Source organism: Lysobacter sp. M2-1, from assembly GCF_022662495.1.
Classification (GTDB): domain Bacteria; phylum Pseudomonadota; class Gammaproteobacteria; order Xanthomonadales; family Xanthomonadaceae; genus JAKPBU01.
In genome coordinates this window covers 1-164,193 of the sequence record NZ_JAKPBU010000003.1, presented here as the reverse complement: position 1 = coordinate 164,193, position 164,193 = coordinate 1, and the positions used below count along the sequence as shown (strand labels likewise).

Sequence of the window (164,193 nt, the reverse complement as noted above, 5' to 3'; positions counted from 1 at the left end):
GCGTTGCTGGGTGGGGCGCGGGCTCCGGGGTGTTGTTTTCCCGGCCCGCCCCCCCCCCCCCCCCCCCCGCTCCTACAGAAGCGGACGACTTCAGACCCGCCGGAACACCAGCGTGCCGTTGGTGCCGCCGAAACCGAACGAGTTCGACATCGCGATGTCCACCTGCTGCTGACGCGCAGTGTGTGGAACGTAGTCGAGATCGCAGCCTGCGGAGGGATGGTCGAGGTTGATCGTCGGCGGGATGATGCCGGTATGCAGCGCCATCGCCGAGAACACCGCTTCGACGCCACCTGCCGCGCCCAGCAGATGGCCGGTCATGGACTTGGTGGAACTGACCATCACCGACTTCGCGGCCTCGCCCAGGGCGCGCTTGACCGCCATGGTCTCGGCCAGGTCGCCGGCCGGTGTCGAGGTGCCGTGGGCGTTGATGTAGCCGATCGCGGCAGGGTCGATCGCGGCATCGCGGATCGCGTTGGCCATGCAGCGCGCGGCCCCTTCGCCGTTCTCGCTGGGCGCAGTCATATGGTAGGCATCACCGCTCATGCCGAAACCAGCGAGTTCGCAGTAGATGCGGGCGCCCCGCGCCTTCGCGCGCTCGTATTCCTCCAGCACCACGATGCCGGCGCCGTCGCCCATCACGAAGCCGTCGCGCTCCTCGTCCCACGGGCGCGAGGCCCTGGCCGGCTCGTCGTTGCGGGTGGATAGCGCCTTCATCGCACAGAAGCCGCCGACCGAGGTGGGCGTGGTCGCGTACTCTGCGCCACCGGCGATCATCGCGTCTGCCTCGCCATATTGGATCATGCGCATCGCAAGACCGATATTGTGGGTGGCCGTGGTGCAGGCGGTCACGGCGGCGATGTTCGGGCCCTTGGCCCCGGTCATGATCGACACCTGGCCGGCGATCATGTTGATGATCGTGCTCGGCACGTAGAACGGCGAAATCTTGCGCGGCCCGCCGGCGGCGTACTTGAGCGTGGTTTCCTCGATACCGTGCAGGCCGCCGATTCCCGCGCCGATCGCCACACCAATGCGTTCAGCATCGGCCTCGGCGATCTGCAGCCCGCCATCCTCGATCGCCATCAGCGCGGCCGCCACGCCGTAGTGGACGAACGGGTCCATCTTCTTGATGTCTTTCGGCGCGATCCACTTTGCCGGATCGAAATCCTTGATCTCTCCGGCGATCCGCGTAGGGAATGCCGATGCGTCGAAATGGGTGATCGGACCGATGCCCGAGCGGCCGCCGACGATGCCATCCCAGCTCGAAGCCAGGTCGTTGCCCAGGGGCGAGACCACCCCCAGGCCGGTAATCACGACGCGACGCTTGCTCATGCCCGGTTCCTCATTGCCGTTTTTCCGTCATCCGCTTGTGGAACGCATGCAGATTGGGCCATACGCCCACGCATGCAATCGTCGCAAACACGCGAGGCCGCATGCGCGGCCCCGGAGGTATCGCGGCAGCCGACAGCGATGCTGCGGCTGCACAGGTCGTCAGGCCTTGACGTGCGCCTTGACGTAGTCGATGGCCTGCTGCACCGACGTGATCTTCTCGGCTTCCTCGTCCGGGATCTCGCACTCGAACTCTTCCTCGAGCGCCATCACCAACTCGACGGTATCGAGCGAATCCGCGCCCAGATCGTCGACGAACGAAGCGCTGTTGGTCACTTCCTCTTCCTTGACGCCGAGTTGTTCGACCACGATCTTCTTGACGCGTTCTTCGATGCTGCTCATGGGGTCTTGCTCCTCCTGGGGAGACTTCTATCGAGGGGTGACGCTGGGGGCGTAGTGTAAGGGAAACACGGCAGGCGGGCGCATCCGGCACGGACGCGCCGTTTTACCAATTCTTCACGCAACCGCGGCAGCCTTGCCAGGGCCAGCCTGATCAAGCCATGTACATGCCGCCGTTGACATGCAGGGTTTCACCGGTGATGTAGGCCGCCGCCGGGCCGGCCAGGAAGGCGACCGCCCGCGCGATATCCGCCGGTTCGCCCAGCCGACCCAGCGCGATCTGTCCGACCAGACCTTGCTTGACGTCCTCGGGGAGGTCGCGGGTCATGTCGGTGGCGATGAATCCGGGCGCGACCACGTTGACGGTGACACCGCGCGATCCGATTTCCTTTGCAAGCGATTTGCTGAAGGCGATGATGCCCGCCTTCGCGGCCGCATAGTTGGCCTGGCCCGCGTTGCCGGTGGCGCCGATCACCGAGGCGATGTTGATGATGCGACCCTTGCGCGCTTTCATCATGCCGCGCATCACGGCCTTGGACGTGCGGTAGACGCTGGACAGATTCGTATCCAGGACCGCCTGCCAGTCCTCGTCTTTCATCCGCAACAGCAGGTTGTCGCGGGTGATTCCGGCATTGTTGACCAGGATCGAGATCGGTCCGATGTCCTTGGCGATCGCATCCACCAACGCCTCGATGGCCGCCGCATCGGTCACGTTCAGTTCGCGTCCGTGTCCCCCCTGGGCCGACAGGCGCTCGGCGATCGCCTGCGCGCCAGCGGCGCTAGTGGCGGTCCCGACCACCGTCGCGCCCAGCGCGGCCAGCTCGTCGGCGATCGCCGCGCCGATGCCGCGGCTGGCGCCGGTGACCAATACGATTTCGCCTCTCAAGGTGGTCATGCAATCTCCGTGGATTCTCGAAACACATTGCAAGATTTGTGAACGGGCCGGATGCGCCGCCTCGCAGCGGGCCGATCCGCGTCCCGGGACGCGGTCAGGTCCGCCATTCCGCTAGCGCTCCTTCGAAATCGCCGACCTCACCAATCGCGCGCGCGTCCAGCGATTTGTCGATGCGCCTGGCCAGACCGGCCAGCACCTTTCCGGGGCCGCACTCGGCGATGCGGGTGGCGCCGCGCGCCGCCAGAGCCTGCATGCAAGCGGTCCATTGCACCGGCAGGTAGAGCTGGCGCACCAGCGCATCGCGGATCGCCCGCACACCTTCGTGTACTTCGGCATCCACGTTCTGCACGACCGCAATGGACGGCTCGTTCCATGACATTCCTGCCATGGTTTCCGAAAGTCGATTCGCCGCCTCGCGCATGATGGGCGTATGCGAGGGCACGCTCACCGCGAGCTTGACCGCCTTGCGCACGCCGGCTTGCGCCAGCAGCGCGAGCGCACGATCCACGGCCGCGGCGTCACCGCCGATCACGATCTGCCCGGGTGAGTTGAAATTGGCCGGAACCACGACCTGCGATTCGGACGCCTGTTCGCAGATTTGCTGCACCAGCGCTTCGTCTGCGCCGAGGACCGCCGCCATCGCGCCGGTGCCCGTGGGCGCGGCGTCCTGCATCAGCTGTCCGCGGATACGCACCAGATGCGCGGCGTCGCGCAGCGACAGCGCTTCCGCCGCCACCAGCGCGCTGTATTCGCCCAGGCTGTGGCCAGCGAGTACCGACGGCCTGGGACCGCCCTGCCCCAGCCATGTCCGCCAGACCGCGACGCCGGCGGCGAGCAATGCAGGTTGCGTGTATTCGGTGCGATTGAGCTGCTCTTCCGGGCCGGCCTGCGAAAGCGCCCACAGATCCACGCCGGCGCCGTCCGAGGCCTCACGGAACGTCTCGCGCACTACAGGATGCAATTCCGCCAACTCGGCCAGCATCCCGACGGATTGCGAACCCTGTCCCGGAAACACGAAGGCAAGGGAAGACGAAGCGGTCATCGGCAGTCTCGACGGACGGGCTGCGCATGATACGAGTCCGCCCCGGTCGGCGTCTGTACCGTCGCGTATGTGGAGCGGCGCGGTTCGCGAAAACGCTCCGCCGACGTCCGCGTTTGCGGGGAACACATGGTCGTCGCCTTCCACGCCTACCGCGTGGTGCGGGTGCAACCCCCCACGCGCGATCGGTGTGCTGCATCCGCGGACGGCGACAACCCCGCCTTGTGGGTATTCAGTAACGCACCAGCGCGCTGCCCCAGGTGAATCCGCCACCAAACGCTTCGAGCAGCACGAGTTGGCCGCGCTGGATCTTGCCCGAGCGCACGCCCTCGTCGAGCGCCAGCGGCACCGAGCCCGAAGACGTGTTGCCGTGCTTGTCGACCGTGACGACGACGCGCTCCATCGGCATGTCCAGGCGCTTGGCCGTGGCCTCGATGATGCGCAGATTGGCCTGGTGCGGGATCAGCCAGTCGATGTCGTGGCGATCCAGGCCGTTGGCTTCCAGCGTTTCCTCGACCACGCTGTCGAGCGCCTTGACCGCGTACTTGAACACATCGCTGCCTGACATGCGGATGCGCACGCCGGCGTTGGGTTCGTCCACGTCGAACCCCACCGACACGCCAACCGGATTCCAGAGCAGGTCCTTCTTGCCGCCATCGGCATGCAGGTGGGTGCTGAGGATGCCGGTTTCGGCGTCGGCCTTGAGCACCACGGCGCCGGCGCCGTCGCCGAACAGCACGCAGGTGGTGCGCTCGGTCCAGTCGACCATGCGGGTGAGCGTTTCCGAGCCGACCACCAGAACCGTCTTCGCGGAGCCCGCCCGGATGAAATTGTCCGCGACCGTGAGCGCATAGATGAAGCCCGAGCAGGCCGCGTTGACGTCGAACGCGGCGCACCCGTCCGCACCCAGCCGATGCTGCAGCAGGCAGGCGGTGGATGGGAAGATCAGATCGGGCGTGGTCGTGCCGAGCACAATCAGGTCGAGTTCCGAAGCCTGGACGCCGGCCGCTTCCAGCGCGCGCACGGACGCGTGAAAGGCCAGGTCGCCGGTGGTCTCGCCCTCGGCGGCGATATGCCGCTGGCGGATGCCGGTGCGGGCCGCGATCCATTCGTCGCTGGTATCGACGATCTTCGACAGATCGTCGTTGGTCAGGATTTTTTCCGGCAGATAGCTGCCCGTGCCCGCGATCCGTGAATAGATGCGTGGGATGGAGCTTTGCTCGCTCATGCGGCCCGCCTGTGACAAGGACGTGGGACTTTACGCGATTACGGCATCACGCCGCAGCGCGCGAGGCGATCCTTGCGGATCAATCCTCTTCGACGACCTTGGACTTGGGCTGGATGACCTGCTTGCCGCGGTAGTAGCCGTCCGCGGTGATGTGGTGGCGCAGATGGGTCTCGCCCGAGGTCGGATCGGTCGCCAGCTGCTTGGCGCTCAGGGCGTCGTGCGCGCGGCGCTGGCCGCGACGGGACGGGGAGACGCGGGATTTCTGCACTGCCATGGGATTGCTCCAGTGAAACTTTGTAGATTCGTGAAACGTTCTGGTAACCGCGCATCTGGGACGCGGGTCAAGGATCGCGTTTGAGGCCGGCCAGCGCCGAAAACGGATTGGCGCGTCGTACTTCCTCTTCGTCCGCGCTCCATTCGCGTTCGACCGCCTCGGAGCCGGGCATGACCGGCACCGTGGGAAGGGCCAGGATCAACTCGTCTTCGACCAGTTCGGCCGGATGCAGCAGGCCGTCCTCGGGTACCAGCAGGGGTTCGTAACCTTCCGGCAGCGCGGCCTCATCGGCCTCGTCGCGGATCAGCCCAAGCCGCTGCACCAGCTGCACCGGGTAGACGAACCTCTGCAGGCTGCGCTGGCATTCCAGCGGCAAGCCGGCATCGATCCTCAGCTCGACGTAGGGCACCTTCAACGCATCGTGGTCGAATTCGAGGGAGAAGCGGACCTCTCCTTCGGCATCCACCAGGCTGCCCCGAAGCCGTTCCATCGACGCCAGCGGCAACCGGCCCTCGAAGCCCCTGCGCGCGGCGACCATGCGCCAGGCGTCGAGGACTGCGGGGACTTCAACGGACATAAGCCGGAAAATGTTAGAGGTCGGGCGGTCTGCTGTCAAACCGTGCGACCCGCCTGGCGTGGCCAAGTGCTTGAGCGTACGCACAAATTTGCCGCTGCCTGCGGGCTGGGCGAGACTGCGGCCATGAAGCTTGCCGTCCTGCTGCTGCTGATGGGGGCCGCGGCACTGGTCGCGGCCGTGCTGATCCGGGTGCGCGGTGGACGCCGCCGGCAGGCGGTCGGTCGCCTGCTCGACGCGGCCGATGCGCTGGAAACCAGGCTGCGCACGGCGCGTGCCGAACTCGAGGCGGTGACCGGCGACAACCCCACCCGCGAGGCGATGCAGGAGATGCTGCGCCAGCGCCTGTGGCTGCAGCAGCATGGCGATGGAGCCTCCCTCGACCAGATCGAGAGTGTCCGGCGCTCGCTGGAGGAGGCGCGCGAGCGGATCGATCAGCAGCTCACACGGATCCGCGACGCCCGCGCCCCCCTCGTCTAGCCCATGACCGCACTGATCCTGGCTTCGACCTCACCGTATCGGCGCGCCTTGCTCGAGCGTTTCGGCCTGCCATTTGCAACCGCGCGCCCGGACGTGGACGAATCCGCGCGGCCCGGCGAAGGCCCTGCCGACCTCGCCAACCGCCTGGCCCAGACCAAGGCTGGCGAGGTCGCCCGGCAACACCCTGGGGCCTGGGTCATCGGCTCCGACCAGCTGGCAGAAGTGGATGGCAAGGCGCTGGGCAAGTCCGGCAGCCGGGCCGGTGCGGTGGTGCAGCTGCAGGCCATGTCCGGGCACGAAGTGCGCTTCCACACCGCGCTGTGCCTGCAGCGCGATGCAATCACGCACCGGGCGGCGGATGTCACGCGGGTGATATTCCGACCGCTTGCGCTGGCGGAGATCGAACGCTACGTGGACGCCGAGCAGCCGTTCGACTGCGCGGGCAGCTTCAAGGTCGAGGGTCTGGGCATCGCCCTGTTCGACGCCGTGCACAGCGACGATCCCACCGCGCTGATCGGGCTCCCGCTGATCGCCACTGCCCGGCTGCTGCGGCTGGCCGGTTTCGCAGTGCCCTGATCGTCGCGGACGTCAGCGCCGGATTTCGACCGGCTGCTCGCTCCAGTCCTCGACGCTGCCGTCGCGTCCGTGCAGGCGCAATCCCAGCCAGTGGCGCCCGGGGATGAGCGCCGCGGCGTCGATGCGGGCACGGAAGCCTACGTTGGGATGGTTCGGATCGGTGGAGATCCGCCAGTACGCGGCGGTACCGGGACTGGGCAGGCCATAACGCGCGGTCGCCACGGGCTTGCCGTCGAGCAGCACCTCGACCCGCTTCAGTCCCACGCCATCCTTGAATGCCCAGCCGGCGACTTCGAACGTGCGCCCCACGCCGGCGCCGGATACGGGCGTGTCGAACCAGGCCATGGCCGGTGCCGTGCACGGAGCGTCGCGCGGGGCCTGACGTTCGGCAAGCGCGAACAGCAGGAAGCGCTGCCGCCCGTGGTCGACATTGACCACCCGCGGCGCCGGTAACGGCCCGACTTGCGCGCAGAGCCAATGGTAGCGAGCGAGCAGATCCCGATACGGAACTTCAGAGGCCCCCACCACCAGCAGGACCGGCGTCTGCCCCCAGTCGCTGCGACCGGCACTGTGCAGTCCCCACAGTTGCAGCTGGGGCGCGCGTCCATGCTTGCGGTTGAGCGGATGATCGAGCACCTGCAGACTGGGATCTTGCAGCGCGAAGCCCAGTTCCGACCCGATCTTGAAATTGTCGGCGACGATCCACGTGTTGCGCGGCAGGCCGCTGCGCATCTCGCGCACGACCTGGCCCAGCGTCTCCCAGCCGGCGAAATTGCCGGGATACCACTTCTCCGCTGCGGAGCGTGCCCGGATCGATGGCGCCGACACCGCCGCGTAGTAACCGAGCATCGATACCAGCCCGAGCGCGGCCAGCACATAGGTCGCCCGACGCCACGCCGGCGGCCAGCTGGCGAGCACGCCGGGGAGCAGTGGCAGCAACAGCACGTAGCCTGGCAGCGGCCAGTGGAAGCTGACGCGCTCGGTGTCGGCAAAAAAGCCGAGCACGAAGAAGCCCAGCACGATCAGTGCCCCCACCAGGGCGAACAGGCGCGGTAACGGCTGCGCGTCCCGGCGATGCCGCCACGCGGCGACCGCCAGGGCGGCGAGCAGCAACGGAGTGACCAGCAGCGCCTGGATCGCCAGGAACCAGGCGCCGTCGGCGTGGAACGCCCAGGGATGGCGGTCGACCAGCTGGAAACGCAGACCTGCTTCGGCGTTCTCCATGTTCCATGCGATCAACGGGGTCCACGCCGCAGCGCCCAATGCGAGCGCGATCAGGACCCGCGGGTCGCGCAACAGTCGTCTGCCTTCGGCCATCCAGAGCAGCACCAGCAGCCCGACCCCGATGACGGCGATGAAGCGGTAATGGCTCAGCGCACCCAGGGCGAGCCCGAGCGCCAGTTCCACCGATGCGCCTGCGCTGACTGCACGCATCAGCCGCGCCACCGCGTCCACGCACAGCAGGGCCGCCACCACCATCGCGGCATCGGGAACCGCCAGCAGGCCGAGGGTGCCGGACAGCGGCAACAGCAACGCAAACGTCGCCGCGATCCAGCCGGCTGTACGCCCGAACTCGCGTGCGGTGATTGCTGCCACCAGCCAGGGAATCGCCGCCGCGAGCAGCAGGAACGGCGCGCGCAGCGGCAGGGTTCCGTGCCCGCCCAGTTCCACGCCGATGCGGGTCAACCACGCAGTGAGGCCCGGCAGGTCCGAATACGCCCAAGCCGGATGCTGGCCTTCCTGCCAGTAGAAGGCCTCGTCCACGAACAGCGGCAGCTTCGCGGCGAGCACCGCCTTGGCCAGCAGCACCAGCGCCCATAGCGCCAGGAAGGCGTACTTGGCCCGCTCTTCCGTGCGATTGCGCATGCAACCCCGCTACACTCGATGGGTGAAGGCAACCGGAGCGCGCATGTCCGCGACCCCAGCGATCGCCACCATGCTAACCGACGAGCTGCGCGCCGCCCTCACGCGCGCGCAGGCGCAGGTCAATTCACTGCTGCTCGGAAAACAGCAGGAAGTGCGACTCGCATACGTGGCGTTGCTGTCGGACGGGCATCTGCTGATCGAGGATCTTCCCGGCCTGGGCAAGACCACATTGGCCCACGCGCTGGCGGCGACATTGGGGCTGGGTTTCCAGCGCGTGCAATTCACCTCGGACCTGCTGCCCTCGGACATCGTCGGGGTGTCGGTGTACGACGCCCAGGCGCGGCGCTTCGAATTCCATCCCGGGCCGGTGTTCGCCAACGTGCTGCTGGCAGACGAGATCAACCGCGCACCGCCGCGCACCCAGAGCGCACTGCTCGAGGCGATGGCCGAGCACCAGGTCACCGTCGACGGCAGCACCCACGGACTGCCTTCGCCGTTCTTCGTGATCGCCACCCAGAATCCGATCGACCTGGCCGGCACGTATCCGTTGCCGGATTCACAGCTCGACCGCTTCCTGCTGCGACTGCAACTGGGTTATCCGGGCGAGGAGGCCGAGCGTGCGCTGCTGGCCGGCACCGACCGGCGCGACCTGATCGCGCAATCCCTGCCGCAGTTGGGTCCGGAAGACGTGCTCGCGTTGCGCGACGCAGTCAATGCCGTGCACGCCAGCGATCCGCTCATCGATTACGTCCAGGCCCTGCTCAACCGCAGTCGCCGCCATGCCGGCGTGCGTGTGGGCCTGTCGCCGCGCGCCGGCATCGCGCTGCTGCGCGGCGCGCGTGCCTATGCGCTGCTGCTGGGCCGGAATCACGCATTGCCCGAAGACGTGCAGGCCCTGTTCGGCGCCGTCGCCGCCCACCGCCTGGTAGCCGAAAGCGACGCCGAACCGGTGGCGCTGGCCAAGGCGATCCTGCATGCGGTGCCGGTGGACTGAAGCCGGTCACCACCAGTTGCCAACCTGCCGCATGCGCATCGCGCTCGCCATGAATGTCCACGCCGACCCAGCGCCGATCCGGTGACCACGGTGGCAGATCCAATCACCGGCAGACCAGATGCAACTGCAGCGAGAGGCGTCTCCCGATGGCGCCGCCGCTTCGAAGCCTGGGCGCGCCCGCGCACGCCGGAGTCGCTGCCGGTACGCTTCGACCGTCACCGCATCTACGTGCTGCCCACCGCTTTCGGCCTGTTCTTCGCCGCCCTGCTCACGGCGATGGGCGTGGGCGCCCTGAACTACAACAACAACCCTGCGCTGCTGCTGGCGCTGCTGCTGGCCGGTGCGGCGCTGGCGAGCCTGTTCGTCGCGCATCTGCAGCTGGCGGGGCTTGAGATCATCGCGATCTCGGCCGAACCGGTGGCGGCCGGCGCACCGCTCACGCTGCGCGTGCACGCCGGCGACCGGCGGGAACGCGAGCGTCGCGGTTTGCGGCTGCAACTGGGAGAATGTGGCGCATTGCTTTCACTTGAGAACGGCGCCGGCGAAACCGACCTGCAGGCGCCGACGACGCGACGCGGCTGGCTGCAGCTTGGGCGCATCCGCGTTTCCACCAGTCGCCCGCTGGGCCTGGCCCGGGCCTGGGCCTATGTCTGGCCGGACGCGCCGCTCCTGGTCTATCCCAGGCCGGAAGCCAACGGCCCGGCGCTGCCACGGGGCATCGGCGAACAGAGCCAGGCACGGCTGCACCCGGCCGGCGAGGACATGCACCACCTGCGCAACTACCGCCGCGGCGATCCGCGCCGTGCGATCGCGTGGAAACCGTCCGCGCGACGCGATGCGCTGCTGGTCCGCGAATACGAGCAGCCGCGCGATGCCGAAGTCCTGCTCGACTGGAACGGGTTGTCCGCCCTGCCCTACGAAGGAAGGATCAGCCGGCTCGCACGCTGGGTCGACGAGGCCGAACGTGAGCATCGTCGTTACCGCCTGCAGCTGCCGGGACAGCCCGCAATCGGCCCCGATGCGGGGCCGGCCCACCGTCACGCCTGTCTGCGCGCCCTGGCGCTGATGCCGCATGCCGCGCGCTGACTCGCCACTGCTCGATCGCAGTACGCGCGCGTGGACCCTCGCTGCCGGCGCGGCTTGCCTGCTGCCGTTGCTGCTGCAGCTGCCCGGCCGGATCGCTCTGGGGATCGCGCTCGCTGCGCTGAGCACCGGGGCGCTGTCATGGCGGCGGCCGGTGCCGACGCCGCTGCGCCTGCTGCTGGCATTGACGGTGATCGGCGCCACCCTCGCCGCCACCGGCTTTCGGGTCGGTCGCGAGACGGCCTGCGCGCTGCTGGCGGCGATGCTGGCGATCAAGCCCAGCGAAACCTGGCGCGTGCGCGATGCGCGCAGCCTGCTCGGCTTCGGTCTGTTTGCGCCTTTCGCCACCTTTCTCCTCGATCAGGGGCCAGTGTCCCTGCTGCTGGCGCTGGCCGGAGTGAGCCTGGCCCTGACCGCCCTGCAACGGCTGGCCGAACTGGAATCTGGCGAATTGCGGCCGCTGCCACCATGGCGGCGCCTGGTCGCGGTCTGGCGGCTGGCAGCCATCGGCCTGCCGCTGGCGTTGGCGGCGTTCTGGTTGTTCCCACGTTTGGCCGCGCCACTATGGGGGGTGCCCGAGCGCGCGCTCGCACGCACGGGCCTGTCGGACCGAATGTCGCCTGGCGACTGGATCGACCTGATGGCCGACGACACCGTGGCCCTGCGCGCGGACTTCTTCGGCCCGATGCCGGCGCCCGAGCAGATGTACTGGCGTGGCCCGGTGCTGTGGAATTTCGATGGACGCACCTGGACCCAGCCGCAATGGCTGCGCGGCGTCCCGGCAGCGCCGGTGCGCAGCGGCAACACCCGCTGGGATTACCAGATCGAACTCGAGCCGACCGACCGCCGCCAGCTGGTGGCGCTGGACCTGCCGGTATCGCCCCCCGAAGGCGTGTTGCGTTCGCTCGACTACGGCCTGTACAGCCCGCGACCGTTGTCGTCGCTCACGCGCTGGCGCCTGCAGTCCTCGCCGCCTGCGCAATTCGAGCCGCAGCTGGCGCGCACCCTGCGCTGGATCGCGCTCGACCTTCCACCCGGCTACAACCCGCGCACGGTGGCGCTGGCGCGGCAGTGGCGAGCGGAGGTCGACGCCGACCCGCGGATTCCCGCGGCGGAAAAGGACGCGGCGATCGTGCAGCGCGCGCTGCAGATGGTGCGTGCCGATTTCGCCTACACCCTGGATACACCGCTGCTGGGCCGACATTCGGTCGATGAATTCCTGTTCGACGTGAAGGCCGGCTACTGCGAGCACTTCAGTTCGTCCTTCGTGGTGCTCATGCGCGCAGCCGGGATCCCGGCGCGGGTGGTCACCGGCTATGCGGGCGGCTATCGCAACCCGATCGGTGGGTATTGGCTGGTGCTACGCTCCGATGCGCACGCCTGGGCCGAGGCTTGGCTGCCGACGCGGGGCTGGGTGCGGGTGGATCCCACCGCTGCCGTGGCGCCCGAGCGCATCTACGACACCATCGAGGATCGTGCGCCCGCGTTCGGGGGGCTGCAGGCCATGCGTCCGGTGTGGAACGCCAGCGACTGGCTACGGCGCGGCTGGAACGACTTCGTGCTGGGTTTCGACGCCGCCCGCCAACGCACCTTGCTGCAACCGCTGGGGGTGGACGACCTGGACGGCAGCCGGCTCGCGCAGCTGTTTTCGGTGGCCGCGGTGCTGGCGCTGGCGATCATGCTGTGGCTTGCCGCGCGCCAGGCGCGTGAGCGCGACCCGTTGCTGCGCGCCTGGCACCGGCTGGGCCAGCGCTATGCACGGCTCGGCCTGGGCCGCGCGCCGCACGAACCCGCCGGCGACTGGGCGCGGCGCGTGCTGGCCGCGCGCCCGCAGGCGGCGGACCTCGCCGCGCTCAGCGCGCGTTTCTCGGATTGGCGCTACGCTGATGGTCGAGGCACTCGCAACGATGCGCGCGCCCGGGTGCACCAGCTCGTGCGCGACCTGCGCCGGCATCGCCCGTGAACCCTTACAACCGCCTACCGGAGTCGGCGATGAGCCTGTCCAGATCCCTGTTTCCTGTACTGGCCGTACTGCTGCTACCGGCCTGCGCGACCCTGCCGCAGCCGCTGCAGGGCGAAGTCACCGACCTCACCCCCGCACAGGCGCGCGAAGCCGGGCGCCCCGGCCTGCCAGTGCGCTGGGGTGGACGCATCGTGGCGACCGAACCGCTGGCCGACCGCACCTGTTTCGAGATGATCGGCAGCGCGCTCGACGCCGACGGTCGCCCGTCGGACATGACCGATGACGGCAGCGGTCGTTTCGTCGCCTGCAAGGCGGGCTTCTACGACCCTGCGATCTTCCTGAAGAACCGCGAACTGACCGTGCTCGGCCGGATCGACGGCTTCGAAACGCGCAAGATCGGCCAATACGACTACCGCCAGCCGCGCGTGGCGGCCGACGTGATCTACCTATGGCCGAAGGCGCGCGAAGTGGATGCGCGCTATCCGGTAGGGCGGCCGTGGCCGTGGTGGGGCTGGGACTGGGGCCCGGGCTGGTGGTGGTGACCTCGGTCGGGGGCCAAGCCCGGCGCGCATCGGGCGTGACGCCTGGTCCACTTTAGGTAGGTGAAGGCGTGCGTCGGTGGCGTAGCCCCGACCTACTTCCGGTACCGACGGGCTGCGTCGGGGACCCGGCCCCGACCTACTTCGGCACCCCGAAGCGGCCGAGTGGGGCGCCGGCGAGCAGGTGCAGATGGATCTGGAACACGGTCTGGCCGCCGTCGCCATTGCAATTCATGACCACGCGGTAGCCCGCTTCGTCGAAGCCCTGCTCCCTGGCGTAGCGCGCAGCCGCCAACACGAGGCGTCCGACGATCTCCGCCTGCGACGGCTCAACATCGTTGAGCGTGGCGATGTCGACCTTCGGCACGAACAGCACGTGCACCGGCGCCTGCGGAGCGATGTCGCGGAACGCGATCAGGTGCTCGTCGTCGTAGACGATGTCCGCCGGGATGTCGCCGGCGATGATCTTGTGGAAGATGGTGTCGGGCATGGCCTGGCCTCGTTCGGCGAGCCTCCATTGTAGGAGCGCCGCTTCGGCGCGACAGCGCGCCAGGCACCGACGGAGCCCTACGGCATCTCGTTGCGGCTGCCGAAGGCGTGCGACAGGGTTCCGCGGTCGACGTACTCCAGTTCTCCACCCAGCGGCAATCCGTGCGCCAGCCGACTCGGACGCACGCCATGCTTGCGTGCCAGCTGCGCCAGGTAGTGCGCCGTCGCCTCGCCCTCCACGGTCGGATTGGTGGCGATGATCAGCTCCTGCACCTCGCCTTCGGACAGGCGCTCAGACAGGCGATCGAGTCCGAGTTCGCGCGGCCCGATGCCATCGAGCGGACTCAGGCGGCCCTGCAGCACGAAATACAGCCCGCGGTAGCCGGTCGCCTGCTCGATCGCCATGCGGTCGGCCGGCGATTCCACTGTGCACAGCAGGTGCGCGTCGCGGCTGGAGCTCGCGCAGATGGCGCACTGCTCGGTTTCGCTGAAATCACGGCAGCGCCGACAGTGGCCGATCCGTTCGACCGCGGCCGCGAGCGCCTCGGACAGGCGGCGACCGCCTTCGCGCTCGCGCTCGAGCACGTGGTAGGCCATCCGCTGCGCCGATTTGGGGCCGACCCCGGGCAGCACGCGCAGGGCTTCGATCAGTTGTTCGAGGAGTGTGCTCATGTCGGGCGGGCTCGAGCCCGCCAATGCAGTGATCGGATTCCGGAACGGCAGGGCGAGGCCTGCCTGCGTCAGAACGGCATCTTCATCCCGGGCGGCAGCTGCATGCCGGCCGTCGCCGCGCCCATCTTCGCCTGGCTTTCTGCGTCTATCTTGTTCGCGGCGTCGTTGAACGCGGCGGCGATCAGGTCTTCCAGCATTTCCTGGTCGGAAAGCATGGAAGGGTCGATGCGCACCTTGCGGCATTCCTTGCGCCCGCTCAGGGTCACATTGACCATGCCGCCGCCGGCGCTTCCGGTGGCCTCGATGGTGGCGATTTCTTCCTGCGCACGCTGCAGGTTTTCCTGCATCTTCTGCGCCTGCTGCATCAACTGGGCGATGTTTCCACGCATGGTCTGCGGTCCTGTTCGGTGTTCTGGGTTAGTCGTCGACGGGCCGGATCGAGTCGGGCACGACCCGCGCTCCGCGCTGGATCAGGCGCTGCACGTCCGGGTCGCTCATGAACGCCTCCTCGGCCGAGGCCTGCCGCGCATCGCGCTCACGTTCCTTGCGCACGTGCAGGGTTTCGCCGCTCGCCGCTCCCGCTTCGAACCGGATCTGCGGGGCGACGCCGAGTTGCGGGGCCAGCGCATCGGCGAGCAGCTTCACCAGTGCCGGCCCTTTCAGGTGTTCATCCGCCGCTGGCAATGCGAGCCGCAATACGCCGGCTTCGTAGGCCACGAAGCTCGAATGTGCGGCGAGCTCGCGGGTCGGGCCGCGCAAGCCACTGTTGGCCACCAGCTCCAGCCAGCGCTCGGCGTCGATGGGGATCGTGGTTGCCGCACTACCCGATGGGGCGATCGCCGCTGCGGCGACGTCGGGCGGCGGTGGAATAGCGGCGGGCGCGGGACGGGTGGCCGGCGATTCCACGCGGGCCGGCGCCGGAGCTTGCGCTGCTGCCTGTGCGACCGGCGCAGGGTTCTTTGACAGCGCCGCCCGAGCAGCCTCGGCCGCCGAAGCGTTGCGGGGCATCGTCGCTGTTGCGGGCGTGGTCTGCGGCTGCGCCTGCACCCCGATCGCCTCGGGACGGAAAGCCAGCATCCGCAGCATATTCATTTCGAAGCCGGCGCGCGGGCTGGGCGCCAGCGGCAGGTCGCGGCGTCCGTTCAGCGCGATCTGGTACCACAGCTGCACCAGCTCGGGCCGCAGCTTCGCCGCCAGCGCATCGACATCGATGCCATCGCCTTCGAGTTCAACGCCAGGCACCAGCTGCTTGACCTGGATCCTGTGCAGGGCCTCGGCCAAGGCATCCAGCACGCTGCCCCAGTCGGGCGAGAATTCGGCGAGCTGCTCCACTTCTTTCAGCAGCCGCTGGCCGTCGCCCTCGCCCAGCGCATCGAGCAGCGCCCCCACGCGTGTGCGGTCGACGGTGCCCAGCATGGTTGCGACCGCCGCGTCGGAAAGCGTACCGCCGGTGTAGGCGATCGCCTGGTCGAGCAGCGACAGGCCGTCGCGGAGGCTGCCGTCCGCCGCCTTGGCCAGCTGCCGGATCGCGGCATCGTCCGCGGCAATGTCTTCGGCCTGCAGGATCATCCGGATCTGACCGGCGATCTGCTGCTCGTCGAGCCGCTTGAGGTTGAACTGCAGGCAACGCGAAAGCACCGTCACCGGCAGCTTCTGCGGGTCGGTGGTGGCGAGCAGGAATTTGACGTGTCCCGGCGGCTCCTCGAGCGTCTTGAGCAGCGCGTTGAACGCGCTCTTCGACAGCATGTGCACTTCGTCGATCAGGTACACCTTCACCCGCCCGCGCGAAGGCATGTACTGCGCATTCTCGATCAGCTCGCGCACGTCGTCCACGCCGGTATTCGACGCGGCGTCGATCTCCAGCAGGTCGATGAATCGCCCGGCGTCGATGGCCTGGCAGGTGGCGCACTCGCCGCAGGGCTCGGCCGAAGTGCCCTGTTCGCAGTTCAGGCTCTTGGCGAAGATCCGTGCGATCGTGGTCTTGCCCACGCCGCGCGTGCCGGTGAACAGGAAAGCGTGATGCACGCGGCCGGATTCGAGCGCATTGGTGAGCGCCCGCACCACATGCTCCTGCCCGACCAGCTCGGCAAAACGTTTGGGCCGCCACTTGCGGGCGAGGACGAGGTAGGACATGGCGTCATTCTGCCGCGCCGCGGGCGAAAAAGGGACGCGACCAGCATCCAGCGTGCCCACTACGCCCATAAACGGAGGCTGCACCCACCACGCCGGCGCCCACTCCTGCCGTCGCCATCGTTTACCTTGTTCGGGCGATGCCTGGGGGCTAGAATTGCCGCCCCAAAAGCGGCCCGAACGCCGGCAAGGGTCCAGCGGAGAGGTGTCCGAGTGGTTGAAGGAGCACGCCTGGAAAGTGTGTAAGCGTCTAAACCGCGCTTCGGGGGTTCGAATCCCCCTCTCTCCGCCAGTTTGAAGGTGTATCGAAGGTCCAAGCCGCGTGAGTTTCGCCGGCGGCGTTGGAGAGGGGGTGAGAACCCCCACGGGTTCGACAGACGGCGCAGCCGTCTGCACGGCGAAGCCGCCCGCAGGGCGAGGCGCGTAGCGCCGAGTGAATCCCCCTCTCTCCGCCAGTTTGAGCGTCGCGAGCTGACGCAACGTCTATGGTGGCCCCGTCGGCCCCTCGCGACGCTAGATCGAAAACCCCGCCAGGGCCGGAAGGCAGCAACGGTATCGATTGATGCGGGTGCCGAGGCAAGCCGGCGGGGTCGCCTCCTTTCTGGATCTGGGAACGTTGGCGCGGTGTTATCCCGCGTTGCGACGCGTTGCAGCTTGATCGCGTGCGCGGTGCGGCCGTGGCGCGGCACCCGTCGGCCCCTCGCGACGCTAGATCGAAAACCCCGCCAGGGCCGGAAGGCACACTCGCGGCGCGACAGCCGGAAATCGCGATCTCGGCCTACGCACCGAAAATCAACCGATGTCGCCAGCGTCCGGATGCAACCATTCCGCGTCTCCTTCCATGTACCGCTCATGCTTCCAGATCGGCACCCGCGCCTTCACGGTGTCGATGATCCACCGGCACGCGCCGAACGCGGCGTCGCGATGCGCGGCCGAGACGCCCACCCAAACCGCGAGGTCGCCGATGCCGAGATCCCCGAGGCGATGCACGCAGCGCGCATCTACGATGGCGAACGTCCGCAACGCTTCCTCGAGGATCTTTGCGCCTTCGGCCTGGGCCAGTCGTGCATGCGCCTCATAGCGCAGTCCGGCTACCGGCCGACCTTCATTGTGATCGCGAACCCAGCCTTCGAAGCTGGCGAAGGCCCCGGCGTGGGCCGATCCGAGCGTTGCGCGCAGGGCGTCCACTTCGATGGGGTGGTGCGAAAGGAAAAACCGGTCCATGCGGCTATGGTCTCAGACGTCCACCGAGCGCGATAGCCGCAGCCCGGGACGCGCGTTCATCCGCCACTGACGGGCGGGATGAATGCCACCTCGCTGCCCTCGCGCGGCACATCGTTCCAGTCCGCGAACGCATCATCCACCGCGACCCGCAGTTGCCGGGACGGGAACGGCAGCTGATGCCGTACCTGGGCTTCCTCGTAAAGCGCGCGCAGCGTCGGCGCCTCGCTGTCCACGCTTTCCATCGCGACCCCCGCGGCATCGCGCAGGGCGGCAAAGTAGAGCAGGTTCAGGCGTGTCATCGCGCCGTCCCCACATCGCGCTTGCCGCCGCGCTTGGAGACCAGTTTCGCCGGACCGATCACGATCGCGTGCGACAGCGCCTTGGCCATGTCGTACACCGTCAGCGCGGCGACCGTGGCGCCGGTCAGCGCTTCCATCTCCACGCCCGTCCGATGGGTCGTGCGCACCGTGCATTCGATGCGCAATGCGTTGGCATCGTGCCAGTCGATCGCGATGGCGCATCCATCAATCGGCAGCGGGTGGCAGAACGGAATCAGTTCGTGCGTGCGCTTCACGGCCAGCGTACCGGCGATGATGGCGGTCTCAACGATCCCGCCCTTCTTCGACTTCAGTCCCGCCGCGCGTAGCTCTTTGGCGACGGCGCCGGGAAACCGCACCCGGCATTCGGCGGTCGCTTCGCGCGCAGTGGTCGCTTTCGCGGAGACATCGACCATCGCCGGAAAACCCCGCGGATCGAGATGGGTGAGTTTCGATGCGCGCTTCATGGGTCTTCGCTTCAGCCGGGGCGCGGGCATGTTAGCCGCCGATCAGGAACATCTCGACATGCCGCCCCGACGGACCGCGATGCATGCGCTGTTCGCTGTACCTGTCGGCCCTGCCTGACCACAGGCCGGCCACCCGCTCGGCCAATGCATCCTGTCCCTGGCGCAATGCCGCGCGCAAGTCGTGGCCATCGCCGGCAAACAGGCAGGTATACAGCCTGCCGTCGGCAGACACGCGGGCCCGATGACAGTCGCCGCAGAACGGCGCGCTCACGGAGCTGACGAACCCGACTTCGCCGGCGCCATCGGCGAAGCCGTATCGCGAGGCGACTTCGCCGCGGTAGCTCGGATCCAGCGGCCGCAGCGGCCAGCGCGCCGCGATCCGGTCGCGCAGCTCGGCCGAGGCCACGACCCGGGCGGGATCCCAGCCGTTGCAGGTTCCCACGTCCATGTACTCGATGAAGCGCGCCACATAGCCGTTGTCGCGTGCGAATTCGACCAACGGCAATACCTGGGTCTCGTTGACGCCACGCTGCACCACGCAATTGAGCTTGATCGGACCGAACCCGGCGGCGCGCGCGGATTCGATCCCATCCAGCACCGACTGCAGGTTTCCGCGGCCTCCAGACAGCGCGCCGAACAGGGCCGGATCCAGCGCATCCAGGCTGACGGTGAGCCGATGCAATCCCGCCTCGCGCAGCGCCCGCGCCTGCGGTCCGAGCAGCGATCCGTTGGTGGTCAGCGCCAGGTCGTCGATGCCGGGAATCCGCGCCAGCCGAGCGACCAGCTCGGGGAGCCGCTTGCGCAGCAACGGTTCGCCTCCGGTGAGGCGCAGCTTGCTCACGCCCAGCCGCGCGAAGCCGCGAACGAGGGTTTCGATCTCGTCGAACGACAGCCGCGAAGCGCTGTCGAAGCCATGATCGTCGGGTACCCGATCGGCAGGCATGCAGTACGGGCAGCGGAAATTGCACGCTTCGATCACCGACAGACGCAGGTCGCGCAGGGGTCGCCCCAGGCGATCGGCAGGCAGCGAGAGCGGTTGCAGGATGGCGTTCATGCCTGCGTAGCCTGCGACGCCGTCGGCGAAGCCAGTGCGAAGGCATCTCCCTGCCGGGCGATGCGATAGCCGCGCCGCGCCAGCGCCTCACCATCGTCCTCGGAGGCGTAGTGGTACAGCAGGCAGCGATCGAGCAGTTCGGGCGGATACTCGCGTTCCAGGTCGTCGATGCCACTGTGCGAGGGATTGCCGTGCAGCGCGCAATCGTGCGCAATGAGTTCGCCTGCGTCGGCGACGAACTTCAGCTTTTCCGGGATTGGCCGGGTATCACCGGTCCAGACCACGCTGCCGGGCAGGCGCAGTCCGAACGCGGTCCCGGGCCAGTGATGCCGCACCTCGAACGTCTCCAGGCGCATGCCGTCATGCCAGAAATTTGCTCCGATCGCGATCAGCTGGAAGGCGTCCCAGAAGTTCGCGCCGCCTTCGGCCGCCACGTTGGGATAGTCGCCGATGCGCTGGTGCAGCAACGGCAGCACGCTCGCCGGCACGTAGACGCGCGTGCGGCCGCGCAGCTCTGCGTCGAAGTAGGCAATGGAAAACAGGCGCTCGAACCCGCCGATATGGTCGAAATGCGTATGCGTGACGAACAGCGCACGCGGTGCGTGTCCGTAGTGGGCGATGAAGGCCTCCAGGCCTTCGGCTCCGCAGTCGATGGTCAGCCAGGGCTCGCCGTCGCGCTCGATGGTGGCCATCGCCGAGCCGAGCGTGGCCGCCGCAGCGGCGTTGCCGACACCGTGGAAACGCAGGGTCCAGCGGCCGGCGACGGGATTGTTCACGCATCCGCCTCCATCGCCGCGTCGTAAGCGCGGCGCAATCGCGCGAAATCGGCGTCCACCTCGGAGTGGCTGCGCATGCCGCGCAGCTTGTGCAGCGAACGCAGCAGCCGTGCCAGGTTGTTCCGCCGCCAGCTCCCGCCCGTTCCGCGCAGGCGTCCACGGTCGAAATCGATCATCCAGCCGCGATCCGGCGCGGCGAACAGCAGGTTGTCCGCATTGAGGTCCGCATGATCCAGCCCGGCATGGTGGAATCGCGCGATCAGGCGTCCGGTTTCTTCCCAGGGCGCCTCGCTGCCTGCTGCGTCGACCCATTGGGCGAAGGTACGCACGTCCGGCAGTCGTTCGATCAGGATCGCCGCGCGATAGAAGGCGCCTTCGCGCTCGTAGTGCGCGGCGATCGGTTGCGCCACGGGCAGGCCGAGCCCACGCAGCTTCTGGGTCAGCCGGAACTCGGCGAAGCTGCGCACCCGCGCCTCGCCGTGCCACAGGTAGCAGTCGCGGCTGAGCCGCGCCGCCAAGCCGCCGCGCAGGTAAAGGCGCAGCACGGCGGGTCCGAACGGCGCGTCGACGAACCAGGCCCCGCCGCGGCCGCCTGCATGCACCGGCTGCGCGCGTGGTCCCCAGTAGCCGGGCGCGAACCATTCCGGCCGCGCTTGCGGCAGGCGCGTGCCGTCGAACAGAATGGCCCCGTTCACAGCATCGCCGTGGCCGCGGCCTTCGCGGCCATGACGCAAGGTCGTCAGGCTCTCGATGGCGTCCAGTTCGGCCATTGGATGAGTCTACCGTGCCCACCCACCTCACGCCGCCGGAGTCGATCTGCCTGCTGCGCCTTTCGGCGCTGGGCGACGTGACCCACGTCGTGCCGCTGGTACGCACGCTGCGCGCGGCCTGGCCGCAATTGCCGATCACCTGGCTCATCGGCGGGGCCGAGCGCCGGTTGCTGGCAGGGCTGGATGGGGTCGAGTTTGTCGAATACGACAAACGCAGCGGCGTGCGGGGTATGCGCGAACTGCGCCGCGGCCTGCAGGGACGCCGGTTCGAAGTACTGATGCAGATGCAGGTCGCCGCGCGCGCCAACCTGCTGTCGGCCTTCATTCCCGCCGACCGGCGCATCGGCTACGACCGTGCGCGTTCGAAGGATCTGCACGGGCTGTTCGTGAACGAACGGATTCCCGATCGCACCGGCGTGCACGTGCTCGAAGCCATCGGCAGCTTCTGCGAACCGCTGGGGCTGAAGCAGAACGAAGTGGTGTGGGACCTGCCGGTGCCGCAGGCCGCACGCGACTGGGCGCAGGCGCAGTGGTCGCAGGACGGCACGCCGACCTTGCTCATCTCGCCGTGCTCCAGCCACGCGTTGCGCAACTGGCGCCCCGACCGTTACGCCGCGGTCGCCGGGCACGCCGCAAGCCGCGGCTGGCGCGTCGTGCTGTGCGGCGGACGCAGCGAGTTCGAACGCAATATGGGCAATGCCATCCTGGCCTCGGCGAAGGCGCCGATCCTCGACCTGATCGGCAAGGACACGCTGGAACAACTCCCGGCGCTGCTCGAACGCGGCGACCTGGTGCTGACACCAGATTCGGGGCCCATGCACATCGCCAATGCCGTGGGCGCCAAGGTGCTGGGCCTGCACGCGGCCAGCAACCCCAAGCGCAGCGGGCCGTACTCGGACCTGCGCTACTGCGTGAACCGCTATGACGACGCCGCGCGCAGGTTCATGGGCAAGTCCGCGAGCGAACTCAAATGGGGGGCAAAGATCGAGTACCCGGGCGTGATGGACCTGGTGACCGTGCAGGACGCGATCGAGGCATTCGAACGGCGCGCCTCCGACTTCGGCCCCTGACTGGCCTGCCCGGCCGGTCGGCCGCGCGGCTATCCCGGGGTGCCGGCCGAATAGTCCTGGTAGGACTTTTCCTCGACGTAAGCCGATCCCAAGGCCAGGTTGATGTCCTTCTTGATCCGTGCGCGGGTGTCGTTCTCGAAGTAGACGCTGCGCGCCAGCTGGATGAACTCGTCGTCGAAGGCCTGGGCCTTCTCCTTGAGCCGGATGTCGTCCTCGATCACCCACAGGCGCTCGTTGACCTCCTTCAGCTCGCGCCGCAGCCGAGCAATGTCCTTGACTGCGGCCGGATGCGCCATCCAGGTCTTTTCCAGAGCCGACAGCTCTTTGCGGACGTTGGCCAGCTTGGCCTCGTCGCCGATGCGCTCGGACTTGATCTGCAGGATCGCGATCTTGTCCAGCAGCTCGCCGAACGAGACGGGAACCAGGATTTCGGACATGGGCGATCTCAGGCTTGCGGGACGCGCAGTGTAGCGCCGGCCGGGCCCTGACCTTGTCCGTGCCTGCCCCCGGCACGTATCATTGCGGCCCCCGCAAAACTTGCATGCGAAACCAGCGGGAACCCACCGGAGAGGTGGCAGAGTGGTTGAATGTACCTGACTCGAAATCAGGCGTGCGTTTATAGCGCACCGGGGGTTCGAATCCCCCCCTCTCCGCCAGACAAGAAGAACGCCCCGCCGGGGCGTTTTTTTGTGACATAGGCCCGTTGGAATTTACGTTCTGCCGTCCGGATATCCTCACGTAATCCGTTTCACTCGCAGACAGGTTCCTTGTGGCGCCCATGGCCATCATGCAATCCATGATCGAATTCGGACACCTGACCCACGTGGGGCTGCGACGCGAGCTCAACGAAGATACCTATTACGGGGACAGCGAACTGGGGTTGTGGCTGGTGGCCGACGGCATGGGCGGCCACGAATACGGCGAGATCGCCAGCGCGCTGGCGCGCGAAACCATCGTGCGTGAGATCCGTCAGGGCACGCCCCTGCCCCAGGCGATCCGGATCGCCGACGAGGAAATCATCCGCGCCTCGCGCCAGCGCAAGGACGTGTTGCCGATGGGGACGACGATCGTGGCGGCGCGCATCCTGGGCAACCGTTTCGAGGTGGCCTGGGTCGGCGACAGCCGCGTCTACCTGTGGCACGACGGCAAGCTCGCCCAGCTTTCGCAGGATCACAGCTACGTGCAGGAGCTGATCAGCCAGGGGACCATCAGCGTGGACCAGGCGCGCAGCCACCCGCATCGCAACGTGGTGACCCAGGCGCTGGGGGTGACCGAGCCGGACAATCTCAATGTGGAAACCATGTCGGGCGAGCTGGTCCCGGGGATGCAACTGCTGTTGTGCAGCGACGGGCTGACCGAGGAAGTCGATGATCGGGCGATCTCGCAACTGCTCTCGCACACCGAATGCAGCGCTCAGGAATGCGTCGACGAACTGGTCGCGGCGGCACTGGACGGCGGCGGCTCGGACAACGTCACCGTCGTGCTGGTTCGCCGGCATTGAGCGGGCCGGGACTGCGCCTGAGTTGCCGCGCGCCGGCTTGAGCGACGTCGGCCAGATAGGACTGGCTTAGGCCGCGATTTCTTCGGCCTGCCCGGCTTCGTCCCAGAGCGAAACCCCGGACTTCGCCCGGATCGCCTCGATCCGGATCGCATGCGCTGCCAATTCCTCCTCGCTGGGACGAACCCGCGGGCGGATTCCGCACACGAGCGGTACGCCGATGTCCACGGACTGTGCGGTGGTGGCGATCGCCTCGGCGGCGAATCCGATCTCGCTCTGTCCCGCGGTCAGCGCCAGGTAGGCCTCCGCAAGCAGCTGCGCGTCGAGCAGGGCGCCGTGCAGCTGCCGGTGCGAGTTGTCGACCCCCAGCCGGCGGCATAGCGCGTCGAGCGAATTGCGCTGGCCGGGATAGCGCTGGCGCGCGAGCTCCAGCGAATCGAGCACGCTGACCCGGTCGCGCATGCAGCCGTAATGGCTGCCGCACTGTCCCAGTTCCGCATCGAGGAAGCCGATGTCGAAGGCGGCGTTGTGGATCACCAGTTCGGCCCCGGCGACGAACTCGAGGAATTCGTCCACCACGTCGGCGAACAGCGGCTTGTCGGCCAGGAATTCGAGCGTCAACCCGGTCACTTCCTGGGCGCCGGGCTCGAACTCGCGTCCGGGGTTGAAATAGCGGTGGAAGGTGCGGCCGGTCGGGCGTCGTTCGATCAGTTCCACGCAGCCGACCTCGACGATCCGGTTGCCCTTCTTCCATTCCAGGCCGGTGGTTTCGGTGTCTAGGACGATCTGGCGCATGCGGTCATTCGGGCTCGATGGGGCCGGGTAAGGCTAACGGAGGGATGTCTCATCAGGTTCGACACGCGGGGCGCGGCCGCCAACGGCGCGCGGGCTCATCCGGCGATCCCCGCCAGCTTGAACCGGGTCGCTTCCGCACGCGCCAGCAGATCGACGCGTTCGTTGTCCGGGTCGCCCGAATGGCCCTTCACCCAACGCCAGTCGATGCGATGGCGCTGGATGGCGGCATGCAGGCGTTCCCACAGGTCGCGGTTCTTGACCGGGTCGCCGGCAGCCGTCTTCCAGCCGCGGCGCACCCAGTTGGGCATCCACTCGAGGATCCCCTGGCGTACGTACTGGGAATCGGTGAACAGGGTGACCTCGCAGCCCTCGGTGAGCACTTCCAGCCCGCTGATCGCGGCCATGAGCTCCATGCGGTTGTTGGTGGTCAGGGCTTCGCCGCCGACGAGCTCGCGCTCGCGCTCGCCATAGCGCAGCAGGGCGGCCCAGCCGCCGGGGCCGGGATTGCCGAGGCAGGCCCCGTCGGTATGCAGTTCGATCCGTTTCATGGACTCACGTGGCAGGCACGCCGTTGGCCACCGCCACACGGCGACGCTGGCGGACGGGGGTCAGGGGCAGGGTCCGCTTTTCGGCGCGGAGCAGGTATGCCGCGCGCAGGCCGATGCCCTGCTGCGGGGCTGCGGAGACGGTTTCGCGCCAGGTCGGCCCCAGCCCCTGCGAGAGCGGCTCAGGCACGAGGCCGGCCTCACGCAGGCGCCGACGCCAGAGCAGGGGCTCGGCCGCGTGCAGGCCGGTGCCTCGCCAGCGCCACCGGTACGGCGCCAAGGGGTTTAGCGCGAACAGGCCGACCCGCCCCCCGGGCACCAGGATCCGGCAGCATTCCTCGAGCAGCGCCTGTCCTTCGGCCCCGCGACCCAGAACGTGCTGCAGCACGACCGTGCCGATCGACTCGCTCACCAGCGGCAGCGACGCGCCGCAGCGGACATCGCCGCTCCAGCCATTGGCGGCCGCCTGCAGGCACAGCCCGCGACCACGGCCGCTGGCGTCGACAGCCGCCTCGGCCTGAGGTGCCAGCCATAGCCATGGCAGGCCGCGGCCGCCCGCGAGGAGCGTGGCGACGGTCCCGGATTCGCTGTCCAGCAGCGTCCGGCCGGCCGGGGATCCGAACCAGCCGAGGACGGCGTCGGGTTGACCGGTAGGGGACGGGGCGGGCATGGTCGCCATTCTAATCGGGCCCGCTGGCGGGTCCGGACGAGGATGCGATGCGTCTGCGGCCCCTACCCGCCTTCAGCGACAACTACATCTGGACGCTGGCTCATGAGAATGGGCGGGCACTGGTGGTGGACCCGGGCGAAGCCGGCCCGGTCCTGCAGGCCGCCGCCGAGGGCCTGCGTCCGGAGGTGGTGCTGCTGACCCACCACCATTCCGACCATGTGGGCGGAGTCGGCGAATTGCTCCACTCCTGGCCGGACCTGCGGGTCGTGGCGCCGGACGACGAACGGATCACGACCGCGACCGAGCGCGTGGGGGACGGAGCCATCGTCGAGGCGATCGGCCGGCGCTTCGGGGTGCTTTCGATCCCGGGGCACACCCGCAGCCACATCGCCTTCGTCTCAGCGCCGGAGGACGAGGACCTGGTGTTCTGCGGCGATACCCTGTTCAGTCTGGGCTGCGGCCGCATGTTCGAAGGCACGCCAACGCAGATGCTGGCATCGCTGGACCGCCTGGCATCCCTACCCGACTCGACCAGGATCTGCTGCGGCCACGAGTACACGCTCGCCAACGCCGCTTTCGCCCGCATCTGCGAACCCGGCAACCCGGCCCTGGAATGGCGGACGCAGCAGGCAGAGGCGCAGCGCGGCGCAGGACTTCCCACCCTGCCCAGCACGCTGGCCGACGAGCGCGCCGCCAACCCCTTCCTGCGCGTGGACGCGCCCGACGTCCGCGCCAGCATCGCCCGTCGCCTGGGTCACGCGCCGACGGACCGGGTCGAGGTGTTCGCCGAGCTGCGGCGCTGGAAGGACGGCTTCCGCGCATGAGTCGCGGCTTGACCAGGGCGACATGGTTGGCTTGGCTGCTGCTGGCGCTCGGTACAGCGCGTGCTGCAGACGACTCGCGCAGCGGTAGCGAGATCTACGCAAGGTTTCGCGACCATCTGGCCCAGCCCGAGTGCGCACCCGACGCAAGCACGCGCTGGCGCAAGCATTTCGTCAACGCGCCGCGCGACATGGCCAATGGCGACCGCGATGTCATGCCGCTGTTCGGTTACGTAGTCGACGCATTGATCGAATCCGACCTGCCGACCGAATTCGCACTCATCCCGTTCGTGGAAAGCGGCTACAAGCCCGGCGCGAAAAGCCCGGGCGGCCCGGCGGGCCTGTGGCAGATGATCGGGGTGACCGCGCGCAAGCACGCGGTGCCGATCCGGGACGGCTACGACGGCCGCCTCTCGCCGGTGGATTCCACCCGGGCCGCGGTGCGCTACCTCAAGACCCTCTACGGGATGTTTGCAGGCGACTGGCGGCTGGCGGTGATGGCCTATAACGCCGGCGAGAACCGCATCCTCGGCGCCCTGCGTCGCAGCGGCCAGGAGGCGCGCAGCGTGGACCTGGAGCGCCTGACCGGCATTCCTGACATCACCCGTGCCTACGTACGCAAGCTGCATGCGCTTTCGTGCGTGCTGGACGAGGCCGACGATCGCGCGCAATGGCGCGCGGCGATCGATCGCCAGGTGCCCCTGCTCACCGATATCAGCGTACCAGAGGGTGTGACCCTGGAATCGTGGGCGGCGCGCAACGGATTCGACCTGGCCGCGCTGCGACGCATGAACCCGGCGTTCGCCAACGGTCGCGTCGGCAATGGACGCAAGGTGCTGGCGCCGGGGCCGGGCCGGCCTGCCAGCCGGGCCGAACGCGCATTCTGGCCGGAGGGCGAGATCGTGTTCGACGTGTCGTCCACCAGCACGTCCGACAGTGCCCGGACCCATACGGTGCGCCGCGGCGAATCGGCCTCCCGCATCGCCAAGCGCTACCGGATCGGCATCGCGCAGCTGTTGCAACGCAACGGGCTGACCGAACGCAGTGTGCTGCAGCCGGGGATGAGGCTCAGGATCGATTGACTGCGCCGAGTGCATCCCTTCAGGCACACTAACCACCTGACCATCCAGAGGAAGAGGCCATGGGTTTCCTGCAGGGCAAGCGCGCGCTCGTGACCGGTATCGCCAGCGAACGTTCCATCGCGTCGGGCATCGCCGAAGCCATGCATCGCGAAGGCGCCGAGCTTGCCTTCACCTACCAGACCGACAAGCTCAAATCGCGCGTGGAAAAAGCCGCGGCCGAGTACGGCAGCGACATCGTCCTGCCGCTGGACGTGGCGGACGACGCCCAGATCGAAAACTGCTTCGCTGAGCTGGGCAAGCGCTGGGACGGCTTCGACATCCTGGTGCACGCCATCGCTTTCGCGCCGCGCGAGGCCATCGCCGGCCAGTTCCTCGACGGCCTGACGCGCAGCAATTTCGCCCTGGCGCACGACATCTCCGCCTATTCGCTGGCGGCGCTGTCGAAGGCAGCGCGACCCATGATGCAGGGACGCAATGGTTCGATCCTGACCCTGACCTACCTGGGCGCCGAACGCGCGCTGGCCGGCTACAACGTGATGGGCGTGGCCAAGGCCAGCCTGGAGGCGACGGTGCGGTATCTCGCCTACAACCTCGGCCCGGAAGGCATTCGCGTCAACGCGATTTCCGCCGGTCCGATCAAAACGCTCGCCGCGGCCGGCATCGCCGGCTTCCGCAAGATCCTCGGCCACGTCGAAGAAAACGCACCGCTGCGGCGCACCGTCACGATCGAGGACGTCGGCAACGTCGCCGCGTTCCTGTGTTCGGACCTGGCCGCCGGTGTCACCGGCGAGGTGACCTACGTCGACGCCGGATACAACATCCTGGGCATGACCGGAATCGAAGCCGAATCCTGAGACGCGGCAAGCAGAGCTTCGCCCGACGTGCGCTCAACATTTTGGGACTCTGGGCCGGACCGCCAGGCCGGCCCAGAATCGAAGAAACGGGTGCGACGGTCCGGCGCGACAAGGATTACGGAGGAAGCGCCGTGCCTTGGTCGGAGACGGCGAGCCAGTGATCGCCCTTGTGGGTATAACCGACGCCCGTGAGCGCACGTGCACGATAGCCGATGCGCGGGATCGCATAGACCGTTTCGTACAGAATGTAGGCGGACTTGCAGCCGTCGACCACGCGATATTTTTCGACCCAGCTCCACTGCGCTTCGCGGGTGGCGAAGTGCGAAGCCAGCGCCTTCATGATGGCCTCGATGCCGTAGAACGCCGCTCCGCTGGCGAAGATCGATACGGCGCGATCGTCGTGTCCGGCCCGGAACGTCTCGGCGTCGTAGTCGCGGAACGACTCCATGTCCACGCGCTGCGCCACTTCGAACTGGCGCGCGCAGCCTTCGGCATCGGCTGTTTCGCCCGCGACGGTGGTGCTTGCGAACATCGCGGTAACGAGTGCGGCTGGCAGCGACAGGAAACGGGGCATTGTGCGTTTCATCGTGGTACTCCTTCGGGGTTCAGGTCACGTTAGCCGCGCCTGGTGCCCGCACCGAGAGCCACAAATCGTCAAAACGTCCGGGCCACTTTTCGCCCGCGCGTACCGTCTCTGTTTATGACACGTGCAACAGGAAAGGCCCGGCGATGCCGGGCCTTTCGCGTCAAACCAGCGTCGGAGCGTACGATCAGAGCCGGTCTTCGGCCACGGTAATCGTCATCTTCCGGCGAAGTTCGCGAACCAGCGCCTGCGCATCTTCGGCGCCTGCGATTTGCCCCAGTTGCGCCTGCAGTTGCGAGCGCTGCACCGGCGTCGCCTTGGACGGATCACCGGGGGTCACCTTGTCCACGGCGAAGACCGCCATGCGTCCGTCGAGCAGGCGGACCTTGCCGACCGACAGCTTGCCCGCGGACGGCGGCGGCACCGCGAAGAACGCCTCGTTCGCAGCCGGATCGGGCACCGGCTGACCGCGCGCCAGTTCCGGCAAGTCGGTGACGGCCAGCTGCCGGCTGGCGGCCGCGGCGGCCAGCGGCTGACCGCCGCGCACTTCCGCCAGCAACGCATCGGCGGCGGCGCTCGCGGCCTTGGCAGCGCGATCGGCACGGATGGCGGCAATCACGCGCTCGCGCACCTGCGCGAGTGGAAGCGTGCGTTCGGGGGTATGGCTCTTGACCCGCAGCAATACGCTGCGACCGGGCGCGATTTCGATCGGATCGCTGGCGGTCCCGTCCTGGATCAGGCTTTCGGAAAAAGCCGCGCGTAGCACGGCGGGGTTGGCCAGGACCGGATTGACCGCGTTCGCCGCCGACGGCACGCGCGTCACCGGGCCGACCGTCTGCACCTGCAGGTTGCCCAGCCGCGCAGCGCCAGCCAGCGTCGTTGGATTCTTGTAGACCTCGTCCACCAGCTTGCCGAGCAGTTCGTTGAAGGCGCGCTCACGCTCGGACTCGGCCTGCTCGGCCAGCAGCTGTTCGCGCACTTCCTCGAAGGGCTTCTGCTGGCTGGGCTTGATCTCGCGCACCTGGATGACGTGGTAGCCGAAATCCGTCTTCACCGGACCGCGCACTTCGCCCGCCTGCATGGCGAACACCGCGTCCTCGAACGGCTTGGCCATGAGCCCGTTCTTCTCGATCCATCCCAGATCCCCGCCGCCGGTCTTGGAGCCGGCATCGTCGGAGTTCGCCCGGGCCAGCGCGGCGAAATCCGCACCGGGCGCCTTCGCCTGCCGGGACAGATCGTTGGCTTTCGCTTCTGCAGCCTGCTGCGCGGCAGGAGATTCGTCCGCCGGCTTTACCAGGATGTGCGAGACCATGCGTTGCTCGCCGGTGCCGAACTTGGCCTGCTCCTGGGCGTAGCGTTCGCGCAGCGTCGCCTCGCTCGGTGCGCCGGCAGGCGGCAGCTTGCTGCTGTCGATATCCAGCACCTCGAGGGTCACCGACTCGGGCGCGCGGTACTGCGCGGCATGCTGCTGGTACCAGCGCTGGATTTCCGCGTCGGGCACCGGCGCGTCGTCGGGCGCAGGACCTGACATCGCCACGTAGCTGACGCTGCGGGTTTCGCCAATGAGCTTGAGCAGACGGTCCATTTCGGATTTGGTCACGAACGCCGAATCGGCGATCCCGCGCGGGATCACCGTCTGCAGCAGGTCGTCGCGCACGATCTGCTCGAACTGGCGCGGGCTCTGGTTCTGCGAACTCAGCGCGAGCTGGTAGGTCTGCGGGTCGAACTTGCCGCCAACCTGGAACGCGGGCACCGACTGGATGGTCTCGCGCAGCAGCCCGTCGCCGATCACCACGCCGTCGCGTTCGGCCATCATGCGCATCACACGCCGGTCGATCAGGCCTTCCAGGATGCGGCGCTTGTTGTCGGCGCTCTCGAACGCGCGCGGATCGAATCCCTCGCCTTCCGCCTGCCGCTGCTGCTGGCGCTGCTGCTCGTACACGGTGCGGAATTCGTCGGCGTCGATTTCGGCGCGCTGCCAGAGCATCGTCACCGGCCACACCGCCGGGGCCGAAGGCCACCACGTTGGCGGCGCTTCGATCTTGGCCGCGAAGTTGGCATTGCGCTGGAACAGGTACTGCTCCATGCCAAAGAAGGCGAACGGCACGCACAACAGGCCAAGAATGACCGTGGCGATCCAGCCGGAGGACTTTTCGCGGAGTTTCTGCAGCATGGTGAGGTCTGGTAAGGGCTGGAGGGGCGTAGCGAAGCGGCGCAGTGTAGCGCGTGGGCGGCCGACGCCCGCGGGGAGAACGTTGGGCGACACGGCACTTTCTGGGGTCGGCGCACCCCCTGAAACGCAAAACCCCTGCCGGAGCAGGGGTTCGACGAAACGACTGGCGGAGCGGACGGGACTCGAACCCGCGACCTCCGGCGTGACAGGCCAGCATTCTAACCGACTGAACTACCGCTCCGCGAAAGCGCGAAATCATACAAGACGCGTCGGCGCGGCCGCAAGCATCTTCTGTATTCCAACCCTTCAACGGCCCTGGCGCTACGTGGCGGGGCGCCGCGTGGGTTATCGCGCACGCTGAATGAGCAGCTTGCGCGATGGTGGGTGCTGAGGGCGCCGCGTGGATGCCGCCGTCGCGACGAAAATCCGGCCCGCCGCAGCGGGCCTCGGTACCGCGCACGCTAGGAATCCATGACTTGCACGATGGTGGGTGCTGAGGGGATCGAACCCCCGACCCTCTCCTTGTAAGGGAGACGCTCTACCGCTGAGCTAAGCACCCGCTGCGCAATGATATCGCGACCGGGCCTGCCCGCTTCTGCACGGCCAGCATGTCGAGGTTGACCCGGGCCTCGTGCGCACGCAGCGCGCTATGGACGGCGCGCGTTGCTGCAGGCCGTCCAAGTAGCCTAGTGGCGCGCGCCCGGCCGCTTCTCCGGCGGCTTGACTACGGACTGATCCACCGGTGGCTGCTCCACCTCGCGCACGGCATCCTCCAGCCCCTCGCTGACGACCTTCGGGGTCAGCGGCCGCTCCAGTGCCAGATCGAGCACTTCGTCGATCCACTTCACCGGCACGATCCGCATCTGCGAGGTCACGTTCTTGGGAATGTCGGCCAGGTCCTTGCGGTTTTCGTCCGGGATGATCACGGTCTTGATCCCGCCACGCAGCGCGGCCAGCAGCTTTTCCTTGAGCCCGCCGATCGCAGTGATCCGGCCACGCAGGGTGATTTCTCCGGTCATGGCCACATCGCTGCGCACCGGAATCTTGGTCAAGGTGGAGACCAGCGCGGTGGTCATGGCGGCGCCGGCGCTCGGACCGTCCTTGGGCGTGGCCCCGTCCGGCACGTGTACGTGCACATCGAGCTTCTGCAGGAAGTCCAGGTCGATGCCCAGCCGCTCGGTTCGCGCACGCACCACCGACAGCGCGGCCGATGCGGATTCCTTCATCACATCGCCCAGCTGGCCAGTCAGGATCAGCTGGCCCTTGCCCGGGACGAGAGTGGATTCGATCTGCAGCAGGTCGCCGCCCACTTCGGTCCAGGCCAGGCCGGTGACCAGGCCGACCTCGTTCTCGGCTTCTGCACGGCCAAAATCGAAGCGCTGCACGCCCAGATACTTGTCGAGGTTCTTGGAGGTGACGTTGACCGTCCTGACCACCTTGTCCTTCGGCTGCGGCCCCTTGAGCGCGATCTCCTTCACCACCTTGCGGGCGATGCGCGCGATTTCGCGTTCGAGATTGCGTACACCGGACTCGCGTGTGTAGTAGCGCACGATGTCGCGGACCGCGCTTTCGGCGATTTTCAGCTCACCCTCGCGCAGTCCATTGGCCTTGAGCTGCTTGGGCACCAGGTAACGTGTCGCGATATTGAGCTTCTCTTCCTCCGTATAGCCCGGGATCCGGATCACTTCCATGCGGTCCAGCAGCGGACTGGGGATGTTGAGGGAGTTCGACGTGGCCACGAACATCACTTCGGACAGGTCCAGGTCGACTTCCAGGTAATGGTCGTTGAACGCATTGTTCTGCTCCGGGTCGAGCACTTCCAGCAGCGCCGCCGAGGGATCGCCGCGGAAGTCCATCGACATCTTGTCGATCTCATCCAGCACGAACAGCGGGTTGCGGCTGCCGACCTTGTTGAGGTTCTGCACGATCCGGCCGGGCATCGAACCGACATAGGTGCGGCGATGGCCGCGGATCTCGGCCTCGTCGCGCACGCCGCCCAGGCTCATGCGCACGAATTTGCGGTTGGTGGCCTTGGCGATCGACTGGCCGAGCGAGGTCTTGCCCACCCCTGGCGGGCCGACCAGGCACAGGATCGCGCCCTTCATCTTGCTCACCCGCGACTGCACGGCGAGATATTCGAGGATGCGTTCCTTGACCTTGTCGAGGCCATAGTGATCGGCGTCGAGCACTTCCTGCGCGGCCTTGAGGTCCTTGCGCACCTTGGTGCGCTTCTTCCACGGCACGCCCAGCAGCCAGTCGAGGTAATTGCGCACTACGCCCGCCTCGGCCGACATCGGCGACATCTGCTTGAGCTTGTTGAGCTCGTTCTTCGCCTTGGTTTCCACAGGCTTGGGCATGCCGGCCTCGGCGATCTTGCGCGCGAGTTCGTCCAGGTCGTTGGGCGCCTCGTCGATCTCGCCCAGTTCCTTCTGGATCGCCTTCATCTGCTCGTTGAGGTAGTACTCGCGCTGCGACTTCTCCATCTGCGACTTGACCCGGCCGCGGATGCGCTTCTCCATCTGCTGGACGTCGATCTCGCCGTCGACGAAACCGACCAGCAGTTCCAGCCGGTCGCCCACGTCCAGGGTTTCCAGCAGCTTCTGTTTCTCCGCCAGGCGCACGCCCAAGTGCGCGGCGACCGTATCGGCCAGGCGCCCAGGATCGTCGATTCCGGACAGGGTCTGCAGCAGTTCCGGGGGCAGCTTGCGGTTGGTCTTGACGTACTGTTCGAACAGCGACATCAGCGAACGCGCCACCGCCTCCACTTCGCGGTCGTCGCGGGCCTGGGCGGAATCGATCACGACCGCATCGCCGTTGAGCGTGCCGGCATGTTCCACGACGTTCGACACGCGCACGCGTTCCACGCCCTCGACCAGCACCTTGATCGTGCCATCGGGCAGCTTGAGCAGTTGCAGCACCGTCGCCAGGGTGCCGATCTGGTACAGCTCTTCTGCGCCCGGATCGTCGGTTTCTGCCGATTTCTGCGCGACCAGGAGGATCCGCTTGTCGGCCTCCATCGCCAGGTCCAGCGCCTTGATCGACTTGTCGCGGCCCACGAACAGCGGAATGACCATGTGCGGGAACACCACCACGTCCCGCAGCGGCAGCACCGGCAGGGTCATCGGGGTAGTTTCTACGGAAACGGAAGTCATGACGGCTCCGGTCTGACGGTGGGGGGGACGGCGGTCCCTTCTGAGGCAGGTTATGGGGTCACGGTCTAGGGCACGCAAGAGACGTGCCGCAGCCCGTTCCGCGGTCCGCGCATGGGGCGGCAGAGGGATTATCGGACTTCGAGCCGAAAGCCGGGGTTACGTAAAAATAATCCCGCGCAGGAACATGGCCCGCCGCAAAGCCGTGTCAGGGCGCGCAGCACGCGCTCGCGGGCCTTATTCGGCCGAGGCGACCTTGGGCGCGGGCGCCGGCGTTTCGTAGATCAGGTACGGCTCGGTCTTGTGCTCGATCACCGATTCGTCCACCACGACCTTGCTGACGTTTTCCAGCGACGGCAGGTCGTACATGGTGTCGAGCAGCACCGATTCGACGATCGTGCGCAGGCCGCGCGCGCCGGTCTTGCGCTTGAGTGCACGCTTGGCGATCGCGACCAGCGCGTCGGGCCGGATCTCCAGTTCGACGCCTTCCATCTCGAACAGCTTGCGGAACTGCTTGCTGATCGCGTTCTTCGGCTCGGTGAGGATCTTGACCAGCGCCGCCTCGTCGAGCTCCTCCAGCGTGGCGACCACCGGCAGGCGGCCGACGAACTCGGGGATCAGCCCGAACTTGATCAGATCCTCGGGCTCGACTTCCGCCAGCACCTTGCCGATCTCGGTCTTGCGCTCGCTGCTCTTGAGCTTGGCGCCGAAACCGATGCCGCTGGCATCGGTGCTGCGCTGCTGGATGATCTTGTCGAGCCCTGCGAACGCGCCGCCGACGATGAACAGGATATTGCGGGTGTCGACCTGCAGGAATTCCTGCTGGGGATGCTTGCGCCCGCCCTGCGGCGGCACGCTGGCGATGGTGCCTTCGATCAGCTTCAGCAGCGCCTGCTGCACGCCTTCGCCGGACACGTCGCGGGTGATCGACGGGTTTTCGCTCTTGCGCGAGATCTTGTCGATCTCGTCGATGTAGACGATGCCCTGCTGCGCCTTCTCGACATCGTAGTCGCACTTCTGCAGAAGTTTCTGGATGATGTTCTCCACGTCCTCGCCGACGTAGCCGGCTTCGGTGAGCGTGGTGGCATCGGCCATGGTGAACGGCACGTTGAGCAGGCGCGCCAGCGTCTCGGCGAGCAGGGTCTTGCCCGAACCAGTCGGTCCGACCAGCAGGATGTTCGACTTGGCCAGCTCGACATCGTCGCTCTTCTGTCGGCTCTCGATCCGCTTGTAGTGGTTGTACACCGCGACCGCGAGCGTCTTCTTGGCGCGCTGCTGGCCGATGACGTACTGGTCCAGGACCTCGAGGATTTCCTTGGGCTTGGGCAGGCTGCTGCGGGCCGACTGCGACTTCTCCTCGAGTTCCTCGCGGATGATGTCGTTGCACAGCTCCACGCACTCGTCGCAGATGAACACGCTCGGGCCCGCGATCAGCTTGCGGACCTCGTGCTGGCTCTTCCCGCAGAAGGAGCAGTACAGGATCTTGTTGCTGTCGCCGGAACGGCCCTGTCTGTCTTCGGTCATGCCACTGGTACCAATTGCTGTCGGATGTTGCGCGGAGGTGAAAGCGGTTGCGGCCCGAGGATAGCAGGCTTTTCCGGGGAGGGCCCGGGCTGGGGGAAGGCAGGCGCGATCGCAGCTTCCGGGCCCATGGGGCGCCCCGGGAACGGGCGCGATCCCGGCGATTGGCCCGAAATCGAAGCGTCCTCGCTCAGGCCGGCTGGATCGATTCTTCGGGGCGCCGTTCCAGGACCTGGTCGACCAGACCGTAGTCGCGCGCGGCTTCAGCGCTCTTGAAGTTGTCGCGGTCGGTGTCGCGGGCGATGGTCTCGATCGGCTGGCCGGTGTGATTGGCCAGGATTTCGTTCAGGCGCTGGCGCATGGCCAGGATTTCGCGCGCCTGGATGTCGATGTCGGTGGCCTGGCCCTGGGCTCCGCCCAGCGGCTGATGGATCATGACCCTGGAATTTGGCAGCGCGTAGCGCTTGCCCGGCGCGCCTGCCGCCAGCAGCACCGCGCCCATGCTGGCGGCCTGTCCGACGCAGATGGTGCTCACGTCGGGCTTGATGAACTGCATGGTGTCGTAGATCGCCATGCCGGCGGTGACGATGCCGCCTGGGGAATTGATGTACAGGCTGATGTCCTTCTCGGGGTTTTCCGCCTCCAGGAACAGCATCTGCGCCACGATGACATTGGCGACATGGTCGTCCACCCCGCCCACCAGGAAGATCACCCGTTCCTTGAGCAGGCGCGAATAGATGTCGTACGCACGCTCGCCGCGGCTGGTCTGCTCGACCACCATCGGAACGAGATTGAGGGCGCGGGGCTGGATGCTCATGCGGTATGGAGTTCCCGTTGCGGAGGACGGCTCACCCCTGCGGGGTGATGGCTTCCTGGAAGGTCAAGGTCTGGTCCGTGTGTTGGGCGCGCTCGGCGATCCAGTCGATCACCTGCTCCTCCATCACCCGGTTCTGCAGTCCCGACATCAGTTGGGGATCGTTACGGTACAACTCAATGACCTGTTCCGGCTCCTCATAGGTGGAAGCGATCAGGCGCATGGTCTCATCCACCCGGCGCGGATCCAGGCGCAGCTGGTTGCGGCGCGCGATCTCCCCGACCAGCAGCCCCAGCAGCACACGCTTGCGCGCCGGCTCCATGAACTGCAGGTGCGCATCGGGCGGCAGCTGCAGGCCCTGCGCGCCCTGACGGCGGGCCTGCTCGAGCGCCTGCCCGGCCATCAGGCGCGCCTCGCCTTCCACCATCCGCGGCGGTAGTTCGGTGGCGCCGTAGGTGGTCACGAGCTGCTCGCCGACCTCGCGACGGAGGCGGTTCATCAGCGCGCCCTTGAGCTCGCGTTCCAGATTGGTGCGGATGTCGCTGCGGAACTGGTCCAGTTCGCCGCTCTTCACGCCGAAGCTCTTGATGAACGCGTCATCGACTTCCGGCAGGACCGGCTCGGACACCTGCTCGGCCTTCAGGTGCACCTGCGCCTTGCGCCCGGCCAGCTGCGGCACCCGGTAGTCGGCGGGAAAGTCGACATCGACGGTCTTCTCCTCGCCCGCCTTCATGCCCACCAGGGCCGCTTCCAGCACCGGGAACATCGCCCCGCTGCCGATCACGGCGACGCCCTTCTCCGCACCTTCGGCCGGCAGGCGCTCCTCGCTGGTATCGCCCGGAACCAGCGACCAGGTCTCCACGTCCACCGCATCGCCTTCCTGCGCCGGACGCGTGACCGCGGACCAGCTGCGGCGCTGCAGGCGCAGGTTTTCGATCATGCGGTCGATGTCGTCCTCGGCCACCTCTGCGTTATGGCGCACGACCTGCAGCTGCCCGACATCGAGCTCGCCGAACTCGGGCACGACCTCGAAGGTGGCGGTGTAGGCGAGTTCTCCCTCGGACGTGTCGGCGCTGGGCGCGATTTGCGGATTGCCGGCCACGCGCAGCTCGTTGTCGCGAATGGCCTGGTCGAAGCCGCGGCGCAGCATCCCGTCGAGGATCTCGGCGCGCACCTGCGAGCCGTAACGCTGCTGAATGACTTTCGCCGGCACCTTGCCCGGGCGGAATCCCTTGATCCGGGCGGTCCGCGCCATCTCCTTCAGACGGCCGCCGACCTGGGTTTCCAGCTCCTCGGCAGGCAGGCGGAACGTGACCTTGCGCTCGAGGTTGCCGGTGGACTCGACCGATACCCGTGAATCTGAAGCTGACATACCCACTCCTGCAGCCGCGGGCGCTATCCGCGGGGAAAGACGAATTCAATGGCTGGCTGCCGAACCACCCGAGGACGGCCGGCAGAACGGAATAGTTTGGCGGATTTTGCGAGGCGCGGCGAGGGGCGCCGCGAGGCAAGGGGCTACAACGGGACTTGGACGCGCCGCAGCGCGCCGGGAGCCTTGCCTGGGAAGGGCCAAGCTTTCGCAGGCGCAATTTCGCCCTCGCTAGGGCTCGCTGTTGCTACAAGCAGGCCGCAGGTTGATCGCGGCCTGGTGCGAAAGGGGGGACTCGAACCCCCACGCCTTGCGGCACTGGAACCTAAATCCAGGGCGTCTACCAATTCCGCCACTTTCGCTCGATGCGAGATTCTACGGCGAGCCAGCCGCCCAGTCCCTGCGACCGAGCTGAACGCGCCGCAGCGCGCCCACTGCCCTTTCGCCTGCTCTTGACCAAAGAAAACGCCCGGCATGCCGGGCGTATCGGGATCTGGTGGGCCGTCAAGGATTCGAACCGCGCCGCGTCCGCATCCGTCAGCGACTGGCCTGAACGCGCCGCAGCGCGCCCGCTGCCTCCCCCTGTCTTTGACCAAAGAAAACGCCCGGCATGCCGGGCGTATCGGGATCTGGTGGGCCGTCAAGGATTCGAACCTTGGACCTATTGATTAAGAGTCAACTGCTCTACCAACTGAGCTAACGGCCCGAAGCGGGAAGTCTAACAAATGCGCTTGGTGCTGCGCCAGCCGCGGCCCCCGGCGGGCGGCGAAAATGGGGTGGCTGAGGGGACTCGAACCCCCGACATCTGGAATCACAATCCAGGACTCTAACCAACTGAGCTACAGCCACCATTGAAGCTGTTTCGCGAAGCCTTGGCGCGCCCGGCAGGACTCGAACCTGCAACCACCGGCTTAGAAGGCCGGTGCTCTATCCGGTTGAGCTACGGGCGCCCGGCCGGAATTGTCGCATCGAAGTCCTAAGGAGACGCAGAGACCGTACCGGGTGGTCGGGGTAGAGGGATTCGAACCCCCGACATCCTGCTCCCAAAGCAGGCGCGCTACCAGACTGCGCTATACCCCGATGTCCGGGCTCCCGAGGCGCGCCAGCGCTGCGAAAGGACGCCCATTGTCGTAAAGCGGCCCGAATGCTGTCAAACCGGCCATCCTCAGGCGCGACGCACCGGCCCTGAAGTCTCCGCTCCGATAAGTGTCACGCCAGGAGCGCGGCACCCCTCAGCCACAGCGTCAGGGCGCTGCCAAACGGGAAAGGTTGCAACCATGCATGGGGCGTCCACCAGTTGGGGTCCCGCCACCATTGGACCAGGACCTGCACACCGACCGTCGTCCAGGTTGCCGCGCCGCCGCGAGGTGCGGTTTGATCCGGCAACACCGCTGCTGCAGACGGCATCGATTCGCCGGTCAAAACGGTCTGCGCGGGTCGCGGCGGCAGCAATGGTCGCGATCCGTTGCGCGGGATCGGAGCGGAGGATCCCGCCTGTTCAAGCGCGCCGATGTCGATGCGCGCGCCCACGGTCGTTCGCGTCTTCCGCCCTCCAAGAGCCAGTTTCGCGTGCGCGGGAGGGTCATAACCCGGCAGCAACAGCGGCCTCGGGAACGGGAAGGCGGAGGGCGTGACCGGTTGGGCGTTGCCCGCGTCGATTAACCCACTCCCGGCGACCGGTCGCAGCGACCGCGAGGCGACGCTGGCGAGCAGCGGATCCGCCCCCGAACGCGTGCCGCTCCATTCGCTGGGCACGAATGTGGACCCGGCTTTCACCCAGTTGTTGCTGCCGGCCACCTTGCGTCCGTTCGCCCAGGGCGAGGTGCCGAACGGGGCGCAGAACGGCGTCGCCGGCTGGTTTTCCTCTTCCAGGATGATCGGCGCGCCGCTGGTGGTCTGATGGAACACGTTGTTGTGCGCCTCGACGCTGCCCACTCCCAGCAGCACCCGGACCCCGACCGCGGTGCCCGCGCGCGGGAACAGCACCGTGTTGTTCACCAGCCTCACCCGCCCCTGGCTGCGGCCGTCGAGATCTCCGCCGGCGCGGATCGCATCGCGCCAGGTGGAGGTATGCACCACCACATTGCCGACAAAGTCGGTGTCCTCGCGCCGCAGCTCCGGTGTCCAACCCGGCTTCTGGGCGTGACAGTCCGGCCCGACGAATTCGACTTCCTCGTTGGTCGATGCCTCGAACCAGTTGTAGTAGATCTCGCTGCGCTCGTGGCGGGTGCGCATCAGGATGCCACCGTTGCCGTGGTGCACGTAGTTGAACTGCATGCGGAAGACCGCGCCGGGGAAGGCCACTTCGTCGGACTGGATGTACATCGAGTGCCGCGACGTGCCTGAGCCCGCGCGGTAGACCTCGTTGTATTCGAAGGTAAGCGAACCCGAATTCTGATCGGCGGCGAGCACACCGTGCGATGGACAGTCGTGGATCACGCTGTCGCGCACGACCAGGCCGTGCGATTCGCTGAAGATGCAGGTGAAACTGCCGCCGGTGACTTCGAAGCCCTCGAAGACCACGAAGTTGGACTGTTCGAACTTGATCGTATTGGTGCCGCCGCGCAACACCGGGCGGGTTTGGCCGGTGGTGCGGCGCCAGCGGACCGTCACCGGATTGCCGCTGAGCCCGCTGTCGTCGTCGCCGACGATGATATTGCCGCTATAGGAAGCGCTGCCGTCGACCAGCACGATGTCGCCGGGGGCCAGGTTGACGCTGTTGAACAGGGTGGTGAGCTGCGTGTATTGCCGCCCCGAAGGCCCGACCGTATAGGTCGCGGCAATGGACGTGGCGGGAAGCATTGCGGCAAGCGCAAGCAAGGCAGAGAAACGGAACCAGTTGCGTCGCACGGTGCGAGCTCCGAGGGGGGACGGAGAACGCCGGCCTCCTTCCGGTGTCGGCTTACACCCTAGCACGCCGTTTCAGCGCAGGTGAGGCCACGGCTTCACCTCACCAGCTACGCGTTGGCCTGAAACTCGCCTGCCGCACCCGCCATAGCGCCACCCGGGCCCGCCGCCGCAGCCTGCCCGGACGTCACACGCGCGAGGCAATCGCCTTCGCGAAAGACATGGTGGTGCCGCTGCCGCCCAGATCGGGGGTCAGCGAATCCTTTGCTTCGAGCGTGGCGACGATCGCCTCGCGCAGCCTGCTGGCCTTCCCGGGCTGGCCGATATGGTCGAGCATCTGTCCGGCCGCGAGCAGCAGCGCGCAGGGATTGGCGATGCCCTTGCCGGCGATATCCGGTGCCGAGCCATGCACGGCTTCGAAGATCGCCGTATCGGCACCGATGTTGGCCCCCGGCGCCAGGCCCAGCCCACCGACCAGGCCCGCACACAGGTCGGAGATGATGTCGCCGAACAGGTTGGTGGTCACGATGATGTCGAACTGCTCGGGCTTCATCACCAGCTGCATGCAGGTGTTATCGACGATCATCTCGTTGCATTCGATCTCTGGGTACTGCGCGGCCACCTCGCGCGCGACCTTAAGGAACAGGCCGGAGGTCGATTTGAGGATGTTGGCCTTGTGGACCACGGTGACCTTTTTCCTGCCGGTGCGGCGGGCCAGGTCGAAGGCGTAGCGGACGATGCGCTCGGAGCCCTTGCGGGTGATCTTCTGCACCAGTGTCGCGGTGGCGCCGTCCTCGGTGACCTGCTGGCCTTCGCCGATGTAGGCGCCCTCGGTGTTCTCGCGCACCGTGATCAGATCGACGCCGGTCGGGAAGCGCGATTTCGTATTCGGGAACGACTTGGCCGGGCGCACGTTGGCGTACAGGTCGAAGCGTTTGCGCAATTCGACGTTGATCGAGCTGAAGCCTTCGCCGACCGGCGTGGTCAGCGGGCTCTTGAGCGCGATCTTGTTGCGGGAGATCGATTCCAGCGTGGCGGCGGGCAGCAGTTCACCATGCTTTTCCAGGGCGACGAGGCCCGCGTCCGCGTCTTCGTATTGCAGGCCCAGATGCATGGCATCGAGCACATACAGGGCGGCATCCATGATTTCCGGGCCGATGCCGTCGCCGCGGATCACGGTGATGGTCTGGGTCATTGGGGGGTCTCAGGCTGGGGCGCTGGGCGGTCGCGAGGCAACCGCGCGCATGACGAAGGGCGCCATTATGCCGGAGGCGGCCAGACCCAGCCGCGGAGCCGCAGTGTTCGCGGGCTCCGGATGATCCGAGTGGTCTTTCTTTCTAGTGTTCGTGCGGCGGCGCGCCAGCGACGTCGCCCTGCTCCAGCTGGTCGAGGAAATCCACCGCACGGCGCAGGTGCGGGATGACGATGCTGCCACCCACCACCAGACCCACCGAGAACACCTCGAACATCTCCTCGCGGTTCACCCCCGCCTCCCGGCACTGGGCCACGTGGTAGCTGATGCAATCGTCGCAGCGCAGCACCAGCAAGGCGACCAGCCCCAGCAGCTCCTTGGTCTTCACGTCCAGCGCGCCGGCCTGGTAGGTCTGGGTGTCAAGCGCGAAGAAGCGCCTCACGACCTGGTTGGGTTCGGCCAGGATGCGCTCGTTCATGCGCTTGCGGAATTCGGTGAACTGGCGGACGCGCTCCGCCTCGCCTTCCCCGTCGCCGCTCAAGCCGATTCTCCCGCCAGCAACGGCTCCAGCTTGCCGGCGCGATGCAGGGCGATCATGTCGTCGTACCCGCCCACGTGGGTGTCGCCGATGAAGATCTGCGGCACGCTGGTGCGCCTGGCACGTTCGTACATGCGCTGACGCTCGGCCGGGTCGGTGTCGATGCGGACCTCGGTCCAGTCCAGGCCCTTGCTTTTGAGGAAATTCTTGGCCGCTACGCAATAGGGGCAGATCGCGGTGCTGTATATGGTGACTTCGGGGGCGCTCAATGCCGGCTCCTGGAAACTTTGTTTACGGCTCCGCGGTCAATATGCGGCGCCGAGGCGGGGTTTTCCACCCTGTGCCGGCACCGGAGCGTTTCACCCACGATTCACGCCAGTACCCGCGGCAGGCGCCATGCTGCCGCGCCCACGTCGCGGAGGACTCCCTTGCGCACCGCCCTGCTTGCCGCCGTCCTGAGCTTCGGTCTGGGCTCGACCCTGGCCAGTGCGCAGGAAGGCGCGCGCCTGCCCGACATCGGTTCGTCGGCCCGCGCCCTGCTCGGCCCCGCGCAGCAGCGCGACTACGGGCAGATGATGCTGGCGCAGCTGCGCCATTACGATTTCATCCTGGACGATCCCCTGCTCAACGTCTGGCTGCAGGGGGTCGGCAACCGCCTGGCCAACAGCAGCGACCGGACCGATCAGCCATTCACTTTCTTCTGGCTCAAGGACCGGCAGATCAACGCCTTCGCCACGCTGGGCGGCTATATCGGCATGAATGCCGGCCTGGTCCTGGCCGCGGAGGACGAGGGCGAAATGGCCTCAGTGCTATCGCACGAGATCGCGCACGTGACCCAGGCGCACGTGCTGCGTTCCGTGGAGCGTGCGCAGAAGGACAGTGTCCCGATCCTGCTGGCGATGCTGGGGGCGATTGCCCTGGCGCAATCGGCGGGCGGAAATTCCTCCGACGATGCGGCGATGGCGGCGCTGGCCTCCGCTCAGGGCCTGATGGCACAGCGCCAGATCGACTACACCCGCTCCAATGAATCGGAGGCGGACCGCATCGGCATCCGCACCCTGGATCGCGCCGGTTACGACCCCAACGCAGCGGCATCGATGTTCCTGCACATGCAGAACGCGTTCCGCAGCAACCGCGGCGGCGACCGCGAACGCACGCCCGATTATCTGCAGACCCACCCGATCACCACCACCCGCATCGCCGAGGCCAAGGAGCGCGCCGCGCAGCTGGGCAAGGACAGCATGGTCGCCACGACGTCCACCCCGGGGGGCACCAGCAGCGAGCGGGTTCCACGCCCCGGCAGCGCGGTGGCCATCGCCAATGCCGCGCCCGGCAGCGGCAATCCGCTGTTGCCGTCGGGCCTGCGCATCGACACGGTCACCGGACGCGGCGACAGCGGTCAGTTCCCGTTCGCCAAGGAGCGCCTGCGCGTGCTCAGTGCCAACACGCCGGAAGCCGCCATCCGCGAGTACGAACAGCTGCGGCGCGGGGGTGCGCTGGGCGAACCGCAGCGTTACGGCCTGGCGCTGGCACGGCTGCGCGACGGGCATGGCGCCGCGGCCATGGCCGACCTCGAACCGCTGCTCCAGGCGCGTCCGGACGACCTGTGGCTGAGCCTGGCGATGGCCGAAGCCGAAGCGCGGGCGGGCAAGCCGGCTGCAGCCGACGCGCGCCTGGGCGCCCTGCTCGATCGCATGCCCCACAACCGCGCGGTGGCACTGACCTGGGCCAGCATCCTGGCAGAGCGCAATACGTCCGAGGCGGGCCGCAAGGCGCAAGCCATCCTGCGGCCGCTGCTGGCGACATCCGCGGACGATCCCGTGTTCCAGGCCACCTTCGCCCGGGTCAACGAGATCGCGGGCGACCCGGTGCGTGCGGGCGAGGCCTACGCCGAAGTCGCTGTGCTCAACGGCCGGCCGGAACAGGCCCTGGTCCAGCTCAATACCCTCAAGAAGCGGCCCGAACTGGACTATTACGCGCGCACCCGCATCGATGCGCGGATCGCCGCGATCACCCCCACGGTGCTGGAACTGCGGCGGCAAGGGATCCGCGACGAGGATCTCGAAGACGATTGAGGCCCTGCTGGCCTCGGATCTTGGATCTGCCGTGGCGGCCGCTGGCTTACCCACCTACGCATCGACCAGCGTCCCTGACCCGCACGACGCTATGGGCGGCCCAAGCCTCGCGCAGCGACCCCGGCCCGTACGCGTCACGAAAGCGTCATGAAACTGTCGTCTAATCGCCCCAACGCGGCTGGAATGGCCCGGAGCGATGCAGAAGCGAATCCTGATCGTCGACGATGAACCCGCGATCCGCGACATGGTCGCCTTCGCCCTGCGCAAGGGCGATTACGAGCCCGCCCATGCCGGCGACGCGCGCGAGGCCCAGGCAGCCATTGCCGACGCGGTCCCCGACCTGATCCTGCTGGACTGGATGCTGCCCGGCACCAGCGGCCTGGAACTGGCGCGGCGCTGGCGGCGCGAAGAGCTGACCCGCGAGATCCCGATCATCATGCTGACCGCGCGCGGCGAGGAGAACGACCGCGTCGGCGGGCTGGAAGCCGGCGTGGACGATTACGTGGTCAAGCCGTTCTCGGCGCGCGAATTGCTTGCCCGGATCCGCGCGGTGATGCGTCGCGCGAGGGACGACGACGAGGACGGAAGCGTCAGCGTCGGGGTCCTGCGGATCGACGGTGCCGCGCACCGCGTCTACGCCAATGGAGAACCGGTCGCGATCGGGCCGACCGAATACCGGCTGCTCCACTTCTTCATGACCCATCCCGAGCGCGTCTACAGCCGGGCGCAGTTGCTCGACCACGTCTGGGGCGGCAGCGTGTACGTGGAGGAGCGCACCATCGACGTGCACATCCGGCGCCTGCGCAAGACGCTGGAGCCCAGCGGGCTCGATGCGATGGTGCAGACGGTACGCGGCGCCGGCTACCGGTTCTCCGCCGCCACCTGACTGCCCTGCGGCCGGCCGGGGGCCTTCGACCTCCTGTCACGTTGGGCAGTCACGCTGGCGGTCGCCTACATCACGGACGACAAGCCAGTTGAATACACTGCTCCCCATGCCCGCACGCGCGCGCTCCGCCTGGACCAAGACACTCGGCCAACTGGTGCTGATCCTGGCCGCCGCACTGGCGGCCGGTCTGCTCGTCGGGCAGCCGTGGCCGGTGCTTACGCTGGCCGCGCTCGGCGTGGTCGCCTGGCATTACTGGAAGTTGCGCAACGTGCTCCTGCGCCTGACCGCGCGCCAACGCCTGGCACCGCCGCAGGGCACCGGCATCTGGAACGAACTCGATCGCCTGCTGCATCGCGGTCAGAGCGAAATGCGCAGCCGCAAGCGCCGCCTCGTGGCGATGCTGCGCGCCTACCGCGCAGCCGCCGCGGCGCTGCCGGATGCCGTGGTGGTCGTGGAGCGCAACAGCCAGCGGGTGCAGTGGCTGAACGAAGCCGCCGGTCCGCTGCTGGGCCTGCGCTACCCGCAGGACATCGGCGCCGCGCTCGGCGCGCGCCTGCAACCGCTGCCCATGGCCCATTGGCTCAGTGGCGGCCGCAGCGCCGAACCACTGCAGGATGTCGCCTCGCCGGTCAACCCGGACCTGCGGCTCAATCTGCGGCTGATTCCCTATTCGGACGAGCTGTGGCTGCTGGTGGCGCGCGATGTGACCAAGATGATGCGGCTGGAGCAGATGCGTCGCGATTTCGTCGCCAATGTGTCACACGAACTGCGTACGCCGCTGACCGTGGTGCATGGCTATCTCGACATGCTCGACCCGGATGACCAGCCCGAATGGGCGCCGATGCTGGCGGAGATGCGCCGCCAGTCCCAGCGCATGACCCAGCTGGTGGAAGACCTGCTCACCCTGTCGCGGCTCGAGGCGCAGGACGCACTACCCGACGAGAACGTGGCGATGGCGCCCATGCTGGCCACGCTGCGGCGCGAGGCCGAGGCGCTGAGCCAGGGACGCCACCAGGTCAAGGTCGAGGACAGCGCCATGGTCGATCTGTGGGGCTCCACGAAGGAGCTGCACAGCGCGTTTTCGAACCTGGTCAGCAACGCGATCCGGTACACACCGGCGGGCGGCAGCATCGTCATCCGCTTCGCGCGCAGCGACGATGGCGGCGCGGTGCTTGCGGTCGAGGACAGCGGCTATGGCATTCCCGCCGCGCACCTGCCCCGGATCACCGAGCGCTTCTACCGGGTCTCCACCAGCCGCTCGCGCGAAAGCGGCGGAACCGGGCTGGGCCTGTCGATCGTCAAGCACGTGCTGCAGCTGCACCAGGCGCGGCTGCAGATCCGCAGCGAGGTCGGGCGCGGCAGCACGTTCTCCTGCCACTTCGGCGGCGAGCGGGTACACGCCCGCGACGCCATGTCGACCACCATCGTCCGCTCCGCATGAACGCACTGCCCGAATTCCCGGCCGATGGCGACCCGCTCGCCGACCCCTCCCTGTACTTCAACCGGGAACTGTCGCAGCTCGACTTCAACTTCCGGGTCCTGGCGCAGGCGCAGGATCCATCGATGCCGCTGCTCGAGCGCCTGCGCTATCTGTGCATCAGCTGCACCAACCTGGACGAGTTCTTCGAGATCCGCGCCGCCACCGTCCGCCATGCGCAGGACTTCGGCACCCCGCTGCCTGCCGACGGGCTGTCGCCCGTCACCGTGCTCAAGCGGATCCACGACCGCGCGGCCGAACTGGTGGATGCGCAGTACACCTGCTGGAACGAGGTCCTGCGGCCGGCCATGTCCGAGCAGGGCATCCGCCTGCTGCAGCGCGATCAATGGACCCGGGAACAGGTCGCGTGGCTGCGCACCTATTTCCGCGACGAGATCCTGCCGGTGCTTTCGCCGCTGGGGCTGGACCCGGCCCATCCGTTCCCAAAAATCCTCAACAAGTCGCTCAACATCGTCGTGGTTGTGGAAGGCCGCGACGCGTTCGGCCGCGAGGGGCACCTGGCGATCGTGCGCGCGCCGCGCTCGCTGCCGCGGATCATCCGCCTGCCCGATGCCGACGGCGATGGCGACCAGTTCCACGACTTCGTGTTCCTGTCCACGGTGCTATCGGCGTTCGTCGACGAACTGTTTCCCGGCATGAAGGTCAAGGGCGCCTACCAGTTCCGTGTGACCCGCAATTCCGAACTGATCCTGGACGAGGACGAAGTCGAAAACCTGGCGCTGGCCCTGCGCGACGAACTGGTCGGGCGCGGCTACCTGCGCGCGATGCGGCTGGAAATCGCGCAGGACTGCCCGGATGCGATCGTGGGCACGCTGCTGCGCAACTTCGAACTGCCGGAAAATGCCGTCTACCGCATCAATGGTCCGGTCAACCTCAGTCGCGTGGTGCAGGTCTACGACCTGGTCGCGCGGCCGGACCTGAAGTTTCCGCCGTTCCAGCCGCGGCAGCTGCGCGACTCGGAAAGCATCTTCGAACGGGTGGCCGGCGGCGACGTGCTGCTGCACCATCCATTCGACTCGTTCGCGCCGGTACTGGAACTGATCAAGCAGGCCGCCGCGGATCCCAACGTCCTGGCCATCAAGCAGACCCTGTACCGCACGGGCAAGGATTCGGCCATCGTCGAACACCTGATCCAGGCGGCGCGCAACGGCAAGGACGTGACCGTGGTGGTGGAGCTGCGCGCGCGCTTCGACGAGGAAGCCAATCTGGGCTTGGCCGACCGGCTGCAGGATGCCGGCGTCCAGGTCGTGTATGGCGTGGTCGGCTACAAGACCCACGCCAAGATGCTGCTGGTGGTACGGCGCGAAGGCCGCAAGCTGCGCCGCTACGTGCACCTGGGCACCGGCAACTACCATTCCGGCACGGCACGCGTCTATACCGATATCGGCCTGATCACCGCGGATCCGGAGATCGGCAGCGACGTCCACCAGATCTTCCAGCAGCTCTCGGGCCTGGCGCCGGCGATCCGGCTCAAGCGCCTGCTGCAATCGCCTTTCACCCTGCTGCCCGGCGTGCTCGAACGGATCGGGCGCGAGGCCGACCATGCGCGCGCCGGCAGGCCGTCGGGGATCGTGGCGAAGATGAACGCGCTCAACGAACCGCATGTGGTCCGCGCCCTGTACGCAGCCTCGCAGGCCGGCGTGCCGATCGAGCTCATCGTGCGCGGCGCGTGCACCCTGCGTCCGGGCGTCGCGGGCGTGTCCGACAACATCCGCGTGCGCTCCATCGTCGGGCGGTTTCTCGAGCACAGCCGCGTGTACTGGTTCGCCAATGGCGGCGAGCCCGAACTGTTCTGCGCCAGCGCCGACTGGCTGGAGCGCAATCTGCTGCGCAGGGTCGAAACCTGCTTCCCCATCCTCGACCCGGAACTCGCGCGGCGCGTGCGCGAGCAGGCGCTGGACAACTATCTGGCCGATACCTTCAACGCCTGGGAGCTTGGATCCGACGGCGTGTACCGCAAGCTCGCAGCCGAGCTGGGCACCACGCCGCATTCGGCGCAACACTCGTTGCTGGCCGGCATCTGCGGATGAACGACGCCGCGCGCCAGGACCCGGAACCGGTCGGCTCCGCGCTGAGCGACGGCGACCTGCTCGCCGCACTCGACCTGGGTTCGAACAGCTTCCACATGGTGGTTGCGCGACATACGCTGGGGCAGCTGCGGATCGTCGACAGGCTACGCGAAACCGTGCGCATGGCCGAGGGACTGGACGGCAAAGGTGGACTGGATCCGGTGGTCCGCCAGCGTGCGCTGGAATGCCTGTCGCGCTTCGGCCAGCGCATCGGCGACATCCCGCCGCAGCGGGTACGCGCAGTCGCCACCAACACCGTGCGCGCGCTGGCCTCGCCACAGGCGTTTCTGATGCCGGCGGAAACCGCCCTGGGCCACGCGATCGAAGTAGTGTCCGGTCGCGAGGAAGCGCGTCTGGTGTACCTGGGCGTTGCCCATGCGCAGCCGCCCAAGCCCGGACAGACGCGGCTGCTGATCGACATCGGCGGCGGTTCCACCGAGTGCATCATCGGCAGCGGCTTCGATGCGCGCGAACGCGAAAGCCTGCAGGTCGGCTGCGTGGCGAGCACGCGCCGGTTCTTCGGCAACGGCAAACTGACCAGGAAGAAGTGGAGGGAGGCGTCGATCGAGGTGGAAGCCGAATTCCAGCAGTTCGCGCGCCGCTATCGCAGCGTCGGCTGGAACGAGGCGCTGGGCTCTTCAGGCACGATCAAGGCCATCGGCGGGATCTGCGCCGCGATGAAGCTGACCAAGGGCGCGATCACCGCCGAGGCGCTGCTGCAGGTACGCGACCGGATGCTGATGGCCGGCGAGATCGACCGCATCGACCTGCCGGACCTGTCCGACGACCGGCGGCCGGTGATCGCCGGTGGCGTCCTGGTGCTGGAAGCCGCGTTCGAAGTGCTCGGCATCGAGCGCATGGCGGTGAGCAAAGCCGCGCTGCGCGAGGGCGTGCTCTACGACATGCTCGGGCGCGGCGGCGCCGACGATCCACGCGAGGCGTCGGTCCACGCCCTCACCCAGCGCTACGGGGTGGATGCCGCACAGGCCAATCGGGTGCTGGCGACCGCGATGCGGCTGTTCGATCGCGTCGCAGACGCCTGGTCGCTGGATGCGGACGCGCGTCAGATGCTGGCCTGGGCCGCGCGACTGCACGAGGTGGGCCTGGCGATCGCCCACAGCCAGTACCACGTGCACGGCACCTATGTGCTGGCCAACTCCGATATCGCCGGCTTCTCGCAGCAGGACCAGCGGTTCCTGGCGGCGCTGGTGCGCACGCATCGCCGCGGGATCCCCAAATCCGCCTTCGACGCCCTGCCCGACCGCCTGGTTCCGGCCGCCCGTCGTTGCGCGGCCCTGCTGCGGCTGGCAGTGCTGCTCAACCGCTCGCAGGAAAATGCGCCATTGCCGGAGCTGCAGCTCACCGCGGACGGCAACGCGCTGGAACTCCGGCTGCCCCGGGGCTGGCTCGATGGCCGGCCCCTGCTCAGGGCCGACCTGCTCGGCGAGCCCGAAGACATGGCCGGACTCGGGATCAGGTTGCAGACGGTGGGGACCTGAACCCTAGGGTCCGCCCCAGCTTGCCCGGCCACTGCAAGCGGCGAAACTGCAGGCGTCCCAATGGCAGGAGGCTTCCCATGTTCGGCATCGGCGATATCGTCGACATCGCGGCCCGTCTCGCGGCCGCTTACGTCACCGGCGGCACCAGCGAACTCATGCGCATGGCAGTGGACGTCGGCACCCAGATGATCGGCCAGACCATGCAGCAGCAAGGTGTGGATTTGCCCGAGGTCGCGCAGACCGCCCTCAACAGCTACGTCAGGGGTTTCACTTCGTGATCCTGCCGTCCCCGCAAGGGGACCTGCCCGAAGCGCAGGTGCCGGTGCTGGGCGACATCGAAGCCCAGCTAGCGCGGATGCGCGAGGCGGGTGAGCTGGACGATGTCGGCGAAGGGGTGATGCGGCGGCATTTCCAGGCCAGGGCCGACCAGCTGGCGAACGACCTGCGCGCGCTGCTGCCCGAGTACCAGCGGCGGGTCGAAGACGCAGGCCCGGATGCGGCACTGCAATGGCTGGCCGAGGCCGCCGAAGCGCTCGGGCGCCGGGACGGAGAGGAAACCCGGCGGGTGCTGGGGACAGTGATCGCCCCTTGAACGCAGCCCGGTAACGGGCGTGCGCCGTGAGTCAGGTATGTGAGGGCGGCGCCCGGTATCCTGCTGCGATGACCCTGCGCCCTTTCAGGTTTGCCGCCCTGGCTTCGGCACTGCTGCTCAGCCAGGGCTGCGTTCCGCGCCAGGCGCAGCAGACGGCTACCGCACCTCCTCCGATCCCCAGACCGACCATCGCGCCTATGGTCGCGCCTCCGGTTGCGCCCCCCGACCTCGCCACCAAGCTCGCCACGCTGGCGGGCGTCGCCGATCCCAAGGTGATTCGCCTGGCCCTGGAGGCGCAACAGTGCGCGGCCGCCCACGGCGATGCGCCCATGGCCCGGCGGCTGGCCGTGATCGACTATTCGCGTCCGTCGACCGAACAACGCCTGTGGGTCTTCGATCTGGCGCAGGAACGCCTGCTGTACAGCGAATTCGTCGCCCATGGCCGCAATACCGGCGACAACCTCGCGCGGCGTTTCTCCAACGTCGAAGGCAGCCTGCAATCGAGCATCGGCCTGTTCCGCACCGCCGAAACCTACGATGGCGAGAACGGCTATTCGCTGCGCATGGACGGCCTCGAACCCGGCGTCAACGACCTGGCCAGACAGCGCGCGATCGTGATGCATGGCGCCTGGTACGTCGATCCGCTCAAGGCACTCGCACAGGGAAGGCTCGGTCGCAGCCTCGGCTGCCCCGCGCTGCGGCCTCAGGTGGCGCGCGAGGTGATCGATTCGCTCAAGCAGGGGCAGATGCTGTTCGCCTATTACCCCGACGAACGCTGGCTGACTGGTTCGCGCTACCTGGGCTGTCGCCAGGATGAACGCATTACTGCCGGCGGAGGTGCCCTTCACGCTGCAGCACGTTGAGCCGCAGCAGGATCGCGCCCGATTTGACATCTCATCGGGAACCCCAATGCGATCTTCCAAGGCAATGCTGCTGCCGGTACGTTCCACCTCGTTCGCGACCCTGCTCGCGCTGACCGCCGGCCTGAGCGCCTGCATCCAGTCCACGCCGTCGGCTTCCCAATCCGCAGCCGGGACCGAGCCGGCACCGCCATCCGCTCCCGTTTCGCCACAGCCGGCAGCTGCCCCGCAGCCGGCCGCCGTGGGCGAAGGCATCGCCGACACCGGCATTGATCTGTCGAAGGTCATGATCGAAGCCACCGATGACACGCCGCCCGTCGCTCCATCGGATCCGGCCGCGAAAGACCCCACGGTCGGCGCCGTCACGCAGCCCTCGCAGCAAGACGTCGTGATCGATCCGGCAGCGTTGGCGACGGCCGCGGAAGACGATGCGACCCTGGCCAAGGACAGCCCACTGCGCGCACAGGTGCTGCTGGAACGCGCATTCTTTTCTCCGGGCGAGATCGACGGCGCGGTCGGCAGCAATCAGGCGCGCGCAGTCGCCGCCTACCAGAAGGCGCACGACCTGCCCGCGACCGGCGAACTCGACGCCGCGACCTGGGAGCGGCTCAACGCCGACACCGCGCCGATCCTGGTCGAGTACACCCTGACCCAGGACGATGTCGATGGGCCGTTCCGGGAGATCCCGGCGGACACCATGGCGAAATCGCAACTCGATGCCTTGCCGTATTCCTCGGTCGAGGAAGCGCTGGGCGAGAAGTTCCATGCCAGCCCGGCGCTGCTGAACAAGCTCAATCCGAACGTCGACTTCAGCGTGGCCGGAACCACCATCACCGTGCCCCATGTCGCTGCCGCCGCGCATCTGCCCAAACCGGCCAAGGTGGTCGTGAGCAAATCGCTCTCGGCGCTGCAATTGCTGGACGATTCGGGCAAGGTGCTGGGACAGTTTCCGGTGACCACCGGCAGCGCGCAGTTCCCGCTGCCGATCGGCGAGTGGAAGATCAATGGCGTGGCCCGCGATCCGGTCTGGCATTTCGATCCCAAGCTGATCGCCGGGACCAAGAAGACCGACCGCAAGGCGAAAATTCCGGCAGGCCCCAACAATCCGGTGGGCACGACCTGGATCGACCTGTCCAAGGATCATTACGGCATCCACGGCACGGCCGAGCCGGCCAAGATCGGCAAGAGCGAGTCCAACGGCTGCATCCGGATGACCAATTGGAGCGTGGAAGCGCTGGCCAGGGTCGTCTCTCCCGGCATGCCGGCGACCCTGCAGGACTGACGGCGAACGGAGACGGGAGCGAGCCATGCTCAAGGGACTGCTGCTGTTCATTGCCGGCGTTCTGGTCGGCGCGAACGTCGTCTACTTCCTGATGACGCGGCATGATCGCGGCGGCGTGGGTGCGCCGGCGGTTGCGACGACCAGTACGGTCCGGGCCTCGGCAGACGGCAATGTCGCAGCCCCGCTCGAACCTGATCGGAGCGGCGAACCGCACGGTCCGACGACCCCGTCTCCTGCTCCGCCCGCGGCGCCCGTGAGCTCCGCACCACCCGTAGCAGCGCCGTCCGCGACGCCTCCAGGCACCGCGCTGCTGATGCCGGTCCGCGGCGTCCGTCCCGAACAGCTCGGGGACACCTACAACCAGACGCGCGGCGGCACCCGCATCCACGAAGCGCTCGACATCATGGCCCCGCGCGGAACTCCCGTGGTGGCCGCGGTGGATGGAAAGGTCGAAAAACTGTTCACCAGCGACGCAGGCGGCCTGACCGTCTACCAGTTCGACCCCTCCGCCACTTACGCCTACTACTACGCGCATCTGGACAGCTACGCGCCGGGCCTGCACGAAGGCATGCAGCTGCGGCGCGGCGACGTGATCGGCACCGTCGGCAGCACCGGCAACGCCAGCCCGGACGGTCCACACCTGCATTTCGCCATCTTCCTGCTCGGGCCCGAGAAGCAGTGGTGGAAAGGGACGCCGGTCAACCCCTATCCACTGCTGCGGGGCGGCTAGCGGCCCCTGTCACCGTGGCGACACGGTTCTGACATCGGCGCTTCATGCGCGCGGCGCACGCTCCCCGAAACGAGGAGCCGCGCATGCGCTATGCGATCGTCACCGAGACCTACCCGCCGGAAGTCAACGGCGTTGCGCTCACCGTGCTGGCCAAGGAACAGGGTCTGCGCAACCGCGGCCACGAAGTCGATGTCGTGCGTCCGCGGCAGACGTCGGACCAGGTCGCTGCACCGCATGAGCTGCTGACGCCCAGCGCGCAGATCCCGCGCTATCCGGGCATGCGCTTTGGTTTTCCAGCGCACCGTGCCCTGCGCAAGCTGTGGACGCGGCGCCGTCCGGACGCGATCTACATCGCCACCGAGGGTCCGCTGGGCTGGTCGGCGATGCGCACCGCGCAGCGCCTGGGCATTCCCGTCGCATCGGGTTTCCACACCCGGTTCGACGAATACACGCATGATTACGGCGTCGGGTTCCTGCAGCCGGTCGCATTGGCCTGGATGCGCCGCTTCCACAACACATCCGACGCCACCCTGGTGCCGACCTGCGAGTTGGCCGATTTCCTCAACGGCGAGCGGTTCAGCGATGTGGTGCACCTGCCGCGCGCAGTCGATACGACGCGCTTCGACCCGGCGCGCCGCAGCCAGGCATTGCGCGATGCATGGGGCGTGGCGCCCGACGGTGTGGCTGCGATCTATCTCGGTCGTGTGGCAGCGGAGAAGAACCTGCCATTGGCGGTGCGCGCCTTCCGCGCGCTGCAGCAGCAACGCCCCGATGCGCGCTTCGTCTGGGTCGGTGAAGGCCCTGAACTGGCGGGCATCCAGCGGGCGAATCCGGATTTCGTCTACTGCGGGCTGCGCCGCGACGAGGATCTGGCTGCGCATTTCGCCAGCGCCGACCTGTTCGTGTTCCCGAGCCATTCGGAAACCTTCGGCAACGTGACCATCGAGGCCATGGCCAGCGGCGTGGCGACGGTGGCCTTCCGCTATGGCGCGGCGAGGGAGCATCTGATCGACGGCGTCAACGGCGTCGCGATCGAGGGCAGCGATGACGAGGCATTCGTCGCCGCGGTTTGCCGGCTGGGTTGCGACGACGCGACCCGCCGGAGCATGGGCGTCGAGGCGCGCGAAGGCGTGCGCAAGCTGCGCCCGGCGCAGGTCTCGGCCGATTTCGACGACTTGCTGCAACGGATCGTCCGCCTGCGGAGCGAGCACGATGCGCAACCCGCCCTTGCCTGAGCGCATCGCCCTGCACGACGCGGGCTGGTGCCTGCGGACCAACCGCTGGTGCGCGCGTGCCGGCGTGCTGCGCTATTTCGCCGCGGTCAGCCGGCTCGGCGACGGTGTCGCCTGGTATGCGCTGATGCTCGGCATGATCGCGCTTGGCGGCTCGAACGGGCCGCAGGCGGCCGGGCACATGGCGGCGACGGGTCTGGCCTCGCTGCTGCTGTACAAACTGCTCAAGCGCTGGACGAAACGGCCGCGTCCGTTCGCCAGCGACGTGCGGATCCGGGCCTGGGTCGCACCGCTGGACGAATTCAGCTTCCCTTCCGGGCACACGCTGCACGCGGTGGCTTTCACCCTGGTGGCACTCGCCTACTACCCGATGCTCGCGTGGCTGCTGATTCCCTTCAGTGCCAGCGTGGCTGCCTCGCGCGTGGTGCTGGGCCTGCACTATCCCAGCGATGTGCTGGCCGCCACCGTCATCGGCAGCACGCTGGCCGGCACATCGCTCTGGCTGGTGCCGGACGCCGCCCTATTCTGACCCCGGGTCCGGGGGTTTCCCCCCGCGCCGGTTGAGGGATCACCCCGATGCGCGCCGTGGCAGAGCTGCGGATGCTGCGCAGTGCGCACTCCGCGCCGATTCCAGGGGCTCACCACATGCCTTCCGCTTCGAACGTCCTGCGCGCCAGCCTGCTCGCGGCCGCGATCTTCGCCACACCCATGTTTGCCGAAGCAAGGAAGCTCGATCTGCAGCTCGAACGTCTGCTGCCGGCAGTCGCCGCCGGCGAAACCCTGGAAGTGATCGTCAGCTTCCACGGCGATGGTCCGGCCAGCGCCTCGCAGATGCAGGCGCTGACGGGGCTGGGGCTGCGGGGTGTCAGCATGCGTGCGCTGCCGATCGTCGGCGTGCGCGCCACTCCCGCCCAGGTGCGGGCGCTGCTGCAGATGCCCGAGGTGCGTTCGGTCTGGCACAACGCGCCGCTGTCCTTCGAGAACCGCGAAGCCACCGCGCTGACCGGCGTGGACAAGCTGCGCACCGACGAGAACATCCGCATCGCCGGCCTTCCGGTCAGTGGCCGCGGCATCGGGGTGCTGGTCAACGACTCTGGCGTGGACGGACTGCATCCCGATCTCAAATACCCGCAGCACGTGAAGCAGAACGTGGCCGCGCAGACCAACCTGCATGCGGTCGATACCCTGCTGCCGGTGACCTACATCGAGGGTGTGGCGAACACCGATATCGGCGGCGGTCACGGTACCCACTGCGCCGGCATCATCGGCGGCAACGGCGCCGCTTCGGGTCTGGATTTCGAAGGCGTGGCACCCGGCGCCGGCATCATCGGATATGGCTCGGGCGCTGCGCTGTTCGTCCTGGATACGGTCGGCGGCTTCGACTACGCCCTCACCCACCAGGCGCAATACAACATCCGTGTGGTGTCCAACTCATTCGGCAATACCGGCGACGTCGGCACCGAATTCGATCCCGACGATCCCACCAACATCGCGACCAAGGCGCTGTCCGACCGCGGAGTGGTGGTGGTGTTCTCGGCCGGCAATGCCGGCTCCGGCGAAGGCACCATCACCGGCAACTTCAAGAAGGCGCCGTGGGTGGTGACCGTGGCGGCCGGCGACAAGCAGGGACGGCTGGCTGATTTTTCCTCGCGCGGGGAAGCCGGCAAGGGCGGCACCGTGGTCATCGATGGCCAGAGCTACACCTGGGCCGATCGGCCTACGGTGACCGCGCCCGGCGTGGACATCGTTTCGACGCGCGCTTCGCTCGGCACGATCGACAAGACCGCTGCACAGACCGACGTGGAAGTGCTCGGGCCTGCGCTGGCCGCCCAGTACACGCATATGTCCGGCACGTCGATGGCGGCGCCTCATATCGCCGGCGTCGTCGCGCTGATGCTGGAAGCGAACCCGTCGATGTCCTGGCGCGAGGTCAAGCGGATCCTGCAGGAGACCGCCAGCAACATTCCCGGCAACGAGTCCTGGGAGACCGGAGCCGGCTACGTCAACGCTTACGCCGCAGTGCAGAAGGCGCTGGGCAACGGCGGCTTCGGCAAGACGGTCAATGCCAACCGTACGTTCAACGCCAACGCCAACGTATCCATCGGCAGCAGCCAGGACTACGCCATCGACTTCAGCCCGGTCGGGCCCACCGGATCGCAGCAGTTCACCGTCGGCAACGACATCGCCGTGGTCGCCGCGCGTGCCAACGTCGGCGACAATACGGTGGCGATCTCGCTGACCGATCCCAATGGCAACCGCTACGGTTCCTCGATCGCGCTGCCGGTACTGGGCGAGAACATCGCGGTGACCGCGCCCGGGGTACCCGGCACCTGGACGCTGACCGTGCGCGGCGTCGGTTCGGTCTCGGGCGCGGCGCTGGACCCGGCCAAGGTCACCAATGGCTATGGCGTTCCCGGCACCATCGACGTCAACGTCAAGCAGCTGCGCATCGACGGGTTCAGCGGTCTGCGCGACATCGCGACCCATCCGGGACGGCAGTTCATCGAGTTTGGCGTGGCCAACCGGCTTGTGGACAGTTACAGCGATGGCTACTTCCGTCCCGACCAGGCGCTGACCCGCGGCGAAATGGCCAACTATCTGACCATGGGATCGGGCGTGCGCCAGCAATTGCCGCTATCGGGCCTGTCGAGCTTCTCCGATGTTTCCGCTTCGGACCCGCTGCTTCCGTTCGCGGAAGCCGTCGCCACGCGCGGCGCCGCGCAACGCGACCTGAGCCATCGCCAGGATGCCGTGATGGGCAGACTCAACGGTGCATTCCGCCCGACCGACGTGGTCACCCGCGTCAGCCTGGCCTATTCGCTGGTGCAAAGCCTGGGCCTGCAAGCACAGGCGCAGGCCCTGGCCACCGGAATCCAGACCACGCGTTACTCCGGCGCGTTCGGGGTATCGGTGGACGGCATGCAGACCGATCAGGTCCCGATCCAGGTTGGCAGCGACGTCAGCCGCATCCAGGCGCTGCTGACCTGGGACAGCGGCGTGCCCGCGCAGGATATCGATCTGGTGCTGCTGGACCCGGACGGCAATCCAGTGGCGTCCGCTGCGACCACCGGCAACCCGGAGACGCTGAGCTACGCCGTGACCCGGGCAGGCACCTATACCTACCAGATCAAGGCCTACGCCACCGCCGCCGCCAGCTATACCCTGGACAGCAGCCTCACCAAGGCGAGCAACGCCGGAGTGAGCGTGCTGCATGACGGTGTGCGCATCCCGATCGACGACGCCGCATCGATCCCGGCCCCGCTGCGCGGCTACGTGCAGCTCGCCCTGGACCTGGGCCTGATCGATGCGCGCTTCGCCCTGACCCAGGGGCCGTTCGACCTGCAGCCGGTATTGCATGCGTACTTCGACCCGGGCCGCACGGTGTCGCGCGCTGCGTTCGCCGCCGCCGCGAGCCGGCACGTGGGTGTGTACGGACAGTAGGCAGCGGCCGAAGTGCCGCAAAGGCCCGGGCAATGCCCGGGCCTCTTCTTTCCGGCGGCGGCACCTTGCCGCGTGGCGACTACAAGCGCACTACGTGCGCGCGCGCGATGTGCGGTGCGCCCTGCCCCGGCCAGTCGCGATCGTTCGCCACCTGCGCCACAGCCCGACTGGCTTCGAGCGCTTCGAAATCCAGCTCCGCCATGGCCCACACCTGTTCGCCCTGCGTGACGGCGACGACGCCATCGTCCGGCAGGCCCACGTCCATCGGCGCGTACAGCGCGGCCTCGCCGGTGTTGACGTCCAGCGCCGGGCTCCACGCGGCCTCGCCCGCGGTCACCGCCTGCGCCACGAAGCAGCGGTTTTCCAGCGCGCGCGCCAGGCAACCCACTCTCACGCGGGTCGCGCCGGCGGCGGTATCGGTGCAGCTGGGCACCAGGATCAGCCGCGCGCCGGCCTCGCACTGCGCGCGCACCGGCAACGGGAATTCCGCGTCGTAGCAGATCGAGATGCCGAAGCGCAGCCCGCCGGCTTCGAACACTTTCAGAGCGTCGCCACCCTCGATCACACCCGCCTTGTTTTCGAAGCCGGTGAGCTGCAGCTTGTCCTGCCAGTCGTGGCGCCCATCGGGCGCGAACACGTAGGCGCGATTGCGATAGCGACCGCCACCGGCGTCCAGCAGGAAACTGCCGGCGACGATCGTCATTCCGGTGTCGCGCGCGAGCCCCCCAAAAAACGACAGCCAATCGGCGTGATGACGCTGCAGGGCGGCGAGCGAGGCGTGCAGGTCGGCGCGCACATCCGGTTCGAAGCCTGCGCCAAGTTCCAGGGCCAGGTACTCCGGCAGGACCGCGATCGACGCACCCTCCGCAGCCGCGACCCGAAGCAGGTCGGACTGCCGCTGCGCAAAGGCATCGAAGCGATCCGGGGCGCCGACCGCGTACTTGGCAACGGCGACCTTCACGAACCGGCAGCCCCATCCCGCAATGGTCGCATCCAGACCGTTAGCGCATGGCCCGTTGCCCCGACGCCGACTTCGTCCCAGTCGAGTTCGATCGTCATCCCCGGCTGCTGCTGGTAGCCGCGTCCGCGCCAGAACGCCTCGTTGCCGCGATGCTGGACCGGCCGCCTCGGATCATCGGGGTCGCGTTCGACCGCGCAGAATGCAGTCCAGTCGAAGCGCCCGAGTGCGTGCGCATGCGCCTCGCGCCGATCGAAGAAGGCATGGCCGATCCCGCGGCCGCGCCACTCGGGCAGCAGCACCGATTCGCCGCAATAGAAGACCCGGTCCGGGTCGATGCCCCGATCCCGGAACGGCGCCTGGAATTCCGCGGTCTCGTGTGCCAGCGGAATGCCGGTCGAGGCGCCCACAACCGCGCCGCCGGCCATGGCGAGTACGAACACACTGTCCGGCGAGCGTCCATAGGTCGCCAGGTAACGCCGCTCGTAATCCATGTCGCCGTCGTACAGGTACGGCCATGCGCGGAACACGCTCATGCGCAGGCGCGCGACATCGTCCAGGTAGGGGGCGATTTCCGCGCCCGAGAGCACACGCAAGCCGATGTCATTGTCGTCCATGTCGGCGATTCTAGGCGCAGGCACCGCCAGTGCCGACCCGGACGCGGTGCGGACGCAGGCTGCGCCCGCGATCCGCCGGGGCAACGTCGCCATCGCGGGCCGCAGGCGCAGGCCGCAACGTTCCGTCTCGCGCCGGGAATCGCCCCGGCTCATGCCGGCCGCGCCGCCTGTTCGCCGACGCGATACCAGTCCACCTTGCGGGTCGCCACCATGATCGCGGCCAGGATCAGGAACAGCAGGCCCGCTCCGAGCACCAGCGCGTTGTCTTCCGACACCAGCAGGCCGTACAGCGCCGCGTAAAGCAGGCCCAGCATCGCGGCAAATCCGAAACCGCGGCCCCGGCTGTGCAGCACATGCGAGACATAGAAGCCCAGCAGGCCGACACATGCGATGCTGGCGGCAAGATAGGCCCAGCCGAACACGATGTGTTCCGACAGGCCGAGCAGCAGCAGGAAGAAGATCGCCAGCGCCAGCCCCACCAGGCCGTACTGGATCGGATGGATGCGCAGTTGCTTGACCAGCTCGAGCATGAAGAAACCGACGAAGGTCAGCGCCACGAACAGCAGCCCGTATTTGCTGGCGCGATCGGTCTGCGAATACACATTGACCGGGTCCACCAGCGACACGCCGATCGCATCGAGTTCGGTATTGCCCAGGTACTGCGCCTGGGCATTGCTCGCCAGCGACGACACTTCCCATTCGGCGTGGAATCCGTTTCCGTCGATCCTGCGTGAGCGCGGCAGGAAATCGCCGTTGAACTGAGGATGTTTCCAGGACGAATCCAGCACGATCCGGTTGCGCTTGGCGAGCGGCGAAACCGACAGGGACTCGGTGCCGCCCAGGTTGAATTCCAGTCTGCTGTCGAAGCGCAACTCGCTGCCGGCGGCCGGCGGCTCCAGGCTCGCATGCACGCCGGAACGCTCGCGGCTGCCCATTCCCTGCTGCAGCGCGGCTTCACTTCCGTCGATGCGCAGGACCGGCGAGCCCGCCAACCCACGCACGTCCGCGATGCCATAGCTCAACCACGGGCGCCCGATCTTGCGCGGCAGTGCCGGGTCGGCATCGGCGGGAATCCGCACGTGGAACCGCGCCGCCAGCGCGCCACGCAGCTCGTAGACCCGCACTTCGTGCAGCCCCAGGCGCCGGGTGGAGGGCACCAGGCGGCCGCGCAGGTCCTGGGTTTCGGGAAAGTAGGTCCAGATGCCCTGCTCTCCATCGCGTTTGAGTTTGCGGATCACCTCGCCCTTGTCGTTGCGCTCTTCGACCTCGATGGTCTCGGTGTAGGGCACGACCAGCACCGGGCCGGCGATGCGCTGAACGCCGGCAAAGCTGCGCGAAATGCTCTCGACCGCTTCCTGCCGGTACTGCTGCCGCTCGTGGATGGTGCCGCGGATCATGGTCAGCGGCACCAGGATGATGACGGTCAGCACAGCCACCATCAGGATCTTCAAGCCCAGGCGCATGGCACTCTCCTTCGTTGCGATGGCGACAGGATCCGCCGGCTGCGAGGAGGGACGAAGGCGCTTGTGTGAGGCGAAGGTGAAGCGGAACCGCGGACGACTGCTGTTCGCGCGAGTCAGGTGGGCAGCACAACCTCGACCACGGTGCCGCCTCCTTCGCGATTGCGCAACAGCGCCCGGCCGCCGTGCAGGGCCGCCACTTCGCGCACGAAGCTCAGGCCCAGGCCACTGCTGCGCGCCTGGGTGCCGGGACGCGGCAGGGAATAGAAGCGTTCGAACACGCGCTCCACTGCATAGTCAGGCACGCCCGATCCGCGATCGGCGACGATGAAGACCATTCCGGCGTCCTGACGGCGCACGCTGGCTTCCACGCTGGTACCGCGGGCCGAGAAGTCGATGGCATTGTCGAGCAGGTTCACCAGCATCTGCCGCAGCAGGAATCTATCGCCCGACAGCGCAGGCATCCCTTCCTCCGCCTCGACAACCAGCTGCACGCCGGCCGCCTGCGCCTGCGACCGGACATCTTCCGCCGCCGCCTGTACCAGCGCGGCAGGATCGACCGGCTCGGGTTGCTCGATCCTTTGCCGGTGCTCCACGGCTGCCAGCGCCAGGAGCTTGTCGACCATCATGGTCAGGCGCTCGCTCTGCGCGCCGATGGCCTCGGCGAAGCGTCTGCGGTCCTCGTCGGGCAGCGGGGATTCCAGCAGCTCGGCCGAGGCGCGGATCGCGGCCAGCGGGCTCTTCAGTTCATGGGTCAGGGCATGCACGTAGCGCTCGACGTACTGCTTGCCTTCCAGCCGGTCGCGCATGGTCTCCAGCGCGCGGCCGAGCGCGGCGAACTCGCCCGCGGATTGCGGCAGGGTCGTGCGTTCCCCGGCGGTCACCGCGTCGGCATAGCGGCGCAGTCCGCCAAGCTGGCGCGAAAGCCACCAAGCGGCGAGCAGGCCGATCAGCAGGGCCACGCCCAGCAGCACGAAGCCCCAGCGCAGGATCACGCCCTGGCTACGGGCGATGAACGGCGCCATCGCACGGTTGGGCTTGGACACGGTCAGCACCCCGGCGATCCGGCCCTGCGCGTCGCGCACCGGTGCGGCCACGTACATCACCGACGTGCTGTCGTCGCCCGGCACCTCGCGCGTGGATCGGGCGCCGTACTGGCCGCGCAGGGTGCGATAGACATCATTCCAGCGCGAGTTGTCGCGTCCCAGCTCGCGTCCTGCGGAATCGAACACCACGATGCCGCGGGCATCGGTCACGGTGATGCGATAGCTCGCCTCGCGCTTGGGAAACCCCCAGATCTCCGCACCGATGTCGCGGCCCTGCAGCGCGCGCACGCGCTGCGCGAAACGCCCGTCGTTCATGCGCCCCGCCAGCAGATCGTCGGCAGCCAGCTCGGCCAGGACGTTGGCGGTATCGGCCAGCGTGTCCTCCATCGCTTGGCGGACGCCCGGCTTGACCTGCTGCACGAACACGCGTCCCAGCAGCAGCGCCGCCAGCGCCACGATGACGAAATACCCGAGCAGGACCCGCAGACCGATCTTCATCGTCAGTCGACGTCGAGCGAATAGCCCACGCCGCGATGGGTGCGGATCGGGTCGCTGCCCGGGACGACCGCGCGCAGCTTGGCGCGCAGCGTCTTCACGTGGGTATCCACGGTTCGTTCCCCGCTCTCCAGCGCAGCCTCCCAGGCACGGTCCAGCAGCTGCGCGCGGCTCAGGATCGCACCTGGTCGCCGCAGCAACTCTGCCAGCAGGGCGTACTCGTACCGGGTCAGGTCCAGCGCCTGGCCGTCATAACGGATCCGATGCCCGTCCGGGTCCAGCTCGAAGCGGCCACGCGCCTGCGCCTGACCTTCGTTCGCATGCCGGCGCAGGCGCGCGCGCACCCGCGCCACCAGTTCGCGCGGCGAGAACGGCTTGCCGATATAGTCGTCGGCGCCCAGTTCCAGGCCCAGCACCCGGTCGACTTCGTCGTTGCGCGCGGTCAGGAAGATCAACGGCACCGCGGAGAAGGCGCGCAGGTCGCGGCACACGTCGAAGCCGCTGCGGTCGGGCAGCCCCACGTCCAGCAGCACCAGGTCCACCCCGCCCTGCCGCAGGCGCGGCACCACCTCGCCGCCCAGCAGCACATGCTCGGCCGCATAGCCTTCGCCCCGCAGCGCATACAGCACCGTCGCGGCGATCGCGGACTCGTCTTCGGCGAGCAGGATGGTGGGCATACGCAGGGCCGAACGGGCTTGCGGCTATTGTAGGAGCGCTTTGGCCAGGCCGAACCCATGAACTACCGCCATGCCTTCCACGCCGGCAACCATGCAGATGTGCTCAAGCACGTCGTGCTGCTGGCGTTGTGCGAGGCGCTGGTGGCCAAGCCCACGCCCTGCTTCGCGCTCGATACCCACGCCGGTCGCGGTCTATACGCGCTCGATGGCGAAACCGCCCGCCGCACCGCGGAGGCTGATGACGGCGTGTTTCGGCTGCTGGCGCGGCCGCAGCGCGACCCCTTGATCGCCCGCTACCTGCAAGCCGTGCGCGCTTGCCACGCCCTGCACGGGCCGCAGTCCTACCCAGGTTCGCCCTGGCTGCTGGCGCATGCGCTGCGCCCGCAAGATCGCATCGCGGTCTGCGAACTGCAGCCGGTGGAAGCAGCGCGGCTGAGGGCCAACTTCGCCGCCGATCCGCGCGTCACCGTGCACGAGCGCGACGGCTACGCCGCGCTGCGCGCGCTGCTGCCGCCGCGCGACGGCGCCACGCGGATCGGTCGCGGGCTCGTGCTCATCGATCCGCCCTACGAAGCGCAGCTGGCCGAACTCGACGCGGCGCGCCTGGCGCTGCGCGAAGGGCTGTCACGCTGGCCGCAGGGCATGTTCGCGCTCTGGTATCCGATCAAGCAGCGCCGGCTCCTGCGGCCGTTCCTGCGCAAGGCGGCCGGATTCGAATCGAAATCCACGTTGCTGGTGGAACTGCTGGTCCGCGCCGACGATTCGCCTCTACGGATGAACGGCAGCGGCCTGCTGTTGCTCAACCCGCCGTGGCGCTTCGCCCAGGCCATTGCACCGGCGCTCGAACAGCTGCGGGCGGCGCTTGGAGAAGCGGGCGCGTCGACGCGCGTGGAGTGGCTGCGCGAACCGGGGTGAAGCCGGGCGTGCGCGGACGTTGTGACAGAATCCGGCTTCACGCCACCTGCTGACTACCATGGCCTCGAGCTTCTTCGCCCTATTCGACGACATCGCCACGCTGCTCGACGACGTGTCGGTGATGACCAAGGTCGCCACCAAGAAGACGGCCGGCGTGCTGGGCGACGACCTGGCGCTGAATGCGCAGCAGGTCGCAGGGGTCGATCCGGACCGCGAGTTGCCGGTGGTCTGGGCCGTGGCCAAGGGCTCGCTGGTGAACAAGGCCATCCTGGTGCCGGCCGCGCTGGTCATCAGCGCGATCGCTCCCTGGGCGGTGGTGCCATTGATGATGATCGGTGGCGCCTACCTGTGCTACGAGGGCGTGGAGAAGCTTGCGCACAAATTCCTGCACAGCCGGGATGAAGATGTGCAACACCACGTCCAGCTGCTGGAGGCGGTGAAGGACGAGAAGATCGACCTGGTCAAGTTCGAAAAGGACAAAATCAAGGGTGCGATCCGCACCGATTTCATCCTCTCGGCCGAAATCATCGTGATCTCGCTCGGCACGGTTGCCGGGGTGCCGTTCCTGCAGCGCATCGCCGTGCTGGTGGCGATCGCGCTGATCATGACCGTGGGCGTTTACGGTCTGGTCGGAGGCATCGTCAAGCTGGATGATCTCGGCTTGCTGCTCACGCGCAAGCCCGATGCCTCCGCGCTGGCCCGTGGCACCGGACGCGCGATCCTGCGCGCTGCGCCCCTGTTGATGAAATTCCTGTCGGTGGCCGGAACGGCGGCGATGTTCCTGGTCGGCGGCGGGATCCTGGTGCACGGCATTCCGGCGCTGCACCACCTGATCGAACCGCTGGCAAACGCCAGCCTGGGCTGGCTCACCTCGAACCTGTTCAACGCCGTGGTCGGAATCGTGGCCGGCGCCATCGTGCTGTTCGTGGTGTCGATGATCGGAAAACTGCGCAAATCCAGACCCGCGGCCTCGGCATCCTGACCGGATCGCGCGCCGGTCACGGCGCATTTTCACGCCGGGCGAGACCGATTTCATGCGAGCATAGTGCGCATGGCTGCACGCAACCGATTACCGCCATGGCACCAGGAACTGCGCCTGACCAACGGGCGCGAGGTGCTGATCCGGCCGATCCGGCCGGATGACGCGCTGCCGCTGCGTGCGGGTTTCGACCTGCTGCAGCCCGAGGAGGTACGGCACCGCTTCCTCTATGCGTTGAAGGAGCTCACGCAGGAGATGGCCGATCGCCTGTGCCGGCCAGATCCGCACACCGAGTTCGTGCTCGTGGCCGCCGAACCGCTGCCGCCGGGCGAAGCCCTGGTCGGCGCAGTCGCGCGCGCCGCGGTGATCCCCAACACGCGCAGTGCGGAGTTCGCGATCCTGGTGAGCCACTACATCGCCGAGATGGGCCTGGGCCGCCAGCTGATGCAGCGGCTGGTCCGCTGGGCCCGCGGCAAACGGCTGGACCATCTGTATGGCGATGTGCTCGAGCACAACCAGCCGATGCTGACCCTGGCCAAATCGCTTGGCTTCCGCCGCGAGCACGGCGACGCACCGGGGATGGTGCGGGTGGTGCTGGATCTGAAGAAGCGGGCCACACGGCCCGGCGAGCCGCCCGCAGCCGTGGAGAATTAGCACCTGCGGGTGCGATCCAATTCGTCGTCGCAACACCCTGCACGCTAGAATCCCGCCCCTTCGCGCCGGCCGTTTTCACGTTCCGGCGCTGCCCCTGTTTTCCGTGATTTCGCCCATGCCCGTCTTTCCCGTTCCTCCCCTCCCCAGGCCCGGACAGCAGCGCGCCTGGTGGCGTGCGCCCGCCTCGGCTTCCGCGCTGGCGTGGTCGATCGCGCGTGCCGCCAGCGCGCATGCGGGCACCCTGCTGGTGGTCGCCAGGGACAACCACGGGGCGCACCAGCTCGAATCGGATCTGCGCACCCTGCTCGGTGCCGACGGCGACGTGCCGGTGATCCCGTTCCCCGACTGGGAAACCCTGCCCTACGACCAGTTCAGCCCGCATCCGGACATCGTGTCGCAGCGCCTGGCCGCGTTGCACGGCCTGCCCACGCTCAAGCGCGCAATCGTGATCGTGCCGGTGCAGACGCTGATGCAGCGCCTGCCGCCGCTGCGCTACGTGATCGGCAGCAGCTTCGATGTCCGGGTCGGGCAAACGCTCGATCTGGATGCGGAAAAGCGCCGCCTGGAATCGGCCGGCTACCGCAACGTGCCGCAGGTCTTCGACCCAGGGGATTTCGCGGTGCGCGGCGGCCTGCTCGACGTCTATCCGATGGGCGCGGACCGGCCTTACCGGGTCGAGTTGCTGGACGATGCGATCGACTCGATCCGCGCGTTCGACCCGGAAAGCCAGCGTTCGCTCGACCGGACCGAGGCGGTCAGGATGCTGCCCGGGCGCGAGGTGCCGCTCGACGATGAGGCGCTCAAGCGCGCGATGGATGCCCTGCGCGATCGCTTCGACATCGACACCCGGCGCAGCGCGCTGTTCCAGGACCTCAAGGCCGGGCTGGCGCCGGCGGGCATCGAGTACTACCTGCCCATGTTCTTCGCCCAGACCGCAACTCTGTTCGACTACCTCGGCAAGGACGCGCTGCCGGTGCTGGCCGAAGGCGTGCACGAAGCGGCCGACCATTTCTGGCAGACCGTGGGCGAACGCTACGAACAGCGTCGCCACGACATCGAGCGTCCGCTGCTGCCCCCGGGCGAGTTGTACCTGTCACCAGACGCATTGCGCGAACGACTCAACCAGGGCAGCCGGATCGAAGTCTGCGACGCAGGCCATCCGCGCCGCGCCGACGCGCAGCCCCTGGGCGACCAGCCCGCACCCGACCTGCCCCTCGCCGCAAAGGATGCCGAGCCTGCCGCCGCGCTGAAGACGTTTCTGGCGAATTATCCGGGGCGGGTGCTGATCGCGGCGGACACCGCGGGGCGGCGCGAAGCCCTGCTGGAGGTATTGCAGGCAGCCGCCTTGCAGCCGGAAGTCCTGCCGGACTTTACGAGTTTCCTCGAAGCGTACACGCCCGCCAAAGGCCGGACCGCCGCCGACCCGCGCGGCTTCGCCATCGCGGTCGCCCCGCTCGACAATGGCTTCGCGCTCGACGATCCGCAGATCGCCGTCCTCACCGAACGCCAGCTGTTCCCGGAGCGCGCCGCGCAGCCGCGCCGGCGCAAGCGCGCGGGGCGCGAACCCGAAGCGATCATCCGCGACCTGGGCGAACTGAGCGAAGGCGCGCCGATCGTGCACGAGGATCATGGCGTCGGCCGCTATCGCGGGCTGATCACCCTGGACGCCGGCGGCCAGCCCGGCGAGTACCTCGACATCGAATACGCCAAGGGCGACCGGCTGTACGTGCCGGTCGGCCAGCTGCATCTGGTCAGCCGCTATTCCGGCGCATCGCCGGACACGGCGCCGCTGCACAGCCTCGGCGGAGAGCAGTGGACCAAGGCCAAGCGCAAGGCACAGGAAAAGGTGCGCGATGTGGCCGCCGAACTGCTCGAGATCCAGGCCAAGCGCCAGGCGCGCGCGGGCCTGGCGCTGGAAGTGGACCGTGCGCTGTACGAACCGTTTGCGGCCAGCTTCCCGTTCGAGGAAACGCCGGACCAGCACGCCGCGATCGAGGCGGTGATCCGCGACCTGGGCAGTGCGCAGCCCATGGACCGTGTGGTCTGCGGCGACGTCGGCTTCGGCAAGACCGAGGTCGCGGTGCGTGCGGCCTTCATCGCGGCGACCGCCGGCAAGCAGGTCGCGGTGCTGGTGCCGACCACGCTGCTCGCCGAGCAGCACTACCGCAACTTCCGCGACCGCTTCGCCGACTGGCCGCTGAAGGTCGAGGCGCTGTCGCGCTTCAAATCGGCCAAGGAGAACAAAGCCGAGCTCGAGCGCCTCGCCGAAGGCAAGATCGATGTCATCGTCGGCACCCATCGGCTGTTGCAGCAGGACGTGCGCTTCAAGGACCTGGGCCTGGTGATCGTGGACGAGGAACAGCGCTTCGGCGTGCGCCAGAAGGAGGCGCTCAAGGCGCTGCGCGCGAACGTGCACCTGCTCACGCTGACCGCCACCCCCATTCCGCGCACCCTCAACATGGCCATGGCCGGCCTGCGCGACCTGGCGATCATCGCCACGCCTCCCGCGCACCGGCTCGCGGTGCAGACCTTCGTGATGCCCTGGAACAGCGGTGTGCTCGGCGAGGCGTTCCAGCGCGAACTCGCGCGCGGCGGACAGGTGTATTTCCTGCACAACGACGTCGAAAGCATCGGCCGGATGCAGCGCGAACTGGCCGAGCTTGTGCCCGAGGCCAGAATCGGAATCGCCCACGGCCAGATGCCGGAGCGCGAACTCGAGCAGGTGATGCTGGATTTCCACAAGCAGCGCTTCAACGTGCTGCTGTGCTCGACCATCATCGAATCGGGCATCGACATCCCCAACGCCAACACCATCATCATCAACCGCGCCGACAAGTTCGGGCTGGCACAGTTGCACCAGCTGCGCGGACGTGTCGGCCGATCGCACCATCGCGCCTATGCCTACCTGGTGGTGCCGGATGCGCGCAGCATCACCGCCGATGCGCGCAAGCGGCTCGAGGCCATCGTGTCGATGGACGAACTCGGGGCAGGATTCACCCTGGCCACCCACGACCTGGAAATCCGCGGCGCGGGCGAACTGCTCGGCGAGGACCAGAGCGGGCAGATGACCGAGGTCGGCTTCAGCCTGTACACCGAACTGCTGGAACGCGCGGTGCGCTCGATCCGGCAGGGCAAGCTGCCCGATGTCGACGAGCCGCTGCATCGCGGCGCCGAAGTCGAGCTGGGCCTGCCTGCGCTGATCCCGGAGGACTACCTGCCCGACGTGCACGCGCGCCTGACCCTGTACAAGCGCATCAGCAGCGCACGCGACGCGGAAGAGCTGCGCGAGCTACAGGTCGAAATGATCGACCGCTTCGGCCTGCTGCCCGACCCGGTCAAGCACCTGTTCGCCATCGCCGAACTCAAACTGCAGGCCACCCGCCTCGGCATCCGCAAGCTGGCGCTGGGCCCCGCGGGCGGGCGCGTGCAGTTCGTCGAGAAGCCCGACGTCGACCCGATGTCGATCATCCGCATGATCCAGGGTCAGCCCAGGCACTACCAGATGGACGGCCCGGATAAGCTGCGGGTCAAGCTGGACCTGCCCGACGCGGCGACCCGGTTCAATGCGGCACGAGGGTTGCTTACCACCCTGCGGCCGGCCGCCTGATGGCGCGATGGTCCGAAGCGACGGGCAACGTTCTCGATATCCTCTATCGTGCAGGATCGACTGCTCGGCGATATCGCGGCAGCTCGATCGTTAGCGTCTCTGAACGGAGCCAACCCATGCGCCTGTCCGCCCTGCTCGCCTGCCTCTGCCTGCTGCTGTCAACAGCGTGCGCTGCGGCGCAGGCAAGAGATGCGTCGGTCGCCTTCGTCGTGGTCCGGCATGCGGAGAAGGCCAAGGATGATCCGCGCGACCCGTCGCTGAGCGAAGCCGGACAGGAACGCGCACGGGCACTGGCGCGAAATCTCCAGGACCAGCCAATCGTGGCCGCCTATGCGACCCAATACCGTCGCACTCGCCAGACCGCGCAGCCTGCAGCGGACGCGCACGGCGTCACCGTGATCGCCTACGACGCCGACTTTCCGGCGAGCGCTTTGGCGGCGCAGCTGCGCCGCGATCATGCTTCGGGCACCGTGCTGGTGGTCGGCCACAGCAATACCGTTCCCGACATCGTCGCGGCACTGTGCGGCTGCGCGGTGTCGCCGCTCGCCGAGAACGACTATGGCGACCTGTATCGGGTCACGAACGCCGCCGGCGCAACCCCGCAATTGACCCATGAGCATTTCTGAGTCGACATGACCGGGCAATCCAGTTCCTGGAACGGCGACGTAGCCGCCGCGCGTGCGCTCCAGTCCGAACTGGCGTCGCGCGTCCTGGTGCGGGACAGTTTTGTCAGACCGCTGCGCACCGTCGCAGGTTGCGATGTCCGCTTCGAGGACCAGGGCACCACCGGCCATGCAACGGTCGTGGTGCTGGACGCGGACACATTGGAACCGATCGAGCAGCGCGTGGCGCGCATGGCCGCGACGTGGCCCTACGTTCCAGGCCTACTGAGTTTTCGTGTGCTTCCGATGCTGCTGGCGGCGTTCTCGCAGCTGTCGCGCGCACCTGACCTGCTGCTCGTTCCGGGGAACGGCATCGCCCACCCGTGCAGGTTTGGCATCGCAGCGCACCTGGGCGTTGCCACCGGCCTGCCCAGCATCGGTGTTGCCCGACATGTCCTGACCGGCACCAACGCGACGCAGCTGCACGAAATGCGCGGCGCCTTCGTGCCGCTGCGCCAGGGGCGCGAACAGATCGGCTGGCTGCTACGCAGCAAGGTCGGGGCCGATCCGCTGGTCGTGTCGCCGGGACATCGCGTGGCGATGGCCTCGACTGCGGAACTGGTGATGCGCTTCGTGACCGGCTTCCGCCTGCCCGAACCGATACGGCTCGCAGTCCAGCCCGACGCGCGCGACGACTGAGCTCACAACTGGCGCGTCGGGATCGCGCCGCGCCTCGCGTCCTGCGCATCGCGCTGCGACTGCTCGACCTGGCGTTGTTGTTCCTGCGTCCGCTGCGCCTGCAGTTGCTGGGCTTCGATGACCCGGTCGCCGTGGGGCTGCACCGCCTCGGCATGCGCGACGTAGCCGCGCATCGCCGGATCCACCGCGTGCCGGTCGACGAAGAAGTAGCCGGCACCATCGTCGCTCGCGACGACACGGTCGATGCGCGCCAGTCCGACCGCCGCCGCCTGCAGCGCGATCACCAGCGCGACCCGCTCGAGTTCGCGGCGATCCTTGAATCGCTGCGGACCCAGCAATTCCAGCCCCTGCAGGGCCTGCTGGTAGAACGCATGGTGCGGATTTGCCGGATCCGAGATCAGCAGCGTGTCCTGGTCCTTCTGCAACGGGTCTATGGTGGCGACCTCCGCGGGCTTCGCGGCTTCGGCGGCCGCGCGCGCGGCGGCGATCGCTGGGTCGATACCGGTAGTCATCGCATGCTCCTTGCCGATGGTCGCCGCGAGCATAGGCGATGCGGCGTTGGGAATCCGTTGCGTCCCATGCCTCCGCATGCACCCGGCGTTCATGCGAATGCGTTTAGATATCGGCACCCGGCAAGGAGCGCACCGATGCGGAATATCGTTTCGAGCAGCATCACGCTATCGGCCCTGCTGCCGCTGTCGCTGGCCGCCTGCGCCAGCGTCGCCGGCAGCAACGAGACCGCGATCAGCGACGGAGTGGATTTCCGCATGCAGGTCGGCCAGGCCGTCACCCTGGCCGACCGCAGCCGCCTGCGCTACCTGCGTGTGGTCAACGATTCACGCTGCCCGCCGGGCGTGCATTGCGTCTGGGCCGGCGACGCGATCGTGGCCTTCGAGTGGTCGCCCTCCGGCGAAGCGGCACAGGGATTCGAACTGCACACCGGGCTCGAGCCGCGGTCGCATGCGATCGGTGCACGCCGACTCGTGCTGAAGTCGCTCGAACGCGGCCCCGACCCGGCCGCGAACCTGCGGGTGGAAACCGGTCCATAGCGGGACGGTTCCCGGCATCGCAGCAGGCTGGCAGCGGCTCGCACCCGCATGGGGCGGTCCGCTGCAGGAGCGGAAAAGCGCGTTGCGCCGGTGCGGCCCCGGGCGCCGGCAATGCGTGACATCCTGCGGTCTATCGCACCTGACGGACCGGACATGCCACTGATCATCGCTCCACGCGTCCACGACCTGGGCGGCTTCCAGGTTCGTCGTGCCGTACCCAGCATCCAGGCGCGCAGCGTCGGACCCTTCGTCTTCGTCGACCATATGGGTCCGGCGATCTTCGAACCCGGACGCGGCATCGACGTGCGCCCGCATCCGCATATCGGCCTGGCCACGGTGACCTTTCTCTGGGCCGGGACCATCCACCATCGGGACACGCTGGGCAGCGCCCAGGACATTTCCCCGGGCGACGTGAACTGGATGACCGCCGGTCGCGGCATCGCCCATTCCGAACGCACACCGCAAGCGCTACGCGCCAATGAGCAGCCCTTGCACGGCATGCAGACCTGGGTGGCGCTGCCAAAGGCGCACGAGGAGGCCGAACCGGCGTTCCACCACCACCCAGCCGCGACCCTGCCCGAGCGCGAGCATCGCGGCGCGCGCGTACGCGTGATCGCCGGTCGAGGCTTCGGCATGGCCTCGCCGGTGCGGGTCTTCGCCGATACCTACAACGTCGCCCTCGACCTGCAGGCCGGGGCGGAACTGGAGATCCCGGACGACGCCGTCGAGCGCGCGCTCTATGTGCTGGAGGGCGAGGCCCAGCTCGACGGCGCGGATCTGCCGGCGAAGCATCTGATCGTGCTCGATCGCGGCAGCACCGCGAGGTTGCGGGCGAAGACGCCGCTCAAGGCCATGCTGCTGGGCGGCGAGCCGCTGGATGCACCGCGACACCTGTGGTGGAACTTCGTCTCGAGTTCGCGCGAGCGCATCGAACAGGCCAAGGCCGATTGGGAAACAGGGCGTTTCGGGTTGATCCCCGGCGATAGCGAGGAACGCATCCCATTGCCTGAAAGGTGAAGCCGGTCACGGAAGTTTCGGACCTGGCGTCGCAAGATCTGTTGCACGGCAGCATGCCGTTCAGGGGGACAACTCATGAGCAACCTTTACCGGGTGGCATTGGCCATCCTTGTCTTGGCGCCGGGGGCGGCCTTCGCACAATCGCCGGCGAGCTGCCCGAGCCTGCCGGCCGACACCGGCCTGACCTGGGAGCAACTCGATGGACCGGGCTTCGTGTTCTGCCGGGCGCTCCGGGGCGATGGCAGCGAGGCGTTTGCGGTCACGATCTCCGACAGCAGCCCGTTCGAGCCCAATCGCCGCAATCGCGCCGAGCCCACGAGCATCGCCGGGCACCAGGGCCACTGGTACCGTAGCGAAATCGCCGGGCAGGACGTGATCGCGCGCGAAACGCTGGTCGAGGTGGATGGCGGGAAGGTCGCCCACATCAGCCTGCGCGCCGCGGACGAAACCCAGAAGGCGCAGGCCATGCAGCAAGCCCAGGCGCTGCGCTTCGAAGACGCGCGGCTGAGCAGCAACTGAGTCCCGGCACGGCGGTCTTTAACGGGATGCAAACACTTCCCCGGGCGCTCTGACCGAGCATTCGCGGCGGCCCGACGACGGGCCGCAACCTGGGGAAGGGACATGAGCAAGCGACTCGTCGCCGAGTTTCTCGGCACGTTCTGGCTGGTGCTGGGCGGCTGCGGCAGCGCCGTCCTGGCGGCGAATTTCGGTGGCGAGGGCAACCCGCTGGGCATCGGCCTGCTCGGCGTCTCGCTGGCGTTCGGCCTGACGGTACTCACCGGAGCCTACGCGTTCGGTCATATTTCCGGGGGCCATTTCAATCCCGCGGTCAGCTTCGGCCTGTGGGCCGGCGGCCGCTTCCCGCTCAAGGATCTGCTGCCCTACGTGGTCGCGCAGGTGCTCGGAGCGGCGCTGGCCGGGTTCGTCCTGTTCCAGATCGCCAGCGGCGCAGCGGGCTTCGTGATCGATCCGGCCGCGGCCGGGGTCTTCGCCACCAACGGGTTCGATGCGCGATCTCCGGGCGGCTACTCGATGCACGCCGCATTGATCAGCGAGGTGGTGCTGACCGCGATGTTCCTGGTGGTCATCATGGGTGCCACCCACCGCCGCGCACCGGCAGGCTTCGCGCCGATCGCGATCGGTCTGGCGCTTACCCTGATCCACCTGATCAGCATTCCGGTAACCAACACCTCGGTGAATCCGGCGCGCTCCACCGGTGTGGCGCTGTTCGCGGGCGGCGGCGCGCTGGCACAGCTGTGGCTGTTCTGGGTGGCGCCGATCGTGGGCGGCCTGGTTGGCGGCGCGCTGTACCGCTGGCTCGCGCCGGAACGCGACTGAAGCCGCGTCGCAGCGACACAGGCGCCGGTTGACGGCGCCTGTGTTCCAGCTGCCACGCGCAAGCGCGCCTAGAAGCGGCCTTCCTGGTAATCCACGAAGGCCTGCATGACCTCCTCGCGGGTGTTCATCACGAACGGGCCGTAGCGCGCGACCGGCTCGCGTGTCGGCCGGCCGGCGATCAGGATCAGGCGCGCTCCGGCGCTGCCGGCGCGCAACGTGAGTGCGTCGCCGCCGCCCAGCACTGCGAGTTCCTGCGCCTCCAGCGGACGCGCATCCTCGCCCTCGCCGACCGTCAACCCGCCCTCGTAGGCATAGGCGAAGGCGTTGTGGCCTTCGGCCAGGCCCGTTTCCCAGGCGGCCTGCGGCTGCAGGACGATGTCGAGATAGGTCGGCTCGGTCGCGGGCTGCGCGATCGGTCCCTTCACCTCGCCGACCGCTCCGGCGATGACCTTTACTTCCACGCCTTGCGCAGGTGTCGCGACCGGAATCTGCTCCGGCGCGAATTCCTGGTAGCGCGGCTCGACCATCTTGTCCTTCGCGGGCAGGTTCACCCACAGCTGGAAGCCGCGCATGCGCCCTTCCTGCTGCTCGGGCATTTCCGAGTGCACCAGGCCGCGACCGGCGGTCATCCATTGCACGCTGCCCGATGTCAGCAAACCTTCGTTGCCATGGTTGTCGCGGTGCCGCATGCGCCCGTCGAGCATGTAGGTGACCGTCTCGAAGCCGCGGTGCGGATGGTCCGGAAATCCGGCCAGGTAATCCTCGGCGCGGTCGGTCCCGAACTCGTCCAGCAGCAGGAACGGGTCGAGCATCTCGAGCTGCGGGCCCCCGATCACGCGGGTGAGCTTGACCCCGGCGCCGTCGGAGGCCGGCGTGCCGCGCAGCTTGCGGGTGATGCGTGCAGGTTGGCGAATCGATGTGGCGGTGCTCACGGCAGGCTCCTGTGTTGGACTGGCCAGCATGTCGAGGCGGGCTTGCCCACGCCACAGCCCCGGTACTGGAACGCTGCTTTGCGCGCGGCGCGCTAACGGTGGACGGTGCGTGGCCGGATCGCCTTGGCCCGGTTGCGGCGAATGGTCCAGACCGTGGCCGGCGGGACGTTGCGCAGCACCAGTTCCCCGCGTCGGGCCGCGAACCCGAGTTCCAGCAGCAGACTCTGGTTGACCGGCGACAGGGGGCCGTAGGTGAACTGCACCATCACCCCGTCCGGGCCCAGGCAGGCGAAAGCCGATTGCAGGATCGCCGATTGGGTCTCGCGGCTCATGGTCAGTAGACCGAGCCCGGAGACGATCGCGTCGGCCGGGCCATGTTCGAGGTAGCCACTGGCCAGCGCCAGTTCCGCGGTATGCAGGGCATCGCCCTGGACCACGCGCGCGCCGGGCACCCTCGCCTGCAGCTGCGCGTGCAACGAAGCGTTGAGCTCGATGATCAGCAGGTCGTCCGGGGCGATGCCAGCATCCAGCAGCGCGTGGGTGATGACGCCGGTGCCCCCGCCCAGCTCGATGATCCGGCGCGCACCCTGCGGCAGTTCGGCCAGCACTGCCGCGGCCAGTTCCGGGCTGGAGGGAGCGATCGCAGCGGTCTGCCTGGGGTTGCGCAGCCATTGTCCGAAGAAGCGCAGGCTGTGGGCAGATCGACGCGACATGGGCCCCATCATGCGCCCGTCGTGCGGAGGAAAGGTGAAGCGCTTCGAACCGGGCGACCGCGGCCGTCCTTGACGCCTATCGCCCGCGCAGCCGCCAGCAGCGATGGATCCGCGCATGGCGCGCGAAATCCGGGCCAATGGTCGCAGGCGTGATGTCTTCCACGATCGCGAACGCGGACACCTGCGCCTCGTCCAGGCGGAAGCGGCGGAAGTTGTTGGAAAAATACAGCACGCCATCGCGCGCGAGCCTGGAAACTCCCGCCTGCAGCAGGCGCACATGATCGCGCTGGACGTCGAAATCGCCGGCGCGCTTGGAATTGGAGAAGGTCGGTGGATCGCAGAAGACCAAGTCGTATTCCCCGCCATCGGCTTCGAGCCAGGCCATGGCATCGGCCTGCGCAATGCGGTGTCGGGTCCCGCCGATATCGTTCTCGCGCAGATTGTCCGCCAGCCATTCCAGGTAGGTCGCGGACAGATCGACGCTGGTGGTGGTGGCCGCGCCGCCGACCGCGGCATGCACCGTGGCCGCGCCGGTGTAGCAGAACAGGTTGAGAAAGCGCATGCCGCGTGCCTGTTCGGCGATGCGCAGCCGCAGCGGGCGATGATCGAGGAACAGGCCGGTATCGAGGTAGTCGAACAGGTTGACCTTCAGCCGGACCGCGCCTTCGCGGACCGTGAGGAACTGGCCGCGGTGATCGAAGCGGCCGTATTTCGATCCGCCCTTGCCCGGCTCGCGGGTCTTGAGCGCTACGCGCTCCTTGGGCACGTCGAACACCTCGCGCGCCGCCAGCAGGAGCTCGTTGAGCCGGCGCCGCGCGACCTCCACCGGAATCTCCGAGGGCGCCACGTATTCCTGCACGTGCAGCCAGGTGGCGGCATCCGGCTCGGCCGTGTAGACATCAATCGCGGCAGCGTATTCGGGAATGTCGGCATCGTAGGCGCGCCAGCAGGTCACGCCTTCACGTTCGCGCCAGGACTTCAGCTTCGCCACGTTCTTGCGCAGCCGGTTGGCCACCATCTGCGCACCCTCGGGCAGCGTGCGCGGCTCCGGACGCGGACGCACCGCCGGGGCGATGGGATCGACCACGATCAAGGTGCATTCGATCGCGCCGTTGAACAGCTGGTATGTCTTCTTCGCCCGCAGACCGGTGGCGAAGGCGAGTTCCGCGTCCCCGCACAGCAGGCTGGCCCGCCACGCCGGAACTTCGCGCCGCAGCGCATCGCCGAGGCTGCGATAGATCGCGGGATCGGCCGCCAGGCGCGCATCGTAGGGCGGATTGCAAACGACCAGGCCCGGAAGCGGTGCCTCGCTTGCGGCTGACACCACCGGCAACGACAGCGTGGCAACGGCGCCGACCCCGAGGTCTAGCGAAGCCGCAACGCCGGCCGCCTGCGCGTTCTCGCGCGCGGCATGGATGGCATGCGGATCGAGATCGCGCCCGGCAAAACATGCGCGCAAGGCGGCGCGTCCTGCTGCCTCGCGCGCGCGCGCGTCGCCTATGAGATCTTGCCAACCGTCCAGGTCGAATCCCTTCCAGCGCGTCGGCACGGTGCTGGAGTAGCGCATCAACCCGGGTGCCACGTCCGCTGCCATCAGCGCGCCTTCGATCAGCAGGGTGCCGCTGCCGCACATCGGGTCGAGCAGCACGCCGCGGCTGCGGTACACCTGCGGCCAGCCGCCCCGCAGCAGCACCGCGCAGGCCAGCGTTTCCTTGAGCGGCGCTTCGCCCTGCACCCTGCGCCAGCCACGGCGATGCATCGCGCCGCCCGAGAGGTCGATCGACACCACCGCCCTGCCCTTGCGCAGCACCAGATCGATCAGCACGTCGGGCGACTCGACATCGACATCAGGGCGCCGGCCATCCCGCTCGCGCAAGCGGTCGACCACCGCATCCTTCACCCGCTGCGCGGCGTAGCGTGCGTGAGTGACGGCGGTGCCGGAGACGTGTGCGTCGACCGCCAGACTCAGGTCCGCGTCGAGGTGTTCTTCCCAGGCGATCGTCGATGCCCCGGCATACAAGGCGTGTTCGTCGGGGCAATCGAATTCGGCCAGCGGCCACAGCACCCTGCTGGCCAGCCGCGACCACAGCACCGCGCGTTGCGCGTCAGCCAGTCCACCTTCGGCGTTGACCCCCGCGATCGTCGCGGTCGCCCTGGCGCAGCCGAGCGCGAGCAGTTCATCCGCAAGCAGATATTCCAGGCCCTTGCCGCAGCTGACGAAAAAGCGCGCGGTCACTTCTGTACGGCCTGCTGTTGCGCGCGATCGGCGCGACGGAAGACTCCTCGGGCTGACACTCGTAGCGCAGTCGCACCCATGGACGCTCCTACAGCGACCGCAGCAGTTCGGCAAAAGCCGCTGCCGAGGTGTCGACGTTCGCCGACAGCCGATGGCTGTCGGCAACCAGCAGCAATCGCGCGCGCCGCGCCCTGGCCCAATCGAATACGTCCTGCGCGGGAATCAGTTCGTCGTCCCAGCCATGCAACAGGCTGATCGGCACGTCGGCGGCGGCCTCCAGCGCCGGCAGCGGCCCCATCGTCAGCGGCGGCGCCAGCAGAAACAGGCCGCGCACCGGTACCTGCAAGGAGACCCGTGCGGAAATGTACGAACCCAGGCTGGAACCGGCCAGCACCAGCGGTCCGCGTTCGGCGGCCTCGCGCGCAAGTCCGAGCAGGCGCTGAAGTCGCGCAGGAACATCGCCGAGTTCGCCCACTTCGCGCCTGGCATCCAGATCGGTGTAGTCGGGCCGTTCGTGGGTCCAGCCGAGCTGCCCGGCCACTTCGGCCAGCGCGGTGACCTTGGTGGCATCGGGTCCGCTCTCGAAGCCGTGCGACAGGATGCAATGGCCCTTGCTCAAGCGCCTTCTTCCACCGCGATGACTGTGTCGCCCAGGCGGATGTCACCGCCGCGCAGGATCCGCGCGCAAATGCCGCCATGCCCGCGCATCGCGTTGTAACCACCTTGGCCAAGCGCGTCCTCCATGCGCGAACACGGATCGCAGGGGCCAGTGCCTTCGAGCAGCACTTCGCCGATGCGGAAGCGGCGGTCCTTGAGCGCCACCAACGGAATCCCGGAGACCACCAGATTGCGCCGCAGGGTCGCAGGCAGGATTGCCGCATGACCCGACAGCGCTGCGATCGCCGGCAGATGTTCGGCCTGCAACAGGGTGATGCCGCGCTTGCCGCTGCCGCTTCTGGACAGCGTGTAGCGATCGCCAGCCAGGCCGGCGCCGTCGTGGGCTTCGACGCGTTCGAGCTCGCGCATCGGAACATCGCGCGCCGGCCGCACACCGATCCAGTCCACGCGCCCCGCGCGCGGCAGCTGCGCGAACAGGTGTGCGAGTTCCGAATCCGGGGAAAGCCGTGCCATCGGTGAATGCTAGCATCGGGCCATGCCGCTTCATTCCCTGGACGTCCACGTCGATGCCCTGCCCTACCAGACGCGGCTGGCTGCGCGCGATCCCGGCGACATCGACCTCGTCGTGATCCATTGCACCGAATTGCCCGACCTCGCCACTGCGCGCGCGTACGGCGAGCGGGTGCTTTATCCCGAGTCCGGCACCGGCAACAGCGGCCATTTCTACATCAACCGCGACGGTGCCACGCATCGCTGGGTCGATATCGACCGCGTGGCGCACCATACCCGCGGCTACAATCCACGCTCGCTGGGGATCGAGCTGGTGAATACCGGCCGCTATCCGCACTGGCTCGATTCCCGCCACCAGGCGATGGCCGAGCATTATGAACCCGGTCAGGTCGACGCGCTCATCGCATTGCTGGAGCAGTTGCAAGCCGCGTTGCCGAATCTGGCCTACATCGCCGGCCATGAGGACCTGGACACCACCGAGGTGGCGGCCGACGACGATCCCTCGCTGAGGGTACGACGCAAGCGCGACCCAGGGCCGCTGTTTCCCTGGCCGCGAGTCCTGGCCGCGAGTTCCCTGAAGCGGCTGCCCTAGCAGGGGGCCGTACAATTGGCGGCCGTTTCCCGCATCTGAGCGCATGACCTCCCCCGTTTCCGAACTGATCGAACTGCTGTCGCTAGAACGACTCGAGGACAATCTGTTCCGTGGCCAGAGCCGCGACATCGGCACCAAGTACGTCTTCGGCGGCCAGGTGCTGGGGCAGGCGCTGTCAGCGGCCCAGGCGACGCTGGAAGGCAGTCGCGACAACGGCGTCCCGCTGCGCAACGCGCATTCCCTGCACGCCTATTTCCTGCGCGCGGGCGACATCGAACACCCGATCGTCTACGACGTGGATCGCACCCGCGATGGCGGCAGCTTCTCGGTGCGCCGGGTCAGCGCGATCCAGCACGGCAAGGTGATCTTCTTCTGCGCGGCATCGTTCCAGGAGCTCGAGCCGGGCGCCGAACACCAGTTGTCGATGCCCGCGCTGCCGCAGCCGGAGGACATCGAACCCGCGCACGCCGTTCCCGAGGAAGTGCTGGCCAAGCTGCCGACCAAGGTCCAGCGCTGGCTCAGCCGCACCGGGCCGTTCGAATTCCGCCATGTCTATCCGCGCGATGAACTCAAGCCGCCCAAGCGGCCGCCGTTCCAGCAGGTGTGGTTCCGGCTCGCGGAAAAGGTCGGCGATCCGCCGGAACTGCACCGGGCCCTGCTCGCCTATGCGTCCGACTTCCAGCTGCTGGGTACCGCGACCTATCCGCATGGCATCAGCTATTACCAGCCGGATGTGCAGATGGCCTCGCTCGACCATGCGCTCTGGTTCCACCGTCCGTTCCGGGCCGACGACTGGCTGCTGTATTCCATTGACAGCCCCAGCGCGCAGAACTCGCGCGGACTGGCGCGCGGCATGATCTACGACCGGACCGGGCGTCTGGTCGCCAGCACCGCACAGGAAGGATTGATCCGGGTGGTGCAGGATGCCACCTGTGCGCCGCCGGCGGTGAACAGCTGATGCGTCAGGTCTTCACCAGCCCGCGGATCGAGAACGTCGAGGGTGTCGCCAAGATGCTCGAGGACGCGGGCATCGAGGTGCGCATCACCCACGGACGTTCCTATCGCGGCGCCATCCGCGGCAACTTCAGCTATCGCGCCGATGAACGCGAGCGCCAAGGCCCGCAACCCGCGGTCTGGATCGTGCGGTCGGAAGACCAGCCGCGCGCCCGGACGATGCTCCGCGAAGCCGGCCTGCTCGAATCAACCCGCACGCCATCCGACAGTTTCCTCGCTGCGACCGTGCACGGCGGCGAGGCCGGCACCGGCGGCGATCCGCGCCGCAAGCGCGCGTTTCGGCTGAAGATCGCCCTGCTGGTGGTGATCGCGGTGGCCGTGGCGCTGGGGTTCCTGGCTTTGCGCAAGGCGCCACCGGCCGTCCCCGCGACAGCCGCACCGGCGACAGCGTCCTCCTCATCGGCGGGCGAGCCCGGCTATGTCATCGCCACGCCTCCGGCGCTGGCCGAGACCCTGCTGCGGATCGAACTGGAGGCGCAGGCGCCGGCGTTGGCCTGCATCGCCATCGACGGTAAGGATCCGCCGCCCGAACTGCTCGCGCGGCTGGGGAGCGGGGATCGTTCGCTGCAACCGTCGTCGACCTGCGACCGGGCGCGCGCCGACCTGCGCTTCGACGTCAACCAATACCGCACCGATGGCTCCGGCGTCGGGACCGTTCGGCTGGACATGGTCCATCACACAGGTGACGAAGAACAGCCCGAAACGCGTACGCTGGAAGTGGAACGCACCGGCGACACCTGGCGCATCCTGCGGATGTTGTAGCGCTCCCACCCTCGTAGGAGCGACGTGAATCGCGAGCTTTCGCCGAGGCCCCGCTGTTCTGGAAAGGGCCCGCGACCCACGTCGCCCCTGCAAAGTCGCTCATGAAAAAGACCCGCGCATTGCTGCGCGGGCCCCGTCTTCCGCCGATACCTGCCCCAATCAGTGATGCGGCTTGGGCTGCAGCTCCTGCTGGCTGAGGAAGCCATCCCGGTTCTCGTCCATCCAGGCGAACGACTTCTCCAGTCGCGGCATCTTCTCGCCCACTTCCAGCTTGCTCAGCTTGCCGTCCTTGTTGATGTCGGCCGCGGCGAAGCGTTCGGCCGAACGCCTGGCGAATTCCGCGTCGCGCTGCGGGCGCATGCGCTCGTGGTAGTCGCTCACTTCGCTGCGCACCAGGTAACCATCGCGGTTGGCATCCAGTGCGGCGAAATCGGGTGCCTGGTGCAGCGGCTTGTGCGCCCCAGCGTCCTTGCTCATGGCGGCCATCCGCCCGGCGCGTTCGGCCTTGCCCGCGTCGAACTCGGCGCGGCTGATGCGTCCGTCGGCATCCTTGTCCAAGCGCGCAATGCCTTCATGGCCGCCGCCCCGGCCGCCGCGATGGCCACGCTTCCAATGCGGACGTTCAGCTGCGCTGAGCTTGCCATCCTTGTTCGTGTCCAGCTGATCGAACTTTGCGGCGAAGCGGGGATGGTTTGCCGCTTCGGCACGGTCGATCGCGCCGTCATTGTTGGCATCCAGCTTTGCGTGCCCGCGATGCTGGGCGTGCTCGGCTGCCTGCGGGGCGGCAATGGCCGCGGTCGTGGCGACGGCGGCGAGCAGTGCCGCCGCGATCAGGGTCTTGCGATGCATGGTCCGGTCTCCTGGGGAGGCGGCACCGTGCCGCCATGCCGCGATCAACGCCCGGGCCGGTTCTGGGTTGACTCCGGGCGTGGCCCGTTCAGTGAAGCGACAGTCGCAACCGGCGCGATCCGCGGCGCTATGCTGGTGCCATGGACGGGTTGGCACGCACGCTTTCGATACTCGGGCATCCGGTGCTGGTGTTGCCGGTGGCAGTCTGGTTCGCGGCCGCGCCCGGCTACGCCAGGGGCGGCCGGATGCTGGCCGGGTTTGCCGTCTTCGGTCTGCTGGTGATGGGCTGGTCGTGGTGGCAGGTGCGTCGCGGCCGCTGGCTCCACGTCGATGCGAGCGCCCATGCCGAGCGCCGTGCGTTGAACCGCTTCCTGCTGTTCGCCCTCGCGTTCGGCACGCTGCTGGCATGGCGCTTCGCAGCTGCACCCGTGGCGCTGGCAATCGCCTTGTCGGGGTTGCTGGTGTTCGCGGCGGTGCTGTCGGCACGCTGGTGCAAGCTGTCGCTGCATGTTGCATTCGCGACCTATGCCGCGGTGCTGTTATGGCGCCTCGGCCTCTGGGCCGTGGGGCTGGGGTTGGCCTTTGCTACTGCGCTGGCATGGTCGCGACTGGTGCTGGAGCGGCATGCGCAACGCGACCTGTTTGCCGGCGCGGTTGCAGGTGGCGCGGCAGGCCTGCTGTTCTGGCGCCTGCTCGGCTGGCAGGGACACTGACATGCGCGAGGCCGAGGAACTGCGCGTCTTCCACACCGGCGAGCACGTCTGCGGGTATTTCCTCGACCGCATCGCGCGCGACTTGGTGATCGATCCGCGTGACCCACGCCTGGCCCAGCATTATCCGGTCGCGCTGGGATGGGGCTTCCGCCGCTCCGGCGATCTGGTCTACCGCCCGCACTGCCGTGGGTGCCGCGCATGCCTGGCGGTGCGCATCCCACTCACCGACTTTGCACCCAACCGGAGCCAACGCCGGTGCCTAGCGCGCAATGCGGACATCGACGCGCGCGTGGTGCCGGCGCAACGCTCCGACGAACACGTGGCGCTGTATCGCCGCTACCTGCAATCGCGCCACGCGGGCGGCGGCATGGACGATCACGGCGCGATGGAGTTCGACCAGTTCCTGATCGGCAGCTGGTCCGATGGCCGCTTCCTGGAGCTTCGTCAACACACAAGCCATCAATTGCTGGGCGTTGCGGTCACCGATCTGGTGGAGGACGCGCTGTCTGCGGTCTATACCTTCTACGATCCCGACGCCTCCGCCCGCAGCCTGGGCACGTTCGCGATCCTGCAGCAGATCGCGTGGGCAAGGCGCGAGGGGCGGCGCCATCTTTACCTGGGCTACTGGATCGCCGGCCACGACAAGATGGACTACAAGCGCCATTTCCGCCCGATCGAAGGCTTCGACGGACGTCAATGGCGGCGACTGCGCTTCGAGTAGGTCGCCGGCCCGCCGGTCGACCAGAAGCTTTCTATCCGGGGATCGCGATGTCGAAGTGCATGACGTCCTCGCGGATGCCCAGCTTCGTATACAAGGCCACTGCCGGGTGGTCGCCGTAGTCGGCCTGCACGAAGATCACCCAGGCCCGGCGCGCGGCGGCGATCTGCTGCAGCTCGCGAATCAGCCCCGTCGCGATGCCCTGGCGCCGGTGCTCCTGGTCCACCGCCAGATCGTAAAGGTAGATCTCGCTGCGGGCCTGCTCGAACTTCGGTAACTCATAGGCGACCAGCGCGCCCACCACCTCATCGTCCTCGAGCGCGACCAGCGCGATGACATATTCGTTGCCCAGCAGGCGTCGGAAGTACTCCGCGTCCGGCCGAGATCCGGCGTAGGTTGGCATGTCGCCGAACGCCTCGCCGAACAAGGTGAGCATGCCCTCGGTCGGCCCGAGCGTGTCCGCGTCGAGGCGGCGGATCACCACGGCCGCTTTATTCGGCGTATCCACGTCCTGCCCCTCCGACTGCGACCGGATGGCGCCGGCGGCACGTCCGCGCTGTGATCCGAAGCCCTGCGCACGGCGTCTGGTGAGGCCTCTACCTGTGGCGGGCCGGCCGCGGTCCACCTGGCGGCATTGGGGTACTCCGGCCCACGGCCGCACCCGGACCGTCGAACCGGTCGACGTTGAGCTGCAGGTTGAAGACCTTGCTGTCGCCATCTTCGTCCACGTGCTCCTTGCAGTAGTTCACCGTGGCGGCGTTGTAGCGACTGGTGCCTTGCGAGGACCAACCAAACCCGGTGGTCATGCTGCCGGTCACCGGCCGCGCACTGCCGTCCACCGCCGTGGGGCAGGCCGAGTGCTGTGCGATGGTGCCCTCTTCCGTCGGCAATGACTTGTCGCCGTACCAGGTGCCGGGCGGATCGTTGCGGTAGGGGCTGGCGAACAGCGGCTTCTCAGGCAGCTTCGTGTCCAGCACGGTGCCGCTGTCTGCGGCATGGGCGGCCGGCATGGCGCTCCCCAGCGCCAGCGACAGAAGGAGAACTTTGCTTGCGCGCATGAGGAGCCCGGGAACCCTGCAGTCGGAGCAGAACCGGCGCCACGGCCGCGCGGCGCGATCTCACGCTAGCAACACATCATTGAACGGCATCTGTCCGTGGCCGCGCATGCAGATCGCACGCCGATTGCCGTCCTACGCCGATCCCGTGGTTAGCCCGGCTGGCGCGCGTAGCTGACGGTCAGCAATTCCCAGACGTGGCCGTCGGGCTCCTCCCAATAGACGATGCTGCCGCCATGCGCGGTATTGATCTGATGATCCATCGGCCCGTGCGGCATGCTCCGGTAGGCGATGCCCGCAGTCCGGATGCGATCGAGGATGGCTTCGAACTCCTCCTGGCCGACCCGGAAGCAGTAATGCTGCCTGGGCACGTTCTCGCCCCACTCGTCGAAGTCGAGGGTCAGGCCGTCGTTGAGATATACCGGCGAGAACGGCCCGACCCCGCTGGTCGCCCATGGCACGCCGAACAACTCGGCGATTCGCCTGGCCGACGCATTGCGGTCGCGGGCGGGAATGATGAGATGGTCCAGATGTGCGGTCATGGTGTCCTCTGCACAGCGACAGATCCGTGCGGCGAGCGATCCGGCTCGTTGCGCGCCCCGGGCGCCGCCTAGATGCCCCGCATGTCAGCATAGATGATCCAGGCGGCGCACACCGCCGCAAAGTAGATCAACCCGAGCAGGGAAATCACCTGCGATCTACGCAGTTCAGGATGACGCTTTCCAACACTCACCGCATACGACAGCAGACCAAACGTCCCCAGGCTCCGGCCTTCCGCCGCTGCCCGATGCGCGATGTGCACGAAGTGATAGATCGAATAGGCGAAAGGCAGCAGCACGAAGCATTGACCAATGGCCACCACGTGAGTGACCGGCAAGCCGAACGGATATTCACCAAATGCCCTGACCAGTACGGGGCGCACGTCCGCCGAATACGTTGTCCCGACGACAAGCGCGCACAGCAGTAACGGGATCAGGAAATTGGCCGGCTTCGGCTCCATCAACGGCATTTCACGGTAGGCGTCTGGGCTGGATTCGATTCGCGCCGGGAACCTGGCTTCATCGGATGCCGAATTCCGGCGGCGATGCCCCGATCATGCCTTGCCGGACGCGTCACGCAACGCCCGGTTTGGGAGCTTGGGCATCGTCTTGGGGGTTCTGTTGCGTCGGCTGATCCGATTCGACTTTTGCCGCGTCGCCTTCATCGGCGATGGGCACCAGCTGCTGCACAACGCTCTTCAGCGCGTGCGGGCCGAAGCCGAACAGTTCATCGCTGCGGGCTGAGACGATCATGCGCACCATGCCGCTGGGCACCATGAGTTCCATCTCCACCTGCCTGCCGTCGGTGGTCTTGCCGTTGAGGGTCAGCTCGATGAGCGCGCCGCCGGTGTCGATGCCGGTGCAGATCACGTGCTGTCCTGCGGGGCCATCCTGCAGGTAGGGTTTGATCGCATCGCCCAACGCCTCGAGCGCCTGCGGGAAGAAGAAGACCGCGTAGCCGTTGTTTCCGTCCATGCCTGCCGTCGATGTCTGAGCCGTTCTGGCTGACTGCATGATCGCAGACCTGGGAGCCACGGCGTGAGACGCGGCCGTTCACCGGACCGTCACGAATCTGCGATGCTTCGGGCATGCACCGCCGTCCGCAGCTCTTGATTGCCCTCGCGCTGTCCGCGTGCCTGCTGGCGTGCGCACCGCAGAAAGAGCCGTTCGCGCGGCTGGCCGGGCTGGTGCTCGACGAGCGCCTCCGTGAGATCAGCGGCATGGCCGCTTCGCGCGTGCATGAGGACGTGCTGTGGCTGGTCAACGACGGCGGCAATGACGCGGCGCTGTACGCCGTGTCGAGGCGCGGTCGCGAACAGGCGCGCTTCGTGATCGACGGTGTGGCCAATACCGACTGGGAAGACCTGGCCGCGTTCGAACTCGACGGCCGCCACTACCTGCTGATCGCCGACACCGGCGACAACGGCGGCCTGCGCCGCACGCTGCAGTTGCACGTGGTGGAGGAGCCAGCGACCCTGGAAGACGGTTCGCTGAAGCCAGTGTGGTCGATCGCGTTCCGCTGGCCCGATGGCGCCCGCGACTGCGAGGCCGTGGCGGTGGATGCGGCCGCGGGCCAGGTCCTGCTGGTTTCGAAGAAGCGCCGTCCGCCCGAACTGTTTGCCTTGCCGCTGCGACCGGCCACCCGGCCGCAAACGGCGCGGAGACTGGGCACCCTGGCAGGCATTCCGCAGGCCGGGCAGCACGAGCGCCGGGGCAACCGGGTGCATGCACGGCTGCACGGCCAGGTGACCTCGGCCGACCTGTCGCCGGACGCCCGCACGCTGGCGGTCATGACCTACGGCGACCTGGTGCTGTACCGGCGCCACGGCACGAGCGAATCCTGGACGAAGGCGACCAGGCGGCGGCCCGAGTTGCGCGCCCTACCGTGGATTCCCCAGGCCGAGGCCGTGGCCTGGTCCGCCGGAGGGCGGGGCTTGTTCGCCACCGGTGAATTCAGCCCCGCACCGCTGTTCTACCTGGTGCCCTAGGGAACGACCGTTTGTCGGATGCTTCTGGAATTTTGATATCAATTTGATATCAATATATCGCCCACCCGCTCCGAGGTGGGGACCTCCGAGATCGTCGCCATGAAAGAACTGCCCCTTCGCTCTCTGCCCGGCATCCCCTTCCTGCTGGCCGTGCTGGTCGTCGCGGTGTTCGCCGCCTGGCTGTTCGTGAGCGGCACCCATCTGGACCCCCAGACCGGCACCCCTTCGGCCACCAGGCTGGTGGGTGGCGTGTTACTGGGCGCGCTCGCGTTTCTCAGCCTGATCGGCCTGTACAAGGTCGAGCCCAACCAGGCCGCAGTCCTGAGCCTGTTCGGCAAGTACGTCGGCACGGTCAAGGACAACGGCCTGCGCTGGAACAACCCCTTCTATGCCAAGCGCAAGGTCTCCATGCGCGTGCGCAACTTCGAGAGCGGCAAACTCAAGGTCAATGAGCTGGATGGTTCGCCGATCGAGATCGCCGCGGTGATCGTCTGGCAGGTCGTCGACGCGTCGGAGGCGGTCTACAACGTCGACGACTACGAAAGCTTCGTCCACATCCAGACCGAATCGGCGGTGCGCACGATGGCCACCAGCTATCCCTACGACCAGCACGAGGACGGTCAGATCGCGCTGCGCAGCCACGCCGCCGAGGTGTCCCAGCACCTCAAGGACGAACTGGCCGAACGCCTGGCCGATGCCGGCGTGCAGGTCCTCGATGCGCGCATCAGCCATCTGGCTTACGCGCCCGAAATCGCCCAGGCCATGCTCCAGCGCCAGCAGGCCAACGCGATCATCGCCGCGCGGACCCGGATCGTCGCCGGCGCCGTGGGCATGGTCGAAATGGCCCTGGCCGAGCTGCAGAAGAACGGCGTGGTGCAGCTGGACGAGGAGCGCAAGGCGCAGATGGTCAGCAACCTGCTGGTGGTGCTGTGCGGCGAGCGCGCCACCCAGCCGATCGTCAACGCCGGCACGATTTACTGATGACGACCCTGTGCAGGAGCGACGTGAGTCGCGGGCTTTTCCCCGAGGCCATGAAGATCAGGAACTCGCGGCTGATGCCGCTCCTGCGCAGGCCGCCAGCCGCATGAGCGAGAAGAAGGCCTATCCGCTGCGGATCAATGCCGAGGTGCTGGCAGCGGCGCAGCGCTGGGCCGACGACGAGCTGCGTAGCCTCAACGCGCAGATCGAGTATGTGTTGCGCGATGCGCTGCGCAAGGCGGGCCGGCTGCCGAAATCCAGGCACGGCAACGAGGGAGAGGAAAGCAAATGAGCAAGCGTTGGACTTACCAGGTGGTCGAGATCAAGCCCAGCTTTTCCGGTCGCGTGAATGCCGAGGCGATCCAGGCGGAACTCACCAGGCAAGGCGCATCCGGCTGGGAGCTGGTGCAGGTGTTGCATAGCGGCCACAGCCTGCAGCCCGCCAAACTGATCTTCAAGAAGGAGTTGTGACGATGAACCCGGGCATCGGAATGCTCGCGGCGCTGCTGGCGACTGCAGCCTTCTTGACCGCACCGCCTGTACCGGCGCAGGACGCGCCATCACCTACGGCAATTGCCACACGGCTGCTCGATCGCATGAACGCGGGCGAGTACGCGCAGGCCGAATCCATGTTCACTGCCGAAATGGCGAAAGCGGTGCCCGCCGCCAAGCTCAAGGCGGTGTGGGAATCACTGCCTGCGCACGCGGGAACGGCCAAGGGTCGCGGAGACCCGACGGTGGACACGCAGGGCGGCGCGAGCCTGGTCACGGTGCCGCTGCCATACGAAAAGACGGGACTCGTCGCGAAAGTGGCTGTCGCCGCCGACGGCAGGATCTCCGGTTTCCTGATCCAGCCGGCACCGCCACCCGCACCGGCCCCACCTGCCGACGATGCCGGTTTCAGTGAGCGCGATTTCGGGATCGGCACAGGCGATCGCGCCCTGCCCGGCACGCTGGCCATACCCAAGGGCGAGCCGCCCTCGGCGGGCTGGCCCACGGTGGTGCTGGTACACGGTTCCGGCCCGCACGACCGCGACGAGACCATCGGACCCAACCGGCCATTTCTCGACATCGCGCGCGGCCTGGCCGCGCAGGGGATCGCGGTACTGCGCTACGAAAAGCGGACCCAGGCGCGTCCGCAGGATTTTGCGGAGCGGGCCTACACCATCGACGACGAAACCACGGACGATGCCGTCGCCGCGATCGCGGCGTTGCGCGCCACCGAGGGCGTCGACCCGAAGCGGGTCTTCGTGTTCGGCCACAGCCAGGGTGGCATGCTTGCGCCGCGCATCGCTCTCAAGGCCGGCGATGTCGCTGGGCTCGTGCTGTTCGCCGCGCCGGCGCGGCCGCTGCTCGACATCCTCATCGAACAGAACGTGCGTATGGCGGTGCTGGGCGACGGCAAGACCAGCGACGCCGAGAGAGCGGCAATCGAAAGGCTCAAACTGCAGGTGCAGACTGCGCGCAAGGACGGCGACGCCGCGGCCGACGCGCTGCCGATGGGCCTGCCGGCGAGCTACTGGCGCAGTACCGATGCGGTGGATCCTGTCGTCGAGGCGCGCGAGGCGAAGTTGCCGATGCTGGTGCTGCAGGGTGCACGCGACATCCAGGTGGTGGATGCCGACTGGCAGCGCTGGCGCGCCGGCTTCCACGACGATCCGAAGGTCGCATTCAAGCTGTACGAAAAGCTCAACCACCTTGGCATCGCCGGGGAAGGTGAAGGCTCGCTGGCCGAATACGGCACGCCCGGCCAGCTCGATGCGCAGCTGATCGCCGATGTCGCCGGCTGGATCGAGGCGCACTGAACGATGAAGCAGACCGCGCAAAGACGGGCATTCCAGCTCGCGCCGCTGCAACACTGGACCTGGCTGCTCCTGGTCGCGTTGTGGATGGGCCTGATGCTCGTGGCGTACCTGGGAGGGACGCACCAGCAATCGGCAGCCAATCCGGTGCCGTGGTGGCTGGTGGTGCCGTTCGCCACCGCGCTGCTGCCGGTCGGACTGGGCGTGGCGCTGACCCACCGCTCCATCGGCATCGAAGGCGACAGGCTGGTGATCGCTGCGGCGCTCGTCTTCGCTCGCAAGGTCCCGGTCGCCGAACTGGAGCTGGACAAGGCACGGGTGCTGAGCCTGGACGAGCGCACCGAGTTGAAGCCGATGCTGCAACTGGGCGGCTTCACCTTGCCCGGTTTCAACGCCGGTCATTACCTGCTGCGTAACCGCAACCGTGCGATCTGCCTGCTGACCGACCGGCAACGGGTGCTGGTGTTGCCGCGCCGCGACGGCCGTCTGCTGCTGCTCAGCCCGGAACAGCCGCAAGTCCTGCTCGATGCACTGCGCGTCATCGCGCAACACTGACCGCCGTTCCTCCTGCCAGGCGTGGCCAAGACCGAATGGAGGTCGTCATGCAATCAACGCGAAACCATTACGCGACCGTTTCCGCCCTCGTCTTCGCCCTGGTCGCACTCGCGCAGGGATGGCGCGCGATCGACGGCCTGCCGGTGCGCATCGGCGGCTTCGACCTGCCCGTCGGCGCCTCGGCGGCGGTGGCGATCCTGTGCGGGGCACTCGCGGTCTGGGGCTGGCGTTCGCGCTGAAGAAGCGCTGCGCTAACCTGTGCGCATGCGTCCCCTGCCCCGCGTTCTGCACAACACCGCCGAGATCGAGATCTGGCCCGCATGGCTGCTGCGCGCGCGCAGCAACTCCGACGCGCGCGCACTGTCGCAGTCGCGCCAGGTCCTGCGGCGCAAGCGCGACGGCCGCTACCTGGCCGCGGTGCAAGCCGGTGGTCTGCTGCCGCTGGTCACGTATCTGATGCGTGAACCGGGCATCGACACGGCGCTGGATCTGCTCGATGCGCCGCGCCATGCCCGCCCTGGGCTGGATCACGTCGCTGCACTGCCGCTGGATCGCCTGCACGACAGACTCGATGCGCTCGGGCTCGACGACGGTTATGGCGTGCGCAGCGGCCTGCCGCTGGTGCCCGAACCCGACTGGCTGGCGTTCGCCGGCTTCGACCGCTACCGCCGTCCGCTGTGGTTGCATGTGCGGGCAGCGCGCGCGTGGCAGCACATGCGCGATGCCGCGCTGCGCGACGGCGTGGTGCTGGAAGCGATCTCCGGCTATCGCAGCCACGACTACCAGTTGGGCATCTTCGAACGCAAACTGGCGCGCGGGCAGACGGTGCCGCAGATACTCGCGGTCAACGCCGCACCCGGCTACAGCGAGCATCATTCCGGCCTGGCGCTGGACATCGGTACGCCGGACGAACCGCCGGCCGAGGAATCCTTCGAAGAGACTGCAGCGTTCGCCTGGCTGCAGCAGCACGCCGGCGGCTTCGGCTTCGCCATGAGTTATCCGCGCGACAACCCGCACGGCATCGTCTACGAGCCGTGGCACTGGTGCTGGCATGCCGGTTGAGGTATGTCGTGGCACCCGCCGGGCATCGGCGGAACCTGGCGCAGCGGCCGCGTTGTTCCTGCCATGAAACCAGGTCGGCGCGAGTTCCTGTACAGCGGTGGCCTGGCGCTCGGGGGGATGGCAGTCGGGTGTGGAGTTCGTGAGCCGGCCAGCGCGCTAGTCGATGACGTGAGCGGCCTGAATCCCGTCGTCGTGGATAGTATTTTGCGGCCGACGCGCACCTCCGAGATCCAGGTAGCCCTGACGCGCACCCGAGGTACCGTCTCGATCGGCGGCGGCCGCTACAGCATGGGTGGGCAGATCGCCAGCGAGCACTCCCTGCACATCGACATGCGCTCGATGCGAAGGTTGCTGTGGCTCGATCACGAGGCCGGCGTGGTACGCGTGCAGTCCGGGATGTCATGGCGCGCCTTGCAGGATGCGATCGACCCGCACGGGTTGTCGGTAAAGGTAATGCAGAGCTATAGCAACTTCACGGTTGGCGGGTCGGTTTCGGTGAATTGCCACGGGCGCTATGTCGGCAAGGGACCCATCGCCGGAACGGTGCGCGCACTGCAGTTGGTAACCGCCAGCGGCGAGGTGCGCGAACTCTCCACCCTTCGCGAGGCCGATCTGTTCGGAGCGGTACTCGGCGGCTATGGCGGCTTGGGCGTGGTGACCGAGGTCGAACTCGATCTCGATCCGAATGACCGTATCGGGCGCAGAGCGGACCGCATCAGCCTGGACGAGTATCCGTCGTTCTTCCTCGAGCGCGTACTGGCGGACCCGGAAGTGGTGCTGCACAACGCCGACTTGATGCCGCCGCAATTCGATGCGCCGCTCTCAATCGACTGGAGGCGCACTGATGCGCCGCTGACGCAGACGCGTCGCTTGGTTCCGCGCGATCTGGACTACTCGCGCGAACAGACCCTGATCTGGTCTGCGACCGAATTGCCGGGACTTGAACTCGTGCGCGACCGCTTCCTTACCGAAAAGCTCATGCGCGAACCGGCCGTGACCTGGCGCAACCACGAAGCGAGCCTGGATGTGAGGTCTTTGGAGCCGCGTACCAGGCTGGTATCTACCTATCTTCTGCAGGAGTATTTCGTTCCGGTCGAAGCGTTTGCCTCCTTTACCAGGCAGATGCGCAGGATTCTGATCGCAAGCCAGGCGAACATACTGAACGTCTCGATCCGGCATTCGCCTGCGGACACGCGTTCGCTGCTGCGTTGGGCGGAGACCGACGTGTTTTCGTTCGTCGTGTACCACAAACAGCGTAGTTGGGCCGGGGCCGACGCGGAAACAGAGCGCTGGACACAGCGTTTAGTGGCCGCGGCACTCGACCATGGCGGACGCTATTATCTTCCGTACCGGTTGCACGCAACGCCGATGCAGTTCCGGCGCGCATACCCAGAGCACATCGCGTTCGCACGGATCAGGGACGCGATCGATCCGCGGAACCGGTTTCGCAACCGCCTGTGGGACAAGTACCTCTCCACCTAGCCGCGCGTGCCGGATGGCGTCGGGAGCAAGGCGCGAAGGGCCGAGCCTGCACGAGTCAATCCTGTGAGCGCTTGGTCGCAGCCTTCTTCTGCTCCGCGAAATCAGCAATCCGCCACAGGTACAGACTGGCGTAGGTGCGGTACGGGCCCCAGCGCTCACCGCGTTCGATCAGTGCCTTGGGTGCCGGCATGGCCTCGTGTCGGTCGACGCGCTGCGCACCCTTGCGGATGCCCAGGTCATCGACCGGCAGGATGTCTGCGCGGCCGAGGCGGAACATCAGCATCATCTCCACCGTCCAGCGGCCGATGCCGCGGATCGGCACCAGCGCGGAGACGATGGCGTCCGGTTCCATGGTCGACATCTGTCGCAGCGTGGGGATCTCGCCGCGCGCTTCGCGCAGCGCCAGGTCGCGCAAAGCCAATGTCTTGTTGCCGGAGACGCCGCAGGCGCGCAGCGCGGCGTCATCGATGCGGCCGAGGGTGTCGAAATGCAGACGATCGCTGCCGATGGCGGTTTCCACCCGGCCGACGATGGTCGCCGCTGCCTTGCCGCTGAGCTGCTGGTACAGGATGGCACGCGCCAGAGCGTCGACCGGGTCGAACGGCTTGCGCCAGCGCGGGTCCGCCTCGATCGGACCGATCCGCTTCATCCAGGTACCGAGCTTGCGGTCGCGCTTGGCCAGGTGGGCGAAGGCGGCGTCGGTGTCGAATCCGCGCGCGTAACGTGGCATGGGAATCAGCCGCGTACTGCGCCGACTGCATGCAACAGCCAGCCGGCGATCAGCAGGCCGCCGCCCAGCGGAGCGACGACGCTGCCGGTCCCGAACAGGGTGCCCGCCACCACGCCCCCGCAGAACAGCACGCTGCCGGCCAGCAGGAGGTACAAGGCGGTGCGATCGAGCAGACGTTCGGCATGCCCGGCCAGCGCCGCCAGCGCCAGGCCATGTCCGAACGCGAATGCAGCGGCGGTTTGCAGCCGCGCTTGCGCAAGCCCTTCTGCCCCGTGCGCCGCGTAGGCCGCCAGCGCCACGGCGCCGGCAGCCAGCAACGCACCGATGGCAGCCAGCCCGCGATTGCGACGGGCCGACGCATTTGCACTCATGTTGGTGGCTTGATCCAAAACCGTTGGCCAAAACGCAGCGCGCCGCGTCTGGGACGCGGCGCGCGCTCAAGTCGCGGAGACCTTACTTCAGGTCCCAGTACACGTCGAACTGACCCTGCGGCTGGTTGTTCGCGTCCGCAGTGAACGCCTTGTCGACGCCGTTCTTGTAGACCTCGTACGGGCGGCCGGTGGGCTCGTAACCCTGGGTCAGAGCCCAGGCGCGCACCGCATTGCGCACGTTCTCCAGCTCGGCCATGAAGCCGACATAGGTGGCGGTGGCCGCCCTGCGCGCCGGCTGGCGCACGTACTTCACCGGTCCCTGCAGCTTGAGGCCGGTGAGCTCGGGGCCGCCGGCAGCCTGGATCGGCGCCGACGGCAGGGCCGGGATCGGACCGACGGTGTCGCCGTCCTGGTCCGCCTCATCGCCCGCGTCGGCAGTCGCTGTGTCGTCCTTCTCGTCCTCGCCCTCGTCCGCAGCGCTTTCGCTGGCCGGACCTGCGCCGCGACGGACGGGCTGGACGACATCGAAGGTGTAGTTCTCGCGTCCTAGCTCGGTGGAAATGATGCGCATCGGCCCCGCCTTGGTCAGGCCGCTGGCGGCGATGGTGCGGTTGATCCATTCCATGTTCGACTTCATCGAATTCTGGATGGTCAGATTGTTGCGCTCCACCGAGCCGGCGGAGACCACCAGCAGATCCTCGGCCGGCAGGTCGACCTGGCGCAGGTTTTCCAGCCGCGTGCCCGCCATCTTGTAGTCCACGTTCGGGACCGAGGCGAGCATGTTGCTCAGCCTCTGCAGGCCCATCTGCATGTCGTCGCCGACGTGGCGGCTGACGTAAAGACCGGCATAACGGCCAAGGATGTCCCAGCCGTAATCGACATGGTAGGACTGGCTGATCTCGACGTTGCGCCCGCTGCGGCCGGTCGGCTTGAGGTTGAAGGTCATCGTCTTGTTGTGACCGCGCTGGACGTTCTCCACCGCGTACTTGACCGTCTGGTTCGGAACGGATTCGGTGATTTCCCAGCTACCGCTCCCGACCTGCGGGATCGTCGACGAGTAATCCATCCGTGCGCCCTTGCCCGAAGCCGGTCCCGACAGCTTCAGCTGCATCTTGGGATCGCGCAGCGCCAGCGGGTTCCACTGGCCGAAGCGACGCAGGCTGTTCAGGGTGTCGTAGACGATCGTCATCTTGCGGTTCGTCTCGACGGTCTCGCGCAGATTGCGCTGCGAAGGCAGCACCAGGCTCACCAGCAGGAACAGTGCGGCGACGATCGCCAGGGAAATCAGGATCTCGATCAAACGAGTCATTCAACGTTCTCCGGGAACTCTCATAACCGGCCGGGCCGGGGCGCAGACCGGCCATCCTAACAATTTGACGGGCGGGAGGGCGAGCATCGGGGCACCGGAATGGCCCCTGACGCTCGTTCAGGAGCTGCTGCAGTCAGCGCGCCAGGGACTCGACGCCATGACCACCGCGCAGCGTCGCAAACGTTAAGCGTCCGCAAACATGGCGCCGCAGGCGCGGGAGGAATCCCGGATTGTGGGCGTTTTCTACCGGCTATTCGCCCTAGACCCCTGCAGCCGAACGCCGCGCCGCGACCCACTCCGCACGCAAGACACGCACAACGCGCCGCAGCGCGGGAGGAGCCCGGATCGCGGGTAGTTTCCGCGGATTTCGCCTACACCAGCTGCAATTCGAACGCCTTCAACACCGCCCGGGTCCGATCCCTCACACCCAGCTTCGACAGGATGTTCGAAACATGGTTCTTGATCGTGCCCTCGGCCACACCCAGCGAATTGGCGATCTCCTTGTTGGAGAAGCCGCCGGCCATGAGCCGCAGGATCTCGGTTTCGCGATCGGTGAGCGGATCGGGTCGGTCCAGGCTGACGAAGTCGTTGCGCATGTGCTCCAGGCCCGAGAGCAGGCGCTGGGTCACGGCCGGCTGCACCAGCGACCCGCCCGCGGCCACGGTCTGGATCGCACCGACCAGCTGGTCCAGGGACACATCCTTGAGCAGGTAACCCTTGGCACCGGCCTTGAGGCCGGCCAGGACCAGTTGGTCGTCGTCGAAAGTGGTCAGGATGATGGTCGGTGGCAGCTGGTTGATCCGGGCCAGCGCCTGCAGGGCCTCCAGCCCGGACATCGCCGGCATGCGCATGTCCATGAGCACCACATCCGGCTTGATCTGCGGGATCAGCTCGACTGCCTGGCGGCCATCGGAGGCCTCGCCTACCACTTCGATGTTTTCGGCCAGGGCCAGCAGCGAGCGTACGCCCTGCCGCACCAGGGTCTGGTCGTCGACCAGGGCTACGCGGATCATGTCGCCTCCGAGGGGTTGGATTCGGGAATGGGTGTCGCGGCCCGGGGATTCACGACCGGAACGGGAATGGGGAATGCGGGCGCGAGGTCCGTCGCCTCGCCCAGGGGCATGCGGATGTCCAGCGCGAAGCCGGCTCCAGGCGCGGTGCGGAAATCCACCGTGCCACCATAGCTGGCCAGCCGCTCGCGTAGCCCGCGCAGGCCGTTGCCGAGCGCGTACTGGTCGCTGCCCTGGCCATCGTCGCTGGCACGCAGCCGGATCGCGTCGCCTTCCAGCGAATAGGCCAGCCGCAGCTGCCCGGCCTGGGCGTGGCGCACGGTATTGGTGATGATTTCCTGGGTGCAGCGCAGCAGCACGTGCGCGCGCTCGGCATCGTCCAGCAGGAAGGGCTCGGGCATGGTGATTTCCATTTCCAGCCCGGGGACGTTCTCGGCCAGGGGCGACAGGGTAGCCGCCATGTCGATGGCACCGCCCGAGCGCAGCTGGCTGACCGCCTCGCGCACGTCGCTGAGCAGCAGCTTGGCCAGGGTGTGGGCCTGGCCCACGTGCTCCTGGACCTTGCCCTGGGCGAGATGCCCGGCCACCTCCAGGTTCAGGCTCAGCGCGGTCAGGTGATGGCCGAGCAGGTCGTGCAGCTCGCGCGAAATGCGGGTGCGCTCGTTGACCCGGGCGCTTTCGGCCAGCAGGGCGCGGGTCGCGCGCAACTCCGCGTTCAGGCGCCGCTGGTCATCGCGCGCCTGGGCCTGCTGCCGCGCCACCAGGCTGGTGACGAAGATGAAGGCGCAGAAGCCGGCGTACAGCATCGACTGCAGCAGGGCTTCGGGCCAGGCGAATTCCAGCCCGATCACGAACAGCGGCGCCACCGCGAACTGGCTCAGGATCAGCCACGCCACCCCCACCCAGATCGGCAGCAGCCAGGGCAGCACGCAGGCCACCAGCACCAGCAGGATGCTGCCCAGGCCGCTGAGGCTGAAGTAGCTGACCGCGATCGCCGCGCCGGTGAGCAGCAGCAGGAGCAGGTAGTCGGGCCAGCGGATACGCCGCGTGTCCATCGCCCGCGTCAGCCACAGGTACAAGGCTCCGAACAACGCGTACGCCAGCCATCCATGCCAGCTCATCTGCGGCGGCTGCGAGCCGTCGGGGGTTTCGCGCGGGAACAGTGCGGTGTAAAGCAGCGGGACGCCCACCAGGGCCCAGGTGAACAGGCCGGCGTAGCGCAGCAGGCGGGTATGGCTCAGTCGACCCAACATGCCGCATCTTATGCACATATGGGGCGCAGTGCCGTGCACCGGAAGTCATGCGCGCCTCCCTGTTCCGGGCGCCCGCATGCGATAATCCGGCAACGCCCTGCAGCGCGGGCGAACTCAAGCCTTACGGAGTTGCAGGAATGTCGATCGCCATCCGCGACGTGCGCGAGCACGAGCTGGATTCCGTCCTTGCCCTGAACAACGCCGCCGGCCCCGCCATCCTTCCGCTCGACGCGGCTCGCCTGCAACGCTTCTTCGCTTCAGCCGAATATTTCCGCATCGCCGAACGCGACGGCGCCATGGCCGGCTTTCTGCTCGGGTTCGGCTCGCGTTCCGCGCACGAGAGCCCCAACTTCGGCTGGTTCCGCGAGCGCTATCCAGATTTCTTCTATATCGACCGGATCGTGGTGGCCAGTCGCCGCCGCGGCGGCGGCGTGGGCCGGGCCCTGTACGCCGACGTCCAGAGCTACGCCGAACTGCGCTACCCGCAGCTGGCATGCGAGGTGTTCCTGGAACAGGAGGCCGACCCTGCCCTGTTGTTCCATGGCAGCTTCGGCTTCCGCGAGGTCGGCCAGCATGTGATGCCCGCGCCCGGCGGGGGCATCCGCGCGGCGATGCTGATGAAAGAACTGTGCAGCTATCCCTGGGTGCACGACACCTATGGCGACGATCTGCCCGACGAGCCCTGGCTGGCGACCCGCAACGCCGCCGCCCCGCGACACAGGCAGACCGGAACATGAGCGCCACCGCGTCTGCGATCCCCAACTACGAGCAGGCCGGCGAGCTGAAGATCGGACAGGTCGGCATCGCCAACCTGCGGGTGCGCACGCTGGACGTGGACAAACTGGCTGCCGAAATGCGCGAACGCGTGGCGCGCGCGCCCAAACTGTTCGCGCGTGCGGCCGTGGTGGTCGATTTCGGCGGGCTGGCGCAGACACCGGACCTCGCCACCGCCCGCGCCCTGATCGAAGCACTGCGCGACGCCGGGGTGCTCCCGGTGGCGCTGGCCTATGGCACCAGCGAGAACGAGGCGCTGGCGGTCGAACTCGGATTGCCCCTGCTCGCCAAGTTCCGCGCCCAGTACGAAGGCTCCGATCGAGCCACCGGAGCGCCCCAGAACACCGCCGCCAGGTCCGCCGAGCCCCCGCCGCCGACCTCCGACGGCCCGGCGAAAACCCGCGCGCCGCAGGCGCCTGCCACGGCCACCACTCCCGGCCTGATGCAGGCCGCACCGGTCCGCTCGGGCCAGCAGGTCTACGCCGAGAACCGCGACCTCACCGTACTCACCGCGGTCGGCGCCGGCGCCGAGGTCATCGCTGACGGTTCGATCCACATCTACGGCCCCTTGCGTGGCCGCGCACTCGCCGGCGCGCAGGGCAACGAACAGGCGCGCATCTTCTGCCGCGAGTTCCATGCCGAACTGGTCGCGATCGCCGGCCACTACAAGGTGCTCGAGGACGTGCCGAAGGAACTGCGCGGCAAGCCGGTGCAGATCTGGCTGGAGACCTCCATGACCGGCGGCGAAGAACTGAAAATGGCGGTCCTGGACTGAGCCGGGCATTCACGACAAGAACAACCGCGCCGCGAAGACGGCGCATGACAGGAGAACCACATTGGCCGAAATCATCGTAGTCACCTCGGGCAAGGGCGGCGTGGGCAAAACCACGACCAGCGCCAGCATCGCCTGCGGCCTTGCCCGCCGCGGCAAGAAGGTCGCCGTGATCGACTTCGACGTTGGCCTGCGCAACCTCGACCTGATCATGGGCTGCGAGCGCCGGGTGGTTTACGACTTCGTCAACGTGATCCACGGTGAGGCCGCGCTCAAGCAGGCGCTGATCAAGGACAAGCGCTTCGAGACCCTGTTCGTGCTGGCCGCATCGCAGACCCGCGACAAGGATGCGCTGACCAAGGAAGGCGTGCAGAAGGTGCTCGACGACCTGGGCGAGGACGGCTTCGACTACATCGTGTGCGATTCGCCGGCTGGCATTGAGAAGGGCGCGTTCCTGGCCATGTACTTCGCCGACCAGGCGGTGGTGGTGGTGAACCCGGAAGTCTCCAGCGTGCGCGACTCCGACCGCATCCTCGGCCTGCTGGCCTCCAAGACGCGCCGCGCCGAGAACGGCGAGCGGGTCAAGGAACACCTGTTGCTGACCCGCTACAGCCCCAACCGGGTCGAGAGCGGCGAGATGCTCAGCGTCAAGGACGTGGAGGAGGTGCTAGGCCTGAAGACGGTCGGCGTGATCCCCGAATCGGGCGATGTCCTCAACGCCTCCAACAAGGGCGAGCCGGTGATCATGGACATGGAGTCCAACGCCGGCCAGGCCTACGACGACGCGGTCGCGCGGCTGATGGGCGAGGAACGGCCGATGCGCTTCACCCAGCCGGACAAGAAGGGCTTCTTCAGCAAGCTCTTCGGAGGCTGAGCGCATGGGCCTGTTCGATTTCCTCAAGGCGAAGAAGAACACCGCCTCGATCGCCAAGGACCGCCTGCGCATCATCATCGCCCAGGAGCGCAGCACGCTCGGCGCGCGCGACTATCTGCCGCTGCTGCGCCAGGAATTGCTCGAGGTGATCCGCAAATACGTCAGTGTCGACGTGGATGCGGTGAAGGTGGACGTGGTCAAGGAAGGCGAACACGACATCCTGGACATCTCGGTGGCGCTGCCGGACGAGCGCGCTTCGGCGGCCTGACCGGCGCTTTGTATTCGTAGGAGCGACGTCAGTCGCGAGCTTTCGGCTTTCATGCATCAGGATCAAGAGCTCGCGACTGGCGTCGCTCCTACAGTTGCTCCTGCACAGGACATCGACGTCCTGCGGATTCGCGGCATCGATTTTTCCCACGCGGCTGTCCTGCTCGCCCGCTACGGGCTGGCGCTCGAACGGGTCGCGGAAGGGGCCGCCATTCCCGGCAGCTACTGGGGGGAGTGCGAGGCCGGCCTGATCGGATCGACCGTCTATGTCCGCGACGACACTCCGGTGCACTCGCTGCTGCACGAAGCCTGCCACCTGATCGTGCTTCCGCCAGAACGCCGGCGGTCCGTGCATACCGATGCTACGGATTCGGTCGAGGAAGAAGACGCGGTCTGCGTCCTGCAGTCGCTGCTGGCTTCGGAACTGCCGGGCGTGGGTCGCGATCGCCTGCTGGCGGACATGGATGCCTGGGGCTACAGCTTCCGTCTCGGCAGCGCGCGTGCGTACGTCGAGGACGACGCGGAAGATGCCTGGCGCTGGCTGCAGGCCCGCGGGCTGGTCGATGCGAGACGCCAGCTGCGCTGGCCGGAAGCCGGCGCGACGGGCTGACAGCCCGCACTTGCAGGCGCGCGCGGCCACGGTCTAGCCTGCAGACATCCGCGTCTCGCCACGCCGTTCAGGAACTGCCCCGTGACCCATCGCCACGCTTTGCTTGCGCTTGCCATCGGCGCGAGCCTGCTCGCCACCACCCTCTCGTTCACCGCCTGCAAGCGCACGCCCTCGCCCGGCAGCGAACCGGCGCCGGCCCCCGGCACCATCGCAACCACCGCGCCCGAAGACGAAACCGCCGACCAGTTCGTGGCCCGGGTCAACGCCGAGTACAAGGCGATGTATCCGGAACTGACCGCGGCGCAGTGGCTCTCGTCCACCTACATCAACGACGACAGCCAGCTGCTGTCGTCCAAGGCCAACGAACGCTTCCTGGCCCAGCTCAAGAGCTGGATCGAGCAGTCGAAGAAGTTCGAAGGCAAGCAGATGTCGCCCCAATCGGCGCGCGCGATCATGCTGCTCAAGCTCAGCACCTCGCTGCCGCCGCCGAAAGACCCGGCCAAGCTCGCCGAACTGACCAAAATCGCGGCCAAAATGGAAGGCGATTACGGCGCAGGTTCCTACTGCAAGACAGAGGGCGACGCCAAGAGCTGCCGCCAGCTCGGCGAGCTGGAAGATGTGCTGCGCAGCAACCGCGACTACGACGCGCAGCTCGACGCCTGGGCCGGCTGGCACAGCATCAGCAAGCCGATGCGCAAGGACTACCAGCGCTTCGTCGAGCTGGTGAACGAGGGCGCGCGCGACCTGGGCTATGCCGATACCGGCGAGCTGTGGCGTTCCGGCTACGACATGACGCCGGCCGAGATCGCCGCCGAAACCGACCGCCTGTGGGGCCAGGTGAAGCCGCTGTACGAGCAGCTGCATTGCTACACCCGCACCCGGCTGGGCGCGAAGTACGGCAAGGACAAGGGCGAGGTCGCCGGCGGCCTGCTGCCGGCGCACCTGATGGGCAATATGTGGCAGCAAGACTGGGGCAACCTTTGGGACGTGCTGGAGCCGTACCCCGATGCCGGCGACCTGAACATCACCCAGACGCTGGAGCGCCAGTACCGCGAGAGTTACGCCGCGCAGATCGTCAATCAGACCTCACTGCCAGAAACCGACCGCAGCGAGGAAGCCGAGCGCGCGGCGCAGCTCGACATCGCCAGGAAGATGACCGAGCGCGCGCAGGACTTCTATACCTCGCTGGGCATGGCCAAGCTGCCGGCGAGCTATTGGGAAAAAACCCAGTTCATCAAGCCGCGCGACCGCGACGTGGTCTGCCACGCCAGCGCCTGGGACATGAACCTGGGAGGTGCCGATTCTAAGAGCCCCGACGTGCGCACCAAGATGTGCATCAAGCCGAACGAGGAGGATTTCACCACCATCTACCACGAGCTGGGCCACGTCTATTACTACATGGCCTACAACAAGCTGCCGCCGATCTTCCAGGCCGGCGCGCACGACGGCTTCCACGAAGCGATCGGCGACACCATCGTGCTGGCGATGACGCCCAAATACCTGCAGTCGATCGGCCTGCTCAGCGGCCCGCTGGAGACCGCGGCCGAGAGCGGCGAGGACGATGCGCTGATCAACTCGCAGATGCGCATGGCACTGGCGAAGGTGGCGTTCCTGCCGTTCGGGTTGATGATCGACCGCTGGCGCTGGGGTGTGTTCGACGGCAGCATCAAGCCCGATCAGTACAACAAGGCCTGGTGGGACCTGAAGGCGAAGTACCAGGGCGTCGCCCCGGTCGCGCCGCGCGGCGAGGACTTCTTCGACCCGGGCGCCAAATACCATGTGCCGGGCAACACGCCGTATACGCGCTACTTCCTCTCGCACGTGTTGCAGTTCCAGTTCTACAAGGCGCTATGCGACGCGGCCGGCTACAAGGGCCCGCTGTACGAATGCAGCTTCTACGGCAACAAGGCCGCCGGCCAGAAGTTCCAGGCGATGCTGAGCAAGGGCGCCAGCCAGCCCTGGCAGCAGACCATGAAGGAGCTCACCGGCGGCGAGAAGATGGACGCGTCCGCGGTGCTCGAATACTTCGCGCCGTTGCAGAAATGGCTCACCCAGCAGAACGCCGGTCAGCAGTGCGGATGGAGCGCGCCGGCCACGAATCCCGCGCCTGCTGCGCCCACCGCGCCGGAAGCCCCTCCTGCACCGACGCCTCCTGCGCCCGCGCAGACCTGAGCAATGAATCTGATGCGAAGTCGCCAACGCGGCTTCGTACGCCGCGCCTATAGCTGGAACGCCACCGCGCGCACCATGCCTTCGACCAGGTCGCGGCCGAATCCCGGGGAATCCGGCCGGTAGGGTTGCGCCTCGTCGATGCGACGGCGCAACCACCCGCTCAGCCAGGCGATGTCGTCCTTTCCATAGAACAGCAGCGACAGTTCGTGGTTGAGAAACAGGCTGCGCGGATCCAGGTTGGTCGAGCCGCATGCGCCCAGCATGTGGTCCACGACGAAGGCCTTGGCATGCGCCATGCGCGGCAGCAGGTGGAAGCGCACGCCCGCCGCGGCCAGGTCGCGCATGGCGCGCGCGCGGGCGATGTCGGCGAGCCGGTGATTGGACACCGCGGGCACCAGGATCTCGACTTGCACGCCGCGCACCGCGGCCAGGTGCAGCGCCTGCGACAGCGCGTCATCAGGCACGAAGTACGGACTCACCGCAACGATGGTGCGCTCCGCGCGGAAGCATGCGTCCACCAGCACCGCATGCGCGCAATCCTCCGGCATGTCGGGCCCACTCGGCAGCAGTTGCACGCCGGCCTGACCAAGCCGATCCGCAGAGGGCGACGCCGGACCTTTGAGCGCGGCTGCGCCACGGTCCTGCCAGTCGCGCTCGAACAAGCGGCCGGCATCGGCGGCCACCTCGCCATCCACGCAGAACGACAGGTCCAGCCACGCAGGCGCTCCGGGCGCGTCCTCGAAGTACTCGCGGGCGAGGTTGCGGCCACCGCTCCACAGTCGTACGCCATCGGCCACCATCAGTTTGCGGTGGTTGCGCAGATTGCGCGGGGTGCCGTCGGAACGGCCGAGCGGCGGCCGGAACCATTTCACCTGGATCCCGCGCGCAGAGAGAGCGGAAATATCGACGCCCCGTGAAGCCAGCCCGTCCAGCAACAGCCTCACGCGTACGCCGCGCGCTGCCGCGGCGGCCATCGCCTGCACGAATCCCTGCGCCACCGCGTCGTTGCGGCCGCCCAGGATGAACGTGGCGACGTCCAGCCGCTGGTGCGCGGATTCGATCAGGGCGAGCACGCTCGCCCGCGCCTGCGCACCATCGGCGTCGAAGCGGGCGCGCCCCGCCCGTGGTGGCGCGATCCCGAACGCGCAGGCCAGCTGCGCCGCCCAGGGCGCGTCGACCGGCGCGCGTTCGGGCGCAGGCAACGCCTGCCGGCGCGTTTCCTTGCGCCGGCCGAACAGGAAATACAGCGGCAACGCCAGATAGGGCAGCAGCGCAAGGCCCATCACCCAGGCGATCGCGGCGCTGGGCGGGCGCCGCTCGGCATAGGCGCGCGTCATCACCACGTACACCAGGACCGCGGCCAGACCCAACACGACATGCGCCAAGGTGCCGGTGAGCCAATGCATGCGTGCGATGCCGGCGCCTACATTCCGTCGACCGGCTCGAATGCGGCCGGTTCCTGCGGGCAGCGCGGAACGTCTCTGCTCACGACCGCCTCCCAACGCCAGAACAGCCAGCCGGCCAGGCTGAAGCAGGCAGCGCCGATCGCCAGGTGCAGGGCGCGATGGCTGAGCAACGGCGACAGGGCGCCAGCGACGATCGCGTTCGAGACCAGGCCGGTGAAGGCCTGCAGCGAGGACGCACTGCCGCGCTGGCGCGGATACATGTCCAGGATCGCCAGCGTGACGATCGGGAACACCAGGGCGATGCCGAATGCATTGAGGCTGATCGGCAGCACCGCCCACGGCGCCGTGGGCGCGGCGACCAGCAGGCTGTAGGCGATGTTGCACACGGCTGCGACGCCGCAGCAGGCGAAGCCGAGATTGGCCAGGCGCATGCCGCTGATCCGCCCAGCCGCGCGGCCGGAGACGAACGCGCCCAGCATCATCCCGCCGATCATGGGGATGAAGAACCATCCGAACTGGCGCTCGTTGAGCTTCATCAGGTCGATCACGAACGCAGGTGCCGAGGCGATGTACAGGAACAGCGCGCCGAAATTGAACGCACCGGCCAGGGTGAGCCGCTGAAAGCGCCGGTTGACGAAGATCCCCCAATAACCGCGCAGCAGAGGCCTGGCCTGCAGCGGCAGGCGTGCCTGTGGCGGATGGGTTTCCGGCAGTGCCCACCAGGTGGCGGCGAGCAGCAGCAGCGAAAACGCCACCAGGAACCAGAAGATCGCCGGCCAGCGTTCCCAGCCCAGGATCCAGCCGCCGATCACCGGCGCGATCGCCGGCGCGATGCCGAAGACCATCGACACCTGGCTCATCAGGCGCTGGGCGTCGTCACCATGCAGCACATCGCGGATCACCGCACGACCCACGATCAGGCCGACGCCCGCGCTCAGGCCCTGCAGCACCCGGAACGCGAGCAGCATCGGCAGCGACGTCGACAGCGCGCAACCCACCGAAGCCAGCGTGAACACCGCCAGGCCGGCCAGGATTACCCGCCGGCGCCCGATCGCGTCCGACAGCGGCCCATGCACCACGCTCATCGCCGCGTACGCCAGCAGATAGGCGCTGATGGTCTGCTGCATCGCCACCTTGTCGGCACCCAGCTGCGCGCCGATCTGCGGGAACGCAGGGAAAATGGTGTCGATCGAGAACGGCCCGAACATGGCCAGGCCGCCGAGCAGCAGGGCCAGGCGACGGGTGGACGGCGCGGATGTCATCCCGCGTCGCCCGGTCCGGTCAGCGGGACGTCGGGCGGTCCTTTCAGCTCGACCATGTTGCCTTCGGGATCGAACAGGTACTGCGAAGGCCCTTCGCCTTCGGCCCCATAGCGCGAGCCGAATTCGCCCAGGCGTACGCCGCGCGCGCGCAGGTGCGCGACGACCGCGTCGCGCTCGAAGGGGTCGACCCGCAGGCACAGGTGATCCAGATTGCGGCCCTCCGTTCCGGGCGCCGCGCCACCCATGCGCCCGAGCTTGCCCTCGACGTCCACCAGGTCGATCAGCGAGGCGCCGGCCCGCAGCTGCAGCAGGCCGATCGTGTCCTGGCGGCGCTCCACGCTGCAGCCGAGCACGTCGCAGTAGAACGCCTGCATCGCGTCGACGTCGCGGACACGCAGGACGATATGGTCGATCTGCCGGAGTTCGAAAGGCCGCTGCGCCACTGCATCTTCCTGTTGACTTGCCTGGTGCATGGTAACCAAGCATGCGGTGCGGCTTGTGGCACGGGACGCATTGACCCACCACGGGAACGAAACCCGCTTCCCTGCCGTCCACCGGCCCGGCCTGCGGCAAGCGACCCGCCGCGAGTGGCGCCTGGTGGCATCGCGTCGGGCCGCCGCCGGCTACCGGCTATAATCCGCGCCGTAGCTGGTGGGAGAAGCGACCGCATGCGCGTCGCTGCCGAAGGCGCAACCGCCCGGAATCGCTCAGGCCCGATACCACCGCCGCAAGGGATGGTCGTTACCCACCGGTAGCAGCCGCCCGACAACTCTGGAGAGATCGGCTGCCGCCGTATCCGCGGCGAGGCCGGCGCCGAAGGGGCAAGAAGCGCGGGGCCACCTCCCCATCCGTGCTTCCAAACTCTCAGGCGAAAGGACAGAGGGGCCCGGCTTCACGAGCACGCTCCCGGCATACGCCGCGCAACGGGTGACCCCATGTCCAGCCACCAGACCAGCACGCTTTCCCTCCGCGACCTTGAGCACCATTCGGCCTTCGTCGAACGCCATATCGGCCCGAACGACGACGAGATCGCCTCCATGCTCCGGGTGGTCGGCCACGACTCGCTGGATGCGATGACCGATGCCATCGTCCCCGGCGGCATCCGTTCCAAAGACGCTCTGGCGCTGCCCGATGCGATGACCGAAGTCGAGGCGCTTGCGAAGATCCGCAGGATCGCCGACCAGAACCAGGTGTTCCGCAGCTTCATCGGCCAGGGCTATTACGGCACCCATACCCCGAACGTCATCCTGCGCAACGTGCTGGAGAATCCGGCCTGGTACACGGCGTACACGCCCTACCAGGCCGAGATCTCGCAGGGCCGGATGGAAGCGCTGATCAACTTCCAGACCATGTGCGCCGAGCTGACGGGCATGGAGATCGCCAATGCCTCGCTGCTGGACGAGGCCACCGCCGCCGCCGAAGCCATGACCCTGGCCAGGCGTTCGGCCAAGTCGAAGTCCAATACCTTCTTCGTGTCCAGCGGCGTGCATCCGCAGACGCTGGCGGTGCTGCGCACGCGCGCCGAACCGCTCGGGATCGCGCTGCATGTCGGCGACGACGCGGACGCGCGCGACCTCGACGCCTTCGGCGTGCTGCTGCAATACCCCGACACCTTCGGCCGCATCAACGATTACACCGCCCTGGCCGAAGCGGTGCACGCGCGCAGCGGCCTGGTGTGCGTGGCCACCGACCTGCTCGCACTGACCCTGATCGCCGCGCCGGGCGAATGGGGCGCGGACATCGTGGTCGGCAACACCCAGCGCTTCGGCGTGCCGTTCGGTTTCGGCGGTCCGCACGCGGCGTTCATGGCCTGCCGCGATGCCTACAAGCGCTCGATGCCGGGGCGTCTGATCGGCGTATCGGTCGATGCCGAAGGCAACAAGGCCTACCGCCTGACCCTGCAGACCCGCGAGCAGCACATCCGCCGCGAGAAGGCCACGTCGAACATCTGCACCGCACAGGTGCTGCTGGCGGTGATGGCGTCGATGTACGCGGTCTACCACGGCCCCGACGGGCTGGTGCGGATCGCGCAGCGTACCCATCGCCTCGCCTCGATCCTTGCCGGCGCGCTGCGCAGGGCCGGGGTCGCGGTCGGCGACGGATTCTTTGACACCCTGCACGTCACCGGCGTGGATGCCGCGGCCATGCATGCCAGGGCGCGCGAGGCGCGCATCAACCTGCGCGCGATCGACGCAGGCAGCGTGGGCATCAGCCTGGACGAAACCAGCACGCGCGCCGACGTGGCTGCGCTGGCGCAGGTGTTCGGCGCCGACATCGGCGACATCGATGCGCTCGACCGCGAGGCCGGCGACGCCCTGCCCGCCAGCCTGCGACGCCGCTCGAAATACCTCACCCACCCGGTGTTCAATACCCACCACAGCGAACACGAACTGCTGCGCTACATGCGCGCGCTGGCCGACAAGGACCTGGCGATGGATCGCACCATGATCCCGCTGGGCAGCTGCACGATGAAGCTCAACGCCACCGCCGAGATGATCCCGGTGACGTGGCCGGAATTCGGCAACCTGCATCCGCTGGCGCCGGCGGAACAGACGCAGGGCTACAAGGCGCTGATCGAGGGGCTTGAGGCGATGCTGGTGGAATGCACCGGCTACGATGCCGTCAGCCTGCAGCCCAACTCCGGCGCGCAGGGCGAATACGCCGGGCTGCTCGCGATCCGCGCGTACCACGCCTCGCGTGGCGACCACAAACGCGACATCTGCCTGATCCCCGAGTCCGCGCACGGCACCAACCCGGCTTCGGCGCAGCTGTGCGGGATGAGCGTGGTGGTGACCAAGTGCGACAGCCACGGCAACGTCGATGTCGAGGACATCCGCCGCGCAGCGGAAAAGTATTCCGACCGGCTCGCCGCGATCATGATGACCTACCCCTCCACCCACGGCGTGTTCGAGGAGGACGTGGTCGAGATCTGCGAGATCGTGCACCAGCACGGCGGCCAGGTGTACACCGACGGCGCCAACATGAACGCACTGGTCGGCGTGGCCAAGCCGGGCAAGTGGGGCTCGGATGTCTCGCACCTCAACCTGCACAAGACCTTCTGCATCCCGCATGGCGGCGGCGGTCCGGGCGTGGGTCCGTGCGCGGTCAAGGCGCATCTCGCGCCGTTCCTGCCCAGGGCCGCACAGGACGATGGCTTCGAAACCGATGGCATCGGCGGCGGCGGCATGGTCAGCGCGGCCAGCTACGGCAGCGCGAGCATCCTGCCGATCAGCTGGATGTACATCGCGATGATGGGCGCCGAGGGACTGCGCAAGGCAACCCAGGTGGCGCTGCTCAATGCCAACTACATCGCCATGCGGCTCGCGCCGCACTACGAGACGCTCTATACCGGCCGCAACGGCCTGGTGGCGCACGAATGCATCCTTGACCTGCGCCCGATCAAGGACGCCACCGGCGTGTCCGCAGAGGACGTCGCCAAGCGCCTGATCGATTTCGGATTCCACGCGCCCACGCTCAGCTTCCCCGTGGCGGGCACGCTGATGGTCGAGCCGACGGAGAGCGAGTCGTTGCACGAACTGGATCGTTTCTGCGACGCCATGATCCAGATCCGCGACGAAATCCGCGCGATCGAGGACGGGCGCCTGGATCGCGAAGACAACCCGCTCAAGCACGCCCCGCACACCGCCACCCAGGTCGCGGCCAGCGAATGGACCCACGCCTATCCGCGCGAGCTCGCCGCCTTCCCGCTGCCGGTGTTGAAGCAGCAGAAGTACTGGCCGCCGGTAGCGCGCGTGGACAACGTCTACGGCGACAAGAACGTGTTCTGCAGCTGCGTGCCGGTGGAAGCGTTCAAGGGCGAGATCGAGGCCTTCAGCGAGCCGAACGTGGTCTGATCGACCTGCGCCGCGAGCGGGGTTCGCGCTACTCGCGCGGGCGCCGCCAGCAGCCCGAACCTGCCGCCGCCTGACGACCGCCGGGTGTTCGACGAAAGCCGCCTCCGGGCGGCTTTCTTATTGGCCGCGATGGCGTTGGCGACCCCTCGATGCCGTCGACGGGGTTGGCGGGCCATCCACGGCGGCGGGGCGGGAAACCAGCATGTTTGATGCGCAACCGCGGAAGGCGGACCTGGGCCTGCCCTACGGTGCCAGCGTGCCCGCGCCTTGTCGTGTGCCGGGTATCGAAGCCGCCCTTCGACTTCGCGCCTGCGGCGCTACGCTCAGGACTAACGGCTCGGGGACGGCGGGCGACTTGGGAAAGCCCCGGACCTTCCAGCTCAAGCTGGCCCCAGGAAAAGAAACCGTTCGCCCTGAGCGTAGGCGCATGGCGCCGGAGTCGAAGGGCGCCCTTGTCGCCGGGCGCTCCCGAGTCCCCCGGGCCCAGCAGCGGTGCAAGTAGTGCGCAGCAAGCGCGAGGTCTGTCCGGGGCGTGGTCATGAATCCGACAGTTATCGCCCCTGATCGGACAAGCGCCGCGGATGTAGCGTGGCCACAAGGACCATACGATCAAGGATTACGGAACGGTCGCCGATCGTGATGCCCATCGACCTCGACACCCCCTACCCGCTCGACGACGCCCAGATCGAACGCTTCCGCCGCGACGGCTTCATCCGCCTCAGGGACGTGTTCGATGCACAAACCCTGCAGCATTACGGCCGGGAGATCACCCAACTCACGATCGCGCGCAATACCCAGACCAGGCCGCTGGAAGAACGCAGCACCTACGACCGCGCCTTCCTGCAGGTGATGAACCTCTGGCGCCAGGGCGGCCCGGCACGCGAGTTCGTGTTCGGAAAACGATTGGCCGGCATCGCGGCCGCGCTGCTAGAGGTGGACGGCGTGCGTCTGTACCACGACCAGTCGCTGTACAAGGAACCCGGCGGCGGTTTCACCCCCGCGCATGCCGACCAGTACTACTGGCCGCTGGCCAGCGATCGCTGCGTCACCGCCTGGGTGCCGCTGCAGGCGGTGCCGCAGGACATGGGCCCGCTGGCATTCTTCGCCGGCAGCCAGGCCGAGGAATTCGGCCGCGACCTGGGGATCTCCGACGAGAGCGAACGCGAGATCACCGCGGCGATGGAAACGCGCGGCTTCCCGGTGGTCGAAGCGCCGTTCGACCTGGGCGAGGTCAGCTTCCACCTGGGCTGGACCTTCCACCGCGCGGGACCCAATCGTTCCACCACGCCGCGCTCGGTGATGACGGTGATCTACATGGACCGCGACATGCGGCTCAAGGCGCCCGAGAACCATATGCAACAGGCGGACTGGGACACCTGGTGTCCCGGTGCCGTCATCGGCGAAATCATCGATACGCCGTTGAACCCGGTTCTATATGAGTCGCGCGGCGATTCGGTACCGCGCATGGAACTGGAAGCGACGCACGCATGAACGCCCGTCATTGCCTGGCCGCGTTGGCCGCCGTTCTCGCTCTCGTGGGAGCGGCTTCAGCCGCGAATGCTCTTGCGGGCCAGCCGCAAACGCCAACGAAGGCAATCGCGGCTGAAGCCGCTCCCACGGATGCCGCTCCTACGGGTGCCACGTTGCGCATGCGGGCGAAGGCCGGCGAGGAAGTCTTCTATCACGTGTTCTTCCGCAGCTTCCGCGATTCCGACGGCGATCGCATCGGCGACCTGAAAGGACTGACGGAGAAACTCGATTATCTGAAAGACCTCGGCATCACCTCGATCCTGCTCACGCCACTGCAGCCATCGCCCTACTACCACAATTATTTCGCCACCGATTTCGAAAGCATCGAGCCCGCCTACGGCACGATGCAGGATTACCGCGCCCTGCTCCGCGCGGCGCATGCATGCGGGCTCAAGGTTTACCTGGACATGGAGATCCAGTACGTCGGCGAAGGGCATCCATGGTGGGCTCAATCGCTGGGCAAGCCGGGCGCGCCGTTCGCCGACTTCCTGATCTGGCGCGACCCGACGCATACCGAAGCCGAACCGTTCCTCAACCAGGCGCGGTGGGAGGGCTACGACGGCCGCCACATCGGCATCGCCATGGTCAACCTCAACGATGCCAAGGTACGCGATTACTTCCAGCGCGTGCTGCTGCAGTGGGCCGATCCGCACGGCGACGGCAGCGGCCGCGACGGTGCCGATGGCTTCCGCATCGACCACATGATGGACGACCTCGACAACAAGGGCGTGGCCACGCGGCTGTTCGACACGTTCTGGAAGCCGATCTTCGACGCCCTGCGTCAGCGCCGCCCCGACTTCCGGATCATGGCCGAGCAGTACGACTGGGGCTATGGCGCGGACTGGCTGACGCGCGGCCATGCCGACCTGGTGTTCGCCTTCCCGCTGCGCGGCGCCATCGGCAAGCTCGACAAGGCGGAGATCGTCAAGGCGCTGCGAGAGACCGAAAGAATCACGCCGGCCGGCAAGAGCCAGATCGTGTTCCTGGAGAACCACGACACCGACCGCCTTATGTCGCTGCTCGATGGCGGTGCGGCGAAAGCGCGCGTCGCAGCGGCGATCATGCTGCTGGTACGCGGCGAACCGCTACTCTACTACGGCCAGGAATTGGGCATGCGCGGCGTCACCGGCAAGGCCGGCATGACCGACGCCAACCACATCCCGCTGCGCGAGGCGATGCGCTGGCGAGCCGATCTGGAGGCGCCCGGATCGGCAACCTGGTACCGCGGCGACAAGCCCTGGTGGCAGCAGCGCTACAACCGCAGCGGCGACGGGGTTTCCGTGCAGGAACAGGATGCCGAGCCGGCGTCCCTGCTCAACTGGTATCGCCGTCTGCTCGCACTGCGGCAGGCACGTCCGGAACTGCGCCGCGGAGACCAGCGGATCCTGTGCGAAAACGACAGCCAGGTGCTGTGCGTGCTGCGCGAAGGCGGCGGGCGACGCAGCCTGCTGGTCGCCAATCTCGGCGACAGGCCCGCAACGCCCGTGCTGGAGGACGCCTCTGCCGGCGTTACGTGGGTGGATCTGCTGGACGATACCGGCAAGGGCAACCCCGTCGATCCTGCGGCGCTGTCGCTGCCGCCGATGGCCGTGCGCATTCTGGGCACGCCGTAGGTCGGCCTGCGTCCCCACGCCGCCATCGCATTCGCTATGGGAGCGGCCTGGGCTGCGATTGCTGTTCGCGCGACACGTGAATCGGCGAGAGCCATCGCGGCCGAGGCCGCTCCCACGAGGCCGCTCCCACTTTGACGCTCCTACAATGACGCCATGCCCGTGCCTCATCTCGACCGCCCGATCTGCGAGCCGGTGCAACTGCGTCCTGGCGCACGACTGCGCGTCCGGCGCATTGTGGAAGGCGGCAGTGCTGCGCCTAGCGCGCCGTTCCCGCACTACCACGACGTATCCGAATTGGTGCTGTTCGGCCGCGTCCGCGGCCAGCTGGTCGCCGATGGCATGCGCTATGCGCTGACCGATGGCTGCGTAGTGTTCGTGCCCTCGCTGCGCCAGCACGATTTCGCGCTCGAGGGCGGGCCGCGCGACTGGACCCTGGTCCAGATCGACGCCGGCACGGTGGCGGCGCTCGCCGATGCGCCCGCAGGCGAGCCGCTGCGCGGCGTGTTCTGCGCACGGCCCGAAGCCGCCCTCACCGACCGAATCGCAATGCTGGGCGACTGGCTCGTGGAGGCGGCCGACAACGATGCGCTGGCCGCCTCGCTGGCGACGCTACTGCTGCAGGCCGTCGCCAGCGCGCCCCGCATCGAAGGGCGGCGCGAAGACGCGCAATCCGATGCGCTGCAGCGACTGCGCCCGGCACTGGAACGCCTGCGCCACGACCCTGCGCACGCGCCGTCTGCCGACGAAGCCGCCGCCCTGTGCGCGCTGTCGCCGGCGTATTTCAGCCGCCGCTTCCACCTGCAGCTCGGCATGGCCTGGAGCGAATACGTGCGCACCCACCGCCTGCACCTGGCCAGCCAGATGCTGCTGGAAAGCGATCGCAGCGCGGCCTCGATCGCGATCGCGCTCGGTTTTTCCACGCCCTCGCATTTCGGCGAACTGTTCCAGCGCAGGTTCGGGATATCGCCGAACGCCTACCGGCGCGCCGGCACGCGCTGAGGCATCGCGGCGATCGGGAACCCCCGTCCATCGCGGGATGACCAGTCTTTTGAAACCGCCTCGCCCAACGCGGAACGACGATCGAAGCGCATGACGCGCCCTAGCCCGGGCGCATCCCGCCGTAGGGCGACGCGGCGTCCGGTCGGACGCGGAACACCACGCTCATGCGTGGCCCGACGGCGCGCTTGGTCTTGGGGATACCGTGTTCGTGGGTGAACTGCGCGGCATGGCTCATGCGCAGCAGGCTGCCCGGCGCCAACTCGACCGCAACGGTTTCGCGCGCGCCGGCCTTCGCCCGGATCAGCATGCGTCGCGGCGCGCCCAGCGATACCAGGGCGATCGGATGACCGGCGCTGAGCGAATGCAGCTTGTCGTTGTGCATGGCCACGCTGTCGCGGCCGTCGCGGTACAGGTTCAGGCCCACGGCGTTGTAGGGCGCGGGCGCCAGCGCGCGCACGCGGTCGAGCATGGTCCGCAGCGGCAGCCGATCGGGAATTTCCGCAATCCGGAATGTCGCCAGCAACCGCGGCACGTCGACCACGCGGTCGTACATGGGACGCTGCAGCGATTCCCAGGCCACGCCATCGCGCAGGGCCTCGAACCAGGCCTGCGCGGTGTCCGGATCCACGAACCCGGGCCAGTAGCGGAAACCGCCCTGCGCATCGTCGATGAGCACCAGCGGCGATGCGGGCGCAGCGAACAGATCCGGCCCTGCCACGAAATCGCGCAGGCCCGGGCGCGTCGGTGCAGCCATTGCCATCCGGACTGCCGGCGACGATGCGGCCATCAGTGGAAATCCCGCGAGCCGGTGCGCAGCCCGCCCAGCATCGGCGAGAGGTCCTGCAGGTCGCTGGCGATCAGGTGTTCGACGCCATCGACGCGCTCCCAGCGGCCGCGTACGCCGAGCAGCTGCGCACCGAGCAGCACCTTGCGCCGGCGCGCGGCGAGTTTCTGCCAGACGATCACGTTGACCATGCCGTGCTCGTCCTCGAGGGTAACGAAGATGGTGCCGCTGGCGGTCGCGGGCCGCTGGCGGCCGGTGACCAGGCCGGCGGCCTGCACCTGGCTTCCGTGGCGGCGTTCGTGCAGTTCCTGCGAACCGAGCATGCGCCGCGCCCGCAGCTGCTCGCGCAGCAGCGACAGCGGATGCGGCGCCAGGGTCAGGCCGAGCGAGCGGTAATCGGCCTTGATCTCCTCGGCCAGGCGCGGCGCACGCAGGTCGACCGCGAGCTCTTCAGGACTGCCCAGCCGCTGCAGCGGCGCGCGCCGCTCGATCCCCGCAACCTGCCAGCGCGCGACGTTGCGGTTGCCGGCGAGCGACTGCAGCGCGCCGGCTTCGGCCAGCGCAGTGCGCGCCTTCTCGTCCAGGTTCGCGCGCAGGCACAGGTCGGCGATGTCGCGGAACGGCCGCTGCACGCGCGCGGCGACGATGGCGTTGGCCACTTCTTCCGCCAGGCCGCGCACTTCGCGCAGGCCCAGGCGAATGGCCGGCTGTGGGGTGTGTTGCAGGAGTGGAGACGACTTGTCGCCTCCGGTCAGTCGCGAACTATTGATCTCCAGGCAAAGCTCGCGACTGACGTCGCTCCCACAGGGCATCGCGTCGGCCAGCGCGTGGTTCCAGCCGCTGTTCATCACATCCACCGGCAGGAAATCGATGCCGACGCGCCCGCCCCTGCCACGCCGCGCGTCCTGCACGATCTGGCTGGGCGAATAGAAGCCCATCGGCTGCGAGTTGAGCAGCGCGCAGGCGAATGCGGCCGGTTCGTGTCGCTTGAGCCAGCAGCTGATGTACACCAGCTTGGCGAACGAGGCCGCATGGCTCTGCGGGAAGCCGTAGGAACCGAACCCCTTGATCTGTTCGAAGATCTGGTTGATGAACTCAGAGGAATAGCCCTTGTCTTCCATCAACGCGCGGATCTTCTCGCGATGCGGCGTCATGTCCCCGCCGCGCCCCCAGGCCGCCATCGACCGGCGCAGGCCATCGGCTTCCTCCGGCGTGTAGCCGGCATGGATCACCAGTTCCATCACCTGCTCCTGGAACAGCGGGATGCCGAGGGTGTTCTTCAGGATCGCCTCGATGCCCTCCGACGGATACACCACCGGATCCTTGCCCTGCCGCCGGCGCAGATAGGGATGCACCATGCCGCCCTGGATCGGACCGGGGCGGACGATCGCCACTTCCACGACGAGGTCGTAGAAGTCCTTGGGCTTCAGGCGCGGCAACATGCTCATCTGCGCGCGCGATTCGATCTGGAACACGCCCACCGTGTCGGCGGCCTGGATCATGGCGTAGGTCGCCTCGTCGCCTGGCGGCAGCCGTGCAAGGTCGATCGGGTAGCCGCGATGCCGTTCCACCAGCGCGACCGCCTTGCGGATGCAGGTCAGCATGCCCAGCGCAAGGCAATCAACCTTGAGCAGTTGCATCGTTTCCAGGTCGTCCTTGTCCCACTGGATGATGGTGCGGTCCGGCATCGCCGCGTTCTCCACCGGAACCACGGTGGATAGCGGCGCATCGGAAATGACGAAGCCGCCGACGTGCTGCGACAGGTGGCGCGGGTGGTCGCGCAGCTGCCCGGTAATCGCGAGCACGCGGGCGATCAGTGGATTCGCAGGATCGAAGCCGGCCTCCGCCAGGCGTTGTTCCATCGATGTCGCGCCGTTGCCCCAGCCGTAGCAGCCGGCCAGCAGCGTCACTTGGTCGGGCGGCAAGCCGAAGGCCTTGGCCACGTCGCGCACCGCACTCTTGCCGCGGTAGCGGATCACGGTAGCGGCCAGTGCCGCGCGCTCGCGCCCGTACTTGTTGTAGACGTACTGCAGAACTTCTTCCCGACGCTCGTGCTCGAAGTCGACATCGATGTCCGGCGGCTCGTTGCGCTCCTTGGACAGGAATCGCGCCATGAGCAACCGGCTTTCGGCGGGATTGACCACGGTGATCCCGAGCGCGAAGCACACCGCGGAATTCGCGGATGAGCCGCGCCCCTGGCACAGGATTTGGTTTTCCTTCGCAAAACGGACGATGTCCTGCACGGTCAGGAAGAAGGCCTCGTACTTGAGATGGGCGATCAGCTCGAGCTCTTCATCGATCTGCCTGGACACGTCCGCCGGTACGCCTTCCGGCCAGCGCTCGCGCATGCCGCGTTCGGTCAGCGCCCGAAGCCAGCTGGTCGTCGTGTGATCGTCGGGGACAAGTTCCAGCGGATAGCGATAGTCCAGATCGCGCTTGAGGTCGAATGTGCAGCGCTGCGCCAGCAGCGCCGCGGCTTCCAGCAATCGGCGCGGGTAGATGTTGCCGAGCGCGCGCCGCGTGCGCAGATGGCGCTCGCCGTTTCGGAACAGGTGCTCGCCGCAGTCGGCCAACGGCGTGTTGTGCCGAATCGCGGTCATCGTGTCCTGTAGCGCGCGGCGGCGGCGTACGTCCATGTGCACGTCGCCGGCGGCGACCGGCTCCATCCGCAATCCGCGCGCCAGCGCCAGCAACTGCGCGAGGCGCGCGGCATCGTCCTGCTCGCGATGCAGTTCCGCCGCCAGGAAGGCGCGCTCGCCGAACAGCGCCTGCAGCCAGTGTCCCTGCGCCGGATCCGGCTCGCGCGCGGGAATCCACAATGCGAACAGCCCCAGGTCCTGCTCCGACACCCCGCCCAGCACGCGCTCGACATCCTCGCGCGCCAGGCGATATGTCCCCTTCTTCGGCAGGGCGCGGCGCGCAATGGTGATCAACTCGCACAGCCGAGTGTAGCCAGGCCCGGTTTCCACCAGCAGCACGCACTTCAACCCGCAGGCCATGACGAACTCGCTGCCGACGACTAGTTTCAGGTCAGTCGCTCGGGAGGCCTCGAGCGCCCGTACGATGCCGGCCAGCGAGCACTCGTCGGTGATCGCCAGCGCCTGGTAACCGCACCGCTGCGCGCGCGCGAACAGTTCTTCCGCGCTGGCCGCACCGCGCAGGAACGAGAAGTCCGACAGGCAGTGCAGTTCGGCATAGGTCGGCAGATGGTCTTCCCATGGACCGTCGTCGTTGGCGGCGCGCGCACCGAGGCGCTGCGCGACCTCCCATGCGCGGGGCGGACGACCGCCGGGCGTGTCGCGATCCACACCGTCGACTGCATCGTCCCAGCTCATGGCAGCGCACTCATGCGAACCACCCGTGCAGCATCCAACCACCCTGCTCGCCTGGTGGGGCGAACGCCCAGGCGCGCTGGCCCTGCGTTGTTTCCAGCACGTAATAGTCGCGACGCGCGTCCTCGCCATCCCACCAACCGCTTTCCAGGCGCTCCGGCCCGGACACGATGCGCAGGCGCGCACCGCGCAGCGGCAGCGGGCGCGGCAGCAGCCACAGGGGTCGCGGAGGACGCGGCGGTGCTGCGTCGATGCGCGCGCCGTCGCCCTCGATCCGCCGCCATGCGCGTTCGGGGCGCGGGTCGCCCGCTGGCGCGATGCGATAGACCGCATCGTCGCCGAGCCGTGCGCGCAGGCGCTCGCGCAGCTGCGGCCACGGCAGCTGCTGCTGCGCGCGCACCTCGAATAGATCGCGCGACGCCGGCACGAACGGCGGCAGCTCGCGCGCCAGCAGGCGCATGCCGACCACGGGTTTCGCCAGGGCCACACGCTCGAGCCGGCTGCGGGCCAGTTCGAACAGCATCGCCGGTTCGCGCTCGGGCGCCAGCAGGCCGACCTCCACGTCGGCATGGCCTTCCTCGTGCTCCAGCCGCAGCACGAAGCGCTGGATGCCGCCATCGCGCACCGACAGATAGGTGCACAGGTCGCCGACCAGCCGCCGCAGCGGGAACAGCAGCGCGGTGTGGCTTTCCACCTCGTAGCCCAGTTCCACCCGCGCGTCGAAATGGTCGGGCGGCGCATAGAACGCCAGCGGGTCGTCGGCCTCGCCGTAGAGCCGGTCCATGTGCTCCAGCAGCGGCAGGCCGAAGCGGCGGCGCACGGCATCGCGCGGCAGCGCGCGCAGCGTGCGCAGGTCGAGGATGCCCATGCGCTGCAGGCGTTCGCCGCTGTCGCCGGGCAGCTGCGCGCGGCGCACCGGTACGCGGTCGAGCGTGTCGGCCATCGCGCCGGGGTGCGGCAAGGCCAGCCCGTCGCGCAACCCGGCGAACACTTGCGCGGCGCGCGGCGTCGGCGCCAGCGCGATGCGATGGCAGAAGCCGAGCGCATCGAGTTCCTCGCGCAGCCGCGCCTCGATCCGCGGCCATGGCCCCAGCAGCCGGAAGCTCGCGCGTACTTCCAGCACGATGCAGCCGGGCCACTGCGCGCTGACCAGCGAGCTGTGCCGGTACGCCCACGCCGCGAGGAAACGCTGCCAGCGCGCATCGGCTTGGCGGTCGTGTTCGACCAGCGCCACCTCGGGCAGCAGCGCATGCGCCGCGGTCAGGCGCATGCCGGCACGCAGGCCGGCGTCCGCAGCGGCGGTATTGACGGCATGTAGCGTGCGCAGCTGCGCCGGCCCGCCGACCAGCGCCAGTGGCGCGTCGGGATCAGGCCGGCGCCGGAGGACGGCATCCAGCGCCAGTTGCGGCAGCAGTACGCAGGCCCAGAGCATGCGCGCGCCTCAACCCACACCCGCGGTGGACATACCCGTGGCTAGCGCGCCCATGGAGAATGCGCGCGCCGGCACCGCGGCGCCGCGGCACTTGCGCACGTGCCAGGCCATGCCGCCATGCCCGTCGCCGAGCGCCTCGAGCCGCAACGCGGCCGGCGACGGATTGGCCGCATGCCTGCGATCGCGCAGCGCGAAGCCCAGGCAGTCGCCGCTGTCGGCCGCCACCTGCAGGCGTCTCAGCGCCTGCGCGTCGGCCTGCGCCGGCCACCCCAGCACCGCCGCGCAGGCGCCGCTGCGCAGGCATTGTTCGAATGCCCACAGCGCATCGCGCGGCGATGCCTCGACCATCTCCAGCCGCGCCAGATCCACGCCCGCCGCCTGCCAGGCCGGCGCATACGGCAGGTACGGCGGTGCCACCACCGCCACCGTGCCGCCTGCCCGGGTCAGCCGTGCCAGCGCCGGCAGCAGCAGCGACAGTTCGCCCACGCCGTCGGCAGGCAGCAGCAGTTCGGTCAGCGCGCCGCGCGGCCAGCCGCATTGCGGCAGCAGCGCATCGAGCGCGTCGTGTCCGGTCGGCTCGGCGTCCACAGCGACTGCGGCCATGCGCCCGGCATGCCAGAGCGTGCGAGCAGCCAGCATGGAATCCAGCGTGGTCGCGACGACGCCCATCACTCCGCCCTGACCAGCCCGCAGTACAGGCCCTCGATCGCGAAATCGCTACCTGGCGGCACCTCGATCGGCGCATAGTCGGGATTGCGCGGCAGCAGGCGGATGCGGGTCTTCGTTTGCTCGAACCGCTTGATGGTGATCTCGCCGTCGATCCGCGCCACCACCACCTGGCCGCTGCGCGCTTCATTGGTGCGCTTCACCGCCACCAGGTCGCCGTCGAAGATGCCGTCGTCGCGCATCGAATCGCCCTTCACCTTCAACAGGTAATCGGGCGTGACCGAAAACAGCGCACGGTCCAGCAGCACATGGCGGTCGCTGCCGATGTCCGCGCCGATCGGCGCGCCGGCGGCCACCTGGCCCAGGACCGGAAGCTGCATGCGGTCGTCGTACCGTGGCATCCGTCCGCGATGCCGCGGTGCGTCGTGCTGAAACCCGGTCAGCCGGATGCCATGCGCCTGGTTCGGCCGCACGCTCAGGTAGCCGGCCTGCTCGAGCCGCTTCACGTGCTTGTGCGCGGCGCAGGCCTGGGCGAAGCCGAAGGCATCAGCGATCTGCTGCAGGGTCGGCGGCAGGCCCTCGGCCGCGGCATGGGCCTGGATGAAGTCGAAAACCGCGCGCTGGCGGTCGGTGAGGTCGTCGCTCATGGGTAAAAATCTATTTACCTTTCCAGGCAAAGGCAAGACATTTCCGGGCCGATTCCGCGCCCGACCCGTCTCACCGATCAAGACCGGTTATGGATCAGCCGCTTACCGGAAAGTTTGCCCTCCGAAGGCATCCTGTCCGAAGCCGAATTCGCTGCGTGGCCGCGCGCGGATCCAGGGCCCGGTCCTGCCGGCGGTGCACGAAGCGGCGGCCGGCTACGCTGGCTGAAACGGCTGCTCCGCCTACGGGCGGTTCCGTCGCGCCGCCGCCGGCTTTCGTCGCAGGGCCGGCCCGGCGCCATCCTGGCGGCCCTATGCTTCGCCGCATCCAGCCTCAGGGAACCGCCGTGATCCGCAGCTTCTGGTTCGTGCTCCGCCTGGTCGCCGCCTGGGCCGGCGTCGTCCTGCTCGCGGCACTGCTGTGGTCGGGCCTGCCCTGGATCGGCAACTGGGAACTGCCGGCCGTACTGTTCGGCTTCGTCACGATGGGGTTGGTGATCACCGGCGCGCTCTCGCACATCGGCCGGGTGCGGCTGATCGCCGACCGCATCGACCGCACCACGCTGGCCAACCGCCAGCGGCGCCAGGTCGAGATCCCATTCGAGGCCGGCGAAGCCTTCGACCTGGTGGATGCAGCGATCCGCGAACTGCCCGGCGTGGAACAGATCGAAAGCGCGCGCGACAGCCTGCAGGTGAAGGCCAAGGTGCGCCGTCCGCAGACCTACGGCGAATATCCGCTGGGCCGGTGGAATCCGCTGGTGTGGTTCGGCATTCCGCGCAACCAGGTGCTGGCCACGGTCGCGCCGGCCGGCGACAGCGGCAGCGTCACCGTCATCTGCGAACCCGAAAGCCCGGCCTGGAGCGATCTGTTCCGGGTCGACGACGGCACCAACTACGAGAACGCCGAGGCGATCACCCGCGCCATCACCCGCCGCATCGCCGAGCGCCGTCGCGGCGAACAGGCCGCCGCTGCGCAGACCGCGACGGAGAAGGAGCTCACGGTGGCCAAGTTGAGCCTGCTGCATGCGCAGGTCGAGCCGCACTTCCTCTACAACACCCTGGCCAGCGCGAAGCTGCTCACCCGCAGCGATCCCGAGCGCGCGGAATCCATGCTCGGCCATCTCATCCAGTATCTGCGCCATTCGCTGCCGCGCACAGATGACGCGCAGTCCACGCTGGGCGAGGAACTCGAACGCGCGCTTGCGTACCTGGAGATCCTGAAGATCCGCATGGGCCCGCGTCTCACCCTGCAGGTCGACGTGCCCGACGCGCTGCGCCACACGCCGCTGCCGCCGATGATGCTGCAGACGCTGGTGGAGAATGCGATCAAGCATGGCCTGGAACCGAAGACCGCCGGCGGCACGGTCTGGATCCGCGCGCGTCGCAGCGACGACATCGTTTCGATCACCGTAGCCGACGACGGTGACGGCTTCAGCGCCAAGACCGGCGGCACCGGCATCGGCCTGAAGAACGTGCGCGAACGTCTGCAACTGCTGTATGACGGCGCGGCGTCCCTGGCGGTGGTGGCCAACTTCCCAGCCGGAGTGGCGGCGACGATTTCGGTGCCCGCGGCCAGCGAAACGGTGCGGGAGGCGCGGCATGGCTAGCGCCGTCATCGCCGAAGACGAAGCCCTGCTGCGTGCGGCGCTGCGCGACGCGCTGGCGCAGGCCTGGCCGGAGCTGCAGATCGTGGCCGAGTGCGAGGACGGCGCCAGTGCGCTGGAAGCGATCGCCGAACACACGCCGGACGTGGCCTTCCTCGACATCCGCATGCCCGGCCTGACCGGACTGGAAGTGGCCGCCGCCGCGACCGAAGCCAGCCCGGACACCCGCATCGTATTCACCACCGCCTACGACCAGTACGCCATCGATGCATTCGAGCGCGGTGCGGTCGACTATCTGCTCAAGCCGATCGCCGCCGAGCGCCTGGCCGCCACCGTGCAACGCCTGCAGTCGCGCGCCGGAGCGCCGATGCACGATGCCGGCGCGCTGGCCGAGCTGCTGCGCAAGCTCGGGGCCGCGCTACCGCGCGATGCCGCGCGCGAACCGCTGACCTGGATCACCGCCAGCGCCGGTCGCGAGACCCGGCTCATCGGCATCGACGACGTCATCTACTTTCGCGCCGCGGACAAGTACACCACCGTGGTCACCGCCGAAGGCGAAGCGCTGCTGCGCACGCCGATCAAGGACCTGCTGGCAGCGCTCGACGGCGCGCACTTCCGGCAGATCCACCGTTCCACCATCGTCAACCTCAAGGCCATCGCCTCGATCGTGCGCGACGACGGCGGTCGCGGCATCGTGCGGCTCAGGGGGCGACCGGAAACGCTCGCGGTCAGCCAGCCGTTCATGGCTCTGTTCCGGCATATGTGATTTTTCGTTCCCCTGCGGAGGTCGCCGTGCGTATCCTCATCCTTGCCTTGCCACTTGTCGCCGCCCTGGCCGGCTGCGATACCGGCGGTACCACCATCGTCGTGCGCAGCAAATCCGATGGCGAATGGATCATCGACAGCCGGGTGCGGATCGACGGCGGCATCGCCCGGTTCGAATGCCTGCACAGCGCCACCCGGCGCTGCCACTACACACTGTTTCCGGCCGGCTGCACTTCCTCTTCCGGCAGCACGCGCTGCAGCGGCCAGGCGCTGGACCAGTTCAGCATGGCGGTCGATTCGACCCGCGTGCTGAGCGGCCTGTCCGACTTCAAGCTGTGCGTGAGCCATCGGCCCGGACAGATGCGGCCCGACTGCACGCTGCAGAAGGGTTGAGCGAAGCGATCGTCGCTGCGGGGCATCATTCAGCGCTTCGACCGGATCGACCGAAGCGATACCGCAAGCGACACGCGACGGTCACGGACGCGAGCGCAGCATGGGCGCAACCCTTGCACAGGAGCCGCGCCATGGCCACGAAGAAGTCCGCGAAAAAGCCCCCTCAGAGCAAGACCGCGGCGCGCAGGCGCGGCGGCGCAGCGGACGACGCGCGGGGTCGTGGCGACGAGCTGCAACAGTTCGCCGGCGGCACCCATCCGGTGCTGACCACCAACCTGGGCATCCCGGTCAGCGACAACCAGAACTCGCTGCGCGCAGGCGAGCGCGGACCGACCTTGCTGGAAGACTTCGTCCTGCGCGAGAAGATCACCCACTTCGACCACGAGCGCATCCCCGAGCGCATCGTGCACGCCCGCGGCAGCGCGGCGCACGGCTATTTCGAACTGACCAGGTCGCTGGCCAAGTACACGCGCGCGAAGCTGCTTACCGAGGTCGGGGTGCGCACGCCGGTCTTCACCCGCTTCTCCACCGTCGCCGGCGGGGCCGGTTCGGTCGACACCCCGCGCGACGTGCGCGGCTTCGCGGTGAAGTTCTACACCCAGGAAGGCAACTGGGACCTGGTCGGCAACAACATCCCGGTGTTCTTCATCCAGGACGCGATGAAGTTCCCGGACGTGGTGCACTCGGTGAAGATGGAACCCGATCGCGCCTTTCCCCAGGCTGCCAGCGCGCACGATACGTTCTGGGATTTCATCTCGCTCACGCCCGAATCGATGCACATGATCATGTGGGCGATGAGCGACCGCACCATCCCGCGCTACCTGCGCACCATCGAGGGCTTCGGCGTGCACAGCTTCCGCCTGCTCGACGAGCGCGGCAACAGCACGTTCTGCAAATTCCACTGGCGGCCGAAACTCGGCATCCAGTCCACCGTCTGGGACGAGTCGCTGAAACTGCAGGCCGCCGACAACGACTTCCATCGCCGCGACCTGTTCGAATCGATCCAGTCGGGCAATTTCCCGGAATGGGAGTTCGGCGTACAGCTGTTCAGCGAAGCCGACGCAGCCAAGTTCCCGTTCGACCATCTCGATCCGACCAAGCTGATCCCCGAGGAAATGGTGCCGCTGACCATCATCGGGCGCATGGTGCTGGACCGCTGGCCGGACAACTTCTTCGCCGAGACCGAACAGGTCGCGTTCTGCCCCGCGAACATCGTGCCAGGCATCGACTTCAGCAACGATCCACTGCTGCAGGGGCGGCTGTTCTCGTACCTGGACACGCAGCTCATCCGCCTGGGCGGGCCCAACTTCCACCAGATCCCGATCAACGCGCCCAAGTGCCCGTTCGCCAACCTGCAGCGCGACGGCCATATGCAGATGCTGGTGCCGAAGGGGCGGGTGAACTACGAGCCCAGCTCGCTGCAGGCCGACACCCCGCGCGCGACGCCCGACGGATTCCGCAGCCACGCCACCCCCGACGACGGCGTCAAGGGCCGCGTGCGCGCGGAAAGTTTTGCCGACCACTACAGCCAGGCGCGGCTGTTCTACCGTAGCCAGAGCGCGATCGAGCAGGCGCATATCGCCTCGGCGCTGGTGTTCGAGCTGTCGAAGGTGGAAACCGTCTACGTGCGCGAACGCATGGTCGGACATCTGCGCCATATCGACGAGGACCTGGCGCAACGCGTGGCGGACGGCCTGGCGCTGGATGCGCTGCCGCCGGCGCCGCCGGCCAAGGTCGCGCCGCAGGACATGAAGCTCTCGCCCGCGCTGCGCATCATCGACCGGATGAAGGACACGCTGGAAGGCCGCTGCGTCGGCATCCTGGTGGACGATGGCTCCGACGCCGCCACGCTCAAGGCGCTGCGCGCCGCGGTGGAAAAGGCGGGAGCCAAGGTCAAGATCATCGCACCCAAGGTCGGCGGCGCGGTGCTGAGCGACCGCAGGAAGCAGCCGGCCGACGGTCAGCTGGCCGGAACCCCGTCGATGTTGTTCGACGCAGTCGCGCTGGTGCTGTCCGACGAGGCCGGGCGCAAGCTTGCGAAGGAAGCCGCCGCTGTCGACTTCGTGCGCGATGCCTTCGGCCACCTCAAGGCGATCGCCGCCGACGCCGGCGCGCAGGCGGTGCTCAAGGCCGGCGGCGTCGTGAAGGACGCGGGCGTGATCGACGCGGGCGACCCGAAAGCCTTCGTCGCCGCAGCCAAGACCCGGCAATGGGCGCGCGAGAAGAAGGTGCGCACCCTGGCCTGAATCCGCGGCCTGCGTCGCTACATCCTGGACGCGGTCAGGCGGATGTCGGCATTGCGCCACGCGGCGGCGAACTGGCCGCGTGTCGCGTCCGCATCTGCCACCTTACCCTGCGCCTGCAGGCTCTGCGCCAGCCCGAACAGCGACCAGCCGTTGCCGGGATTGCGATGCAGCTCCTCGCGATAGACGCGTTCGGCTTCGCCCGCACGCCCCGCCTGCAGCAGCACCGCGCCCAGCGTCTGCCGGACCGGCGCATGCCAGCCCGGTGGTTCGTCGTAGGGAATCCCGTCCTCGATCTTGACCGCCTCGCCCAGCGCCGCAATCGCCGCGGCGTGGTCGCCGCGTGCCGCGGCGATCTCGGCGGTCACCGTACGTTCTGCGATGCGGGTGGCATGCGCCAGCGGGTAGCGATCCCAGACGGTGAGTTTTTCCATCACCGGATCGACGGAGAGCGGGCGCAGCGCATCGAGGTGCTGCTGCGCATCGTCCAGCCGCTGCTGCCGCACCGCCGCCATGCCTTGGGCGTAATGCCAGATCGCGGTGACGTAGGGCAGATCGGGCGCCGGATTGGGCGCCTTGGCGATCTCGTCCCAGCGCCCGAAGCGGACCCGCTCGAACCACGGCGTCAGCCAGTAGTGCTGCAGGCCGGCGAAGCCCTCCTGGCGCATCAGGTCCTGCAGGTCGGTGCGTTCGGCGGTGGTGCGGGCCGCCGCCTGCGCCAGCTTGCTGCTGCCTTCCATGCTCGCGGCGAACCACAGGAAATGGTGGTTGTGCGGCACGTAGCCGAGCGGGTACACGCCCTGGGTATTGCCGCGGCATAGCGCCAGGTAGGCATCGTCGGCTTCGATGGCGCGCTGGTTGGCGATCACCGCGTCGTGCCAGCGACCCACCCGCGAATAGATGTGCGCCGGCATGTGCACCAGGTGTCCGGAACCAGGAATCAGCTCGCGCAGGCGGTCGGCCGCAGCCGCGCCGCGTTCGGGATTGGCCGACGCCTCCACCGCGTGCACGTACAGGTGCAATGCGCCGGCGTGGTCGGGATTGCGCGACATCACCGATTCCAGGGTCGACACGATCTCCGCGGTATTACCCTTCGGCTGCTGCTTCTCGTCGTAATAGTTCCAGGGCTGCAGGTCCATCATCGCTTCGGCATGCAGCACGGCGGCGTCGAGGTCGTCGGGGCGCTGCCGCACCAATGCGCGCGTGGCCGCGGCATAGGCCTCGTCGAGCGGACGGCGATCGGTCGGCGGGTTCTGCGCATAGCGCGCGCCCAGCGCCTGGATGAAGGCGCGCTCGCGTTCGCTGGCCTGCGGCGCCAGCGCCTGTGCGCGCTGCAGGCGGCTCCAGGCATCGGCATTATCGCTCGGGTCCATGCCGGCATTCACGTGCGGGCCGACCACCAGGGCCGCGCCCCACCAGCACATCGCGCAGTCGGGATCGAGTTCGGTAGCCTTGAGGAAGGAACGTTCGGCCGCGTCGTGGTTGAAGCCGAAGGTCAGCATCAGCCCCTGGTCGAACCAGCGCTGCACTTCCGGGTGCTTGCTGGTGACCGGGAAGCGGTAGTCGCCAAGGCCTTCGAGCAGATGGGCCCCGATCATGGCCATTTCCGGCGGGGAGACGGCCGGTTCGGTGCTGGCCACGGGGCCAGCCCCGCGGCAGCCGGACAGCGCCAGCAGCGCGGCGGTGCAGGAAAGGAACAGCAGGCGATGGACGGGATGCATGGCGGCCTCCGGGGGAAGGAGCTTCGGGTTCAAGACCAGTGATGGCCGCCGCCGTGAGGGGAAGTGGCGGCGGATGCGACGACCGGCGATCCCCTGCCCGCGCATGGGCCGGGAACAGGTCCGGCCACCCATCACTGACGTTTGAACGCCGGCGAGACTGGGGAAAGGCCATTGTCCCGGGCGGGAGGGCGGCGCGCACCCCTCCGTGTGGACGTGGCTGACTTCCGTGAGGTCGTGCTCAGCCGGCCGCGACAGGCCCGGCGCGATCGCAACCCGCGAACAGGTCGCGGCGGCGGTCGTAGGCCCTGGTGCGGACCTGCATCAGACCGAGCACCGAATGGAACAGGTTGTCGTGACTGGCAGGCTGCGTGGCACGCCGGCGCAGGCATGCCAGGTCGATACCCCGGTCCCGCGCCATATCCGGCGAGAACCACATCACCATCGGCACCTGGGTCTGGGTCGCGGGCGCGATCGCATAGGGGATGCCGTGCAGGTACAGGCCGTTCTCTCCCAGCGATTCGCCATGGTCGGACAGGTAGATCAGTGCGGTGTCGCGCGCATGCATCGCCGCGAGCGACGCGATCGCACGGGCCAGGAAGTCGTCGGTATTGAGCGTCGCATTGTCGTACGCATTGACGATCTCCGATCGGCTGCACAGTGCGAGATCGGGCGATTCGCAGGCGGGCGTGAACACGCGCAGCGACTGCTTGTAGCGCTTGTAGTAGCTCGGCCCGTGGTTGCCCAGCTGGTGCAGCACCAGCACGGTGTCCCCGCTGGATCCAGCCGCCTGGGCGAGATCGCGCAGCATCGCCTGATCCTGGCACCCATCCAGGTCGCAGTCGACCGGGTCGTGTCCATGTTCGAACGACTCGTAGGGCAGGCCCGTGCATACGCCCTTGCATCCGGTCTGGTTATCGCGCCATAGCGTGGCGATGCCGGCATGCGCCAGCACGTGCAGCAGCGACTCGGAGCGTTCGACCAGGCGTTTGTCGTACTGCGCATGCCCGTAGGGCGAGAACATGCAGGGCACGGACACTTCCGTGCTGGTACCACAGGCGCTGACGTCGCTGAAGTTGATCGGGTCGATCTGCCGCAGTCGCGGCGTGGTCTGCCGCATGTAGCCGTTGAGCCCCCAATTGTGCGCCCGCACGGTCTCGCCGACTACGATCACCAGCAATCTCGGCTTCGTCGCTGGCGCCCGGCCCACGACCCGCGCGTCGGTGCCGACCGGGATGCGCCCTTGCCCGCCGTCCGGCAGGGCTTCCAGCGCCACGGTCGCCAGCGACACCACCCAGTTGCCAGGTGCGATCAGGTAACGAAGATCGTGGTGGTTGCGCATCAGCGACGACAGGTTCTGGAACGACAGCACGATCGCCAGCGCCGCCGTCAGTACCGAGCCCGAGAGGTAAAGCATGCGGACCGCGACGGCCTGCCGCAGCGGCCGGCGCCTCAGCCGTAGTCGCCACAGGAACAGCATCGGCGGACCGGCCAGCAGCGCCAGGTATCCGATCAGCGAAGGAGCGACCAGCTCGCGCGCCTCCTTGGCATCCGTGTGCAGCACGTTGCGCACCATCTCGGCGTCGACGTACACCGAATACCGGCTGGTGAAGTACACGCTGGCAGCGGTGATGGCGAACATCCCCGCCAGCAGCGGCTTGGCCGTCCAGCGGGTCGAAAGCAGGCACAGCAGCAGCATGCACAGCGCGGTCATCGCGACGAACAGGCTCGCTGCCAGCGCCATGCCACCGGGGCCGTGCAGCGCCGCCTGCACCGGAGCCGCGCTCCAGAAGGGCAGATTGCAGAACAAGGAGAAGTACACGCTGGCGCCGAATGCCACGCGCTCCTGGTCCATTTCCGGCCTGAACCCGAGGATGCCCGCAACCCGGTCGACCAGGTCGAATCGCGGCTTGATCGCGACGCTCATCCGGAAACAACCGCAGCAGGCAAGTCTGACGCGGGTCGTGCTGGAGCTTGCCGTGTCCACGGCAGCAACGACAGCGCAAAGGCGACCATCCAGCACAGCGTCGCCGTCCACACGTCATGCGACAGGAAATGCGCACCGCGCAGCTGCTGCGAGGCGCCGAAGACCAATCCCGCCGTCGCCCCGGCAAGCAGGCCGATCCAGCGCAGCCGGGGACGGGTCGCGCGGAAGAAGAAGTACAGGCTCAGCCATGCGTATCCGGCACTGGCATGCCCCGCAGGGAAACAGGCGCCGCGCGACAGCCCGACCGGCCGCAGGCCCAGCAGGCCGACATAGGGGCGCTCCCCGCCGTAACGCAGCAGGTCCCAGGGACAATCCATGTTCGACCAGGACTTGATCCAGGCGACCACGGCCGTTGCCAGCAGGGTGCTGACGGCCAGGTAGGCCAACGGCCCCCGCCAGTGCTGCAAGCCGGCGCGCGTGCGCGCGACCAGCCATGCCGCGACCACCACCAGCCACGCCGTCATGCTCAGATCGCGTCCGGCCGCGTGGATGATGGTGTCGGTGAGGAATGCGTGCCTGAACGCCCAACGATTTCCCTGCAGGGCATACAGCCGGTCCGCGATCCACAGATCGCCCTGCCCGGGCATCAGCAGCAGCGTCAGCACGGCGAATACCGAAAGCGGCAGCCAGAAATGCGCGAGCACGAAGCGTCGGCCCGCGAACGCGGACACCCACGCTTCGGATCGACCGGCACCGGGGATGGATACAGGGCCGCTCAAGCGGCGCGAAGCAGCAGGTGGCGTGGACAATCGGACAGAACCGCAGCGTCAAGGTGCGCACATGCTCGGTAGCCCGCTGTCGGAAGGCGGTCGGAGCGGTGTTGCCTTCCGGTTAAGCGCCGATTCGCGGCGCGGGCGATCGATGGCCCGATCTGACAAACTTCCGACAACAACGGCGGACAATGCCGCGATGGGAGAACCGCAGCGCATGCGCCTGCTCGTCGTCGAGGACAACCGCAACCTGGTGAGCAACCTGTTCGAGTACTTCGAGGCCAGGGGCTATACCCTCGATTCCGCGCCCGATGGCCCGACCGGGCTGCACCTGGCGATGAACCACGAATACGACGCGGTGGTCCTCGACTGGATGCTGCCCAGGCTCGACGGTCGCGAAGTCCTGCGGCGCCTGCGCGAGAGCGGCTCGGGAGTACCGGTGCTGATGCTCACGGCACGCGACGAACTGCCCGACAAGATCGCCGGGTTCCGGGCCGGCGCCGACGATTACCTGACCAAGCCCTTCGACCTGCCCGAGCTGGAGGTGCGTCTGGAAGCGCTGGTGGCACGCGCCGCCGGCCGCGGCCACAGCCGGGTCCTGCAGGTCGCCGACCTGAAGCTGGATCTGGCGACGCTGGGCGCCAGCCGCGGCGGACGCGAGCTGCACCTTTATCCGGCCTGCCGCAAGCTGCTGGAAGTGCTGATGCGGGCCAGCCCCGCGGCGGTGACCCGCGAGCGCCTGGAGCATGCGCTGTGGGGCGACAGCCCGCCGGACGGCAACATGCTCCGCTCCCACATCTACGAATTGCGCCGCAGCGTCGATGGCGCGCATGCGGTCAAGCTGATCCATACCCTACCGCGGGTCGGGTATCGCCTGGCGGCGACGCCGGAACCCGCAGACACCCATGAGCCCGCCAGTGATCCGGACAATGGCTAGGCCGGTCGCCAGAACCAGTCTGCGCCAGCGCATCCTGTTTGGCCTGTTCGGCTACGCGGTGCTGCTGACGGCCGCCGTGTTCATCCATGGCATGGTGGTCAACGAACAGGCCGAACGGCTGGTCTGGCAGAGCCTGCTCGAGAGCGAGCTCGATCATCTGCAGGAGCGCCGGCGCGAAGATCCTGGTTACCAGTGGGCGAACTCGCGCAGCATGGCGCTCTACGGCGACGGCGACACAGGCGCGCTCCCGCGCGAGCTGCGGCCGCTCGAACCGGGCCTGCACGACGACATTCCGGTGGAAGGCCGCGAGCGGGTGGTGCTGGTGCGCGATGTCGACGGCCGGCGTCTGTTCCTGGTGCTGGACATCACCGCGTTCGAGAAACGCGAGGAGGACCTGGCTCTGACCGTGGCCGGGTCGGCGGTGACGCTGATCGTGCTGCTGGGCCTGGCGATTGCCTGGGGATTGAACCGGCTGGTGCGGCCGCTCAGCACCCTGGCCCACGACATCGGCGCGCTGCAGCCGGACCGGACCGGACAGCGACTCGCGGTTCCGGATTCGGCGACGAGGGAGCTGGAAGTCATCGCCAACTCGCTCAACGGCTACCTGGAACGCAATGAGCGCTTCGTGGAACGCGAACGCGCTTTCATCGATACCGCGAGCCACGAACTGCGCACGCCGATCGCGGTGATCGCGGGCGCCAGCGAGCTGGTGCTGGAGCAGCCGTCGCTCAGCGCAACTGCGCGCAACCAGCTCGCGCGCATCCATCGCACCGCACGCGATGTGGAGCACCTGATCTCGCTCCTGCTGGCGCTGGCCAAGGATCCTGCGCGACTGGAAGGCAACAGCGAGCTGGTGGCGCTGGACCAGCTGGTGCCGGAGATCGTCGAGGACCATCGGTACCTGACCGCAGGCAAGGACCTTGCGATCGTGGTCGAGCCCCTGCCCCTCTGCGAGATCGTCGCGCCGCTGCCGATCGTGCAGGCCGCCATCGGCAATCTGCTGCGCAACGCGATCGAGAACAGCGATCGCGGCGAGATCCGCATCCGTCTGCAGGCCGATGCCACGCTGGTGATCCAGGATCCGGGCCACGGCATGAGTCCGGAGGAAATCAGCGCCATCTACGCGCAGATGGCGCGCGGCGGCGGACGCGGCGGTGGCGGCATCGGCCTGGACCTGATCTCGAGGCTATGCGAACACCTGGGATGGACGCTGACGCTGACCTCGCACCAGGGACAGGGCACGACCACCACGCTGCAATTCCGGCGCGGTGCCTGAACCCTTCGCCGCTCGCCTGCTGGGTGCCGGTCCGGGAGACGGCCCAACCAATCCATTCAACCTTGCCGATACCAATGCAGCACGGCCGGTGGCAACCGCGTTTCGAGATCGATGTCCAGCGCGGCGCGGGCATCCAGACTGTCGCGGACGACGCGTCCGCCAGGGGTCGTCGCGGTCAGGCCTTCGAGCTCGTCGCTGCACAGCCTGGCCGATGTCCATTCGTACAGCCGCTCGCTGCGTTCCAGCAACGCGGCGCGCAGCCAGTCGCGGGCGGGCGCATGCACGCGGTGCCCGCGCCGCGACAGCGCATCCACGGCCGCCTCCAGCGCGGCAGCGGCGCCGCGTAGCCACTCGGTCTGTCCGCCTGCTGCGACGCGCACCGCGAGCGGTGCCGGCGCGCGGTGCGCGGACAGCGGCCGGCGTAGTTCCAGCTCCAGGTCGCGTGCATCGCGCTCGGTTTCGGCTTCCACCAGCACCGCGCGCTCCAGGTCGAAGAATTCGAACCAGCGCGGATGCAGCGACGCGATGCGCGAGAGCGGATCGTATGAATAGCCGATCTTGCAGTGATCCTCCCAGACGCAGGGGAAGACGTAGGCGAAGCAGCGTCCGTCGAGCGACGGCATCTGCGTTTCGAACGCCTCCTTCACGGTCGACTCTCGCCGGGTCATGGACCTGCCTTCGTCAGCATCGACAACATAGTCTGGGCCAGGTGGGCACGGAATAACTAACGTGATCGCCGCTGGGCGCGCAGCCGGACGCGGACTCCGCCCTGACGCTTCATTCCCCTGTCCAACTCGGGGCCAAGCAAAGGGCCTGGACCGATTCCGCGTCAGCCGCATGGTCCATGGATGACCGCAACGCCGCCGTCGCTGCGTTGGACCGGATGACAGGGGACAGTCCGGGGCGACCCATGCGGATCGTGTCCTCTCTCGACCAGCTCGCCGCGCTGCCGCGCGACCGCACCGTCAACGGTTTCGGATCGCGTACGCCACTACGCCTGGAGATCCCGGCGGTGGCCCGCCATTCGCTGCTGCGCACCGAGCGCGCGCTCAACCGGCTGCAGTCCCGCTGCGGCTGCATGGCCGGCGCCATCGCAACCCTGATCGCACTCGGAGCCGGCGCAGCCGATCTGTTCCGCAGCGGCGCGCTGGCTTGGTCGTGGGACCTGCCGGTACGCGTCCTGCTGGTGCTCACGGCCGCCTTCCTGCTGGGCCTCGCGGCCAAGTTCGTCACCCTGGTGGCGACGCGCTGGCAGTTCGCGCGTGCGTGCCGCTTTCACGTCCGTGCACTGGCCCGCGATGCCAGCGACGGCCTTTCCGAGGAGTAACGCATGTCCACGTGCACGCACTGGGTCGACAAGGGCGTCATCGAATGCAAGCAATGGGCCGACCGCTGGACGCGGCGCTGCCAGGACTGGGGCAGCCGCACGCGCCGGGTCTGCGACGAGTGGAAGGACGAGGGCTACCAGGCCTGCGACCGCTACGAGGACCACGGCTACGAGAGCTGCAGTTCCTGGAGCAAGACCTGCAGCGACTGGCTGCCGTGGCCCTTGTCCTACATCTGCGACGCATTCGAATGGGTGTGCAAGGCCTGGGTCTGGGTCTCGCACTGGGTGTGCGTGGCCTTCGTCTGGATCGCACACTGGGTGTGCAAGGGCTGGAGCTACCTGGTCGAGTGGTTCTGCGTGGCCTGGTTCTGGGTGATGGAGGCGTTCTGCACCGTCTGGTCATGGGTGGCGAAGCTGGTCTGCATCGCCTGGGACAACATCCGCTGCGCGCTGGTGGCGCTGGGCGAGGTCGTGGCCAGCATGGCCGGGCGTCGGCCCCGCCGCCGGCGCCGGATCCGGCACGTGTTCGTGCTGATGCTTGAGAACCGCTCGTTCGACCACATGCTCGGCGTTTCCGACATCGCCGGCACCGATGCGGTCACCGGCCTGTCCACGCGTATCGACAATCTCCTGGGCAATCCGCAGTCCAATCCGGACCCGGCCGGCGGCGACATCGCGGCGGGACCGCGCGCGGACTTCGCGCTCAGCAGCGAGGTCGGCGATCCCGGGCACGAGTTCGACGACGTGCTCGCGCAGCTGACCGGCGCCACCTGGCCCAGCGGCGGCATGCCGGGCTACCCGCCGATCGACAATGCCGGTTTCGTCGCCAATTTCCGCGGGCGCGGCTCGAGCGATCCGTCCGCGACGATGCGCTGTTTCGAACCCGACCAGCTGCCGATCCTCAACACCCTGGCACGCGAGTTCGCCGTCTGCGACCGCTGGTTCAGTTCGATGCCGGGGCCGACCTGGCCCAACCGCCTGTTCGTGCACGCTGCCTCCTCGGCCGGCCTGGACAACAGCCCCGGCACCTGGGACACGGTCACCACCACGCTCATCGACGGCTACCGCTTCGACAACGGCACGATCTACGACCGCCTGGAACAGAAGTGCCTGGACTGGCTGGTGTTCGAGGGCGACGAGACCCCACAGGTGTTCTCGCTGAGCAACATGAATCTCAACGCGCTGCAGGGACGCTTCCGCGACATGGAAGACTTTCGCGACTCGGTCAACGATCCGCAGTTTCCCGCGTCCTACAGCTTCATCGAGCCGCATTACGGCAACATCATGCCGTGGACGCCGGAGGACTACACCTGCGGCACCTCACAGCATCCGCTCGATGACGTCACCCGCGGCGAGCGTCTGATCAAGGACGTGTACGAGGCAGTGCGCAATTCGCCGCACTGGGAATCGAGCCTGATCATCGTCACCTACGACGAGAACGGCGGGTTCTTCGACCACGTCGTGCCGCCGCCCACGGTGCATCCGGGCGACAGCGTCACTGACAACGAGAACGTGCATAAGCACTTCGACTTCACCCAGACCGGCACCCGGGTGCCGGCGGTGGTGATCTCGCCGTGGATCGCGCGCGGCACCATCGACCACCTCGAACACGAGCACTCCTCGGTGCTCAAGACCCTGTCCGAACTGTTCTCGCTGGGCACGCTGACCGAGCGCGATCGCAGCGCCAACAGCCTGACCCATCTGCTCTCGCTTGAGGTTCCCCGCACCGACGCGCCGACCCAGCTGCCGGACGTGGCCGAATCGGGCTGGCGCTGCACCGGCGATGCGCCCGTCGACGAACCCGGCAGCGCCAGCAGCGGGCTGCGCAGCCGCGAGCAGTGGGAAGCCGAACGGCGCGCGCACCAGACCGTGGTCAGGCAGCTGGAGGCGCGCGAACCCGAACCGTCGATCCGCGGCTTCGCCCGGGTCGCGCTGCGGCGCTACCTGAGCCTGGCGCCCATCGGTAAGCGCGACGAGATCCTGGAACGGTTCATGCGCATCCGCAACAGCTACCAGGCGCGGGTGTTCATCCGCGAAGCGCGCGACGCCATCCGCCTGCACAAACAGGAGATGCCGCGGCGCGACGCCTGGCGGATCCGCTGACGCCCGGCGGACCCGCTGCCAGCGGCTGCGCCCACATCGGCGCCTTACCGCCGGCAGGGCGGACCGGCGGAATCCTTCGCGGCCTGGGACCGCTCGAAGCGTCCGTCCAGGGGCGGCTTTCACCCGGCCAAGCGGCGCTTGTGGTACTAGGCTGCTCACGCATGGAAGGCACCTACGACCACTGGCTGGTAATCCTGTCGATCGCCGTGGCGGTCGTGGCCTCGTACGTCGCGCTGGATCTTGCTTCCAGGGTGACGGCCAGCGCCGGTCGAACCGCGCGCTACTGGCTGCTGGGCGGCGCGGTGTCGATGGGCATGGGCATCTGGTCGATGCATTTCATCGGCATGCTGGCGTTCCGGCTGCCCATCCCGATGTCCTACAACGGACCGATCACGGCTCTGTCGCTGCTCATCGCGATGGTCGTGTCCGGTTTCGCCCTGTACACCGTCAGCAGGGAAAGCCTGCGGCTGCGGCGGCTGGCGCTCGGCGGTGTGCTGATGGGGATCGGTATCGCCTCGATGCATTACACCGGCATGGCGGCGATGGAGATGAGACCGCCGGCGACCTACGATCCGCCGCTGTTCGTGCTGTCGATCGCCATCGCCATGGCGGCGTCGTGGGCGGCGCTGTGGATCGCATTCCAGCTTCGCCGGGAGTCCTTGCTGTCGGGCTTCTGGCGCAAGGGTGGCAGCGCGCTGCTGATGGGAGCCGCGATCTGCGGCATGCATTACACCGGCATGGCCGCGGCGATCTTCTCGCCGTTGTGCTCGCCGACAGTGGGCGCTCCGATCATTCCCAACTTCTGGATGGCGGTCACGATCGGCGGCTTCACCTTCCTGCTGCTCGCCACCACCCTGCTGGTTTCGATCGCCGATGCGCGACGTGCGCGCGAGGACAGCCTTCACCAGGACCGGATGCAAGCGCTGCGGACGCTGCACGACCAGCTCGAACAGCGCGTCAGCGAGCGCACCGCCGAGCTGGCCCAGACCAACGACGCACTGCAGGTGGAGATCGCGCAACACGAACTGACCGAGCAGGAACTGCGTGAGAGCAAGGACGAAGCGCGCGCCATCATCGATACGGCGTACGACCCCTACATCGCCATCGATGCCGGAAGCGTGATCCTCGATTGGAACAAGCAGGCAGAGGCGCTCCTGGGCTGGTCACGCCAGGAGGTGCTGGGCCACAACATGGCCGAAATCCTCATCCCCGAACAATACCGGCAAGCCCATTACCGCGGTATCGAACGCTTCCTGGCGACCGGCAAGGGGCCGGTGCTGAACAAGCGCATCGAGATCACGGCACTGCATCGCGACGGACACGAGCTTCCGGTCGAACTGACGATCTGGCCGACCAAGCTAGGGGCGACCTACAAGTTCAGCGCCTTCCTGCACGACATCAAGCGCCAGCGCGAGATCCGGCGGCTCGTCGCGCAGACCGCGGCAGCCGCGACGTTGATCGAATCGGCCACGCTCGCCGACGCGGCGCCGAAAGTGCTCGAGGCGGTGGCCGCAGCGATGGGCTGGACGACCGGGGCCTTGTGGACGGTCGACGGCGGCACCATGCGCTGCGTCGAGGTCTGGCAGCACCCGGATACGGGCGCGTCATCCGGGGCCCTCCTGGACATGACGCTGGCCGGGTCGCTGGCTCCGGGAGAAGAACTTCCAGGCCGCATCTGGAGCAGTGGCAAGCCCCTTTGGGTCACCAATATCGCGCTGGAAGCCGATTCACCGCGCGCCCGCGCTGCCGCCGAAAGCGGGTTGCTCGGAGCCATCGGCTTTCCGATCCTCAGCGCCACGCAGGTGTTCGGCGTGGCTGAATTCCATGCCCCGGCGATCCAGGAACCGGATCCGGAACTGCTCGGCATTATGGACACGCTGGGAAGTCTGCTCGGCCAGTTCATGGCGCGGAAACAGGCGGAAGCCGCGCTGGCGGAAAACCAGCAGCATCTCGCCGAGGCGCAGCGAATCGCCCACGTCGGCAGCTGGGAGTGGAACCTCGCCGGCAACCAGCTCGCATTGAGCGATGAGCTGTACCGGATCCACAGGAGCGATCCGCAGGACTTCGAGCACACGCTCAAGGGTTATCTGCGCTGCGTCCATCCCGGCGACCAGCGGCTGCTCCTGCGGACGGTGGATCTGGCCTTCCGCCGGCAAGAGGCCTTCGATTTCGAGTATCGCGTCGTTTGCCCGGACGGCGAGGTTCGGGTCATCCAGACGCGGGGCCGGGTCCTGGTCGATGGTCACGGCCGGGTCACGGGGATGGTGGGCACCGGGCAGGACATCACCGAGCGCAAGGAAGCCGAGCAGCGCCTCCAGCAACTGGCGCACTACGACGTGCTCACCGGTTTGCCCAACCGGCGCCTGTTCCACGAATCGCTGGAAAGCGCGATGGCGATGGCCGACAGCCACGCCTGGCAGGTGTTTCTGCTGTTCCTGGACCTGGACAACTTCAAGGACATCAACGACACCCTCGGACATGCGGTGGGAGACGAACTGCTGCGCCAGGTCGGGCAACGCCTGCAGGGCTGCCTGCGCCTGCGCGACACCGTCGCCCGGCTCGGTGGCGACGAGTTCGGCATGGTCCTGCTGACTTCGAGCGATCCGCAGCTCGCCGCCAGGGTCGCCAACAAGATCCAGGACACGCTGGCGGTGCCGTTCGAGGTAGAGGATCACGCGGTGAGGACCACTGCCAGTATCGGCATCACCGTGTATCCGAGCGATGCAGGCGACATGCACAGCCTGGTGCGCTATGCCGACCTGGCGATGTACGAGGCCAAGCTGGCCGGCCGCAATTGCTACCGGTTCTACACCGAGGCGATGAACCTGCGGGTGCGCAAGAAGCTCGACCTGGAGCTGGCGTTGCGCGGCGCGCTGGAGCGCGAGGAATTCGAGCTGCACTACCAGCCCAAGGTCTCCCTGCGCAGTGGACGCTGGACCGGAGTGGAGGCCCTGTTGCGCTGGCATCGGCCTGGCCATGGGCTGGTGGCGCCCGCCCAGTTCATTCCGGCGCTCGAGGAGACCGGTCTGATCGTACCGGTCGGCGCCTGGGTGATCGCCGCGGCCTGTCGTCAGTTGCGCGACTGGCGGCGCGAGGGTTTCGAGCCGCTGCCGATCGCAGTCAACGTATCGGCCCAGCAGATCACCCGCAAGAGCCTGTTGCCGGCGCCGGCCGATCCGCGTCGACGCGTGCACATCGACGCCGATCCGCTCGGTCTCTCCTCGACCACCGCCGCCTGCCTGCTGGAGTACGAGGTGGCCGCGGGACACCTGGAACTGGAACTGACGGAAAGTGCCGTCATGAGTGATGCCGAATACAGCGTGGAAATGCTCAAACGCCTGAAAACCCTGGGCGTGCGAATCTCAGTGGACGATTTCGGAACCGGCTATTCCAGCCTGGCCTACCTGCGCCGGTTTCCGGTGGATACGGTCAAGATCGACGGCGCCTTCATCCGCGACCTCACGACCAACTCCGAGGACGCGTCGATCACCCTGGCCATCATCGACATGGCGCATCGGCTCAATCTGGACGTGGTCGCCGAATGCGTGGAAACCCTGGAACAACTCGAATTCCTGCGTGCGCACGGCTGCGACCAGGTACAGGGGCACTACATCGCCCGCGCCATGCCGGCATCCGAACTCGAGCAACTATGGCTCGATACCGGCGGGTTCGTGCAGGACGTGCTGCAGGACCTGGAGCCGGAGGTCCGGACTAGCGGTTCGCTGTAAGCGTCGCGCAAGCCGCGACCCGGCAGACCGCCGGTTGCAACCAGCCTCGTCCTGGACCTTCGGCGGTCAGGCCGCCCATCGCGTGATCGACGCGAGCGCTTCGGTCAACGGTGCGGGCTTCCCGAAATAGTAGCCCTGCGCCTGGTCGCAACCGTGGGCGCGCAACCAGTCCCGCTGCGCTTCGCATTCCACGCCCTCGGCGATGACCTGCAAACCCAGGCCGTGGCCGAGCGCGATCAGCGCGTTGCAGATCGCCGCGTTGCGCCGGTCGCGGTGCACGTCGGTGACGAAGGCGCGATCGATCTTGAGGAAATCCAGCGGCAGATTCTTGAGGTAGGCCATGCTCGAGAAGCCGGTTCCGAAATCGTCGATGGATATGCATACGCCTCCATCGCGCAGCTCCTGCATCGTCTCGCGTGCGGCTTCGGGCCAGCGCAATACCGCACTTTCTGTCAATTCCACCTGCAACGCGCCGCGCGGCAGTCCATGGGCCTTGCACAGGGCGCGTAGCGACTGCGGCAGGGATTCGGACAGGAACTGCACCGCCGACACGTTGACCGCGATGGCGACGTCGCCATAACCGTGCGCCGCCAGGCGGGTATGACTGCTCGCGGCCTCTTCCAGCACCCAGTCGCCGAGCGGCACGATCAATCCGGACTCCTCGCACAGCGGAATGAACTGCGGCGGAGGCACCAGCGTGCCGTCGGGCTGCCGCCAGCGCAGCAAGGCCTCGAGCGAGAGCACGCGGCCGTCGGCCAGCTTGCGGATCGGCTGGAAGAACAATTCGAACTCCCGGCGTTCCAGCGCCTGCCGCAGGCGTCCGGCCATGGCCAGGCGCTCGCTCGCCTTGGACGCCATCGCTGCGTCGAACTGCATGATCGCCACGCCCTCGCGCCGCGCCTGCAGGGCTGCCAGCGCCGCATTGCCGATCACCTGCTCGGCGCTCTCGCCGGCGCGTGGTCCGTCGGCAAGACCGACGCAGGCTTCCAGCGGATGGCTGCCGCTCTCGGTCTGCACCGGCGTTGCGGTCGCGCGCATCAGGCTGGCGAGCATTTCGTCGCGGCGCCGCGGGTCGACCGCCACGATCACGAACGATTCCCCCGGCAGATAAGCGGAATAGCCGTAGGCCTGCCCTACTTCGTCGAACCGTTCGGCCGCCGCGCGCAGGAGCGCTTCGCCAGTCCGGCGACCGAGCGTGGGTGCGACGAGTTCCAGGTCGCGCAGCTGCACATAGGCGATCGAATATCCGGCGTTGGCATCGGGCAGCGCATCGATGTGCTGGACCAGCGCCTCCACGTTGAGCATGCCCGTGGTGGTGTCGTGGGTCGCGCGCCAGGCCAGCTCGCGTTCGTAGGAGACGCGCTCGCTCACGTCCTCGGCCAGGACCAGCCGCGCCGGCCGGCCGGCAAACGTAATGCTGCTGCTGTGCACGCGCACTTCGAGGTGGCGACCCTCGCGGGTCTGATGGATCCAGATCCGATCGCTGTTGCCGAGGTCCGGAAGATCCCGCAGCGATGTACGCACCGCATCGGATTCGTCGCGGGGACGGATATCAAGGATGCTCATCGCGAGGAACTCTTCGCGCGAATAGCCGTAGTTGCGGATCGCCGCTTCGTTGACGGCCAGGAAACGCAGCGTCTGGGTATCGAAGACCCAGAACGGCAGCGGATTGCGTTCGAACAGTTCGCGGAACTGCGATTCGGCCTGTTCGATCCGGTCCGTGGCTTCGCGGCGGTCGGTGATGTCGACGATGGTGCCGGTCATCCGTTCGACGCCGCGCGCATCGGCGACCAGCGCGCCTCGATCCTTGATCCAGCGGATGCGGCCATCCGGAAGAACGACGCGAAATTCGGACTGGAACGGGACCCGTTGTTCGCTGGCCTCGACGAACTCCGCCCGGACCCGGTCGCGATCCTCCTCATGCATGCGTGCGAAGAATGGCTCAATCGAAAGCGGCCCGTCGCTGGGCTCGAAGCCGAACAGTTCCGCGGCCTGCGCCGACACACGGACGTTGCCCTCATCGGGTTCCAGTCGCCAAACGCCGGTGCGCGACGCATCCTGCGCCTGCCGCAGCCAGTCCGCGCTGGCGTGCAACTCGTCGAGCATCGCCTCGCGCGCATCCTCGGCCGCGGCCAGGCGGCGCACAAGAAACAGCAGCCCCAGCCAGTACAGCAGCGTGAACGCGGCCGCCCAGGCCAGATGTTCCAGCCACTGCGCGCGCGCTTCGCGCAGGCCGATGCCAGCCGCGACCACCACCGGATAGCCGCTGACCGCGCTGAAGGTGGCCATGCGCGCGACGCGATCCAGCTCGCTGAGCAGTTCGAAGGTCATGGTGCTGCCGACGCGCACCGCGGGCAAGGGCACGCGACGGCCAACGTGGGCCTGGGTCGTGCCACTACGCGCCAGCACCGTGCCGCGGGCATCCTGCACCGAAATGCTGCCGTCGCGCCCGATGCCCAGGCCGGTGATCATCCGCTGGATTTCGGATGTGCGCAGGCGCGCCACCAGCCACTCCCCGGTGCGCGTGCGCAGCGCGATGGGCAGCAACCAGTCATTGTCGCGTCCGCGCCGCAACGGACCCAGCAGCAAGGGGCGCGCTCCGCGCGGCGCAGTCGCCGCCCATTCCGGCAGCAACGGGTCCGGGGGGCCATCTGTCAGCGCGCGGCCCTGCGCGTCGTACAGCACCATGCTGTCCAGCTCCGGCTGCCGCAACAGCACGCCGCTGATCGTTCCGGCAAGCAAGTCCGGCGCCTGCGCGGGCGCGGCGCGGAAGAATTCCTCGGCATCGGCCACGACCCCCGCCATCGCGCGCTCGAGATTGCGCAGTTCGTACATGAGCAGGCGATCCGCGCTGGTCGCGGTCGCCAGGCTCTGGCGCCGCGCGCCGTCCATGCGCGATTCAAGGTCTTCGATCAGCAGCAATGACAGGCCGATCATCATCGTCAGACCCAGCAGCAGGCCCAACGTCCGCACCACCCGTACCGACCCCAACGACGGCGTGCCGGATTCTGACTGCATCGACCCCCCGTTCGCATGCATGCGCCTGGATTCGACCATAGCCGCAGCGTCCGATGCTCGCCGTGATAACGATGCGATTTTGTGATCGCCGGCACCGTCATCCGCCGGTTTCCGCGGGGCGGACGGCGGGGGTCAGCATGCCCGGGGCTCCGATGGGACGTTCAGCCCACACCGCTAAAGGCGATCGCCGGATCCCGCGGGGACTGCTCGCGCCGGCGGACCATGCCGCCCGGCCGACCCGGACGGTTTCCCATATCTGCCCTGAACGGGCCTGACCATGCGCGTTCGATTACGCGAACGGATCCTCCAGCACGATGTTGGCATCCCGATCCGGGCCGGTGCTGACGATGGCGAGCGGGCAGCCGGAGAGTTCTTCCAGTGCGCGCAGGTAGGCGCGGGCCGCAGGCGGCAATGCATCCCACTGGGTGATGCCGTGGGTGTTTTCCGTCCAGCCGGGGAACTCCAGGTAGACCGGCTCGCATTCTTCCCAGCCCTGCGCGTCCAGCGGTGCGTATTCGGTTTCCTTGCCGCGATAGCGATAGGCGATGCACATCTTCAGCTTGTCCATGCCATCGAGGATGTCGAGCTTGGTGATGCACAGGCCGCTGATGCCATTGATGGCCACGGCGCGCTTCAACGCGACCAGGTCGATCCATCCGCAGCGGCGCGGGCGGCCGGTGGTGGCGCCGTATTCCTGGCCGCGGTCGCGGATGCCCTGCCCGACTTCGTCGTCGAGTTCGGTCGGGAACGGGCCGCCGCCGACGCGGGTCGCATAGGCCTTGGCGATGCCCAGCACGTAATCGATCGCGTCCGCGCCCACGCCGGTGCCGGCCAGCGCACCGCCGACGGTGGTGTTGCTGCTGGTGACATAGGGATAGGTACCGTGGTCGATGTCCAGCAGCGAGCCCTGCGCGCCTTCGAACAGCACTTTTTTTCCCTGCTTGCGCAGCTCGTGGAGGATGCCGGCCACGTCGGACTTCATCGGCTCGACGTATTCGCCGAAGGCCAGCGCCTCGTCCAGCGTCTGCTGGTAGTCGACTGCGTCGGTGTCGAGATACTTGGTCAACACGAAGTTGTGGTAATCCAGCGCGGTGCGCAGCAGCTCGGCGAGCTGGTCGGGGTAATGCAGGTCGGCCACACGGATGCCGCGACGCGCCACCTTGTCTTCGTAGGCCGGGCCGATGCCGCGCCCGGTGGTGCCGATCGCCTTGCCGCCGGCGGCCCTTTCCCGCGCCTGATCCAGGGCGATGTGGTACGGCATGATGATCGGCGTGGCGGGACTGATCTTGAGCCGGCTGCGCACCTCGACACCGTTGGCTTCGAGTTCCTCGATCTCCTTGCGCAGCGCACCCGGGTGCAGCACCACGCCGTTGCCGATCAGGCACAGCGCGTCGGCGCGCAGGATGCCTGACGGGATCAGGTGCAGCACGGTCTTCCTGCCGCCGATCACCAGGGTGTGGCCGGCGTTGTGGCCGCCCTGGAAGCGCACCACCGCGCCGATTTCCTCGGTGAGCAGGTCGACGATCTTGCCCTTGCCCTCGTCGCCCCACTGGGCGCCCAACACCACGACCGACTGACCCATTACGCACTCCTGGAGACGGAAAAAGCCGGAGGGGCATCGGGCCCCGTCCGGCTTTTGTGCATTATCCGGGTTTCATGGCGCCAGGGCCACCCCGCGCGACCGCCTCGCGCTAGCCGCTCCGCACCAGGAACAGCGCCACCAGGCCGGCGATCAGGATCGCGCCGCCCACCGTGCGCAACTGCTGGTCGCCCATGACCAGCAGCTGCTCGACCGCGCGCTTCCACGCGCCGGGCATCGCGAACAGGAACAGGCCCTCGATGACCGCGACCAGGCACAGGGCCGACCAGAGATCGCTCATGCGGCGCTAGCGGTCGTTGCGCAGGTATTGCAGGAACGGATCGTCGCGCTCGAGCACGATCACCCCATTGCCGTCGGCGAACGACCGGCGGTAGGCCTGCAGGCTGCGCTGGAAGGCGAAGAAGGCGGGGTCGGCATTGGCGGCGTTGCCGTAGATCCGGGCCGCTGCGGCATCGCCCTCGCCGCGCAGCTTCTGCGCATCGCGCTCGGCGTCGGCCAGGATCACGGTCTTGTCGCGGTCGGCCCGGGCGCGGATGGTCTGAGCGGCTTCCTCGCCTTCGGCGCGCAGGCGACTGGCGACCTGCTGGCGCTGTGCGCGCATGCGGCTGTAGACGTCGCTGATGACCTTGCTGTCGGTCGGCAGATCGATCTGCTTGATTCGCAGGTCGACGATGCGCACGCCCATGGTCGCGGCGCCCCGGTTGATGCCTTCCAACTGCGGCCCGATCACCTCGGAGCGGTTGCCCGAGACCACCTGCGACAGGGTGCGCGCGTTGATCTCGTTGCGCAGCGAGTCCTTGATGATCGGCGCCAGACGCTGTGCAGCCACTTCCTCGTCGCCGCCGGTGGCCCGGTAGAACGCGCGTGCGTTCTCGATCCGGCCCACGGCGAAGAAGTCGACGCTCACGTCCTTGCGCTCGGAGGTGAGATAGCGCTCCGGCGCAGCGTCGAGCACCTGCAGGCGGCGATCGAAGATGCGCACCGACTCGATCAGCGGCGCCTTGAAATGCAGGCCCGGGCCGATGTCGCTGCGCACCACCCGACCCAGGTTGAGCACCATCGCGGTCTGGCCCTCGTTGACGATATAGAACGAGCCCATCAGCAACAGCAACGCGGCGACCGCGAGCGAAATCAGCAGGGAAGGTCTCATCGCACGTTCTCCTCGTCACGACCGGGGCGATCCGGCCGCGGCAGGTCGCTGGTGGCGTTGACGGCAGGCGAGAGCAGCTCCGGCGTCAACGCGGCCGGCGGCGCCGGCGGATTGCCTGCGGTCGAGCCGGACATCGGCACGTAGATGAGCTGGCGCCCATCGCCGCCGATGATCTTGCGATTGCGCGCAAGCACCTCCTCGACCGTCTCCAGCCACAGGCGCTTGCGGGTGACGTCGGGGGCGTTGCGCGCCTGTTCTACCAGCAAGCTGAAGCGCTGAGCATCGCCGGTGGCACGGGCGATCGCGGCGGTCTTGTAGCCGTCCGCGACGGTCCGGGTCCGGGCCGCCTCGCCGCGCGCCTCGGGCACGATCTTGGCGGCGTAGGCCTGGGCTTCGCTGGTGAGGCGGTCCTTGTCCTGCTGGGCGCTGTTGACGTCGTCGAAGGCGGGCTTCACTTCTTCGGGCGGTCGCGCATTGGGCAGGTTCAATTCGGTCACCACCAGGCCGGTGCGGTAGGCATCCAGCGACTGCTGCAGCTGGGTCCGCGCCAGCGCCGCCAGCGCGCCGCGCGCGCCGAGCACGGTGTCCAGGGTGGAGCGACCGACCTGCTCGCGCACCACGCTCAGCGCGGCCTGCTCCAGCACCTTGTCGCCATCGCGGCTGCCGAACAGGTAGCGCTGCGCATCGCTGACCCGGTACTGCACGTTGATCTCCACGCTGACGATGTTCTCGTCGCGGGTGAGCACCGGCACGGTCTCGCTGAAGGTCTTGATCTGGGTCGCGGCCACCTTGGTGACCGTCTCGATCGGCCAGGGCAACTTGAAATTGGGGCCGGGCTGCATGATCCGCGCGAACTGGCCGAAGCGCAGCACCACGCCGCGCTGCTGCTCGGTGACCAGCACGAAGCAGTTGAGCGCCAGCCACAACGCGAAGCCGATGGCGAGCCAGCGGCCGATGCCGCCGCCGCCGAAGACGCCGCGCAGCCGGTCGAGGATCTCGTCGAGCCCGCCGCCGCCACGATTGCCGCCGCCCGATGGTCGCCATGCCGGGCGCTTGCCGTCGCGTTTGCGCTGTTCGCCGCCGTTTTCCGAACCGGTACCGTCGCTGCCCTTACCGGGCGTGTTCCAGGCCATGCATGCTCCAGGGTGGCTGCGGCGCCCGCGGGCGCGGCTGATCGATTCTACAGGGATGGTTCCGCAGCCCCGGCGGCCAGCAATGGCCGAAGCGGTGCGCCATCGGCCTGCGAGGCCAGACGCGCCGCATCGGCCAGGGCCAGGTCGATACGCAGGTTCCAGCCACCGGCGCCTTCCGGACCTTCGTGATGGGATTCGTCGCGCACCGCTGCAAGCGCGTGCAGGCGCGCGCGCAGGCGCCCGGCTTCGGGCGGAAGATGGACGTCGCCCTGCACCCGGCGGGCGCCGATCATGCCGCCCACGGCCTCACGCAGCAGATCCAGCCCCAGCGACTCGCGCGCCGAGACCCAGACGCGCTGGCGGCCATCGTTGGGGATGTCGCGCCGCGGCCGGATGCCGGTTTTCATCTGGGGCAATTGGCCTGGCCCGGCGCTCGCCAGACCGCCAGGATCATCGAGGCCGGGTAGTTCGGTTCGCCCGTTCCCAGGCCCCGACGGGGCGGTGGGCTCGACCTGGCCGACGTCCCCGCTGCCGGCGTGGGGGGCCGCGGCGATCTTGTCGATCTTGTTGTAAACCAGCAATTGCGGGATGTCCCCGGCGCCGATCTCGTGCAGCACCGCGTCGACCTGGGCGATGCGCTCCTCGCGCAGCGGATCGGCAGCGTCGATCACGTGCAGCAGCAGGTCGGCGTCGCGCGCTTCGCTCAGGGTCGAACGGAAGGCGGCGACCAGTTCGTGCGGCAGATCGCGCACGAAGCCAACCGTGTCGGCGAGCACCACCGCCCCGCTCGCCACCTCGAGCCGGCGCACGGTGGGGTCCAGCGTGGCGAACAGGCGGTCGTCGGCGTAGGCCTCGGCCCCGGTGAGCGCGTTGAACAGGGTCGACTTGCCCGCATTGGTATAGCCCACCAGCGCGACGCGCGGCAGTTCGCTGCGAACGCGGGCGCGGCGCATCTGGGTGCGCTGGACCTCGACCTTGTCGAGGCGCTTCTGCAATTGCTCGACCCGCTTCTGCAGCAGGCGGCGGTCCGTCTCCAGCTGGGTTTCGCCAGGGCCGCGCAAGCCGATCGAACCGCCGCGCTGGCGCTCGAGGTGGGTCCAGCCGCGCACCAGGCGCGTGGCCATGTGCCGCAGCTGGGCCAGCTCGACCTGGAGCTTGCCCTCGGCGCTGTGCGCACGCTGGGCGAAGATGTCGAGGATCAGGCCGGTGCGATCCACGACCCGGCGTTCGAGCAGCTTCTCGAGATTGCGCTCCTGGCCAGGCGTGAGCGGATGGTTGATCAGGATGAGATCTGCACCGGTGGCGTCGGCGGCCGTCTTGATCTCGTCGAGCTTGCCGCTGCCGAGCAGGGTGGCCGGATTCGGGCGGTCGATGCGAGCGGGTAGCACGTGCGCGATGGTGGCGCCGGCCGAGCGCGCCAGATCGACGAACTCCTCCAGCAGGCCATCGTCCGGCGGGCCGCCGGCGTGGGGCTGGATGAGGAGCGCATGCTCGCCCTTGCGGGACCGTTCAAACAACTGGGTGGGCATGGGCGTTGGCGGGCTGCGTCATGCCGCGAAGATGGAGGCGGCGCTGGCCTGCTTCAACCGCGCCACGCATATCGCCCGGCTCAGGGGTCGCTTCGGACTGCCTTGGGCCGGCCCGGACCCGCACCGCCGGTGTCGGGGGCGAATGGCTCTCGGGTCGCGGGCGACGAGCATGCCGGGGCGTGCCCGCGGGACCTACTCCGCTTCGTCGCCGCCCTCGCCTGCGCTCTCGCCGGCCGCGACCTGTCCGCCGCCCGGACCGACACGTACGTTGCGTGCGGGCACGACGGTGGAAATGGCGTGCTTGTAGACCATCTGGCTGACGGTATTGCGCAACAGGACCACGAACTGGTCGAAGGATTCGATCGTGCCCTGCAGCTTGATGCCGTTGACCAGGTAGATCGATACGGGCACGCGCTCGCGGCGCAAGGCGTTCAGGAAAGGATCCTGCAAAGACTGCCCCTTGGACATTAGGTTTTCCCCAGCTTGGATTTTATTATTCCGGCCGGGTCGTTGCGCCCGGTCCGCATCGCCAGACCCGCTCCCCGCGGCGGCAACTGGCCGATGGTACACAAGATGGACCGCGGCAGCGCGGCACGCGCCGGCACTGCGTGTTCAGCTTGCGACGCCGTGCTCCTTCTCATGCCCGGTCCGGCCGGGACAATCGGCTGTCATCCTGACCCCGACCAGCTGGCGACGTGACCAGGCCTGCCCGCGGCTCACGCCGCCCGCGGACCTCCTCCACTCGCAGGGCCAGCCGTCGGCAAGAACGCATGCACCGCGGCATGGAGTCGGGCGGCGTCCAGGACCGGGTCGAAAATCAGCGCATCCAGCTGGCCGCGCAGCCAGGTGAGCTGGCGCTTGGCCAGCTGGCGGGTCGCGAAGATGGCGCGGTCGCGGAATTCGTCCACCGAGGTCGCGCCATCCAGGTACTCCCACGCCTGTCGATAACCGACCGCGCGCAGCGCGGGCAGTTCGAGCGGTGCAGGATGCGACTGGAGTTGCGGAACGGCGCGCAGCGCACGCACCTCATCGAGGAACCCGGCTTCGAGCATCGCATCGAAGCGGCGCTCGATCCGCTGATGCAGCACCGCCCGATCGGCGGGGGCCAGCACCAGTTTCAGCACGCGCAGGGGCAGGCCGGTCCGCAGCGCCGCGTCGCGCTGCCAGACGCTGATCGGTATGCCGGTCAGGCGGAACACTTCCAGCGCACGCTGGATCCGCTGGGCGTCGGTCGTATGGATGCGCGCGGCGGCGGCAGGATCGACCTGGGCCAGCTCCGCATGCAACGACGTCCATCCGCGCACGCGGGCATCGGCCACGATCCGCGCACGCAGCTCCGGATCGGCATCGGGCATCGGCGCCAGTCCACGCAACAACGCATGGAAGTACAGTCCGGTGCCGCCGGCGAGGATCGGCAACTTTCCGCGATCGCAGATGCCCGCGATCGCAGCACGCGCCTCGGCTGCGAATTCGGCCGCCGAATACGGCTGCCACGCCTCACGCACATCGATCAGGTGGTGCGGAATGCCGCGGCGTTCCTCGGCGGTCGGTTTCGCGGCGCCGATATCGAGACCCCGATACACCAGCGCCGAATCGACACTGACGATTTCCCCACCCAGGCGTTCGGCCAGCTCCAGCGCGAAGGCGGTCTTGCCTGACGCGGTCGGACCCATGATGGCGATGGCGGAGGCACGGCTGTCGGCGGGCACACCGGCAATCATTCGTCGGGCCAGCGGATGTCCGGTCTGGACGCCACCCGCGGCATCGGCACTCCGGCGACGGCCGTCCACACCTTCAGCGCATCGACGGTGGCGGCGACGTCGTGCACGCGCAGCAGGCGCGCTCCCCGTTGCGCGGCGATCAGCGCGGCGGCGACGGATCCGTGGATACGCTCGCGCGGGTCGTCCCGGCCAGTCAGATCGCCGATGGTCTTCTTGCGCGACAAGCCTGCGAGCACGGGGACTCCGAGTTCGGTGAACCGTTCGAGCTGCGCGAGCAGCTGCAGGTTGTGCGCGCGGGTCTTGCCGAAGCCGAATCCGGGATCGACCACGATCCGCTTCTTCGGGATGCCGGCCATCTCGCAGGCGAAGATGCGCTCGGCCAGGAAGCGGTGCACCTCACCGACCACGTCGTCGTATCCGGGCGCATCCTGCATCGAACGCGGCTCGCCGAGCATGTGCATGAGCACGACCGGCACGCCGAGCGTGGCGGCCATGTCGAGCGCGCCTTCGCGGCGCAATGCGTAAACGTCGTTGATCATGCCGGCACCGGCGTCGACCGCGGCGCGCATCACCTCCGGTTTGGAGGTGTCGATGCTGATCGGCAGCGCGGTTTGATCCGCGAGCTGTTCGATCACCGGGATCACGCGGCGCAGCTCTTCCTCCAGCGACACGTCCTCCGCGCCCGGGCGCGTCGACTCCCCGCCCACGTCCAGCGCGTCCGCGCCCTCCTCCGCCAATCGCAATCCATGCGCGACCGCCGCCTCGACCGTGGAGTGCAGTCCGCCGTCGGAGAACGAATCGGGGGTGACGTTGACGATGCCGATCACCCGTGTCTGGTCGAGGACAAGTACGCGTCCGGCACAGTCGAGTTGCGGGGTGGTATTGAACATCGGGAGCCGTTGGCTGGGTCGGACTGCCATTGTAGGAGCGCCTCCGAGCCCCGTCCGCGCCGCGACATCAATCCTGTCGCAACGCCTTCCGAGCCGCCGCAGCGGCCCTGGACATCGACCCGGATTGGACGAATCGAATCGTCGGCCCCCTGGCGCGTCCCGTGGGGCGCTCCCACGGAAAAACGGCGCCTGCTGGCGCCGTTTTTCGAACCGCGGATCGGGGTTCTCAGGTCTGCGCGGCAGGCCCGCCGATGGTGATCGGCTTGGGCTCCTCGCGCGCCGGGCCGCCCTTGCTCCAGCCCATCGGCGGCGGCGGGTCGCGGTTTTCCATGATCGCGTCGATCTGCGGCACGTCGATGGTCTCGTATTCGAGCAGCAGCTTGGCCATCGCGTGCAGCTTGTCGAGGTTCTCGGTAAGGATGGCGCGGGTGCGGCTGTAGGCCTTGTCCAAGATGCCGCGCACCACATCGTCGATCTTGCGCGCGGTGTCGTCCGAGACGTTCTTGTGCTGGGTCACCGAGCGGCCCAGGAACACCTCGTCCTCTTCCTCGCCGTAGGTGATCGGCCCAAGCTCGGACAGGCCCCATTTGGTGACCATGTTGCGCGCCATCTTGGTCGCGCGCTCGATGTCGTTGCTGGCCCCGGTGGTGACCTTGTCGTCGCCGAAGATCAGCTCCTCGGCCACGCGGCCGCCGTACAGCGAGCACAGCTGCGATTCGATCGCGGTGCGGTTGTAGCTGTACTTGTCGCCCTCGGGCAGGTACATGGTCACGCCCAGCGCGCGGCCACGCGGAATGATCGTGACCTTGTAGACCGGGTCGTGCTCGGGCACCAGGCGGCCCACGATCGCATGGCCCGCCTCGTGGTAGGCGGTGAGGGTCTTTTCCTGCTCGCTCATCGCCATGGAGCGGCGCTCGGCGCCCATCATGATCTTGTCGCGCGCCTTGTCGAAGTGCTCCATCCGCACTTCCCGGGCGCTCTCGCGCGCCGCGAACAGCGCAGCCTCGTTGACCAGATTGGCCAGGTCCGCGCCCGAGAAGCCAGGCGTACCGCGCGCAACCACCATCGGCTCGACGTCGTCGGCCAGCGGCACCTTGCGCATATGCACCTTGAGGATCTGCTCGCGACCCTTCACGTCGGGAAGGCCGACCACGACCTGACGGTCGAAGCGGCCCGGACGCAGCAGCGCGGGATCGAGCACGTCGGGGCGGTTGGTCGCCGCGATCACGATCACGCCTTCGCCGCCCTCGAAACCGTCCATCTCCACCAGCAGCTGATTGAGGGTCTGCTCGCGCTCGTCGTGGCCGCCGCCCAGGCCGGCGCCGCGATGGCGGCCGACCGCGTCGATCTCGTCAATGAAGATGATGCACGGCGCGTGCTTCTTGGCCTGTTCGAACATGTCGCGCACGCGACTGGCGCCCACGCCCACGAACATCTCGACGAAGTCGGAGCCGGAAATGCTGAAGAACGGCACCTTGGCTTCGCCGGCGATCGCCTTGGCCAGCAGCGTCTTGCCCGTGCCCGGAGGACCGACCATCAGCACGCCGCGAGGGATCTTGCCGCCGAGCTTCTGGAACTTGGTCGGGTCGCGCAGGAACTCGACCAGTTCCTGGACTTCTTCCTTGGCCTCGTCGCAACCGGCGACGTCGGCGAAGGTGGCCTTGGTCTGGTCTTCATTGAGCAGCTTGGCGCGGGAACGGCCGAAGGACATCGCACCCTTGCTGCCGCCCTGCTGCATCTGGCGCATGAAGTAGATCCAGATGCCGATGAACAGCAGCATCGGCAGGAAGTTCAGCACCACGCTCCAGAACAGCGAGCGCCCCGACGATGTCGGCGCCGCCTTGATCTCGACCTTGTGGTTGATCAGGTCGTCCATCATCCGCTCGTCGCGGCGCGGCGCGATGGTGGACCCCTGGCTGCCGTCCTTGCGCTCGAAGGTGATGGTCTTCTCGTCCTCGGCGATGTCGACCTTCTTGATCCTGTCGTCGCGCACGCTCTGGATGAACTCGGAGTACTGGACCTCGGTGCTCGCCGCACCGGCCAGTTTCGGGCTGAAGCTCTGGAACACCACCATCAGCACGACGGCGACGACCACCCACAGCATCAAGTTCTTGACCAAGTCGTTCATCCTGTTATTTCACACCGTTTACTGCAGGGGCTCATTGTCCGCGGGCCATCACCCGTCCACCGGGGTCCGTCCACCTTACTTCATCTGCCTCAGCTTGCCCTGGGCCAGCGCATACACCTCCGCAGAGCGCTTGCGCGAGGCGGCAGGCTTGCGGATCGCGACTTTGGCATAGCGCCGCCGCAGCTCCCGCACGTAATCGTCGAATCCGACGCCCTGGAACAGCTTGATCAGGAACGTCCCATCGGGCCGCAGATGGCGATCGGCGAAGTCCATCGCCAGCTCCGCCAGATGCATCACCCGCGGCTGGTCGACCGCGTCCATACCACTCTTATTGGGGGCCATGTCGGACAGGACAAGGTCGACCGGTTTTCCATCAAGACGGGCTTCAAGCTGTGATAGGACGGCATCTTCCCTGAAATCGCCATGAAGGAACTCCACGCCGGCCAGGCTGGGCATGTCGAGGATGTCCAGGGCGATCACCCGGCCCGGCCTGGCCGGCGCCATGCGCTCGAGTTCCTGGCGCACCCATTGCGACCAGCCGCCGGGAGCCGCGCCGAGGTCCACCACGACCATGCCCGGCTTCAGCAGCTGGTCGCGCGCCACCAGTTCCTCCAGCTTGTAGGCAGCGCGCGAACGCATGCCTTCGGCCTGCGCCTTCTTCACGAAGGGATCGGAAAAGTGTTCCTTCAGCCAGCGCTGGCTGGATTTGCTGCGGGAAGCCATGAGGCGGTTGGCCCTGGGAGGCGGCGGCCGGGCCGGGTGGAAGGCCCCGGCATGATACGCTAAGCGCCCGTTTTTCCTGCGATTTTGCTGCATGTCCACCGAGCTGACCGCCGCCCAGACCCGCTTCCTGCGCGGCCAGGCCCATGGCCTGAAGGCCATCCTCCAGGTGGGCGGCAAGGGCATCACCGATGCCCTGCTGGCCGAAATCGACGGCGCACTCGAGCATCACGAGCTGATCAAGATCAAGGTGGCCGGCGAGGACCGTGACGCCCGCGACGCGATGATCGGAACCATCGCCGACCGCGCTGGTGCGGCATTGGTACAGCGGATCGGGCATACCGCGATCCTCTACCGGCCTTCCCGGGACCGGCGCCAGATCGTGCTGCCACGGGCCTAAGGCCCGGATCTGGCGGGAACCGGCCGGGAACCCATCGAAAGTCCCGGGTCATTTGCCCAAGCCACGGTTCATTCAGCCAACCACAACCATCTCCGCTCCGATGCAGCTGCACCTCGAACGTCCCGACTACGAATACTTCCTGCGCGGCGCCGACGGCCGCCACGCCCTGGTCAACGATCGCCGGCTCGAAACCAGCTTCGTGATCGCGCCGGACCGGCTGATCGGCAACTGGCCGGTGCGCGACGTGACCGCGATGGTCCCGGGCGACCTGGAACCGCTGCTGGCGCTGCAGCCCGAACTGGTCGTGCTCGGAAGCGGCGCCACCCAGCAGTTCCCGCCGCCGGAGGTGCTGGCCGCCTGCCTGTCGCGCGGGATCGGGCTGGAAACCATGACCAATGCAGCCGCCGCGCGCACCTTCAATGTGCTGGCGAGCGAGGGACGGCGGGTTGTGGCTGGGTTCGTGATCACGGGCTGATCGGCCACCGCCGACCCGCGCCCCGTTGCGCGGCTCTGCCCCGGCGGAAGAAAGATTGGGTCAGCGGCGAGGCAGGTACTGCAGCGGATCGACCGGCTTGCCGTTGTAGCGAATCTCGAAATGCAGCATGTCGCGCGCAGCGCCGGTGCGTCCCATTTCGGCGATCTGCTGGCCGGCCTTGACCAGTTGCCCCTCGTTGACCAGGCGGGCGCGATTGTGGCCGTACGCGGACAGCCACTGCTCGTTGTGCTTGATGATGATCAGCTCGCCATAGCCCACCAGGCCCGATCCCGAGTACACGATCACGCCATCGGCTGCGGCACGTACGGCCTGACCGGCGGTGCCGGCCACGTCGAGCCCCTGTTTGGTCGGATCGCCGGACACGAAACGGGCGATGAGTTGGCCATCGGTCGGCCAGCGCCAGCCGAAATCCGCCTTCGCGGGGGCGTAGACGGGCGCTGGCGCGGATGCGGGCGGGCGCGAGGGTGCGGGCACGGGGCTGCGCGCTGCCGGTGGACGCGAGACCACGGTTCTGGGATAGCTCGGTCCACCCGGATAGAGTTTCAACCGCTGGCCGGGATGGATGATGTACGGCGCCGGGATGTTGTTCCACAGCGCCAGGTCGAGCGCGGTGATGCCGTTGTTGGTTGCGATGCGGTACACGGTCTCGCCACGCTGCACGACATGGGTGGCGCCATACCTGGGCTTGGACACCCGCACCGGCGGACCCGATCGCTGGTAGCCGCCGCCGGGGCCTCGCACCACGCGGCTGCTGCCGCATGCCGCAACGATGGCGCAGATCGCGATCAGTCCCGCGGCTTGCAGCCAGATCGGCACGCCCGCGCCGCGCCGCGCGCGCGCGATATCCTGCCTTGGAAATGCCGCGCTTGGTTCCTGCACGAATCAACCACCTGTCAGACGCTGGAGAACTTCACGGACGGCGAGACCTCCGCCTCCGATGAGGATACCGAAGTAGATGATGGTGAGGATGTTGGCCGCGTGACCGAGCACGATCGCCACGCCGTCGCGCTGGATCAGGCCGATGCCATAGAACAACAGCGCGACGCCGGGCAGCGTGTTGCTGAAGGGCACGAACCCGAACGGCGCCATCAGCAGCAGTGCAGCGAGGATGAACGCGAGGTTGTTGAACAGGTTCGCCACCCGGCCGTCGACCAGGCCGGCGAGCCGGTGCGGCCTGCTGATGCGCTCCAGGCGACGGACCCATGACATGCCGCCAGTCAGCGCCGGTCGCAGTTTCGCCGCCGGCAACGCCTTTTCGCGCAGCTTGCGCGGCAGCCACAGCGGACGACCCACGAGGCGGCTGACGCCGATCAGCAGGATCGCACCGCCGAACACCGTGCTCACGCCCGGGATCGACACCGGGATCAGGAACACGATCGTCAGCAGGATGGTGAGCAGCAGCAGGCCTTCGTCGCCGAACACGTCGAGGAGCTCGCCCAGAGTGAGCGAATCCTCGGGCAGCTGTTCGATGATCGATGCGAGCTGCTCGCCCAGCGCGGCGTTGCGTGCAGCGGTTTCATGCGATTGGGTCATGCGCCGGATCCGATGGCGGTGGCATTCACGGGGTCAGTCCACCATGCCCGACAGCAGCGGCACGAACACGACCTGGGCGAGCACGGTTTCGGTGATATTGCCCTCGGCGTCCTTGCGCAGCTGCAGCAGCGATTGCGCGCCGGAGCCGCCGACCGGCGCCACCAGCGTTCCGCCGGGCGCAAGCTGTGCCTTGAGCGCGTCGACCAGCGCAGGCGCCCCGGCGGTGACCACGATCGCATCGTAGGGACCGTTCTCGGGCCAGCCGATGCGGCCGTCGTCGTGCTTGCTGCGGATGTTCAGGCCCAGCGAACGGAAACGCTTGCGCGCGGTCCGCAGCAGGTCACCGATCCGCTCGACCGTGTAGACCTGCAGGCCGAGCGCGGCCAGGACCACGGCCTGATAACCGGACCCGGTCCCGACCTCGAGCACCTTGGGTGCACTGGACGGCTCCGGCTGCGTGGCGAAGGCCGAATGCGGCTGCAACGCCGGGGCGTGCAGCAGCGACGGATCGATGCCTTCGAGCACCGCCTCGGTCATCTTCGCCACCACCCACGGCTGGGAGATGGTCTGCCCGTGGCCGATCGGCAGGGCGTTGTCCTCGTAGGCGCGTGCAGCGAGGGCCTCGTCGACGAACAGGTGGCGCGGCACGGTGCGGATCGCGTTGAGCACGCGTTCGTCGCGGATCCCGCCACCGGGATGCGAACCGGCGCGCAGGCGCTCGATCAGCCGGTCGCGCACGCGCTGCGAGGTCATGCCCATCCCGATCGCCTCGGGCTTCAATCGCAGCCCGGCGCTCATGCGACGTCCTTCAGGGCCGTCGCGAGGCCGTCCACCCAGCTGGCGACCTGTTCAAGGGCCTGGAAGCGGGTCAGGTCGACGTGGATCGGCGTGATCGAGATATAGCCGCTGCGCACGGCGTGGAAATCGGTGCCGGGTCCGGCGTCCTGCTCGGCGCCGGCTGCGCCGACCCACCACCAGGTGCGCCCGCGCGGATCCTGTTGCTGCACGCACGGCTCTGCACGATGGCGGTTGCCCAGCCGGGTCACTTCGAAGCCGCGCACCTCGTCCCATGGCAGGTCGGGCACGTTCACGTTGAGGATCGTATCGGCAGGCAGCGGATCGGTCATCAGCCGTGCGACCAGTTCGACCGCAGCACGCGCGGCGGTGGCGTAGTGCTTGCCATCGTGGTCCACGGCGTTGAGCGACATCGCGATCGCCGGCAGGCCGAGGAAACGCCCCTCCATCGCCGCAGCGACGGTACCCGAATAGATGACGTCGTCGCCGAGGTTGGCGGTGTTGTTGATACCCGACACCACGATGTCGGGCTCGGCGTCCAGCATGCCGGTGATCGCCACATGCACGCAGTCGGTGGGCGTGCCATGCACACGCCAGGTGTTGTCGTCGATCCGCGCCACCCGCACCGGCGCATCGAGGGTCAGCGAATTGCTGGCGCCGGAACGGTCCCGGTCTGGCGCGACGATCAGGACTTCATGCCCCGCCCCGCGCAACCCTTCGGCGAGGGCGCGGATGCCGGGGGCGTCTACGCCGTCGTCGTTGCTGACCAGTACGCGCATGGAACCGTCGTCGTGCCTCGCTTGCGTGAGCGCAGTCATCATAACGGAAGCGCGCCGGATGCCGGTTACACCGCTGCCCGGCATTGGTTCGCGCTAGGCTTGCGTCATGGGCAGACAGCGCCGGCCACCAACGGGGTCTGACGCACCGGACCGGGGCGAACCGGGCCTTGGCGAAGCGGACGACGCATCGCTGTTCCGCGACGCGATCGGACCGGTGCGCAGGCTCGCCGAAGCGCCGGCACCACCCACAAAGCCGCGACCCAAGCCGTCCAGGCGAATGGCCGAGCTGGATGATGCAAGCGCGCGCAGCGAATTCGCGCGCCTGCTCGCGCACGACCTGATCGAAGCAGGCGATGCCCTCGCCTACCGTCGCGACGAGGTGCCGGCGCGGGTGCTGCAGCGCCTGCGCAACGGGCTGTATGCGGTCCAGGACGAACTCGATCTGCACGGCCATGACAGCGCGGGCGCCGAACGCCTGCTGCGCGAATTCCTGCGCGAGGCCGTGCATGGCGGAACCGGCTGCATCCGGATCGTGCATGGCAAAGGCCTGGGTTCGGGCAACGGCGTGCCGGTGCTCAAGAATCTGGTCGACCGCGTGCTACGCCAGCGCGCGGACGTGCTGGCCTTCCATTCCGCGCCGCCCGCACAGGGCGGAACCGGCGCAGTGCTGGTACTGCTCCGGCGCGCGAGGCGCTGAGCCTCCGTAACCGGGGCGACGCGCGCACGAAGAACGTGTGCGCTTCGACAGCGACGTCACGGCAGGTGCGATCGTCCTGGCCTGCGTGGCTGCGACCGTCTCAGCCTTGTCCTGCGGCATGCGCGCCGAGTTCGTCCAACACCGCGGTGGCGTAGCTGCCCGCCGGCAGTCCGAACGAGAGTTGCAGGGTGCGCGCATCCGGCCATGACCAGACCAGTGCATCCTGTCGCAGCCGCGTGGCGCGCCGTTCCTGGCGCAGACCGGCCTGTTCCAGGCCTGCGCGCAACCGCATCGACTGCGGGTCGCCCAGGGCAGCGAGTTCGAGCACCCGGGCCATGCCCGCGCTGCGCAGGCTGCCGCTGCCCCAGAGCGGGCCGCTGGGATGGATATCGAATTCCGCCAGACGCTGGGCGAGCGCTTCGCTCCAGGGCTCGGGGCCGAACACGCTGCGGCTGCCGTCCAGCACCCAAACCTCGCCCTCGAGCGGCGCATCCCAGCTGCCGCTGCGCACGCGTTCGGCCAGGACCCGGTTGAACAGTTCCGAACGTGCCGCGGAGAGCAGCAGCGAGCGTTCCTCGCGCTTGACCCGGCGTCCGCCGAACATCGCGATCGCCTTGTCCAGGTTGCCGCCATCGCGGCCGAAGCGCTGCTCACCGAAGTAGTTGGGCACGCCACGTGCGCCGATGGCGCGCAAGCGTGCCTCGATGGCAGCTGGGTCGCCCTGCACCTCGCGCAAGATCAGGGCGAAGCGGTTTCCGGCCAGCGCACCGCGCGGAAGCTTGCGCGAATGCCAGGTCGCGTCGAGTACGCGCAGCGCCTGCCCCGACCCCGTTCCGGATTCATCTGAGCCGAGCGCCTCGATCCGCGGCGCGAGCTTCTTCGGCAGGTGCACGCTGAAGCGCTGGCGGGTCAGCGCATGTCGGTCCTTCAGGCCCGCATAGCCGATCGCGGATTCCGGCACGCCCGCCCACTGCGCGATGCACCTGGCCGCGAACGCGGTGTTCATGCCGCGCTTCTCCACCGTCAACAGCAGATGCTCGCCGCTGCCGCTGGCCACGAAGGCGTCGATTTCCTCGACCACGAAGTCTTCCGGCACCGTGCGGATGCTCGCAGCGAGCACCGGGGAACCGTGCGCGCGCGGCAGACCTTCGCCCGTTGCACTCACGCGGGTATGAGCAGGCACACGGCCTGGGCGGCGATGCCCTCGCCACGGCCCGTGAAGCCGAGACGTTCGGTAGTGGTGGCCTTGATGCTGACGGCGTCCACATCCACTTCCAGCACGTCGGCCAGCAGCACCCGCATCGCATCGGCGTGCGGGCCAACCTTGGGGCGCTCGCACAGCACGGTCACGTCGGCATTGCCGACCCGCCAGCCGCGTTCGCGCAGCAGCGCATAGCAATGGCGCAGGAAGGTGCGGCTGTCGGCGTTCTTCCAGCGCGGATCCGACGGCGGGAAATGCCTGCCGATATCGCCCATCGCCAGTGCACCCAGCATCGCATCGCACAGGGCGTGGATGACCACGTCGCCGTCGCTATGCGCGACCACCCCGCGGTCGTGCGGCACGCGTATGCCGCCGAGCATGACGTGATCGCCCTCGCCGAAGGCGTGGACGTCGAAGCCCTGGCCGATGCGGATGGACATTGGAGGATCCTCGATACGCGTTGCGTCATTGTAGGAGCGCCACGCCACGATCAGGTTTCCGTTGCGGCTGCTTCCAGGCCGCCGTAGCGGCCCGTGGGACGCGCATGCCCTGGGCCGTTCGCCATTTGCCGCCAAAGCCGCGGCGCGGTCGCGCCTGGAGGACGCCCCTACATCCGTTCTAGCAGGAACTCGACATAGGCCAGGTCGGCCGGCGTGGTGACCTTGAGATTGTCCTCGCTGCCTTCGACCAGCAGCGGCCGGTGGCCCTGCCGCTCCATCGCCATGGCCTCGTCGGTGACCGGCGCTCCCTCATCGCGGGCGGCTTCCAGCGCGCGGGCAAGCTGCAGGCGACGGAACAGCTGCGGGGTGAGCGCGCGCCACAGGCGTTCGCGCGGTTCGGTGCAGTCGATGCCGCCGTCGTCGCCGGCGCGCTTGAGGGTATCGCGCACCGGTGCGGCCAGGATCGCGCCCACCGGGTCGTTGCGTCCACGTTCGAGCAGCGCATCCAGGTCGGTCGCGCGCAGCACCGGCCTGGCGGCGTCGTGCACCAGCACGAAATCGTCCGCGCGCACTTCGTCCGGCAAGGCCGCCAGGCCGGCCAGCACCGAATCGGCGCGCGCATCGCCGCCATGACAGGTCAGGATCGGCTTGCCGGCGAAGGAACCCCAGCCGGGCCAACGCTCGTCGTCCGCTGCCAGCACCATCACGGCCCCGGCCACCCCCGGATGCGCCAGCAAGGCCTTGAGCGTGTGCGCAAGCAGCGGCTGTCCGAGCACGTGCGCGTATTGCTTGGGTACGTCGCCGCCGAAACGGCTGCCGCGTCCGGCGGCGGGGATGATCACCCACGTCACGTCAGGCCTCCGGTCATGGTGGCGCGCCGGCTTCTGGGACGGGTGCCGGCGCGGCCTTGGCTTCGTCGACCACCCGGTAGAACGTCTCGCCCGGCCGGATCATGCCCAGCTCGCTGCGCGCGCGCTCCTCGATCGCGGCCTCGCCGGACTTGAGGTCCTTCACTTCCGCAGCGAGCACGTCGTTGCGCTGCTTCAGACCGGTATTGTCGTAGGCCTGCTGGGTGACCTGATGCTGCAGCGCGTCGACTTCGTGTCGCCCACCCTTGCCGAACCACAGCCGGTACTGCAGCCACGCGAGCAACACCGCGAGCACCAGCAGCAGGGTCGACAGTCTGCGCACGCGCGCGAGTTCAGGACTTCAGCGACACGAACGCGTTGCGTCCCGCATAGCGCGCGTCCGCGCCGAGCGCCTGCTCGATGCGCAGCAGCTGGTTGTACTTGGCCACGCGGTCGCTGCGGCACAGCGAACCGGTCTTGATCTGGGTGGCCGTGGTGGCCACGGCGATGTCGGCGATGGTGGTGTCCTCGGTCTCGCCCGAGCGGTGCGAGACGATGGCAGCGTAGTTCGCGGCATCGGCCATGGCGATGGCTTCCAGCGTCTCGGTCAGGGTGCCGATCTGGTTGACCTTGATCAGGATCGCGTTGGCGACGCCGCGCTCGATGCCTTCCTTGAAGATGCGCGGGTTGGTGACGAACAGGTCGTCGCCCACCAGCTGGACCTTGCCAGCCAGGCGGTCGGTGAGCAGCTTCCAGCCGGCCCAGTCGTCCTCGGCCATGCCGTCCTCGATCGTGACGATCGGGTACTGGCGGCACCAGTCGGCGAGGAAGTCGGTGAACTGCTCGCTGGTGAGACGCTTGTTCTCGCCCACCAGGTGGTACTTGCCGTTGTCGAAGAACTCGCTGGATGCGACGTCCAGGCCTAGCAGCACGTCTTCGCCGGCGGCGTAACCGGCCTTGCCGATCGCCTCGAGAATGGTGTCCAGGGCCTCGGCATTGCTGCGCAGGTCGGGCGCGAAGCCGCCTTCGTCGCCGACCGCGGTGGACAGGCCGCGGCCCTTGAGCACCGACTTGAGCGCGTGGAAGATCTCGGTACCCGCGCGCAGCGCTTCGGCGAACGACGCCGCACCCACCGGCAGGACCATGAATTCCTGCAAATCGACGTTGTTGTCGGCATGCGCGCCGCCGTTGATGATGTTCATCATCGGCACCGGCAGGCTGGGCTTCCAACCGGCGGGGTGCTCGCTGATGTCGCCCAGGTGGCGCCACAGGGGCACCTTCTTGGAAGCGGCCACCGCGTGCGCATTGGCCAGCGACACGCCAAGCAATGCGTTGGCGCCCAGCCGACCCTTGTTCTCGGTGCCGTCGAGGTCGATCAGGCGCTTGTCCAGCGCGATCTGGTCGGTGGCATCGAAGCCGTGCAGCGCCTGGGCGATGCCGGTGTTGACGTTCTCCACCGCCTTGCGCACGCCCTTCCCGCCGTAGCGGGTCTTGTCACCGTCGCGCAATTCCACGGCTTCCTTGGTGCCGGTCGAAGCCCCCGAGGGCACCATGGCGCGGCCGAAGCTGCCGTCGGCGAGCGTGACTTCGGCTTCAAGCGTGGGATTACCGCGGCTGTCGAGGATTTCGCGGGCGTGGATCTTGGCGATCTTGGTCATGGATTGGGGGCTGTCTCTTAGGTGTAAGGGTCAGACTGTAGTTTCGAGGAAGCCGGAACGCTTGGTGACGCGGTCGAGTTCCAGCATCGTTTCGAGCAATGCGCGCATCTTCGGCAGCGGCCACGCATTCGGGCCGTCGCTAAGCGCTTCTTCCGGCCTGGGATGGGTTTCCATGAACACGCCGGCCACGCCGACCGCGACCGCCGCGCGCGCCAGCACTGGCACGAATTCGCGCTGGCCGCCGCTGGTAGTGCCCTGCCCGCCCGGCAGCTGCACCGAATGGGTGGCGTCGAACACCACCGGGCAACCGGTCTCGCGCATCACGCTGAGCGAACGCATGTCGCTGACCAGGTTGTTGTAGCCGAAGCTGGCGCCGCGCTCGCACACCAGGATGTCCTGGTTGCCGGTCGCCTTGGCCTTCTCCACCACCGGTTTCATGTCCCAGGGCGAGAGGAACTGACCCTTCTTGATGTTCACCGGCTTGCCGGCCGCGCACACCCTGGTGATGAAGTCGGTCTGGCGCACCAGGAACGCCGGCGTCTGCAGCACGTCGACGACGGAAGCGACTTCGTCCATCGGCGTGTACTCGTGCACGTCGGTCAGCACCGGCACGCCGATCTGGCGCTTCACCTCACCCAGCACGCGCAGTCCTTCTTCCATGCCGGGGCCGCGGAAGCTCTTGCCGGAGGTGCGGTTGGCCTTGTCGAAGCTGGACTTGAAGATGAAATGGATGCCGAGCGCGGAGGTGATTTCCTTGAGCTGGCCGGCAACGTCCAGCTGCAGCTGTTCGGATTCGACCACGCAGGGGCCTGCGATCAGGAAGAACGGTTGGTCGAGACCGACTTCGAACCCGCACAGGTTCATCTTGCTGCTCCTGTAGGAGCGGGGGGGGGGGGGGGCGGGGGGGGGGGGGGGGGCGGGGGCCGGCCGGCAGCGGGCCGCCGCAACCAC

At 67.9% G+C, this 164,193-nt stretch carries 156 protein-coding genes, 9 tRNA genes, 1 other RNA gene, 1 pseudogene and 2 riboswitches; of the genes and pseudogenes, 73 read left to right on the top strand and 94 right to left on the bottom strand.

Annotated elements, in window-relative coordinates:
- Positions 1–90: 90 nt before the first annotated feature.
- The 7 genes from fabF to MC375_RS10600 all read right to left on the bottom strand — a co-directional run bounded on the left by fabF (position 91) and on the right by MC375_RS10600 (position 5,738).
- The gene (gene fabF / locus MC375_RS10630; RefSeq protein WP_242103369.1) at positions 91–1,329 is read right to left on the bottom strand and encodes a beta-ketoacyl-ACP synthase II; all 1,239 of its coding nucleotides are present in this window, start codon (positions 1,327–1,329) and stop codon (positions 91–93) included.
- A gap of 159 nt (positions 1,330–1,488) precedes the next feature.
- A complete protein-coding gene (gene acpP, locus MC375_RS10625; RefSeq protein WP_093297108.1) occupies positions 1,489–1,728 on the bottom strand; it encodes an acyl carrier protein in 240 nt (79 codons plus the stop codon).
- Positions 1,729–1,879: 151 nt separating this feature from the next.
- Entirely contained in the window at positions 1,880–2,620 is a 741-nt protein-coding gene (fabG, locus tag MC375_RS10620) for a 3-oxoacyl-ACP reductase FabG (RefSeq protein WP_242103368.1), read from the bottom strand.
- Positions 2,621–2,714: 94 nt separating this feature from the next.
- Positions 2,715–3,662, bottom strand: coding sequence for an ACP S-malonyltransferase (gene fabD, locus MC375_RS10615; protein WP_242103367.1), 948 nt, complete (start codon positions 3,660–3,662; stop codon positions 2,715–2,717).
- 229 nt (positions 3,663–3,891) lie between these two features.
- Complete coding sequence (locus MC375_RS10610) at positions 3,892–4,887, bottom strand: beta-ketoacyl-ACP synthase III (protein ID WP_242103366.1); 996 nt, start codon at positions 4,885–4,887, stop codon at positions 3,892–3,894.
- A gap of 79 nt (positions 4,888–4,966) precedes the next feature.
- Positions 4,967–5,161 (bottom strand): 50S ribosomal protein L32, encoded by a 195-nt coding sequence (gene rpmF / locus MC375_RS10605; RefSeq protein ID WP_242103365.1) that lies wholly within the window; start codon positions 5,159–5,161, stop codon positions 4,967–4,969.
- Between the two features lie 67 nt (positions 5,162–5,228).
- The gene (locus tag MC375_RS10600) at positions 5,229–5,738 is read right to left on the bottom strand and encodes a YceD family protein (RefSeq protein ID WP_242103364.1); all 510 of its coding nucleotides are present in this window, start codon (positions 5,736–5,738) and stop codon (positions 5,229–5,231) included.
- A 123-nt stretch (positions 5,739–5,861) separates the two neighbouring features.
- On the opposite strand from MC375_RS10600, the gene MC375_RS10595 reads away from it, so the two are divergent.
- Both MC375_RS10595 and MC375_RS10590 read left to right on the top strand, forming a co-directional pair.
- Entirely contained in the window at positions 5,862–6,215 is a 354-nt protein-coding gene (locus tag MC375_RS10595) for a hypothetical protein (protein WP_242103363.1), read from the top strand.
- Positions 6,216–6,218: 3 nt separating this feature from the next.
- Positions 6,219–6,791 (top strand): Maf family nucleotide pyrophosphatase, encoded by a 573-nt coding sequence (locus MC375_RS10590; protein WP_242103362.1) that lies wholly within the window; start codon positions 6,219–6,221, stop codon positions 6,789–6,791.
- Positions 6,792–6,803: 12 nt separating this feature from the next.
- Here MC375_RS10590 and MC375_RS10585 read toward each other — a convergent pair whose 3' ends face one another.
- Positions 6,804–8,657 (bottom strand): glycosyltransferase family 39 protein, encoded by a 1,854-nt coding sequence (locus tag MC375_RS10585; protein WP_242103361.1) that lies wholly within the window; start codon positions 8,655–8,657, stop codon positions 6,804–6,806.
- A 43-nt stretch (positions 8,658–8,700) separates the two neighbouring features.
- On the opposite strand from MC375_RS10585, the gene MC375_RS10580 reads away from it, so the two are divergent.
- The 4 genes from MC375_RS10580 to MC375_RS10565 all read left to right on the top strand — a co-directional run bounded on the left by MC375_RS10580 (position 8,701) and on the right by MC375_RS10565 (position 13,239).
- Positions 8,701–9,651 (top strand): AAA family ATPase, encoded by a 951-nt coding sequence (locus MC375_RS10580; protein WP_242103360.1) that lies wholly within the window; start codon positions 8,701–8,703, stop codon positions 9,649–9,651.
- Positions 9,652–9,846: 195 nt separating this feature from the next.
- Positions 9,847–10,737: a DUF58 domain-containing protein gene (locus MC375_RS10575; RefSeq protein WP_242103377.1), complete on the top strand. Its 891-nt coding sequence runs from the start codon at positions 9,847–9,849 to the stop codon at positions 10,735–10,737.
- On the top strand, positions 10,724–12,697 hold the full coding sequence (locus MC375_RS10570) for a DUF3488 and transglutaminase-like domain-containing protein (protein WP_242103359.1): 1,974 nt from the start codon (positions 10,724–10,726) through the stop codon (positions 12,695–12,697). The genes MC375_RS10575 and MC375_RS10570 overlap by 14 nt, the downstream gene beginning before the upstream one ends.
- Positions 12,698–12,726: 29 nt before the next feature.
- Positions 12,727–13,239, top strand: a complete 513-nt coding sequence (locus MC375_RS10565) for a Slp family lipoprotein (RefSeq protein WP_242103358.1) — start codon at positions 12,727–12,729, stop codon at positions 13,237–13,239.
- Positions 13,240–13,375: 136 nt separating this feature from the next.
- Here MC375_RS10565 and MC375_RS10560 read toward each other — a convergent pair whose 3' ends face one another.
- The 4 genes from MC375_RS10560 to dnaX form a co-directional block, all read right to left on the bottom strand.
- Complete coding sequence (locus MC375_RS10560; RefSeq protein WP_242103357.1) at positions 13,376–13,726, bottom strand: histidine triad nucleotide-binding protein; 351 nt, start codon at positions 13,724–13,726, stop codon at positions 13,376–13,378.
- A gap of 77 nt (positions 13,727–13,803) precedes the next feature.
- Positions 13,804–14,397 carry a recombination mediator RecR gene (gene recR, locus MC375_RS10555; protein ID WP_242103356.1) on the bottom strand — a complete coding sequence of 198 codons (594 nt, stop codon included), beginning with the start codon at positions 14,395–14,397 and terminating at the stop codon, positions 13,804–13,806.
- A gap of 68 nt (positions 14,398–14,465) precedes the next feature.
- Entirely contained in the window at positions 14,466–14,786 is a 321-nt protein-coding gene (locus tag MC375_RS10550; RefSeq protein WP_242103355.1) for a YbaB/EbfC family nucleoid-associated protein, read from the bottom strand.
- A gap of 28 nt (positions 14,787–14,814) precedes the next feature.
- Entirely contained in the window at positions 14,815–16,530 is a 1,716-nt protein-coding gene (gene dnaX, locus MC375_RS10545) for a DNA polymerase III subunit gamma/tau (RefSeq protein ID WP_242103354.1), read from the bottom strand.
- Positions 16,531–16,726: 196 nt separating this feature from the next.
- On the opposite strand from dnaX, the gene MC375_RS10540 reads away from it, so the two are divergent.
- Together MC375_RS10540 and ffs are read left to right on the top strand one after the other, a co-directional pair.
- Positions 16,727–16,819, top strand: a tRNA-Ser gene (locus MC375_RS10540).
- 202 nt (positions 16,820–17,021) lie between these two features.
- An RNA gene (ffs, locus tag MC375_RS10535) (signal recognition particle sRNA small type) lies at positions 17,022–17,118 on the top strand.
- A 201-nt stretch (positions 17,119–17,319) separates the two neighbouring features.
- On the opposite strand, the gene MC375_RS10530 is transcribed toward ffs, so the two are convergent.
- Genes MC375_RS10530 through MC375_RS10505 form a run of 6 tightly spaced genes read right to left on the bottom strand, consistent with a single transcriptional unit; the run spans position 17,320 to position 21,135 of the window.
- Positions 17,320–17,751: a molybdenum cofactor biosynthesis protein MoaE gene (locus MC375_RS10530; RefSeq protein ID WP_242103353.1), complete on the bottom strand. Its 432-nt coding sequence runs from the start codon at positions 17,749–17,751 to the stop codon at positions 17,320–17,322.
- A 56-nt stretch (positions 17,752–17,807) separates the two neighbouring features.
- Complete coding sequence (locus tag MC375_RS10525) at positions 17,808–18,050, bottom strand: MoaD/ThiS family protein (RefSeq protein WP_242103352.1); 243 nt, start codon at positions 18,048–18,050, stop codon at positions 17,808–17,810.
- The gene (moaC, locus tag MC375_RS10520; protein WP_242103351.1) at positions 18,047–18,535 is read right to left on the bottom strand and encodes a cyclic pyranopterin monophosphate synthase MoaC; all 489 of its coding nucleotides are present in this window, start codon (positions 18,533–18,535) and stop codon (positions 18,047–18,049) included. The genes MC375_RS10525 and moaC overlap by 4 nt, the downstream gene beginning before the upstream one ends.
- Positions 18,536–18,566: 31 nt before the next feature.
- The gene (moaA, locus tag MC375_RS10515; protein ID WP_242103350.1) at positions 18,567–19,589 is read right to left on the bottom strand and encodes a GTP 3',8-cyclase MoaA; all 1,023 of its coding nucleotides are present in this window, start codon (positions 19,587–19,589) and stop codon (positions 18,567–18,569) included.
- Entirely contained in the window at positions 19,586–20,365 is a 780-nt protein-coding gene (locus tag MC375_RS10510; RefSeq protein WP_242103349.1) for an MBL fold metallo-hydrolase, read from the bottom strand. The genes moaA and MC375_RS10510 overlap by 4 nt, the downstream gene beginning before the upstream one ends.
- Complete coding sequence (locus MC375_RS10505; protein ID WP_242103348.1) at positions 20,362–21,135, bottom strand: 3-deoxy-D-manno-octulosonic acid kinase; 774 nt, start codon at positions 21,133–21,135, stop codon at positions 20,362–20,364. The genes MC375_RS10510 and MC375_RS10505 overlap by 4 nt, the downstream gene beginning before the upstream one ends.
- A gap of 14 nt (positions 21,136–21,149) precedes the next feature.
- Between MC375_RS10505 and MC375_RS10500 the strand changes: the two genes are divergently transcribed.
- The gene (locus MC375_RS10500) at positions 21,150–22,205 is read left to right on the top strand and encodes a glycosyltransferase family 9 protein (protein ID WP_242103347.1); all 1,056 of its coding nucleotides are present in this window, start codon (positions 21,150–21,152) and stop codon (positions 22,203–22,205) included.
- Between the two features lie 29 nt (positions 22,206–22,234).
- Here the strand turns inward: MC375_RS10500 and MC375_RS10495 are convergent, their stop codons facing one another.
- Positions 22,235–22,642, bottom strand: coding sequence for a DUF6165 family protein (locus MC375_RS10495; RefSeq protein ID WP_242103346.1), 408 nt, complete (start codon positions 22,640–22,642; stop codon positions 22,235–22,237).
- Positions 22,643–22,770: 128 nt separating this feature from the next.
- On the opposite strand from MC375_RS10495, the gene MC375_RS10490 reads away from it, so the two are divergent.
- Both MC375_RS10490 and MC375_RS10485 read left to right on the top strand, forming a co-directional pair.
- Positions 22,771–22,861, top strand: a tRNA-Ser gene (locus tag MC375_RS10490).
- Positions 22,862–23,001: 140 nt separating this feature from the next.
- The gene (locus MC375_RS10485) at positions 23,002–23,706 is read left to right on the top strand and encodes a protein phosphatase 2C domain-containing protein (RefSeq protein ID WP_242103345.1); all 705 of its coding nucleotides are present in this window, start codon (positions 23,002–23,004) and stop codon (positions 23,704–23,706) included.
- A gap of 66 nt (positions 23,707–23,772) precedes the next feature.
- Here MC375_RS10485 and dnaQ read toward each other — a convergent pair whose 3' ends face one another.
- From dnaQ to MC375_RS10470, 3 genes are all read right to left on the bottom strand, one after another.
- The gene (dnaQ, locus tag MC375_RS10480; RefSeq protein ID WP_242103344.1) at positions 23,773–24,498 is read right to left on the bottom strand and encodes a DNA polymerase III subunit epsilon; all 726 of its coding nucleotides are present in this window, start codon (positions 24,496–24,498) and stop codon (positions 23,773–23,775) included.
- 95 nt (positions 24,499–24,593) lie between these two features.
- On the bottom strand, positions 24,594–25,046 hold the full coding sequence (rnhA, locus tag MC375_RS10475; protein WP_242103343.1) for a ribonuclease HI: 453 nt from the start codon (positions 25,044–25,046) through the stop codon (positions 24,594–24,596).
- A gap of 4 nt (positions 25,047–25,050) precedes the next feature.
- Positions 25,051–25,713: a methyltransferase domain-containing protein gene (locus MC375_RS10470; protein ID WP_242103342.1), complete on the bottom strand. Its 663-nt coding sequence runs from the start codon at positions 25,711–25,713 to the stop codon at positions 25,051–25,053.
- 47 nt (positions 25,714–25,760) lie between these two features.
- Between MC375_RS10470 and gloB the strand changes: the two genes are divergently transcribed.
- From gloB to MC375_RS10455, 3 genes are read left to right on the top strand one after another with little or no spacing between them, the layout of a single operon-like run.
- Positions 25,761–26,537, top strand: coding sequence for a hydroxyacylglutathione hydrolase (gene gloB / locus MC375_RS10465; RefSeq protein WP_242103341.1), 777 nt, complete (start codon positions 25,761–25,763; stop codon positions 26,535–26,537).
- A complete protein-coding gene (locus tag MC375_RS10460; protein ID WP_242103340.1) occupies positions 26,534–27,616 on the top strand; it encodes a lytic transglycosylase domain-containing protein in 1,083 nt (360 codons plus the stop codon). Before gloB ends, MC375_RS10460 begins: the two co-directional genes overlap by 4 nt.
- A 59-nt stretch (positions 27,617–27,675) precedes the next feature.
- Complete coding sequence (locus MC375_RS10455) at positions 27,676–28,470, top strand: enoyl-ACP reductase (protein ID WP_242103339.1); 795 nt, start codon at positions 27,676–27,678, stop codon at positions 28,468–28,470.
- Positions 28,471–28,585: 115 nt separating this feature from the next.
- On the opposite strand, the gene MC375_RS10450 is transcribed toward MC375_RS10455, so the two are convergent.
- The 17 genes from MC375_RS10450 to grxC form a co-directional block, all read right to left on the bottom strand.
- Complete coding sequence (locus MC375_RS10450) at positions 28,586–29,056, bottom strand: hypothetical protein (protein ID WP_242103338.1); 471 nt, start codon at positions 29,054–29,056, stop codon at positions 28,586–28,588.
- A gap of 184 nt (positions 29,057–29,240) precedes the next feature.
- Complete coding sequence (locus tag MC375_RS10445) at positions 29,241–31,226, bottom strand: peptidyl-prolyl cis-trans isomerase (protein ID WP_242103337.1); 1,986 nt, start codon at positions 31,224–31,226, stop codon at positions 29,241–29,243.
- A gap of 164 nt (positions 31,227–31,390) precedes the next feature.
- Positions 31,391–31,467, bottom strand: a tRNA-Asp gene (locus tag MC375_RS10440).
- Between the two features lie 243 nt (positions 31,468–31,710).
- A tRNA-Val gene (locus MC375_RS10435) sits at positions 31,711–31,785 on the bottom strand.
- Positions 31,786–31,912: 127 nt separating this feature from the next.
- The gene (lon, locus tag MC375_RS10430; protein WP_242103336.1) at positions 31,913–34,378 is read right to left on the bottom strand and encodes an endopeptidase La; all 2,466 of its coding nucleotides are present in this window, start codon (positions 34,376–34,378) and stop codon (positions 31,913–31,915) included.
- A 234-nt stretch (positions 34,379–34,612) separates the two neighbouring features.
- On the bottom strand, positions 34,613–35,899 hold the full coding sequence (gene clpX / locus MC375_RS10425; protein WP_242103335.1) for an ATP-dependent Clp protease ATP-binding subunit ClpX: 1,287 nt from the start codon (positions 35,897–35,899) through the stop codon (positions 34,613–34,615).
- Between the two features lie 187 nt (positions 35,900–36,086).
- Positions 36,087–36,713 (bottom strand): ATP-dependent Clp endopeptidase proteolytic subunit ClpP, encoded by a 627-nt coding sequence (gene clpP / locus MC375_RS10420; protein WP_242103334.1) that lies wholly within the window; start codon positions 36,711–36,713, stop codon positions 36,087–36,089.
- Between the two features lie 31 nt (positions 36,714–36,744).
- On the bottom strand, positions 36,745–38,082 hold the full coding sequence (gene tig, locus MC375_RS10415; RefSeq protein ID WP_242103333.1) for a trigger factor: 1,338 nt from the start codon (positions 38,080–38,082) through the stop codon (positions 36,745–36,747).
- Positions 38,083–38,356: 274 nt separating this feature from the next.
- Positions 38,357–38,441, bottom strand: a tRNA-Leu gene (locus tag MC375_RS10410).
- Between the two features lie 268 nt (positions 38,442–38,709).
- Positions 38,710–38,785: transfer RNA gene (locus MC375_RS10405), tRNA-Lys, on the bottom strand.
- A gap of 66 nt (positions 38,786–38,851) precedes the next feature.
- A tRNA-His gene (locus MC375_RS10400) sits at positions 38,852–38,928 on the bottom strand.
- 24 nt (positions 38,929–38,952) lie between these two features.
- Positions 38,953–39,029 (bottom strand) — tRNA-Arg (locus MC375_RS10395).
- 53 nt (positions 39,030–39,082) lie between these two features.
- Positions 39,083–39,159 (bottom strand) — tRNA-Pro (locus MC375_RS10390).
- 129 nt (positions 39,160–39,288) lie between these two features.
- Entirely contained in the window at positions 39,289–40,929 is a 1,641-nt protein-coding gene (locus MC375_RS10385; protein WP_242103332.1) for a hypothetical protein, read from the bottom strand.
- A 184-nt stretch (positions 40,930–41,113) separates the two neighbouring features.
- Positions 41,114–42,121 carry an isocitrate dehydrogenase gene (locus MC375_RS10380; protein ID WP_242103331.1) on the bottom strand — a complete coding sequence of 336 codons (1,008 nt, stop codon included), beginning with the start codon at positions 42,119–42,121 and terminating at the stop codon, positions 41,114–41,116.
- Between the two features lie 142 nt (positions 42,122–42,263).
- Positions 42,264–42,659: a carboxymuconolactone decarboxylase family protein gene (locus tag MC375_RS10375; protein ID WP_242103330.1), complete on the bottom strand. Its 396-nt coding sequence runs from the start codon at positions 42,657–42,659 to the stop codon at positions 42,264–42,266.
- Positions 42,656–42,925: a glutaredoxin 3 gene (gene grxC / locus MC375_RS10370; RefSeq protein WP_242103329.1), complete on the bottom strand. Its 270-nt coding sequence runs from the start codon at positions 42,923–42,925 to the stop codon at positions 42,656–42,658. Before grxC ends, MC375_RS10375 begins: the two co-directional genes overlap by 4 nt.
- A 159-nt stretch (positions 42,926–43,084) precedes the next feature.
- On the opposite strand from grxC, the gene MC375_RS10365 reads away from it, so the two are divergent.
- The 13 genes from MC375_RS10365 to MC375_RS10305 all read left to right on the top strand — a co-directional run bounded on the left by MC375_RS10365 (position 43,085) and on the right by MC375_RS10305 (position 58,820).
- On the top strand, positions 43,085–44,731 hold the full coding sequence (locus MC375_RS10365; protein WP_242103328.1) for a M48 family metalloprotease: 1,647 nt from the start codon (positions 43,085–43,087) through the stop codon (positions 44,729–44,731).
- A 196-nt stretch (positions 44,732–44,927) separates the two neighbouring features.
- Positions 44,928–45,617, top strand: a complete 690-nt coding sequence (phoB, locus tag MC375_RS10360) for a phosphate regulon transcriptional regulator PhoB (RefSeq protein ID WP_242103327.1) — start codon at positions 44,928–44,930, stop codon at positions 45,615–45,617.
- 106 nt (positions 45,618–45,723) lie between these two features.
- Positions 45,724–47,058, top strand: coding sequence for a phosphate regulon sensor histidine kinase PhoR (gene phoR / locus MC375_RS10355; RefSeq protein WP_242103376.1), 1,335 nt, complete (start codon positions 45,724–45,726; stop codon positions 47,056–47,058).
- Positions 47,055–49,145, top strand: coding sequence for a polyphosphate kinase 1 (gene ppk1 / locus MC375_RS10350; RefSeq protein ID WP_242103326.1), 2,091 nt, complete (start codon positions 47,055–47,057; stop codon positions 49,143–49,145). Before phoR ends, ppk1 begins: the two co-directional genes overlap by 4 nt.
- A complete protein-coding gene (gene ppx, locus MC375_RS10345; protein WP_242103325.1) occupies positions 49,142–50,683 on the top strand; it encodes an exopolyphosphatase in 1,542 nt (513 codons plus the stop codon). Before ppk1 ends, ppx begins: the two co-directional genes overlap by 4 nt.
- A gap of 77 nt (positions 50,684–50,760) precedes the next feature.
- Positions 50,761–50,961, top strand: coding sequence for a hypothetical protein (locus MC375_RS10340; protein WP_242103324.1), 201 nt, complete (start codon positions 50,761–50,763; stop codon positions 50,959–50,961).
- Positions 50,958–51,275 (top strand): hypothetical protein, encoded by a 318-nt coding sequence (locus tag MC375_RS10335; RefSeq protein WP_242103323.1) that lies wholly within the window; start codon positions 50,958–50,960, stop codon positions 51,273–51,275. Before MC375_RS10340 ends, MC375_RS10335 begins: the two co-directional genes overlap by 4 nt.
- A 197-nt stretch (positions 51,276–51,472) precedes the next feature.
- A complete protein-coding gene (locus tag MC375_RS10330) occupies positions 51,473–52,138 on the top strand; it encodes a murein L,D-transpeptidase catalytic domain family protein (RefSeq protein ID WP_242103375.1) in 666 nt (221 codons plus the stop codon).
- A gap of 46 nt (positions 52,139–52,184) precedes the next feature.
- Entirely contained in the window at positions 52,185–53,417 is a 1,233-nt protein-coding gene (locus tag MC375_RS10325) for a L,D-transpeptidase (RefSeq protein WP_242103322.1), read from the top strand.
- Positions 53,418–53,442: 25 nt separating this feature from the next.
- The gene (locus MC375_RS10320) at positions 53,443–54,147 is read left to right on the top strand and encodes a M23 family metallopeptidase (RefSeq protein WP_242103320.1); all 705 of its coding nucleotides are present in this window, start codon (positions 53,443–53,445) and stop codon (positions 54,145–54,147) included.
- Between the two features lie 83 nt (positions 54,148–54,230).
- Complete coding sequence (locus MC375_RS10315; RefSeq protein WP_242103318.1) at positions 54,231–55,382, top strand: glycosyltransferase family 1 protein; 1,152 nt, start codon at positions 54,231–54,233, stop codon at positions 55,380–55,382.
- Positions 55,360–55,908: a phosphatase PAP2 family protein gene (locus tag MC375_RS10310; protein WP_242103316.1), complete on the top strand. Its 549-nt coding sequence runs from the start codon at positions 55,360–55,362 to the stop codon at positions 55,906–55,908. The genes MC375_RS10315 and MC375_RS10310 overlap by 23 nt, the downstream gene beginning before the upstream one ends.
- A 116-nt stretch (positions 55,909–56,024) precedes the next feature.
- The gene (locus tag MC375_RS10305; RefSeq protein WP_242103314.1) at positions 56,025–58,820 is read left to right on the top strand and encodes a S8 family serine peptidase; all 2,796 of its coding nucleotides are present in this window, start codon (positions 56,025–56,027) and stop codon (positions 58,818–58,820) included.
- A 79-nt stretch (positions 58,821–58,899) separates the two neighbouring features.
- Here MC375_RS10305 and MC375_RS10300 read toward each other — a convergent pair whose 3' ends face one another.
- The 5 genes from MC375_RS10300 to creB all read right to left on the bottom strand — a co-directional run bounded on the left by MC375_RS10300 (position 58,900) and on the right by creB (position 64,073).
- Positions 58,900–59,781, bottom strand: a complete 882-nt coding sequence (locus MC375_RS10300; RefSeq protein WP_242103312.1) for a carbon-nitrogen hydrolase family protein — start codon at positions 59,779–59,781, stop codon at positions 58,900–58,902.
- Positions 59,778–60,395, bottom strand: coding sequence for a GNAT family N-acetyltransferase (locus MC375_RS10295; protein WP_242103310.1), 618 nt, complete (start codon positions 60,393–60,395; stop codon positions 59,778–59,780). Before MC375_RS10295 ends, MC375_RS10300 begins: the two co-directional genes overlap by 4 nt.
- Positions 60,396–60,544: 149 nt before the next feature.
- Positions 60,545–61,858 (bottom strand): cell envelope integrity protein CreD, encoded by a 1,314-nt coding sequence (gene creD, locus MC375_RS10290; RefSeq protein WP_242103309.1) that lies wholly within the window; start codon positions 61,856–61,858, stop codon positions 60,545–60,547.
- Positions 61,859–61,971: 113 nt separating this feature from the next.
- The gene (creC, locus tag MC375_RS10285) at positions 61,972–63,399 is read right to left on the bottom strand and encodes a two-component system sensor histidine kinase CreC (RefSeq protein ID WP_242103308.1); all 1,428 of its coding nucleotides are present in this window, start codon (positions 63,397–63,399) and stop codon (positions 61,972–61,974) included.
- A gap of 2 nt (positions 63,400–63,401) precedes the next feature.
- Positions 63,402–64,073 (bottom strand): two-component system response regulator CreB, encoded by a 672-nt coding sequence (creB, locus tag MC375_RS10280; RefSeq protein WP_277929431.1) that lies wholly within the window; start codon positions 64,071–64,073, stop codon positions 63,402–63,404.
- A gap of 57 nt (positions 64,074–64,130) precedes the next feature.
- Here creB and rlmJ point away from each other — a divergent pair, with 57 nt between their 5' ends.
- From rlmJ to nfi, 6 genes are all read left to right on the top strand, one after another.
- Positions 64,131–64,988 (top strand): 23S rRNA (adenine(2030)-N(6))-methyltransferase RlmJ, encoded by an 858-nt coding sequence (gene rlmJ / locus MC375_RS10275; protein ID WP_242103307.1) that lies wholly within the window; start codon positions 64,131–64,133, stop codon positions 64,986–64,988.
- 58 nt (positions 64,989–65,046) lie between these two features.
- Positions 65,047–65,970, top strand: coding sequence for a DUF808 domain-containing protein (locus tag MC375_RS10270; RefSeq protein ID WP_242103306.1), 924 nt, complete (start codon positions 65,047–65,049; stop codon positions 65,968–65,970).
- 69 nt (positions 65,971–66,039) lie between these two features.
- A complete protein-coding gene (locus MC375_RS10265) occupies positions 66,040–66,621 on the top strand; it encodes a GNAT family N-acetyltransferase (protein ID WP_242103305.1) in 582 nt (193 codons plus the stop codon).
- A gap of 115 nt (positions 66,622–66,736) precedes the next feature.
- A complete protein-coding gene (gene mfd, locus MC375_RS10260; RefSeq protein ID WP_242103304.1) occupies positions 66,737–70,228 on the top strand; it encodes a transcription-repair coupling factor in 3,492 nt (1,163 codons plus the stop codon).
- Positions 70,229–70,344: 116 nt separating this feature from the next.
- Positions 70,345–70,854 (top strand): phosphoglycerate mutase family protein, encoded by a 510-nt coding sequence (locus MC375_RS10255; protein ID WP_242103303.1) that lies wholly within the window; start codon positions 70,345–70,347, stop codon positions 70,852–70,854.
- A 6-nt stretch (positions 70,855–70,860) separates the two neighbouring features.
- The gene (gene nfi, locus MC375_RS10250) at positions 70,861–71,529 is read left to right on the top strand and encodes a deoxyribonuclease V (protein WP_242103301.1); all 669 of its coding nucleotides are present in this window, start codon (positions 70,861–70,863) and stop codon (positions 71,527–71,529) included.
- 2 nt (positions 71,530–71,531) lie between these two features.
- On the opposite strand, the gene MC375_RS10245 is transcribed toward nfi, so the two are convergent.
- The gene (locus tag MC375_RS10245) at positions 71,532–72,041 is read right to left on the bottom strand and encodes an XVIPCD domain-containing protein (RefSeq protein WP_242103300.1); all 510 of its coding nucleotides are present in this window, start codon (positions 72,039–72,041) and stop codon (positions 71,532–71,534) included.
- Positions 72,042–72,176: 135 nt separating this feature from the next.
- On the opposite strand from MC375_RS10245, the gene MC375_RS10240 reads away from it, so the two are divergent.
- The 4 genes from MC375_RS10240 (at position 72,177) to aqpZ (ending at position 74,933) form a co-directional block, all read left to right on the top strand.
- Entirely contained in the window at positions 72,177–72,578 is a 402-nt protein-coding gene (locus MC375_RS10240; RefSeq protein ID WP_242103299.1) for a hypothetical protein, read from the top strand.
- A 153-nt stretch (positions 72,579–72,731) separates the two neighbouring features.
- On the top strand, positions 72,732–73,595 hold the full coding sequence (locus MC375_RS10235; protein WP_242103298.1) for a pirin family protein: 864 nt from the start codon (positions 72,732–72,734) through the stop codon (positions 73,593–73,595).
- Between the two features lie 75 nt (positions 73,596–73,670).
- Positions 73,671–74,114, top strand: coding sequence for a hypothetical protein (locus MC375_RS10230; protein ID WP_242103297.1), 444 nt, complete (start codon positions 73,671–73,673; stop codon positions 74,112–74,114).
- 102 nt (positions 74,115–74,216) lie between these two features.
- Positions 74,217–74,933, top strand: a complete 717-nt coding sequence (aqpZ, locus tag MC375_RS10225; RefSeq protein ID WP_242103296.1) for an aquaporin Z — start codon at positions 74,217–74,219, stop codon at positions 74,931–74,933.
- Positions 74,934–75,001: 68 nt separating this feature from the next.
- Here aqpZ and MC375_RS10220 read toward each other — a convergent pair whose 3' ends face one another.
- The 5 genes from MC375_RS10220 to MC375_RS10200 all read right to left on the bottom strand — a co-directional run bounded on the left by MC375_RS10220 (position 75,002) and on the right by MC375_RS10200 (position 79,945).
- Positions 75,002–75,895, bottom strand: a complete 894-nt coding sequence (locus MC375_RS10220; RefSeq protein WP_242103295.1) for a pirin family protein — start codon at positions 75,893–75,895, stop codon at positions 75,002–75,004.
- Positions 75,896–75,957: 62 nt separating this feature from the next.
- Positions 75,958–76,578, bottom strand: coding sequence for a methyltransferase domain-containing protein (locus tag MC375_RS10215; RefSeq protein ID WP_242103294.1), 621 nt, complete (start codon positions 76,576–76,578; stop codon positions 75,958–75,960).
- 76 nt (positions 76,579–76,654) lie between these two features.
- The gene (gene rlmKL / locus MC375_RS10210) at positions 76,655–78,814 is read right to left on the bottom strand and encodes a bifunctional 23S rRNA (guanine(2069)-N(7))-methyltransferase RlmK/23S rRNA (guanine(2445)-N(2))-methyltransferase RlmL (protein WP_242103292.1); all 2,160 of its coding nucleotides are present in this window, start codon (positions 78,812–78,814) and stop codon (positions 76,655–76,657) included.
- 88 nt (positions 78,815–78,902) lie between these two features.
- Positions 78,903–79,433 carry a hypothetical protein gene (locus MC375_RS10205; protein WP_242103289.1) on the bottom strand — a complete coding sequence of 177 codons (531 nt, stop codon included), beginning with the start codon at positions 79,431–79,433 and terminating at the stop codon, positions 78,903–78,905.
- Positions 79,430–79,945 carry an MOSC domain-containing protein gene (locus MC375_RS10200; RefSeq protein ID WP_242103288.1) on the bottom strand — a complete coding sequence of 172 codons (516 nt, stop codon included), beginning with the start codon at positions 79,943–79,945 and terminating at the stop codon, positions 79,430–79,432. The genes MC375_RS10205 and MC375_RS10200 overlap by 4 nt, the downstream gene beginning before the upstream one ends.
- Positions 79,946–79,967: 22 nt before the next feature.
- On the opposite strand from MC375_RS10200, the gene MC375_RS10195 reads away from it, so the two are divergent.
- Genes MC375_RS10195 through MC375_RS10185 form a run of 3 tightly spaced genes read left to right on the top strand, consistent with a single transcriptional unit; the run spans position 79,968 to position 82,310 of the window.
- Positions 79,968–80,534, top strand: coding sequence for an N-acetylmuramoyl-L-alanine amidase (locus tag MC375_RS10195; protein ID WP_242103286.1), 567 nt, complete (start codon positions 79,968–79,970; stop codon positions 80,532–80,534).
- Between the two features lie 43 nt (positions 80,535–80,577).
- On the top strand, positions 80,578–81,492 hold the full coding sequence (locus MC375_RS10190) for an acyl-CoA thioesterase II (protein WP_242103284.1): 915 nt from the start codon (positions 80,578–80,580) through the stop codon (positions 81,490–81,492).
- Positions 81,492–82,310, top strand: coding sequence for a hypothetical protein (locus tag MC375_RS10185; RefSeq protein WP_242103283.1), 819 nt, complete (start codon positions 81,492–81,494; stop codon positions 82,308–82,310). The genes MC375_RS10190 and MC375_RS10185 overlap by 1 nt, the downstream gene beginning before the upstream one ends.
- 159 nt (positions 82,311–82,469) lie before the next feature.
- Here MC375_RS10185 and MC375_RS10180 read toward each other — a convergent pair whose 3' ends face one another.
- A complete protein-coding gene (locus MC375_RS10180; protein ID WP_242103282.1) occupies positions 82,470–83,159 on the bottom strand; it encodes a calcium-binding protein in 690 nt (229 codons plus the stop codon).
- Between the two features lie 140 nt (positions 83,160–83,299).
- Between MC375_RS10180 and MC375_RS10175 the strand changes: the two genes are divergently transcribed.
- Together MC375_RS10175 and MC375_RS10170 are read left to right on the top strand one after the other, a co-directional pair.
- Positions 83,300–83,872, top strand: coding sequence for a hypothetical protein (locus tag MC375_RS10175; RefSeq protein WP_242103281.1), 573 nt, complete (start codon positions 83,300–83,302; stop codon positions 83,870–83,872).
- Position 83,873: 1 nt separating this feature from the next.
- The gene (locus tag MC375_RS10170; RefSeq protein WP_242103280.1) at positions 83,874–84,593 is read left to right on the top strand and encodes an arginyltransferase; all 720 of its coding nucleotides are present in this window, start codon (positions 83,874–83,876) and stop codon (positions 84,591–84,593) included.
- Positions 84,594–84,624: 31 nt separating this feature from the next.
- Here the strand turns inward: MC375_RS10170 and MC375_RS10165 are convergent, their stop codons facing one another.
- The 5 genes from MC375_RS10165 to MC375_RS10145 all read right to left on the bottom strand — a co-directional run bounded on the left by MC375_RS10165 (position 84,625) and on the right by MC375_RS10145 (position 87,159).
- The gene (locus MC375_RS10165) at positions 84,625–85,074 is read right to left on the bottom strand and encodes an AAC(3)-I family aminoglycoside N-acetyltransferase (RefSeq protein WP_343223571.1); all 450 of its coding nucleotides are present in this window, start codon (positions 85,072–85,074) and stop codon (positions 84,625–84,627) included.
- A gap of 112 nt (positions 85,075–85,186) precedes the next feature.
- Positions 85,187–85,600, bottom strand: coding sequence for a hypothetical protein (locus tag MC375_RS10160; protein ID WP_242103279.1), 414 nt, complete (start codon positions 85,598–85,600; stop codon positions 85,187–85,189).
- Positions 85,601–85,797: 197 nt separating this feature from the next.
- Positions 85,798–86,187: a VOC family protein gene (locus MC375_RS10155; protein WP_242103278.1), complete on the bottom strand. Its 390-nt coding sequence runs from the start codon at positions 86,185–86,187 to the stop codon at positions 85,798–85,800.
- A gap of 68 nt (positions 86,188–86,255) precedes the next feature.
- Positions 86,256–86,645 carry a hypothetical protein gene (locus MC375_RS10150; protein WP_242103276.1) on the bottom strand — a complete coding sequence of 130 codons (390 nt, stop codon included), beginning with the start codon at positions 86,643–86,645 and terminating at the stop codon, positions 86,256–86,258.
- 112 nt (positions 86,646–86,757) lie between these two features.
- Positions 86,758–87,159: a hypothetical protein gene (locus tag MC375_RS10145; RefSeq protein WP_242103274.1), complete on the bottom strand. Its 402-nt coding sequence runs from the start codon at positions 87,157–87,159 to the stop codon at positions 86,758–86,760.
- A 113-nt stretch (positions 87,160–87,272) separates the two neighbouring features.
- On the opposite strand from MC375_RS10145, the gene MC375_RS10140 reads away from it, so the two are divergent.
- From MC375_RS10140 to MC375_RS10100, 9 genes are all read left to right on the top strand, one after another.
- Positions 87,273–88,172: a hypothetical protein gene (locus MC375_RS10140; protein ID WP_242103273.1), complete on the top strand. Its 900-nt coding sequence runs from the start codon at positions 87,273–87,275 to the stop codon at positions 88,170–88,172.
- A 99-nt stretch (positions 88,173–88,271) separates the two neighbouring features.
- On the top strand, positions 88,272–89,153 hold the full coding sequence (locus MC375_RS10135; RefSeq protein WP_242103271.1) for an SPFH domain-containing protein: 882 nt from the start codon (positions 88,272–88,274) through the stop codon (positions 89,151–89,153).
- Between the two features lie 103 nt (positions 89,154–89,256).
- Entirely contained in the window at positions 89,257–89,442 is a 186-nt protein-coding gene (locus MC375_RS10130; protein WP_242103270.1) for an Arc family DNA binding domain-containing protein, read from the top strand.
- Positions 89,439–89,621 carry a DUF4177 domain-containing protein gene (locus MC375_RS10125; RefSeq protein WP_242103268.1) on the top strand — a complete coding sequence of 61 codons (183 nt, stop codon included), beginning with the start codon at positions 89,439–89,441 and terminating at the stop codon, positions 89,619–89,621. Before MC375_RS10130 ends, MC375_RS10125 begins: the two co-directional genes overlap by 4 nt.
- Positions 89,622–89,623: 2 nt before the next feature.
- Entirely contained in the window at positions 89,624–90,955 is a 1,332-nt protein-coding gene (locus tag MC375_RS10120) for an alpha/beta fold hydrolase (protein WP_242103266.1), read from the top strand.
- Positions 90,956–90,958: 3 nt separating this feature from the next.
- Complete coding sequence (locus tag MC375_RS10115) at positions 90,959–91,507, top strand: hypothetical protein (protein WP_242103265.1); 549 nt, start codon at positions 90,959–90,961, stop codon at positions 91,505–91,507.
- A 47-nt stretch (positions 91,508–91,554) separates the two neighbouring features.
- The gene (locus tag MC375_RS10110) at positions 91,555–91,746 is read left to right on the top strand and encodes a hypothetical protein (RefSeq protein ID WP_242103263.1); all 192 of its coding nucleotides are present in this window, start codon (positions 91,555–91,557) and stop codon (positions 91,744–91,746) included.
- A 25-nt stretch (positions 91,747–91,771) separates the two neighbouring features.
- Positions 91,772–92,569: a M15 family metallopeptidase gene (locus MC375_RS10105; RefSeq protein WP_242103262.1), complete on the top strand. Its 798-nt coding sequence runs from the start codon at positions 91,772–91,774 to the stop codon at positions 92,567–92,569.
- Positions 92,570–92,572: 3 nt separating this feature from the next.
- Positions 92,573–94,051 (top strand): FAD-binding oxidoreductase, encoded by a 1,479-nt coding sequence (locus tag MC375_RS10100; protein ID WP_242103260.1) that lies wholly within the window; start codon positions 92,573–92,575, stop codon positions 94,049–94,051.
- A 55-nt stretch (positions 94,052–94,106) separates the two neighbouring features.
- Here MC375_RS10100 and MC375_RS10095 read toward each other — a convergent pair whose 3' ends face one another.
- The 5 genes and pseudogenes from MC375_RS10095 to MC375_RS10075 form a co-directional block, all read right to left on the bottom strand.
- Complete coding sequence (locus MC375_RS10095) at positions 94,107–94,781, bottom strand: DNA-3-methyladenine glycosylase 2 family protein (RefSeq protein ID WP_242103259.1); 675 nt, start codon at positions 94,779–94,781, stop codon at positions 94,107–94,109.
- Positions 94,782–94,786: 5 nt separating this feature from the next.
- Positions 94,787–95,152, bottom strand: coding sequence for a DUF423 domain-containing protein (locus MC375_RS10090; RefSeq protein WP_242103258.1), 366 nt, complete (start codon positions 95,150–95,152; stop codon positions 94,787–94,789).
- Positions 95,153–95,234: 82 nt separating this feature from the next.
- Positions 95,235–96,461, bottom strand: coding sequence for a polyketide cyclase (locus MC375_RS10085; RefSeq protein WP_242103257.1), 1,227 nt, complete (start codon positions 96,459–96,461; stop codon positions 95,235–95,237).
- Between the two features lie 371 nt (positions 96,462–96,832).
- On the bottom strand, positions 96,833–97,474 hold the full coding sequence (locus MC375_RS10080; RefSeq protein WP_242103256.1) for a response regulator transcription factor: 642 nt from the start codon (positions 97,472–97,474) through the stop codon (positions 96,833–96,835).
- A 104-nt stretch (positions 97,475–97,578) separates the two neighbouring features.
- Positions 97,579–98,724: pseudogene (locus MC375_RS10075) on the bottom strand (histidine kinase); the annotation flags it as partial.
- 137 nt (positions 98,725–98,861) lie between these two features.
- On the opposite strand from MC375_RS10075, the gene MC375_RS10070 reads away from it, so the two are divergent.
- The 6 genes from MC375_RS10070 to MC375_RS10045 all read left to right on the top strand — a co-directional run bounded on the left by MC375_RS10070 (position 98,862) and on the right by MC375_RS10045 (position 104,193).
- A complete protein-coding gene (locus MC375_RS10070) occupies positions 98,862–99,461 on the top strand; it encodes a GNAT family N-acetyltransferase (protein ID WP_242103255.1) in 600 nt (199 codons plus the stop codon).
- Positions 99,458–100,273 carry a septum site-determining protein MinC gene (gene minC, locus MC375_RS10065; RefSeq protein ID WP_242103254.1) on the top strand — a complete coding sequence of 272 codons (816 nt, stop codon included), beginning with the start codon at positions 99,458–99,460 and terminating at the stop codon, positions 100,271–100,273. Before MC375_RS10070 ends, minC begins: the two co-directional genes overlap by 4 nt.
- A 61-nt stretch (positions 100,274–100,334) precedes the next feature.
- The gene (minD, locus tag MC375_RS10060) at positions 100,335–101,144 is read left to right on the top strand and encodes a septum site-determining protein MinD (RefSeq protein WP_242103252.1); all 810 of its coding nucleotides are present in this window, start codon (positions 100,335–100,337) and stop codon (positions 101,142–101,144) included.
- Positions 101,145–101,148: 4 nt separating this feature from the next.
- On the top strand, positions 101,149–101,412 hold the full coding sequence (gene minE / locus MC375_RS10055; RefSeq protein WP_242103250.1) for a cell division topological specificity factor MinE: 264 nt from the start codon (positions 101,149–101,151) through the stop codon (positions 101,410–101,412).
- A gap of 51 nt (positions 101,413–101,463) precedes the next feature.
- Positions 101,464–102,021 (top strand): hypothetical protein, encoded by a 558-nt coding sequence (locus MC375_RS10050; protein WP_242103249.1) that lies wholly within the window; start codon positions 101,464–101,466, stop codon positions 102,019–102,021.
- A gap of 81 nt (positions 102,022–102,102) precedes the next feature.
- Complete coding sequence (locus MC375_RS10045; protein WP_242103247.1) at positions 102,103–104,193, top strand: M2 family metallopeptidase; 2,091 nt, start codon at positions 102,103–102,105, stop codon at positions 104,191–104,193.
- A gap of 47 nt (positions 104,194–104,240) precedes the next feature.
- On the opposite strand, the gene MC375_RS10040 is transcribed toward MC375_RS10045, so the two are convergent.
- Genes MC375_RS10040 through MC375_RS10030 form a run of 3 tightly spaced genes read right to left on the bottom strand, consistent with a single transcriptional unit; the run spans position 104,241 to position 107,304 of the window.
- Complete coding sequence (locus MC375_RS10040; protein ID WP_242103245.1) at positions 104,241–105,599, bottom strand: phospholipase D-like domain-containing protein; 1,359 nt, start codon at positions 105,597–105,599, stop codon at positions 104,241–104,243.
- A 17-nt stretch (positions 105,600–105,616) separates the two neighbouring features.
- Positions 105,617–106,861, bottom strand: coding sequence for a multidrug effflux MFS transporter (locus MC375_RS10035; protein ID WP_242103244.1), 1,245 nt, complete (start codon positions 106,859–106,861; stop codon positions 105,617–105,619).
- The gene (locus MC375_RS10030) at positions 106,858–107,304 is read right to left on the bottom strand and encodes a VOC family protein (RefSeq protein WP_345779278.1); all 447 of its coding nucleotides are present in this window, start codon (positions 107,302–107,304) and stop codon (positions 106,858–106,860) included. The genes MC375_RS10035 and MC375_RS10030 overlap by 4 nt, the downstream gene beginning before the upstream one ends.
- Positions 107,305–107,503: 199 nt before the next feature.
- Positions 107,504–107,593, top strand: a riboswitch (glycine riboswitch).
- 29 nt (positions 107,594–107,622) lie between these two features.
- A riboswitch (glycine riboswitch) is annotated at positions 107,623–107,751 on the top strand.
- 45 nt (positions 107,752–107,796) lie between these two features.
- Between MC375_RS10030 and gcvP the strand changes: the two genes are divergently transcribed.
- From gcvP to MC375_RS10010, 4 genes are all read left to right on the top strand, one after another.
- Complete coding sequence (gene gcvP / locus MC375_RS10025) at positions 107,797–110,715, top strand: aminomethyl-transferring glycine dehydrogenase (protein WP_242103243.1); 2,919 nt, start codon at positions 107,797–107,799, stop codon at positions 110,713–110,715.
- 639 nt (positions 110,716–111,354) lie between these two features.
- Positions 111,355–112,206, top strand: coding sequence for a phytanoyl-CoA dioxygenase family protein (locus MC375_RS10020; RefSeq protein WP_242103241.1), 852 nt, complete (start codon positions 111,355–111,357; stop codon positions 112,204–112,206).
- A 158-nt stretch (positions 112,207–112,364) separates the two neighbouring features.
- Positions 112,365–113,858, top strand: a complete 1,494-nt coding sequence (locus tag MC375_RS10015) for an alpha-amylase family glycosyl hydrolase (RefSeq protein ID WP_242103239.1) — start codon at positions 112,365–112,367, stop codon at positions 113,856–113,858.
- A gap of 153 nt (positions 113,859–114,011) precedes the next feature.
- Positions 114,012–114,857 (top strand): AraC family transcriptional regulator, encoded by an 846-nt coding sequence (locus MC375_RS10010; RefSeq protein WP_242103237.1) that lies wholly within the window; start codon positions 114,012–114,014, stop codon positions 114,855–114,857.
- 100 nt (positions 114,858–114,957) lie between these two features.
- On the opposite strand, the gene MC375_RS10005 is transcribed toward MC375_RS10010, so the two are convergent.
- Genes MC375_RS10005 through lexA form a run of 5 tightly spaced genes read right to left on the bottom strand, consistent with a single transcriptional unit; the run spans position 114,958 to position 121,718 of the window.
- Positions 114,958–115,611 (bottom strand): alpha-ketoglutarate-dependent dioxygenase AlkB, encoded by a 654-nt coding sequence (locus tag MC375_RS10005; RefSeq protein WP_242103236.1) that lies wholly within the window; start codon positions 115,609–115,611, stop codon positions 114,958–114,960.
- Between the two features lie 32 nt (positions 115,612–115,643).
- Positions 115,644–118,976, bottom strand: coding sequence for an error-prone DNA polymerase (locus MC375_RS10000; RefSeq protein ID WP_242103235.1), 3,333 nt, complete (start codon positions 118,974–118,976; stop codon positions 115,644–115,646).
- 10 nt (positions 118,977–118,986) lie between these two features.
- Entirely contained in the window at positions 118,987–120,405 is a 1,419-nt protein-coding gene (locus tag MC375_RS09995; RefSeq protein WP_242103234.1) for a DNA polymerase Y family protein, read from the bottom strand.
- 9 nt (positions 120,406–120,414) lie between these two features.
- Positions 120,415–121,074 carry a translesion DNA synthesis-associated protein ImuA gene (gene imuA, locus MC375_RS09990; protein WP_242103233.1) on the bottom strand — a complete coding sequence of 220 codons (660 nt, stop codon included), beginning with the start codon at positions 121,072–121,074 and terminating at the stop codon, positions 120,415–120,417.
- Positions 121,074–121,718, bottom strand: coding sequence for a transcriptional repressor LexA (gene lexA / locus MC375_RS09985; protein ID WP_242103232.1), 645 nt, complete (start codon positions 121,716–121,718; stop codon positions 121,074–121,076). Before lexA ends, imuA begins: the two co-directional genes overlap by 1 nt.
- A gap of 344 nt (positions 121,719–122,062) precedes the next feature.
- Between lexA and MC375_RS09980 the strand changes: the two genes are divergently transcribed.
- From MC375_RS09980 to MC375_RS09965, 4 genes are all read left to right on the top strand, one after another.
- On the top strand, positions 122,063–123,322 hold the full coding sequence (locus MC375_RS09980) for a histidine kinase (RefSeq protein ID WP_242103231.1): 1,260 nt from the start codon (positions 122,063–122,065) through the stop codon (positions 123,320–123,322).
- Entirely contained in the window at positions 123,315–124,085 is a 771-nt protein-coding gene (locus tag MC375_RS09975) for a LytTR family DNA-binding domain-containing protein (protein WP_242103230.1), read from the top strand. The genes MC375_RS09980 and MC375_RS09975 overlap by 8 nt, the downstream gene beginning before the upstream one ends.
- Positions 124,086–124,111: 26 nt before the next feature.
- Positions 124,112–124,477 carry a hypothetical protein gene (locus MC375_RS09970; protein WP_242103228.1) on the top strand — a complete coding sequence of 122 codons (366 nt, stop codon included), beginning with the start codon at positions 124,112–124,114 and terminating at the stop codon, positions 124,475–124,477.
- A gap of 131 nt (positions 124,478–124,608) precedes the next feature.
- Complete coding sequence (locus tag MC375_RS09965; RefSeq protein ID WP_242103227.1) at positions 124,609–126,723, top strand: catalase; 2,115 nt, start codon at positions 124,609–124,611, stop codon at positions 126,721–126,723.
- A 17-nt stretch (positions 126,724–126,740) separates the two neighbouring features.
- Here MC375_RS09965 and MC375_RS09960 read toward each other — a convergent pair whose 3' ends face one another.
- From MC375_RS09960 to MC375_RS09950, 3 genes are all read right to left on the bottom strand, one after another.
- Positions 126,741–128,441, bottom strand: coding sequence for a hypothetical protein (locus MC375_RS09960; protein ID WP_242103225.1), 1,701 nt, complete (start codon positions 128,439–128,441; stop codon positions 126,741–126,743).
- A gap of 238 nt (positions 128,442–128,679) precedes the next feature.
- Positions 128,680–130,365, bottom strand: a complete 1,686-nt coding sequence (locus MC375_RS09955; protein WP_242103224.1) for a phosphoethanolamine--lipid A transferase — start codon at positions 130,363–130,365, stop codon at positions 128,680–128,682.
- Positions 130,362–131,096 (bottom strand): phosphatase PAP2 family protein, encoded by a 735-nt coding sequence (locus MC375_RS09950; protein ID WP_242103223.1) that lies wholly within the window; start codon positions 131,094–131,096, stop codon positions 130,362–130,364. Before MC375_RS09950 ends, MC375_RS09955 begins: the two co-directional genes overlap by 4 nt.
- Before the next feature lie 256 nt (positions 131,097–131,352).
- On the opposite strand from MC375_RS09950, the gene MC375_RS09945 reads away from it, so the two are divergent.
- The gene (locus MC375_RS09945) at positions 131,353–132,072 is read left to right on the top strand and encodes a response regulator transcription factor (RefSeq protein WP_242103222.1); all 720 of its coding nucleotides are present in this window, start codon (positions 131,353–131,355) and stop codon (positions 132,070–132,072) included.
- Positions 132,065–133,348 (top strand): HAMP domain-containing sensor histidine kinase, encoded by a 1,284-nt coding sequence (locus tag MC375_RS09940; RefSeq protein WP_242103220.1) that lies wholly within the window; start codon positions 132,065–132,067, stop codon positions 133,346–133,348. Before MC375_RS09945 ends, MC375_RS09940 begins: the two co-directional genes overlap by 8 nt.
- 56 nt (positions 133,349–133,404) lie before the next feature.
- Here the strand turns inward: MC375_RS09940 and MC375_RS09935 are convergent, their stop codons facing one another.
- The gene (locus tag MC375_RS09935; protein WP_242103219.1) at positions 133,405–134,016 is read right to left on the bottom strand and encodes a GIY-YIG nuclease family protein; all 612 of its coding nucleotides are present in this window, start codon (positions 134,014–134,016) and stop codon (positions 133,405–133,407) included.
- A gap of 176 nt (positions 134,017–134,192) precedes the next feature.
- On the opposite strand from MC375_RS09935, the gene MC375_RS09930 reads away from it, so the two are divergent.
- From MC375_RS09930 to MC375_RS09920, 3 genes are all read left to right on the top strand, one after another.
- Positions 134,193–134,675: a hypothetical protein gene (locus tag MC375_RS09930; RefSeq protein WP_242103218.1), complete on the top strand. Its 483-nt coding sequence runs from the start codon at positions 134,193–134,195 to the stop codon at positions 134,673–134,675.
- 3 nt (positions 134,676–134,678) lie between these two features.
- Positions 134,679–136,778 (top strand): alkaline phosphatase family protein, encoded by a 2,100-nt coding sequence (locus tag MC375_RS09925; protein WP_242103217.1) that lies wholly within the window; start codon positions 134,679–134,681, stop codon positions 136,776–136,778.
- A gap of 161 nt (positions 136,779–136,939) precedes the next feature.
- Complete coding sequence (locus tag MC375_RS09920) at positions 136,940–140,506, top strand: EAL domain-containing protein (RefSeq protein ID WP_242103216.1); 3,567 nt, start codon at positions 136,940–136,942, stop codon at positions 140,504–140,506.
- Between the two features lie 66 nt (positions 140,507–140,572).
- Here the strand turns inward: MC375_RS09920 and MC375_RS09915 are convergent, their stop codons facing one another.
- The 11 genes from MC375_RS09915 to rlmE form a co-directional block, all read right to left on the bottom strand.
- A complete protein-coding gene (locus MC375_RS09915; RefSeq protein ID WP_242103214.1) occupies positions 140,573–143,524 on the bottom strand; it encodes an EAL domain-containing protein in 2,952 nt (983 codons plus the stop codon).
- Positions 143,525–143,813: 289 nt separating this feature from the next.
- Positions 143,814–145,106 carry an adenylosuccinate synthase gene (locus MC375_RS09910; protein WP_242103212.1) on the bottom strand — a complete coding sequence of 431 codons (1,293 nt, stop codon included), beginning with the start codon at positions 145,104–145,106 and terminating at the stop codon, positions 143,814–143,816.
- A 109-nt stretch (positions 145,107–145,215) separates the two neighbouring features.
- Positions 145,216–145,404 (bottom strand): DUF2065 family protein, encoded by a 189-nt coding sequence (locus MC375_RS09905; RefSeq protein ID WP_242103211.1) that lies wholly within the window; start codon positions 145,402–145,404, stop codon positions 145,216–145,218.
- Between the two features lie 6 nt (positions 145,405–145,410).
- A complete protein-coding gene (hflC, locus tag MC375_RS09900) occupies positions 145,411–146,274 on the bottom strand; it encodes a protease modulator HflC (protein WP_242103209.1) in 864 nt (287 codons plus the stop codon).
- Positions 146,271–147,407 carry an FtsH protease activity modulator HflK gene (gene hflK, locus MC375_RS09895; RefSeq protein ID WP_345779276.1) on the bottom strand — a complete coding sequence of 379 codons (1,137 nt, stop codon included), beginning with the start codon at positions 147,405–147,407 and terminating at the stop codon, positions 146,271–146,273. Before hflK ends, hflC begins: the two co-directional genes overlap by 4 nt.
- Positions 147,408–147,454: 47 nt before the next feature.
- Positions 147,455–148,924, bottom strand: a complete 1,470-nt coding sequence (gene hflX / locus MC375_RS09890) for a ribosome rescue GTPase HflX (RefSeq protein ID WP_345779280.1) — start codon at positions 148,922–148,924, stop codon at positions 147,455–147,457.
- A gap of 204 nt (positions 148,925–149,128) precedes the next feature.
- Positions 149,129–149,404, bottom strand: a complete 276-nt coding sequence (hfq, locus tag MC375_RS09885; RefSeq protein ID WP_242103208.1) for an RNA chaperone Hfq — start codon at positions 149,402–149,404, stop codon at positions 149,129–149,131.
- A 248-nt stretch (positions 149,405–149,652) separates the two neighbouring features.
- The gene (gene miaA / locus MC375_RS09880) at positions 149,653–150,657 is read right to left on the bottom strand and encodes a tRNA (adenosine(37)-N6)-dimethylallyltransferase MiaA (protein WP_242103206.1); all 1,005 of its coding nucleotides are present in this window, start codon (positions 150,655–150,657) and stop codon (positions 149,653–149,655) included.
- Positions 150,654–151,547 (bottom strand): dihydropteroate synthase, encoded by an 894-nt coding sequence (gene folP / locus MC375_RS09875; protein ID WP_242103204.1) that lies wholly within the window; start codon positions 151,545–151,547, stop codon positions 150,654–150,656. The genes miaA and folP overlap by 4 nt, the downstream gene beginning before the upstream one ends.
- Positions 151,548–151,773: 226 nt before the next feature.
- Positions 151,774–153,675: an ATP-dependent zinc metalloprotease FtsH gene (gene ftsH, locus MC375_RS09870; RefSeq protein WP_242103203.1), complete on the bottom strand. Its 1,902-nt coding sequence runs from the start codon at positions 153,673–153,675 to the stop codon at positions 151,774–151,776.
- A 75-nt stretch (positions 153,676–153,750) separates the two neighbouring features.
- On the bottom strand, positions 153,751–154,398 hold the full coding sequence (rlmE, locus tag MC375_RS09865; protein ID WP_242103371.1) for a 23S rRNA (uridine(2552)-2'-O)-methyltransferase RlmE: 648 nt from the start codon (positions 154,396–154,398) through the stop codon (positions 153,751–153,753).
- Between the two features lie 91 nt (positions 154,399–154,489).
- Here rlmE and yhbY point away from each other — a divergent pair, with 91 nt between their 5' ends.
- Together yhbY and MC375_RS09855 are read left to right on the top strand one after the other, a co-directional pair.
- Entirely contained in the window at positions 154,490–154,795 is a 306-nt protein-coding gene (gene yhbY / locus MC375_RS09860; protein ID WP_242103202.1) for a ribosome assembly RNA-binding protein YhbY, read from the top strand.
- 100 nt (positions 154,796–154,895) lie between these two features.
- Entirely contained in the window at positions 154,896–155,270 is a 375-nt protein-coding gene (locus MC375_RS09855) for an Mth938-like domain-containing protein (RefSeq protein ID WP_242103201.1), read from the top strand.
- 60 nt (positions 155,271–155,330) lie between these two features.
- Here MC375_RS09855 and MC375_RS09850 read toward each other — a convergent pair whose 3' ends face one another.
- The 4 genes from MC375_RS09850 to surE all read right to left on the bottom strand — a co-directional run bounded on the left by MC375_RS09850 (position 155,331) and on the right by surE (position 158,398).
- Positions 155,331–156,107, bottom strand: a complete 777-nt coding sequence (locus tag MC375_RS09850) for a peptidoglycan DD-metalloendopeptidase family protein (protein WP_242103370.1) — start codon at positions 156,105–156,107, stop codon at positions 155,331–155,333.
- A 66-nt stretch (positions 156,108–156,173) separates the two neighbouring features.
- A complete protein-coding gene (locus MC375_RS09845; protein ID WP_242103200.1) occupies positions 156,174–156,824 on the bottom strand; it encodes an exopolysaccharide biosynthesis protein in 651 nt (216 codons plus the stop codon).
- Positions 156,825–156,857: 33 nt separating this feature from the next.
- Positions 156,858–157,622, bottom strand: a complete 765-nt coding sequence (locus MC375_RS09840; protein ID WP_242103198.1) for a methyltransferase domain-containing protein — start codon at positions 157,620–157,622, stop codon at positions 156,858–156,860.
- Entirely contained in the window at positions 157,619–158,398 is a 780-nt protein-coding gene (gene surE / locus MC375_RS09835) for a 5'/3'-nucleotidase SurE (RefSeq protein ID WP_242103197.1), read from the bottom strand. Before surE ends, MC375_RS09840 begins: the two co-directional genes overlap by 4 nt.
- Before the next feature lie 106 nt (positions 158,399–158,504).
- On the opposite strand from surE, the gene MC375_RS09830 reads away from it, so the two are divergent.
- Positions 158,505–159,095 carry a Smr/MutS family protein gene (locus MC375_RS09830; protein WP_242103195.1) on the top strand — a complete coding sequence of 197 codons (591 nt, stop codon included), beginning with the start codon at positions 158,505–158,507 and terminating at the stop codon, positions 159,093–159,095.
- 100 nt (positions 159,096–159,195) lie between these two features.
- Here the strand turns inward: MC375_RS09830 and truD are convergent, their stop codons facing one another.
- The 6 genes from truD to kdsA all read right to left on the bottom strand — a co-directional run bounded on the left by truD (position 159,196) and on the right by kdsA (position 164,106).
- A complete protein-coding gene (truD, locus tag MC375_RS09825; protein ID WP_242103194.1) occupies positions 159,196–160,260 on the bottom strand; it encodes a tRNA pseudouridine(13) synthase TruD in 1,065 nt (354 codons plus the stop codon).
- A complete protein-coding gene (gene ispF, locus MC375_RS09820) occupies positions 160,257–160,736 on the bottom strand; it encodes a 2-C-methyl-D-erythritol 2,4-cyclodiphosphate synthase (protein ID WP_242103193.1) in 480 nt (159 codons plus the stop codon). The genes truD and ispF overlap by 4 nt, the downstream gene beginning before the upstream one ends.
- Positions 160,737–160,903: 167 nt before the next feature.
- The gene (gene ispD / locus MC375_RS09815) at positions 160,904–161,587 is read right to left on the bottom strand and encodes a 2-C-methyl-D-erythritol 4-phosphate cytidylyltransferase (protein WP_242103192.1); all 684 of its coding nucleotides are present in this window, start codon (positions 161,585–161,587) and stop codon (positions 160,904–160,906) included.
- A gap of 13 nt (positions 161,588–161,600) precedes the next feature.
- Positions 161,601–161,900 carry a cell division protein FtsB gene (gene ftsB, locus MC375_RS09810; RefSeq protein ID WP_345779279.1) on the bottom strand — a complete coding sequence of 100 codons (300 nt, stop codon included), beginning with the start codon at positions 161,898–161,900 and terminating at the stop codon, positions 161,601–161,603.
- Between the two features lie 37 nt (positions 161,901–161,937).
- Positions 161,938–163,242: a phosphopyruvate hydratase gene (gene eno / locus MC375_RS09805; protein ID WP_242103190.1), complete on the bottom strand. Its 1,305-nt coding sequence runs from the start codon at positions 163,240–163,242 to the stop codon at positions 161,938–161,940.
- 30 nt (positions 163,243–163,272) lie between these two features.
- Positions 163,273–164,106: a 3-deoxy-8-phosphooctulonate synthase gene (gene kdsA / locus MC375_RS09800; protein ID WP_242103189.1), complete on the bottom strand. Its 834-nt coding sequence runs from the start codon at positions 164,104–164,106 to the stop codon at positions 163,273–163,275.
- Positions 164,107–164,193: the final 87 nt, after the last annotated feature.

Excerpts from the sequence above, each read along its gene's own strand:
- tig (WP_242103333.1), bottom strand. The coding sequence starts at position 38,082 with ATGTCAGCTTCAGATTCACGGGTATCGGTCGAGTCCACCGGCAACCTC.
- MC375_RS10230 (WP_242103297.1), top strand. The coding sequence starts at position 73,671 with ATGAGCAACCTTTACCGGGTGGCATTGGCCATCCTTGTCTTGGCGCCG.
- MC375_RS09960 (WP_242103225.1), bottom strand. The coding sequence starts at position 128,441 with ATGCATCCCGTCCATCGCCTGCTGTTCCTTTCCTGCACCGCCGCGCTG.
- MC375_RS10130 (WP_242103270.1), top strand. The coding sequence starts at position 89,257 with ATGAGCGAGAAGAAGGCCTATCCGCTGCGGATCAATGCCGAGGTGCTG.
- MC375_RS10170 (WP_242103280.1), top strand. The coding sequence starts at position 83,874 with ATGCGCGAGGCCGAGGAACTGCGCGTCTTCCACACCGGCGAGCACGTC.
- MC375_RS09920 (WP_242103216.1), top strand. The coding sequence starts at position 136,940 with ATGGAAGGCACCTACGACCACTGGCTGGTAATCCTGTCGATCGCCGTG.
- ispF (WP_242103193.1), bottom strand. The coding sequence starts at position 160,736 with ATGTCCATCCGCATCGGCCAGGGCTTCGACGTCCACGCCTTCGGCGAG.
- MC375_RS10175 (WP_242103281.1), top strand. The coding sequence starts at position 83,300 with ATGGACGGGTTGGCACGCACGCTTTCGATACTCGGGCATCCGGTGCTG.
- MC375_RS10340 (WP_242103324.1), top strand. The coding sequence starts at position 50,761 with ATGTTCGGCATCGGCGATATCGTCGACATCGCGGCCCGTCTCGCGGCC.
- MC375_RS10295 (WP_242103310.1), bottom strand. The coding sequence starts at position 60,395 with ATGGACGACAATGACATCGGCTTGCGTGTGCTCTCGGGCGCGGAAATC.
- MC375_RS10005 (WP_242103236.1), bottom strand. The coding sequence starts at position 115,611 with ATGGCTGCACCGACGCGCCCGGGCCTGCGCGATTTCGTGGCAGGGCCG.
- rpmF (WP_242103365.1), bottom strand. The coding sequence starts at position 5,161 with ATGGCAGTGCAGAAATCCCGCGTCTCCCCGTCCCGTCGCGGCCAGCGC.
- MC375_RS10245 (WP_242103300.1), bottom strand. The coding sequence starts at position 72,041 with ATGACTACCGGTATCGACCCAGCGATCGCCGCCGCGCGCGCGGCCGCC.
- fabG (WP_242103368.1), bottom strand. The coding sequence starts at position 2,620 with ATGACCACCTTGAGAGGCGAAATCGTATTGGTCACCGGCGCCAGCCGC.
- MC375_RS10580 (WP_242103360.1), top strand. The coding sequence starts at position 8,701 with ATGTCCGCGACCCCAGCGATCGCCACCATGCTAACCGACGAGCTGCGC.
- dnaQ (WP_242103344.1), bottom strand. The coding sequence starts at position 24,498 with ATGCGCCAGATCGTCCTAGACACCGAAACCACCGGCCTGGAATGGAAG.
- MC375_RS10530 (WP_242103353.1), bottom strand. The coding sequence starts at position 17,751 with ATGGACCGGTTTTTCCTTTCGCACCACCCCATCGAAGTGGACGCCCTG.
- MC375_RS10010 (WP_242103237.1), top strand. The coding sequence starts at position 114,012 with ATGCCCGTGCCTCATCTCGACCGCCCGATCTGCGAGCCGGTGCAACTG.
- MC375_RS09930 (WP_242103218.1), top strand. The coding sequence starts at position 134,193 with ATGGATGACCGCAACGCCGCCGTCGCTGCGTTGGACCGGATGACAGGG.
- MC375_RS10195 (WP_242103286.1), top strand. The coding sequence starts at position 79,968 with ATGCCGCTTCATTCCCTGGACGTCCACGTCGATGCCCTGCCCTACCAG.
- MC375_RS10105 (WP_242103262.1), top strand. The coding sequence starts at position 91,772 with ATGCGTCCCCTGCCCCGCGTTCTGCACAACACCGCCGAGATCGAGATC.
- MC375_RS10455 (WP_242103339.1), top strand. The coding sequence starts at position 27,676 with ATGGGTTTCCTGCAGGGCAAGCGCGCGCTCGTGACCGGTATCGCCAGC.
- MC375_RS10080 (WP_242103256.1), bottom strand. The coding sequence starts at position 97,474 with ATGATCCGCGTAGCCCTGGTCGACGACCAGACCCTGGTGCGGCAGGGC.
- MC375_RS10095 (WP_242103259.1), bottom strand. The coding sequence starts at position 94,781 with ATGCCACGTTACGCGCGCGGATTCGACACCGACGCCGCCTTCGCCCAC.
- MC375_RS10115 (WP_242103265.1), top strand. The coding sequence starts at position 90,959 with ATGAAGCAGACCGCGCAAAGACGGGCATTCCAGCTCGCGCCGCTGCAA.
- MC375_RS10050 (WP_242103249.1), top strand. The coding sequence starts at position 101,464 with ATGCATCAGGATCAAGAGCTCGCGACTGGCGTCGCTCCTACAGTTGCT.
- MC375_RS10070 (WP_242103255.1), top strand. The coding sequence starts at position 98,862 with ATGTCGATCGCCATCCGCGACGTGCGCGAGCACGAGCTGGATTCCGTC.
- MC375_RS10020 (WP_242103241.1), top strand. The coding sequence starts at position 111,355 with ATGCCCATCGACCTCGACACCCCCTACCCGCTCGACGACGCCCAGATC.
- folP (WP_242103204.1), bottom strand. The coding sequence starts at position 151,547 with ATGTTCAATACCACCCCGCAACTCGACTGTGCCGGACGCGTACTTGTC.
- MC375_RS10495 (WP_242103346.1), bottom strand. The coding sequence starts at position 22,642 with ATGTCCGAAATCCTGGTTCCCGTCTCGTTCGGCGAGCTGCTGGACAAG.
- creC (WP_242103308.1), bottom strand. The coding sequence starts at position 63,399 with ATGAAGATCGGTCTGCGGGTCCTGCTCGGGTATTTCGTCATCGTGGCG.
- rlmE (WP_242103371.1), bottom strand. The coding sequence starts at position 154,398 with ATGGCTTCCCGCAGCAAATCCAGCCAGCGCTGGCTGAAGGAACACTTT.
- MC375_RS10470 (WP_242103342.1), bottom strand. The coding sequence starts at position 25,713 with ATGCCCGCCCCGTCCCCTACCGGTCAACCCGACGCCGTCCTCGGCTGG.
- MC375_RS10305 (WP_242103314.1), top strand. The coding sequence starts at position 56,025 with ATGCCTTCCGCTTCGAACGTCCTGCGCGCCAGCCTGCTCGCGGCCGCG.
- yhbY (WP_242103202.1), top strand. The coding sequence starts at position 154,490 with ATGTCCACCGAGCTGACCGCCGCCCAGACCCGCTTCCTGCGCGGCCAG.
- ppk1 (WP_242103326.1), top strand. The coding sequence starts at position 47,055 with ATGAACGCACTGCCCGAATTCCCGGCCGATGGCGACCCGCTCGCCGAC.
- MC375_RS10310 (WP_242103316.1), top strand. The coding sequence starts at position 55,360 with ATGCGCAACCCGCCCTTGCCTGAGCGCATCGCCCTGCACGACGCGGGC.
- MC375_RS10090 (WP_242103258.1), bottom strand. The coding sequence starts at position 95,152 with ATGAGTGCAAATGCGTCGGCCCGTCGCAATCGCGGGCTGGCTGCCATC.
- MC375_RS10040 (WP_242103245.1), bottom strand. The coding sequence starts at position 105,599 with ATGCATTGGCTCACCGGCACCTTGGCGCATGTCGTGTTGGGTCTGGCC.
- MC375_RS09940 (WP_242103220.1), top strand. The coding sequence starts at position 132,065 with ATGGCTAGGCCGGTCGCCAGAACCAGTCTGCGCCAGCGCATCCTGTTT.
- MC375_RS09915 (WP_242103214.1), bottom strand. The coding sequence starts at position 143,524 with ATGCAGTCAGAATCCGGCACGCCGTCGTTGGGGTCGGTACGGGTGGTG.
- moaC (WP_242103351.1), bottom strand. The coding sequence starts at position 18,535 with ATGAAGCGCGCATCGAAACTCACCCATCTCGATCCGCGGGGTTTTCCG.
- hflK (WP_345779276.1), bottom strand. The coding sequence starts at position 147,407 with ATGGCCTGGAACACGCCCGGTAAGGGCAGCGACGGTACCGGTTCGGAA.
- MC375_RS09925 (WP_242103217.1), top strand. The coding sequence starts at position 134,679 with ATGTCCACGTGCACGCACTGGGTCGACAAGGGCGTCATCGAATGCAAG.
- MC375_RS10255 (WP_242103303.1), top strand. The coding sequence starts at position 70,345 with ATGCGCCTGTCCGCCCTGCTCGCCTGCCTCTGCCTGCTGCTGTCAACA.
- ppx (WP_242103325.1), top strand. The coding sequence starts at position 49,142 with ATGAACGACGCCGCGCGCCAGGACCCGGAACCGGTCGGCTCCGCGCTG.
- MC375_RS10585 (WP_242103361.1), bottom strand. The coding sequence starts at position 8,657 with ATGCGCAATCGCACGGAAGAGCGGGCCAAGTACGCCTTCCTGGCGCTA.
- gcvP (WP_242103243.1), top strand. The coding sequence starts at position 107,797 with ATGTCCAGCCACCAGACCAGCACGCTTTCCCTCCGCGACCTTGAGCAC.
- MC375_RS10595 (WP_242103363.1), top strand. The coding sequence starts at position 5,862 with ATGAAGCTTGCCGTCCTGCTGCTGCTGATGGGGGCCGCGGCACTGGTC.
- MC375_RS09965 (WP_242103227.1), top strand. The coding sequence starts at position 124,609 with ATGGCCACGAAGAAGTCCGCGAAAAAGCCCCCTCAGAGCAAGACCGCG.
- MC375_RS10445 (WP_242103337.1), bottom strand. The coding sequence starts at position 31,226 with ATGCTGCAGAAACTCCGCGAAAAGTCCTCCGGCTGGATCGCCACGGTC.
- MC375_RS10505 (WP_242103348.1), bottom strand. The coding sequence starts at position 21,135 with ATGGCCGAACTGGACGCCATCGAGAGCCTGACGACCTTGCGTCATGGC.
- MC375_RS10085 (WP_242103257.1), bottom strand. The coding sequence starts at position 96,461 with ATGACTCGTTTGATCGAGATCCTGATTTCCCTGGCGATCGTCGCCGCA.
- MC375_RS10220 (WP_242103295.1), bottom strand. The coding sequence starts at position 75,895 with ATGCTGGCCAGTCCAACACAGGAGCCTGCCGTGAGCACCGCCACATCG.
- MC375_RS10120 (WP_242103266.1), top strand. The coding sequence starts at position 89,624 with ATGAACCCGGGCATCGGAATGCTCGCGGCGCTGCTGGCGACTGCAGCC.
- MC375_RS10125 (WP_242103268.1), top strand. The coding sequence starts at position 89,439 with ATGAGCAAGCGTTGGACTTACCAGGTGGTCGAGATCAAGCCCAGCTTT.
- MC375_RS10035 (WP_242103244.1), bottom strand. The coding sequence starts at position 106,861 with ATGACATCCGCGCCGTCCACCCGTCGCCTGGCCCTGCTGCTCGGCGGC.
- creD (WP_242103309.1), bottom strand. The coding sequence starts at position 61,858 with ATGCGCCTGGGCTTGAAGATCCTGATGGTGGCTGTGCTGACCGTCATC.
- minE (WP_242103250.1), top strand. The coding sequence starts at position 101,149 with ATGGGCCTGTTCGATTTCCTCAAGGCGAAGAAGAACACCGCCTCGATC.
- MC375_RS10330 (WP_242103375.1), top strand. The coding sequence starts at position 51,473 with ATGGTCGCGCCTCCGGTTGCGCCCCCCGACCTCGCCACCAAGCTCGCC.
- rlmJ (WP_242103307.1), top strand. The coding sequence starts at position 64,131 with ATGAACTACCGCCATGCCTTCCACGCCGGCAACCATGCAGATGTGCTC.
- MC375_RS10180 (WP_242103282.1), bottom strand. The coding sequence starts at position 83,159 with ATGCATCGCAAGACCCTGATCGCGGCGGCACTGCTCGCCGCCGTCGCC.
- MC375_RS10185 (WP_242103283.1), top strand. The coding sequence starts at position 81,492 with ATGCGTCAGGTCTTCACCAGCCCGCGGATCGAGAACGTCGAGGGTGTC.
- gloB (WP_242103341.1), top strand. The coding sequence starts at position 25,761 with ATGCGTCTGCGGCCCCTACCCGCCTTCAGCGACAACTACATCTGGACG.
- MC375_RS10235 (WP_242103298.1), top strand. The coding sequence starts at position 72,732 with ATGCCACTGATCATCGCTCCACGCGTCCACGACCTGGGCGGCTTCCAG.
- ftsH (WP_242103203.1), bottom strand. The coding sequence starts at position 153,675 with ATGAACGACTTGGTCAAGAACTTGATGCTGTGGGTGGTCGTCGCCGTC.
- MC375_RS10215 (WP_242103294.1), bottom strand. The coding sequence starts at position 76,578 with ATGTCGCGTCGATCTGCCCACAGCCTGCGCTTCTTCGGACAATGGCTG.
- MC375_RS10570 (WP_242103359.1), top strand. The coding sequence starts at position 10,724 with ATGCCGCGCGCTGACTCGCCACTGCTCGATCGCAGTACGCGCGCGTGG.
- MC375_RS10190 (WP_242103284.1), top strand. The coding sequence starts at position 80,578 with ATGACCTCCCCCGTTTCCGAACTGATCGAACTGCTGTCGCTAGAACGA.
- MC375_RS09995 (WP_242103234.1), bottom strand. The coding sequence starts at position 120,405 with ATGCTCTGGGCCTGCGTACTGCTGCCGCAACTGGCGCTGGATGCCGTC.
- MC375_RS10155 (WP_242103278.1), bottom strand. The coding sequence starts at position 86,187 with ATGACCGCACATCTGGACCATCTCATCATTCCCGCCCGCGACCGCAAT.
- MC375_RS10550 (WP_242103355.1), bottom strand. The coding sequence starts at position 14,786 with ATGCGTGGAAACATCGCCCAGTTGATGCAGCAGGCGCAGAAGATGCAG.
- MC375_RS10145 (WP_242103274.1), bottom strand. The coding sequence starts at position 87,159 with ATGGACGGAAACAACGGCTACGCGGTCTTCTTCTTCCCGCAGGCGCTC.
- hfq (WP_242103208.1), bottom strand. The coding sequence starts at position 149,404 with ATGTCCAAGGGGCAGTCTTTGCAGGATCCTTTCCTGAACGCCTTGCGC.
- acpP (WP_093297108.1), bottom strand. The coding sequence starts at position 1,728 with ATGAGCAGCATCGAAGAACGCGTCAAGAAGATCGTGGTCGAACAACTC.
- MC375_RS10600 (WP_242103364.1), bottom strand. The coding sequence starts at position 5,738 with ATGTCCGTTGAAGTCCCCGCAGTCCTCGACGCCTGGCGCATGGTCGCC.
- MC375_RS09905 (WP_242103211.1), bottom strand. The coding sequence starts at position 145,404 with ATGAGCGATCTCTGGTCGGCCCTGTGCCTGGTCGCGGTCATCGAGGGC.
- aqpZ (WP_242103296.1), top strand. The coding sequence starts at position 74,217 with ATGAGCAAGCGACTCGTCGCCGAGTTTCTCGGCACGTTCTGGCTGGTG.
- MC375_RS09955 (WP_242103224.1), bottom strand. The coding sequence starts at position 130,365 with ATGAGCGTCGCGATCAAGCCGCGATTCGACCTGGTCGACCGGGTTGCG.
- MC375_RS10460 (WP_242103340.1), top strand. The coding sequence starts at position 26,534 with ATGAGTCGCGGCTTGACCAGGGCGACATGGTTGGCTTGGCTGCTGCTG.
- phoB (WP_242103327.1), top strand. The coding sequence starts at position 44,928 with ATGCAGAAGCGAATCCTGATCGTCGACGATGAACCCGCGATCCGCGAC.
- hflC (WP_242103209.1), bottom strand. The coding sequence starts at position 146,274 with ATGAGACCTTCCCTGCTGATTTCGCTCGCGGTCGCCGCGTTGCTGTTG.
- rnhA (WP_242103343.1), bottom strand. The coding sequence starts at position 25,046 with ATGAAACGGATCGAACTGCATACCGACGGGGCCTGCCTCGGCAATCCC.
- dnaX (WP_242103354.1), bottom strand. The coding sequence starts at position 16,530 with ATGTCCTACCTCGTCCTCGCCCGCAAGTGGCGGCCCAAACGTTTTGCC.
- clpX (WP_242103335.1), bottom strand. The coding sequence starts at position 35,899 with ATGACCGAAGACAGACAGGGCCGTTCCGGCGACAGCAACAAGATCCTG.
- surE (WP_242103197.1), bottom strand. The coding sequence starts at position 158,398 with ATGCGCGTACTGGTCAGCAACGACGACGGCGTAGACGCCCCCGGCATC.
- MC375_RS10485 (WP_242103345.1), top strand. The coding sequence starts at position 23,002 with ATGATCGAATTCGGACACCTGACCCACGTGGGGCTGCGACGCGAGCTC.
- MC375_RS09830 (WP_242103195.1), top strand. The coding sequence starts at position 158,505 with ATGGGCAGACAGCGCCGGCCACCAACGGGGTCTGACGCACCGGACCGG.
- MC375_RS09840 (WP_242103198.1), bottom strand. The coding sequence starts at position 157,622 with ATGAGCGCCGGGCTGCGATTGAAGCCCGAGGCGATCGGGATGGGCATG.
- phoR (WP_242103376.1), top strand. The coding sequence starts at position 45,724 with ATGCCCGCACGCGCGCGCTCCGCCTGGACCAAGACACTCGGCCAACTG.
- MC375_RS10135 (WP_242103271.1), top strand. The coding sequence starts at position 88,272 with ATGAAAGAACTGCCCCTTCGCTCTCTGCCCGGCATCCCCTTCCTGCTG.
- MC375_RS10265 (WP_242103305.1), top strand. The coding sequence starts at position 66,040 with ATGGCTGCACGCAACCGATTACCGCCATGGCACCAGGAACTGCGCCTG.
- clpP (WP_242103334.1), bottom strand. The coding sequence starts at position 36,713 with ATGAGCATCCAGCCCCGCGCCCTCAATCTCGTTCCGATGGTGGTCGAG.
- mfd (WP_242103304.1), top strand. The coding sequence starts at position 66,737 with ATGCCCGTCTTTCCCGTTCCTCCCCTCCCCAGGCCCGGACAGCAGCGC.
- MC375_RS09945 (WP_242103222.1), top strand. The coding sequence starts at position 131,353 with ATGCGCCTGCTCGTCGTCGAGGACAACCGCAACCTGGTGAGCAACCTG.
- MC375_RS10270 (WP_242103306.1), top strand. The coding sequence starts at position 65,047 with ATGGCCTCGAGCTTCTTCGCCCTATTCGACGACATCGCCACGCTGCTC.
- kdsA (WP_242103189.1), bottom strand. The coding sequence starts at position 164,106 with ATGAACCTGTGCGGGTTCGAAGTCGGTCTCGACCAACCGTTCTTCCTG.
- MC375_RS10590 (WP_242103362.1), top strand. The coding sequence starts at position 6,219 with ATGACCGCACTGATCCTGGCTTCGACCTCACCGTATCGGCGCGCCTTG.
- creB (WP_277929431.1), bottom strand. The coding sequence starts at position 64,073 with ATGCCCACCATCCTGCTCGCCGAAGACGAGTCCGCGATCGCCGCGACG.
- MC375_RS10320 (WP_242103320.1), top strand. The coding sequence starts at position 53,443 with ATGCTCAAGGGACTGCTGCTGTTCATTGCCGGCGTTCTGGTCGGCGCG.
- MC375_RS09845 (WP_242103200.1), bottom strand. The coding sequence starts at position 156,824 with ATGACCCAATCGCATGAAACCGCTGCACGCAACGCCGCGCTGGGCGAG.
- MC375_RS10000 (WP_242103235.1), bottom strand. The coding sequence starts at position 118,976 with ATGAGCTGGGACGATGCAGTCGACGGTGTGGATCGCGACACGCCCGGC.
- MC375_RS09910 (WP_242103212.1), bottom strand. The coding sequence starts at position 145,106 with ATGGGTCAGTCGGTCGTGGTGTTGGGCGCCCAGTGGGGCGACGAGGGC.
- MC375_RS10110 (WP_242103263.1), top strand. The coding sequence starts at position 91,555 with ATGCAATCAACGCGAAACCATTACGCGACCGTTTCCGCCCTCGTCTTC.
- MC375_RS10015 (WP_242103239.1), top strand. The coding sequence starts at position 112,365 with ATGCGGGCGAAGGCCGGCGAGGAAGTCTTCTATCACGTGTTCTTCCGC.
- MC375_RS10450 (WP_242103338.1), bottom strand. The coding sequence starts at position 29,056 with ATGAAACGCACAATGCCCCGTTTCCTGTCGCTGCCAGCCGCACTCGTT.
- imuA (WP_242103233.1), bottom strand. The coding sequence starts at position 121,074 with ATGGGCGTCGTCGCGACCACGCTGGATTCCATGCTGGCTGCTCGCACG.
- MC375_RS10610 (WP_242103366.1), bottom strand. The coding sequence starts at position 4,887 with ATGAGCGAGCAAAGCTCCATCCCACGCATCTATTCACGGATCGCGGGC.
- MC375_RS10565 (WP_242103358.1), top strand. The coding sequence starts at position 12,727 with ATGAGCCTGTCCAGATCCCTGTTTCCTGTACTGGCCGTACTGCTGCTA.
- MC375_RS10525 (WP_242103352.1), bottom strand. The coding sequence starts at position 18,050 with ATGACACGCCTGAACCTGCTCTACTTTGCCGCCCTGCGCGATGCCGCG.
- eno (WP_242103190.1), bottom strand. The coding sequence starts at position 163,242 with ATGACCAAGATCGCCAAGATCCACGCCCGCGAAATCCTCGACAGCCGC.
- MC375_RS09935 (WP_242103219.1), bottom strand. The coding sequence starts at position 134,016 with ATGACCCGGCGAGAGTCGACCGTGAAGGAGGCGTTCGAAACGCAGATG.
- MC375_RS10150 (WP_242103276.1), bottom strand. The coding sequence starts at position 86,645 with ATGGAGCCGAAGCCGGCCAATTTCCTGATCCCGTTACTGCTGTGCGCG.
- MC375_RS10380 (WP_242103331.1), bottom strand. The coding sequence starts at position 42,121 with ATGACCCAGACCATCACCGTGATCCGCGGCGACGGCATCGGCCCGGAA.
- MC375_RS10240 (WP_242103299.1), top strand. The coding sequence starts at position 72,177 with ATGCGGAATATCGTTTCGAGCAGCATCACGCTATCGGCCCTGCTGCCG.
- MC375_RS09855 (WP_242103201.1), top strand. The coding sequence starts at position 154,896 with ATGCAGCTGCACCTCGAACGTCCCGACTACGAATACTTCCTGCGCGGC.
- MC375_RS10140 (WP_242103273.1), top strand. The coding sequence starts at position 87,273 with ATGCACCGCCGTCCGCAGCTCTTGATTGCCCTCGCGCTGTCCGCGTGC.
- nfi (WP_242103301.1), top strand. The coding sequence starts at position 70,861 with ATGACCGGGCAATCCAGTTCCTGGAACGGCGACGTAGCCGCCGCGCGT.
- MC375_RS10160 (WP_242103279.1), bottom strand. The coding sequence starts at position 85,600 with ATGCCGGCCGCCCATGCCGCAGACAGCGGCACCGTGCTGGACACGAAG.
- MC375_RS10325 (WP_242103322.1), top strand. The coding sequence starts at position 52,185 with ATGCGATCTTCCAAGGCAATGCTGCTGCCGGTACGTTCCACCTCGTTC.
- moaA (WP_242103350.1), bottom strand. The coding sequence starts at position 19,589 with ATGAACGCCATCCTGCAACCGCTCTCGCTGCCTGCCGATCGCCTGGGG.
- fabF (WP_242103369.1), bottom strand. The coding sequence starts at position 1,329 with ATGAGCAAGCGTCGCGTCGTGATTACCGGCCTGGGGGTGGTCTCGCCC.
- miaA (WP_242103206.1), bottom strand. The coding sequence starts at position 150,657 with ATGATTGCCGGTGTGCCCGCCGACAGCCGTGCCTCCGCCATCGCCATC.
- MC375_RS09975 (WP_242103230.1), top strand. The coding sequence starts at position 123,315 with ATGGCTAGCGCCGTCATCGCCGAAGACGAAGCCCTGCTGCGTGCGGCG.
- minC (WP_242103254.1), top strand. The coding sequence starts at position 99,458 with ATGAGCGCCACCGCGTCTGCGATCCCCAACTACGAGCAGGCCGGCGAG.
- fabD (WP_242103367.1), bottom strand. The coding sequence starts at position 3,662 with ATGACCGCTTCGTCTTCCCTTGCCTTCGTGTTTCCGGGACAGGGTTCG.
- MC375_RS10560 (WP_242103357.1), bottom strand. The coding sequence starts at position 13,726 with ATGCCCGACACCATCTTCCACAAGATCATCGCCGGCGACATCCCGGCG.
- MC375_RS10200 (WP_242103288.1), bottom strand. The coding sequence starts at position 79,945 with ATGGCACGGCTTTCCCCGGATTCGGAACTCGCACACCTGTTCGCGCAG.
- MC375_RS10100 (WP_242103260.1), top strand. The coding sequence starts at position 92,573 with ATGTCGTGGCACCCGCCGGGCATCGGCGGAACCTGGCGCAGCGGCCGC.
- MC375_RS10315 (WP_242103318.1), top strand. The coding sequence starts at position 54,231 with ATGCGCTATGCGATCGTCACCGAGACCTACCCGCCGGAAGTCAACGGC.
- recR (WP_242103356.1), bottom strand. The coding sequence starts at position 14,397 with ATGAGCACACTCCTCGAACAACTGATCGAAGCCCTGCGCGTGCTGCCC.
- lon (WP_242103336.1), bottom strand. The coding sequence starts at position 34,378 with ATGACTTCCGTTTCCGTAGAAACTACCCCGATGACCCTGCCGGTGCTG.
- lexA (WP_242103232.1), bottom strand. The coding sequence starts at position 121,718 with ATGAGCGACGACCTCACCGACCGCCAGCGCGCGGTTTTCGACTTCATC.